Genomic DNA, 230,686 nt, shown 5'->3' with positions numbered 1-230,686 from the left:
CACTCAAATAGAATTGCAATGCTTACCAGCCCAAAAGATAAATCACACAATTTTGTAGAAACTGTTCTTAGAAACGCGGGACACAATGTTTTAATTTTTAGTGATAAAGTAAAAGCACTGGAATGGCTTCTTGAAGAAACCGAGATGCTTTAGCTTTGGCAATAAATGCGCATTCGCAAATCTCCAAAAATTATCTGGTTGTGATTTTACATTTCCCCAATTAGCTTTCGCCATATAAAATATCATCAAAGGGTGCCCGATGAAAACTCTAATTTCTTTCCTGCTCGTTCTCTCAATTTTTGCATCTACAAACGCACAAGAAACAGCGTCAAAAAAAATTGTTTTGCTTCCACTCATTTCAAGTGGAATTGAATATAACTCAGTCAAAACTGCTGAATCAATTCTAAGAATGGAATTGAGTAATGAAGATAATTTAACGGTTGTTTCAGAAAAGAAAACCCTTGCCGCACTTGGTAACGATGATTGTGAGGATGAAGATTGCGCAAAGTTGCTTGGAGAGCAGCTAAACGCTGATGAGATTTTAATTTGTAACCTTAATCCACTTGGAGAAAAACTAATTGTACAATATCAATTAGTTGAAACATCAACCGGAAAAAACATTTTATCTGAGCGAACCACAGCTACAAATATTGAAGATCTTGATGCCGTTATGAAGCGAGTTGCAATTAGCGTTGCAAGGGAAACCCCGTTTAATTCAAATCAGGAGGTCGGAAATATTGTTCATCAGGAATCGATAGAATCATTACGCCAAAAAGCTCGTTACAATTTTGGTGTTGGATTTGGATATCTGTTTCCTATACATGGATACGATACAGATAAAAAATCTTTTACTTTAAACGCTTACTTTGATTATGAACTTCAGGATGTCGCAGTCGGCTTTATGCTCGGGGCAAGAAAAGGGTTTGCAATAAATCTTTACGGAAATTATTTGTTCACCAAAACAGATTTTTGTCCGTATCTCGGTGGATCATTAGGGTTTCATTGGGTTTATAATCATTCGGATGAAAACCGTTATTATTTTGATCCGAATCCAAATAATAAAGATGAAGATGGAATTGAACTTGGATTTGAGGCTGGCGTACGACTTTTACATACCTATAGCTTTCAGTTATTTATTAAAGGCGAATACATAATGACTTTTAATGATTTTAACGATAAAGCGTTTGTGTTTACGATTGGAATTTTATAAAACCCATTCGCTCAACTTTTATAAAAAATATTGTTGGAGGAGAATTGAAAAAGTTATTAACCTTTTTATTATTGTTTGTTCTCTTTTGGGGATGTGGACAAACAGGAATCATTTCAATCCCGTTTCTTGAACCAAAGCCCTATAATTTAGGCAAGAGGGATATAATTAAATTTTACAGAGAAGATAAAATATTTTCTGATAGTTGTGAAGTTTATTTACAGGAAATAGATACTTCTCATATTTCATACTGGGATCGAGGAATAAAGCTTGACAAAACAAAACCGAAAGACTATAAAATCTATGAAGACATGATCGATTGGTTTGATTTAGAAAAAACAAATCTGCACAATTATAAAAGCCCAGAGATATTTTTTGCCGATGAATTTAATAAAGCATTCATTAAAGGATTTAGATCTGGGGACGATAGATTTATAAAAACAGAAGCAATTACATATAAAGATTTAGAATTATTTGATTTTGAAATTATCATAAAAGAACTACCCACTAATCCTAAAAAAAGTATAGAGCTTCGCCAACCAAAACAACTTTCAGAATTTTGTAAAGAGTTCAAGCACAAGTACAAAGATGCGGATTTTGTTATAGTTAATTCTGGGCTCGGGGTTACTCTTGGTGCTTTTGATGGTTTTACACCATCATTTTTAAACACAAGCAAAAAGAGAGCTTGTGCGATACTTGTGCCTAAAACAATTATAGATTTAAAACAGGAAAAAATAGTCGCATATTTTTTAGAACAGAATAATATATACTATTCTGGGTTTGATACTATTAAAGAGGGAATGGTTAAGGAATTTGAGGAAGTTGGCAAAGCATTTAATTCAGATTTTTAAGTAGGAGTAAAAATATCTTGATAAAACACATTGTCTTCTGGCGCTTGAATGAAAGTGCTTATGGAAAGGATAAACAAACTAATGCACAAATCTTAAGGGAAAAACTTCTTGCAATGCAAGGCAAAGCTGATGGTTTACTGAAAGTAGAAGTTGGATTCGACTTCAGTAGTGAAAAAGATTCCTGTGATGTTGTACTGTATTCGGAGTTTGAAAACAAAGAAGCATTACACCAGTATCAAATTCACCCGGATCACGAGGAAATAAAAAAATGGCTCGACGAAGTTCGCTATGAGAGAAGAGTTGTGGATTATGAGATATAAACATGAAAAGCTATAAAAATAAATCATTATTGATAATTCTTCTGTTAATAATTTCTTTTGTCGGAAATATCTACGGCCAAAACAATGATGCAGATAAAAAAGGAACAAGAACAATATATCTAATCCGCCATGGTCAATATGATGAAGCTGATGAAAGAGATGAATTTATCGGCAAGGAATTATTACCTCTCGGGATTGCACAAACAAGATTGCTTGCAGCAAGACTAAAGGCAATGCCGGTTAAGTTTTCTTCACTCACCAGCAGTACGATGACACGTGCAAGACAAACTGCTATAATAATCAACCAGGAATTTCCCGAACTTAAATTGAAACAAAATAAATTAATAAGTGAATGCACTCCGCCAACTTGGCGAAAAGATGTAATGGCTAAAACCGATTCTCTAGAATCTTTAGAATGTGTTGATAATATAGAAAAAGCATTTCAAGAATATTTTATACCATCTCCGGATAAAAATGATAGAAACGATATTATCGTCTGCCATGGAAATGTTATCCGATACTTTGTAACAAAGGTTCTTAAAGTTGATACAATGTCATGGCTGCAAATGAGTATCACAAACTGCAGTTTAACTATTATTCGTATAACTCCGAATGGTACGATGAAGCTTGATACAGTTGGTGATTATGGACATCTTCCGGAAAATATGAGAACTTTTACTGGTGGAGAAAATGAAACAAAAGAATTAGTAGTTCCAACAATAAAATGAAAAAGATTTAATATTTATCTAATGATAGTCGTACAATATCTTTACATTCAAGCACCTTGTTATCAGAACCAAACTGCGTAACATTAATCATTGCCAAACCTATTTCCTTTAGTGTGATTATATATTTAGGAAACAGAATTTTCCAAACAGGGTAAAGAGGTGCAAATATTTTATACACTTTATATGTATTCTTTAATCCTTTCGTTGGGTGAATATATCCTGGTCTGAACATAAATGCTGCTTTAAATGGAAGTTTTAATAGATCATTCTCTGTTTTACCTTTTACACGAGCCCACATACTTTTTCCCTTTTCTGTGCTGTCTGTTCCAACACCTGACACATAACAAAAAGTCATATCAGAATTTAACTTTAATAAAGTCTTTGCAAAGTTCAATGTCAAATCATAAGTGATATGCTTGTATTCATCTTCTTTTTTCCCGACAGAAGAAACTCCTGCACAAAAGTAACAACCGTTGTATCCAGTAAGTTGATTTTCAATTTGAGTTAAATCAAAAAAATCTTTTTGAATAATTTCTTTTAACTTTTCGTGTTTTACTCCGCAAGGTTTGCGATTTATTACTAAAACATTTTCTACTTCTGGATGGAGAAGACATTCGTGTAAAACGCCTTCTCCAACCATTCCTGTTACCCCAGTAATTATTGCTTTTATTTTCACTACGTTACCTCCTCAACATCTGATTTTATTTTTATTTCATTCCCAAACAGTTTTGCTACTCTTCCGCAAAATGTTATAAGATAAGAAAGAATATCTTCAGCCTTTTCAAATCGGTTTTCAATTACAAGTTTCATTACTTCTTTTTGCTGATTGAATTTTATTTTGTCTTTGTATTCATCCATTATAAATCTCATCAACTCAACAAAACGTACTTTGTAGTAATCTTCTTTTTCGCCACGCGGAAGAATTATAAAAATATTTTTTCTTTGTATGGCAATTCTTTCAAACAACGCAAACGAAGAATAAAACTTTAAAGTTGCTGTTAAAACTAATCTTTTTACAATTTCCGGCAGTACTCCAAATCGGTCTAACATTTCTTCTTTAAGTTCTTCAATTTCAGACAAGCTTTTAACTGAATAAAGTGCAGTGTAAAAATTTAAGCGATCCATTTGTTCGGGCATATAAGTAACGGGAATACCAATATCAAAAAAGGTATCTATGGTTGGATCTGTTCTTTCTTCAATCTTTGGTAAAGATTTAAATACTTCTTTAAAATCCTGGTACTTAAGTTCATCAACAGCTTCATTTATCAATTTAATATAAAGGTCAAAACCAACGTCGTTAATAAAGCCTGTTTGCTCTGTGCCAAGTAAATTTCCCGCACCACGAATTTCTAAATCTCGCATAGAAACATTAAATCCCGAACCAATTTCTGTAAACTCTTCAATTGCCTGCAAACGGCGCAAAGCTTTTTTTGTAATTCCACTTAATGAAGGAACTATAAAATGTGCATAAGCTTGTCTGTCACTTCTACCAACACGTCCGCGTAATTGATGAAGCTCTGCAAGCCCAAATCTATCTGCACGATTAATAATTATTGTGTTAACATTTGGAATGTCAATTCCAGATTCAATAATTTTTGTTGATAACAGAACATCAAACTTACGATTGAGAAAACCATGAATAACTTCTTCGAGCTGTGGTGGTTTCATCTGTCCATGCGCAACTCCGATTTTTGCTTCGGGAACATATCGCTTGATGTAATCAGAAAGCTTGTCGATGGATTGAACACGATCATGAACAAAATAAACTTGTCCGTTTCGCTTTAGCTCATTCATAATCCATTCACGGATCTTTAACGCATCAAAAGTAGAAACGTTTGTGTTAATTGGCTGTCTGTTTGGCGGCGGTGTTGCAATTATTGAAAGATCACGTGCGCCTAGTAAAGATAAATTTAGTGTTCTTGGAATTGGAGTGGCCGTAAGCGTTAACGTATCAACATTAACTTTTACCTGGCGCAGCTTTTCTTTTGCTGCAACTCCAAAGCGATGCTCTTCATCAATGATGAGTAGACCAAGATCTTTAAACTTTACATCTTTGGAAATCAACCTGTGGGTACCAATTAAAACATCAAGCTGACCTTCTTCTAGAAGTTTTAAAATTTCTTTTTGTTCTTTCTTCGTCTGAAATCTTGACAGTGCAGCAACTCGAACAGGAAATTGCGTTAATCTATCTTTAAAAGTATTGTAATGCTGTTCAGCTAAAATTGTAGTTGGGACGAGTACACCAACTTGCTTACCATCTTGTACGGCTTTAAATGCAGCGCGTACTGCAACTTCTGTTTTGCCAAACCCCACATCTCCGCAAACCAAACGGTCCATCGGATTTTGAGCTTCCATATCATTTTTAACATCGTCGCTGGCTTTTGCCTGGTCTGGGGTATCTTCATAAAAGAAAGAGGCTTCAAGCTCTCGTTGCCAAACCGTATCCGGAGAAAACTTATAACCATCGGTCGATTTTCTTTTTGCATAAAGCTCAATAAGCTCACGAGCAGCTTCTTTAATTTTTTTCTTCGCTTTGGCCTTTGTGTTTAGCCATTCGCCGCTGCCAAGAGTTGCAAGCGTTGGTTTTAATCCATCTGCTGCAGTTTCTTTGGAAGAATATCTTTTAACTAAAGCGAGATAGTTTAAATTAACATAAACAACGCCGCCATCTGCATAAAGAATCTTCATCGATTCCTGATTTGCATCGCCAATTTTTATTGTCTCAAGTCCGGCGTACTGCCCAATTCCATAATCTTCGTGCACTACATAATCGTTACGCTTTATCGACGCAAAACTTTTAGCTTTAGATTTTTTAAACTTTTTTAATGAGGAAATTTTTGTGCGGTATGGCTTATTAAAGATTTGATAATCAGTTAGTAAAAGAATTTTTTCATTTCGATTTATATATCCATCTTTAATCGCAAAGGTTTCAATCTTTATTTTACCAGAGTCAATTAATTCTTCAAGTTCGGGATTTATTTCTGCTAGTAATTCTTTTAAGCGTTTTGTTTGTAATTCATTTTCCGATGTAATGGTAATGCTAAAACTTTTTTCCGCATAATCTTTTAAAACTGAAAATAAGATTTGATAGTTTGAATTGATTGATGGAGAGGGAGAAAACCCAAGCTCTATTCTTTTGGTTGAGGAAAGCTCGTCTTCAATTATCCAGCTAGCACCTTTACTTTTATAATCAAACGAAGTTGTTTCTTCTTGTATATCTGCCTGAAATTGTTTCAGGCTTTCAGATTCCGGAACAATTTCGGAATGATTCGGTTCCGGAAATTCATCTTCATCAAGAGCCTTCACTTTTTTCTTTGATTTAACTTCCTCTTCTATTGCGGGAAAAATTTCTTTTTCTGTGGATTTGATATTATCCAAATCGTAAGACGATGCTATAAAGATTGGATTTGTTAAATAATCAAAAATATCAGAAGTAAAGTCCTCGTCTTGATTTTGAAATGCACCGGCTAAAGTTACTTCTTCAACCTTCTCAAAGGAGCGTTGGCTTTCACCATCAAAGTATCGAATAGACTCTATGAAATCACCATCAAACTCTAGTCTTACAGGACTTTTTTCTGAGTAAGACCAAAAATCTACAATTGCTCCGCGCTGAGAGTAGTATCCTGGTGCTTCAACAAATTTGTCTTTTGTGTAAACAAGTAAATTTAGATACTCAACTAAATCATCGTACTTCAAATCTCCACCAACGGAAACTTTTGTTGTAAGGTGATTTATCTTTTCTTTATCGGGAAGTTTTAGATTTAGAACTTCGTATGTAGTAATTAATATAAATCTTTTGCTTTTTGAAATCGCTGTTAATTTTTCTTGAATTGATTCAAGATTGAAATCATCAATAACAATTAAATCATCAGCAAGACCAAGAATATTTAATTCTACTTTTGTTTCGTGAACAGTTTTACTATCAGTAAATAGTAAAACTATTTGTTCATGTTTCTTTAATAATTCTTTTACTGCAAAACTTTTTGCGGCACCGTAAAGTGGACTAACAAAATTAATTTTATTTGCTGAATCTGAGACGAGAGAAATGATTTTATCAAAAAGTGATGTGTTATTCAAAATATTTAATGGATTGCTGCTCATTACTTTAAGTTAATCAGAAGCTTAACTGTAGGGCTAAACCACCAGGAAAAGGATATAAACTTATTTTAGTTTTTTCATTTTTATTTGTTTCATGATTATCTACAAACTCTCCCGAAAAATATCCAATAGCTGCTCCCATTAGTACGTCCGAAACCCAATGCTGATTATGATATATACGCGAATATCCAACTAATCCTGCTGCTGCGTACCATCCAACTTTCCAAAAGATATTATCAATTTCATTTGCCATTACGGTAGAATATGCAAAAGCCAAAGTTGTGTGTCCGGATGGAAATGAATTATAATCGTTATCAAATGAAAATGGATCGGTATAATAATTGCATTCTTGTTTGTACGGTCTGCCGCGCCCAACAACTGTTTTAGTAATTACCGTTAACGAAGTTGCAAGAAATGTTGCTTCTGTTAGTTTAACTGCAAGTTTTCGTACTGAATTATTATTATCAATCAATCCGTAGCCATATAAGCCAATTATGCTCGCACCCACAAACTCCGTGTAAAAATATTTATCTATGGAAAAAACATCATTAGCAAAATCGCTTTTATTTCTTTGTGAAAAATTTCTTACGTCTTTATCGGTCAAAGTTGCAAGTCCGGTTAATCCAACCATAGCAGAAAATTCAATCCAATCTTCGGAATCAAATCTAAATGGTGATGTATAAAAATTTGCACTAACATTTAGAAAATCTTTAGCATCTTTTACAAAAATGCTATCAACTTGTGCGGATGTAAAACAAAAAGGAGCTAATAAAAAAAGAAAAAAATATTTCATTAATAAATGTAAGTTGTTTTTGTTACAAATTATTTTTGTAACTCAATTACAACTAATTTTTTTCCTTTTTTATTTCTGATATTAGTCGGTTTGTAAGCAAGCTCGTAAACAGTTGATTTTTTTATAAATGACTTGTATTTCATCTCAGCCTTTTGAAACTCTTCATCCAAATTGCCTCCTTTTATTGCAACGATGTATCCTTTCTCTTTAACCAAAGGAAGCGCGTAACGTATTAAGATTATAATCGGTTTAACTGCACGACTAACAACTAAATCAAATGATCCTTTATACTTTGCAATAAACTCAGGGCTCTCAACTCGTGCGCACTCAGCAACCGCATTACTTAATTTCAGCTTATCAACAAAGTCGTTAACGGCATCAATTTTTTTTCCTATAGAATCAACAAGAACACCACGCAAATCGGGGCGCATAATTGCAAGTGGAATTCCGGGAAAACCTCCGCCTGTTCCTATATCAACAAATCGCATTAATTTTTCAGGTAAAAATTTTGTAATGTATGAAGAAATGAAAATGTGATTTTCAACTATACTATCCACATCTTTTCTGGAAATTAAATTTACTTTTTTGTTTTTTTCAACAACAAGATTTGCAAAAAAAGCAAGCCTTTCTGTGCGCATTGGTTCCGGATTAAAACCATTATCCCAGCAAAAATTTTGTAATTCTTTAAGATAAATTTCTTGTTTGGCAGGCGACATACAAAAACCTTAAAATTAGTTCTTCAAATATACCAACAAAATCGAAATATCTGAAGGCGTAACACCCGAGATTCTTGAAGCTTGAGCGATTGAACGTGGTTTTACTTTGCTCAACTTTTCCCTTCCTTCTGTTGATAGTTGTTTTATTTTAGTAAAATCAAAGTTTATTGGAATTTTTGTTTCCTCATATTTTTCTAGTTTGGCAACCGCTTCATATTGTCGCATAATGTAACCTTCATATTTCAGTTCAATTTCAGCTTGTTCCAGTGCTTTTTCATCGTTTAATAATTCAAGTGCTACAAATTCATTTGCAGATCCGTTAAAATTTAAAAGTTGCTTTAGGTTGATTTCCGGACGTTTACAGAGTTTCGATATTGTTTCTGTGGAATCAATTTCATTTGAGCCGATGGAGGTTAAAAATTCATTTATATCTCTTGCATGATATTTTTTAGATTGGCAATAATTAATACCATTAATAATTGTCTCTTCTCTTGATTTAACGGATTTATATAAATCAGCGTCTATCAAATCAAAATCGTAACCATATTTCATCAATCTTCTATCAGCATTATCCTGCCGAAGAAGCAATCTATGTTCTGCACGAGAAGTAAACATTCTGTATGGTTCGTCTGTCGATTTTGTTACTAAATCGTCAATCAACACCCCGATGTACGCTTCACTTCTTTTCAAAACAAATTCTGGTTTGCCTTGAATTTTTAATGCTGCATTTATTCCTGCGATCAAACCTTGAGCTGCTGCTTCTTCGTAACCGGATGTGCCGTTTATCTGCCCAGCAAAATATAATCCCTCAATCAATTTTGTTTCTAAAGTTAAATCAACTTGCTGAGGTGGAAAGAAATCATACTCAACAGCATAACCAGGACGAACCATTTCAACATTTTCTAACCCGGGAATTTTATGCAAAGCTTCGTACTGAATATCCGCATCAAGAGAAGACGAAAACCCATTTAAATAAATTAAATTAGAATCTAAACCTTCCGGCTCTAAGAAAAGTTGGTGTCTTTCTTTGTCAGAAAATCTAACAATTTTATCTTCTATTGAAGGACAATATCTTGGACCAACTCCTTTTATCAAACCAGTAAATAAAGGAGATGCAGCAAATCCTTTTTCAAGAATTTTATGGACAGTAGGATCAGTATAAGTAATATGACAGCTTACTTGAGGAAGAAAAGGAAATTTAGAAAAATCAGTTTGATGAGAGAATGGTTGCGGGTTTTCATCACCGGGCTGCTCTTCTAAAATGCTCCAATTTATTGAATCTTTTTTTAATCGCGGAGGAGTTCCGGTTTTTAATCTACCATACTCAAATCCTAAATCCGCCAATGATTCTGTAATTCCAATCGCGGGTTGTTCACCAAATCTTCCGCCTGTGGTTTTATTCAAACCAGTATGCATCAGGGCATTTAAAAAAGTACCAGATGAAAGAACCAAAGCTTTGCAATACACCACCTCCCCATCTGAATTTTTAACACCAACTACTTTTCCATCTTCAGTTAAAACCTCAATAGCCGAGCCTTCAACAATTTCTAGACTTTCGATTTTAGATATAATACGATTAGCTTCTTCCGAATAAAGAACCCGATCTGATTGACAGCGTGGCGACCAAACCGCTGGGCCTTTAGATCGATTTAACATTCGGAATTGGATTCCAGTGTTATCGGCAATTTGTCCCATTATTCCGCCAAGAGCATCAATCTCACGAACCAAATGCCCTTTTGCGGTTCCACCTATTGCAGGATTACAAGACATTCTACCAAGGGCAAATCTATCCATTGTAACTAATCCAACAGAGCAGCCCATTCTAGCTCCAGCCGAAGCAGCTTCTATACCAGCATGTCCACCGCCTACCACAACTATGTCAAATTTCTTCATATACCAATCTTTTTTATGTTTTCACGTGAAACAAAATTATTTGCCAAATGTTAAGCTTTGTCGTTTCACGTGAAACTTAATCTCTATTTTCCAATACAAAATCTCATAAATATGTTATTAAGAATATCGTCAGAGGTGACTTCACCAATTATCTCAGCAAGATTCAGCTCAGCGTTTCTCAAATCCACAGATATAAACTCTCCGCTCATTTTTTTAAGGATTGATTCCCTAGAATTTATTAAATTCTCTCTTGATTTCTTCAAACAATTATGATGTCTTAGATTTGTTACAATTGCTGTTTTCTCTGTATAATTTTCATTTCCAATGGTTTTTTCTTTTAAGGATTTGAAAAGTGACTCAATTCCCTCTCCAGTTTTGGCGGATATTTTAACATCAGAACTTATTTCGGAATTTCCATCTAAATCAACTTTATTAAGAACCTTGATAATCTTATCTGAGCTTGTAAGTTTTAACAATTCCACAAAAAGATCTTTTGATTCTCCTTGCTGAACATCTTCTAAAAAAATAATTACATCTGCATTTCTAACAGTTTCCTGGCTTCTTAAAATCCCCTCTTTTTCGATTGAATCGTCTGAAACCCGAATGCCAGCAGTATCAAATAACCTAAAAAGAATTCCCTCAATTGAAACCTCTTCACGTATTACATCTCGAGTTGTTCCAGGAATCTCACTTACAATTGCTCGTGATTCCTTCAAAATATAGTTTAAAAGTGAAGATTTGCCAACGTTTGGCTTGCCAACTATAGCAACGTTTACACCATCACGAATAACTCTCCCAAACTCATAGCTTTCTAACAAAGTGTCTATTTCTATAATTATCGAATCAATTCTTTTAAGTAGCTCATCCTGATTTACAAACTCAATATCTTCTTCAGCAAAATCTAATTCAAGCTCAACAAAAGATGAAGAATTTAGCAATTGTGATCTCAAATCATTAACTTTTTTAGATAATAACCCATCAAGCTGATTTCTTGCACCACGAAATGATGCCTCTGTTCTTGAACTAATTATATCCGCAACCGCTTCTGCTTTTGTTAAATCTAATTTGTTATTTAGAAATGCTCGTTTTGTAAATTCGCCAGGCTCAGCTAATCTTACATCCGGATCAGCAATTAAAAGCTCAATAACTTTTTGTGTAATTAACGGATTTCCGTGTGTGCTAATCTCTACACTATCTTCGCCTGAATATGAATTTGGAGCCCTAAAAACAGATACTAAAACGTCATCGACATGTTCAATTTCGCTGTTAACTATATCGCCGTAATGCAAAGTGTGCGTTGCTGCATTTTTAATTTTTATTTTTCCATTAAAAATTTTATCCACAGCAAAAAACGCATGTATGCCGCTAATTCTAATAACGGAAATCGCACCAACTCCTGCTGGAGTTGCTAATGCAACGATTGTATCTTCTTTCACTTTTAAAATGCTCAAATTTTAAGATTGCAAAAATAATCAATAATAAAGGGTTTACCAATTTGGAGTTAGTGAAAAGCAATATTTATTGAATTGTTATTATGACAGATATTTGTGACGATTATGCGCCACATTCAATTTATTTGTCAAAATATCCGCCATTATGGCGACTTACACAAATTGAGAATAATTACCGTAACTCGTTATATTATAATTGGTTATGGATAGAAACCACTTCGGCACGCAGGTTGTTCGGTTGCCTGTGAAATTAAAAAAAACAAAATATAATAAACAACTAAATTAAGGAGATAGTACAATGACACTCATAAAATTCAACCCGGTTAGAGATCTAATCGATTTCGAAAGAGAGTTTAACAAAATGTTTAACTCGCTTGAAAACAGATTTGGTATTTCTAAAAGCAAAGATGTTGATGAGGAATATGAAAATGCTGTGTGGACACCACTAACAGACATCTATGAGAATAATGACAATTTTACATTGAAAGTTGATTTACCGGGAATAAAAAAAGAAGATGTTAAAATTGCTTTTACAAATGGAAAGTTAAACATTAGTGGTGAACGTGTTCAGCAAGCTGAAAATAAAGATGAAAAATGTCATCGAATTGAAAAGGCGTATGGCAAATATTTTAGGTCTTTCACTTTACCGGAATTAATTCAGGCTGAAAAAATAAACGCAGAGTTTGCTGATGGACAGTTAACAATAACTATCCCGAAAGCAGAAGAAGCAAAGCCAAAAGAAATTGAAATAAAAGTGAAGTAAGCTAAGTGTGGATGTTTAAGTGATAGAGGATAAAGGGTAACTATTTGGTTACCCTTTTCTTTTATCTAAATTTAGAATAAGATTTTTTCTTATTCAGGATAAAAATGGAATATAAAGATTATTATAAAATACTTGGTGTTGAGAAATCCGCAACTCAGGATGAAATTAAAAAAGCTTACCGCAAACTTGCAATGAAGCATCATCCCGACCGTAATGCTGGAAATAAATCTTCTGAAGAAAAGTTTAAAGAAATTACAGAAGCCAACGAGGTTTTAAGCGATCCAGAGAAACGAAAAAAGTACGATGCGCTTGGTTCAAACTGGAATCAATATCAGAACACTGGCGGACAGGGCTTTGGTGATTTCTATACTAACTATGGCGGCGGGAAAAGACAATCTGGTTCAAATTACGAATTCTCAGGCGATATAAATGATATTTTTGGTGGAATGGGCGGCAGTGGATTTTCTGATTTTTTTGAATCATTTTTCGGCGGCGGTGGAAGAGGATCTGGCGGAAGAACTCAGCAGCAAAAAACTGCCATTGATGTTGAAGCAAATATGAACATTACTCTTGAAGATGTTTTTAACGGAAGTGAGAAACAAATTTCAGTTGAGGGAAAAAAGTTAAAGATAAAAATAAATCCCGGAACTAAAGATGGACAGAAGCTTAGATTAAAAGGTATGGGGCGTTCTAAAACTGCGAGCGGCGAAAAAGGTGATTTATATTTAAATCTTCATATACTCCAACATCCATTTTATGAAATAAAAGAAAATGATTTATACTACAATCTTGATGTTGATTTATACACCGCGGTACTTGGTGGAAAAGAAAACATTCAAACTTTAGATGGAAAAACCATTAGTATTTCAATTCCGGAAGGAACTGAATCCGGAAAAACTTTAAGACTAAAAAATCTTGGAATGAATAATAATAATTTTCGTGGGGATTTATTTGTAAGGATACTTGTTACAATTCCCAAAAACCTTAGCAAAGAAGAAAGAGAATTATTTAACAAATTAAAATCAATAAGACCAGAATGGTAAAGTCATGCTGAACTTGTTTCAGCATCTAGTTAAAAATCAAAAGACCCCGAACCAAGTTCGGGAGGACTAAATAATAAATTTGGAGAAACAATGACCGAGACTCATAAACAAAAAATTGAATTTAAAGCTGAAACAAAAAAGCTTCTTGATATTTTAGTTCACTCGCTTTACACAAGCAAAGATATTTTTCTACGTGAATTAATTTCAAATTCATCAGATGCCTTGGATAAACTTCGATTTGAATCCAACAAAGGAACAGATATTGTTGATAAGGATTTGCCATTAGAAATTAAAATCGGATTTGATGATAAGAAAAATACCATTACAATTACTGACACTGGTATTGGAATGACGCGCGATGAATTAATTGCAAATATTGGGACAATTGCAAAGTCTGGTTCAGAAGAGTTTTTAAAACAACTTTCTGAAAGCAAGGAAGCGGTAAACAATATTATTGGAAGATTCGGGATAGGGTTCTATTCTGTTTTTATGGTTGCAAAAGAAGTTGTGATTAAAACTAGATCCTACAAAAAAGATGAAGCTGCAGTTGAATGGAAATCTGATGGTCTTGGCGAATATGAAATTGCTGATCTTACGGAAGAAGTTAAACGCGGAACAACGATCGAGATTTTTCTAAAAGAAGAAACAAAAGAGTTTTCAGAAAAGTATCGTTTGGAATCTATTATTAAAAAGCATTCCAACTTTATATCTTTCCCGATCTTTTTAGAGAATGAAAAGATTAACACCATTGCAGCAATTTGGCGCGAACCAAAATCCAATTTAAAAAAAGAACAATACGATGAGTTTTATAAATTTTTAACCTACGATAACGAAGAACCGTTTGAAACTATTCACACTTCAGTTGATGCCCCGATTCAGTTTAACTCGTTGCTGTTCATACCTAAAAAGAGCTATGAGTATTGGAGATTTAATCGAGATGATTATGGTTTAGATTTATACGTTCGCCGTGTTCTTATTCAACATCAAAACAAAGAATTATTACCTGAATATTTAAGTTTTGTAAAAGGTGTTGTTGATTCAGAAGATTTACCGCTAAACATTTCTCGCGAAACACTGCAGGAAAATATTATCTTTACAAAAATTGCACAGAGTGTTGCAAATAATATTCTTTCGGACTTAATTAAAGTCGCAAAAGATTCTCCCGAACGTTATGCCGATTTCTGGAAAGAGCACGGAAGAATTTTCAAACTTGGCTATATGGATTATGCAAATGTGGAAAAGTATCAACAGCTTTTAAGATTTAATTCTTCTGTAAGCAAAGATGAGAAGGAACTTGTTTCCTTGGAAGATTATGTTGGCAGAATGAAGAAAGATCAGAAAGAAATTTATTACTCGCTTGGAACAAGTAAGGAAGCAATTGATTTAAATCCACATCTTGAAATCTTTAAATCAAAAGGATTGGAAGTTTTATATCTCTACGATCCGGTTGATGAGTTTGTGGTTACATCAATTCGCAAGCATAAAGATTTCGATTTCAAATCTGTTGATGGTGTTGATTTGAAAGAACTTGACAAGCTTGAAGATGTTGAAAAGAACGAAGAGCCAAAAGAAAAATTCAGCAAGGAGGATGACAAGGCTTTTGGAAAGTTAATGTTAAAGATGAAAGAAATTCTTGGTGATAGAGTAACAGAAGTTCATGAATCAAAACGATTAAAAGGTAGTCCATCTTGCTTAATTAATCCCGATGATACGATGTCATCAACGATGCAGAAAATTTTAAAAATGTCCAATCAGGGAATGGCTATGCCGCCACAGAAAAGATTGATGGAAATAAATAAGGATCATAAGCTTATAAAAAACCTGATGAATGTGTTTAAGAAAAATGAAAGTGATCAATTTATTGCAGATACAACCGAACAGCTTTATGAATCAGCACTGCTGCTTGAAGGAAATCTTGAAGATCCGTATAAGCTTGTAAACAGACTGAATAAGATGTTGACAGATGCGAGTGAGTTGTATAGTAAGAGTAAAGAATAATAACTGCCCACTTTTGTGGGAATGACAATTTGTTTGTGTCATTCCTGACTTGATCGGGAATCTTATAGTAAAAAGAAAAAAATGATTAGAGATTGTGATCGATGATGAAATTGTCACCCTGAGCAAAAACGAAGAGTGACAAGGAAAGAAAGGAAAAGAAAATATTATGTCGTTTAACTTAAATAGACTAACTATAAAAGCACAGGAAGTTGTTCAAAGCGCAATTGAGATTGCACAAAATTATAACAATCAAATTGTTGAAGCAGAACATGTTCTGGCCGCAATTGTACAGGAAAGTGGAAATGTTGCTGAGAATGTCATAAAGAAAACGGGCGGCAACTTTAATGCAGTTAAGTTAAAAGTTGTGCAATTGCTGGAAACACTTCCAAAAGTAAGCGGTACAGGTTTAGGAAATCAGCAAATGTCTCAATCGCTTGGAAAGGTATTTGATGTTGCTGCTGAAGAAGCCCGCAACTTAAAAGATGATTATGTTTCAACTGAACATATCTTGCTCGCACTATCTAACGAAAAAGGAAAAGCGGGACAACTTTTACGTGACAATGGTATTAATTATAAAGATATTCTTACTGCACTAAAAGAAATTCGCGGAGCACAACGTGTTACTTCTCAAAATCCTGAAGATACATATCAATCTTTAGAAAAGTACGGAAGAGATTTAAACGAGCTTGCCAAGCAGGGCAAACTTGATCCAGTAATTGGTAGAGATGAAGAGATAAGACGAGTGCTTCAGGTTTTATCACGTAGAACAAAAAATAACCCTGTTTTAATTGGTGAACCTGGTGTTGGTAAAACTGCAATTGCAGAAGGTATAGCCCATCGAATTATTTCTGGCGACGTTCCGGAAAATCTAAAAACAAAAAGAATCGTTGCGCTTGATATGGGCGCTCTTGTGGCTGGAACACAATTTCGTGGACAATTTGAAGAAAGATTGAAAGCTGTGATTAAAGAAGTGCAGCAATCTAATGGAGAAATTATTCTTTTTATAGATGAACTTCATACACTTGTTGGCGCAGGTGCAACACAAGGCGCAATGGATGCCGCAAATATTTTGAAACCTGCCTTAGCCCGTGGTGAGTTGCATGCAATCGGCGCTACGACACTTGATGAATATAAAAAATATATTGAAAAAGATGCGGCACTCGAAAGACGTTTTCAACCGGTACTTGTTAGTGAACCATCTGAAGAAGATACAATTTCTATTTTGCGCGGACTTAAGGAGCGATACGAAGTACATCACGGCGTTAGAATAACCGATGGTGCAATTGTAGCTGCCACGCAACTTTCTGAAAGATATATAACAGATAGATTTCTTCCTGATAAAGCAATTGATTTGATTGACGAAGCTGCAAGTAAACTTAGAATTGAAATAAATTCTATGCCTGAAGAACTTGATGTACTTGAACGCAAAGTAAAACAACTTGAAATAGAACGTGAAGCGTTAAAGCGAGAAAAAGATGATGCTTCCGCAAAACGACTTGAAGAATTGCAAGAGGAACTGAGCCAACTAAATGCAGAGCGTTCAATACTTCGCACACATTGGGATATTGAAAAAGAGAAGATTCAAAAAATTCGCACAATGAAAAGCGAAATTGAAAATCTTAAGCTTGAAGCAGAAAAGTATGAACGTGAGGGTGATCTTGGAAAAGTTGCAGAAATACGTTACGGCAGAATTGTAAATCTTGAAAAGCAATTAAAAGAAGAAACAAAGAAACTTGCCGAAGCTCAACAAGACAAAAAAATGTTAAAGGAAGAAGTTGATGCAGAGGATATTGCAGAAGTAGTTGCAAAGTGGACCGGAATTCCTGTTAGCAGAATGCTCGAAAGCGAACGCAGCAAACTTTTAAAGCTGGAAGATGAATTACATAAGCGAGTGATAGGACAGGATGAAGCTGTTTCGGCAGTAGCAAATGCTATTCGCCGTTCACGTTCGGGATTACAGGATGCAAATCGTCCAATCGGTTCATTTATATTTCTTGGAACTACCGGTGTTGGTAAAACAGAACTTGCACGCGCACTTGCAGAAATTCTTTTTGATGATGAACACGCAATGATAAGAATTGATATGAGTGAGTATATGGAAAAGTTTTCCGTATCGCGATTAATTGGTGCGCCTCCCGGATATGTTGGATACGAAGAAGGCGGGCAGTTAACGGAATCTGTACGACGAAGACCTTATTCTGTGGTTTTACTTGATGAAATTGAAAAAGCTCACTCGGATGTTTTTAATGTTCTGCTGCAGGTTTTAGATGATGGAAGATTAACCGATAACCAGGGAAGAACTGTAAACTTTAAGAACACAATTATAATAATGACATCAAATCTTGGCTCTCATATAATACAGGATAGACTTGAGGCATTTAATGAAGATAATGTTGAAACTTTTATGGGTGAGCTTAGACAGCAGATGCACGACTTGCTAAGAAAAACTATTCGTCCTGAGTTTTTAAATAGGATTGATGAAATTGTTCTCTTCAAACCTTTATCAAGATTAGAAATTAGAAAGATTGTTAATATACAACTTGAGCGCGTGCAAAAAATGTTAAAAGATAAAGAAATCACACTCGCTGTTTCTGATGAAGCAAAAGATTGGCTTGCGCAGCTTGGTTATGATGTAACTTACGGTGCGAGACCTTTAAAAAGAGTAATTCAAAAATATCTTATTAATCCCCTTTCACAGGAATTGCTTGCCGGTAATTTTGGAGATGGAGATACGATTAAAGTTAACTTAAGTGAAAAAGTTGGATTAGTGTTCCTAAAGTAATAGTAATAATTTTTTCAATATACTCACCCTACGCCGTGTCAATTGAAGCTGGGTTTTAATAAGTAAGACTCTCCCGAACAGTGTTTCTTTTCAAAAAAATATAATTTTATTAGACCTCCAGGTATTTTCTTGAGTATTAAAAAATTTTAAAGCAACATTTTATATATAGAAATTATTTCGTAATGTTGTATAAATATTATGCCCATTTCTCCTGTTGAGGCAAAAAATATTCTACAGTATTATTCTTGTATCAAAACTGCTTCGATTTATCATTTCTTTGGGCTGCCATAAATTCCATAAATAACGGTGTGCATACATTCATTCATTCCACAAGGAGGACATTATGTTCAAAAGTTACTTGAATCTTCTGTGTTCTTTCGGTTTCGTTTGCTTGCTATTATCAGGATCATTTGCAAATGCACAAACAAATCCTGATTCAAAAAAATGGTATACTGGAATTTTTGGTGGATATGTTTCAGGAGAACTTAATTCAGATGATCCTACTCATAAAGAAACAACAGGTGATTATAATGATGACAGCCCAATGGCAGGAGTATTTATTGGATATCAACATCAGTTTGATAATGATTGGGTTGCGGGTGCAGAGTTAATTATACCGCTATATATGGAAAAAGGAACTGCCGTGGATAAAGTTTACTTTCCCGATCTTGTGACATATGAGGCGAGCTACCGTTATGCTCTGTTTTTAACTGGAAAGTTTGGCTACAGCTTAGACAAATTACTTCCATATGTGTTTGGAACTGTTGGTTTTGCAAATGTAAATGGCAAAACATACAATGTTGATTTAGATGAAAACTATTCGCCAGGATTTGAACAAAGTGCTGCGGCAACACATTTAATCTGGCAAATAGGCGGCGGTGTAGATTACAATTTTAGTGAAGTTTTATTTGCAGGTGCACGGGTTGGTGCTTTTATTGGTACCAGAGCAGATCATACAATGCCGTGGAATGAGCCAGGGCCAAATATGTTTGGATATAATGCGCTTTTAATTCAGGTTAATTTTGGTTATAGATTCGGATTTTAAATACTGTTTCGGTGTTAACATAATGAAACAATTTCAAACCGCAGGAGATAACTTCTACGGTTTTTTTAATTTAAATTATTCTTGCCGTTGTTTTCTTTGGAAAGAATTATGAAGTTTGATTTAGAAAATTATTTTCGTGGACGTCACGGTCTTATCGTGACGCAAGTTATATCCGCCGCCGCGGTGCAACCGTGGCAGCCAGTGAAAAAAATAACTAAAACTAAAATCGATTCCTCTAACCGTTCAACCGTTTATTATTTATTACACTAGTTGATAAGTCGAATTGAAGTTTTTAAGTTTGAGATAAATGTTCTAATTGAATAATGCCACATAAAAATTACAAGGATTTATGATTACACGAGCGAAAGACAGAATAACAAAAATTCCTATTATGGGTAGTTCAGGAGATTGTCCAACGGGTGCGATGCAGTTCGATCTTGATTGGCCTGGACTATGGGTACGAGGAGATGATGCACTTGACCTGTACGATGAACTAATAGAATTCAAGGAAAGGGTGTTGCTTCCAAAGGGGATAAAAAGATACCCGCACTCTCTTGAGATTATGCTTGAAATAATAGCAGAGGATGTGAAAGTGAAGCGATAGAAAATCAGTACACTGCTTCAAGCCTAGAGAGTATTTGTATCTAATGAATTAACTGAAGCGTGATTAGAGCTCCCAGATTGCCTAAGCAGCGTGGGACTTTTTTGCAATGGTTAATCTTGCCATTGTAGTCTTATGTATTAAACTTACTGTTATTTTCTTGGGAAAAAATTGGGAAGTTTGATAGGAATGGTTTATCGGCTCCTGGCTTTGACAGGATCTTCAGTGACCATAGTTCAAAATTAGATGAGTAATAGTGCTGGATGAAGGAAGAAACCATAATAATATACCGCCCCACCGGTCCAGAAGAATTGAAGCTGCTGGCTGAAAGTGGTTATAAAAAATGGCCGCCTCGATTTCCAGAGCAGCCAATTTTCTATCCAGTCACAAATGAAGTGTATGCAAAACAAATTGCTATGAAATGGAATGTAAAATCCAGTGGAGTTGGATACGTAACAAAATTTAAAGTTAAAAAGGAATTCATTGATAAATATGAATTACACAAAGTTGGAGGAATTAATCATACAGAATGGTGGATACCGGCTGAAGATCTTGAAAAGTTAAATGATAATATTGTTGGCTTAATTGAGGTTATCGGTGAGTATAGATAAATTTTCGTTGACGTCACGATCGTACCGTGACGTATGTGGTAACCTCTGCCACGGTGCGACCGTGGCAGCCTTGCAAAGGTTTTTTATTCTCCCCTTTGTTTCCTTTGGGAAGAATGGGGAAGTTTAAAGTTGCAAACAATTTAGGTGTAAGTAATATTTAGCATCCGGCTCTTTCTGACAAATCACATATTTAACCTGAAAAAATCAGGAAAAAACTGATAGATTGAATACTTGTTTCTATCATAAAATGAAATAATGGAGATTAATTGGACACACTGAACAAAAACAGAGTTCCGCATATAATTTTTTTATACTGGGTTATTAAAATAGCCTCAACCACGCTCGGGGAAACTGGTGCTGATTTGTTCTCTATGACACTAAATCTTGGTTATGGAGAAACAATTATAATTTTTACCATCTTATTCCTGATATTGCTTTCCATCAAACTATATATCGGTAAATATAATCCGGCGGCTTACTGGTTAGTATTTACAGCAACTGCAATTGTCGGTACCGGAATTTCTGATTTTATCGATCGCACATTGGGTCTGGGTTATACTTTCGGGTCGGTTATTTTAGTGCTGTTTTTATTGATTGTTTTAAAACTATGGCATCAAAAAGAAAAATCAATATCAGTTGAAAACATAAGAACGCAATCTGCCGAAATTTATTATTGGATTGCATTTCTTATTGCCAATACATTGGGAACCGCAGCCGGTGATTTTCTTTCTGATAGTTTAGGATTGGGGTTTTTAATTAGTGCCCTTCTAATAACCGGAATGCTGATTGTCACTGTGCTTCTGCATTATTTTACTCCGGTTTCAAAAATAGTTTTATTCTGGATTGCATTTGTTTTAACAAGACCATTCGGTGCAACCTTTGGTGATCTTCTTACCAAACCTATTGAAAAAGGAGGTCTTGATCTTGGTACCACCGGGGCTTCAATCTTTTTTACAATTATTTTAATTATCGGATTGTACAAAGAAACCAAACTGGAAAAAGTAAGAGCTACAAACAATAAAATCTAAAAGATTTTAAAACCTGCCCGTTGTTTTCTTTGGAAAGAATTGGGAGGTTTAGTAAGGGAAATTAATTTATGAACAACTTATAAAAACTCGGCTTCGAAAATTGGTTTTGGGAATCCTCCGTAAGGAGTCCTTAGGACATCCATTCGAGGAAAGATAAAGTTGGTTTATTCAAAACCAACTGCTTTCAAAATACGTGAGTAATAAGCGCAAGCAAAAACAGCTGGTGTAAATAACATAATGGATGCTGATCAAAAAAATATTGATGAAGAATTAGTCATCGTCAAGTATGACTCTAATTGGCCAGTATTATTTAATTCTGAAAAAGAATTGTTGTTGAAAGCACTCAGTAACGCAGTCACAAATATTGAGCATTTTGGAAGTACTGCAGTAAAAGGTATGGCCTGCAAACCTATAGTTGATTTGCTGGTAGGTGTAAAAAGTCTGGAAACTGCTATTGCAAAGATACCTTTACTTGAATCACTTGGTTATGAAAATTTCGGAGAGGTTTTTTTCAGAGGACGTATCTATCTCCGTAAAAGAAGCAAGCACAACTTCAATCTTGCCATAACAGTTAAAGGTGGTTCCTTCTGGACGGATCAGATAATTCTCCGTGATTATTTAAGAACCCATCAGGAAGAGGCAAAAAACTATTCGGCGTATAAATATATTATATTTAAGTCTGGTAAAAGATTGTTCTCAACATATTCTCAGGCAAAGGATGCTTTTCTTAATGATATTAAAAACCGATCAAAACAATGGTATAATTCAACAATATGAACGTTATTGAAAAACTCGGCTTCGATAATTGGTTTGAGGATAAATTAGACTATGTTTAGGATTACTGAATCCGATGTAGCTAATCTAATCTCTCAAGATGCAAAAAGTATTAAACTTTTAATCGAGTTAGACCTTTTCAATAAGTTGCAACTTTATATGACTGGTAGAATCACCCGAGGCGTCGAATTATTTGGAATTGGTCCATTAGAAATTATACGGGGGGCAAATTTTTTGTTTGACTACCGCGAGCTAATAAACTATGCTATAGAAAATCATTATCGAGTATTTGTTATAAAAGAAGGGTCATATTTTGGAAATGGAAATTGGTATTTGGAATTTAATAAGAAATAAATCAGAACAGCTAAATACTGTCCGCATAATTCACACAAAAACGTGAACAGAATCAAGAGATTTTTAATATGAAAACAATTGAGAAACTTGGATTTGATAATTGGTTTTTGGAATCAATCCCTTCGGGAAGGGATAAAGTTGATTTATCCCAAAACCCTGATTTTAAAATCGTAAGAGTAATAAGTGTAAACAAAAACAGCTTTGTTGTTTCCAACGGCATAAAAGACATTTATGCAGAGCTGACTGGAAAATTTTTGTTTAATTCTGATTCCGCTTTAGACCTGCCAACCGTTGGCGATTTTGTTTATGCACAATTATTTGATGATGATACGCTTGCAATCATTCAGGATATTCTTCCGAGAAAATCTTTACTAAAAAGAAAAGCCGCAGGAAAGAAAATTGATTATCAATTAATTGCAGCGAACATTGATAATGCAATTATTATGCAGTCACTTGATTCCAACTTCAACTTGCGAAGACTTGAACGTTATCTGGTAATGATCAATGAGAACAATATAACTCCACTTATATTTTTAAGTAAAAGCGATCTTATTAGTCCAGAAGAAGCTGAAGAAAAGAAAAAACAGATACTTGAAATATTGCCTGATGCAAAAATATCTTCATTTAGCAATACTAGTTTAAATGATATTGAAAATATCAAAACGCTTTTTACCCCACATAAAACTTACTGCCTGCTTGGTTCATCGGGAGTCGGCAAAACCACTTTACTGAATAATTTAATTCATCAGGAGTTATACAAAACACAGCCGATAAGAGAAAAAGACGGAAGAGGAAAACACACTACCACACGACGCGAGCTGATTGTTCTGGAAAACGGAGCAATAATAATTGATAATCCCGGAATGCGCGAGCTTGGGGTGATCTCTAACGAGTCCGGTCTTGGTGATACGTTCAATGAAATTGATCAGCTTGTAGATCAGTGCAAATACAAAGACTGCACTCATACAGTTGAAGTCGGCTGTGCAGTACTAGAAGCGATGCAACGTGGAGAGATTTCAGCAGAGCGTTACAACAACTACATAAAAATTTTTAAAGAGTCGCAGTATAACGAAATGTCCTACGTAGAAAAGAGAGAGAAAGATAAAAAGTTTGGCAAGTTCTTTCATGCCACAATGAAAGATGTAAAAAAAATAAAGGGTAGAGATTAAATAAAAGTTGTCTTTGGACGTCACGGTCGTACCGTGACGAATTGGATATTCTCTGCCATGTTGTGATCGTGTCAGCTGTCGAATTTATTCCAATATTTCTTTAACACGTCCAACGCCTCCAGATTCAAGTCGTACTTTTATTCCGTGAGGGTGCTTTGGTGATTTTGTAAGAATGTCTTTAACAATCCCTTCGGTAAGTTCCCCGGTGCGCTGGTCTTCCTTCATCACTATTTTTACTTGCACACCTATCTTAATATCGGTGCGTTTAATTCCATTCATTAATCAATATCCTGTTTGGTTTTGAACTGGCCAAGTTTTTTATCTTAAAAATTTAAGATCTTAACAAAACATATTTTCTATTTAATTAAAATTATAATAAAAAATGTTTGATCAAGACTTTTTGTAAGCCTATTTTTATTTTAAACTTCATCAGAAGTTAATTTAGTTGTTCTAAATTTGGTATAACAGTGAAATCAGCTTTCAAAAAAACGTATTCAAAATTATCCCTCCGTACTTCCGCTCTTTTCGAAAGAGCCAAGATGACCGAACATACCTTTATGATTTTGGTCGCAATTATAATTGGAGTTATCGCTGGTTTTTCTGCAATCGGAATTAGAGCATTAATAAAATTATTTTCTCAACTTTCTTTTTCCGGACCCGGGAATCTTCTAGAAAATGTAATTGCTACCCCATGGTATCTTATTATTATAATTCCTGTTATTGGCGGAATAATAGTTGGGCCACTAATCTACTACTTTGCGCCCGAAGCAAAAGGACACGGTGTTCCGGAAGTAATGCAAGCAATTCTTCTTAAAGGTGGACAAATAAGAGGAAGAGTAGCCGTTGTTAAGGCACTTGCCTCGGCAATTACAATTGGTACCGGCGGATCGGTTGGAAGGGAAGGACCGATTATACAGATTGGTTCAAGTCTTGGTTCAGTTATTGGACAATTTTTAAGAGTTTCGCCCAAGCGGTTAAAAACATTAGTTGGATGCGGCGCTGCAGCTGGAATTGCCGCTGCATTTAATGCTCCAATTGCAGGAGCTTTGTTTGCGGTAGAAATAATATTAATGGATTTTGCCGTTGCACAGTTTTCTCCTATCGTAATTTCATCGGTAATGGCAACAGTAATCTCGCACACTTTTGAGGGAAACTTTACCGCTTTTATTGTACCCAAATATCAACTTACATCTCCCGTTGAAATTGGGTTTTATTTTGTTCTGGGTGCTGCAAGTGGAGTTGTTGCTTATCTTTTTATAAAAACGCTTTATTTCAGCGAAGAGTTTTTTGACAATCGAATAAAAATTCCGGATTATTTAAAACCAGCACTTGGTGGAATTGGCATCGGTCTTATGGCACTCGTGTTTCCTCAGATTATGGGAGTTGGTTACGATACAATTAATAATGCCCTCTACGGAAATATGATTTGGTATGTTGCGCTTGCATTAATCTTTATGAAAATTCTTGCAACCTCTCTTACTCTCGGTTCCGGTGGTTCTGGTGGAATATTTGCGCCATCACTTTTTATGGGTGCGATGCTGGGTTATTTTTTTGGATCTTTCGTTCATACTTATTTCCCGGATATAACTGCTTCCCCAGGTGCTTATGCTTTGGTTGCAATGGGCGGATTAGTTGCGGGAACTACAAGGGCACCAATTACGGCTATCATAATAGTGTTTGAGCTTACAAATGATTACCGCATTATTCTGCCACTGATGATAACTTGTATTATGAGTATGATTGTTTCAACAAAACTTTCACGGGAATCTATCTACACATTAAAACTTGTATTAAGAAATATTGGAATTAAAGAAGGGATGGAAACCAATATTATGGAATCAATACATGTAAAAAATGTATATCGAAAAGATTTTGAAACGATACATGTTGCTGATAATTTTAACCAAATTGTAAATCGTGTGATAAGAGGAAAGGAATCTGATTTCCCCGTTATTGATTCAGAAAGACGCGTTAAGGGCATGATTTCAATTCACGATATTAAAGACTCCATATATGAAAAAGAATCATTAGAAAATCTGTTAATTGCAGGAGACATTTCAAATCAGTTTTATGAAACACTTTTGCCGGAGGATAGTTGCCAAGTAGCGTTAGATAAATTACGAAAATATTCTTTCGAAGGTCTTCCCGTGGTTAACGATAAAGACTCAAATAAAATAATCGGGATTCTGTGGAGAAAAGATATCCAGGATTCCTACGACCGTGAAATTGAAAAGAGAGAACTAACCTCGAATCTTGCAAGCTTAATTACTATGAAAGACGATGAACCCATGGTTCACTTTATGGAGGGATATTCAATAATAGAAATTTCTCCGCCGCATATGTTCATTGGGAAATCAATTAGAGAGTTAAATATTAGAAGTGAATATGGTGTTGATGTGCTTTCCATAAAGACGAAAGAAAAACGAGGGGAAAAAATAACAGCCATTCCAAGTCCGGATTATATTATAAAAGAAGATGACACTTTAATTATAGCAGGTGAAATCAAAAAAATTAATCTTGTCCGCAGTCTTGGTTAATCCATCCATAAAAAACATTGGACTTTTGAATATCTACTTTTAAACAATCCTTAATAATTGCCCGCACGCAAATCAAATTATTGAACACTTCATAGACTTTAGTTTAACTTTTTCTAAAGTTGTGTTATGCAATTTTAAGGGCTTTAGAATCTAAAGCAGTTTACTTTCATCATATAATCAACAAAAACTTAAATTAAAAATAGAGGAATTTATTATGGAACAAGTAATTCAAAATGAAGTGGTTTCAATGCCGCGTATCGGTGATAAAGCACCATCATTTAAAGCTGTAACTACGCAAGGCGAAATTAATTTTCCCGCAGATTATTCCGGTAAATGGGCAATCCTTTTCAGTCATCCAGCAGATTTTACTCCTGTTTGTACTTCTGAGTTCATGACATTCGCAACAATGGAAAAACAATTCAATGATGCTAACTGCCAGCTAGTAGGTCTTTCAATTGATGGACTATACAGCCACATAGCATGGTTAAGAACCATCAAAGAAAAAATTGAATACAAGGGAATGAAAAATGTTGAGGTAAATTTTCCGTTAATTGAAGATATCAAAATGGATGTTGCAAAAATGTATGGAATGATTCAGCCGAATGAAGATTCAACTAAAGCAGTAAGAGCAGTATTTTTCGTAGATCCCAAAGGAATAATTAGAGCAATAATTTATTATCCGCTAAGCTTGGGCAGAAATTTTGATGAGCTTTACAGAGTTATAATTGCACTTCAAGCGGCAGATGAGTTTAACATTGCAACTCCGGCTGATTGGAGACCGGGCGATGATGTAATTGTTCCTCCTGCAGGTTCATGCGGAACAGCAAAAGATAGAATGGAAGGAAAAGAGAAAAATGTTAAATGTTATGACTGGTTCTTCTGTACTAAACCAATAAGCAAAGATGATGTGATGAAAGCAGTGTTGAAGAAAAAATAATTTTTCTTTGGAATAATTGATTGAGACCACGGAAAAATTTCCGTGGTTTTTTTATTTTAAATAAAAACCTTTCTGAAATTTATTGAAGGATCTCTATGACAAAATATAAATTCTCGGTGTCATCACTAATTCCATCACCTGCTCAAAAAGTCTATAGTATTATTGCAGATTATAACAACGGCCATCCTCAAATTTTGCCCAAACCACCTTTTGTTTCACTTACTGTCGAGAGGGGGGGCCTCGGAGCGGGAACAGTTCTTAATGTAAAAATGAAAGTTATGGGTAGACTGCAGACTTTCAACACAATTGTGTCAGAACCCGAACCTGGGCGTGTGCTAGTAGAAACCAATGACACTGGTTACATTACCACATTCACAGTAGATCCTAAAAACGATGGAAAGTATTCATATGTTACGTTCACAACTGAAATACAAGAAAATTCTAACTTATTGAAAAAAATAGAATTCTTTTTCAGCAAACAATTTCTGCCCCCAGTATATATGAAAGAATTAGAGAATCTGGCTAAGATTGCTTCTATAAAATCTTAATTGATTATAAATGTTTCGTTAATTGTTACGATTTCATTAAACAAATTGATAAAATATTTCTTCTGTAAAAACCAACTAGTAAAGTTGATGTAATGAAAACAATCTTCAAGAAAAGATAAGCAATTGTTTTGCAATTAAAACTTAAAGCCGCAGAAAACACACTGCGGCTTTTTTATGAATTCCATTCTTCAGAACTTGTATATTCTTCCAAAGTCTTCATCAATTCCGCAAATTTTAATTTGATTTTAATAGACGACTGGTCTATTTTTATAATTAATATTTCTTTTGGTTGAAAAATGACAGATACTAAGAATAAATTATTACAAATTGGAGCAAAATACGTTCATCTAAAGGGCTTTAATCATACTGGGCTTCAGGAAATTTTAAAGGAAGCCAATGTGCCCAAAGGTTCTTTTTATTTTTATTTTAATAGCAAAGAAGAATTTGGATTAGCTATAATTGATGTTTTTATAACTTTTTTGAAAAGTCATTTGGTTATAGTCTATCTGATAAATCTTTGAGCGGACTGCAAAGAATTAAGGCGTTTCTTTATACCACAACAGATATTTTAAAGGAAAATAATTTTACTCTCGGCTGCCCGATCGGAAATCTTTCATTAGAAATGGGAGACATAAATGAAAAATTCAGATTAAAATTATCAGATGCTTTTTCTAAAATGGAAGAAAAAATATTTGAATGTTTAAAAGATGCACAATCAGTAAAAGAAATCAATCAATCAATTGACATAAGAACTTCAGCAGCTTTTATAATAAATAGTTGGGAAGGGGCTATCGTTAGAGCAAAGGCTGAGAAATCAAACAGCCCGTTGAAAATACTCGAAGAAATGTTATTTGGAAAAATATTAATTAAATAAAATTTAGAGAATACTTAAATAAGTTCCGGTAAATTACTCTTAGTCAAAGCGGACAAGGGCTACTTAAAATATCTTATATCCTTGCCTGGTATGTATAAAGATCAAAGTATCTTCCTTTTTTCTCAATCAGCTCACTGTGGGTTCCGCGTTCTTTTATCTCACCTTTTTCAATAACAAGTATTTGATCAGCCTGCCTGATAGTACTTAGCCGGTGGGCTATCACAAAAGTGGTTCTGCCTTTCATTAATTTTTTCAGACTTTCCTGTATGAATGATTCACTTTCCATATCAAGGTTAGAAGTTGCTTCATCCAGGATGAGAATTTTAGGATCTGCAAGCAGGGCTCTTGCAATTGCAACTCTTTGTCGCTGTCCTCCTGAAAGCTTAATTCCCCTTTCACCGATAAGTGTTTGAAGCCCGTCCGCAAGTCTGTCAGTAAACTCAGGAACGTGAGCTGCTTTTACTGCGCTTAACAATCTTTCGTCCGAAGCATCGGGGCGCGGGAATAATATATTTTCTTTTATAGTACCTTCAAATAAAAAATCATCCTGCAGAACCACACCAAGATTACTCCTGTAACTGTTAAGCGTAACTTTAGAAATATCATTGCCGTCTATCGTAACTTTACCAATTTGCGGAGTTAGAAATGAAGCTGCTATTCCTGCAATTGTTGTTTTGCCTGATCCCGATGTTCCAACCAGGGCAGTTACTGTTCCCGGTTTTGCAGTAAAACTGATATCCTTAAGTACGGTCTTTCCTTCTTCATAAGAAAAAGAAACATTATCAAAAATTATTTCGCCGTTAATGCTTTTAAGTTTTATGTCTCTAACCGTACCGTCATCTTCAGGACTCATATTCATTATTTCTTCCATCCTGTCTAATCCCGCCATAGCTTCCGTAAGCTGCGAGCCGATGTTGCTCATCTCTATAATCGGGGCTATCATAAATCCAAGGTATAAAGTAAAAGATAAAAACTCTCCAATAGTAAGCTGATGCTCTACTATCATATACCCGCCGATGCCCATAATTCCAGTTGATGCAATCCCTAACAGGAATGTAGCAGAACTGGTAAGCAGACTTGTAGATGTAAGACTTTTCTTCACATTCTGGAACAGCCTGTCAACACCGGCTTCAAAAGTTTTTACTTCCTGTGCCTCGGCATTAAAACCTTTAATTACCCTTACTCCGCCAAGAGTCTCTGTCAGTCTTCCGGTTACTTCTGCATTGATAACCCTGCGTTCCCTGAATATCGGTCTGATATAACCGAACGCCTTTAATGCAACAACACCAAATATCGCAACGGGTACAAGTGTATATAAAGTCATCATAGGGCTGATATTAATAAGCAGAACCAATGAAATTACAGCTGTTAGAATGCCGCCAAATAACTGAACAAGCCCTGTACCTACAAGATTCCTTACACCCTCAACGTCACTCATTATTCTTGAAACAAGAGCACCAGATTTATTATTATCAAAAAACCTTATAGGAAGTTTTAGTATTTGTTTTTGCAGCTGTGCTCTTAGTATTGCTATTAAATGCTGTGCTTCAACGCTTAATAATTTTGTTAATAGAAAAGAAGTTCCTGCCTGCACAATTATAGCCGCACCGACAACTATTAATATTATTTTTAACATTTCAATATTACCCTTTGCTATAACATCATCCATCAGGTACTTGCTTGCACCGGGTAACACAAGACTTGATAACCTGCTTATTATAATTAATACCACTCCTACGAGCAGAATATTTTTTCTGGGCCATATTAAAGTTTTAAATACGTGCCCTATTGTTACTTTTGATTTACTTTTTGCAGCCATAATTTTCTTTGATTTGAAATTAATAAATTATCGGGTTGATGATGTAACTTATGCTAAAGCATTTAATTATAAAAGATGATTGTGTTTATAAACAATTTATTTTAGTTTCGAATTGACAATATGTAGACCGATCTCGAGCAAATTCACGCCGATATGTGTTCTTTGGTTAATAATACCTTGTAGTATAAGTAATAGTCAGATTGTTTAATGAAAAGAATAAAAGGAAAGTTGGTATGACAACTATTGGAACTGTCGAAAGTTTATGGCGTTATCCGGTGAAGAGTATGAGCGGTGAGGAGATGACCGAATTGTTTATGGGATTTTCCGGCATTTATGGTGACCGATGCTTCGCCTTCAAGAATTCATCTGCACGCAAAGGGTTTCCTTATCTTAGCGCAACGGCACAACACGAAATGCTGCGCTATCGTCCGCAGTTTCGTTATCCTGAAAGAACTGTGAAACCTCCGAATTTGATCGAAGCGATGAGCATCGAGCCTGGTGTTACTCCTGCAAACGCCGATCCGGACGATTTAATTTTAGATGTCCGTACACCCTCAGGTGCAGTGGTCGCTGTTGATGATCCTGCGTTGAAAGAAATGCTAGTGGAAGGATTGCGTGGCGAAAATCACTTGACGCTCGTACGTTCAGATCGCGCGTTAACCGACTGTCGCCCTGTATCGTTGATCAGTCTGCAAACTATCCAACAGGTCGAATCGGAATTGGGCATTCCTCTTGACAAACGACGCTTTCGGGCTAATGTCTATTTTAATCTCGCATCGGGTTACGGCTTTGGTGAAGATGAGTTGGTCGGTCGCAAACTACGTATCGGTTCGAGGGCGGAGATAATGGTTCTGGAACGCGACCCGCGCTGTAAGATGATATCGCTCGATCCTGAAACTGGGGAACACAATCCGGAAGTTCTACGCAAAGTTGCCCAGGCACACGATAACTTAGCCGGTGTATATTGCGCCGTTCTGGTAGAAGGTATATTGACAAAAAACGATTCAATCGAACTGTTGGACTAAAAGCACAACACGGCAGCAATAAATTGTTTGTATAATATATGTATTCAATGAAAGGATAATATGAAAGCATTAGTTTTAGGCGCGAGCGGAGCAACCGGCAAATTGGTAGTGCAGCAGCTTGTCAAAAAAAATATTCAGGTTCGAATAGTTGTGAGAGAATCTGCCATTATACCCGACCAAATATCAGATGATAAGAGCATTGAAATAATTAAGGGAAACATAAATGACTTTGACATTTCAAAAATAAAAGACCTTATAAGAGATTGTGATTCTGTTATCTGCTGCCTTGGTCACAACATAAGTTTTAAAGGTATTCTTGGACCACCCCATAAACTGGTTTACAATACTGTTGTTAAAATAATTGAAGCATTGCAGTCCCGGGAACCAAAACCAAAGTTTATATTAATGAGCACGACCGCATATACAAACAGAAAGATAGGAGAAGTAAACACTTTCGGGGAAAATATAGTATTCTCATTATTAAAAGTCCTGTTACCTCCCCATAAAGATAATATGCTTGCGGCTGATCACCTTGTTTACAAATTAGGTTCAAAAACCAATATTGATTGGGTGGCAGTCCGTCCTGATTCGCTTTTCGATGAAGAAATTGTGAGTGAATATGAAACACATAATCATAAAATACGAAGCCCCATTTTTAATCCCGGCAAAACAAGCAGAATAAATGTCAGTAATTTTATGGCAGAGCTGGCAACAAATGATAAATTGTGGCAGGAATGGAAGCATAAAACTCCGGTTATCTACAACAAAGAATAAGAATCTTGCGAACGCCTCGTGAAAACTAGTATTGTCACTTCGACTGCAGGGAGAAGTCTGTAAAAATAAACAGATTTCTCAGTCGTAAACTCCTTCGAAATGACTTTCACTTAATTATCACACAATCTCTTTATAAGGGCAAGCTCTGTCAGCCTGAGAAATGTTACTTTTAATTATTACAAATTCAGATGCAAACAGAAAGATAAGACAAGTAAACACTTTCGGAGAAAAGATGCAGTCCCGGAATTTACGTGTTAGAAGTCAAAGTACTGTCTTCAACCAACCAAATGGCACCCAGAAAATTTAGGTGCCATGGCCAGAAATCTTGTTGTGTCCAACTGGGATCCAGCTTTACCAGAGTGATTTAGGGGGTGATTGCCCCAGAGCCGCCCGAGATGGTGTCTCCTTCACTATCCGTTCCAGATATGTTGGTAATGGTCGTGTAAGGAGGACCACCGCCAAAGTTACAGGAGAAGTTGGCAGTGTAGCCGCCCGTGAGCGAGAGCGAAGCAGTCCAGACTCCCGTGTTCGAGAGCGGGCCGGTGACGGTTATAGTTTGGCCCTGCTCGGTCTTTGACATAGTCACGGTGCAGCTAGTCTGGACAATTGACATCCCGGTAAACTCATAGGGGTCGCCGTTAGGAAAATTGAGGGTGATGTCCCAGGTTCCCGGGCTCTTGGCCACCAACTGGCAGTCGGTGCTAGTGCCGCCGCCTGCGGGGTTTTCTTCCTTACTACAACCCTGAGATAAGAACATCAACAAAAATGTGAAAGCTATAAGGTAATTAAAATAGCCCAGTTTTTTACCAGAAGTGCTGGGTTTCATCGTTTCTAACATAACAAACTCCATTAAATGATAATTATTTAGTAACCTTAAAAGTTAGTGGTTTTATATGCTAAGGTGTTAGGACAATTACTACGTTATATAGGACTATTCATACAAAGATTACAATAATCTCTTAAAAGATAGATCTAAAGGTTTGATTCTGTTCCTATATCACACTATTGAGAACAAAGTTTTATAAAAAGCATACTTAGCATAAAAAATGCGTACATTAAAAATGTTGATAACGATATTCTGAAGCCATAGAACTTAATTGTCTAAAGATAAAGGAAACGATATGAGTAAATTAACATTTGGAGTAATTGGTACTTCAAACAAAGTAGATGAGCAGCGCATCCCTATCCACCCGGAACATTTGCTGCGCCTCCCGGAACAAATTCGCAAACAACTGATTTTTGAAGAAGGATATGGTGAGCCATTCAATATTGAAGACTCAGAACTTGCTGCTCTAACCGGTGGTATTGCATCACGCAAAGAAATTTTAACGGATATTGGAAATGTAATACTTGCCAAGCCGGTATTAGCAGATTTTAAAGAACTCCGCGAAGGTGGAATTCTTTGGGGTTATCCGCATTGCGTTCAGCAATTTGATCACACTCAAGCTGCTATTGATCGCAGGCAGACGCTGATTGCTTTTGAGGATATGTTTGTCTGGGGACCCGGCGGACAGGTTGGGCGCCATACTTTTTACAAGAACAACGAAATGGCAGGCTACTGTGCAGTAATACATGCATTACAGCTAAAAGGGATCGATGGACATTACGGAAACCAGCGGAAGGTAATCATTTTTAGTTTTGGTGCAGTCAGCCGTGGAGCTATATATGCTCTTAAAGCGCGCGGATTTAAAGATATCACAATTTGCATTCAGCGTCCCGATCACGAATTTCGTGAGGAGGTTCTTGATTGTCACTATGTTCGAATTCAGGAGGGCGATGAAGGTGAAGCTCGTATGATGATAATTGAGCACGATGGAAGTAAACGACCGTTGACTGATTTGATAAACGAATCTGATATTATTGTAAACGGTACCTTTCAGGAACCTGATAATCCGCTCATGTTTGTAAACGAAGAAGAGGGTTCATATCTAAAACCGGGCTGCCTGATCATTGATGTCAGTTGCGACGAGGGTATGGGTTTTTATTTTGCCAAACCAACTACATTCAAAAATCCTATGTTCAAGGTTGGAAAAGTTGATTATTATGCTGTGGACCATTCACCAAGCTATCTATGGGAAAGTGCATCGCGCTCTATCTCTGCTGCTCTCCTTGTTCATTTACCATCTGTAGTGGCAGGGCGGGAAAGTTGGCAGGAAAATGAAACAATCAAACAAGCAATTAATATTGATGCAGGCATAATTAAAAAACCAAATATTATATCATTTCAGAATCGCGAGTCGGTCTTTCCCTACTTACCCATCGAAGAGCTAGAACTAGTGGTTTGAAATAGTTATTCAAATTCCATTCTAACCAGACTTAAGTCTGGTTAGAACCTGATCAAAGCCAAATTAAGAACTGTTTCAACAGTTTAAAATATTTATAATATTATAAGCTAGATTCCAGAAAAAAAACATTAAACCATTTTACAAATAACAATGACAGAAATTTTAGTTGAACATATAAGCAATACGCTTTCTACAAGTAAAACACAAGTATCAAATGCAGTTATTTTATATTTGGGGGAGTAATTGTTAATGTTACAGTTTCATTGCTCATCTTCTTAAACGAAAAAAGGGGATCTAACTTTTAATCTTTTAAGAATTGTTTGATTTATATGTTTTAATATAAAATAATTAGATGTTTTCAGTAATATCAATTAGGACGGAAATAAAAATATGAGCCACTTATTCTCACCCCTAAAAATCAGAGCCATAGAATTAAAAAACCGAATTACTGTATCACCAATGTGTCAGTATTCCAGTAAAAACGGATTTCCAACTGACTGGCATCTTGTTCATCTCGGAAGTTACGCAGTAGGGGGTGCCGGTTTAATATTAACTGAAGCAACTGCTGTTTCTCCTGAAGGAAGAATTTCTTCCGATGATGCAGGAATCTGGAATAACGAACAGGCTAATGCTTATAAAAAGATAACTGCGTTCATAAAATCTCAAAACTCTATCCCTGGAATCCAACTAGCTCATGCAGGAAGAAAAGCATCAACTTATTCGCCGTGGAAAGGTACTGGAGAAGTTAAAATTGAAAACGGAGGATGGTTGACTTTGGCACCAAGTCCAATCCCCTTTGCTGATAATTTTCCACTTCCAAAAGAAATGAATGAAAATGATATTAAACTCGTCATTAATCAATTCGCCGATGCAGCAAAAAGAAGTGTAGACGCTGGTTTTGAAGTTATTGAATTACATTTTGCACATGGATATTTAGTTCACGAATTTCTTTCTCCACTATCAAATAAAAGGACAGATCAATATGGCGGGAACCTTCAAAATAGATGCCGCTTTACAATCGAGTTAGCAAAATCTGTTAGAAAAATAATTCCAGATGGAACACCTTTGTTTGTAAGAATTTCCTCAACTGATTGGGTTGAGGGTGGTTGGGATATTGACCAATCTATTCAGTTAGCAAAGTGGCTAAAAGATATTGGAGTTGATTTAATAGACTGTTCCAGTGGTGGAAATATTTCTAATGCAAAAATTCCCATAGGCCCGGGTTATCAAATTCCATTTGCAGAAAAAATAAAAAATCAAGCTAATATTATTACTGGTGGTGTTGGTTTAATAACAACAGCAGAACAAGCAGAGCAAATTATTAATTCTGCACAAGCTGATATTGTTTTACTTGCAAGAGAAATGCTGCGTGATCCGTACTGGGCTTTACATGCAGCTAAAAAATTGAACGTGGATTTGGAAGATTATCCGAAACAGTATTTAAGATCTAAATAATATTACTTTACCTCACGGTTTTTATCAACTCATTTTACAGAAAACAATGACAGATATTTTAGTTAAACATATATGCAGCACGCTCACCATAAATAAATCACAGGTTTCAAACACAGTTAAACTGTTAGAGGAGGGAGCGACAATTCCTTTTATCTCCCGCTACAGGAAAGAGGCTACCGGAAGTCTTGATGAAACAGAAGTAACAGCAATTGAAAAGGAATGGAAACGATTGCTGGAATTGGTTAAGAGACGCGAAGCTATTCTTAAAAGCATTAACGACCAGGAATTGTTAACTCCTGAATTAGAAATGAAAATTAATAACTGCTGGAATATGGCAGAGCTTGAAGACATTTATCTTCCATACAAACCAAAACGAAAAACAAGGGCAAGTGCCGCGCGGGAAAAAGGATTGGAACCTCTTGCAGAAATAATAATGGCGCAGAAGGAAGATAAGTTAGATAAGATTGCAGAAAAATATTTAAATGATGAAGTGCCGGATATTGAATCAGCATTAGCCGGGGCAAGAGATATTATTGCAGAATGGATTAATGAAAACACAGATGCGCGGAATAAAATAAGACAGCTATTTGAGCGTGAAGCAATAATCAGTTCAAAAGTAATTGAGAAAAAGAAAGATGAAGGAACAAAATACCTGGACTACTTTGATTTTAGCGAACCGTTAGAACGCTGTGCAGGTCACCGTCTGCTTGCAATACGCAGAGCAGAACAGGAAGGGATTTTGCGTGTATCGATTTCAATAGATAATGAAAACGCAATTGAGAGCCTGGAAAAAATCTTTATAAAAAATAAAAATGAATCTGCGGTTCAGGTCGGGTTAGCAATTAAAGATGCTCACAAAAGATTATTGGCACCTTCAATTGAAACCGAATTTAAAAACAGTTCTAAAGCAAAAGCCGATGAAGAGGCAATCCGAGTATTTTCTGAAAATCTGCGCCAGTTACTTTTGTCTCCTCCGCTCGGTCCAAAAGTTACAATGGCAATTGATCCCGGTTTCAGGACAGGCTGTAAACTTGTCTGTCTTGATCAGCAGGGAAACCTGTTGCATCAGGATACTATCTTTCCACATCCTCCGCAGCCAAAAGTAGATGAAGCAACTGAAAAAGTAACAGGGCTGTTGAAAAAATATAAAGTTGAAGCAATTGCAATCGGAAACGGAACTGCAGGCAGGGAGACGGAAAGGTTTATAAAATCTCTGATTGGTGAAACGAGCACAACAGAAATATTTATGGTAAACGAAGCCGGCGCATCAATTTATTCTGCTTCTGAAACTGCGAGAGAGGAGTTCCCTGATCTCGATTTAACTTTCCGCGGTGCAATTTCTATCGGAAGACGGTTGATGGACCCGCTTGCCGAGCTTGTTAAAATCGATGCAAAGTCAATTGGCGTAGGACAGTATCAACACGATGTAAACCAGGATGATTTGAAAGATGGTCTGGATAAGGTAGTAACATCTGCGGTAAACCAGGTTGGGGTAAATTTAAATACGGCCAGCCAGAATTTACTTAGTTATGTATCGGGTATCGGACCGAAGCTTGCAAAATCAATTATAAAATACCGTCGTGAGAATAAAACTTTTCGTTCGCGCAAAGAACTGATAAAGGTAAGCGGACTGGGTGCAAAAGCATTTGAGCAGTCTGCAGGATTTTTAAGAATTCCCGGTGCTGAAAATCCGCTTGATAACAGCGCTGTTCATCCGGAAAGTTATTCCATAGTTGCAAAGATGGCAAAGGATTTATCCCAACCAGTAAAATCATTAATTGAAACCGCAAATTTACGTCAGCAGATAGATGTCAATAATTATGTAACAGATACAGTCGGTTTGCCAACGTTAAAAGATATTATGCAGGAATTGGAAAAGCCGGGGCTGGATCCAAGAGGCAAAGCAGAAGTATTTTCATTTTCAGAAACGATAAACGAAATAACAGATTTAAAACCGGGAATGCGTTTGCCGGGTGTAATAACAAATCTTACTAAGTTTGGTGCTTTTGTAGATATAGGAATAAAAGAAAACGGCTTGCTTCACATTTCTCAAATAACAGATCGTTTTATTAAAGACCCTTCCGAGGTGCTAAAGTTAGACCAGAAAATAATAGTTAGAGGTTATTGATATTGATATTGAAAGAAAACGAATTCAGTTGAGTATGAAGGAAGGGTAGTTATTTTTCTTGTCATTCCCGACTTGATCGGGAATCTGAATGATGATTAACAATAGATTCCCACCAGAGCTTATCCCGAATAACACTTACTACATCGCTTTTAAACAACCTTAAATGGTGAGTTCAATTTTATTGAATGTAAAGTCACACTTATATATATTTCAAACGAATAACGATCAATATCAACATTAGGCAGAATATTATGAAACTATTTATACTTACCACAATCCTGGTCTTTATTTCTTCAATCTCATTTGCTCAAGAAAAGAACGTAGAACCATTCCTGCCAGAAATATTTTCACCATTTCCAAACGTAAGGGATCTTGCAATATCTTCTGAGGGGGATGAAATTTATTTTTCTGTTCAAAGCTACGTTGATGAAGTATCTTTTATTGCCACTTCCAAAAAAATAAACGATGTTTGGTCAAATCCTGAGATGGTTAGCTTCTCCGGAAAATATTTTGAGATAGAACCGTTTCTTTCCTCAGATGGATTAAAATTATTTTTTGCTTCAAACAGACCATTAGATAATACTGAAAATAAAACTAAAGACTTTGATATCTGGTATGTTCAGAGAGAAAATAAAAATACCGAATGGTCAAGTCCAATAAATTTAGGTGAACCTATTAATTCACCTGCAAATGAATTTTACCCATCAATAGCCAACAATAATAATTTCTATTTCACTTGCGATGAAAGATCAACCAAAGGAAAGGATGATATTTTTGTTAGTTATTGGAAAGAGGGAAAATATTTAGAACCTGTTTCATTAAACGATTCAATAAATTCAGATGGATATGAGTTCAATGCGTTTGTTGCACCGGATGAAACTTATATTATCTTTACTGCTTATCAAAGAGAAGATGGTTTTGGAAGCGGTGATTTATACATCAGTTATAAAGTTTCAGATACTATTTGGACACAGGCAAAGAATTTAGGAGAAGAAATCAATTCTAATAAAATGGATTATTGTCCATTTGTTGATGCAAAAACAAACACTTTATATTTTACAAGTAAAAGAAGTCACATCAATAATAAAAATTTAGGATTATCTTCGATCCAGGATTTTTTAAATGAGATGAAGAAATATGAGAATGGACTAAGCAGAATTTTTAAAACTACGTTGAAGAAATAGAAGGAAAAAATTATGTTTATCGGACATTTCGGGGCAGGGTTTGCAGGAAAGAAATTTGAAAAGTCTGCATCACTTGGAACTTATTTTATGGCCGCACAATGGATTGATCTTATATGGCCGGTACTTCTTCTGCTTGGAGTTGAAAAAGCAGAAATAAAACCAGGTGTTACATCAGTTACTCCTTTAGATTTTACTTACTACCCTTTTACCCATAGTTTATTTGGAGTAATTGTTTGGGCTGTTTTATTTGGGATGGTTTATTTTATTATCAAAAAGAATTCCAAGACAGCAATAATACTTGGGTTACTTGTTGTAAGCCATTGGTTTTTAGATTTACTTGTTCATATTCCCGATCTTCCAATTTTTCCTGGTTACAGTTTAAAAGTTGGATTTGGTTTGTGGAATAGTTTTGCTGCAACTCTAATTATTGAAGGGTTGATTTTTAGTTTGGGAGTTTATCTCTACTACAAAGCAACTAAAACAAAAAATAAAATCGGAACATATTCTCTTATAGGATTAATTGTGTTCTTAGTCGTTATGTATATTTCAAATCTTATTGGTCCACCGCCACCTTCTGTTGAAGCAATTGGAATTGTGGGTAATGCACAATGGTTAATTATTCTTTGGGGTTACTGGATTGATCAGAATAGAGAAGCAAAATAATCGTGTTGCAAATATTTTTGTGCTTAAGAATTAAAATATGAAATGAATATTGTTTTAGTACATGGTTTTATCAGCACAGGAAAAATATTCTTTTACATAAAGAAGAAACTTGAAGCACAGGGACATAACTGTTTTGCGCCAACCCTTAAGCCGATCGATGCAAAGTATGGAATTGAAGACCTTGCAATAAAACTTAAAGACAAGATTGAACAAAATCTTGAGCCTGATTCTAAATTTATACTTATTGGTTTTAGTATGGGTGGAATAATTTGTAGATATTATTTGCAAGAGCTTGGCGGCATTGAAAGAGTTAACAAACTGATTACAATTTCTTCGCCTCATCATGGCAGCTATCTTTCTTATTTATATCCCGGCAAAGGAATAAAACAATTACGTCCAAATAGTGGTTTCATGAAAAGTTTGAAAGAAAAAGAACATTTGTTAAATGGTTTAAATATTTATTCATACAGAACTCCATTTGATTTAATGATTATACCAAACAAAAGCTCTATTTGGAATATTGCCTCAAATAAAAGATTTATTTCAATTATGCATTCTTCGATGTTAATAAATTCTAAATTAGTAAGGGAAATAATAAATCAGTTATAACTTTTATGATAAATAAAAAACAATTAACAAAAGATTACAAGCAGCAAAAACAGCCGGTGGGTGTTTATGCTGTGCATAATAATATTGATAACAAAATGTACATTGGTACAAGTAAAAATCTGCCGGCAGTTTTAAGAAGATTTGAGTTTACATTAACGATGGGAAGTTTTCCTTACCAGGACATTGTTGATGATTATAAGAAACATGGCAAAAACAATTTTGAAATTAAAGTTCTTGATGAGCTTGAATTAAAAAACGAAACAGAAAAAGAACTAGATACTGAACTAAATTCACTTGAGGAATTGTGGATTAAAAAACTAAAAAGTGAAGGTGTAACTTTTTACAATAAGAAAACATAAATAAAAATGGCTGTCCAAAAATTATTATTTTTAGACAGCCATCGAATAATCGGTTGTGTCGTTATTTCAATAGAATCATTTTTCTAACCTGCGAAAAGTTTTTCGTATCTAAGCGATAGAAATACATTCCAGAAGCTAATTGACTTGCATCAAAATTGAATTGATAACTACCAGCATTTTTCATTTCATCAACAAGGGTAACAATTTCTTTACCCAACAAATCATAGATTTTTAATGTTACTTGAGACGAAACAGGTAATTGAAAAGAAATCGTTGTCGTTGGGTTAAAAGGATTCGGATAATTTTGATCAAGTTTAAATTCAGTTATACTTAATGGTTCTTCACTAATTCCAGTCGGAGAACTATTTGAGGCTCCTCGTGTAATTGTATCCAGTGTTTGCCAAACGCCGCCATCAGGAATTCTTCCAGAAGATTGATCTACAGTTAGAGCTGGGAAAGTAACCGAATCAGCTATTAAGCCCAAAGAGTTTTCTAGCCATACTTTTTCGCCGGAACTTGAAAGTCCAAAACCACTTGCTGATGTATCGTCAGTTACGATAACTAAAAATCCATTAGAAGGAATTACTGATCCAGTTGAAAATTCTTTTTTAGGTTTAGTGCCGCTTTGTCCGCCGCTGTCATAAATTTTATAACCACTAATATCGATTGCAGAAGTTGATGAGTTGTAAATCTCGATCCAATCTGGGTCCGTCGTTGTGCCTCTTGTATATATTTCATTCATCATTACTTCACTGCTTGTTGTTGTGTTAGCAGTCATCGTATAAAATTCATGTTCAGCTCTAACCGGCGAAAACATACCAACATTATTATTTTCTGCGTAGATATAATATTGAATTGTAGAACTGCTTACATCAATTGAAGCACCATAAATGTTATCTCCAGCAGTACCATCACCGTGCGCGCCATCATCATACATAAGAATCTTTGTAAAGCGGTTCTCATTATTGTCTCTGTGTCCTAGATAAACAGCGTCTGTATTTGTATTAATTACATTTGCGGTAATAAAAACTGTAGTGTTTAAAGTCGGGTTTGTATCACTGGGTGCAACGTTTGTTATCGTTGGTTTAGTATTAGTAAAGTCCGAAAGTGCAGATAGATATGTGTTTCTACCATTCATTAATGCGGTTATTCCAGGCACGGAATTCGGGCCAATACCAACATCAGTTGTAAGATTGCTTTGATATTGGGTATAAGTATAAAACTTGTTTGGATCAGCCTGCACCGCTGCATTTATTATTGGCTGTATTGATTGAGCCAATGTATAATAACTATTGTTTGAAAAATTTTCGGTTAAAATCGTATGCAAATGTGCCAGATACATTTTTTTATACGTAGGAACAGCAAGTAGTTTTTGTACCAACGGCCAATTCGCATCACCGGAATGAAGCAAATGAGTCATCTGACTTTTAGCGGTTGTGTTTGGTAAAAATATTGTACCTGTTTGGCTGAATGTTCCAAACGATTCATTAAAATCCCAAAGCATACAATTAAATCGTCCTATGTTATCTTTATATAAATAATAATTCTGCGCAAATACACCTATATAACTATCCAGATTAACTAAAAGATTATCAAAGGCTAACATCCATAATGCTCTATCAACATCTAAAACCGTTTCAATTTCGCCAATATTATTTTTAAGAGTGTTGGTCAAAGTTATTAAATCAGCCCATCCGTAATCAGATTTTAACTCATAAGCAGGATAATAGAGCGTGCTGTCAGTGCCCAGGTAAACCAAATTTGGCAAATCTGTGCTTCCGGGTCCTGCACCATCAATTGGATTACATTTAATAAAAGCATTGTCTTTGGAATAAAAGTTTTTGTTAACAAATGTTTTACCGATAGATTCAGAACTGACATAGAGCCCGAGTAGAGTTCCGTTTACATAAACATTTGCATAATTAGATAAAGAAGCATTCATATACTTTCTTAAGATAGAATATGAAAGTACCTCACGTAAAAACGATGGGTCTTTAGCAACATTACTTAGTTTGATATCTTTGTAACCTTGATAATCTTGTTCTTTATAGGTGTCTAGTTCAATATGAAATGGATTCTTAATATAGTTAGGATTATAAGTGCTGTTTCCTTTGTACTTTACACCCACACTATCATATTCAGTACCATTTACAGTAACTGATTGTGCCATTATGTAACCATCGCTTCCGGCTTTAGCCGTATCAAGCATATAATCCCAATTGCTTTGCGAAAAAGTTATTGAAATTGTCTGAATGGTATTAATATCATAAAATGATTGCCCGAAAGAGTTATTTAAAAACCCTGTTATGCCTATAAGTATTATTAGTAGATAAATATTTGTTCTTTTCATTTTTTTTCTAGTTAATTAAAATCCAAGTTATTTTATTTGAGTGTAACACAAATGCTACTGTAATTTAATTTATATTTCTAACACAACGAACATAATTATAAATTCTTATTGCATCGCCCTGAGGCCCGTTTCCAGTGGGATACTGGTTTGGATTTCCTGCTTTTGGATCACTTCGTTGTGCCCCGGCTCCATGAACATCCTGCCATCTTGCATCCATATATCCCATTGCTCTTCCAAAACTTACATAAGCTGCAAAACCACCAGCAACAGAAGACCAGTTAGAATGAGTTGTGCTTGTCCAGTAACAACCATAATCTGATTGTCCAGCTTCATTAGTAATTGGAGTTGCATTAAAAAGCGGATCAATCGCGGCAGAATTTGTTGTACCAGGTGAACGTGTATAATCTAAAATACTGTGCAATTCTTTTGCGTCTGGTAATCGCCAATCAGAATGACCAGCGTACTGTAAATTCTCAGAATAACCAAGTGCGTTTTGCCATGTCATTCCAGTTTTACTATCATTCTTCATCCACATTAATCCCGTTGAGTTATCTGTTATAGTACTGTCACCGTTATCCACAAAATTATTTATTCCGTAGGTTGAGTTACCACGCACGTATATTACATCGAAGGTTTTATCCCCTGGCCCAAAGGGCATTTGTAATCCGTAACCCTTAATACGCCCATCGGCAAAATTAACTCCAAAGAGTAATTGACCATCCACATACATGTTTGAAGAGGCATATTGTGCATCAATAATTCTTTCTCCCGCTTGTGTGTCGCCGTAAGCGAAATCGAAATAATCTGTGTTAATAAATGGAATAAGGCCTGAGGTTGAAGTCCCAGTATAGCCACTAGGGTCAACACCAGAAAAAATAATAAGTGAATACAATTCTTTTATTGTTGGCAGGCGCCAATCGGTATGTCCTCCAGTGGTGCAACTAATTGCTTCTGAAACAGCCTGTGCATAAGTTTTTTTATCATTAGCGTCAATATCTCCATCTCCGTCTGTATCAGCACTTTTTTGCCACATTAATCCTGTGATCATATCCGTAATCGTTCCATCACCATTGTTTTGATATTGTATTTCATTTCTTGTGTATTGAGCATCCTGTCCATAAAATGCATTACCTGACGATGGCGCTGAAATTACATTTGATGTATCATAGAAAACAGATTGATTTGTACTAACGACCGGATATCCTGTGATGTTTGGTAGATTTCCTCTGTTATTAGCTACCTGCGTTGAGGATTCAGAACATCCTATAAATAAAAACCATATCGATGTTAGTGCTATTATGCTGATAGATTTCATTTTTAAATTCTCCAAAGGTTTCTAAAATTAATATTCTTAACGTTTTGGCATTTGTTGATTGGGCTGTGGACCGCGGCTTTTCATAAATTGATCAAACGCCAATTTTTGTTCATCGTTTAATAAACTTTTTACCTGTGCTTCAAAATCTTTTCTTTTCTGCTGCATCTCTTCGGGGCTTCCACTTCCTTCTCTACTACCCATTGATTCCTTCATATTATTAAAGTGAGCTGTAAATAAATCGGGGACTTCTTTTTTTTGTGATTCGTTTAAAGAAAGTGTTGTTGATAATTCATCAATCATCTTATTAACTTCTACAGCACTGGGAGGTTTCGGCGGCCCATTTCTTTCAGGCTGTTGCTGCGCTGACAGACTTATGGAAGCAAAAAGCATTGCAGCGATAATTAGAAGTATGCCGGTATTAGATCTTCTTTGTTCGATCATTTCATTTTCCTTTAGTTTAGATAATTATTTTTATGTTCTATTATTTAAGACGATGATTTGGAAAATAACTTGTGCAGTTGTAAAAATTATTTTAAAAATAGAAAAGCCCTTCATTCAATACAAATAAAGGGCTAATGTTCTACATTTAGAGATCAATTTTTATTTGGTGGTGGCGGTTCATTTCCTGGCGGTGGAGGAGGGCCATCATTATTCATTCCCGCTGGAGGATTCTGATGAAAAAATTCGCCAATTAAAAATTTAAGTTTATCCTGCTGATCTGGTTTACACAATTTTTTCAGGTCTAAAAAATGACGAAAGGTAAGTTGCTCAAGATCAGCCATTTTTTCCTGCGATAATTTTAACAAAGAGTCGGATAGCGACGTTTGTGGATTATCCTTTAACACTTCATCGAACATTTGTTTTTTAATTCGTTGTATTTCATTTTGTATAAGCGATGCCCGTTCTTGTTGTTCTTTACGCAACTTTAAATATTGTTCAGTTTGAGTTTTATCAAAGCCAAGCTCATCTTTTAATAATTGTTGAATATGCATTTTCTCTTGCTCGGGTCTTCGTTGCTCTCTCTGCATCATATGCTGAGGAGGCTTATTCAGCCAGATCATTAATATCGTAGCAAGATTTAAAATTACAAGCAGAACAATTACAAATATTAGATAACGTTTTTGTTTAAAAATATCCATAGTTTTTTTCTACTCAGCTAAAAATATATTACTTTGATTTGTGTTCAGATTTAAATCATTAGAAAGATATTCTATTAACTCCTGCTGATTTTCAGCAGCAGAATAATTTCCGGCACTATTAATATACCATATAAAAGTACTCACATTTATTAGCAACAAGATTGTTAATAACGCAGGTTTTAAATATCTCCACATCATAGAATTATTCTCTGAGCTTTCTTTGATTCTTTGCTGCACTCGTGTATAGAAATAAGGATTTGTAGGCAAAGATTCTTTTTGCTCAAATACCTCTAATGTTTTTCTAATTTCTTCTTCGATTATCTCTTTTTTGTTCATCTTTCTATCCATAATAATTAAGACGCTTTTTAATTAAAAAACTTGTGCGCTTACTTCCTTTTTTCAAAATAATTATATAATTCCTTATGTAAATTTTTTTTAGCCCGATGTATTAAAGCTTCAACAGCTGACAATGACAAATCCATTATTTTTGAAATTTCGGCATTACTAAAACCTTCATATTTGCTTAAAACTATTGCTGTTTTTTGATTTTCCGGGAGTTTATTGAGCGCAAAATCAAGCACTTCTTTTCTTTCTTTATCATCTAAATCTTTATCAGGTGTTTCATGGGAGGGGATTTCAATAATCTGTTCATCTTCTCCGGATTTAAATATAGAGGTAAGTTGAGCAAATCTTTTTTTTCTGTTTTTGCTTCTAATAAAATCGAGAGATTTATTTACAGCAATTCGGTAAACCCATGTTGATATTTGTGCTTCCTCGCGAAAATGCGAAATTGACTCAAACACCTGGATAAATACTTCCTGAGCAATATCATCGGCATCATCAACGTTGTTAACATATCGAAAGCAAATGTTGCGAACTTTTTCCTGATTCTGTTTTACTATTGATTCAAAATTCAATTGCAGTTTTTCTAATTTCGTTTAATCGAAAGCATGTAATAAGTGCTATACATTTATCTAATCACCAATGTATCCGGACCAGATACTTTATTGATATGACATCTGCATTTATCCGTGTTAAACAAATATTCTCCAACGGCAACTCTATTTCCATCAGTTGCTGAAAAGTAAATTTTCTCTGCTGTTGGGCAGGAACAAAGCATTTGTGTAAATGAATCATTAAGAACGGTGTATTTGCCTGCACCAAAAGGATGCGGATCTTGCACAACATTTAATTCATCTCCGTCTTTGTCTCTTATCGTAACGGTTAAAGAATCAATCGGAACTCCAAGAGTATCGACAACTGTTACAAGGAAGAATCTATACTCTTCTGTACACAAGCAATCCTCATCAACCGTTGAGCAAGAAAAAAATACAATTACTGATAGAAATAAAATCAATAAAGTCTTCACTGAGCCAAAATTTTTGTTTAAGGTTTATAAACAATACTGTAATTTATAACCAAACTTAAACTTATTTTTGTGATAAATCCATAAACTAATTATAGATATTAAATGGCAAAAACTTGTGTATTACTTATAAACCTCGGAACTCCAGATAGTCCGTCGGTAAAAGACGTAAGAAAATATTTATTTGAGTTTCTAAACGATCCGCGTGTGATTGATATAAATCCAATTGGCAGATTTTTTCTTGTGAACTTTATCATTGTTCCTTTTCGTGCATCAAAATCTGCAAAAATTTATAAGGAATTGTGGACAGACAAAGGTTCCCCGATTATGATTTACGGTGAATCTGTAAAAGAAAAATTACGAAAAGAGCTTGATAATGATTTTGAAGTTGAACTTGCAATGCGATATCAAAATCCTGGTCTTGATGAGGTTTGTGCACGAATGGAAAAAAAAGGCTACCAGAAAATTATCGTTTTACCCTTGTTCCCGCAGTATGCATCTGCAAGTACTGGATCTGCAATTGATAAAGCTATGAAGTTAATTAGTAACTGGTGGGTGATTCCAGAAATAAAAATCATCTCACAGTTTTATGATGACGAAAATTATCTGAATTGTGTAATTGAGCAATCAAATAAATATAATTTAAATGATTATGATCATATTCTTTTCAGTTATCATGGATTGCCGGTTAGACAAGTTGATAAAGTTTATTCAGATGGTAAGCCTTGCTCGGATCACAAATGCGAAGATGAAATTAATGAAGACAACAAATACTGTTACAAAGCAACCTGCTATGCAACTACCAGAATGCTTTCTGAAAAATTAAATCTGCCAAAGGAAAGATATACGGTTTGTTTTCAATCCCGCTTAGATAAAGATTGGCTTGAACCTTTTTCGGATAAAGTTGTTGAGGAATTGGCAAAGAAAGGCGCAAAAAAGCTTTTGGTATTCAGCCCTGCCTTTGTTGCTGATTGCCTGGAGACAACAGTTGAAATCGGAATTGAATATCAAAACATATTTAAAGAGCATGGAGGAGAAAAAGTTCAGCTTGTAAAAAGTTTAAATGATCATCCAATGTGGATTGAAGCACTTAAAAAGATGGTTCTTAAGGAAGCATAAGAGATTTTTATGGATAAAGATTTTATTCCCAAAACCGGAAAGATGATAACTCGTGAAACTAAAAAGCAAATTAAGCGGGTTAAAAGAATTTTAAATCCTCTGCAAAAACCTAAAGCTAAAAAAGTTGGGCTTTCACCCGGCACGCTTGTTTACACTGGCGAAAAGAAAAAAGATGAAGTTAAAATCACATTGTTTGACTATAAAGATGATTTTATAACAGAAAAAACCCTTGCAAATATTGAAGAAAGTTTTAGCTGTAAAGATTCTGATTTAACATCTTGGATAAATATAGATGGACTGCATGATATTTCAATAATTGAAAAGTTAGGAAAGCAATTTGAAATCCATCCGCTTGTGTTAGAAGATATCGTTCACACTTCTCAAAGACCAAAGGTTGATGATTACGAGAGCTATCTTTACATAGTTGTAAGAATGTTTGATTATAATCCCGATACTAAAGAAATAAAAAACGAACAGGTTAGTTTCGTTCTCGGAAAAAAATATCTCATCACGTTTCAAGAAGATACCGGAGATGTTTTTGATACAGTAAGAGACAGACTTAGAAAAGGTGGTCCGCGTATGAGAAATGGAGGACCAGATTATTTAGCGTACGCACTTATTGATGCAATTGTTGACAGTTACTTCCACATTCTTGAACAGATCGGCGATGAAATTGAAGAACTTGAGGACAGAATTATTGTTGATCCCGAGCAAAGTGATCTTCAATCAATACACAATCTTCGCAGAGAAATGATTTTGTTAAGAAAATCTGTTTGGCCTTTACGGGAACTACTATCAAACCTGCAAAGAAATGAAAATGGAATTATTAAACAACAAACACAAATTTATATTCGTGATGTTTACGATCACACAATTCAAATTATCGATACAATCGAGTCTTACCGCGATATGGCAATGGGAATGCTTGAAACATACTTATCCAGTCTAAGCAACAGAATGAATGAAGTGATGAAAGTGCTTACAGTAATTGCAACAATTTTTATTCCACTTACTTTTCTTGCCGGTGTTTATGGAATGAATTTTAAACATTTTCCTGAGCTACAAATTGAGTGGATGTACCCATGGGGTTTTTGGGGCTTTATTATAGTTTGCGGCGGGCTTATGTATTTTTATTTCAAACATAAAAAATGGTTTTAATAATTTTATCGGCAAATACTTTTTATACGTTTCATTAATGCTGTTTTCTGTTTGAGATTACTACCTTGTTTTTTGTGAGTTTTGATAAGTAGAATGTTTATCAACTTGCTATTCATCATAAAAAGATTATATTATAACTGCGCATTTATTAAATGATAAGCTTTTGAGGAAGTTCAAAAAGGTTTGAAGCCGGTAATCGGTTTTAACTTAAATCAATCTCTATAATATTATTTTTCTCTTCTTTTGAGTTACAGCTCTTTATTTCTCCGGTTTCAATAATCGTTAATTTATTTGTGGTTAATTGATTTGATGGAGATGACTATGGAAAAATATAATATCGTTATTGCTGGAAATGGAGAGCCCGCGCTTGTTTGTACGCTTTCTGCAAGACACACTTACGCTGATAAAAGTATTGCAATAATCAAAACTGATAAACAGAACTCTATCGTTGAGGAAATACTTTCTTCTATCTCGAGTCGTTTTAATAATATGTTAAATGTTTTTTATGATGATGTCGCTAGTCGTAATCATAATGTCCTTCAGTTGGCTGGTGGAGGAAAAATTGAATATGAAAAACTTGTTCTTGCAACTGGTTCCCGCGCGATTGAACCGCTTATTGATGGAATTCAACGAGACGGTGTAATGCTAATTAATAAAGATCCTGAACAGATCCGCAAAATAAAAACCGAAGCTATTGAAGCCGAAAGTGTTGTAATTTATGGCGGTGGTTATATCGGTGTTGAATTGTGTGATGAGCTTTTAAGAGCCGGTAAAAAGATTACTATAATTGAAAAGTCAAAACGATTAATGCCCTCATCTTTTGATGCTGATACAAGCAACAAAGTTAAAGAAGTAATTGAAAATCTTGGTGGAAGAGTAGTTTTGGATGAAAAAATAAAAAGTGTCCTTGGGATTGATGCCGTAACAGGCGTAAAACTTAGCTCCGATGAAGTGATTGATTGTGATTTTCTAATGATCTGTTGCGGCTCAAGACCGAATATAGAAATGGCTGAAAAGCTTGGAATAATTTACGATCGTGACAGGGGAATTTTAGTTGATGAATATTTCAGAACATCTGATAAAAATATATACGCGGTTGGCGATTGCGCGGCAAAGCATGATTTTTTCGCAAGCGATCTTTCGAATGTTTTAACTTATAATTCCAAAATGGAAGAAGCAAAATTACTTGGGGCAAATCTTTATTCTGTAATTTTTAATCGCGGTAAAATGATCAGCTATCTTTCCGAAAAAAGAAGTTTGAAGAATAGAATAAAAACCGAGCTAAAAAAACTGGAGATATCTAATGCCACAAAAGACTTTATATCTTTGCCAAGACAGTAAAGCAGAATTGCTAAATATTTCTGATCAGGAACCTGCTAAGTGTAAATTATGCGGTGGTAATAAGTTCTATAAAAATCATCATCACCAGTGTGCGGCTAAGAAAATCAGTAGCAAGGGACGATGGTCCTATGGAGTAAAATAGTTATCCTAATTTTTTAATTTCTTGCGTTGCCTCTCTATATTTGTCACGTACAACAATAAATTTTCATATTAATTTCTAAATATTTTTTAGGATAGAACTAAATGACAGAAATCAAAAGACCTAGCTGGGATGAATATTTTTTAAAACTTGCAATGCTTGCTTCAGAGCGTGCAACTTGCCCGCGTATGCACTGCGGGTGTGTTCTTGTAAAAGATCGATTTGTGCTTGCAACCGGGTACAACGGCTCACTTCCTGGTCAGCCCCATTGTGAAGATGACGGATGTTTAATTGTAGATAATCATTGTGTGAGAACTAATCATGCAGAAATCAATGCGCTTGTTCAGGCAACAAAACACGGTGTTAATATTGTCGGATCAACTGCTTACATTACAAATATGTCTTGTACAACTTGTGCAAAAGCGCTTATTGCAGCAGGAATAAAACGAGTTGTTGTGTTCTCCGATTTTCACGATACGCTTGCAACACAATTTTATTCGCAAGCAGGAGTTGAAGTTGTAAAGATGGATATGCCAAGCAAAGAAATTCAATATGATTTAATGAATTACTCTTCGGCAAAGAAAACAGAAAAATCTCAATAGTTTTAAATCATAGCCATTAGGTCAATTCGAAAAAGTCTCAAATGAGAAATTTGGATAATTAGAGTTTACATTTTTCTGATCACAATGACCGGGCAGAATTAATTTACTTTTAATTATATAACAATAAAAAACATCTATTAAAACAAAAACTTATATATTCTGGCTACCACTGTTTGCAATCATATTTTGGGGCGCATCATTTATCGCAACAAAATTTCTTTTAAATGAATTAACTCCTGAAACAATAATTTCGATGAGATTAATTCTTGCAATCTTCCTTCTTCTTTCGATTGCATTGATGCAAAAAAGAAATTTTGCCATTAACCTTAAAAGCCACAGCTACATTTTTATTCTTGCACTAATCGCTGTATTTCATTTGTGGATTCAAGTTACCGGACTAAAATATACAACAGCATCCAACACAGGGTGGATAATTGGTACAGCGCCAATTTTTATGGCACTGTTGGGGTTGATTTTCTTTAAAGAAAAAATAAATCTGATTAAAGTAACGGGAATTGTGATTGCAACAATTGGTTTGCTATTACTTGTAGGCAAAGGGAGTTTAACCAATATAGATTTAATAAAGAACAGGGGTGATTTACTCGTTCTATCCAGCGCTTTCACTTGGGGAATTTATTCAATGGTTAATAAAAAAATATCGCTTACCTATTCCCCTTTAATGACTATACTTTATCTTTTTATAATGATGGCAATTATTATTATTCCGTTTACCGTTAGTGATGCAACTATGAAATCAGTAATAAATCTTTCCAGCGTTGGCTGGATTGCAATATTATTTTTAGGTTTACTTTGCAGTGGTGTTGCTTATGTAATTTGGGCTTATGCTCTACGCGAAATGGAATCTGCAAAAGTTGGAGCATATCTCTATTTTGAACCGTTTGTAACTGTAATTACGGCTTGGATTTTTCTTAAAGAAGATATTACACCATTAATGATACTTAGCGGATTAATAATTACCGCCGGTGTGTTTCTAGTAAACAAGGATTAATTAAAATATGATTCTAGATTCTAACAGCAAAAAACCAAAGATAGAATATCCTTGTAATTGGGAGTATAAAGTTATTGGTATCGATGTTGATGAAATGATTAAGATGATTGAACAATCTGTTGGAGGAATGGATTATAAAATATCTTCATCAAACGTCAGTTCCAAAGGAAAATATTTTAGTATTAACTTAACAGTATTTGTTACCTCAGAAGCTATCCGTGATATAATTTTTGCAAAACTTGAAGCATGCGAATTTGTTAAAATGGTTTTGTAAACCAGGCCCCCCATAGCCCGGCTTTAGTATTCTAAATTTGGATCGACATACTTTTTGTAGAGAGGTGTAGATTCTTGTTCATACAATAAGCTCATTTCATATTTATCCAAAGGAAAGTAAAATTTAAGAGTTTCAGCCAAACCACTTATTGGGAAGAAAACTTTTCCGGAAATATTTTGAAATGGATATAGTGTGGTTTTTCGCAAAGCGAGAATTTCCCATACATAGGATGAGTTTTCTAAAGCAGAACCAATTCTATTGTTTTGAATATCAGTTATGAATTCATCATCTTTCATTCTTTGGGATTGATAATCAATTCGTTTAGATAGTTCTGGATCATTTGTGACCAACGCCTTTGTTTGTCCGACAAACTGTAAAAAACATCCAAAAGAATATGTCATTGCCTCCATTTCCACATTATTTTTATGAATTGCATAATTTTGTTGCAACTCCATTATAACCTTTTCTGGATCTTTTGCTGATAATATTATAGGATCACCACCATTTATCTTTCCACTAATGATTTTATAGTTGAACTTTTCAGGTTCAACAAGTATGGTCTTTTCTGAATTGTTTATTATCTCCGTATCAAAGACATAATGATTATTATCACTTCTATCATAGGATATCCTGATAATGATAGAATCATTATCAAGTGTTACAATTTCTTTCCCTTTGTACCACTCATTATTTGGGGTTTGTGGTTTTAGATTTAGAATTGCTGAGCGTGAAGGTGAACAATGAGTAAATAATATGGCGGTAAATAGAATTAAGATTGAAAGAAATTTGTTTTGTAAATACATAATCTCTCCGGCTTTTTCTGCACCAGTACAATTAAAATGCCGAATAAATTATTTGAATCATAAGCTTTTTTGATTAAAGGGAATTGGTAAGTGTAGGCTTAAATAGACTTTCTATGTTTACAAAAAGAAAATTGAGTATTAAGATTTGTTAGCTGTTAAATAAAAAAGGGATGCAATAGCATCCCTTAATTTTTCATCTTCCCATCTTTTTATTTTTTAATCAACCTTTTTAAAAACCATTTTAGTTTTACCGCTAACTATAGTAAGCTTCATTTTATCGATGCTGTAAGTAACTGTTTTTTGATTAAGTGCCTCGATGACTGCTTTTTCAATTTTCATATTTGGACAAGCCATTAAGGTACCCATCAAAGCCCCGAAGGTAATTTTATTACCAACAACATTAATGCTTCCGCCAATTGTGTTACATCCAGCGTGCCCGCTAAAACGCATCTCAGTCAAGTTAAATTCAAATTGAGGCATTCCTTTTTGTAACTTTTCTTTTTTAAAATTAATGCCTGTCATCTCTTCCATTACATAAATATCATATAAGCGATTATCATATAAATAATTTCCACATCCTTCAAAGGGGTTATAGTTAGTATCATCAGGACCCTTAGCTTCTACTCTTACTTTGTAAGGGAATATTTCTCCGGACATGTTATCCTCACAATTGTCCTTAATAACGGTAATTATTAGTTCACCCTTGTCTGACTTTGCTCTGTAAAGAGTAACATCAGAATCTTGTGCTTTGATTCCAGCAACAGCTGGGGTGTTTATTTTAATATCATCCGTTGTTGCAAATGCAATGGATTTTTCAAAATCAATTTCTAATGTCCAGTTAGGTTCATTACCTCTTGCGATAAAATCAACACCTGCTAAAAATTTATTCTGATAATGTTGTGAATTATTATCAACATCATCCTCAACTGGTTTTTCTACTTTTACTTCTTTAACGTCTTTTATTTCCTTTACTGTACTTGCATCTTTATGCAGATGATATTTTTTTTCCGATTCAGAATTTATTCTATCGCCGTATTCATCAAGCATAATTAATTCTTTTCCGCTTATTAAAAATAATTTTGCATAATCATAACTTTCAAGTTCGATGACAGAATCTGAATCAAAAACCCAATTGCCCTCATCAACAATAAACTCATCACTTTTTCCTTTATAAACAAATTTTTGCACGAATGTAAAATCGTTTTTTAAGTTCAGCTGATAATCTATCACATCACAATCTTCGCAAGGCAAACTACCGAGCCAGATTCCGTTGCTTAAAAAAGTTAGTTGTTTTGGATCCTGTACAGTTTCTGGTGCGGATGAGCATCCAACAACTATCAGCAAAATAAACATTGATAAAAGTATAATCTTTTTCATAAAATATTCCTTTAAATCTATTTTTTGAGAAACAAACTGATTACAGCATTAGTTATAATATTAACAGTTTTTCAAATATTATACCGTTATAAATTTTCCCTATAGTGATGAAATATTTCGATTAATGCTTGAAAGTAAAGAATAGGTTTGCCTTTCGGTGATTTTAGCAGAAAAATATTACAGATTGGAAAAATAACTGCAGTCTTTTAAAATGAAAGAATTTAAAAGAAAAAACGCATCCCGTTACCGAAATGCGTTAATTCATTGAGACTTATGAAAAATTAAGAAACAGAAACTAATAATTCTTTTTCTATAGCTTCTTTTATTGATTCTTTCGGTAAAGCGCCAACCGCCATTTTAGGTTGCCCGGTAGTTGGTACAAAAAGTATTGAAGGAATGCTTCTGATACCGAACACAGAACCAAGTTCCTGCTCTTCATCTGTGTTAACTTTATAAATGTTTACTTTTCCTTTATACTCTTCTGATAATTCTTCTAGAACCGGTCCAACCATTCTGCAAGGACCGCACCATGGGGCCCAGAAATCTATAATTGCAGGAAGTTCACCGTTGAATTTCCAATCTTGACTTTTTTCGTAATCAAATACTTTAGTTAAAAAAGTTTCTTTTGTTAATTGCTCTGTCATTTAGTTTGCCTTTCTTATGATTTTTTATTTTTATTTAATTCTACTTTATCATTCCGGACTTGATCCGGAATCTATTTAGTGTGCCAGATTCCAGCATTCGCTGGAATGACTGTCAAATTTACACAGCCTCTAATACTCTTTGTAATTTATTTTTTACTTCTTGTGCAACTGCTTTCATATCCGGATTATCAATTATGTGAGCCATAATGTTTGGGTCAAAAACAGATACAACCGTTTTGTTTTCTTTTTCATAAACAATTACGTTGCATGGAAGCAATAACCCTAATTCTTCTTCAACTTGCAAAGCACTGTGGGCAAGTTTTGGATTGCAAGCACCGAGTATTGTGTACTTTTTAAAATCAACATCAATTTTTTTCTTCAACGTTTCTTTCACATCAATTGTAGTAAGAATACCGAAGCCTTCTTTTTTAAGTTCTTCAGTTACTTTTTCAATTGCTTGTTCAAATGTGTAATCAGTTGTTTTGTTAAAACCGTATTGCATTACTTGATTTCCTTTGTTTCTTCTTCTTTATTTTTGTTAAAGATGGATTTCCAGTCGATGAATAGAAATCCCGCAAACGCACCATAAGCAACACTTATAAATGGATTGCCTGAAATTGGACATCCTCGATCGCATCCAATGTAATAATAATATGAATATCCAGCTATAGCACCACCAACAACTGGTAAAATGCGTTTAGCCCATTTCCAAACTATCTCAAGCCTGATGAGTTCCAACGAACCATTCCTCCACTTAAATTACTTGCGCTAAATCCCATTTTTTTTAGTTTAGATGCGGCTGTTAAACTTCGGCTTCCGGTCTGGCAGTAACAGATTATTTCTGCATCTTTAAACTTTTTTAATTCCTGTTCCCTGTCTTTTATAGAAGTTACAGGAATGTGATAAGAACCTTTTATAGAACTTTGTTTTCTTTCTTTATCCGTTCTTACATCAAGAAAAACAACATTTCTTTCTTTTTTAACTTTTGCTGAAGCATCAACTGGTGAATATTGTTTTATAGATTTAATCAAATAAAACTTTTTACCCACATAATAGATAATAAGAGCAATAACCGCGTATAATAAAATTTGTTCAGTTGCCATAAGCCTTAATTTTTTCTGTTTAGTTTGATAAGAAATTTAAGAAAAGGATTCAGAGTTTGCTGTGATCTAAAATGTGGAAATAACATACAAAAATTGGTGATCGGTTAACGAATTTGCCAATCACCAATTATGAAAAAGCAATTATGCTTCTTTTACAGCTAAAAATTTATTGTAAAGCCACATTAAAATTGTTGCAAGTACACCAATCCCAATTAACGCAAACCATACAAGTTCCGGTTTGCCCGCCGCTTTTGAAGATTGGTACAGCCAACCGCCAAGTGGATCACCGACAAATCTTGCAATTGCTATTGGAAGGAACGCATAACCCTGAAACAATCCTTGCTGTCCTGCAGGAGCGATATCAGAAATATACTCGTAATATCTTGGAGCCTGCACCATTTCACCAATCGCAAAAGCAACAATTCCTGCCGCGATAGTTGGTATGCTCGGGTAAATTCCGATGATAACCCATATCAAACTTGAAAATGCAAACCCGTATAAGATTGCTTTAGAGGTTGGTAGATTTTTCGTCAATCTATTTAATGGAATTTGTAAAAGAATAATTGCTCCTGCACCGGCCCACGATTGAATAATTTCATAAGGTGCGGAAGCACTTATATAATCTGTTATGTAATAAGGTACGATTATAAATTCCTGCCAGAAGATTATCCAGTACAAAGAATAGATTAAAAGAAAAATCATAAACCTAAAATTTGCAAGTACAACAAATAAGTTTTCAATTTTCTTTCCAAAAGATTCAACAACATCCGTGGCGGGTGATTTAACTTCTTTGTATAAAAGTATGTTTACAATCAGCATTGCAAAACAACTGATTGATGAAACTATGTAAACATATTGGTTACCAAAGCTATCGCGTACAAAGTATGCAATTGTTGGTCCAATCATTGCGCCGGCATTTACCAGCCAGTAATAAATTGCAAAGCCAAGTGATTTTGTTTCAGGTGTTGATGTAACTGCAACGGTTCCGAGTACAGATGGTTTGATAAAAGATCCTCCGAAAGCAGTAAAAACTAAGAATAACATTAACAACCAGTATTGGTTAAAGTTTCCGTACACACCCGAAAAAGATGACATTCCAACTGAGCCGATAAGAAAATATCCAAGGCCGAGAATTGTAAACGCAATATTAAAAGCTTTTCTAAATCCCCATTTATCAGCAAGAGTTCCACCAAGAATAGGAAGCAGATAAATCAAACCGCCAAAAATCCCGGAAAGCTGTCCCGCTTCTGCTTCTGTAAAACCAAGATCATTACGCATGTAAATCATAAAAACAATTTGCTGACCATAGTAAGCAAGTCGCTCAAACAACTCCATTACATTTGCCACCCAGAATGTTTTATGAAAACCGGATTTTAGATCTTGTAGTTTGTTTTTAATATCCACAACGATGCCTTTAAAAAATATTGCGCGCAATTTAGTTATGATGATTTTTAGTAACAAAAACTTTATCTCTTTAAATCGGAGTTGCAGCTTGTCTATTAAAACTGAGTTTACTTGTGTATTCATTACTCTTCATTTGTGAGCTAAAAACAGGCCTGTATATTTATAAATACTTAAATTAAAGCCATAATCTAATTCCATTCTCGGAACGATAATTGTTAATCCGTTAGTTCCTTACAATTAAATAAATTGAAATTGAAGAGAAATATTTTTAAACATACAGAGGCAATAAAAAAGATTTTTATGAAAACACACTTAATAACACTCCTACTAGTAACTACTTTATTTTCTATGGGTTTAGCGCAAAACAAAAACGCGGTAATATCTGAATTAAAAAACAGTGAAGTTAAAATTAAATTACACAGACTTATTGAGTTTAAGGATTCCGATACAAAAAGCGGCAGCAAATTTTTAGTTGCAGATATTACAATTGAAAATATTTCTGATAAGAGTATTCAAATGGGTGCTGAATATACAATGAGCATTACTCTTAAGGATGATAAAGGAAACGAATATCGTTCCGGTTTAAAGGGAGAAGGAATTGTTTCAACATATCTAACTAAAGACGGCAGTGAAGATCAGGATTCTAAAGCGCACAACTTATGCTTTAGCGATAACTTTCCTGTAAAAACAAAAGCAAGATCTTTATTGTGCGGATTCAAAGTTCCTATTGATTCAAAAATTGTTTCATTCGGTGTTAAGAAGAAAAATTTGTGGAGTGCTGTTAAATAAAACTTATATTCACAGGGGAGCATTATGAAAAAAGTACTTTTACTCACCTTTGTTCTATCAACTATCATTTTTGCCCAATGGGCACAGCATTTACCTAGCCCTTACGGAAATGCATTATTAGGTATAAACCTAGTAGGAACTGAAGATGTTTTTATTTCCAGCTTTGGAGCGTTTATTAAAAGCACAAATAATGGAATGGATTGGGAAGTAAAACGAAATATTAATGGGCATAATGATCTTTGGTATTCAGTATGTTTTATTAATAGCTCAATAGGCTGGATGTCTGGGAATGGGATAATCATTAAAACTACTAATGGTGGTGAAGATTGGGTTGATCAGAATCCTAACTCACCAGATCAGATATATGAAATCCGATTTTTTGATTCACAAAAAGGAATTGCAATAACCGGCCAAGAAAAAAGAATATTGGTTTCAAATAATGGAGGCGATACTTGGAATGTAAAAAATGTTCCATCAACTAATTTTCTTCAATGTGGATATTTTATCAACGACACAACTGGATGGGTTTCAGGCCAAAATGAAATTTTAAAAACTACTAATTCGGGTAATAGTTGGGTTACTTACAATATTGCTTCTTTCTACTTAGATGCTTTTTTTATTGACGAAAATATCGGATGGTTTGTTGGAAGTGGTGGGCAAATCTCTAAAACCACAAATGGTGGACAGAGTTGGACGAATCAAACATCCAACACGACAACACAATTCAACTCAATATTTATGATTGACCAAAACACTGGCTGGGCTGTTGGGTTTAATGGAGTAGTTGTTAAAACATCAGATGGAGGAACGAACTGGAACAGCATAACAACACCAACAACGGAAATGCTTACGGGCATCAATTTCTCAGATCAAAATAACGGCTGGGTTATTAGTAATAAAGGAACAATTCTAAAAAGTACAGATGGTGGTACAAATTGGATATTATGGTCAAGAAATTTAGAATCAAATTTAACAAACGGTTTTTTTCTAAACTCTCAAGTAGGCTGGTTAACCGGAAGTAATGGATTAATTTTTAAAACATTAGATTCTGGTGATAATTGGACAAGCACAATAGCGCCTGTAATAAACACTTTTAATGATATTGAGTTTGCCGATATTAATTTTGGGTGGGCCGTTGGTAACAACGGGAATATTATTAAATCTACTAATGGCGGATCAAATTGGAATACGCAAGTATCTGGTGTGACAACCAAACTTAATTCAATTAGCTCGACTGGTACTGATACCGTTTTTGCTGTCGGTTTGAATGGTACAATTTTAAAAACTACGGACGGGGGAAATAATTGGATAAATATAATACAACCCACATCAAATCAGTTTAGTAAAATTATTAAAGATGATAATAATGACTTGTGGATTTGCGGTTATGATAATTCAAGTTTTACTCCTCTCTTACTTAAATCAACGGATTATGGAATCGGTTGGGAAAACAAATTCTCAACTGATTCGATGGCACTTTATGCTATTACAAAAACAAACAATGTCATTCTTATTAGTGGCGGTAAATCTGGTCCTAGCGGAATAGAAATGTTAATTTATAAAAGTTCTGATAATGGTGAACAATGGTCAAATATCCTGTCAATACCTGGAAATATTAATGGTGCCAGAATTATAGAAATCTCTATAAACAACAATGGAGATTATGTCGCCATATCGCTCAATAAAATATTCTTTTCGTCTGATCAGGGGAACACATGGAATTCTGAAAGTTTTCCATTAGAAACACTAACCTCATTATTTTTTTCGGATTCTAATACAGGCTGGATAACTGGACAAAATAGTCTAGTTCTAAAAAATACAAATTCTGGAATCACAAACATCAAAACAATAGATAATTGGATAGATAATTATTCTTTATCCCAAAACTATCCAAACCCATTTAATCCAACTACAAAAATAAGTTACAGCATTGCAACAGCAGGAATTGTTTCACTAAAAATCTATGATATTCTTGGAAGAGAAGTTTCAACATTAGTGAACGAAGAAAAATCTGCAGGTAGGTATGAAGTAAACTTTAACGCATCACAACTAGCAAGTGGAGTTTATTTTTACCAAATAAAGGCAGGCAGTTTTACTCAAACTAAAAAACTTATGTTATTAAAATAATTTTTGAATCATTAAGACTAAATGCTCAATGTTTTAATATTTAATTGAACGTTGAGCATTTATAATTAAACCCTCGCCGATGAGGCGTTTTTCATTTCTTAGAAAACACGTTTTTATTTCCATTATTTGGCAAAATTCATTTTGCAATTAACAATCAATAATTTCGTTTTATCAACTTAAACACAACATTTATATTTAATTGAGTGGCATACTTTTAGAAAAAACGTTGTGCTTTAATTTATTATTTATTCAATGTTGCTAATTGTAAAACTTTGTAGAATTGATTGTTTATGAGTTCAAAAACGTTTCATGGTGGGGTTCATCCCAAAGAATATAAAGAACTAACTGAGCACCTTAAGTTTGAATATTTTCCGCTGCCCGATCAAATTATTCTTCCACTTTCGCAGCATCTTGGTAAAGAAGCTTCTGCACAAGTTAAAAAAGGTGATGAAGTTACAGTTGGGCAACTTGTTGCAAGTGCAGAGGGATTTATTTCTGCTCCGGTTCATTCTTCTGTTGCAGGAAAAGTTATGAGCGTTGGCAAAGAACAAACTTCAAGCGGATTTCCAAAAGATTCAATTGTAATAAAACGAAATGGGACGATAGAATCTGAATCAATAACCAAAGAATTTCTTTTACCAAGTCTTAATCCTGAAGCAATTACTCCCGATGAAATTAGAGAAAGAGTAGCACTTTGTGGAATTGTTGGACAGGGCGGCGCAGCTTTTCCAACATCTGTTAAACTTACTCCGCCTAAGGATAAAGTAATTGATGTGGTGATTCTTAATGGCTGTGAGTGTGAACCTTATCTTACCCGCGATTACAGATTTATGATTGAACGCCCGGATGATTTGATATCAGGATTAAAATTAATAATGAAAGCTCTTGATGTTAAACGCGGAGTAATTGGAATTGAAAATAACAAACCAGAAGCGATTGAGTTATTATCAAACAAAATTAAGTTTGAGCCCGGGTTAGAAGTTGTATCATTAAAAACAAAATACCCGCAAGGCGCGGAAAAGATGTTGATTAAAGCCGTAACAGGTAAAGAAGTTCCTCCGGGCAAACTTCCTATGGATGTTGGTGCCGTTATTCAAAATATCGGAACTGCAATTGCTATCCACGATGCCATAGTTAAAAGCGAAGTTTTAATTACGGCAGCATTGACAGTTTCCGGAAAAGGGATACTGAATCCAAAAAATTTAATTGTTCCTGTTGGTACTTCAATTCAAAGTGTAATTGATTATTGCGGCGGAGTAACAGAAGACGCAGTAAAAATTGTTGTCGGTGGCCCAATGATGGGCGTTGCACAGTTCGATTTATGCACCTGTAATGAAAGCAACATCTGGAATTTTAGTTTTAACAAAAGATGAAGTTGCAGAAAACCCGGAAACGCCCTGCTTGCGATGCGGCCAGTGTGTTGGCGCTTGTCCATTAAATTTAATGCCGACAAAGCTTGCAAGATATTCACAACTAAACAGATTTGAAGATGCGGAAGGAGCAGGAGTAACGGTTTGTATGGAATGTGGAACTTGTGCTTACACCTGTCCGGCAAATATTCCTCTTGTTCAGTGGATAAGATTAGGCAAACAAAAAGTTTTAGACTTGCAGAAGGAAAGAGCTGCAACTAAGTAAGTCAATGCGAATCCGACTTTAGTCGGTGAAGCAATCTTTAAATAAAATTAGGTTATTTAAAATAATGACAGATCACTTCCTCCCGCTGTCCCGGGACTCGTGATGACATCAAAAAAAATATGGAAACAGCTACAATTACAGAAACAAAAAAAACAGTACACTTTGATTTAACAACATCACCTCATTTGCATTCAAAGTGGTCAACATCAAAAGTGATGTGGTTTGTTAATCTTGCACTCGTTCCCTGCATTGCATCAGCATTGGTATTCTTTGGAATTTACCAGGCTGTAATAATGATCACGGCTGTGATTTTTTCTGTTGGTACAGAAGCCGCAATTCAATCAATACGAAAAAAACAAGTTACCTGGTTTGATGGCAGTGCAGCATTAACAGGTTTGCTTTTATCCTTAACATTGCCGCCTAATTTTTCTTTATCAGCAACTGCAATTGGTTCCGTTGTTGCAATTGGATTAGGCAAGCAGATTTTTGGCGGATTGGGATATAATATTTTTAATCCTGCTTTAGTAGGAAGAGCTTTTTTGCAAGCTGCTTTTCCTGTACAGATTACAACCTGGACTCAGCCAAACTTTGCTGTTGATGCTGTTACAAGCGCAACTCCGCTGGCCGCATTTAAGTTTGATAAAATTTTAACAGCACAAACTCCCTTGATGATTGGAAATATTGGCGGTTCACTTGGTGAAACATCTGCAATAGCTGTTTTGCTTGGTGGAATATTTTTAATAGCAGTTGGAATTGTTAACTGGCGAATTCCACTTTCAATGATTATCGGAATGTTTTTATTTGGCGGAATATTCTGGTTAATCAATCCGCAAAACCCTTCTCCGCTTTTCCACATCTTTGCAGGAAGTTTTCTTTTCGGTGCAATGTTTATGGCAACTGATTGGGTCTCATCCCCAATTACAAATAAAGGCATGTGGATTTTTGGATTAGGAATTTCTCTCGTGTTAATAGTAATCAGAATATACGGCGGCTTACCCGAAGGAGTTATGTACTCAATTTTATTTATGAATGGATTTGTTCCTCTTATCAACAGATATACAACTCCAAGAATTTTTGGTGCTGTTAAGGAGGAGAAGAAATGAAAGTAACTCACATTGTTGCAGCACTGACAATTATTGGAATCATTGCCGGCGGATCGTTGTCGCTGGTTAATAACTGGGCGGCACCAAAGATCGCAGCTAATCAAAAAGCCGAAACAGAACGAGCTATTTATCTTGTTCATCTTGATGGAAAAAGATACGAAGAAATTAAAAACTCAGGATTTGAAGTTTATAAAGTTTTTAATCAAGCAGATTCATCAGTCGGATATTCACTCGTTTATTCCGGAAATGGTTTTCAGGGAAAAATTAAATTGATGATTGGCCTTGCTGAAGATTTAAACAAAATCACTTCGATCGAAGTGCTTGAGCAATCAGAAACTCCCGGGCTTGGAACAAAAATTCTTGAGCCGCCATATAAAGATCAGTACAAAGGATTAGTACCTGCCCCAACAATCAAGCTCATAAAAGGAGTTGAACCATCAAATCCAAATGAAGTTAAGGCAATAACCGGCGCAACAATTTCATCACGCTCTGTTGTGGCAATTGTAAATGAAGGAGTGGGCAAGTTGAAAGAACTTGAGAACAAAGGAGCATTAAAATGAAAAAACAAGTATCGCTCCTAAGAGAATTTACAAAAGGCTTGTGGGAAACAAATCCAGTTTTTAAGCAAATACTTGGAATGTGTCCGACACTTGCTGTTACTGTTTCAGCTATAAATGGAATTGCAATGGCGCTTGCCACAACTTTTGTTCTTGTATTTTCAAGTTTGCTTATTTCGCTTGTACGAAAATGGATTCCTAACCAGGTTAGAATAGCATCATACATTGTTATCATAGCAACCTTTGTAACAATTGTAGATCTTGTAATGAAAGCTCAGTTTGTGGAGTTAAGTAAAGCGCTCGGTCCTTTCATTCCACTTATAGTTGTAAACTGTATTATTCTAGGCAGAGCAGAAGCTTTTGCGTCAAAAAATAATCCGTTAAGATCAGTTTTAGATGCGCTTGGAAACGGCGCTGGATTTTTAATTTCACTTTTTGTGCTCGGAAGTGTTAGAGAAATAATCGGATCAAGAACAATTATGGGTTTTCAGGTTTTACCAAATGGATTTGAACCCTGGTTAATAATGATTTTACCGGCTGGAGCATTTTTAACCCTTGGTTTGATGATGGGGTTTGCGAATATGTTTATCGAAAGAAAGAAAAATTTAGAACGTGAATCTTTAATTGCTCAATATAAAAGATCCGGAAGAGAAGAAATTACAGAAGAAGTTTTAAAAGAGGCTGGAGTATAAAATGGAATTACTAATAATTTTTATCTCAGCAGCATTAGTTAACAACTTTGTTCTATCATACTTTCTTGGAATTTGTCCGTTCATCGGAGTATCAAACAAAACTTCTTCCGCTATTTCAATGGGAATGGCCACAACATTTGTAATGGTACTAACGGCAATTGTTAGCTGGCTTCTTTATAATTTGATTCTTGTTCCGTACAAATTAGAATTTTTACAAATTCCATCCTTCATTTTAGTTATTGCCGCACTTGTTCAGTTTGTTGAGATGGTGATCAAAAAAGTTTCTCAGCCGCTTTACAGAGCGCTTGAATTTTTCTTCCATTGATAACGACTAACTGTGCAATTCTTGGTTTAGCACTTTTAGCATCAATGAGAAGTTATGACTTTTTAGAAAGTGTAATTTTTGGATTTGGCGCAGGGGCCGGATTTACGCTTGCCTTGGTAATTATGGCAGGAATAAGAGAAGAACTTGAACTGGCAGATGTTCCAAAACCATTTCGGGGTGCGCCGATTACATTAATTGTAGCTGGAATTCTTGCACTAGCTTTTATGGGCTTTGCGGGAATGATTTAATTATTTAGTCATCCCGAACTTGTTTCGGGGTCTATTTAAATCTTTGAGATGCTGAAACAAGTTCAGCATGACTTATTAAACTGAATTTATTATTGAGGATAAAATGATATCACGAAGAAATTTTTTAAAGATTGCCGGTCTAACTTCTGTTGCACTCGGTGCTGGATACACAACAGGCAAGTTAACTGGTAATTCTAAATCTGTTTATTATGCGGTGCACGGGTTTATCCCAGCAGACGAACAAGTAATAAACAATCTTGTTTCAGTATTTAAGAATAAAGTAAAAAGTAATTCACAGCCGATTGTAATTTCTGATTCAAAAATTGGAGAAGTAATCAATAGGTTTGATTTACAAGCAAACAAACAATCATTTTCTACTAATGGATCAATTATTTACAGAATTAAAAGATTAGACAAGCAAATTGATTCGGATGTTATAGTAAGCGATGGGAATAATTCTATTTATGCTTTAGATGATTTTACTTCTGCATTAGAAAACATCAGAAGAAATATAAAAAATAAAAAAGCACAATATTTCTTTACAGCAGAGTACAATGAAAGCGATTTAATTTCTTCAATATTTAAATCAAACAGAAAAGAAATTGTAATTGAGAATGAAAGAGGTTTGGTTGATAGAATATCGTTAAATAAAAATTATAAAAATGTTTTTGTTGATGGTCCGCTAGGTAAAACAGGTTTTAAGATAGAAAATGGAATTGCACAAGTTCATACTTCAACTTGCAGACATGGAATTTGTAAGCATACTGTTGCTAGTGGAGTTGGAAATGTAATAGCTTGTGCGCCAAACAAAGTATTAGTGAAAGTAGTTTTAGTCTAATTTGAAAAATGCAATTGCATATGGTGTTTTGGTAATCGTTCTTTTTTTTATTGGGTTTTTCATTGCCAGGAACAATGATAATGAAACCAAAACAATTAAATACACTCAAATTCTTCTTGGAACTGTTGTAGATATTCAAGTCCGAGATGATGACGAAAAAAAAGCTGAAGATGCAATTACACAAGCATTTGCTGAAGTAAAACGAATAGATGATTTGTTTACAACTTATAATGAAGAAAGCCCTGTATGGAAAATAAATTATTCAACAGATTCAATTATCTCTGTTGATCCTGAGATCTTTAGTTTAATTGTTCTTTGTGATTCAATCACAAAAATTTCTGATGGATGTTTTGATGTAAGTCTTGATGATCTCACAAAGACCTGGGGGTTTGATTCTGATAATCCACATTTGCCGTCTCAATCAGAAATTGATTCGGCATTAATTAAAAGTGGATGGCAGAAAATTAAAGCTGTTGGTAATAACCAGGTTATAAAAACAGGAATAGTTGGACTAAACTTTGGGGCGATTGCAAAAGGTTACGCTGTTGATAAAGCAATGAATGTTCTTAGAAAATCAGGATTAAAAGAAGCTCTTGTAAATGCTGGCGGTGAGATTAGCGCACTTGGTAATAATTGGGTTGTTGGTATTCAACATCCTAGAGAAACAAATTCGATTATTAAAAAATTAAAACTTAATAATTATACAGTTGCAACTTCCGGAGATTATGAACAGTATTTTGAAAAAGATGGGATTCGTTATCATCACATACTTGATCCTAAAACTGGTTATCCCTCAAAAGGATTGCAGAGTGTAACGATAATAAGTAAATCCAACGCTTTCGCAGATGCACTTGCGACTGCAGTTTTTGTGATGGGAAAAAATCAAGGAATGAAGTTGATAGAAAGTCTAATAGATACCGAAGGAATGATAATTGATTCTGAAGGAAAAATATTTTACTCGACTGGGTTTAAAAAGTTTTTAATGTAATTACTTAGGGGTCATCTCGAACTTGTTTCGGGATCTTTGATGAATTTGAAAGATGCTGAACCAAGTTCAGCATGACAAAGCAGAAGGAAAATAAAATGGATTATACATTAATAATAGCAATAACCACTATGGGCGGACTGGGATTTATCTTTGCCGGCGCTCTTGCCTTTGCAGACAAAAAATTGCGTGTTGAAGAAAATCCTAAAATTGCTGAAATAAATGATATTCTTCCAAACGCAAACTGCGGTGCTTGTGGTAATGCAGGTTGTTATGATTTTGCAGTTAAAGTTGTTAACGGTGAAGCAAAAATAACTGGATGCCCTGTTGGCGGACAAGATGTTGTAGATGAAATTGCCAGAATAATGGGAATGGAAAGTTCCGCAAGTATTAAGCTTGTTGCAAGAATTCTGTGTAACGGCGGCAATATTGAAGCTGTTACAAAAGAAGGAGTTGAATATCTTGGTCCACAAAGCTGCTCTGTAAAAACAATTGTTGCAGGTGGAGATAAAATGTGTTTGTATGGTTGTCTAGGTGGCGGTGATTGTGTTGATGCTTGTCAGTTTGGTGCAATATTTATGAATGAAAATGGTTTGCCCGTTGTTGTAGAAGAGCTTTGTACAGGTTGCGGGCAATGTGTTGAAGCTTGCCCACGTGGAGTAATTGAAATTCATCCCGAAGACAGAGAGTTATTTGTATTCTGTAAAAATCATGATGATCCTAAAAGATCAAAAGAAGTTTGTAATGTTGCTTGTTTTGGCTGCGGAATCTGTGCGCGCAAATCCGATGGCGGAATTGAGATGCGAGACTTTTTACCTGAAATAAATTACGATACGCTTGATCTTAGTAAAATTCCAATTGACAAATGTAAAACAGGTGCCATAAAGTTAATTCATCCGGAAAGAGCTGCGGAAATTTTAAGAGAAGAAAAAATAGAGATAAAGGTAAGTTAAAACGTCATTTCCGTGAACCTGCCCGCGGTAGGTAGGAACGGGAATCTTGGATTTAACTAAAAAGTGGATTCCCACTTTCGTGGAAATGACAAATCAAGAAATGTATACAGAAGAACTTTACGAAGAAGGAATAGTTAAAGAATCAAAAGATGGAATTGCTACAATTGTAATTTCAAATTCTGATCAATGCGAAGAATGCACTGCAAAGCTTTATTGTAAACCTGGTAGCTCAAATGAAAGAAGTTTAGTCGTAAAAGATCCTTTTGGAGTTAAAGTTGGAGATAAAGTTAAAGTGATGATTAAAGGAAGCAAGTTGATTAGCGCTTCTTTTATTATTTATGGAATACCATTGGTACTTCTTCTACTCGGGTTGATTATTGGAATGAATGTTTTTCATGAAAACAAAGAAATTTACTCAACATTCTTTTCGTTTGTCTTAGCAACCAGTTATCTCTTTATTTTCTGGATGATTGGGAAGAAGGAAAAATGGAGTTCTAATAATTATCCAGAAATAATTTTTGTAAGTTCTAAAGCAAATCAAAACTAATTTTCTTTATTCCAGTCCCAAACTTTTAGCCCACTTATTTTCAAAATACTAATAAGTAAAAATCCTGCGCCAATCCATTGAACTGGTGATAAAATTTTCCCGTGAACAATATATTCGAGTACAACAGCAACAAAAGGAAATGCGAGTTCACAAATTGTAGCAATAGAAGCGCTAATCTTTTTTAATCCATAATAATAAAGAAAAATTGCGGGTCCACCAGTTGTAAAAGCAATTATTAAAAATATCCAAATTTGATTTACTGAAATTTGAGAAACAGAATAAATTGTTCCAGAGGATAAAACAATTGTTAACATTATTAATGCTGTTAAAGAAAATCTTAAAAAAGTTCCAACTTCATAACTAACATTACGCAGAGCACGTTTGCTTAATACTGTTGAAGATCCAAAACTTGCTGCTGCCAACAAAGCAAATAAAGCTGCAATTGTTGTTTTATCACCTGTATTTAGATTAGGGAAATTAAATCCAAAAGTCATTATATAAGCACCTAAAATTGCTGTTGCAGCCCAAATAAAAAACTCACGTTTTAATTTTTCTTTTAAAATTATTCCAGCCAAGGCAATTGCAAAAATAGGCTGCATTTTTTGGATGAGAACAACAATTGAAAGATTAACAAAATCAACATAAAATAATGCGCGAGTAATTGCCATTGTTCCAATTGCACCGCCAAATAATGCAACGCCAATAAACGCAAGCCAATCTTTAGGGGTTAGATTTTTTATCACCGAAATATATTTTGTAAAAAAAGGAGCGAGTATTAATGCAACAATCGTACTTTCAACAAACACAACTAGTGTAACAGGTAAACTGTATAAAGAGGGGCGTAAAACTATTCCATCAACAGCCCAGAGTGATGCTGCGATTATTACAACGAGTGATGAAAAAAAAGTCGAGGAATGTTCTGTTTGATTTACTTTGTTCAAAAACTATCTCGAATATTTTTTGTAGATTGAAATACATCCAACCTTAATTTTATGATTAAAATATAAACTGCAAAAATTATAGTAACTGCGTTAGCTAAAATTATGGGGTAGGAATCCAGCATAATTCCGTATATCAGCCAAAAAACAAAACCAAAATTCAATAATGAAAACATTCCAAGCGAAATATCTTTTGTGTGTTTTGTCTTGTAAACCTTAACTGCTTGCGGAATGAAAGCTACAGTTGTGCAAAAAGCTGCTAAATAACCTAAATATGATTCCATATTTCTCAATTTATTTTGTGGAGTAAACTTATAAATAAAAGCGGAAATATTTCTTTTAAAACCATTGGGACTTATATGTTGTGGCTAAAAATAGCCACAATGAAGTCATGAGTAAAAATTACGCTTTCAATTCAAAAACTTACTTTTCAACCTTTTTCGATCTTTGAAATTTCAACGGATTCTCAATAGTCAAATGGAATAATTATTGCATAAATCTGATAAAAATTAGATTTATTCTTTTTCTTGTAAAGAAAAGCATTTTGTAGATATAATTCAAAGAAACTCATTACATAATTTATATAACCAATTGAGGAAACGAAGTGGAAGACCAATTAACAAAAGAAGTAGTAAAAAATAAAATTGCTGATGATTTTGATACAGATCTTGAAAAGATTGTAAGTAAAATTGTGCTTCCAACTGAACTGCCAAATTGGAGCAAAGCAGAAACCTCTTTACAGAATAAACTTCAGTTTGTTTTAAAAAGAGTTAATCTATCAAAATCACTTTCTGATGATGATATATCTAAATGGATTAACGCTTCAAACGAAACGTATGAATTATCTGCTTTACGTACATATCTTCTATTAAGTTGTGTAAATATGATAGGTGAAATCAGCAGAACCGAAACACCAATTTCATTTTTGTCATGGCTTGATACTTCAAATTCGGTAACAACAAGAAGCATTCGTGAAGAATCAATAAATAAAGCAATTAATTCGGTTGGTGTAGTTGATGATCAGAAAAAAGCCGTTAAACTTATTAAATCAGTTTTTGCACAATATAGATTAACCAACTCTGTTGATTCAAATTACTTCTCTTTCTTTACAGATGCGCTTGATAGCGATACACAAAATTGGATTGCGTCAAACAGCTGGATATATCAAGATAATCCTTTAGAAAAATGGGCAAATCTACAAAATGTTAAAGAAGGTTATTCCAACTTAACTTCTGCAGAAAATAAAAGATTAACAAATGCTAGAAAAAGATGGGATACGTTGGATACAAATCAAAAGTTATTTGAAGTATCTCAGTTTTTGGAATTTTTATTCAATCAGTATAATTTATGCCAGGTAAATCCACCTGTTAAGGTGGATAAAGATCCGGTTGCAAAAGTTTGGAAAGATATTGATCAGGCAGTTGGTGAATATAAAGTCAATTACTTATCAAACTCGTTATTCAATCATATTGGAGCAGATGGACAGAAGTTTAAATTCAATGAAGTTAGATGTGTATTTAAAGAAGAAGAGCTAATTGTATTCGAAGGTGATGTTAGGGAAAAAGATAGAGAACTTTGGTTAAAACGACTTTCTGAATGGTTAAAGACAAAAATTGATTCTGAAAATGCTGCTGGCGAAACAATCTTTTTAACCCCTAAAAATCAGGCTTTAGTGCTTAGTGGTGAAACACTTGCACCACTATTGGAAAAATGGATTGATAAAGCAGTAAAAAATATTTTAGATAAAAAATAATTTTTAATAACGGGTATAAACAAAAAAACCATGGTAACACCATGGTTTTTTTATTTTAAAATAAAATCTTGGATTAGCTTTCAGCTAATCTAATTGTCAATCTTTTAGGTGTCGTAAAGTGAGCGTTAAAAACAGTAGTTGCTGATTTTGGGATATGAACATCAATAGATGCTTCTTTAAATAAAAATTCAAAGTTTAACTGATTTGGATTCGCTTGAAGTGTCTTTTTGGATTTTTTCTTTTTCATATCCATAAGCGTACGAAAAACATTTTTTATTGTATTAAAAAATTAGTGGGAGTAAACTAAAAAGATTAATCTATAAATGGAAGGAACATGAAAAATTTAAAATTAATTTTTCATCAAAACGGATAGAATATTTTAAAACTGTAATAACATATTACAGTTTTAAAATATTTTGTATTAAATCACAATCAACAAGTCTTTCATATCTAAAGGAGAACATAAAAATTTTTATATGAAAGAAAAAAATTAAATCAAATAAATTTATTTTCCATCATAAGTAACTTCTTTTAAATAATGTCCTGGATCCATATGTCTTAACATTACAGTTGTTGTTGTAAAGTTTTTTTCCTCTCCAGGTTCAAGTCTATCTATATTGGCAGTGGAAGGTTGCGCATCAATTAAATAAGTTACAACTATGTTTATTAAAGTTTCATCAGTGATGTTCTTAATTGTTCCAGTGTAACTTGCAAAATCACGTGGCTGAATTGATGGCGCATCAATATTTACTGCTTCTCTTGTTTTATTGTAAGATGCATTAATCTCAACCGCATCTTTTTCCTTTAGGAAATTATCATAAACAAAATATCCAGCAACCATTACAACAACAAAGATTAATAATTTTTTCATAATTAGGCCTTATATTTTTTATAGATCCAGTTAATTGTCATTTCGCAACACTCATCACCTAAAAATAACCGCACACATAAAATAATTTTCAAATAGCAAACAATGATGCAAAATTTGCCAAGTACTTTTTACAAAAAGTGCACCAATAATTTATTAACATTCATTAGGAGGCTATATGAAGAAAAATGTGTTTTTTAAGTATTTTTTTATTTTAATTATAACAATTTTACCCCTTTTATCGGTAGGATGTGTGCAAGAACAACAGAAAACAGAAATGACGAAATCAGAATTAATTGAGCGCGGTAAGTTTTTAGTTGCTGTTGGTGGATGTACTGATTGTCATACTACCAAGATATTTGGTCCGCAAGGCCCCCAACCAGATACAACAAGATTTTTGGCAGGTTATCCTGCAGAAAATCCCTTACCGCAAGTAGATATGAATTTGGTTCAACCGGGTAAATGGGTCTTATTTACACAAGATATAACAGGAACAGTTGGCCCTTGGGGCGCATCTTTTGCCGCGAATCTAACTCCTGATAATGAAACTGGAATAGGAACCTGGCAATTAGAAATGTTTGTAAATGCTATGAGGACAGGAAAACATCTTGGTGCAGGTAGACCAATTTTGCCCCCAATGCCCTGGGAAAACATCGGGAGACTGTCAGATGAGGATCTTAAAGCAATATTTAATTATCTCAAATCGCTTAAACCTGTTAATAATAAAGTCCCAAATCCGTTAAGCCCAGATCAATTGTCTGCTTTAAAATGAAGTGAATTCCCTGCTCAAAATGTGGCAGGGATTCTTTTTTGCTTCATTACGATTCAATTGATTATGGCTAAATCTGTACACTAAAATATGTTTGGTCAGATGTAACATTAGTTTTTAGTTGATTTTTAATATAAAACTATTTGGCCTTGTATTTGTTATAGCGTATAAAAGAGTTTTATAAACTATATATTGGATAAAATAATGTTGCACGGAACACCAGCTGCGTATCAAGGAATACAAATGGATTTTGAAGATTTTACAAAAGAGGTTGTTGGAAATGTACTAATTGAAAAGGTTAATTTTTCGAGAGCCACATTTAAAGAAGCACAGGAATTTAAGGATAGACTTGTTTACGATATTTTAATGAACAATGAAAAGATTATAATTGATCTTAGTAGTTGTGAGTATATCGATTCCACTTTTCTTGGTGCCTTGGTTGTAATTCTTAAAAAAATGGCTGAACGCAGCGGTGAAATTAAGTATGTTATACCACAGCCATCGGCATTATATCTTTTTAAAATAACAGGTTTATACGGGGTACTTAATTTGTACCGAAACAGGCAAGAAGCATTAGATAGTTTTGCTTAGATATCAAGTAGAGAAATAAAAGGGAGAAGTATGGAAACATTAATTTTATCAGTTGTATTTGTAGTGATAATCGCTTTTTGTTATTCGCTGTGGAAAATTGCCGTGAAAGAAGAGAGGAAAGAAATCAGTAAATTATTTAATTAAGCAAATAACTATAATCAAATATATTTTTATTGACCGCAGTTAATGCGGTCTTTTTATTTTAAAACAGTCAAATCATTAACAATTCCAAAACCAAACTTTGAGAAACTATGGCTTTTCTTTATTTTTGCCACGCATCCGTAGCTCAGTTGGTAGAGCAGTAGACTCTTAATCTATTGGTCAGGGGTTCGAGTCCCCTCGGGTGTACAAATGAGAAACTTTAACAGCTTTTGTGTAAAAATTCCCTTGAATAGCAAGGGTTTTTTACTTTTAAATCAGTTTAATACTTGCACAGCTTTTGAAGACTAAATCTGTAGAACTTTTTAATCCTTTTGGAGAAATGATTTTGAGAAAACTTATTTACACAATATTATATTTTACAACACTTTTGCTTTCTGTTAATGCACAAGACGTTGAAGATACTTTAATGATCTATGGGCGCGATAGATATTATAAAACTCATCTTCCACTTGGATTTAATTATCAAAAGCAATATCCAGTAGTTTTTGTTTTTCATGGTGGATTGGGCAATCCGGATTTGATAGCGCAGCAAACAAAATTTTCTAAAAAAGCAGATGAAGAAGAATTTATTGTTGTTTATCCATACGGAACAGGCTCGTTTGATAAAAAGCTTTTAACATGGAATACCTGGAATTGCTGCGGCTATGCAGATAAAAAAGATATTAATGATGTCGATTTTATTTCAGCAGTTTTAAAAGAAATAAAATTTAAATACAACATAGATCAAAAAAGAATTTATGCAACAGGGCATTCAAACGGCGCAATGATGTGCTATTTGATTGCGTGTGAACTATCCGAACAATTTGCAGCAGTTGCACCTGTTGCGGGATGTATGTTTGATACAACTATGTGCAAAAATAATAGCGAAGTTTCATTTATCATTTTTAACAGTGCAGATGATGAACACATTCCTTACAATGGCGGAGTTGGGGAAAAATCTTTAGTTGATGTTGAAAAACTTCCGATTGAAACAACTGTTAATATGTGGATAAACAGGTACAAATGTTTTTTGATGAACAAATCAGAAAGCTCTGCATTCGAAAAAACCAATTATAAAAACAACAACGGAACGGAAATTGTTTTGTACAAAATGTTTAGCGGAGGTCATTCCTGGCCCGGTGGAGAAAAGATAAGAAGGTTTGCAGATAATCCGGTTAAAAGTGTTTTTGCTACAGATTTGATTTGGGAATTTTTTAAGAACAATCCCAAACACTAAATATCAAGCAAAGCCATTCCTCCTTCGGAAGTTTCCTTGTAGATGCTTGGTAAATCGTGCCCTGTTTGATTCATCGTTTTCACAATTTTATCAAACGAAACAAGATGTCTTCCATCTGACAAAAGAGCAAATGTTGAAGTGTTCAAAGCTCGTTCGGCAGCAAAAGCATTTCGCTCAATACACGGAACCTGCACTAACCCATTAATAGGATCACAAGTTAAACCAAGGTGATGTTCGATTCCCATTTCTGCGGCATATTCTATTTGAAAAGGAGTTCCGCCAAGTAATTGAGTTGCTGCGGCAGAAGCCATCGCGCACGCTGTTCCAATTTCTCCCTGGCATCCAACTTTAGCTCCGGATATTGAAGCATTTTCTTTAACGATATTTCCAACTAATCCGGCAGTGGCAAGAGCACGTAAAATTTTGTTATCAGAAAAAGAAAAGCTTTCCTGCAAATATTTTAAAACAGCAGGTACAACTCCGCTTGAGCCGCAAGTAGGCGCGGTAACAATTTTTCCACCGGCTGCATTTTCTTCCGTAACGGCAAGAGCGTAAGAGAATATTAGTGTTTTTCCTTTTAACGACCCACTAAAATTTTTTGCTTTTACAAAATATGAAGAAGCTTTTCTTGCCAAGCCCAATCCGCCTGGTAAAATTCCCTCTGTATCAATTCCCCTTTTAATAGAATCCTGCATTACAGTCCAAACATCTCTTAAGTAAACATATATTTCATTGCTTTCTGTCAGTTCAACATATTCCCAAAAACTTCTACCGGATTTTTTGGACCAGCTGATTAAATCTTTCATTGTTGAAATTTCATAAACATTATTTTCATTTTCATCTTGCTCAAAATCGGTAATCTTTCCTCCTCCGACGCTGTAAACAGTCCATTCTCCTAAAATATTTTCGAGCGAATCTAAAGCTTTAAAAGTTATTCCATTCGGATGTTTTGGAAGAAATGTTTCAGGTTTCCAATCAATAAAAACTAATTTTGGATTAAACACATCAACCAAAGCAACATCCGTTTGATGACCCTTTCCAGTTGCAGCAAGACTTCCAAACAGCGTAACCGCAAATGAAATTGCCTCAGGATTTTGTTTATTAAAAATTTCAGCAGCTTTTTTGGGTCCCATTGTATGGCTGCTTGAAGGTCCGTTCCCTATTCTGAAAATTTCTTTTATTGATTCCATGTTTTATGCTTTTATTAATTAATATCAAATTTACAAAATATTATGACCTTTAAATTCTTTTAAGGAATAGTTATTATTCAATATCAATAAATATTAATTAGGAAAACAAATGGCGATTGAACAAAACAAAGTTGTTACGATGAATTTTACACTAACCGATGATCACGGAAATGTTCTAGATTCCACTGATAACGGCGGACCATTTTCATATATTTCTGGGACAAATATGGTTTTACCAAAACTGGAAGAAGCTTTAAATGGAATGCTGATCGGATCAAAGAAAAACCTAAAATTAGAGGCTAAAGATGGTTACGGAAACTATAATGATGATGCCGTTCAGGTTGTGGGAAAAGAAAATTTTCCTGAAGACTTTGTTTTAGAAGTAGGAATGGAATATATGGCAAGCAATCCCGATGGCGTTCAGATGCCGTTTGTTATTTCTAATGTTGATGGTGAAGAAATAACTGTTGATTTTAATCATCCTCTTGCTGGAAAAAATTTAAATTTTGATATTGAATTGCTGAATGTTCGAGATGCAACTGTTGAAGAACTCTCTCATGGGCACGTTCATGGTGTTGGCGGACACCATCATTAATGTACAATTATCAATTAACAATGTACAATTAAACAATTAATTCAAAAACTATTTTTAAGAGGATTGAAACTATTCAGTCCTCTTTTTTATTTTTTACTTACAGCGTCTTTGGATTATGGATATTCTATCAATTGTATCTTATTCCGAGTTTCAAACTCAGATAAGTAAACACAATGCAGTTTGCTTTTACTTAAGCACTCCGGAATGTAATGTGTGCAAAGTATTAAAACCAAAAGTTTTAGAAATGATTAAAATTGATTTTCCCAAAATCAATTTTTGTTATGTTGATTTAAACGAAGCAAAAGAAATATCCGGACAGCTTTCCGTCTTCTCTGTTCCAACGATACTTGTTTATTTTGAAGGTAAAGAAACAATTCGCATATCGCGCAATGTACATCTTCAAGAATTGTGGGAACAGATTAGCAGATATTATAAAATGATGTTCTAATAATGGATTTTTAAAGCAGGATCAAACCTGCGACTAGTGAGAGTAAAAGGAGATACAAATGCAAAAAATATTTTTAACAATTGTTTTATTATTAGCTGTTTACTTTGCTGGATGCGAAAAAGCAACAGAGCCAAATCTTGGAGTCGATAGCGACATAACTGCGAAAGAAAAAATAAATGATGTGCTGCAAAAAGCAAGATTAGACTTTTCAACCGATGCAAAGCTTTCCGCAATTTATGGCTGGAATGTAGACTTATTAGGTCGGGTTGACCTGCTGAAAACAAATAATGCATTTGTGTATGTTGTGCAGTCAAATCAATTACAAAGTAATGAGTTTTATTTGCCAGTATTTGCTGCGGGACCTATTAAATCACCGATAAACTTTTCAACAATGTTATCTTTTATAAAAGACAGCACTGCCGAAAATATTTTAGGGCGGGTTTTTAATAGACTTTCAACACTGGCAATTGATCCCAACGCAAATTATAAAGATAGTCCCGCCACAATAGACACGGCACTTGTTCACGGAGGAAACATTTTTCTTTCACAAAACACAGGGTGTAAAATTGATATGTTCCTTTTGCCAAGCAAATCAATCGATACTACATTAGCCGTAAATAACTCAGCAGATTGGATTGTGAACTTTAATTCAAGCAATAAGTCTTTAGTGCTGTGGATAAACAGCAACAGCGGAGTTGTTACAAAACTTTCTGGAAATTAAAAAATTTTGTTTTGCTAAACTGATTAGAAAAATTTTAAATAAATAAATTTATTCTTTAATCAAATTTATACTTCCTTCTTCCGGAACCTTAATTTTATACACCACACTACTTCTATTTTTTAATTCTGTATCGCGCAACCAGGGATTATAAAGTTTTAGAGTTTTGTAATTTATTCCACGCGACGCAGCATAATCTGCAAAATTTGTAACAGCTGTATTTAACTCAACTTCTTTATATTTAAGTGGCGCATACAAATCAGATTCATTTATATCATAACCGTAAAGAGCAGGATTTTCCATAATCAACTTCATTGCAATTATTCTTGAAACATAACGAGAGGTTTCTGAACCAAGTACCAAATTCCAGTAGTTGGTAGTTTTTTGTAAACCGCTCCATTTATCAATTCCACTGATACCCGCGTTGTAAGAAGAAGCGGTCATAGTCCAGTTGCCAAACATTTGATAAGCAGTATTTAAATATTTACAAGCAGCAAATGTGGATTTTTCAACATCATATCTTTCATCAACTTCATCATTTACTTCTAATCCATACTGCTTTGATGCAGATTTGATAAACTGCCAGAAGCCGGTTGCTCCCGCAGGGGAAACAACGTTTTCTAAATTGCTTTCTACGACTGCTAGATATTTAAAATCATCAGGAATATTGTTTTGCTTTAAGATTGGTTCTATAATTGGGAACCATCTGTTGGCTCTTTTAATTGCCAGTATTGTAGCCGAATGCCAATAAGTGTTTACCAAAATTTCGCGGTCAACTCTTTCATAAACTTCAAAATTTTCTAATGGAACGCCTTCTCCAAAAATTGTAATGTTGTCAGGGATTTTGGGCGAAATGATTTTGTATTCTTGAGGAAACTTGCCTATTTCATTTTCATCAACTATTTGATTTGAATTATGTGTAAAGAATAGGTTAGTTGCAATAAATAACAATCCTATGGCAGTTAATATTCCAGTTAAAAAGTAATAGGTATTTGTCTTTTTGTTAATAGTTTCTTTTAGTCGTAATAAAATGTTCATCATTTAACCTTTTAATTTTGTGCCGCATAATAAAAAAATGTGCACCCATTACGAAGACAAAAAGAAGTGTTGTTATATTTGCAAATAATAAGTGAAATTCTCTGTAAAAAAAGTCCTTACAATGAGAAACACAATGAAAAGGAGAATTATGGAAGTTCAAGAAGCATTGCTTAATAGAAGAAGCATACGAAAATACAAAGACCAAAAAATCAGTAATGAGAATATTGATAAAATTCTTAAAACGGCAATGTACGCTCCAAGCGCAATGAATTTACAGCCATGGCAATTTATTGTAATAGATGAAAAAGATGTTTTGATAGAAACTATTAATTCAATCCACTATGCTGAGATGTTGAGACAATCTGCTGCTGCAATACTTGTTTGCGGAGATGTAGGTATAGAAAAAAATGAAAGCTGGCTATTACAAAATTGTTCCGCGTCAATACAAAATATTTTGCTTGCAGCTCACGGATTAGGAATCGGTTCCTGTTGGATTGCAATACATGGAATGGATGATGTTTATAAAAAGATTAAAGGACAATTTAAATTACCAGAAAACATTGTTCCGGTTTCATTGATTTCGCTCGGATATCCTGATGAAACAGTAACAGCTGAGGAACGATTTAAAAAAGAAAAAATACATTACAATAAATGGTAAATATGAACGAAGTAAAATCAAATAAGGATTATAATCCTGAAATGCATTCCGCCGAGCATATCTTAAATCAAACTATGGTTAGAATGTTTAACAAAGGAAGGTCATTCAGCAATCACATAGAAAAGAAAAAATCTAAATGTGATTATCATTTTGATCGCAATCTAACCGTTGAAGAAGTTGAGGCCATAAACAAAAAAGTAAATGAAGTAATTAGGCAGGATTTGCCGGTTACTGAAGAATTTCTAAAGCGAGATGAAGCTATCAATAATTTTAAACTCTCTCAATTACCGGATGATGCCGGTGATACAATTCGCATAATTAAAATTGGCGATTATGATGCTTGCCCTTGTAGTGGAGTTCATGTTCAATCGACAAAAGAAATAGATAAATTTCAAATCATCTCAACAAGTTTTGAAGATGGGGTTTTAAGGGTAAGATTTAAATTACCAAAAGATTAAGTTAAGTACGGTCCAACTTAAAGGTGGACCATATTTATTGAATTTGATTAGTTATTGATAATCGAGTTATAAGTTTCAATATCTAAATAAACTGGTGAATACGTAACTCCTCGCATCGATAGATTTTTTACAAATGCTTTTAAGTGATTTTCTGATCCATCATTCAGGTTATTATAAACATATGCTAAATCTTGATTGTCAACAACTACATTAAGTTGTTCAAGCAAATCAAGTATATCAATTTCTTCAATGGCAGCGCCAACTTTTAATGCTTCAACATCAGTTATATTTCCGGTTTCAATAAGCTGGTTATAAAGAGACTGTAAGTCCTGGTTTGTAAATACACCCACAACATCTGATTGCACAGGATCAGTGAGTGCATATTTATCAAGTAATAATTTTACTGCATCAGTATGTGTTTGTTCGCTTCTGCTAATGTTTGTAAAAACCTTAATGCCATATTTTGAGTACAGAGTTATATAAACATCGCGAGCTAATTTTTCTTCTTCTCTCATCAACAATAAACCAGAAATTTCTCCTTCGGATAAATCTTCTGTAGGAAGGCTTAGTATGGTTTGCTTTATTAATTCTATACTCATCCCATTGCTCATATTTGTATCAAGGGGTCCTTCGCTTTCGCAGCCGAAAATTACTAGTGAGAGAAAAATGGTTAAAGCCGATATTAAGATTTTTGTTTTCATTTTGGTTTTCCTTTTTAGACCAACAGGTTCATCTATTGTGCCAATTACAAAACAATTGAATACTATTCACAATCGAACATTCTTTAGTATTAACAAATATTTCCCGACGTTTAGGGCGCCAGAATAAAACAAATAAGTCGAACTTTATTTTTTCACCCTTATAGTTTAACTTATCCCTGTTTTATAAATTGAAATTTTAACTATTACAGGAGAATAAAATGAAAATCCTTTCTGCAATTCTATTTCTATCTTTTTTATTTGTTGGTGTAATAAACAAACCTGTTTTTGCACAGGAAAAACCAATACAGGTTGCGCTATTTAACCCAATTCAAATATTTCCAGAAAACACATCAATTACGGGATTAAGACTTAACATTATTTACGGTAAGAATGTTAATGTGAGTGGATTGGATTGGGGATTTGTAAACTCAACAATAGGCAAACAGGTTGGTGCACAATGGGGATTTGTTAATATGGTTGACAACGGTTTTCTTGGTCTTCAAGGCGGATTTGTAAATCTAACAGACAGCAAGTTTGAAGGCTTACAATATGGGTTTGTTAACTATCATAAAGGAAAAGTTAGCGGCGTTCAGTTTGGATTCATTAATTATGCTGGCAGTATGTATGGTTTACAGATTGGATTGATTAACATCATTAATCAAGGTGGTGCGTTCCCATTTTTCCCAATAGTTAACTGGTCGTTTTAACTTATATCAACCCTCGGGAGTGCAAGAACAAACACCCGAGGGTTGTATAATAATAATTATTTGTCGTTCAATATCTCTTCAATTTGATCCATAACTTTATTCATCTTTTTCATTGCCAGTTCAAATGGTTCCGGGGATAACGGATCAATCCCAGCGTCTTTAATTAGATCAACAGCATACTTTGAACCGCCGCCATTCAATATTTTATAGAAATTTTCAACAGCTGGGGTTTCTTCATTTACAATCTTTTCTGCAAAAGCTGTTGCATATATAAGAGAAGTTGAATATTGGAAAACATAATAAGTGTATCCCATAAAATGAGGAATGTAAGACCACTCGTATTGAATATATGGATCAACCACACAATGTCCGGAATCGTGTCCATAATATTTTTTAACTATATCGTAATAGATATTGCAAAGATCATCGCCTGTTAATGGCTGTCCTTCTTCAATTCGTTTGTGAATTTCAAGTTCGAACTCTGCAAAAGACGTCTGACGAAAAATAGTTGTGCGCAAAAGCTCAAGATAACTACCAAGTAAGAAAAGTTTTTCTTCTTTGGTTTTTGCGTTTGCAACCATGTAATTGTTAAGTAATGTTTCATTTATTGTTGAAGCAATTTCAGCAACAAAAGTGGCATAATCTGCTTTGGGAAAAGGTTGGTTGGCATTTGAATAAAAACTATGCATTGTGTGTCCAAGTTCGTGTGCAAGAGTAGAAACTGATTCGTAATCATCATTCCAGTTCATTAAAATGTATGGATGTACATCGTACGCCCCGCCGGATGAGTATGCCCCGCTCCGTTTCCCTTCTGTTGGTATAAAATCAATCCATCGGTCATCAAAGGATTTTTTTACTGTTGATAGATATTCTGATTTCATAGGTTTAAGAGCATCAAGAATTGCTTGTTGTCCCTGCTCAACTGTATACTTCAAATCAACTTTTTTAACAATCGAAGTGTAAAGATCATAATAATGCAGTTGATCAACGCCGAGCATACGTTTTTTAAAATCTAAAAAACGATGAAGCGTTGGAATGCTTTTATTTACCTGTTCAATTAATGTAGTATAAACACTTGGTGGAAGATTATCGCCATTTAAAGATGATTCCAACGAGGATTTATAATTTCTATTTTTAGCAAAAACCCAATCCTTTTTTACTTTTCCAACAAGATTTGCCCCGAGACTATTTTTAAAATCTCCATAGCTGTTAAAAAAACTCTCAAAAATTTTGCTTCTGTCTTCGCGATTCTCAACCGTTCTTACTCCTGTAAAAGTAGCTGGGCTTAACTCTACTTCTTCTCCATTTGAAAGAGTGATTTTGGGATTTGGCTTTTCACCATTAGTAAAGATAGAGTATACCGTATTCTGATTTCCCGCTATCAAACCAAAACTCGCCAGCATTTTTTCTTCTGTTTCGGTTAATGTGTGCGGACGCAAACGCTGAATATTATCTATGTACATCGAATATGTTTGCAGTTCTGGTTTTTCTTTAAAAAACTTTTCAATCTTTTCTGTTGGAATGGTTAAAATTTCAGGTTCAAAAAATGAAGCTGTTTCCCCAAACTTTGTTCCAACACTTGATAATTGTTGCTGCAAAGCCTGATTTTCGGAAATTCTAACATCTTCGTTGCTAAGATTTCCGGCATAGGTTGAAGCTTTATAAAAAGTTTTCAACATCGCAAAATACGAGTTTAATGCATTGAGTAAATTCTGAGAATTTTCACCAAGTTTTCCTTTGTATGAAGCAAATTGATTTATTTCCGAGTCAACTTTTTTAATATCAGCTTTCCAATCTGCTAAAGTTGGATACATATCGGAAAGATTCCATTTATATTTATCGGGAAGATCATTTCGCTGCGGAGCTTGGGGAAATATTGCAGTTACAATTGTAAGTATAACAAGAGCGTAAAAAAGAATTTGTTTTTGTTTTATCATTTTTTCACCTAAAAAGTATTTATAGTTTTTTGCAGGGTAAACTTAATGAGAAATATACTTTATCAGAAAAAATATATGATAAGTGGTTGGATATAATTAACTGAAGAACCATAAATTAACCTCATAGTTTTGATTATGATTAATTATATTTCTTTTACAAATCAATTTGACTTATAAATCAAATAAAGGCTGAATAATGAAAAATTTAATAGCAATGTTTTTTATTGCAGTAATAGTTTTTAGCTGCACAGAAAAACAAAATCAAAATCCGCAAAACGATAAAGAGGAAGTGGCAATGCTTAAAGAAAAAATTGCAAAGTTTGTTCTGGTTGAAATCAATTATGACGAATCACTCTTAAATGATAGAGAAAAAATGGTTCTGGAAAAACTTTATCGCGCTTCAAAAATAATAGATGAGATTTTTTTAGAACAAGTCTATTCAAAAAATTATCAGATAAAATCTGAATTGCAATCTGAAATAAATAATAATTCTTTTCCGGATAGAGTTCCAAAAACGGCTTTGCAACTGGAGCTATTTAATATAATGGCAGGTCCATTTGATAGGCTTGAAGACGATAAGCCGTTTATCGGCACAGATAAGAAACCGCTTGGTGCAAATTTCTATCCCGAAGATATGACCAAAGAGGAATTTGAAAAATTTGTAAAAGATAATCCGAAACTTGAGAAAAGTTTTACAAGCGAGTTTACGGTTATTAGACGAGATAATGGAAAACTGGTTGCAATTCCTTACAGCGAATTTTATAAAGACAAATTAACCGCAGCATCAAATCTATTAAAGGAGGCTGCTGAGTATTCTGATAACCCGTCTTTAAAAAAATATTTGCTTTCGCGCGCAGATGCATTTTTAAGTAATGATTATTACCAAAGCGATATGGACTGGATGGATTTAAAAGACAATAAAATTGAAGTTGTAATAGGTCCATTTGAAGTTTATGAAGATGGAATGTTTAATTATAAAGCATCGTTTGAAAGTTTTGTTACAATTAAAGATCCTGTTGAAAGTAAAAAGTTAGAAGTGTTTGCAAAATATTTAACTGACATAGAAAAAAATCTTCCGCTGGATGATAAACATAAAAACTATACACGTGGCTCTGAATCACCGATCGTAGTTGCAAATGAAGTGTTTACTGCCGGCGATACAAAAGCGGGAGTTCAAACACTTGCATTTAATCTTCCAAATGATGAAAGAGTTAGACAGGCAAAGGGTTCAAAGAAAGTAATGTTAAAGAATGTTCATGAAGCAAAGTTTGAAAAACTATTAAAACCAATTGCGGAAATTGTTCTTGAACCTGAGCAATTAAAGTATGTCACGTTTGATGCTTTCTTCAATCATACGTTGATGCATGAAATGTCTCACGGTGTTGGTCCCGGGTTTATTAAAGTAAACGGAAAAGACACCGAAGTAAAAAAAGAATTGAAAGAAACATATTCCACAATGGAAGAATGTAAAGCAGATATTCTTGGTTTATACAACAATATTTTTATGATAGAAAAAGGTGTATATCCAAAAGAAATGGAAAATGAAGTTTGGGTAACTTTTCTTGCAGGTGCTTTTCGTAGTATGCGATTTGGAATTGGCGAAGCTCACGGCGGCGGCAATGCAATTATATATAATTACCTATTAGAAAAAGACGGATTTGTTTTTGATGAAAGCACAAAAAAAGTTCGTGTTGATTTTGAAAAAATTTACCCCGTACTTAAAGAACTTGCAAATGTTGTTTTAACAATCCAGGCTGAAGGAAATTATAACGGCGCAAAAGATTTAATAGCTAAATATGCAGTTAATTCTTCAACAATAGATTTGTTTAGAAAAAAACTTGAAAGTTTGCCAGTTGATATAAAGCCTGTTTTTGAGATTGAAACACAGTTTAAGTAAGCATTTTAAAAATAATTTCTTATATTGTTTAAAATTTTTAAACTATTTCATTCATAAAGGAGGCGTTATGAGTCATATTAATGATGGTGCAGTTAAAGTGATTGAGATTATAGGTATCTCATCAAAAAGTTTTGATGATGCTATAAATCAGGCATTGTCAAAGGCATCAAAATCGGTTAAAGGAATCACCGGCTTAGAAGTAACAAAACACATAGCAAGTGTGGAAGATGGAAAGATTAAACAATACAAGGTTAATCTTAAACTTGCATTTCCTGTGATGTAGATTTTAATTATTAAAAATGAGTAATAATATGTCAATACAAGTTAAATATAGTCCGGTTTTGGCTTTGGCTCAGGAGCTTAAAGTGCAAAACTTAAATGTTAGTGAAGAGGCCGGTAAATTGAAAGTGGCTGGAACCACTAATACAGCTTATGAAAAAAATCAAATATGGGATAAGATAAAAGAAGTAGGCGGCGAAGGACAATCGGAAGTTAGCGCAGATCTTAAAGTGTTAAATACAGATTTTTATCACATTCATACTGTTGAAAGCGGTGAAAATCTAAGCAAAATCTCTAAGCATTATTTCAAAGATGCTAACAAATACATGAATATATTTAATGCAAATAAAGATCAACTTACAAATCCTGATATGATTAAAGTTGGACAAAAATTAAAAATTCCAAATCCATAAAAACAATAACTAAAAACATTAATCAATTAAGGCGAGTTATTATGCTCGCCTTTTTAGTTAGTAAACATCGCTTACCGCAACAACAGGTTATTCAATGCAACGTAATTTTAATAAAGAATTTCCCTGCAAATCCGCCCAATAAATTATTATATTCCTAAAAAGAATTTTTCATTCTCTTAACTAAAAGAAAAATATGAACACGCAATCCAACACATCATTAACTGAATTAAATGACAAACTACTTGCAGGCAAAGCCGCTTTAGAACAAAGTGAGATTGATGATCTATTAATAAATCTTAGAATTGAATTAAGTAGAGCGGTAAGTGATAAACACTTTACATCGGATGTTGAAACTGAAAATTGGCAAAATATTTTTAATGGTTTAATAAATAGTGAACTTGCAAATCCGTTTATGGAAAACATGGAGAAGGAATTATTCTATTCTTTTGGGGAGTATCTTGTCTCGAACTCAAATCAAAGTGATGGAAAAATTGTTTCAATCATCCATAACTATCTAAACTTATTTCGTAACTCATCGTTTCTTCAAAAGATATATGATGAGCGAAGATGGGATAATTTAATTCATGCGCTAATAGTTAACAGTAATTATACTTTTGATGTATTGTTTAACCAACGCGTTAACCAGTATAAGAAGAAAAATCTTTTTAGGATTATAAAAGATGATTACACCATTGATTTTAGCTGGCAAAAGACATCTGAGATTGTATCAACTTATCGTTCATCGATAAATCAAATACTTTTTGAAATTGAAGCTAAAAACGAAATTGTTGCATTTCTTTTAGAAAACAGTTTAGAAATGGTTCTGCTGGATCTTGCTTGTTTAACTTCTGGAATTGTAAACGCTATGATCCCTGCAAACTCTGTATCAGAGCATATCTCATTTATTTTAAATCAAACAAAAGCACCAATACTTTTTGCCGATGATGAAAAACAACTTGCAAAAATCAGATCGATAAAAAAAGAAACTCAACACCTCAAAACAGTTGTTTTGCTAAAAGGAAATGCGGCGGAAGATTGGGTGATCAGCTTTGATGAATTTAAAGCACTATCAATCGAACAGAAAACAAAATCTGATGTTAAAATAAGCCCAGATTCTCTTGCAACATTAATGTATACATCCGGAACAACAGGCGAACCAAAAGGAATAATGTTTTCTCACACTAACATTGTTTATAAAAGATTCTGCCGCGCATTGGCAATTCCAGGTATAAGCGACGCAGATCGTTATCTCGCTTTTTTACCGCTTTATCATACGTTTGGCCGATGGCTTGAAATGACGGGAGCAATATTTTGGGGTGCAGAATATTGTTTTATGGAAAATCCATCTGTGGAAACAATGATTGATAATATGCGGCTAGTTAAACCAAGTATTTTTATTTCTATACCTAAAAAATGGATTCAACTTTATGAATACATAACAACTAGAATTGATGTTGAAGTTGATGAGGATGAAAAAATAAACAGTGCTATTGTAAGTGCAACTGGAGGCAACCTTAAATGGGGACTATCTGCTGCCGGTTTTTTGCCACCGGATGTTTTTAAATTTTTTCAGCGCTATGGAGTCGAGTTGATGAGCGGATTTGGTATGACCGAAGCAACTGGTGGAATTACGATGACACCGCCATTTCAATATCGGGAGAACTCGCTGGGTAAAGCTTTGCCAGGAATAGAAATTAGGCTTGGTGATGATGGAGAAATTTTAATTCGTGGTCCATACGTGATGTTAAACTATTACAATCAAAAACTTGATGAAACTTTTGATGACGATGGCTGGCTTGCAACAGGCGATGTTATGAGAATGGATAAGGATGGCTTTATTGAAATCATTGATCGTAAAAAAGAGATTTATAAAAATGTAAAAGGAGAAACAATAGCGCCGCAAAAAATTGAGAATCTGTTTCGAGATTTTGAATTTGTTAAGCAAGTTTTTCTTGCAGGTGATCATCGACCGTTTAATACTGTTCTAATTTTTCCCGATATTGAATCAGAAAAATCCCCCTTAAAATCAATGGATGAGCAACAGAGGCAGGAATATTTTTCCACTGTCATAGTAAGTGTAAATAATTTTCTTGCACCTTTTGAGCGCATACTGGATTTTAAAATTATCAATCGTGCATTTAGTGATGAATATCAGGAACTTACTCCCAAAGGGACGTACAAGCGTAGAGCAATAGAAAAGAATTTTGAAGAACTGATTCAATCGATGTATCAGAAGGATCATCTTTCGCTAGGACTGGGTAAGTATGAGGTCAAAATTCCCAATTGGTTCTTGCGAGAAAAAGGTGCTTTAAGTCGAGATGTTTTTTTGCGAAATGACGTATTATCAATTCCAAAACTTAACTCATCATTAAAGATTAAAACCCTTGATGAAGAAGAAAATATTATCCAAGTAGGAAATTATTCTTACCGCATTAACACAAGGCAAATTGATTTGCAGGATATTTTAACAAATCCATTTTACTGGATCGGAAATGTTGAGCTTGTTGATTTTACGGGACAAGGAATTTTTAGATGGTACAGAAAAACAGAAGCTGAAAAAGATATTGAGTTTGTTGAGCGAATTACGCTGGTGAAAAATAATGATCAAATACGAAATAATTTTGTAGAAATACTAAGCGCTAAAGAGATATCGATATTGGGCTTACATTTTGCTGCCGTGATGCTTCAGTCAGAATCAATTGATGATAATGAAAAGGCCATCAAGTATTTTTCCGAAATACTTAAAGACGCAAAAACAACACATTACAAGCTTGCTGTTGAAATCAGTTTTAGACCAAAACTGATTGATGAATTATCGATACGACGAAAAATGTTTCTAGCTGCCTTTCAAACTCTACGGAAGGATAACTTTAGATTTCTATTAGAATTATACTCAGATTTTGATTGCAACTTTATTAACAACGAAATAATTGATGCTATCGATAACATTAGTCGCGGCGATGAAAACTTAAAAGAAATTGAATTAGTAATAGAAAATTTGATATCCCACAGTACATCCAAAATAAATTTTAGCAAAACATCTATACCAAAACTTTTTGAATTATTAGTTAGTTACGGTGTTAATCATCCAACTAGCTATGAAAAAATAAGGCGATTCTTTTTACAATATGAACTTTATGGAACCACAAAAGAAATTAAAGAAGTTGCGGTAAAGTCCCGTTTAGAGATAAGAAATCAATTCACAGAATGGCTTGGTCAAAATCAGCGGGTAGCTATTGATCCCGAAACAGGCGAAGAATATCGTTGGGAAGATGTTTTAATTTTCGATCAAGCAATTCCGGAAGCGGATCAAGTGATACTAAGTAAAGCAATTAGCGAAAGACAAATTATCAGAGAGGCTGTTTTTCTTTTTACCGGAAATGTATTGATTTCCTTAAACAATATATTACCTTCAGGTGTTTGGATAAGCAAGTATTCAGAGACTGAAAACAGATCAATTTTTCGCGTAACAGTTCAAACAAGATTTCAAGGTGGATTTGATCTTGCAATACATCTTAATCACAAAGAACCTTCTGAAATAATAGAAGAGGAAATCAAATGGAAAGTAATTGCAGGTACTGAAGTAAAGGGGGAGAAACTTGCCGCAAAACTCGGTGGTCTTTGGGAGGATGAAAAATTATGGACAGAAGAATTTGTTGGTGATGAATCTGTGGAGAGGTTTTTACGTCGTGAATATAGACGGAATGAGGAATCGAATTTTGAAAAATTGCGTAATCTCTGGAAGTTTTTTGTTTGGAATGCTGCATCGGCTTATGTAAAGTTTTGGAAATTATCTGATATGAAAATGGAACTTACTGATACAACTCCGGATGAATTAATTATATCGCCTCACGATTATCAAACCGGTTGTATAATCACATCCTTTTCTAAAAGAAGAAATACAGAATCGACACTTGCTTTTGTTATGAACTTCTATGAAAGTTTTGTAAAGCAAACGGAAGATAAATATCCTGAAATAAAAAAAGCTTCCGTATGGAACGCAATTTTTTCTGGAATAATTGAAGCTGAAGGAACTGATAGTGGAATTAGCCTGGTTAACAGGTTTAGAAAAGAGCTTGCAAATTCTAATGAAGAAAATAAACAAGAAATAGTTAACAGGATTGATTCTTTTATTCGTAATATTAAAAACAACGGTTACTTACCCAAACAATTATACTTTTCTGTAAAACGATTTCATCGCTGGTATCACCTAAATAAAAGTGCCTCTCTATCAGCACAAGCAGAAATGATTTACGAGCTTTATGAAACTTACAGGTTGTTTGATCTTGAAGAGCATTACCCCGCAGCACGTACAAGGTTTTTTCTTGAAACTGTATTTTACAATTCACCCCAAAGATTTAAAGATGTTTTGCGTGAACTTGTAAGAAAACAAAGGCATCGCAAAATAACTAAAGAGGAATCATTAAAGCTTATAAATGCATTACATTTTGAGTTTGAGCTTGATGAAAAGGAAAATTACTTTATAACTCGTTTGGGTTATCCTCATTTAAAGCCATCAGATACTGCAGCATTTCTTAGTATAAAATCTGAAATTACCTCACAACCAAATCTTGTTGTGCAGTTGCAGGATGATGATGGAAACCTTTTTACAATAAGAAACCCAATAAATCCTAAAGAAATTTCTAGACTTCATCAGCTATATCTTGAAGCCAATCTGAATGTAAACTTTAAACCGGAACATCAATTTCTTGTGGCTGTTTCTGATAGAGGTTTTATTATTGGCGGAGCTTTTTATTATCAAACCGATGAAGATGCTATGCATATGGAAAAAATAGTGGTATCTAACCGTTACCGCCGCAAAGGCGTTAGTGAAGGGTTGATGAATGAATTATTTAGCCGCATTAAATCTGATAATATAAGATTTGTAACAACAGGATTTTTCCGTCCCGAATATTTTTACCGATTTGGATTTAAGATTGAAAGGAAATATTCAGGGCTGGTAAAAGAGCTTTGAATAGGTGTGACATAATTTAATTAGAACGGTAAAACTTAAATCAGTTAAAATAAAAAATGGAGTCAATATATTGTTGCAAAGTCTCCATATAAAAAAAGTCCCCGATGTCGGGGTAAAACATCGGGGGAGTACTGATAATAAGCTTGGGGGAGGACTTATTACCAAGTACATTTTAATTTCACTTGTAAAAATAATAAGCTAATTTTTAAATGCAAGGGTTTTGTGATATTTGGAAGAAAAATTTTATAATTATATTAAAAGTGTGGTTTTTGAACCAAATATTGACCATTTTCTTCAATCCGATTAAAAGGAGTTCAGTTCAAATTAATTAGTAAATTTTAATTTTCGAACAATTTTCAAATTTTAATCCATTTCTTTACTTTCACACTAAATATTTCATTCAATTAGGAGTTTTGATGAGCCGAGAGATTCACCGCTGGTACAGTCCAAATCTAAACAAGGAAATGGAAATAGTAATTTACGGCCACTATGGCTATGCGTTATTAATGTTTCCAACAGCCGGAGCTGATTATCTTGAATATGAAAGATTTAAACTTATAGATTCTATTGGAGGATATTTACGGGATGGAAAACTTAAAGCGTTTTCTATAAATAGTATTAACAACGAAAGCTGGTTGAATAATAGCATGAATCCAGCTCACAAAGCAATTCGTCATCAACAATACAACAGATATATTATTGAAGAAGTCGTTCCATTTATTCATAACCATAGTAAAGGTTTGGTTCCGATAGTTACAACCGGAGCATCACTCGGTGCGCTTCATGCTGCAAATAACTTTTTCAGACGTCCCGATATTTTTTCTGGAACTATAGCTATGAGTGGAAGCTATGATTTAAAAAGCTATTCCAAGGGATATTTTGACGATAATGTTTACTTCAATTCGCCAGTAGATTACCTTCCGAGATGGGATGATAATTTTATGTTTGATAAAATGAGAAAAGGAAGAATTGTTATTGCAAGCGGACAAGGATCTTTTGAAGATCCCGGTGCGTCTATTCATTTATCAAATATTCTTAACCAACGTGGAGTGAAACATTGGCTGGATTTGTGGGGGCACGACCAACCACACGATTGGCCAACGTGGAGAAGCATGCTTCCCTACTTTTTAGGCAATATTAAATTTTAACATTTTATATTCAGGGGAATATGAACTGGAAAGAATTTCTAGAATCAAAAAATAACAAAATTGAATTAGGTATAACACTAATTCTGCTTGTTGTTGTTTTAACATCGCTTGCAAATTTTTTAAATTTTGTTGAAGCTCGGCAAGGTGTTGTTTTTCCCGATCCAATTCTAATTCTTTTTAATGCTATCAATTTAACCTGGCTAATTTTTGCATTAATTTACATTTCTCTTTTTGTAGCGATCGCAACATTCATCAAAAATCCGAAACAACTGATGTTTGCAATTCAACTTTACACACTAATGGTTGTGGTAAGAATTTTTGCAATGTACGTTCTTCCATTAAATCCGCCGGTAAATATGATTATGCTCAACGATCCTTTAGTAGAGTTTTTTGGAACCGGACAAACATTAACAAAAGATCTTTTCTTTTCCGGACACACAGCAACTCTATTTATTCTATTTCTTGTATCAGAAAAAAAAGTTTATAAAATCGTTTTTTTGATAAGCACAATAGTAGTTGCAATAGCGGTTTTGCTGCAGCATGTTCACTACACAATTGATGTTTTTGCGGCTGTGTTCTTTACTTATGCTTGCTATGCTTTTTTACAATCAATGAAAAAAAAGGGGTTTTCAAAATGAAAAAATATTTATTATTTCTAAGTTTTTACGTTTTAACAATTTCTTCACCTGCTCAAAATTTTGGCTTTCTCGCTGGGGCGGAATTTTCCAAACCGCTATTTTCTGGAAAAAACTATTCTTACCCAGGGTTTATAATTGGATTTACTTATGAGAACCTTATAGATAACGAAATTAAAAATGTTAAATATGAGTTAGAATTATCAATCAATCATGTTCGTACTATCGATACAAGGGAATATCGATACCCAGCTTACTATGGCGATTTAATTGGCTACTCTAAAATTGATCACGAATTTTCTTACACATCATTAGAATTCTTGTTTCAAATAAAATTCAAGAATGTATTTGGTAAAGATTCCCCACACTTCTATTTTGGTTCTGGAATTGGCGGCGGTTCAAGAGATGTTGAAAGCAGGCGTGCAAACGATGTTCCAGTAGATTATATGTATTTACTTGATTACAAGGAAATAGATATTACATTTCCATTAAGTTTTGATGCGGGATTTTCATACAAAGTTAGCAATACATTGGATATCGATATGCGATATAAAATAATTAAACCCATATTGGATGATGAATATATTTCTCAAAACATTTACTTGCTTTGCCATATACATTAATATTTTCTATGAACAAAGAATTAAATAAAGAAGAAGTTTATTCCATTCAAAAATTTGTTTCAAATGATTTTGTAAAAAATGATTATTCATCTTTAATCCCGAATAATGACTTTGAAAGACTTGAGGAGTTTCGAAAATATCTAACAGAAAAAATGAAAGATATGCTTGACAAGAATTACAATCTCTTAATCAACACACTTTACCGAATAGACATAAGTGAAAAAAAATTATCTGAACTGTTTTCATCAAAAAATAAAGAATCAATCCCCGAGAAACTTGCTGATCTTATCATCGAACGACAGATCAAAAAAATCGAATTCCGAAGGCGATACCGTGAAGGCAAGTTATAGCGGTTTTTGACGATTAAAATAGCAAGTAAGATTTACAGGTTGTAATATTTTGTTAAATTGAAATTTATCTGCACAATACCTAATTTCATCTCTAAATTATTATACAATTAGCATTTTTTTTCGATAATATAGGCATACTTAATAGGAGCCATTATGGGTTTATTTGAAAATAAACGACTACGCGAATTAGAAAAAGAAAACGAAGAACTTCTCTTTAGAATTAATAGTATTTCGGAGAAGGAAGATAACGTACGCAATCTTAATGATGTATTAAAAAAGATGCGCATGGAGGTTTCTGATTTAAATGAACGTAAGCTTGCATTAGCTGGTGAAATAGAAACTCTTCGAGAGCAAAAAAGACAAAACAAAGCCGATATTGAAGGGTTCAATAAAGAAATTCTTAACCTGCGCCAATTAAAAATAGAAGAACAAAACACTCTGCTAGATTATTCCTCACGCATAGATCAAATAAAAAACCAAATTAGCAACAATGAAAACTTTAGAGAGATTGAAGTTGATTTTGACAATGACGCTATTAAAAACAAAGTAAATCAAATTGCTGTTTTGAATAAAGAGTATGATGAGCTTACAGATAAGATGTTTACCGCGGAAGAAAAGATTGATGAATTGAATTCGCTTGAAGATGAGATGAATGAAAGGATTAATGAAAAGAAAAAAGAACTTGAACTTTTAAGCAGTGAAAAACTTAACAACTCTTATAAAGAAGCTCACGATGTTGAGGATAAGATTACCCAGTTAACAAGCGAACAACACAGAGTTCTAAATGAGATTCACGAAAAAGAAAAAGAGATCACAGAATTAAATAAAAAGTTGTTTGATTTAAAGGAAAAGGAAAATCATTCCACAAGCCTATTAAAAGAACTGGATGAGGAAGTAAAAGAAAAGAAAAAACAAGCTGATTATTTAGGATCAAAAATCTCCAGTCTTTATGAAGAAGAAGAAACTCGTAAAAGGCAGTTACGAGAATTGGTAAGACAGGCAGATGATCAAAAGCAAAAAGTTGAAGCTCTGAAGGTAAGATTAAGCAGTCTTGAAGAGGAAGAAAACAAAAAACGATCCGGACTTTCAAAAGTTTTAGATCAATTAAAGTTTAAAGAAAGTTTTTCTGATGAGAAAAAACAAAACCTTGAAAATTTAGATAAGATTGGCAAAGAAAGAATTCACTGGATTGAGGAAATATCTCGGGAAGCAAAGGAACAGGAATTAAGACTTGATGTTATCAAATCCGAAATTGCCCGCTTAACTGAAGAAGAATCATCACGTGCGCAAAAAATAGCTGAACTTACTGAACAAATTGAGGTCAATGAAACGCAGCTTGATCACAAGCGGATGCGATTTAGAGAGCTCGAGTTAATGGAACAGGAAAAAATTGAAAAAACTGATAAGCTTGCCGAGGAACTCAATTTGCAAGAATCAAAATCAGATGATCTAAGAAAAGAACTTTCGTTTTTAGTTGATGAGATTGAAAATAAAAAATCGGCGGTTGTTGAATTAGCAGATCAGATTAAGAAAGATGAAGAATATCAACAAGAAAAATCTCTACAAAACAAAAAACTTGCAACTGATGAACAAAACAAATTGATATTATTAGAAGAACTTAACAACGAGATAGAGCTTAAAGAAGAAAAGGCAAATGATATTCGAAACAGTTTATCACAACTTGCAGAAGAAGAAAAAATTAAAAAAGAAGAACTACAAAAATTATCTGAGCAAATAAATCAACACCAATCTTTGCTTAGCCAGCAAATAATTCCCGCACAATCAGAATTAGAAAAAATTAATGACGACATAAATATTAAAAAGGAAAAATTATCTGAGCTTAACAGCGAATTATATAACGAAGAATCATTATTGGAGCAAAAACGATTTACTTTAAATGAACTCGATTCTAAAGAAAAACATTTTAATGAAAAACTAGAAACTCTTAGTGAAGAAATTAGTGCGCAGGAACAAAAGTGTAATTCTTTAAAAGCGGTTATTATAGAGTTAACTGAAGAAAAAAATGAAAAAGAATACAAAGTAAAAGAATTTTCTGCCGCTTTGATTGTAAGTCAAAAACAACTTGATGAAAGAGTAATTAAACTTTCTGCGCTTGAAAAAGATGAAGAAGAAATACAAAATAGAATTGAAAATCTCACATCAAAACTTTTTGAAGAAGAACAAAAATCTGAAATTTTAAAAAGTGAAGTACAAAAACTTACTGAAGAAAACATCCAAAAAAAGATTAAGCTTGAAGAAATCAGTGCGGAGATAGATGAAAAAACCGCAGGCGTTGCAAGTAGAGTTATTGAGCTTGAGAACAGCGAAAATGAAAAAAGAATTGCTGTTCAGCAGTTGGCCAACCAAATAGAATTGCAAAATGCTGAAGCTGAACAAATTCGAGGTATTATTGCTGAACTTAATCAAGCTGAGAAAAATACTCGATTAAAAGTAGATGAACTCGCCGAGCAAATCAAAGAAAAAGTTGATAGACTTAATCAGATTGAAAATAGCTTTACTGCTCGTGAAAATGAAGCACAGTTGTTAGAATCCCAAATGGCAGAAAAGCTTAGGGAAATGAATGAAACAAATGCGCGTCAGCAAAAAATATTTGAAACAATTGAAAGCAGACAAAAAGAACTTTTTGCTGCTGAAGAATCACTGAGCATCAAAACCAAAAGATTAGCGAAACTTAGTGTTGAAGTAACTGAAATTGAAGACAGGCATAAAGAACTATCCGACGAAACGCGACGACTTGAAGATCTAAAGAATGAATTGCATAAGCGCACAATGCTTGAGCAAGATAGTTATGATAAACTAAACAAGAACAAAGAAAAGATAAAAGAGATTCTTCCATTGTTAGAGCAGCGCCGTGAAGAGATTGAAAAAGGTAATCTTGATCTTGAAAATAGATTTACAAAAATGTTTCAGCGTTTTAATTCTGAAATGAATGAAATCACAAAAAAGAGATCTGTTATTGATCAAATCGTTCAGAAGAAAGAAAAAGATATTGAAGAGAAAGATCAACTTTTGTTTGAAAAGATAAACGCAATTGAAGAAAGTGATAGATTATTAAATATGCGTCAAGCTGAAATTGATTCTTTTGAGCAACTGTTAAAAGTATTTAATGAAAAGAAAGAACAGCTTAGAAATGATTTGTTAAAACTTGACGAACAAATTGTTGAGAAGAAAAATTCCAACGATGATATGAAACTGGAAGCAGAACTTATTTTGAAAAAGAGAACTGCTGTTGAGCAAAGTTTGCAGGAACTGATCAGCAATATGAATCAGAAATTTGTTGAAGCAAAAGAGAAACGTTCAAAGGTTGAAAAAGAAGTGCGTGGTTATGAAGAAAAAGTTGATGAACTTAATAATAAAATATCGGATTCTATGGAAGAGCTTGTTGAACTTCAATCTGCAATAAGTATGATAAAGGTTGAGCATGAAGAGCACAGGGGCAATATTGTTAAGCTTGCATCAATGAAAAAGAAACTGCAGGAAGAAATCGGGAAGAGCCAAAGAGTGCTTCAGCGTTATCAAAAAATAAGAGAAAAATTAAAGATTGAACAATCAATTTTAAAAAACAGGCAGGACTCTATTTCCAGAAAAATTTCGATTGATGATTCAAATGAATTGAATGACAATCAGCAGGAACAGGAAACAACTAGATTGTTTAAAATTTAACAGTAATTATTAGATTTATAAAAAGGGATCATTTTTATGATCCCTTTTTTATTTTTAACACAAATTAAAATAAGTTATCAAGAGATTAACTTTGAGCATATTAACCGTTCATCATAAAATAATTAGTATTTTTAATTATGTAATTTAATTTTGAAACTCAAAATCATTTAAAAATGTAGTGGAGTTAATATGAATATAAAAAAATACTTTTCAGTTTTAATTTTTTTACTAGTCTGTTTCATTTATAATAATTCTAGTGCTCAGCAAGCAGGTATTAACTTATCGCTGGCTTTGCCGCAAGGTGAATTCGGAGATCAAGTTGATAATCTTGGGTATGGATTAAGCGGCGAGTTCATGTTTTTTTCACCAAAACCACGCGCTCCGTTTGGGTTTGGATTGAATGTGGGATATTATGTGTATGGAAATGAAAGCCGCAGCGAACCTATGTATAATATTCCAGAAGTTTTTCTCAGAGTTGATAGAACAAACAACCTTGTAAACTTTCATTTAGTCTTTGAACTTGGATTGCCAACAGGTAGAATAAGACCCTATGTTCAGGGATTGTTTGGTGGTCAATACTTATTTACAGAAACTTCTGTAAAAAATGAAAATAACAATGAAGAGTTTGCAAGCAGCACAAACTTTGAAGATTGGGCGTGGAGTTATGGTGCAGGAGGTGGTATCTCGATATTGCTAAGCGGCGATCCCATAACAGAAAATGGGGCAATTTATCTTGATCTTAAAGGTAGGTATTTGTTTGGCTCAGAAGCTGAATATCTAAAAGAAGGCTCAGTAGAGGTGATAGGGCAGAGAGTAATATATCATCCCAGCAAGTCCAAAATAGAAATGTTAACGCTTCATGCAGGCGTTAGAGTCGTGATAAATTTTAATGAGTAAATAATTTTGAAATATTTAAAATGCCGATAGTAAAATTACAAAAAGGGCGCGAAAAATCTTTTAACAGAAAACATCCTTGGATTTTTTCCGGAGCTGTTGATTCTATAAAAGATGTGAATAAAAACGGAGAAACAGTTAAGATTATTTCCGGAGATGGAAAAATTTTGGGATCTGGTTCTTACTCTTCACATTCTCAAATTTCTGTTCGAGTTTTGTCTTTTAATCCTGATGAGACAGTTGATAGGAAATTTATCCAAAAAAGGATTGAAAATGCAATACAATTCCGAAAACAAATTATTGATGATGTATCAACAAATGCGTATAGAATAATTAATGCTGAATGTGATTTTTTACCAGGAGTTATTGTTGATAAGTACGCCGATTTTCTTGTTTGCCAGTTTTTATCTGCGGGTTCAGAATTTTGGAAAAAAGAGATAGTTGCAATTCTTATCAATAAATTGAATCCAACCGGAATATTTGAGCGTTCTGATGTTACCGTTAGAGAAAAAGAAGGTTTGCAACAATCAAAAGGAATACTATACGGAAAAGAACCCGAGGGGTTGATTGAAATAATTGAAAACGGAAATAAGTTTTTTGTCGATATTGTTAATGGCCATAAAACAGGTTTTTATCTAGATCAAAGAGATAACAGAAAATTGTTAGAAAAATTTTCTGTAGAAAATGAAATTCTTAATTGCTTCTCATTTACTGGCGGATTTTCTGTTTATGCTCTTATAGCTGGTGCAAGTAAAGTTACCAATGTTGATTCATCTGAAGAAGCATTGCTTTTAGCCGAGAGAAATTTTTCCTTAAATGGAATTGATTCATCAAAATATGAAAATGTAAATGGTGATGTCTTTAAATATTTGAGAAAACTTAGAGATGCAGACAAACAATTTGATGTTATAATTCTTGACCCACCCAAGTTTGCAGAATCTGTTAGCCAAGTTGAAAAAGCAAGCAGAGGTTATAAGGATATTAATCTTTTAGCATTAAAACTTTTAAAAAAAAATGGCACTCTATTTACATTTTCTTGTTCGGGTCATATAGTTTCGGAGTTATTTAATAAAATTATCGCGGATGCAGCTGCGGATTCCGGGAGAGAGGTTCATATTTTAAAATATTTAACACAATCTCCCGACCACACAATGTTAACTAGCTTTCCCGAAGGACTTTATCTAAAGGGAATAGTTTGTAAAGTAAATTAACCTTAAAATTCTTATTTTAATTTATATACAATTGGAATAACCATTTTTACCATAACTGGTTTTCCTCTTTGTAAACCAGGCGTAAACCTTGCTTGTTTAACTGCGTTAAGTGCAATCAAATCTAACTCTTCAGATATACCCTTCAAAACAGTTGCATCTTCAACATTACCATTTTTGTTTACAATAAATTCAATAGTAACTCTGCCTTCAATCATCGCTCTTCTGGCAATTTCAGTATAGTAAACATTTTTGAGTATGCTTTCTAATCCACCAATTATTTCAGGTTTTACCTCAACTCTAAAAAATGGAATGTGATCTTCTTCTTCCACAATTCTGTTTGAAGGCTTTTCTAATTCTGCTGGTGGAGAAATGTTTTCGGTTAGATCAAAGTCTGTTGCATCAAATTCAATATCTATAATATTATCTCCCGTTGATATCTCGGGGAGTTGTGGACGGGGAGGTAAAAGTGGTTTTGTAATCAGTTCTGTTGGTGGTATATCAAAAATATTTATTATACAACCAGGGTCTTCTTTAATACTTGGCTGTTTGGATTGATTAGGTGAGAATTTAAATGCTGCGATTAGTAATGTAAGAACTATAATTATGCTAATTTTAAGATACTTTTTGTAATGAATATTCAAATCAGCTTTTTTGGTTTTTAAGATTGCCATGATCATTCCTCCTAATAAAATTATAGAACTAATGATTTTGGTACTTATACTTCTAAAGTTTTTATTTGTTCCGATTGTAAGTAAAACATAACAAAGATTGTTTTTAGACAATAGCAATGTGAATGATTACGGTTTAATCACAAAACTTATTAGGAAATAAAAATTCAAACGATTAAATTTTATTCAAGATTTCTTTGAAATATTGAATAACAGCTCAAATTCTTTAATTATTTATTAATCATCCAGGAGGAAAAGATGAGAAAACTATCAGTTCTTACAATAGTATTCTTCTTTGTTGCTTTTTCAGCATTAGTATCTGCTCAAACTCAGAGTGGTCAATGGTCAACCAAAATAGGTGATTCTGGTTATACCCTAGATACAAATACCGGTGAAAGAACTATGACAATCGAAGTAGCTTTTAAAAACCCTTATGAAGTTAAACCAAAAGTTATGCTTTCTGTTACACAGATTGATACAGATAAAGGGTTTAACAACAGATACAACGTTGAAGTTCTTTCTGTTTCAAGAGATGGATTTACAGTAAAAATTCGTACGTGGGCAGATTCAAAAGTTTATAGTATTAGCGGTTATTGGTTAGCTTATACTGAATAATCTGAGTTATTTTGTTTTTATTTATGCCATATCAAAAAATGATATGGCATTTTTTTTTTGCTTAAATTAACATAATGCAAAACAATAATTAATTTCTAGGTAAAGGGTGAACATTATGAATTTTAAAAGCATAGCTACGCTAATATTGTTGGCTTTATTTATTATAGTGAGCATTCAAAATGTTGAAGTCATTCCAGTTCATTTTCTGTTTTGGAAAATCGAAATATCAAAATTGTTACTATTAATATTAACACTTGTAGTTGGGATATTAGTTGGTATTATTATTCCGGGAATGTTGGAGAAACCTAAAAGTGGCGCACAAATAGAATCAAAATAAAAAGGGCATTATTGCCCTTTTATTATTTGACTATTTTAACTCTTTAATTTTTCGGTTTCTATTTTTTTCTTTGTAGAAACACCAATTAAATTATAAGCGGGGCAAAAATTTAAAGCAGCCGTAGCCACTGGAACTAAACCAACAATACCCCACAAACTCTTAAAGTAAAAACCAAGGACTATAATAACTGCACCAAGAACAAAACGAATTATACGATCTGCACTTCCAACATTTGCTTTCATGATGATCTCCTTTTTGGGTGATAAGTCTAACAATAATTATTCTTTAGTAATGATAACGTATAAGATGCAATTAATAGTAGTTTGGATCCAAAAAAACAAAAATTAATTGATCCTATGGATAATTCTCTAGTGAATAGTGTCCTTTTTCCCTTTGGTTTGATTAATAATATGTTCCCGCCTTAATCTTTCCTCTGTTGCAGGTTCTATATGAACAAGCACATTAGATATTTTGGGATATTCTTCCTTCAGTTTATCTTTAACCTTGTGAGAAATCTCATGTCCTTTATGAACGGTAATATTCCCATCGACAATAACATGCATATCAATATAGTATTCAAATCCCATTTTTCTAGCAAAGCACTTATCAATCGCAACAACGCCATCAACTTTAAGAGAAGTCTCAATAGCTTTTTTTATTACTTCTGGTGAAGGAGCAGCATCCATAATTTCAAATAAAGCGGGTTTAAATAGTCTATAAGCATTATAAATTATTATAATGGAAGCACACAATGCAGCATAATCATCAGCCTGCTCATACCCTTTGCCGCCAATAAGTGCAATTGCGATACCAACAAATGCGGCTGCGGATGTAATAGCATCACTTCTATGGTGCCAAGCATCGTTTTTAACTGCAACGCTGTCAACGGAATTTCCAACCTTGATTATAAATCTAAAAAGAAATTCTTTGGTAATGACAACTACTACCAAAACAATTAATGTAAAAGGTTTAGGTGCGTGATGAGGAGTAATTATTTCGTGAAGGCTTTGAATTATAATAATAATGGCAGCTATTAATAAAGCTGCAGCGACAACAATTCCAGCAAATGGCTCTGCTTTTCCGTGTCCGTATGGGTGTGTTTCGTCAGCTGGCTTTCTTGCGATTTTTAATCCCGTTAAAACTATAATCGAAGTAAATACATCAGATGAGGATTCGATTGCATCTGCAATTAAGGCGTATGAGTTACCCATTACGCCGGCAATACCCTTAATTGCTGCAAGCACAATGCTTGCAAATATTCCTATTATTGTTGTTTTGATCCCCTGTTCTGCAAGATCGGAAACAACTTTATTTTTATCTGTCTTATTCAATAGAAAAATTTAATATTATAGGCCAACCATAAATTATTAATCCTTTTTCTATGACAAAATAAAAGGATCATCAAACAGAAACACCAAAATCCATTATAAAAACTTAAAAAGATTGCTTTATTTTATATGGAAAAGGACTGCTATTTTGGCTCCCAATCTGTACCTTCACAGGGAATAAAATTATCAGTTGGATGTTTGTCATATTTGGTACACAAAACGGCAGATTCATTAAAGTGTTTACAAGAGGAGCATAAACTATTTGTAATTACATTTTTATTTTCATCAACAAATTTTTTGTACGCCAAGTATGTTGGATGAAAAACAAATAAATATATTGCAAGAATACTTACCATCCAGAAAAACTTTTCTCCAAACAAATCTTTACCAAACCAAAGTGCCATAAGAACAATTGCAAACCGAACTAAAGTTTTGTAAACAATCTCGCCCAAACTATATCCTTATTATTTTCTTAATTAGAAAGAATTTAACAATGAATTACTGATGTATAAACATACTTAAAACCACATAAACTTGCTGTTTTTGGTAATATGTGTTATTATTAACCATTAGTTCTTAAAAATTGTTTAAAATAAACAAAGCCACTAGTGTGGCTTTATCTATCGTGAGCGCGGGTGGGCTCGAACCACCGACCCTCTGCTTAAAAGGCAGATGCTCTACCCCTGAGCTACGCGCCCGAAAACTTGAACAACAAATATAATTAATGTGCATTTTTAATCCAAACTAACAGATTTTTTTACCGGTAGGAAATGATAGAAAGTTCAAAAAACTCCAAAATTCTTGTTTGCGATGACGATGAAACCCTTTGTTATTTGCTTAAAGAGCAACTATTAGAAGAAGGTTTTATAGTTGACGCTGTTTATGACGGCAAGTATGCGATCGAAGCCATAAAGGCTAAAAATTATGATATTCTCCTTCTTGACTTAAATATGAGAGAAGTACAGGGAGAGGAAGTACTCAAATTTATAAATGATTCAGGCTATAACATTCAGGTTATAATTCTGTCTGCTCAGTCTGATATGAAAAAAGCTATTCAGTGTATTAAGAACGGTGCCTATGATTACATAAATAAACCTTATGAGTTTGAAGAGCTTGTACTAACAGTTAACAGAGCGATTGAGCACAGAAATTTACTAGTAACCACAGTATTACTTTCCAAAGAAATCAGCAAGAAACATTCAGAGAAAATCATAGGTGATAGTAAATCGCTAACTCGGGTTTTAAATCTTGCTAACAAAGCCGCCCAATCCGATTCTAACGTGTTAGTAGAAGGTGAAACCGGAACAGGCAAAGAATTATTTGCCGAGTATATTCATAAACAATCAGCAAGAAAAGATAAGCCATTTGTAGTAATAAATTGTGCCTCACTTCCGGATCAGTTAATTGAGAGCGAACTCTTTGGCCATGAAAAAGGTGCGTTTACGGATGCCAAATCTACAAAACAAGGGTTGGTTGAAATAGCCCACGGTGGCACACTTTTCTTAGATGAAATTGGGGAGTTAAGCTTAACACTTCAACCAAAGTTATTAAGGTTTTTGGAGAACGGTGAGTATAGAAGAATTGGTGGGGTTACAAATCTAAATTCTAATGTAAGAGTAATTGGGGCAACTAATAGAAACTTATTAGAAGAAGCCGAGGCTAAGAATTTTCGTAAAGATTTACTTTTTAGATTAAATGTTATCACATTAACTATTCCTCCGTTAAGAGATCGAAGGGAAGATATAATTGTATTGGCAAACTTTTTCCTTGGGTCAAAATCTCCTGTTAGATCTCCCAAAAAACTTTCTATTGAAGCGGCACAGTTATTAGAAGAATATGATTTTACTGGTAACGTAAGAGAGCTTGAACATATTATTGAGCGAGCAATTATTTTTGCAGAAGGTGATTATATTACTCCTGAAGATTTAAATCTGCCTAATGCAGCAGTTTATAAAAGTATTGCGGGCAGGGGTATTATAGATATTCCATCAGAAATATTGAGTATGGAAGATCTTGAAAAATGGCACATAGCAAAAGTACTTGATGCGAATCGATGGGATAGAACAGTTACTGCTAATCAGCTAGGTATAAGCCCCAAAACACTCTATACCAAAATCAAGAAGTACGAATTAAAACAAGATTAGATATTGAATGTCTGATGAATTAATCAGAAAATATAAATCAAAAGAACTTCTTGAATTACAGACAGCATCTGTTGCTCTTGCGGATAAATCATTTAAAATATTTTGGTTTAATAAAAGTTTTAAAAAAGATATCGGGGTTGGAAAAATCAAAGGGGTTTCGTTAAAATCCCTTTTTAATATAAACACCCCCGATGAAAAAGTGTTATCCAAATCCGCAAAATCTTTTGTAGTTCCTCTTGCAGATAAAAACAAAAATATAATTATCACACCACTCTTTGCAAAATCAAAAAAAGAAATTGACGCATATTTTATAGAAATGTTACCGCTTGTAGACTCTGATTTTAAGCAAAGCGCTGAGAAAGAAAAGGTGAGAAGAAATTTAGTTTTTCAGAATGAACTTCAAAGCATATTGGTTTTATTAGTTAAAGAAAAATCTGTTGAAAATATTGCTGAAGAAATTCTTATAAGATGTATTGATATCACTAGCAGCGATTTTGGAGTTATCGTTTTTCACCAGGGAGAAGAAGTTAAGGATTTTATTTATTCTGATAATTCTAACTTAATTTCTGAAAGAAACGAAGTTGAGAAAAGTATAAAATTTAATTCTTCGTTTATCAACAAGTGGTTAGAGCTTAATAAACGACCACTTCTAGCACTTAATCATCATAATAACATTGGCTTTGGGTTAACTCAGGTACTAAGTTGTGAATCGCTTTGTATCTCCCCATGTTATTTTGATAATATTTTACACGCAAAAATTCTTGTCGGAAAAAAATCAGGCACTTTTTCATCTTTAGATATTAGCGACATAGAACAGTTCTCGATTCTGCTCTCATTTGCAATCAGCAACATAGAGACGCGCGAACTAAACGCTGCACTTGAATCCAGATTACTTCAATCACAAAAGTTAGAAACCATTGGTAAATTAAGCAGTGGGATGGCTCACGATTTTAATAATTTACTCTCGAGTATTTTTGGCAGCTTACATTTATTGCGTAATAGAGTTCCAGATTCCGAAAATGTTATTAGACTTATAGACAATATTGAGAATTGTTCTGTAAGGGCGAGAGATCTTACAAAAGGACTTCTTTCATTTGGAAAACCAACGGCTAAGCGCAAAGAAATTGTTATGCCGAATTTCCTTTTAAGTGAAATAGGTAAAGTTGTAACACAAACATTTCCATCTAACATAACTCTTGAAGAAAAAATAGATACCGGACTTCATAATATCATAGGCAACAGTACTGAAATATATCAAATACTATTAAACCTATGTGTTAATGCTAAGGAATCAATTGAAGGTAAAGGTAAAATAGTTCTCAGCGCCTCAAATCTTTTGGTGGATGACTCTAACATTATTAGTTATCCTCTCTTGGATAGAGGCAAGTATGTTAAGTTTTCTGTTAGTGATACTGGCACCGGCATCAATGAAGAAAATATATCTAAAATATTTGATCCTTATTTCTCTACAAAACAAAAAGATACAGGCTCAGGCTTGGGTTTATATGTTACTTACGGAATCATAAAAGCTCACAAAGGCCATATAGATGTTACTAGCGGCAAAGGAATGGGAACCGCTTTTGATGTTTATCTTCCGGTATTTGAGCCGCAAAAAGATACGAAGCCCAAAGAAACTGATAAGATAATTATGTTAGCTGATGATGAAGAAATGCTAAGTGAACTACTTGCAGAGATGCTTGAATCTACCGGTTATTATGTGATTAAAGTTAAATCTGGCGAAGAAGTTATAACAGTTTTAACTGAAGAATTAAAAGTTGATTTGTTAATTATTGATTATAATATGCCTATTATGAATGGATTGGAATGCGTTTCTAAAATCAGAAGTCTAAATTTTAATTTACCTGTTATTTTATCTTCTGGAAGTATGAGATTTGAAGACGAAGATTTGAAGCGTTACAAAGTTAGCAGTAAAATTATGAAGCCCTATGAGTTTGATACAATGCTAGATACAATAAAACAGCTAATCTGATTTTTTATTTTCCTCTCTAGGTTCGTCTTCCACTTTTATCATTTTTATATTTGCTGTGTATTCCGATAATACTGGATCTTTTATTGCATTTAGTTGATTGAGTACATCAGTAATTTCTTTTACAGCTATATCAATATATTTTACTCGCTTTAAGATCCCATCTTTAGAAATCTCTTCCTTACTAAGTTCTCTTTTGATTGCAGCCGAAGATAGACTAAGTAATGTAAGCGGCTGTTTTATTTTATGATTTGCAGTTACAACCGTAGCGATGTAAGTATCCCTTTTTTCCGCAGAGAGCAAAAGCTTATGCGCTTCAGAAAGCTTTAGTGCTGATTTAACTCTAGCAAGTAATTCAATTCTATTAAAGGGCTTTTTTATATAATCGAAAGCGCCCGCTTCTAACCCTTCTTTTGTATCTTCAGCTCCGGATTTTGCGGTAACAAGTATTATTGGAATATCTTTAGTCGTTGGTTCATTAACTAGGATTTTACAAACTTCCAGGCCGGTAATATCTGGCATCATTACATCTAATAAAATCAAATCCGGTAACTCATTCTTTGCTTTATCCACACCGGTGTAACCGTCATATGCGGTAAGAACTTCAAAGCCCTCATGTTCAAGTCTGTCCTGAAGCATAAAAACGTTTTCTGGTAAATCATCTATTACTAATATTTTTTTCATAATCAACGGGATTTAATCTTAGAAAATAATTGAGCTATTTTACTTGAAATAATTGTTGAGTTAACAGGCTTTGGTATATAATCATTAAAACCATGTTTTAAAATTATTTCTTTGTCCCCCACCATAGCTTTAGCTGTAACTGCATAAATTGGTACCGATCTTAAATCACTATTGCCGCGAATATTTTTTAATGTTTGAAAACCGTCCATCTCGGGCATCATGATATCCAGCATAATTAAATCTGGTTTTACACTCTCAAGTATTTTTAAACATTCCTTACCACTTTTTGCTAAATGTGTTTTGCATCCGGTTGATTGAACCATTTCATTTAATGTGAACAAAGTATCAGCGTCATCATCCACAATTAATACCTCACCATAAATATCACCAATGGGTTCTTCTTCTGAATAAGTTGTTGAATTATTTTCAACTTCATTTTCACAATCCGATAATACTGTGTCATCATCCTCTTGAAGTTTTATCCTGTCTCTAACAGTTTTAAGAACATCAAGCGGATTACCTTTAGATTTTATCGTAATATCTTCAACGATTTCTTTTAAAGAAATATGTTCCTCATTAGAAAGATCTTTTGCTGTGCTGATAATAATCGGAATTTGTTTTGTTTTACTACTTGATTTAAGTTTATGCGATAGGGTAATACCATCAATTTTAGGCATCATTAAGTCAAGGATAATTAGATCGGGCTGAACTTCTGCAATCTTATTAAATGCAAATTCACTATCCTGAATATATTCAATGGTGATGTTCTCACCCTTAAACTCATTTTTAAATTTCTCAAATTCTAATTCATCATCATCCACGATTACGATTTTTTGAATACGTTTCTTGGCAAGGGATTCAAGTTTTGTAAAAGCAGATAATAGCTTATCAGCTGAAATTGGTTTTACAAAATACTCAAAGGCACCCAATCCGTATCCAACATTTTTATCACCAATAATCGAAACTAATATTACGGGAATATCTTTTGTGATTGGATCTTCCTTTAATTCTTTTAAAATACTCCAGCCATCTTTGTTTGGTAATAGTAAATCTAAAGTAATAGCAAATGGCTGTCTTTCAATTGCAAGTTTTACCCCAGCTTCTCCATTTTCCGCAAATAGCACTTCATAGCCTTTAGAAATAAGATATTGACCAATTGTATATCTAACCTCAGGATCATCATCGATAACAAGAACAGGGTTCTTGACATTTCTTCTCAATACATCTACGTTAACAGGTGAAATAGATACAGTTCTTTTTTCCTGTTCATACTTAAGAGGGATTATAAATGAAAAAACAGAGCCCTCGCCTTCGATACTTGCCACCCAAATCTTACCGCCGATTAAATCTAAAATCTTTTTAGAAATTGCCAATCCTAAACCAGTTCCGCTATATTTTCTTGTTGTAGTTGCATCAATTTGTCTAAACTCTTCAAATATTATCTTTCTATTTTCTTCAGATATCCCAATTCCTGTATCGCTGACAGAAAATAAAAGCATTCTTTCTTGATTTAAAGTGATGGATAACTCAACCTTTCCCTGCTGGGTAAATTTTATTGCGTTTCCAATAAGGTTAATTAATACTTGTGTAACTCTAACGCGATCGGTATTAATTATAAATCGTGTATTACAATTTCTTTTTATATTGAATTCTAATCCCTTTTCTAAAGCAAGGGGAGAGGCTGTGTTGAAAACGTCTTCAATAATTTCTTCAAGTAAAATGTCTTCTTCACGAATCTCCATTTTGCCCGCTTCAATTTTAGACAGATCAAGTATATCGTTAATCAAACTCATTAAACGTTTACCGCTTTTAAGGACAACTTCTAATCGTTCTTTGTTTTTTTGACTAAGCTGTGCTTTATCAAGAATTAATTCTGTTAGACCCAAAATAGAATTCATCGGAGTGCGAAGTTCGTGTGACATGCTTGCAAGAAACTGCGATTTTAATTTTGTAGAATCTTCGGCCTTTTCTTTTTGGATGGCTAACTCTTCAGCTTTGTTTTTAAGCTGATTACTCATTTCTAAAAGAGCATTGTGTTGTTTTTTAATTTGAATATTTTGTTTTTGATATTCTTCATTCAACAACTTTAATTCATTAACAAAATTTTCTAACTGAACAACTGCTTTTGCATTTGTTAAACCGATTGCTAATTGTTCCTTGATCTTTTCAAGATAATCCTTAGCATCTAAAGTTGGTTTATCTATAGAAGCTAACTCAAGTATTGCAATAACTTTATTATTATAAATTACAGGCAATAATAAAAGGTAACTTATTTTTAAATCAAATGTTCCCGTTTGAATGGAAGGTAAAGCAGTGTTAGAAGATATTTCTATGGATTCTTTTGTTTTTATAATTTTTTTATAAAATTCATTTCTTTCGCGTTGTGGATTGGCGGAAGCTAATCCATAGGAACAAATAAGACTAACTTCGTCTTCATCGATAGAGTAGAGTGCACCTACTAAAAAACCGCAAGTATCAATTATTTTATTTAACGCAGCATTAGATATTTCAGCAAGCGATGCGTTTTTATTTATGAGAGTTATAAATTCAGAATAGTCGTTTTTTGCCTGTTGGTTTTTTTTAAGTTCATCAAGCATAATATTAAACGCCTTGCCAAGTTTACCAATCTCATCGTTACTCTTAATTTCTATGCGTGTATCAAAATTACCAGCGCTGGTTTGTGCTGTTGCGTAATTTAAATCTGAAATTCTTACTCTTAATTTATGGGTTAAAACATAACTTAGAATTAGAGCAAGTATAATTCCCACTACACCAATCAATATTAAAATATTTCTTAGAGTTTCTCTTAAATCAGTTGCTTCGCTATGGGATTTAAAAAATATAAAGGCTAAATCATTACCGTATTTTGATAATTTTTCAATCCTATAGGAAGTAGCAATTATATCAGAAGTTTCACTGCTACCAACAAATACTTCCAAATCATTTCTTTGATTAAGATAATTGTAGGCTTTGCTTAAAAGAAAAGTATGTTGACTATTTAAATTAGAATTTGATACTTCAGCTGTAAAATTGTCCCAGACTAAAGCTACATCAGATCCAATTTTTTGAGAAAAGTCATCAAGAACATCATTGTTAATAACCTTTCCTGAATAACAGATGCGATCAGGGGAAATTTTTTTAATATTTATTATTGCATACGGATTTAGTTGAATAAACTCTTCGATTGTAAATATCTGTTTTGGTAATAGTATAAAATTTTTGGAATTATGTCGAAGTATTCTAGAAGAATCTGATAAACTTGCTTCTAGAAAAAAATCATTAATGTTACCCAGAGCAAGTGGTTTTTCGAACAAGAGTTCAGGATTATCATTATTTATTGTCCAAAATTCTTCATCCATATCATCAATAAAAGAACGATAGTTAAAGATAAAATTTCTAGAAGAGTTTATTATTATTTTGGATTGTTGAGCAGTCAAAGTGTTGTACATTATAGTGTAGAAAGCAATTGCAGAGCTGCCAAGCACAATTGCTACTATGAGCAAGTTAACAAGAATTATTCGGTGGTTTATCTTCATTAATCATCATTCTCTTTGCAGAACTTTCGTAATGGTTATCAGAAGCTCATCAAAGTCATACGGTTTACTTATAAAATCGGTTGCACCCATTTTTGCTGAATCAATCGCACTTTTTACATCTGCATAAGCAGTTAATACAATAACTTTAGCTTTAATTTGATTTTGCTCGATTGCTTTTAGAACATCAAAGCCATCCATTGCAGGCATTTTTAAATCGAGCAAAATCAGATCAACAGGATTGTTCTTTAAAAAATCCATTGCTTCAAAACCGCTATTCACAAAGTTGGAATTATATCCAACCTCTTCAAGCTCTTCTTTAAGAACAGTACAAAGATTTAAATCATCATCAACAATTAGAATTGATTGCATTTATCTAGTTTTCTTTTTGATTAAAGTCTGAGCTTTTTGATTCTAATTGATAATATTTAATTCGCTCATTCTGTTTAGATATCTCTGTATTTAAAGGGTTCTTTATAGGATTTGCTAAACGTTCCTGAAGCGTTGGCAACAATTCTGTCTTAAGAAGTATAACCAGCTCTTTCTTTTTGTCAACTGTCTGATCAGATCCGGTTAAATATCTAATTCCAAAGACCCACCAGGGAAGATCTTTAAGAAAAGGAATTCCATTTCTTACAATAGTTTGTTCGGTGACAAAAAGACCGCCTAAAATAGTTTCTTCACCATTTAGGACTAATACTTGAGTTGATGCATTAGTTTTTTTGATTTCTGTTGTAAGTTCACTTAAAAGGAAGGAACTCCTTTCAACTAGAATATTTAAAAGAACATAATCAATACCGTTTTCTTTATAAACATGTGGTGTAACCTCAATAATAGTTCCTGTAGGAAAGAACTTTTCAACGGTGTTTCCAGCAAAGTCTCTAGTTCTTACAGAAAAATCTGATCCGACTTGTATTCTTCCCATCTTTTTATCTCTAACAACAATATTAGGGGAAGCAATAATTTCACCTAAATTATTACTCTCAAAAAATCTGAACATTGCTGTTGCTTGACCATAAAAATCCCCGGCTTGAAAATCACCCGCGCCACTAAGATTAAATTGTGATGGATCTGCTCTTAGTTCGGTTGTGCTGGTTGTTTGTGTAAGAAGCTCAGTACCAAGATCCAAACCGTTTTGAGAAAGTAAAAATTTCCAATCAATTCCAACATCCTTTGTTTTAGCAACATCTACTTCAAAAAAAACAGCCGATATTTTTACTTCTCGTGAATCAACAGCGGCATAAATATCTTCTGGTTTTACTTCTTCACCCTGCAGCCGTTTTATAACAATAACATCTTCTTTTTCTTCCATGATAAGACCTGAATATTGAACTATCATAAACAAAGCTTTATCGTAAGGCATGCTTTCGATTTCAATACCAATTGGATTTTCAGAAACCACTGTAGATACAATTCTTTTACCAGTTGTGCTTTCGCTTACCTTGCTTAACAAGGCTATTGCTTCATTAAACGGAAGCGTTTGCGAAAGGGTTACCAGCTCATCGGGATTGTTATAATCTTTAAGTCTTCTTTCCCAATATTTTTGTGGAAAAATGCTTCCGATAAACATAAAGATTAAAAGCAGTGAGTATATAGATGTTTTCATATTATTTCTCATTATTTTTTCTTTTGTAATTCTGATCGATCTAACTCAAGATCCATTTTTTCAATTATTCCGCCCTTATTAAGAATAAAGCTAACTCTGCTGTTTTGATAATCTATCTTTGTAAGATATCCTAAATAAACCTGCTCACCTTCCCAAATTAGATAAGTGTTTCCTTTGCTATCAGCAATAAAAGCACCTTCAGGAATTAGAGCGAGTAAAGTAGCCCCCTGTACATCAAGAAGTTCATCAATGTTCGGCGGAATTTCATTTCTGATTAGAGGATAAAAAGCATCGTACAGGGTTGGTGCGCCAAGATTGTTTTCTACAAACGTTGCGGGTGCAAATCTATTGTCAGACGAAAAGTATGCTTTTGCGTTCAAAGTATAGCTAACAAGATATACGGGAACTTCATCTGTTTCTGTTTTTACCAAATTTCCTAAGCTAACATTGGTAACTTTCTTCAGCTCTTTACTGTGTTCTATCGCGTATATTAGATTATAAACTTCATTAAAATAACCGAACCCTGTAAGTTTATACTCGTGATAGAAAAATTCTTTTTCCTGTTTTTGTTCAAGGAATTCAATATTAACCTGAGCTTTATCAGAAAATCCATTGGTAATATTATTTACAAAATTGTAAAACTTAATGGATGATAAATTCTGTGGTATATTAAATTCCCGATTAGCAAGAATTGAATCAAGCCGATTGGATTCAACCAAAAGACCTTGATACTGTGCCAGTAGCTCTTGCGGGTCTAATGCTTTTGCCTGAAGTTCAGTTAACTTATCTCTTTTTTCAGTCAAATCTTTACTTTGAACAAAGTATAGATAAGATCCTCCTGCTATAAGGATTATAAACAGAAAAGCCAGCAGAACTAAAGTACTACGTAATTTTTTATTCATTTTTTTTCTGATATGATGTAATATCAAATGTTAAATTATATTTATAGGCGTTCTTTTCTCTAAGTGCTTCATTCATCATGCTTTTAAGCGTGGCATTTTGTAAACTAAAAGCCATATCTGTTGGGGAATATTTTGAGAGAGAATATCCCTCAATTTTTATTGTGTTGCTATTATCCCTAACTATGCTAGATATCCAAATATTCTGTTTACTTCCACAAAAGGCAGAAACATCTTTAAGTACGGCTTTCCAAACACCTGTACCAGCAGCAGCAGAATCTAATATTGCTTGTGTTTGACCGAAACTGCTAATCTTGCCTTCTATTTCTGCAATTTTACTTAAGGTTTCTTGATTCTCTCTGATAATTTGATTCTTTTGTAAGATTTCTTGATCAAGTCTGGACAACTCTTTATTGTTTTGCATAATTTTAAGAGTAAATAAGAACGCTGCAATAGCCAAGAAAGGAAGAACTGCAAAACTATGCCAGGAGAACTGGAAGAATTTTTGCTCTTCAGAAATATACTTAGGTAATAAATTGATACCTTTGTGTTCTTTTGCAATCTCATCAAAGTATTCTGTTGCAACTGCAAGCGGAACGCTGTATGATGAAAACTTTGCTTTTGTTTCATCATCTATTTCTGAAATATCAACATCATCAAATTCTAATCTACTTACATTTGCTTCTGGAAATGTTCCATAGAAAGAGAGAATTAAATTTTCAGAATCATCTTCACCACAGACAATTATATTATCTAAAGAAGTTACTCCTCCGTTTTCCATCTCGAGTAAGATCTTGGAAAAATATACATCGTATGTGTGAAGGTTAGTTGTTCCAATATCAAGTGTAGTTCCGATATGTTTTAGTTTTCTACCTTGCAAGAATATAAGTTTACTATATTCCTTACCGATGTAAACTATTAAACTTTGGTCATCTGGGAAGAACTTCTTTCGTTTTGCAACATAATATGCTAATGCGATATCAGCACTTTTAATGGTTGGGACCTTAAAGAATTTCTTTCCAAAATGTCCCGCCAAGTTATCTGTAAGATTAACACAGGCAACGGGTCCATCAATAAATGCAGACAGTAAAGAGCCATCAGAAAGCTCTATAAAATCCATGCTTTCTTTTTCTACATTAACACCCTTCGACTGCCGGATGTCAGAAAGAATTTCATCGAGCAGTTTACCGCTCTTTAAGTCTTTCTTTCCATCATAAGAGTGATAATAAATTGCGGGTTCGGTTAGGGCAGGAATAAACTCAAGTTTGTTAAGATTTACTCCTTTTAATGCCGCACCAATTGAGGTGATGCTAGGTGCATCAATATTTTCGGTTAGTGAGTTCTCTTTGGCTTCAATCCCATCTAACTGAAGTCCCTCGCCTTCCAGATTGAACCCTGCTGTTGGCTGCAAATTAGATTTTGATGAAACCACATCCACGGATGCAGTACTAATCACTTTTAATCTGTTGCCATTTTTTTCTTGGCTAACGACAGCTAGTTTGGTATCGTTGCCTTCGCAATATATGCAGGCTATTGTTTTCATAATTTAGGCCGCCAGTATTTGCTGAATTCTTGTTTTATTGTTGGCATAAGTAATTGCCGTTTCTAGTGAAATTTTCTTTGCAAGATACAAACGTTTTAGGTCTTGCTCCATAGTTAACATCCCTTGTGCGCCGCCTTGATTTATCATCATGTAAATCTCGCTGGTATTGTTGTTTTTAATTGCAGCCTTTACACTTGGCGTCACAAGTAAAACCTCTTTAGCAAGAACACGTTTTCCATCAAGACTTGGAACAAGTTTTTGTGATACTATAGAAATTAAAACATCTGCAAGTCTGTTTCTAACTCTTTCCTGTTCCGCAGGATCGCACTCAGCTATTATTCTATCTATAGATTCTACTGCTGATGATGTGTGAAGAGTTGAAAAAACTTTATGCCCTGTATCTGTGACCTCTAATGCTGCCATAATCGTATCTGGATCTCTCATTTCACCCACAACAATAATATCAGGATCCTGACGCAATGATTGAACAATTCCTTCTTTAAAAGAAAGAACATCTCGTCCTACTTCGCGATGTTTTACTAATGAGATATTTGAAGTATGAACATACTCAATCGGAGCCGCTATAATAATAACATGACAAGGATCAATTTTATTATGATGATCTATAATTGAATCTAGTGTAGTAGATTTACCAGAACCTGTAATTCCTGTAATAAGTGATAATCCAAACTTAATGTAACCATGACTCAAGGCTCTAACTATATTAGGATGAAAATCAAGAGAAGATAATGGCCTAATTGTTTGGTTTATCGATCTCATATTCATTGAGAGAGTATCAAGATCAAAGTACGTGTCCGATCGGAATCTGACATTTGTATTTCTTCGTTCATAAAAGAACGTATAACTAAAATCGAGGTTTCTTTTCTTTGCAAGCTGCTCTCTTTGACTTACGTTAAGAAGATTTACAATAATTGCTGCAGATTCATCGCTAGTAAATTGTGCAATTTCTTTTACTCGCTCTTTGTTTCCATAAATTCTCATCCAAATATAACCAACGTTACCATGACCACCAATTTCAATATCAGAAGCTTCTTTCTCAATCATATTAGTAAGCAGCTTGTTGTAAAACTTTCTTAGTAAAAGCCTTTCGTTTTCTTTTAGCTTGTCAATATTTTCAAGAATATAATGTACTCTATCAGGGCCAAAGATTGAAGCTGGAATTGTTTTGCAAAAACCCTCTAATATTTTTTTCTCTTCTGCAATGTTCAATTTAAACCTTTTAAATTTATTATGTGCCGCGATATGTTAGATAAAACTATACCAAGCTGATAGAAATAGTTTTTTAGTTAAAACAGTAAGATTTATACCATTTTGATATAAATGTTAAGTAAAATTTACGTTTTAGTAAAAAATTTTACGCTTCGCTGGTGCTTGCAAGTACTTCTTCAATAGAAGTAAGACCCATCTTCACTTTTTCCAATCCAGCTTCCCTCAGTGTTAATGATCCATCTTTACGTGCTTGTAATCTTAAACTCTCTTCATCAACATCTTCACCGGCTTTTACAATAAGCTGTCTAATTTCCTTTGTAAAATAAAGTGCTTCATGAATTGCAAGTCTTCCTTTATATCCAGTTCCGTTGCATTCGTCACATCCCACAGTCTCATAGATCGTGTAATTTCGCCATTCTGCAATGTTTAATTCTGCTGCAGCCATCAACCCCTCATCAAAATTTATCACTTTCTTTTTACACTTGGGGCACAGTCTTCTAACCAACCTCTGAGCCACGATAAGATTAATAGCATAAGCAATAAGAAATGGTTCGATTCCCATCTTAAACAATCTTGAAACAGCACTTGGTGCATCGTTGGTGTGAAGAGTAGAAAATGTTAAGTGACCGGTGTTAGCAAGTTTTATTGCAATCTCGGCTGTCTCTTTATCTCTCATCTCACCTACAAGAACAATATCCGGATCATGCCTTAGTATTGATCGAATAGCCTGTTCAAAATTCATTTTATAACCAATCTTTAGCTGCCTTGCACCTTCAATAACATACTCAACAGGATCTTCAACAGTTAGTACATTTACCTCAGGTGATATTACCTGGTAAAGTGCGGCTACAAGTGTTGTGCTTTTTCCACTACCCGTCGGCCCTGTTAAGATAACCATTCCCTGCGGCTGGTTAATAGCTTTCTCAAAAGACTTCCTCGCAGTGCCTGCGAGTCCAAGCTTATCAAGATCCCTGACAACTTTTCTATCATCCAGAATTCTGATTACAACAGTTTCAAATTTATTTTTAAGTTCTGTGCCTACCATTGGTAGAATTGAAACTCTAAATCTAATAACTATATTATCAATTTCTCTTTGGATAAAACCATCCTGCGCCATTTCCCTTTCAAATCTATCCATTCCCCTTGCACGATCTTTAACAACTGCAACTACTGCTTCCGGAAGTGTGCCCTCCTGAATATACCATGTTTGTAAGTTTCCATCGATACGGAACATTACATGTGTTTTATTTCCTGAACGGGGGATAAAGTGTATATCACTTGCACCTTTTCTTACACCCTCAACTAAAGCCCCCTCAACAAGATTTATTAATGCACTTTTATTAATCTCTGCATCAAGTTCCTGTTCATCAAGTGAAGAATCTTCTCGCTCATCGGTATCCATCTGAATATTTTCTTCCATCGCTTTAAGAAATTCATTTTCAGGCGGAAGAATAATGTTAATGAGTTTTTCGTAGTCTTGTTTTTTTATGAAGATGACTTCATATTTTTTTGCATTTAAACCGAAAGCAATTTTAGGGATGTTTCTGTCAGTGGGATCGATGGCAGCGATAATTAGTTTGTCTTTATTACGCTCATCAAACATAAAAGGGATAATTTTATGTTCAAGAATTTGTTGTTTAATAGCCTCCCCATTGCCGGTAATCATACCTTTTATCGATTCAAGTCTGCTTTCAGGTACTTCTTCAGGGCGGGTTTCTAATTCTCGAAAAGCATAAAGTATAGCTACTTCACGGAAAATCACATCATGATCAAACTTAAAATCCTGTACTAAAATTTGTGCAAGATTTCTTTTGATTTTACTTTTATCATTTGTTTTTGCAGCAAGTGCTTTCTCGAGCATCTGTCCATCAATTATTCCCTTTTTAAAAAGAAGATAACCAATTTTATCTGTCATCTCGAGATTAGTATCGATCATGAAATATTTCCATCAATAGTTTTTGTTATTACTGCTGTACCAGGAGTCTTGGGACGCACAGTAGCTGTTTCTGCTGATACCAAAGTTAATAAAATCATTACAACCATAATAAACATTGCAATGGCAACTTGTATAAGCTCAATAAGGTTTTTTAATTTGTAAACAGTTTCAGTTTCATAATAATTAGCTAATTGTAAAGCTGTATTTTTAATTGTTCCAGTTTCCTCGCCAGAATGGAATCTGGAAAGAGCTGTTTCAGTAAAAACTCCACAAGCTTCAAAAGCATCTGTAACACCAACACCCTTTTTTACCATCAATGGTATTGCAACATTTTTAACTTTGTCTTCAAAGTAAGTATTTCCAGCCGCTTCTGCTGCGATTCTAATAGGTTCGATACTTTCAGCCGAACCACTGTATAGAGTGTAAAACACTCGACAGAAAACTTCTATCAAGGTTTTGTGAATCAGTGAACCAATTACCGGCATCTTCAATATATACTGGTCTATAACATACTTGCCTTTAGTGGTTCTTGAATACTGCCAAAGAGCTAAAGGAGGAATAATACAAAACGCAGCAACCAGGTATGGGTTCTCCATTAAAAAGTCACTTACTTTTAAAGTAAATGCTGTCATTGGAGGTAGTTCCACCCCAAAGCGGACAAATAATTTTGCCGTTTCGGGAAAAATATATCCGACATAAAATAGAACGGCAAGAAAAAGAACAAACACTGTTACCATTGGGGTGATAAGAGCACTACGCATATTTTTTTTAAATTCTTGATTTCTCTCTAAAAACTTTGCTGTTGCTCTATATATCTCAGCCATATTACCGCTTTTGGATGCTAGACCAAGCATATAAGCAGTAAACTTTCCAAAAATATCCTGATACTTTAAAAAAGTTGCCTGACTATCTGCTCCCTTTTTTAACTCGTTGTTAATTTCTTTAAGGGTATTTTTTAGAGTAAGATTTTCTGTGTCATTTATTAAGAGAGTAAGAATTTCACCGTAAGCTAATTTTTGATCGAGTAATTCAGAACTGATTTTAACAAATGTAACTATTTCTCCGACGGGGGGCTTTGCCTGGAAGTCTAATAATTTTTTATTTAGAGATACAACTTTATATCCAAGTCTGGCTAAAGCATCTTCAACTTCTTTTTTATTAAAAGCTTTTTGTTCACCACGTATAGGTTTGTCAGTACCTTTTTGGGCTTTATATAGAAAGGTGGATTTTTTTTCAACTGTTATTAATTTCAATTGATTTTTTTCTGCAAGACGTTGAATTTTTTTCTTACCATCCGAAGTAGTCTCTGCAGTTAAAGTTCCAGAAATGGCTTGACCATTAAGTTTCTGAGCTGTGAATTTATACTCTACCATATTTAAACCACAAATTTAATTTTTAGTGTACTTTTAAATATATGAAAAGGGCTGGGATTATAAAATCTCAGCCCTAATTGTCTTTTAGACTATTTTATCAACACAATTTTTATACTATGGAACCACTGTAGAAGAAATCTGTGTTGGTGTAGCTTCTGTCTCAACATGCCAGGTATATCCCATATTTGCCAACGGGGTTCCGGTTAATGTACAAGTTGTGTCAGTAAGTGACGCTACCCATCCAGCGGTAGGAGTAGTTACTAATGTTGCAGGAATTTCAAAACCATTGCCACTAGGACCGCCTGATGTAAAAGTATTTCCACCACCACCTAAAGCTATTGGTTTTTTAAAGAATTGTTGAGCAAGTGCACCAAGGTTTGTACCTTCAGACACAATTGTATCTTTTGCTGATTCCTCAGCATTTGCGTTGAATAAGTTAATACCAACTACTACAGCGATACCTACTATGATAACGCCAAGAACGATTAAGAGAAGTTGTTGTTGACCCATTGTGGATCTCCTTTAATTTAATGAGTATAAGTTAATTAAGTTTAGTCACTACTAAATCAATGAATAATAACAGTGTTAATTGAATCTCTGGTAACAAATGTTTTTACCTGTATTAAGTCACTTCCTGAAACAATCTCATTTCCCGTGCCAGTAATTTCAACCAATGTTGGAGTAACAGAAGCGGTATAACTTCCATTTGCTCCGGTGGTAAATTGTATAGGAATATCCCACCCGGTAAAAGTGTTATTACCTCCTGCAAGTGAGGAAGGCTTTAAATAATATTGCTGAGCTAATTGTGCAATATGTAGGCTTTCATTAATGACTAAATCTCTCTTTTCTTCAACTGCATTATGTTGAAAGAGTAGAATACCAACCAAAACAGCAATACCGACAATGATAACGCCCAATACTATTAAAAGTAGTTGTTGTTGACCCATTGTAAATCCTTAAAATTATTTAAAATCATTTTTTATGCCGCACTTAAATATCTTTATTCTAACGAGTTATCTTAATTACTTATAGCAAAATATTATAATAGGTAAAAAATACACGTAACTTTTGCTATATCTGTAATATTTCCTTACGAATCCAAATATGCTTGCCAAAATATCAAAAGAACATATTTTATAGTGCTTGCGCTCTTATATGCATAAAATACTATGCCAAACAAATGTTGATTTTACAGGGTGCAAAAAATAGGTCCAAACTTGACGGGTAATTATTACCACACTGTAAATTGTATCGGTAAATATTACGATATTTTGATATGCAAAATTTTGGAATGGGCTGATTTGAAGTTCAGCCCTTATAAATAGTAGGCTATCTAACCTTAATATGTAACTCTTTCAACTGACTCTCATCAACTAACGATGGCGAATCATCCATTAGAGACACGGCACTTGCTGTTTTGGGGAAGGCAATAACATCACGAATTGAATGTTCCCCTGCGAATATCATTGCCATTCGATCGAATCCAAAGGCAATCCCTCCGTGCGGAGGAGCGCCAAATTTGAATGCATTCATCAAAAATCCAAATTTGTACTGTGCTTCTTCATCAGAAATACCAAGTGATTTGAACATTTTTGCCTGTAATTCTGAATTATGAATTCTAATACTTCCACCAGCGATTTCGTTTCCGTTTAGAACTAAATCGTATGCACGAGCTTTAACCTTACCTGGATCTGATGACATTAATGGTATATCTTCTACTTTTGGAGAAGTAAAAGGGTGATGCATTGCGTAAAATCTACCGGTTTCTTCATCCCACTCAAATAAAGGGAAGTCAGTAACCCATATTAATTTTGGCTCTGAATCTTCTTTTATAAGGTCTAAACGCTTCGCCATTTCTAATCTAAGTGTGCCCATAGTGTTAAGCGTTTTCAGTTTTGATCCGGATAAAATAAAAATCAAATCTCCTGCTTTTGCATTTAAAGATTCTGTAAGATTTTTCTTCTCTTCATCGGTAAAAAATTTCATTGTCGGAGATTCTAGTTCATCCTCTTTTACTCGAATCCAAATCAGTCCTTTTGCCCCGTGTCCTTTTACAAAATCTGTAAGTACATCAAGCTGATTCCGGGTATAATCTCCACAGCCTGGTGCTAACAAACCGGTTACAATCCCTTTGTTATCAATTGCATCTTTAAATACTTTAAATTCCGTGTTAGTAAAGATATTATTTAGCGTTTTCATTTCAAGTGGAAATCGAACATCGGGCTTATCACTGCCATATTTTTCCATCGCTTCATCAAAAGAAAACCTGGGTAGGGGCGTATGTAATTCACGATCCCAAACTTCTTTAAAGAATTGTTTCATCAATCCTTCAACAATCGTAAAAATATCTTCCTGATCTATAAAAGACATTTCAACATCTATCTGAGTAAATTCAAGTTGTCTATCGGCACGCAAATCTTCATCTCTAAAACACTTTACAATCTGAAAATATCTATCCATTCCCGATACCATAAGCAATTGCTTGTAAGTTTGCGGTGATTGTGGGAGTGCATAAAACTTCCCTTTGTGCATTCTGCTTGGAACAAGAAAATCTCTTGCACCTTCAGGGGTGCTTTTCATTAACACAGGAGTTTCAACTTCAACAAAACCATTTTCATCAAAATACTTGCGAGTTATTTGAGCCATTTTATGCCTTAAAATAAGGCTTTTCTGTAACTTTGGCCTTCGCAAATCAAGATATCTATATTTTAATCTTAGATCTTCGTGAGTTTCAATATCATCTTTAATTGCAAATGGCGGCGTTTCTGCTTCGTTTAAAACAATCAATTTATTTACCATTACATCAATATGTCCGGTTGGAAGTTCTGGATTATCTGTATCTGCAGGACGTTTTCTAACAACTCCCTCAATTGAGATAACAAATTCGCTTCTTAAATCCTTTGCTGCATGATGTGCTTGCTCATTAAACGTTGGTTCAAAAACAACTTGAGTGATTCCATGTCTATCACGGATTTCAATAAATATTACTCCTCCTAAATCACGTCTTCTATCAACCCAGCCGTTAAGCACTACTTTTTCATTAATGTTTTTTTCGCGCAGTTCGCCACAAGTATGTGTTCTTCTATTAAATTGCATAAAGTCTAAATAACTCCTAATTGAATTTGAGGGCTAAAAATAAATAAATGATTGAGGGCAATCAAATGCGGTTTGATTTATATTGTATTAGTTTTGATTATCCTTTTAATAATATTATTTCACCATAAATATATGAATACAACAGAACTTATCCGTAAAAAAAGAAACAATGAAAATCTTACCAAAGAAGAAATTTTATTTTTTATTAATAATTACACAAAAAATAAAATACCAGATTACCAATTTTCTGCATTTTTAATGGCTGTATATTTTAATGGAATGAGTAAAGATGAAACGTTTGCATTAACGGAAGCCATGCTCTACAGTGGAAAAGTTTTACATCTTAATTCAATTCCAGGATCTAAAATAGATAAACACTCAACCGGTGGAGTTGGCGACAAAACATCTTTAATTCTTGCACCAATTGTTGCTGTGGCGGGAATAAAAGTTCCAATGATTTCGGGAAGGGGATTAGGACACTCTGGGGGAACGCTTGACAAGTTAGAAGCAATTCCAGGATTTAATACAAATCTTTCTTTATCGGAATATAAAAAAGTGCTTAAAAAAGTTGGCGCTGTATTAATTGGGCAAACAAAAGAAATTGCTCCTGCCGATAAACTTATTTATGCCTTGCGTGATGTAACTGCAACTGTTGAATCGATTCCACTTATTACCGGAAGTATAATGAGTAAAAAACTTGCCGAAGGAATTGATGGGCTTGTGCTTGATATTAAAACCGGTAACGGTGCATTTATGCAAAAAACACAAGATGCAATTGAACTAGCCGATTCACTTATCCAAACAGCAAAAGCATTTAATAAAAATGTTATTGGTTTTGTAACGGATATGAATCAACCTCTTGGAAATTATATAGGCAACTGGTTAGAAGTTTATGAATCAATTCAAGTTTTGCGTGATGGAAAGAAAAACGATTTAACGGAATTATCATTAATTCTTGCAGGAGCCATGATTTTTCTGGGTAAAAAATCAAAATCGCTTGATGAGGGAATAGAAGAAGCAATTAGAATCTTAAAATCAGGAAAAGCATTTGAAAAATTTGTTAAAATAGTTAAAGCACAAAATGGTAAAACGGATTTAATTTTTCATCCTGAAAAATATCCTAAATCAAAATTTAAAGAAGTGATAAAAGCTAACTCAGTCGGGTATTTATCAGAAGTAAATACTTACGAAATTGGAATGGCTGCAATAGATCTTGGTGCAGGAAGAAAAACAAAGGATGATAAAATAGATCCTAAAGCTGGAATAATTTTCAATTACAAAATTGGCGATACTATTAATAAAGGTGTTGTCCTTGCTGAATTGTATTCAGATTCCAAATCCGGACTGGATAATGCAAAGAAAAGAATTACAAACGCGATTAAAATTTCCAAATCTAAACCTCAAGAACTCAAGTTAATTAAAACTATTATTAATTAGTCTTTATATATTAAAACCATTATTAAGGTATAACCTACAATTGCTTTCAATTCTTATGACTGATTGGTATATTTTATTATTATAATATCTAATCTTTAGGAGAAACCATTATGCTTTTTATCATAGCCATTCTAGCAGCGGTAGTTGCTTTTTTTGTATACCAAAATGCAAAGAAAAGATTTAATAAACCCGAAATTACTTTTTCATTACTCGGAATTTTCGTTGCCCTAGCCGTTGCTGTTTCACAAATGTTTACAATTATACCTGCCGGTCATTCAGGGGTTATTGATTTTTTTGGTTCTGTAAGTGATAAAACTTTAGGACCAGGAGTTAATTTTGTAAACCCATTGGCAAATGTTGTAAAATTTGATACCCGCAAGCAGGAGATAAAAGAAACAATGAACGTTCCATCAAAAGAAGGAATGAGCGTTGAATTAGAAATTAGTATGATATTTCAGCTAAAGGTTGATAAGGTAAATATTATATATAAAACAGCTGGAAATTATGAAGAATATCTACAAAAACTAGTAACACCAAATTTTAGATCTGTAGTGCGTGGTGTTACAACAAAATATGAGGCAAAGGCGTTGTACACAGCGGAACGTGATAAGTTAGAAAATGAAATGAGAGATAAACTTGCCTCCGTTCGTGAAATTTCTGAAATAACTGTTCTTTCTACTCCACTGCGACAGATAAATTTACCTCGCGGTCTCACAGCTTCAATCGAAGAAAAGCTTAAAGCTGAACAGGAAAGCCAAAGAATGGAGTTTATCTTAACCAGAGAAAAACAGGAGGCAGAGAGAAAACGGATTGAAGCAAAAGGGATTGCAGATTTCCAGGAGATAGTTTCCAAAGGAATTAGCGAACAATTGCTAAAGTGGAAAGGTATTGAAGCAACCGAAAACCTAGCAAAATCGCAAAATTCAAAGATTATTGTAATAGGTTCCGGTAAAGACGGGCTTCCGATAATTCTAGGAAATGACAAATAGACCAACAAGTCATTTGTTTCATCTATTAACTTTTGTATTTTTGAACTCATCAGTCAAATAATTTAATAAAGCAAATAAATATGCTTCCATCAATACATACAATTAATTTATTATTGCCATTTTTTTATATCTCAACGTTTGCGATTTACTTTTATGATTTTCAGCAAGGCGGAAAGAAATTTGAAAACTCTAAACGCGTTTTTCTTTTCTTAACACTGATTCTGCATTTCTTTTATCTGCTTCTACGAACAATAGAATTTAATCATCCGCCAATTACAAATGTTTTTGAAATCTTTACCGTACTGGCATTTGCAATTAGTTTTTCTTATTTCATTTTAGAATTAGTTACTGATATCCGTGGAACTGGACCTTTTATAATTATAATATCAATTGTCTTTCAGATCATATCTTCTTTATTTATTGAAGATTTAGCAGAGGTTAGAGAAGTTTTAAGAAGTAACTTACTCGGTATTCATGTTATAAGCGCACTGATTGGTTACGCAGGAATTACAATTTCTGCAGTTTACGGAATTTTATATCTGATTCTTTACAACGAAATAAAGCTTAATAAGTTTGGATTAATTTTTAATCGTTTGCCAAGTTTAGAGATTTTGGAAAGATTAAGTTTTATCGCAGCAATAATTGGTTTTGTATTTCTAACAATTACAATAATAATCGGTGTAATTTGGCTGCCGAAAGCTTTTCCCAACATAACTTTTGCAGATCCAAAACTTATTGGAACCTTTGCTGTTTGGATGCTTTATGGAATTGGGCTAATCAACAAATTCCTAGGTAAATGGCGCGGTAAAAAATTAATTATACTTTCCATTCTTGGATTTACACTCGCAATTTTATCAACGGTGCTTACAAATTTTTTAGCAAAAAGTTTTCACTCATTCTATTAAGAATATGAATCTTCTTGGAATATCAATAAATCATCGCACTGCTCCAGTAGAACTTAGAGAGGCACTTCATTTAAGTGAAGATGAAATTCGTGCGTTCATTCAGCAAACTAAAGACAGTGCTTTTGCTGAAGGAATTGTAATCTCAACCTGCAACAGAACTGAGATCTATGCTATCCCAAAGAGTGACAAAACCAGTTTAAAAGATTTAGAGAACCTGATAAAAAATTATAAATCAAGTTTTGAAGTAAAAGATGAAAATTTTCAGCACTTTATTTCACGTGAATCCATCGAGCATCTTTTCCGAGTGACGTGTGGAATTGAATCTTTACTGATTGGTGATAACCAAATTTTTAAACAAGTTAAAGATTCGTTTCTAATTTCTGAAGAAATGAGTTTTGCTGGAGTTTTGATACGCCGAGTTATGGATGCCGCGACTCGAGTTGGTAAACGTGCAATTAATGAAACCACGATCAGTGAAGGTGCTGTAACAGTTAGCTATGCAGCCGTTCAGCTTGTAGAAAAAATATTTTCTAATCTTCAAAAAAAATCAGCACTTATTATTGGAACGGGCGAAACCGGTGAGATAGCCGCTAAACATTTACGTGATAGGGGAATAGGAAGACTTGCATTAACAAATCGTTCTTTTGATAAAGCTGAAAAACTTGCTGCGGAATTGAAAACCGCTGTGTTTCCATTCGCAAACTTCAAAGAACATCTTTACAAGTTTGATATTATCGTAAGTGCCACAAGCGCCGAAGGTCTTATCATTAGTAAAAAAGATATTGAAGATGCAATGAAGAAACGTAACTATGCTTCGATGGTGTTAATGGATATTGCAATTCCACGTGACATTGATCCCGAAACTAAAAAGATAGATTACGTTTTTTATCATGATATTGATTCTTTAAACATTATAGTTGAGCAGAATCTTGGTAAAAGAAAAAATGAAATACCTAAAGTTGAAAAAATCATTCTGGAAGAACTTGATAATTTCTTCGAATGGTATAACTCACTTGAAGCTGCACCAACCATAAAAACATTACGTGATTATTTTGAAGAAGTGCGTTCTGAAGAGGTTGGAAAAAATATCAACAAGTTTTCTGAAGATGATAAAGAAAAATTGGAAATCATTACAAAAAGAATTATCAACAAAATTCTTCATCACCCTACAATTGAATTAAGAAAAATATCTGAATCAGATTTACGCGCTGAAGATACAGCGGCAAAAATTTCTGTAATTAGAGATTTGTTTGGATTAAATTCTAATAAAGACCAAAAGAACAAAGGATAGACTTTGAAACAAAAAATTATAATCGGTTCACGTGGTAGTGAGCTTGCACTTTGGCAGGCGAACCATGTTAAACGTGAAATTGAAAAGAAAAACAAAAATGTAAAAGTTGAAATCAACATTATCAAAACTAAAGGTGATAAAATTCTTGATGTTGCGCTTTCAAAAATTGGAGATAAATCTCTTTTTACAAAAGAACTTGAAGTTGAATTGCTGGCAAAGCGTGTTGATTTAGCTGTGCACAGTTTGAAAGATTTGCAAACGGTAATTCCAGCCGGATTAAAGCTTGCGGTTGTTACAAAGCGCCATGCTGTCGAAGATGTTTTGATTGCAAGAAAAAAAGGCATGACAATAAATAAACTTCCTGAAAAAGCAAAAGTTGCTACAGGTTCTTTGCGTAGAAGATCCCAGTTGCTTCACCTGCGACCAGATTTACAAATTTTTGAATTACGCGGAAATGTTCCTTCACGAATTAAGAAGTTTTTAGAGTCAGATTGGGATGCAATTATTCTTGCTCGAGCTGGGGTGGAAAGATTAAATCTTGAAAAATTTATTTCTTCTTACATTCCAAAGACTGAAATTCTTCCTGCCGTTGGGCAAGGCGCACTGGGGATTGAAATCCATAAAGACAATAAACTTGTGGAGGGAATTCTTCAATCACTGCATCACGAAGACACTTATAATGCTGTGCTTGCCGAACGTTCACTATTACGTGCTTTGGAAGGCGGATGCCAGGTTCCTATTGGTGCCATTGCAGAAGTTAAATCGAGCGGATTGTATTTGGATGCCATTGTTGGCTCTTTGGATGGATCAGTTACTTATCGCAAAAAAGCACGCGGCAGTAAAAATGAACCCGAAATGCTTGGTGAGACTCTAGCAAAAGATTTATTAAAAGCCGGTGCCAAAGAAATTTTATATGAAGTTTATCAAACTGCGAGAAAGAAATGAAAAAAATAGCATTTAAAACATTTTCTTTTGATGCCTTTGTCTTTTTACTTTTTACTCTTTTTCTTTTTTACACCGGATGTTCTTGTAAACCATGTCAGGAACAAGAAGATGCGGCGATTCCTTTAAGTGTCCTAAAGAAAGCTGATGCGTTTATTATTTCGAAAACCGGTGCTGAGTTTTTTAAAAAATATATTACGGCAGATTTTTCACAATCAAAGCATATCGACCCAAACTACTTAATAGTTTATAAATTTTATATGCCCGAAAAACCATTTGTTGATGAACAAATTAGATTTATTGTTGACAGTACCGGAAAAGTTTTAAAACAATATGAAGTTGTTGGAATTCCAGATTGTAATTCAAATCCAATTGACTGCGATTTTGTAGTTGACGAAAAAACAGCAAAGCAAATAGCAACACAAAACGGTTTACCAAAAGGCATTAAAGACTGGAAAGTTGATTTTATTTGGGAAACGAAATACAACAAATATGTCTGGCATTTGTTCAGCACATTAAAAGAAAACTCTGGTGAGTTTGGTTATCGAGCCGATGGGGAACAAATAGTTATTGATCCAAATAATTCCTCAGTAATTTATCAGGACAGATGGCAAATAAAGTAACGGTATGATTATTAGAGAAGAAAAAATAAAGCGAAAAGAAAGAAAGCGTGAGCGAATGCTTGAGGTTGCTGCTGAACTTTTTTCTAAAAAGAATTATCACGAGGTGATGATGGATGATGTAGCTCGTTTAACCGATGTTGCTAAGGGTACGGTCTATAATTATTTCGGTTCAAAGGAAGAGCTATATTTTACAATTATGAGTTCTAAGCTTGAAAATCTTAACACATCGCTAAAAAATAAGATTGCTTCCGAAATTTCAGTTATCGATTCGCTTCATACTTATGTTATTCATCTTTATATGTTTATGATGAAATATCAGAACTTCTTTTTGATGTATCAGAAAGAATATATGAATTCAGAAAATGAATTCTGTGATGAACTACGAGCCATGAGTGATGAACTTAAATCAATTTTGAGTGATATAATATATAAAGGGAAAAGAGAAAATCAGTTTCGTGAAATTGATGAGAGTTTTGCTGTTAAGTTAGTTTTAGGAAGTGTGTTTGGCGCTGTTCAAAGGGGAATTGAAAATAAATATACGAGCGATAAATTAATTGAGGAACGTGAAAAACTTTTTGATTTTATTTTGCACGGTTTGTATTCAGGATTTAGAAACAACAAAGTTAGACCGCTTAAAAATAAAACTATTGTTCTTACACGAACTATTGAACAATCAAAAGAATCATCAGCAATATTTAGCGCACTTGGAGCTGAGGTAATTGTTTTTCCCACGTTGGAAATAGTGCCTCCAAATAGTTGGGATAGATTTGATGAAGTAATGTTGTCATCAAAAAAAATTGATTATGTAGTTTTCACATCCGCACATGCTGTAACAATGTTTCTAAAACGTTGTAACGAATTGAGTAAAAAAAATGATTTTAATGAATTAAAAGTTGTTGCGGTTGGAAATAAAACAAAATCCATATGCGAAGAAAATAATATCAAAGTTGATATAGTTCCAAAGAAGTTTTCAGGCGAAGGAGTTGTTGAAGAATTATCCAAATATGATTTGAAAGATAAATTGGTCTTTATTCCCCGTTCTGCAATTGGTAGAGAAGATTTACCAAAGGGATTAGAAGAACTTGGAGCAAAAATAATTGCAGTTCCTGTTTATAATGTTTCTCTTCCTTCAAAAGAATCTGTGCTGCAAAACATTGAGCAACTTAACTCAAGCAAACCAGATGTTTTTATTTTTACGAGTCCTTCAACCTTTGAAAACTTTTTAATAATAATGAAAATTGACAATGCCATTCACTATTTTAAAAATTATGATGTTGCTGCTATTGGTCCAACAACAAAATCTGCAATAGAAAACAGTAAAGTTAAAGTTAGCATTATGCCTGAAGAGTTTACAATCCAAGGTTTAGCAAATAAAATGATTGAGTTTTATAATAAACCAGAAAAATCGCGGAGTCCAATTTGAGTCAACTTAAAAACAATTTATTTCTTAGAGCATGTAAAAGACAAGATGTTGAACGCACACCAATCTGGATAATGCGCCAGGCTGGAAGATATTTACCTGAATACCGTGCTGTGCGAGCCAAATCAGATTTTTTAACAATGTGTAAAACTCCTGAACTCGCTGCAGAGATTACTATTCAACCGATTGATATAATTGATGTTGATGCAGCAATTCTATTCTCTGATATACTTGTAATTCCTGAAGCAATGGGAATGCATTTAGAAATGAATGAGGGCAAAGGTCCTGTTTTCCCAAATCCAATTAGAACTGTTGATGATGCAAAGAAGTTAAAGGAGATTGATCCGATAAAAGAATTAAAATATGTTATTGAGGCTGTTGCTTTAACAAAAAAGAATTTAGATAATCGCGTTCCTCTTATTGGGTTTAGTGGCTCACCATGGACGTTACTTACTTATATGGTTGAAGGAAAAGGCTCAAAGAACTTTTCGGAGGTTAAAAAACTTATTTATAATAATCCTGAACTTGCTCATTCTATTTTAGATAAACTTTCTAAAACCATTGCAGACTATCTTTCAGCTAAGATAGAAGCAGGCTGTAATGCTGTTCAGATTTTTGATACATGGGGAGGAATTCTTTCACAAAAAGACTTTGAAGAATTTTCACTTCGGTATGTTGAAAAAATAATTTCACAGATCAAGCGAAAAGATGAACCGGTAATATTTTTTGCTAAAGGTGTCCACTTCAAACTTAATAAATTAGCAAGCATCGGTGCGGATGTTCTTGGTCTTGATTGGACAATGGATCTTGAAGAAGTAAGAAAACAGGTTGGCGATAAAGTTGCTTTACAGGGTAATATGGACCCGACAGTTCTCTATGCAGATAAAACAAATATTAGAGAAGAAACAAAACGGGTTCTAGCTTCTTATGGAAGAGGAAACGGACACATCTTTAATCTTGGACACGGAATTCTGCCAGATATTGATCCGGAAAATGTAAAAGCATTTGTGCAATATGTAAAAGAGGAAAGCAAAGCTTTTCATAGTTGAAAATTATCAGTAATTCCAACCTGTCTGCCGATAGGCGGGCTTGTTTGGGAATCTAATTTATTAATCAAAGCTCCTGAAACAAGTTCAGGGTGATAATGTAAAGAGATAAAATGTTTGAAATAGATTTAACAAAATTTAAAAAGTATGATAAACCAGGACCACGCTACACAAGCTATCCAACGGCTCCGCAGTTTAATGATGGCTTTACACACGAAAATTATCTAAATGAAATAGTTAAAACTAATTATGGGAAAGATCTGCCTGATCTTTCATTATACTTTCATCTACCTTACTGCGATACGCTTTGTTACTTCTGCGGCTGCAATATGATTATTACTCGAAATCGAGATAGAATTAAGGAGTACATAAAGTATATAAAGAAAGAAATTGATCTAACAAGAACATATCTGTTGCCAGATAGAAAAGTAGCACAGCATCATTGGGGCGGTGGAACACCGACACACTTAAACCCTGATGAAATAAATGAACTTGCTGGATACATCAAACAATCTTTTAACTTTTCGAACAATGCAGAAGTAAGCTGTGAGATTGATCCTCGCGAACTTACGCGCCCGCATCTTGAAGCTTTGCGAACTAACGGGTTTAATAGAATTAGCATGGGCGTACAGGATTTTGATGAAAAAGTTCAGAAAGCTGTCAATAGAATTCAGCCCGAAGATATAACTAGACAAACAGTGACTTGGGTTAGAGAACTTGGTTATCAAAGTATTAATCTTGATTTGATTTATGGTTTGCCTTTTCAAACAGTTGATGGTTTTGCAAAAACAGTTGATAAAATAATTGATATAAATCCGGATAGAATAGCCGTTTTTAATTATGCACACGTTCCGTGGATGAAAAAACATATGGCGCTTATTCATCCTGAGGATATTCCTGAAGCTGAAATAAAACTTGAAATCTTAAAAATGACAATCGAGAAACTTGTAAACGCAGGTTATGATTTTATTGGGATGGACCATTTTGCAAAACCTGATGATGAACTTTCTGTTGCAATGCGCGAGAAAAAACTTTACAGAAATTTTCAGGGTTACAGCACAAACGCGGGTGCGGATCTTTATGCAATGGGTATAACTTCAATTTCACAGCTTAAAAATGTTTATGCGCAGAATTACAAAACTGAAAAAGAATATTATTCATCTTTGGATAGTGAAAAACTTCCAACTGCAAAGGGGTATCAACTAACCGAAGATGATCACTTGCGAAGAGAAGTGATTATGAAGTTGATGTGCAACTTTGAATTAGATTATAAACCGATTGAAGATGAATTTAAAATTGATTTTAAAAAATACTTTGCATGGGGATTAAATAATCTAAAAGAAATGGAAACTGACGATTTACTGGAATTTTCTGATAACGGATTAAAAGTAAAAAACATGGGCAGAATGCTTATCCGCAACATTGCTATAAATTTTGATGGTTACATTGAACGAAAAGAAGATAAAGCAAAATATTCTAGGACAGTTTAAAATATTATTCAAAAACTAAAATTCTGTTGTAGATAAAATCAAAACTAAAAGTTTTTGATTCTGTTCTTTTCTCAATATACTCTGCAACTTTTTCTAATCGTTTAGGAATTGAAAGAATTTTTTCTTGCGCTTTTTGTGCAACATCATTCAAACCAGTTATAAATTCAATTTCCCAAAACTTTATGGCCTCTTCAACAATTCTTTTATAATCCCGCGGACCATAAATTCCAATTCTTCTAACAACATCGGCCATATCCCGAAAGTTAGGCATTGAAATTCCAGGCATATCAATCGCGGGCATAATATCGGCTGCAGAAAGCATTGCACGATTTGGATCAAGTTTTAGAACTTCTTTAAAAACATTTCTGTAAAAAGTATAATGCTTCGCTTCATCTGCGGCGATGCTGCTTAATATACCGTTTAATAAAGGTTCATTTTCTCCAGCTAATTTTCCGGTGTTTTTGTGAGAGACCTGGGTTGCTCTTTCCTGCAATGTTGTATAAACAAAAACTTTGTATGGATCTTTATCCCAATCAGGATTGAAACCACTCTCGATATAATGAAACTGCATCAGCTCAACTTCACGAAATCTGAATAATCTTGAATCTCTAACATAATCTCTTATCGCTGCACCGTGTCTATCTTCTTCAGCAGTCCACATATTATTCCATATAGACCAAAAACTTTTATCGCCTAAATATTTTGCAATCAGTCTGTGAAAATGTGGCAAGCCTTCCTCAGTTAAAAGATTTAATGCAACCGCAACTCGAACTTCATCTTTAACGCCACGAACTCTCTCACGAAGTTGATTAATGTTTCTCTCCTGATCATCATTCATTTTTTCATCAGCAGGAAGAAAATCAGATGAAAACCATAATTTTCTTTTATCAACGTGATCGAGCATCCACTCTTTTACTTTTTCTTCGAGATGACTTAAAACTTCTGTTTTAATTTCCATTTCATTGTGCATGGTTGCTTTGTCTTTATGTATACTATTCATTTAAATAATAATATTATGTGGATGTTTAATCGTTTAGTTTATTGACTAATAATAGAAATGTTTTTATTTAACAGAAAGGTAGTTGGGAAATAAAAGTAAGATTTTACAATTTATTTACAATTGATATTTTATCTCTAAAAATCAAGTATTATTATATTTCAACTTCGCTCAAGATGACAGAATCATGTTAAAATATGTTTTCTAATCACTTGGTCTTTCGCCCATTTTTGCTGTTGCAAAAAAATCATTGTAAAATCTTTGTGTGTATTCATCCAGAAGTTTTTCTATTCTTTCTTTACTTGATGATTTTATAATCAAACCCGCGTGATATTCTTTCTTTAATCTCCACACAACCTCGGAATCATTATAAGCTTCTAAATTTGGCCATTCTTGCTTTGATAATGAATTAAGAATTGCAGCAAAATCGCTATTGACACTTGGAAGTTTATATGACTTTTCACCTTTTAGAATTTCAATCTTTGCCCATTCACGCCACAGGTTAATTCCAGATGCGGCTTCCACAAGGCTAGAAAGATTAGCTCCGCCTACTCTGGCAGAAGTTTCTAAGAAATAAAGCTTTCCATTTTCATCTTTAATAAACTCAGAGTGGGAAACTCCGCGTAACAAGCCTAATGCTTTTAAAACTTTTTTATTTAATTCTAAAACTTCAATTGCTTCAACGGATTTACTATCTAAAGTTTTACTTGTAAATACTCGTCCATCGTGTGCAACTTCAAAGGGTGGTGTGCCGTATTTGCTGGCTAATCCGAATATAACTTCTTTATCATTTATTATTGTATCAACGTGGTAGATGTTTCCGGGAACAAATCTTTCCATTAAAAAAAAGGATTGCTCATCGGCTAGATAATTGATTCTATCCCACATTTCTTCTTTGTTATGAACTTTTTTCAATCCATAAGAACCGGCTAACAAGCGAGGTTTAATCATATAAGGGAAGGGAACAGTATCGGCAAATTCATTTATCTTTTTGTGATTTAGAATATGGCAGAATTCCGGAACTGGGATTCCTTTTTCTTTTGCGATCATTCTCATGGCTAGTTTATCTCGAAAGTGTCGTGCAGTCGTGTCACCCATTCCACTAACTCGTAAATGTTCTCTTAGTGATGCAGCACGTTCAACATCAAAATCATCGAGTGCAACAATTCTATCTATCTGTTCATTACGGGCAAGAAAGCTTACACCATAAATTACATCCTGCATATTCCAGTCTTTGTTTTTATCAGGGATGTAGAAAATCTCATCAAGACTTTCTCTAGGCCATTCAACATTCTCCAAACTTTTGGATGTAAGTAATATAACGCGACAGCCTTGAGCCTTTGCTTCGCGCATAAAATCGAAACCTTTTTCATAGCTGGAAATACAGAGAATTGTTAGCATAAAAATTTTCCTTACTTGTTATTTCAACTAAATTGGGAGACGATTAAGTTTATATGGGAATATAGTAAATTCAAATTAAATATTCTTTCCAACCAACCGCATTATTGGGTAAACATTTTCTCCTTTATCATAAAATGGCGAACGTTTGTAGAAGAAATCTAATCTCTCACCTGAATTATTTCTAAAAGATTCATCTTCATTTAGCATTTTATAATATTCAGCACGCAATTGTGAGTCTTCTTTAATCATTTGTTTCGCATAAGGCTCCATAACATAAGCTTCCGCATATTCTTTTCGTTCAAAGAAAGCATTAAAAAATCCCCAATTTACAAATGAATCCGGTGCTTCGGGTTCTAATAAATTTACAATCACTCTTAATGCTCTTTGATTTGTATAAACGATTAAAGTTCCAGTTTCAACTTCCACAGTTTGATTAAAAGCTGAACAAGTATATGATGGAAGATGTCTGCCTTCATATGGTCGTGAGGCAAATTGTACTTTTTCAAATTTGTACTTTTGCACTTTTAATTTCTTCTTCGTTTTTATAAGATTAAATTTTATTTGATGTGCTTTAATTATTTCTATTATTTCTAAAAATTGAGGTGGAATAAGATAAGCGGCTGGAACTGTTATTTTTTTAAGCGAGTTAGCTTTATTAAAAATAGGAATTTCTATTTCCATCGGATTGTTAGTGTACTTGCGAACAGTCGAACCAGTAACTTCACTGTGCTCATCGTACCATTCAAACCCTTTAAACAAAAATTTATCAAACTTACCATTACCTGCTAAGACAAGGGGAAATTTTTTATTATCAACCAAATAATTTTTTATTGTTTGTTTATCTGCTAAGCGATTTAATAATACAATTTCTTTGTAATTATCGTTTACAAAACTGATTGTATGTTCCATCATTGATTTTGTTGAAAATACGCGATTAGCAAATGGTTTTAAACTATGAGTTTCTACTAGCAAACAAATTCTATTTTGTGTGGCACAATATCCGTGCGATAAACGGGGTGGAGCAGGTAAATCAATAATTCCGCTTTCAATAGTTCCTGATTTAAATTCCATATAAGGTCCGATAGTAAATCCATCATCTTCAACTTTTTGTAGTAAGTTTGGAAGATATTTTCTTTCTATAAAACTCAATAACCCTCTATCAATATTTTGATGAGTTTCAATTCCATATGTTACATGATATTGATAATCAGCACCGTTTGTTGTATGATTATCAATCATAAAATCAGGCAGCCAATCGTTAAAAAGTTTTAGAAATGATTTTATTTCCGGTGTGTCAGCTTTTAAATAATCGCGGTTCAGGTTTAAGTTTAAAGCATTTGTACGCCAGCCCATTTTCTTAGGACCGTTTTGATTTGGTCTGTTAAATGGACTAATCCTTTCATGGCCATCAATGTTTAAAACAGGAATGATTAGTAAAATTGTATTATCAAGAAAATGTGCTTTTTCTTTTGTGATAATAATTTCGCGAAGTAATAGCATGCAAGCATCTTTACCTTCAACTTCGCCAGGATGAATTCCATTTTGGATAAGTAAAATTGCTTTACCCGTTTTCTTTGCTTGCTCTGGAGTAAATGCTCTATCCTTTGAAACTATTATTACTTTTAATTTTCTCCCTTGCGGGGTTAAACCAATGGTCTTGATTATTACATACGGTGTATTATCTGCAAATTTTTGAAAATATTTTAAAGTGTTATCATAATCAGGAGATTCGAGATGATTTGATTTTTCAAAAAATGTAAGCCAGTCTTTAGAGGAGTTTTTGTTTTTCATTTTAATAATTAAGATTAGTTATGGTTGATGTAAATATAGAATATCTCAGAGTGAGATGGATAAATAATAAGAAAAAATAATATCGTGAACGATGATTAATTTTCTAAAACAATTTTATGATATTCAGGGTGTTTTTCTAAAAACTTTCTAACATACCAGCAACCAGGAATAACTTTTAATTTATTCTCCTTAGCGTATTTAAGTGCAGCCTTTACTACTATCGCAGCTAAACCTTGCCCGCGCATATTACTAGGCGTATAAGTTGAATATAGATCAAGTATTCCTTTATCCTCTGCATACAATACATACACTTCTGCACCCTGAACTTCCAATACAAAACGGCTGCCTTGTCTATCATTAATAACTTCGCTCATATTATTTCTCTTGCTTTTAGATTATAAAGTAAATCATCGTAACTGACAAATTGGATTCCATCCCATCCTAATTTTTTTGCAGCATCAACATATTCTAAAATATCATCGACAAAAATATGTTCTTCAGGTAAAAAACCGGAAACATTTTCTACTGCGCGATAAATTTCTTCTTCGGGTTTAATAAATCCAACTTCATGTGATAAAAACAGTTTATCAAACAATTTTAAAAGTTCGTAATTTTCATATCCATGTTTTTTGTGGATTGAATTTGTGTTGGAAACAAGATAAAGTTTATAATTTTTTTTAAGTCTTGGTAAAAGTGCAATTACTTCTTCATTAAAAGAAAAAATATCCGACCAATATTTACAAAATGTTTCTTCATCAATACAATGCTCAAGATATTCTAACATCTGAGCAATAAAAACTTTTTCGGATATCTTCCCTTTTTCAAAATCACGATGAACATTATAGTTCTGTTTATACAACTCCAAGAATTGCTCACCGATTCCTGCTTTGTGTTTATTAATCTTTTCTACAAAATGCTTGTAATCAAACCGAACTAAAACCTGTCCCAAATCAAAAACTATTGCCGAATATTTTCTTTTACTCATTCAGCAATAACAAATATATCATCGGATAGACCTTTGTTAACTTTAACGCTGCTAATAGTCATCTCAACAGATTGTGGACCGTAAGATTGAGTAAGTTTAAATGGATACTTAATTCCATCAACTTCCGTATAGTTTTCATAAGTTACAACTTGTTCAATCAGCCCCATTTTAGTTTGCATTTCTTTTTGTTCTTTTACTTTTAAACCGGATTCAACATCAAAAAAAGTAAACCATCTTATTCCGGAAGGCAAAGTCATTTTAATTTTGTATGCATCTTTATCGCCAACTTTTTCTGTTCCTTCGTAAGAAAGCTTTACATCATAACTTTCAGGATTTAACAACAATTCCATTGATGCTTCAATTTTCAATTGTTCTAGTTCTTTTCCAGTTACATCAACGTTTTGTGTTGCCGCTTTCATCATACCTTTTTCGCCATCAAAAATAATAGTTTGATCCATTCCACCAGCTTTAACTTCCTGACGCATTTTGTTTGGAGCTTTTTGCTTTACAATAATTGTTAAAGCTTGTCCCATTGCTGTTCCACGCATAATTGTAGTTCTATCTTCAACTTTTGAAATTACATCTTTGCCGCCAATTGCATCAAGATAATTTTCCAAAACTACTTTCGGATCTATTGTTTCAGAATTGTTTGTGCTATCAGGTTTGCTAATTGCTAATATGTGAGAATTAATAACAAACATTAAAATTGCTGTACTAAATAAAACCAAATATTTCATTTCTTTTTCCTTGTGATATTAAAAATGTTACACTAAAAATAGTAAATAGATTATTATTAAATAAATGACTTTTTAGTGCATTATTCTAATATTTGAAATGAATAATTTAATATTTACGAATAATAATATTTCTTAAAAAATTATGAAAAACATTTTAGTAATTGGCGCAGGTCGCACTTCTTCTTCTCTCATAAATTATCTATTAAATAAATCTAAAGAAATGGGTTGGGCAATTACGGTTGCCGATCAATCTTTAGAATTAGCTGAACAAAAAACAGCAAATCATCCAAGAGCAAAAGCAATTATGTTTAATGTTTTGGATGATGAACAGCGTTCGGTACAAATTAGCAAAGCCGATATAGTTGTTTCATTACTCCCCGAAACCTTTCATATCCACATTGTTAAGGATTGTATAAAATATAGAGCGCATCTTGTAACTGCTTCTTATATTTCTCAAGAAATGGCTTCATTTGATGAAGAGGTAAAAAATGCGGGATTGATTTTTCTTAACGAGATGGGGCTTGATCCAGGTATAGATCACATGGATACAATGAGATTGATCAGCAAGGTTAATAGTATCGGCGGCAAATTAAATTCACTTAAATCTTATGGTGGCGGATTAATTGCGCCCGAATGCGATGATAATCCGTGGGGATATAAAATTACGTGGAATCCGATGAATGTTGTAACTGCGGGCATGGCAAGTGCACGTTATGTTAAAGATGGTAAATTAAAAATTGTTCCTTACAGCCGGGTTTTTACAGATAATCATTTAGTTGATGTGCCTAGTCTTGGTAAGTTTGAATCTTATCCCAATAGAGATTCTATTAAATATAGAAGAATATATAACATTCCAAGTATACCAAATGTATTTAGAGGATCTTTAAGAAAAATAGGATTTTGTAAAGCGTGGAATGCTCTTGTTCAGATTGGATTGACAGATAACCGTTACATAGTACCTGATTCTGATAAATTAAATTATAATGATTGGCTCTCTTTTTATCTTGATAAAAAAAATGGAATAGATATTAGACAAGCTGTAGCAGAATTTTTAAATGAATCCGAATCAAGTGATGTTATAAAAAAAATTGAATGGTTAGGGCTGTTGAGTGATGAAAAAATTCAACTTACAGATGTTAGTCCGGCAGAAATTTTACTTGATCTTTTAAAACAAAAATGGAATTTCAGTGAAAAAGATAAAGATATGGTTATACTACAAACTGAAATTGAATACGAAATAAAAAACAAAATTGAAAGGTTGGTTTCTTCATTAGTGCTTTATGGTAAACCTGGATTTAATACAGCGATGTCTGCTTCTGTTGGATTGCCACTTGGTGTTGGTGCAAAATTAATTTTAAGTAACAGTATAAAGGAGAAAGGGGTTATTATTCCGATTTATCCTGATATTTATGAGCCCGCAATGCAAGAATTGGCTGAGCTTGGAATCAAACCACTGGAGGTTGTTACAAGTATTTAATTTGTTTTACTTTCGAATGCTTTAATGTTCATGTATATTTTCAATGTATTCTTTCATATAAGAATACCGTTTTGTAAGCCTTCCTTTCCACATAATTACAGCTCGTTTTATTTCAACTGGTAGATTAGAATCGTGCAAGCTGTCTTTATAGTTAGCAGAAATAATATCTTTTAAAAACGGAAATAGATTTTCACTAAACTGTGTTGAAGCGTCGGCAGAAAACTCACAGGGAAGATTTGTAACCGCCATTACCGCAATTCCCTCTCCTTCAAAGCCATCTTTTCTTGTTTCATCTTTAGGATTATAGATATAAACAGGATTGTCAATCCACGTTTCTTTAGAAAATTCAATAGAGCCGTTTGGATCACAAGTAATATCGCCAATAGCAATAAGAGTTTTACTTTTGGAATAAATTTCCTTCATTAATTTTTTTGTAATTGATCTTGGAAATTCTGGAGACCAAATGACACAATTCATCAAAACAGAAACGTATGGAAGAATAGTATCAAGATTTGTTTCAAAATAATTTGGATTATCTAAATAAAATTTTCTTTTTTCAAATGCATTTAGTCTGAAGTAAGTTTCGGAAACATATTGTTTCTCTTTTTTTAATCTATATATTTCATCAGTTCTAATTTGAAGTGCATAAATTTTTTTCCTTGATCCAGACTTATAAACATTTTCCAAATCAGAAAGTTTTATATCTTCGTGCGGAAGCAAATCAAAAATTTCTCGTGCCCCATGAGCTGTTTTGCCTTTACCTAAAAAACAAACAATAATTGGCGGAATTTTATCAGTTGTTCCTTCTCTTTCTATATTTCTTGCTACTTTACTTATAATATTTTTTACTGATTGTAAATCTTGCCCTTCAACGGCTTGGGGTATTAATTCAAATTTATTTTTTACACCAAAATGAGTTAGTCTTTTTCCTAATGCCCAAAGCGTATCCACCATTCCCGCGTAACCTGCATTATAAGTAAAGGCGGTTATTTGCCTGTTATCGCTTTCATCTGTTATTAATTCGTAATCAATTAAAGTAGAATCAAATTCAACAAGCTTTTTTAACATTGCTCTGTTTTTTATTTGCCCTTTGTGTGTGTGCGAAAAATTGTAGTAAACCTTGTTTGGAAGTAAACGAGTAATGTGAATTTCTTTTAATCCGAAAATAACTTTTGCTTTTGAAAGATCTTCAGAAATTTCTGCTCCAGCCAGCTTATAGTCTTTATCGTTAAAAGCCCTTTTTATTTCGGATGTTTTGGGATGCTTTGCAGATTGTACAATTAATTTGTGTCCCCAGTTAACAATTTCTTTAGCATATTTTGGAGTGATAGCAACGCGTTGTTCGCCGCGCTTACTGATACCTTCTCGCATTATGCCGATTATATTTTTCATTTTGAACTCATGATTTTAACTCTAATGAAATGCTGACAAAACAAATATAGTTAATACCCAACTTAATTTTGAAATCAATGTTTTAACAATTTACTTTTATGTGATTAAAATATTCAAAATAAGATTTTTAGTCTTTTAAGAAGTTATCTTATTAGATATTATTAACTATACAATTATCATTTTTTTGGATTATGATGAAATCAGTTTTAGTCCTCCTGTTTTTTTGTTTATCTGTCCCAACAATCGCACAGCAGTTTGTAATAAAAGGGAAAGTATCAGATAAAACAACAACCAAACCACTAAGTTTTGCTAACATTAGAATTATTAATTCAACTATTGGTTCTGCTGCAAATGTTGCAGGTGAGTATGAAATTAAAATGCAACCCGGCACCTACAAACTAATTGCATCTTTTATAGGATATTATTCTGATACTCTTGAAGTGAATCTAAAACAAAGCATTTCTGATTTTAATTTTTCCCTCTTACAAACTAAAGTTGATTTAGAAGAAGTTGTAATAAAGCCTGGAGAAAATCCGGCAATAGAAATAATTCGCAAAGCAATTGAAAAACGAAAATTCAGAAATCAACAAATACAAAATTATGAAGTAGAAGCTTACACAAAAGGACTTATTAGAACCACCGGAGATATTTCTGCGGGAGACAATAGCATAGGAGTTGGTTTAGGCGGCAGCGATACAACAGAATTAATTATTTCCGGAATTCTTGAAAATCATAGTCGCAATTATTTTGAAGGGCCAAATCAATTCAAATCAATAATACTTGCACGAAAACAGAGCGCAAACTTTCCGCCCTCAATTAATACTTTAACTGGCGGAAGACTGATTCAAAATTTTTATGATAATGACGTAAATTTTTTAGGTAGAGATTTACCCGGCCCTATTTCCGATAACGCACTTCAGTACTATTATTTCTATATCGAAAATGTGCTTGCACAGAACGATAAAAAAGTCTATCAAATTCATATGGAGCCTGATAATACAGCCGATCCTGGATTTGTCGGAAAAGTTTTTATTGAAGATAGTACATTCAACTTAGTAAAAGTTGATTTTATTTTAAATCGAGCTGCAAATACCGGAAACCTATTTGATACTGTAAATATTTATCAGCAGTTTGATGAGTATGAAAATGTTTTTATGCCTATCGATTATAGATTGTTTGTTAAAGCAAATATTTTAGGTTTGGTAAGGTTTGGATTTGAGTTAAATACAATAATGTTTAATTATTCTATCAATAAAAAACTACCCAATGATATTTTTAATAAAGCAATTGTAACAGTAATACCTGAAGCCGACAATGTTGACCGCTCTTATTGGAAAAACACACAAACAATTCCCAACACGCTAGAGGAGGAATTAGCTTATAACAGAATAGATAGTTTAGAAAATATTCCAAAAAATTTCTGGGATGATTTTTCATTTCTTAATACAAGAATTGGTTTATCAAAAAACATTTCAATCAGTGCGCCGCTTGGGATGTATCATTTTTCCCGGGTCGAAGGTCATGCATTAGATTTTGGAATTTTTGTTGACGACGCTTTTAATAGAAGATTTAATTCAGCTTTAAAATTATCTTACGGATTTTCCGATAATAAGTTTAAGCAGGATTTTAGTACCGGATATCTTTTGGGGGATTATAGAACCTGGAAAGTAAAATTTAATGCTTTTAACAGAATGAATGTTTTGTTCGGTGAATCTGATAATTATGGCGAGCTATTTTCTACTCTCGTAACATTAATTTCAAAAGATGAATTCAGAGATTATTATTATTCAAAAGGATTTTCTTTCGGAGTTGAAGGGGAAGTTCTCCCAATTCTAAATATGCGTGTTGGATTTAAAAACAAAACCGATAACAGCGCATACAACACAACAGATTTTTCTTTTTTTAATAAAGACAAATCATACAGACCTAATCCAAAAATTTATGAAACGAAGATAAACTCCTTAAACGTTGGATTTGATATTGATTTCAGGAAGTACATTGAAGACGGATATTTTCGCAGAAGAACTTCGCTAGGCAGATCATACATTTTATTTTCCGGTGATGTTACATATTCTAATCCCGATTTTCTGAACAGCGGATTAAAGTTTACAACTTATGAATTATCATCTAGAGTATTTCTTAGAACATTTAAATCTGCTTCTCTAAATTTATTTGTCTATGCAAAATCAACCGATGGCGCAACACCTTACCAGGATTTATACGCACTGCCGGGCAATATTGATATTGTATTTAATCCGCATACTTTTAGAACTTTAAACATAAATGAAATTATTGGCGATAGAATTTTAACATTAAATTTTACTCACGATTTTAGAGACGAACTTTTTAGATTGGCAAACATTCCAGGAATTAAAAATTGGGAAATTATGTTGTCTTTAATTTTTAATGCAGCAATTACTGATGTTACAAGTGAAACATCAAATATTTTAACAAATCCTGTCAAAACATTTAAACATCCTTTTTATGAAATTGGATTTGGAGTTGGACAAGGATTACTGCCATTTAAATTAGAATTTATGTGGAAGCTAAATTATCGTGATGGAAACAATTTTAGAGTTGGATTAAATATGCCGCTGTTGTAGATGTAATTTATTTAGGAGCAAAAAAAAGCGCTCTAAAAAGAGCGCCTCAAACGAAATAAACAGAACTTATTTCTTGGGTTTTGCTTCACTTACGATGATATTACGACCCTTGAGTTCAGAACCATTTAGTGCCTGAATAGCCGCAGTTGCTTCAGCTTCGGTTTCAAACTCAACGAAACCAAATCCTCTAGATCTGCGTGTCTCTTTATCAGTAACTACTTTTGCTGAAATAACGTTGCCATGTGCGGCAAAAGCATTCTGCAAATCTTCGTCATTAGCTGACCAGGGGAGACTCCCTACAAACAATTTTGTACTCACGAAACGAACCTTTAATTAATTGAACAAAAATGCGCCATTTGACGCGGGAATAAAATAATATTAATATTTTAAGAAACAAAGAAAAAATTTTATTAATCCTGCCTTTTAAGCCCAAAACAAAGGCTTTATGTCTCAACTTGTATCTTTTTAAGTGGATTTTGTGGTGAATTTTAAATTCTAATTTAGATTTTGTGAAATGGAATAAAGAATGTGTAGGCAGATTTTATAACAATTTTTCAACCGCATCTTTAACATTTTCAACAGAAATTATGTTTATTGATTTAGATTGTTTTAAACTTTTTAAATTTCCAATTGGAACAACGGCTGTTTTAAATCCAAGTTTTTGTGCTTCAGCAATTCTTTTTTCTATATACCCAACGCTTCTGATTTCGCCTCCCAACCCTACTTCACCAATTATTATAGTTTGATTATCAACAACCTTTTCCAACAAACTTGAGGTAATGCTGACGCAAACTGCAAGATCAACAGCCGGTTCTATAACGCGAATTCCTCCTGCAACATTTACAAAAACATTATTTACAGAAGCGCGAACATTTGCCCGCTTTTCTAAAACTGCAAGCAGAATAGATAATCTTTTTTGATCAAAACCATTTGATACGCGTTGAGGATAACCAAAGTTTGAAGGTGTAACTAATGCCTGAACTTCCAATAAAATTGGTCTGCTTCCTTCGATACTGGATGTAACCACTGAACCGGGAGTTTGTTTTTCCCGTTCGCTTAAAAATAACTCACTTGGATTTGTAACCTCGCGCAAACCATCTTCACGCATTTCAAATACGCCAATTTCATTCGTGCTGCCAAATCTGTTTTTCTGTGCGCGCAAAATTCTAAACGAATGATTTGTTTCACCTTCAAATTGTAAAACCGTATCAACCATGTGTTCTAAAATTTTTGGTCCTGCAATCATTCCTTCTTTTGTAACGTGTCCAATTATGATCACGGAGTAATGATTTTTTTTTGCTTCTTCCATTAACATTGCGGCACATTCGCGGATTTGCGTAATTGTTCCGGGCGAATTTTCCAATTCGTTTCTGTAAGTTGTTTGGATTGAATCGATAATTACAACGGACGGCGAGATTTCTTTTATAGCACCAAGTATATTTGATAATTCAGTTTCAGCCTGAACAAAAAATGAATCTGATTTTACTTTTAGCCGGCTTGATCTAAGTTTAATCTGTTTTTCTGATTCTTCCCCGGTTACGTATAATACTTTTTCTTTAATGCTTGCAGCAGCCTGCATAGCTATTGTTGATTTACCGATTCCTGGATCACCGCCGAGCAAAATAACGGAGCCTGGCATAATCCCACCACCAAGTACACGATCAAACTCTACGATTCCTGTTTTTACTCTATCGTCTTCGTTTGCAGAAATATCTAAAATTTTACTGTAACTAAATTTAGATTTTGAAATGTTTGCTTTGCGTGGCGATGTTTCAACAATTTCCTCTGTAAATGAATTCCAACTTTCACATTCGGGACATTTGCCAATCCATCTTAAAGATTCATACCCGCAATTGGAGCAAATGTATTTTATTTTTGTTTTACTCATAATATGTCAATCGATAAACGTCAAATGTGAAACATGAAAAAGAAAAATTCAATGAATTAATAATTAGAATCCTTAAAATCATAATAATATTGAGCTTGTCATTTCGAATCCGACTTTATTCGGTGAGAAATCTGATAAACTAATTAGATTGACGATTTCTCCCTTCGGTCGAAATGACATTTAGTTAACATTGAACTACAAAAAACTTCCAACAATTTTTTCTACTTTAGTCAAAGCAGTAACAATCTGCCCTACTTCTTTTCCACCGGCAGTTGCCAGATGAGGGCGACCGCCGCCGCCGCCGCCGACTAATTTTGCAAGCTCACCAACAATTTTTCCAGCGCTAAGTTTTTTGTCTTTTATTAAGTCATCACTTACTACAGCAACAATTCCAACTTTATCGTCAATTTGTGCTATAAGAACACCAACTCCACTTTTTATTTTATTACGCATTTCATCACCAAAAGATTTTAATTCATCCATATTTTCAGCGTGAACTTTACCTTTAAATATTTTAACGGTTTTTGCTTCTAATGAAAGTGACAGTATGTGATCAAGCTGACCGAGATTATCTTTTGTTTTTAGTTCGGCAATTTCTTTTTCATGTTTCTTTTTAACATCAAGCAACTCTTCAATTTTTTGCTCTGATGATTTTAAATGTTCTGCTTGAGCTTGAATATAATTTTCAACTCCTGCACCAGTTACAGCCTCAATTCTACGCACTCCGCTGGCTATAGATGACTCGCTCAATATTTTAAACAAACCAATTTCTGATGAATTATGAACGTGTGTACCTCCGCAAAATTCCATTGTAAAATCACCAAACTGAACAACATTAACTTTGTCGCCATACTTATCACCAAAAAACATTAGCGCACCCATTTTTTTGGCTTCTTCAAAAGGAGTATTGCGATGATGAGATAACGGAATATTTTTTCTTAACTGCTCATTTACAAATTTTTCAATTTTATTAATTTCATCTGTAGTAAGTTTTGCAAAATGCGTAAAATCAAAACGTAATCTATCCGGACCAACATACGAACCAGCCTGATGGACGTGTGTTCCTAAAACAGTTCTTAGTGCTTTGTGCAAAAAATGAGTGACGGAATGATTACGCATAATATCCCAGCGGCGCTCCTCATCAACCTCTGCGCTTACTTCAATTCCAGTTTTTAACAACGCAGTTTTATTAGAATTTAATACATGAATAACTAGTCCATCAATTTTAGTCACATCAACAACATCAAAAGAATTATTTCCAGCAATTAGCTTTCCCAAATCATCTGTTTGTCCGCCGGATTCAACATAAAAGGGAGACTTATCCAAAATCACTAACGTGTTTTCATTATCCTTTTTTATTCCGATGATCTTTGCCTTTGTTTTAAGTTCATCATAACCTGTAAAAACAGTTGGAATAGAACTACTCAAATTAAAATCCGAAAGGTCGTTTAAAGTAACATTTACAGAAGCAAACTTATCTTTTGATGCTTCGCGCCCGCGTGATTTTTGTTCATTCATCAGTTTATTAAAACCATCTTCATCAATTGCAAAGTCAATTTCTCGTGCCATTACATTTGTTAAATCAACAGGAAAACCAAAAGTATCGTATAATTTAAAAACATCTTCACCGGGAATAACTTTAATGTTTTGTTTGATTAATTTTTTAACAACTTCATCAAACAATTCAATTCCACGATCTAAGGTTGCGTTAAAACTTTCTTCTTCTGCTTTAATAACTTTTTTAACATAATCTTTTTTCTCAACAACGTCAGGAAAAACATCTCCCATATTATCAGCAAGAATATCAACAAGTTTGTAAAGAAACGGATCTTTTAAATTTATTTTTCTTCCGTACCGAGCTGCACGTCTTAAAATTCTTCGTAGAACATAACCACGACCATCATTACCGGGAACAGCGCCATCAGCAATTGCAAAAGTTAGCGCACGGATATGATCTGCAATTACACGCATCGGAATTCTATCTTCTTCTTTATCATACTTTACATTTGAAAGAGTTACAACTGCATCGATAATCGGAGTGAAAACATCTGTATCATAATTTGATTTTTTCTTTTGCAGTACTGAACACACACGTTCAAATCCCATTCCTGTATCAACGTGTTTTGCTGGAAGATCATGCAGCATTCCAGTTTCATCACGATTATACTGGATAAAAACCAAATTCCAGATTTCAATACATTCCGGTGAACCTGCGTTTACTAAATCAGGATTATCAAAATCATCGCCAACACTTATGTGAATTTCTGAGCACGGACCGCACGGACCAGTTTCACCCATTTCCCAAAAGTTATCTTTTTCAGCAAACTTTAAAATATGCTTTGGGTTTATATCTGTTTCAGATTTCCAAAGTTCAAGCGCTTCATTATCATCTTTATAAACAGTTGCCCATAATCTTTCTTTAGGAAGCTTCCAAACTTCGGTTAACAACTCCCAAGCCCAACCAATTGCTTCTTTTTTATAGTAATCACCAAACGACCAATTGCCGAGCATCTCAAACAAAGTGTGATGGTAAGTATCGTGACCGACTTCTTCCAAATCGTTGTGCTTACCTGAAACGCGAATACATTTTTGTGTATCTGCTGCACGTTTGTATTCTCTGTTTCCTGTTCCTAAAAAAACATCTTTAAACTGATTCATTCCGGCATTTGTAAAAAGCAGAGTTGGATCATTAAAAGGAACAACCGGAGCGGAGTGAACAATGCGATGTTCTTTTTCCTTAAAAAAATCTAAAAATTGCTGACGAATTTGTCGTGAGGTCATATTTACCTTTGAAATAAATTTTGAAGGTAAAAATAACAAATAAGTACTTAAGCGGGAACTTGATATTGAAGCATTATCAAAGTTTTTGGAAACTTAGTTCTGGCAATAAAATTGCATAAAAAACAATCCTTGTAAACAAAAAACGATTGTAATTATGTCAGAAAACAAACAAACACCCGATAGTGAATTACTTCTTCAAATAGTTGGATATAACTCCGATGCATTTGATCAGCTATATAATCGCTACTCAGCAACTATTTATTCTTTGATTAAGGAGATAGTTACAAATCCAAAACAAGCTGAGAAAATTCTTTTAAATGTTTTTTCCGTTTTCTTAAAGCGGATTGATTATTACAGCACTACAAGTAATAATATTTTTACTTGGCTTACACTGCTTGCAAGAAATATTTCTGTTGATACATTAAAAAGAATGAAATTTGTTGAAGACATTCCAATCTATTCTGATGATTATGAAATTGAGTTTATACTTCCGAATCTATCGCAAGAAATAAGTTTGATAAATCTTGATGAAAGAAATGAACTTAGCGAAAAAATTAAATCTTATAAAAGTCAGCTTTCTGAGGTGCAAAATTTAGTTTTATCACTTATTTATTTTGAAGGGTTGAATGAAGAGGAAATAGCAAAAAGATTAAATGTAACGGCGGCAACGGTAAGACAAAAAACTTTGGCTATAATGGAAAATCTATACAGCCAATACACCGGACATGCTGAGGATGCTAAAATTAATAAAGAAATTCTAAATCTTGCAAAGTTAGAATCACTTGGCTGTCTAACTAATCAAGAAAGAATACTATTTAATCAAATACGAAATAACGATCCTGATTTTTTGTGGAAAGAATATGGTGAGTATCAAAACTTAACTGCACTACTTGCAATTGCTATTCCAGCCGTAAAACCACCACACGAGCTTAATACTGAGCTAAGAATTGCATTTACAAAGATTTTGCAGGGCAGTGATGTTGATTACCCGATAGTTGCTTCAGAAATTTCTGTTGTTGAGCCAGTAATAAATTCAATTCCAGAACCACTTCCTGAAAAAGTTGAAATACCGAAACCAGAAGAAATGGTTGTAGCAAAAACGGATACTATGGAAGAAACCAAATTGGAAAGGATAGTAGAAGCAAAAGCTGAAAAAAATGACGGTTTTCACATCAAATTTAGAGAACGTGATCCAAAAGAATTAAGCATTTTAAGGAATCTGGATAATGTTGATGTAAACACAAAAGTAGACCAAAACACAACCACAGTTACAGCGACGGCAATAGCAAAAGCGGAAACAGAAATTAAATTTAAGAGTTACCAAAAAATTCCGGTTAAAAAACCATCAAGTTTTATTGACACAAAAGTTTCCTCTGCTGATATAAAACAGGTGATTAATGCCGTAATAAATGAAGATAAATTGGTTCAAAATAAAATATCATCGAACGAAAGTGTGAAGCAAAATTTAGAAATTGAAAATGATGATCCTTCAATTATTATTGAAGAACCAAAGCCAGTACAAGCTAAAGAAGAAGTTGTGATTAAGAATCGTTTGATCCCAAACAGCAGTATCAATTTAAAAGAAATTTTTAGAAAAGATAATAAGCCATCTAACAGCAAAGAGATCAATCCGGTTAACGCAAAAGTTGAAAAAGTTGTTGAAGAAAAACCCGTTGTGCCTGTTGATAATTTTGATATAAAAATCAAAACAAATGAGCCGCCAAAAGAGTTTAGAAAAAACAGTCCTTTTGTTGATAAAGATGAAAAGAATATTCAGAGCAAAACGACTTTGACTACTGATAATCTAGAAACATTAAACAAGCCAAATGAAACTGATAAAGAAATTCACAAAACAGAAAACGTAGCATTAAAAGAAGAACATGCGGTTAAAGAAAAACCTGTTGTGCCTGTTGATAATTCTGATATAAAAATAAAAACAAACCTACCTCCAAAAGAAATTACTAGAAGTAATGTTTTTGTTGATAAAGAGGCAAGTCCTATTCAAGCTAAACAACCCGCCCCAGCTATTGAAAAGCCAGAAATAAAGATTAAACCGATAGATCCTCCAAAAGAAATTAAGAAAACATTTTCTGAAGCTCTTAAAGAAGAAGCAATTGCAAAGTCAACTCCACAGGCTCCAATTGTTGCAAAACCGGAAATTAAAATCAAATCAAATTTGCCGGTTAAAGAGGGTTTTAAAAAAGATTTTGTAGCCGCAAAAATTGAAAATGTAAATCCTATTAAAAATGCAGCGCCTATTGAAGAAAAAGCTGTGGTTGATTTAAAGACTAACGATGCACCTATACAAAAAGAAGAAATTAAACCCCAGATTTCAAAAAGTGAGGAAGCTTTTAAACAAATTAAACCTACCGTTGATAGATCAAATTTAAAAATTAGAGAAACAGTTTTTACTGAGAATGTAAAGAAAGCTGAAGAAGTAAAAAAAGTAACTGTTGCTCCAATAGTTGATCCCGTAAGCAATTTAACCCAATCTATAAATGTTGATGAGATAATATCAAAAATTGATGAAGAAAAAGTAGAACCGGTAAAATTGAGTGAAGCAGAATCTTACGAAAAAGAAATTATTAAGCTTCGCAAAAAATTGAAAAGAAACATATTGGTTTCTGCTGCACTGTTTGCTGTTCTAGCAGCAGCCTCGGTATTTGTTTATTTTAATTTTATGCAAACCCCAGTTAAAGTTGTTGGTAGTACAACTCGCAGTTCAGAAAAAATAAATTTTGCTGGCCAAACAAGTCTTGTTCTCAATACTGATTTTAAACCCCCAATAGAAACCGAAAATGCAATAGTAGAAAATGGAAGTAATACAACCGAAACTGCTGTAACCAAGGAAACCATGATTGGTAAAAAAGATATAATAGTGCCTTTACCCGAAATATCTACAAAAGAAGAAAGCACTTTATTTGCATCTAATGTTAAGGAGGATTTAACGAGCACAGAAATTGTTCCTACACAAACAGCTGCTGCAAAAACCGAAACTGTTGTTCCGCCAAAAGAAATAAAAAAGGTTGAAGAAGAGCCTGCATTTTTTGTTGCTGTCGAAGAAATGCCTGAGTTGATTGGCGGGATAAAAGGGCTACAGGGTAAAATTGTTTATCCGGAAATAGCAAAAAGAGTTGGCGTTGAAGGAAAAGTTATAGTACAGGCTATTGTGGATGAAAACGGAAAAGTAGTTTCTGTAAATACCGTTAAAGGTATTGGTTCCGGTTGTGATGAAGTTGCTATGGATGCCGTCCGCAACAGTAAATTTGTTCCCGGCAAGCAAAGAGGAAAGAACGTAAGTGTTCAGGTTACAATACCTATAGTGTTTAAAAAATAAAGTTGTTACTCGACTTTGATTATAAAAAAAGGCGATTCAAAATGAACCGCCTTTTTAATTTTAAATTTGAATTATTTTCTTAATTGTTATTTCAACAGCACCATCTTTCTAACTTCTATGTAAACATTGCTGCCGTTGTTTGGTGTCGCTTCTAATTTATAGAAATATACTCCGCTCGGCAGAGCCGCAGAACTGTTTCCTGTGGCGAACTGCGCTACGAAATCAACTTCATAATTTCCGGCAGATTTATTTTCATCAACCAAGGTTGCAACTTCGTTTCCAAGTACATCAAATATTTTTAGTGATACTTTACTTGCTAATTGTATCTGGTAATTAATCTTTGTACTTGGGTTAAATGGATTTGGATAATTTTGTGATATATTAAAATTCTTTATTGTACTGACATCATCTGCAACATCAGAAACCAGCACGTTTACTGAATCCGATTTAAGAATAAACGGAATATTTGGCAAATTATTGTACATACCAATAAACTGCGTAATGTCCGGTTCGCTAATACTTGCAAGCTGATCAACAACTCGTGGTTTTATTGTTTGGAAACAAACTTCCGCAAATACTTTGTATGTGGTTTCGTTAGTAACAGGAATTCTATAATTAATAATATCACTTCCGGTTCCTTCTATTGAATTTTCTTTGTTGAAGTTTGGATCGGTTACAGCACCGCCGAATATTGCAACAGTATCATAACTTGAATGCGTTGTTGTAAATCCTTTTGGTGGAATCCTGTTATCTTTAATGTATTGTGAAGCACGCAGCAATGTATTTGTAACTGCCAAATCAACATCAACCATTACACCTTCGTAAATCTGGATTTCATTTTCATTCGTAATTAAATCGTAGTGTGGTTCGTAATCAGCATCCAATCCAACAATTTCACCCAACTCATCATATTTGCCGGATTCATAAACAACATTATTTGTGGGGTCAGTAACTTTTAAATGTACCCACATTCTTCGGAAAGGAATTCCGCTTGGAATTTTATGTCCCGTCTTATTTTCAATCTTTACAAAAACGTTTAAAGAATCATTTTCATAAGTTGTTGTAATATAAAGATCAACAGCTTTTTTTGTTAGATTTTCTTCTGCACGAACAATTGTAGAATCAAAATTTTCAGCCGACGCAGTTAATCCCAACATTGATATATTATCTTTTAACATTCGCAACATATAAACATTACCGCCGACAAAAACGTGTTTCCAAAAAGGCGAACGATAAACCTGATGAGATTGTGGAATTGAAGCGATATCAACTGGGTCATTTATCATCGGCATATGGCAATCCTGACATTGAATATTTTGTGCAGGATAAATACTGTTCTTCCATTCGATGTACGGAGTTTGTTCCGCAAACTCTCCGGCAATTTGCCCTTGATTATTCAAATAAGGCGTAAACAAAGTATGGCAAGTTGCACACAACTCTGATTGATTTAAATGTGAGGTATAAACTGGCAAAAACGCGGCCATTGCAGTCATTGCATTAAGTTCGGGATCAGGGTATGGTCCGTAAATTATGCTATCAGGATCAATCTGATAATGGCCGGAATAAGATGTAACCATTCCAAAGTTATCAGGTTTTATTTGGTGACAAACTGCACAGCTTACACCATCGTTTGCAATCGGGTCCGCTTTCATTTGAGCGATTGAGTAATTTGTTGCACCATTAAAAAGGGCTTCGGTATATCCCATTGGCGAGTGGCATTTTGTACAGGTTGTTTCTATTGTCTGCTGCAATGTGGGGAACCTGTGAACTTCTTCAGCAACAACTGCACGCCAAAAAGGATCTTTACTTGCATTGCCCATCATAGTTGAGCGCCAATAAGTTATTGGTGAAACATCAAGTCCGTTTACAGTCATAACATTAGCGCCATCGCTGGCATGGCAAACTTCGCATAAACCTGATCCTGCAAAAAGGGTAGTTCTTCCAAATGGTAAGGGATTACTTTGCGCAAACAAAATTGTTTGGTTTATTAGAATTGATAATAAAAATGTAAAAAGTTTGTTCATATATATAGTCCTTTAATAGTCTTTAAAGTTTATATGTTGATGATTTTTCTTATTTAAAATAAGTGATTATTGTTGAAGATGCACAAAGAATAATTTTTCTTTCTGTTTTATTAACAGTTTAGTGTTGTCAAATAAATTTAATCAATTTTCGCAATTTTTACTTTAAAAATAGTGTAAACTAACTATTGACAAAATCTGTTTCCTCCAATAGGTTGGACTTAGAATTTTACGATTCTATATCTGTTCAGCAAAATTATAACCAGGGAGCAACTTTATGGGTAAAAGTTTGGTTCTAAAAATTCTTGACAAGCAAAACAACTTAAGCAAGTTTTCGCTTCTCGCTTCTCGCTTCTCGCTTCTCGCTTCTCGCTTCTCGCTTCTCGCTTCTCGCTTTTACGTTTTTCGTCTTTCTTCTCTCGCTTGTGGTTATGCCATCTTTCGTGCCCGCACAAGTAATAATTAAAGAAAAAGTGGAGATCAATCCGCAGGGTATAATATTACCGGATGCTCCTTTAAGCAATCATACTATAAGAGTTGATATTCAATGGTCGCCTGCATCTTTACCTGGCTGGATAATGTATTATGATCTGGATTGTGATCAGAATAGTTATTCATCTGCATCATCAACAACAGGATCAAATACTTTCTCGCTTACAAGTCCGGGATATGAGAATTACCAGATACAATTCCGTTTTGGAAGTCTTAACCCGAATCAACCAACAATAACAGGAACATATCAACTATATTATGATGAGCAATTAATCCGCTCAGCAAGTTTTCAGGCTCAGAAAGCGACATACAGTTCCTATGCTTACTTTAACACGCACTACCAATCGCCGGTTTTAACAGATTACAACTTTTCAATATATGCTAGTGAAATCTGCCCCGGCAGTTATGAAGATATTTACATCACAACAAGTAGAAATTGCAACGCAACTGCAGAAATAAATACCGAACAGGACTCAATTACCCTTACAATTGAAACTGGCAGAGAGTTTGTTTCATTTTACAAAAACAGCCAGAAAAAAGACACAGTTACTTTTATGTTCAATGAACTAGGCAGCATCCACTTAAGGCAGGATATCACATATATTGGTTCAACACCACTGGATATAAATATAAAGAGTGATTGGACAGGCTTAATAAAATACCAGCAGCTTGTAGTAAATCCGCAGGAACAATTCCAGATAAGAGTTCCTGATCAACCAAGAATTGTCTATAGTGGTGGAGTTGGAGCTTTAATAATAGAACCATACAGCACCAGTATTTGTCCGCCATATGTATCAGAAAACCTCAGGTACACAGCACTGATAAAAAAAGGCAGCAACAGAGGCTTGCTTTATGATTACGATTCAGGTAACAGCGGAGATACACTTACAAACCTAACACTGCAGGAAGATGGTGAGAAGTATTTGGATTTTATTACTGAAGGCGAAATTCTATCACAAACAGATACAGTAATAGTAAAAGTATTTACAAATGATGAAAACATAGACACAATAGAAGCAACAATAATTATTTATCCAAATGAAATAGAAGTGCAGATAATTCCATCTGTAGTATCACCGGGCGATACAGCAAGAGTTGTATTAAAGAAAAGAGGAGTAAACGGTTTAGAAGATTTTGCAGCAGATAAAGTATTTAATGTAGAGATTGTGCAAGGATTAGAATTTGGTTTGATACTTGACAGCCTGAGCAATGATACATTAACAACCTTTTCAAACATACCACAAGGATTTAAGATAATAACCAGAGACAGCACAGGAACAGACTCTGCAAAAATTAGAATAAAAGTGAGCACTGAAGAAAGCGGATTTCCTGTTGCAAGTATGATAAGGAACAATACAAAGACAAATAAAAATGAAGTTGTTGATGATAATGAAAACAAGAAGAATGATGATGAAATAATAACCCCTGATTGGATAATCCCCGGACCAATTTTACTTGAAGGTTTTGGTGATGTGGTTGTTAAAAAGGATGGGGATTGGTGTGATAGTTTAATTATTTGTAACTCAAGTGAATATTTACCCAATATATTACTTAATCAAGTCCCAAATGGTTATTATGGCCGTGATGTTTGTACTCCTAATATTGGACAATTAGAGGGTGTAAATGCGTTTTGGACGGACACATTATATTCTTTTGATTTAAGTTTATGTAACAATGATCAAAGACAAAAACTATGGTTTAACATTAATGATAATCACACCCTTAAAGTAAATTATAGCTTAACAATTTGTGAAGATCATGCTCCAGGAGGTTGTCAATTTATTGATGATTGGACTGGTTTGGCCGATACTTTAACCTGTGATGAGATTGAGGACATTCTAAGTGCAACCGCTGGATATGGAACTCACGCAACCCCTTGTTATTATTTTAAGAATATAATTTATGCACACGAACAGGAACATATAAGCGACTATCAAAGATCATTAGATAATAAAAAAACAGAGTTCTATAATGGTTTGGAATATATAGGCGCAGTGTGCGCGGAATTTGAAACCAAGGAATCTGCAAAAGCTTTTTGGCAAAATACTTTAGAAAGAAATTTCTTAGATTTTAAGAATGATTGTTTTGAAGATTTTAAAGATCTCGTAAAAAATATTGGTGGGTGGGACAAGTATGAGTTGGATGTCCAGAATAGGGGAACAGTTAAGGATGTAATTAATAGTCAGATCGAAGCAGTAAATAATTCATTAGGCTGTTCGATGGGGCTTCTAAATTATTAAGAGGAATTTTATGAAAAAATATAAAATATATAAGTTGTTTTTTTTATTACTAATAATAGTAAATATTTCATTTATTAGCCTTGCACAGGAGCAAGACCCATTTATTAGGAAATTAGATAGTCCTAAATATATTGATCGATTGGAGGCTTCAATGATAATCGATCAAGAAAGACTGTATCAATATGCTTCAGCATTAGAGGCACGAATTTTTTTACAAAGAGATCCAAAACTTGTTTATTCATTCTTAAGAACACTTGAGACCTTAAATTCTCCAAATCTATATAATATAGCGCAACATTTTATTGATACTATAGATTATTTCGCTGATATTGATAAACAAATAGATCGTTTAAAAGTCAAAGCAATTGCTTCAGGTATACTAATAGACTTTAATGATTATTCCAGAGTAGATTATATTTTTGAGATAATTAATATAGATAAACAACAACAAACTATAACCCCTGGGATAATATCATTATTATCAAAGCTATTATATAATCCAGTATTTGAAAATCAAGCAAAAGAGGAACTGTTATATTTCTTTAACAATAACAATTATAAATCATTGCCAGACGGTTTAGGCAACCCAAGATCTGGAATATTGTCTTTCCTTAAAGATAAATATGGTTTAGGTATGACGGATTTAATCATCAATTCATTCCTATTTGATCCATCAGTTTCAATTAGAGGTGCTTCTTTAAATTACTTGACAGAATTAAATTACTCAGGTTTAGATACACTTCTTATCTATAAATTATATATGGATAGTGATAGTATTATGCGACCTCAGGTTGCCTTAACAATAGCTACTCGACTAAATACACCGGAAAGGCTTTATATTCTAAAAACTTATAAACCACCATTACAAAATGAACACCGTGCACAAGGGATCGCCATATATGTCGCAGGAGTTATACCTAAGCAACCAGTTACAGAGAATACAATTCAAAGTATCGATACTACAATTTCATTCATCGATGTTTTATACGACTACTCTTGGCTTGGCGATTTAACATTCTCCAACGAACTAAAAAACGTTTTAACAACAGCCCAAACTAATTTACAAAACGGAGACTCGCTTGCTTGCAGAGTTCAGGTAAAAGCATTTCAGGATTTGGTGGATAATGTTTATAAAGACTCACTAAATACAGACGCGCGTTTTGTAACAATAGAAGGCTGGAAATTTCTTTACTGGAATGCTCAGTACATTTTAGACAGGCTGCCGGAGCCGCCAGCAAATCCAAACCTTGTTGTAAACCTAAAAAACAGTTTGGGTACACAAATACCAGCAAGTAATGTAAAGTATTATGAGGGAAGCTGGAAAGATGCTGTTAACAATGGAGATGGAACTTTTACAGTTATAACAACAAGAGCAACAGTAAGTATTAGAGTTTTCTACGAGTATGCAAGTCAGCAAGTGGATAATGTTCCAGCACAAAACAATACTTATACTTTTACAACAGTAAACGCAGCAGTACAATTAAAAAATAGTCTTGGTAATTTCATAGATCAGGGAACAGTTCAATACTATGCTGGTGCGTGGAGAAGTTTTGGTACAACCACAAACGGGCTGCTCCCCCCCCCCCCCCCCCCCCCACCCCACCCCCCCCCCCCGCCACACCGCTGGTGCGTGGAGAACTTTCGGTACAACATCAAATGGAGTTGCTTACAAAGAACTACTGCCAATCAATTACAGTTTTAGAATGACTTATGAATATGTTTCAAAAGATAAACAGCAAAACTTAAGTACAAATACTGTTGTGGATTTTAGTACTGTGCTTTGTTCTGTAAAGGTAAGCAAGACAAGTAATAATGAACCGATAAATAATGCAGATGTAAAATACTATTCCGGTGCGTGGAGAAATCTTGGAACAACAAACATAGATGGGATTGTAACTAAAGAATTATTACCAGCAAACTTAAGTTTTAGAGCAACACTTGGGAATGTTAGTCTGGATAAACAGCAGGATATTTCTGGAAACAATTTGGTTGAAATATTAATGAATATTCCGTAAACAATGAAAATCAAACTCTGTGTTTCTGTGTGAAATGGATTGAAGGAAATCCTTACACGAAGAGCCACGGAGTAACACAGAGAAAAAATATTAGAAAAAAGGAATTATAAAATGAAGATAAAAATAGTATTAACAGTAATCCTGCTCTCAACAATAATAGCAGCACAAAACACTTACGAGGTAAAGCCAGGAGTTAAAAATAACCAGATAGTTTTGCAGTTATCAAATGTTTCTTCAACTGAATCTGCAAGTAATCTTGAGGTTAAACTAATCAAGAATTCCAAATTTTTAAATTTCAATCAAACAGAAAAAACGATTGAAAATATTACTCAAGGCACAGAAACAGAAGCAATTTTTAATTTTGATGTAAACTATAATATCGGAAAGGCTAAGGCAGACACAATTGAGTTTATGATTTCTGATAACAAAAGCGTTTATCTAACAAAACAATTTGTTCTTAACTACGGAGTGCCAACGGAATATAAATTAGAACAGAATTTTCCAAATCCGTTTAATCCAACAACCAAAATTCGCTATAGTATTCCGTCAAACGTCAATCGCGAAATGTCAAACGTAGTATTAAAGGTCTATGATATACTCGGCAACGAAGTAAACACATTTGTAAACGAGCAAAAAGAGCCGGGATATTATGAAGTTGATTTCAACGCATCACAGTTTGCAAGCGGAGTTTATATTTACAGATTAATATCTGGTAATTTTATATCCACAAAAAAGATGATGGTTCTAAAGTAAGTTTTTAGTTAAAAATCAGCCATTTTCGGCAGATCCGCTTAAAACAATTTCTTGTTTGTCATAATAATTAATCCTATTTTTGGCTATGTGATTCGCCCCTTTGAGGGCGTTTTTTGTTAGTATGGATATAATTAAAGAAAATATAGTTCGAATTTGTGATGAAATTGCAGAAAAGCTAAACTTTTTTGTAATCGATATTAATTTTAGGGGCGACAACAGAAAGCAGATTATTGAGATTTTTGTAGATACTGAAAAAAACGTTGATGCCGATAATCTTGCTGAAATAAGCAGGGAAATAAATTCGAAAATTGAAGAACAAGATTTTATACAAAAAGCTTATAGATTAGACGTATCTACTCCCGGTGTTGATAGACCGCTTAAATTCCTAAAACAATTTCCAAAGCACATCAACAGAAATTTTGAAGTTACTTACAAAGCCGGTGAAGAAACGAAAACCATTACCGGGAAATTATTGTCCGTTGAAAGAGAAGAGTTAACTTTTCTTTCTGATAAAAAAGAACTTTTAATTGAATTTAAAAACATAACAACTGCAAAAGTTATAATTAGTTTTTCTTAGAATAGGAGAAAGTAAATGAATTACGATATTGTCGAATCCTTTGCGCAAATGGTAAGGGAAAAAGGCATTGATAGAGACGTACTCGGTGGAATACTCGAGGAAATATTTGGAATACTTGTAAAGAAAAAATTCGGTGAAGAGGCAAAGTTTGATGTAGTTGTTAATATGGATAGAGGCGATATCGAAATATTTCTTGAGCGAGAAATTGTAGATGTTGTTGAAGATCCCAACACACAAATAAGTCTTGAAGAAGTTAATAAAAAAGGTAACGAAGACGATCTTGAGGTTGGAGAAGATTTTGTTGAAAAGATTGAACTTGCATCTTTAGGAAGAAGACTTGTAGTTCTTGCTAAACAAAGTCTCAATCAAAAAATACGTGAACTTGAAAAAGAAATTATCTACAACGAATACAATGAACTTCTTGGTGAAATTGTTGTCGGAGATATTTATCAAATAAGAAAAAATGATATTCTTGTTAATCATAACAAGAATGAACTTGTACTACCGCGTAACGAACAAATACCTTTTGAAAAGTATAAAAAAGGTGAAACGATAAGAGCTATCGTTAAAGAGGTTAGAAAAGGAAACAGCGGACCTGTTATCGTTATTTCAAGATCAGACAATATGTTTTTAAGAAGATTGTTTGAAATTGAAATCCCGGAAATCTATGACGGAATTATTGAGATTAAATCAATAGCTCGTGAACCTGGTGAAAGAGCTAAAATTGCTGTTGAATCTCAAGATTCAAGAATAGATGCAGTTGGTGCTTGTGTGGGAATGAAGGGTGTAAGAATTCACGCTATTGTACGCGAACTTAACAACGAAAATATTGATGTCGTTAGTTATTCTGATGACCCTATAATTTTTATACAAAAATCTTTAGCTCCGGCTAAGCTTAAAAAAATAGAGCTTGATGAAGATGAGAAAAAAGCAATTGTAACCGCAGATAGCGATCAGGTTTCACTAATCGTTGGCAGAAATGGTGTAAATATAAGATTAGCAATGCGATTAACTGGTTATGAAATTGAAATATTACGTGAAGAGAAGCCATTTGAAGAATATGAAGAAGACATTGAGTTAATCGATATAAAAGAAGAACTTGGTGCGGAAGTTTATGAAATACTTATCAATCACAGGTATGATACAGCAATTGAAGTGTTAACCGCTGGACCTGAAAAACTTAAAGAGATTGAAGAGTTTGATGAAGCAAAAATTGAAGAGATACTGGAAATAATTAAATCGCAGTTTGAAGAAGAAGAATAGCCTAAGAAAAGGTAACTAATAAATGTCTGAAACAAAATCGCCCAAAATTAGATTATACAAGTTCGCAGCAGAGATAAATCTTTCTTCAGAAAATCTTATTGAGTTTCTGAAAACTAAAGGACATGTTGTTAAATCTCACCAATCAGTTCTTACTGAAGAAATGATAATCGAGATTAATGCTCATTTTAAAAAAGATATAGAAAAAGCTGAACAGCATTACAAAAAAATTGCGGATTTTAATAAAAAACGTGCTGATAAATCAGAAAAGACTGAAGAAGTTACTAAAATTGAAGAAGAACCGGTTAAGGATGATGAATCAAAAGAAATAGTAATTACTGATGTTTCTGTTGAAGAAGCTCCCGAACCAATTGAAGAAGCAGTTAAAGTTGATGCCGCGGAATCTGAAGTAACCTCAGAACCTGAAGTTGCCGAAGAAAAGGTTGAAAAAGTAGTTGAGAAAAAAACAACCGCAACCCCAGAGCCGAAAAAGTTTATTTCTCCAAAGGATAAAGAAGAGGGTAAAAAAAGAGGCTTAACTGTTGTTGGCAAAATGGATCTTGGTGAAGAGAAAAAGACCAAGCCGCAAGTAAAAAGACTTCCGGGAACTCAAAAACCTACTGATAGCAAGCCCGAAACAAGTGATTCTTCCTCTGATGCAGTTAAGAAAAAGAAAAGACCAAAAACTAAAAAGAAAACTACCACCACAGAAGTTACCACAGAAGAAACACCTGTAGCTAAAAAACGCAAGCGTGTTAAGAAATTTGAGATTGATGAAAAGGATGTTAAGGCTGCAATAAAGAAAACTATGTTAAGCATGGATGATACGGCAACTACAAATAGAGCCTCATCTAGGAAAAAGAAAAGACGAGAAAGAGAAGCAGAAGAGGAAAGGTTAGAAGAGTTAAAGACACTAGATAAAAACATTATCAGAGTTAATGAGTTCATCGCTGTGAGCGAACTTGCTAACCTTATGGAAGTTCCAGTTGGTGATGTGATTTCTAAATGTATTAGTCTTGGCTTGATGGTTTCCATAAATCAAAGACTGGACGTAGAGAACATTACACTCGTTGCGGATGAATTTGGTTTTGAAGTCGAATTTCAGAAAGAATACACTTCTGAAATTTTAGAAGATATTATTGATTCTGAGGAAGAGCTTCAACCTAGATCTGCGGTTGTTACAATAATGGGTCACGTTGATCATGGTAAAACATCTCTTCTAGATTATATAAGAAGAACTAATGTTGTTGCGGGCGAATCTGGCGGAATTACTCAACACATTGGTGCTTACAGAGTTGATGTTGGTGATGGAAAACAGATTACTTTTCTTGATACGCCTGGTCACGAAGCATTTACTGCGATGAGAGCACGCGGCGCACAGTTAACTGATATTGTTGTACTTGTAGTTGCAGCGGATGACGCGGTTATGCCTCAAACTGTTGAAGCGTTAAATCATGCTCAAGCTGCCGGTGTTCCGATTATTATTGCAATAAATAAAATTGATAAACCCGGAGCAAATCCTGAAAAAATTAAACAACAAATGGCTGATAGAAATGTGCTTGTAGAAGATTGGGGCGGTAAATATCAGTCAGTACAGCTTTCGGCAAAATCCGGATTAAATGTTGATCTACTGCTTGAAAAAATTATTCTTGAGGCGGATATACTTGATTTAAAAGCAAATCCTAACCGATTTACACGTGGCGCAGTTGTAGAAGCAGAATTAGATAAAGGACGTGGAGTAACAGGCACCATTCTTGTTCAAAAAGGAACTTTAAGAATTGGCGATCCATTTGTTGCGGGAATTCATCACGGAAAAGTGAGAGCTATGTTTGATGAAAGAGGAAACAAGGTAAAAGAAGCTCCTCCGTCAACACCGGTACTTGTTCTTGGATTTGAAGGCGCGCCACAAGCGGGTGATACTTTTATTGTTCTTGAGTCTGAACGTGAAGCACGTGAAATCAGTTTAAAGAGACAACAGTTAAAACGTGAACAAGATCAAAAACAAATTCATCATATAACTCTTGATGAACTTGCAAAACAAATTAGCATTGGCGGAGTTAAAGAACTTGCACTTATCGTAAAGGGTGATGTTGATGGTTCTGTTGAAGCTCTCTCGGATTCGTTGATGAAACTTAGCAATCAGGAAGTGATTGTTCGCGTTATACATAAAGGTGTTGGCGGAATTTCTGAAAGCGATGTGCTTCTTGCTGCGGCATCAAATGCAATTATTATTGGTTTCCACGTTCGTCCAAATATTAATGCAAGAAAACTTGCTGAAACTCAAAAAGTTGATATCAGACTTTACAGCGTTATTTACAACGCTATTAGCGAGGTTAAATCAGCATTAGAAGGATTGTTATCACCGTTAATTTCTGAAGAAGTTACAGGTTCAATTGAAATACGTGATACATTCAAAGTTCCAAAATCGGGAACGGTTGCCGGATGTTATGTGCTTGAAGGAAAGATTACAAGAAATAATAAGATTAGATTAATTCGTGATGGAATTGTTGTACATGAAGGTGGCATTGGTAATTTAAGAAGATTTAAAGATGATGTTAAAGAAGTAGATGCCGGTTATGAGTGTGGATTAAATATTGAGAACTTTAACGATATAAAAGTTGGCGATATTATTGAGGCATATAAAATTATTGAAACTAAGAAAACGTTAGCATAATTATTTTTAGACCGAGTGAAAAATTAAATGTCTTATAGAATCGATAAAGTTGAACATCTTATTAAACAAGAGATCAGTCTTATATTTTTGCATAAGCTTTCTCATGTTGATCTTGGTTTTATAACGATTACAAATGTAAGAGTAAGTCCCGATCTTAAACTTGCAAAAATATATTTATCTGTTTTTGAAAAAGAAAAAAGAGAACTTGTTCTTAGTAGGATTGAAGATAAAAAAGGATTTATAAGATCAGAATTAGCGCACCGAATAAGAATTAAATTTATACCCGAGCTTAAGTTTTTTATTGATGATACTCTTGATTACGTTGAAAAGATTGAAGGATTGATTAAGAAAATTCACGAAGATGATGATAACAAAACAAACGAAGGATCCTCAGACTCTTGATTATTTGTCCGGTCAGGTTTTGTTAATCGATAAACCTGTAAACTGGACTTCGTTTAATGTTGTCAGTCGAATTAGAAGATTAACTAAAGTTAAAAAAGTTGGGCATGCAGGGACTCTTGATCCGCTTGCGACAGGTTTATTGATTGTTTGCACTGGAAAAAAAACAAAAGAGATTTCCGAATATCAGGCGCAAAGAAAAAAATATACCGGGATAATTACTCTTGGTAAAGCTTCTCCTTCAATGGATTTGGCAAGTGAGATTACAGAAACAGTTTTACCGAACGATTTGGATGAAGAAAAAATTCTTTCTGTCCGAAATAAGTTCTTAGGAAATATTAAACAAATTCCGCCAATGTTTTCGGCACTAAAACATAAAGGTAAACGCCTTTATAAGATTGCACGAGAAGGTAAAGAAGTTGAACGTCTACCGAGACAAGTAGAAATATTATCATTTGAGATTACTAAGTTTGACTTGCCGAATCTTCATTTTGAAATAGCTTGTTCTAAAGGAACTTACATTAGAGTTATTGCGGATGATTTTGGAAAAGAACTCGGTTGCGGTGGCGTTTTAAGTTTGCTGCGAAGAACAGAAATTGGTGATTATAAAGTTGAGGATGCTTTTAATCTGGATGAGTTTACAGCAGAATTTAATGAAGTTCAAAATCAGGAAATCACTTGATTTTATAAATTATTAGTTATAAAGTATTTAAAAGTAAGAGTGATAAAGTTATAGATGCAAGTTTTTGATAGTATTAAAGATTTAACGAAGAATAAAAATACTATTCTTACACTTGGCACGTTTGATGGGATTCATCCCGGTCATTTAAAGATCATTGATAAATTGGCAAGCTGTTCAAAAGAAAAGGGCTGCAGAAATGTTGTTATCACATTTCACCCCCATCCAAGAACAGTGTTGATTGAGGGCAATAATGTTAAAATGTTAACCACACAGGAAGAAAGAAAAACTCTTCTTGAAAAACGTGGTGTTGAAAACTTTTTAACAATAAAATTTACTAAAGAATTTGCATCGCTTACGGCAGAACAATTTATTTATGATTATTTAATAAATGGAATTGGTTTAACGGAAATTGTTCTAGGACACGATCATCATTTTGGAAAAGGAAGAAGCGGAAACGTTGAACTGTTAAAAAAAATTGGGGAAAAAGAAAATTTTTCTGTCACAACTGTTGATGCTTTTTATATCAATAATGAAATTGTTAGCAGTACAAAAATTAGAAACGCAATTAGCGAAGGTAATCTTAAAAAAGCTAACACTTTACTCGGAAGAAATTATTCGTTCAGTGGAACGGTGGTTGGAGGCGATAAAAGGGGAAGAGAACTTGGTTATCCAACAGCAAATATAAAGTTATCATCGCAGGAAAAATTATTACCTGCAATTGGTATTTATGCTGTTAGAGTCCTTTTAGAAAATGAAAAACATATTGGACTTTTAAGTATTGGTAATCGCCCAACATTTTATAATGCAGGCGAACTTGTTACAGAAGTTTATATCTACAATTTCGATCGTGAAATTTATGGTGAAACTGTAACGATAGAATTGATTGATCGTCTTCGTGGCGAAGAGAAGTTTAATTCAGCTGAGGATTTAATCAACCAAATGAATAAAGACAAAGAAAACGGATTAAAAATTTTTAATGAACTAAATAATTGATTCCGGTTGGTTCTGGAATTATATCGTACAAATAAATTAAAGGATAGTTAAAATGACAAAAGAAGAAAAACTTGAGATCATCTCAAAATTCGGAAAAGATTCAAATGATTCAGGAAAATCTGAAGTGCAGATTGCACTACTTACAAAAAGAATCAACGATCTTACTTCGCACTTTGATGCTCACAAAAAGGACCATCACTCAAGAAGAGGATTGATGATGATGGTTGGTAAGAGAAGAAGACTTCTCGATTATTTAATAAAAAATGATATTGCACGATACAGAGCGATAATCAAAGAATTGAACATAAGAAAGTAAGGTTGAAATATGGTTATTAAGAAAGAAGTTGAAATAGGTGGAAAATTATTTTCGATAGAAACAGGAAAATATGCAAAGCAAGCTAACGGATCTGTTATGGTCCGTTACGGAGATACAATGGTGTTGGTTACAGCAGTTGCTGCTACTGAAGCGAAAGAAGGATTAGATTATTTTCCATTACAGGTTGAATATCGTGAAAGGACTTCTGCTGCAGGAAAATTTCCAGGCGGATATATAAAACGCGAAGGAAGACCAACTGAAAAAGAAATCTTAAGTTCAAGGTTATGCGATAGACCAATCAGACCGTTATTCCCCCCAAGTTTTAAAAATGAAACTCAGGTTGTTGCAATGGTTGTTTCTTATGATGGTGAAAATGATCCGGATGTATTAGCGGCTTGCGGTGCTTCTGCGGCACTCGCTATTTCAGATATTCCGTTTGATGGTCCGATGGGCGAAGTAAGAGTTGGAAGAGTTGGCGGTGAGCTTGTAGTTAATCCAACTCACGAACAAATTAAATTAAGTGATATTGAACTTATTGTTGCAGGTACTGCTGATTCTATAATGATGGTTGAAGGTGATTCGAAAGAAGTTAGCGAACAGGATTTACTTGATGCTTTAAAATTTGCGCAAGTTGAAATCAAAAAAATTGTTGATGTTCAAAATCAATTAAAAGCAGAAGCAGGAAAAACCAAATGGATTGTTGCTGAACCAACAATTGATGCTGATCTTAAAAAAGATGTTTATGGTTTGGCTGAAGCAAAGTTTAAGGAAATTGTTTATTCGATTCTTGCAAAGGAAGAAAGATCTGCAAAAAACAAAGAACTTTCTCAATCTGTAAAACAAGCACTTACAGAAAAATATCCTGAGCAAGAAAAAGTTATTGGCGAAATTCTTCACGATTTAGAAAAAGATCTTATGCGTGAAAGAATTTTAAAAGAAGGTATTCGTCTTGATGGAAGAAATACAACTCAAGTCCGCCCAATAACAATTGAACTTGGAAATTTACCAAGGACACACGGCTCAGCATTATTTACACGCGGTGAAACACAAAGCTTAACTAATATTACACTTGGCACAAAAAGCGATGAACAGACTGTTGATGGTCTGTTGGAAGAGTACAGCAAGAAATTCTACCTTCAATATTATTTCCCACCATTTAGTGTGGGTGAAGTTGGTAGAATGACAGGCGTTGGCAGAAGAGAAATCGGTCATGGCAATCTTGCGGAAAGATCTTTAAGACAAGTATTACCAACCGATGATGTATTCCCATATACGGTACGAATTATTTCTGATATACTTGAATCAAATGGTTCATCATCAATGGCAACTGTTTGTGCAGGTTCGCTTGCAATGATGGATGCAGGTGTTCCAATTACAAAAGCAGTTTCCGGAATTGCAATGGGATTGGTTAAAGAAGGAAATGATTATGCTGTTCTATCAGATATACTTGGAAATGAAGACCACCTTGGTGATATGGATTTCAAAGTTGCTGGTACAAGTGATGGTATAACCGGATTCCAGATGGATATTAAAATTCAGGGAATCTCTTTTGAAATTATGGAGAAAGCCCTTCATCAGGCAAAAGAAGGAAGAATGCATATTCTAGGTAAGATGAATGAAGCAATCAGCAAACCAAAAGATTCATTATCACAGTATGCTCCAAGATTAATAACCATGAATGTTGCAACTGATCAGATTGGATTAATCATTGGACCTGGTGGAAAAACAATTCAAGGAATGCAAAGATTATTTGGTGTTGATATAAATATCGAAGATGATGGAACAATACACATTGCTTCACCAAATAAAGAAAACGCACAACAGGCAAAAGAGTACATCAAAAAATTAACTGCTACTCCGGAAGTCGGAGAAGTTTATGATGGTGTTGTTACAAAGATTGCTGATTTTGGTGCTTTTGTAGAAATTCTTCCCGGTAAAGAAGGATTACTGCATATTTCTGAAATTGATAACAAGCGCGTAAATAAGGTTTCTGATTACCTGAAAGTTGGAGATAAAATAACCGTTAAACTTCTTAAAGTTGAAGGCGGCAAATTCTCTTTAAGCAGAAGAAAGTTATTAACTGAAGCTGCTGAAAAAGAAGCTAAAAACAACCCTCCAGCAGAGCAATCAACTAATTAGTTACGTAAATCGTAATTTGAATTAGTAATTTTTTAATGTCACACTGAGCTTGTCGAAGTGTGACAATACTTAATATTAAGTCAGTCTTCGACAAGCTCAGACTGACATGATTTTAGGATAATTAGCTAAAGTAAGTTATTTGCCCACATAAAGATTTTTAAAGGATTTTAATGCTGATAGCATTAATATATTTTTTTAGGAGTTTCACAACTCGGCCTTTGCTGTTAGTTCACAGAGAAGGATATTACCGCACTCTGAGCATTCCTTTGCTCAAATTAGAGTACCAACAGTTTTTATTAATGAAATATTTTATTTCATACAGAGAGTTTTTTATTTATGATAAAAGAAATTATAATAAATTCATCTTCCAACCAGACGCGTGTTGCGATTACGGAAGATGGAAATTTAGCCGACTTTTTTGTTGATTATCCTGAAAACAGGAGAATGGTTGGGGATATTTATCTTGGAAGAGTTGCGCGCGTACTTCCGGGAATAAGAGCCGCTTTTATTGATATCGGAATGAAGCATGACGCATTCCTCCACTTTTCTGATATTGGTGATCGCACAAAACAATTTCAGGATATGTTAGGCGATGAGGATTCCGACGTTGATGATTCTGATGATGAAGATTTAAAATCAAATCGTACCAACGGTAACGGAACATTAGCTCCACCGCCCACACCGGTTATAACCAAACTACGTAAGGGAGAAGAAATTCTTGTTCAGATAACCAAAGAGCCGGTTAGTAATAAAGGGGTAAGGGTTACTTCTTCAGTTTCGCTTCCGGGTAGGTTTTGTGTACTACTTCCTTTCGATAACAAAATTGGCATCTCGAAAAAAATATATGATTATAAAGAGCGAAGAAGATTAAGGAATATTGCGCGGGGAATTTTACCTACAAATTATGGCCTCATTATCCGTACTGTTGCAAAAGATCAAACCGAAGATGCAGTTAAAGATGATTTAACAAATCTTGTAAAAACATGGAAGACAATTGAAGCTGCCGCCAAAAGTGAGGAGCCGCCATCAATTGTGCATCAGGATATGAGTACAACTGATAGTGTTATACGCGATCTGCTAACACCGGATGTTTCCAAAGTATTTGTTGATTCAAAAAAACTATATAAGCAAATAAAAAGTTATGTTCAGTTAGTTCAGCCAGGTTTATTAGAAAAGATCGATCTCTATAAATCCTCTTCGTCAATTTTTGATGAATTTAAAATTGAAGAACAAATAAAAACATTGATGGGCAGAAAAGTTTTACTGCCAAGCGGTGGTTATCTTATCATTGAACACACTGAAGCCATGGTTGTTATTGATGTTAATAGTGGACGTTACGCTAAAAGCAAAGAGCAAGAACTTAATTCACTCAAAACTGATCTTGAAGCTGCCCGTGAAATAGCAAGACAATTACGTTTAAGAGATATTGGTGGAATTATCGTTATAGATTTTATAGATCTTGAAGAAGATAAAAATAGAAAAAAGATTTACGACGAATTAAAAAAAGAATTTCGCAGAGATCGTTCTAAAGTTTCTGTGCTGCCAATGAGTGATTTTGGATTGGTGCAAATTACCAGACAGAGAATTCGCCAAAACATTAATCAGGCAATGAAAGATGTTTGTCCTGTTTGCGGTGGATCTGGATTTATGACAAAAGAATCTCATCTTGTTTACGATATTGAAGATTGGTTAAAGAGATTTAGGAAGTTTTTTGGAGGATTTAGTTTAATTGTTAAATGTCACCCATCTGATGCAAGCAGATTGCAGGACAAAAAATTTACAAAAATTCAGTTTAAATATTTGGTTAGATTGCGTATTGAGGAAGACACATCCATCCCAATGGGCAAGTTTAGGTTCTACTCAAAGAAAAAGGGTGTTGATTTAACAGAAAAGTTTAAATAAATCGGAGATACACTGTGAAATTTTTTATCGATACAGCAAACATAAATGAAATAAAAGAAGCAGCCACACTTGGTATTCTTGATGGAGTTACAACCAATCCTTCACTTGTTTCAAAAGAAGGAAAAGATTTTAGAAAATTACTTGATGAAATATTAGCAATCGTTGATGGCCCCGTTAGCGCTGAAGTTATTTCCACGGATTATGAGGGGATCTTAAAGGAAGCATACGATCTTGCAAAAATCCATAAAAATATTGTGGTTAAAGTTCCTTTAATTAAAGAAGGATTAAAAGCCGTTCGTACTTTAACTTCAGAAAATATCAAAACAAATGTAACGCTCTGTTTTTCTGCATCGCAGGCATTACTTGCTGCTAAAGCTGGTGCAACTTATATCAGCCCATTTGTCGGCAGGCTTGATGATATTAGTACTAATGGCATGGATTTAATCGCTCAGATCGTTCAGATTTATAAAAATTATGATTACAAAACAGAAGTTCTTGTTGCAAGTATAAGACATCCACTACATCTTGTTGAAGCTGCTTTAATGGGTGCTGATGTTTGTACAATGCCATTTCCTGTAATTGATAAATTGTTTAACCATCCTCTTACAGATTTAGGATTAGAAAAATTCTTAAGTGATTGGAAAAAAACTCAAAGCAAATAAATCTTTAATACTATACGGAAAAAATTATGAAACGTACGAAATTTTATAACGCTCATAAAAACTTAGGAGCTAAAATTGTTGAGTTTGCAGGATTCGAAATGCCGATTCAATATTCTTCAATAATTGCAGAACATAAAGCTGTCAGAAATTCAGTTGGCGTTTTTGATGTATCACACATGGGTGAAGTTTTTGTTAGAGGTAAGCTTGCTTTGGATTTTGTTCAGCACATCACAATTAATGACGCTTCAAAACTTTTTCCGGGTCGTGTACAATATTCCGCAATGTGCTATGAAGACGGCGGCATTGTTGATGATTTGCTTGTTTACAGAATATCTGACGATGAATTTATGCTTGTTATAAATGCATCAAACATAGACAAGGATTTTGAATGGATGCAACTGAATAACAACTTTGATGTTGAACTAACCAATTTAAGTGATGAATATTCCTTACTTGCCGTTCAAGGTCCATTTTCTCAAAAGACTTTACAAAAGTTAACTGATACAAAAATAACACTTGAATACTATCATTTTACAAAATTAAATCTAGCCGGTGTTGATATGTTAATATCAAGAACCGGTTATACTGGCGAACTAGGCTACGAACTTTATTTTAAAGGTGATGAAAAAACAGCGTTAGAATTATGGGATAAGATATTTGAAGCTGGAAAAGAATTTGATATTCAACCTGTAGGATTAGCTGCAAGAGATTCTTTAAGATTAGAAATGGGTTTTTGCTTGTACGGTAACGATATTGATCAGACTACAAATCCCTTAGAAGCAGGATTAGGATGGATTACAAAACTTGCACAACCAAAATTTATTGGTAAAGAATCTTTATTAAAGTTTAAAGAAAATGGGTTAACCAGAAAACTGGTTGCAATCATTTCAGATGAAAAAATATTTCCCAGACATGGTTATGATATTTCAATTAATAATAATAAAATTGGTGTTGTAACCAGCGGCACGGTTAGTCCAATGCTTGATAAGCCGATTGCCCTTGGTTATGTCGATATAGAGCACGCTGATGTTGGATCCTATGTTAACTTTCAGATCAGAGGCAAAGAATCTGCTGCAAAAGTTGTAAGACTACCATTTGTAACAAGATAAAATTATTTATATGAAATTAAATGTTTTTCTTTCACCGGTAATTGTTGACGAGCTTTACTTTACTAGTAAAACTACTGTTGTAATTGATGTGCTTCGTGCAACATCTACTATAGTAACAGCAATTAATAACGGCGCAAAAGAAGTTGTTCCTGTTGCCAGTGTTGAGTTTGCTGTTAAAGTTTCCGGCGGAATGTTTGGCGGGCAAATATTACTCGGAGGTGAGAGAAACACTAAAAAGATTGAAGGATTTGCACTTGGTAATTCACCTTTTGAATATTCTAAAGATGTTGTTGAAGGTAAAACAATAGTTTTCTTTACAACAAATGGAACCAAATCAATTGCAAAAGCAAAGTACTCGGAAAATTTATATACGTGCTCTTTTCTAAATATCAGCGCAATTGCAAAACATCTTATAACATTAAATACAGATGTTGAAATTGTTTGTGCCGGAAGAAATAATTATTTCTCAATTGAAGATTCTGTTTGCGCAGGAATGCTTATATCAAAAATTAGTAAAGTTAAATCAGATTCTTATTTAAATGATTCTGGTGCTGCTGTGTTAACTTTGTATGAAAAATACGGAGATAACTTGATAAAAATGATGCGCGAATCAGATCATGGAAAAATTCTTTTAGAAAACGGATTTGAAGCAGATCTTGAATATTGCAGTTCGATTGATCTGCTTGATGAAATTCCTGCTTATGCCAATGGCGTTATGAAAAAACTAAAGTAAGTCTAATTAAAAAATTCTAATGGCACTTAAAAAGAAAAAAAGCGTTAAAGAAAAAAACGGAAAGAGTAGTTCAACCAAAAACTATTTTATTTTAACGCCCGAAAATAAAAAGCAGATATTTGGAATATTCCTTCTGATTATTTCTGTTATTCTTTTTTTAAGTGTAGTTACATTCGATAGAAGAGACGAAGCTAGCCTCACAACTTTTTTTTCAGATTTTTTTACTTCTTTTGATAAAAAAATTGATATTCAAAACTGGCTTGGAGTAACAGGTGCTCATTTATCAGTCTTTCTTGTAAAAGCTACTCTGGGATACTTTTCTATAACAATTCCTATCGTACTTTTTTTATGGGGAATTTCATTCTTCAAAAAAATCGATTTCAAATTTCGTTTGCACGTTTCAAATTTCTTATTACTCGGTTCAATTATTGCAGCTGCATTTTTTGGTGTGCTGCGGGTTAATTATGGTATTCTCTCAGACACATATGAACTTTCTGGGTTTATTGGTGGTCATCTTGGTAATTTTTTAAGCGGATTGATTGGTGGTATTGGAGGTATTTTAGTTCTTGGGTTTGGCTTTGTAACGCTATTGATTTTTGCACTTGATGTTGATATTAAAAACATGCTTCATTTCCTTAAAAATGTATTTTCATTTAGTGATGGAGAGACAGAAGAAGAGGATAAAAAAGAAAACGATGCAGTTGATTCAAAAGAAAAGCTTGAAAAAATTAAAAAACTAAGTGGCGATAAAAAGAAAAAGAAGGAAAAAACAACGGCTGAAGAACTATCTGCCGCCGAACTGATGGAAAAAGAAACTGAAGAACAAACACGCATTAGAATTATTCGTAAAGATGATGTTCCGGTTTCCGCTGCTGAAAATGAAGTGCTCAATGAAGAAGTAAAAAAAGTTAATATAGAGAAAACCGGCGAACTTCCTGAAAGAAAAGAAAAAACTGAAGCGGAAGAAGAACAAAAACTTCCAAATCAATGGGAAGAAAAGATTGATTATAAAATGCCGGGTCTTGATTTGCTTGATGCTGCACCGGAAGAAAACTATCAAGTTGCAGAAGAAGAACTAACAAACAATGCTGGACTGCTAAAAGAAAAATTAAAACTTTTTGATATTGAAATTAAAGATATTTCTGTTACTCCAGGGCCGGTAGTTACGTTATATGAAATTGTTCCTGCGCCAGGTGTTAAAATCAGTAAGATAGTTGGATTAGAAAATGATATCGCTCTCGCGCTTGCTGCACGTGGAATCCGTATTATCGCACCAATTCCGGGTAAAGGCGCAATTGGTGTAGAAATTCCAAATGCAATTGCATCACTTGTAAACGCTCGCGCTGTTCTCGGAAGAATTAATGAATCTGATGCAGAGTTGCCGCTTGCACTTGGTAAAACAATTAGTGGTGATGTTTATGTTGCTGATCTTGCAAAAATGCCGCACTTGCTTATTGCCGGATCAACCGGTTCCGGGAAAAGTGTTGGAATAAATATGATAGTTAGCAGCCTGCTTTACACAAAGCATCCTTCAGAAGTAAAGTTCGTAATGGTTGATCCCAAAAAGATTGAACTATCTTTTTATAACAAACTGCGCAAACATTATTTAGCTGTTTCTCCGGATTTGGATGAAGAGATAATTACAAATCCGCAAAACGCAATCTTAGCATTAAAGAGTGCTGAATACGAAATGGAAAGACGTTACGATAAACTTGCAAAAGCTGGTGTACGTAACATTGTTGATTACAATAAAAAAGTAAAAGATCCCAAAACCAGACCGCATGATACTGATAAGATAAAACATCATCCTATTCCATACATAATTGTAATTGTGGATGAGCTTGCAGATTTAATGATAACAGCAGGCAAAGAGGTTGAAGAGCCAATTACAAGATTAGCACAACTTGCGCGTGCAGTTGGGATTCATCTTGTCCTTGCAACGCAACGTCCATCAGTAAATGTTATAACAGGAGTTATCAAAGCAAACTTCAGTTCAAGAATTGCTTATCAAGTTGCAACAAAAATTGATTCACGTACAATACTCGATATGAATGGTGCAGAACAACTTCTTGGAAGAGGCGATATGCTTTTCCTTCCAACAGGCTCGCCCAAACCGATTCGTGTACAAAATGCTTTTATCTCAACCGATGAAGTTGAAAAAATAACAAACTTTGTTTATGCACAGCCATCTTATTCTAAGCCATATTTTTTGCCTTCTTTATATGATAAGAAAAAAGAAACTTCAAGCGGCGTTTCATCTGATTTAGATCCGATGTTTGAAGATGCGGCAAAAGTAATTGTGCGTCATCAACAGGGTTCTGTTTCTTTGTTGCAGCGCAGATTAAAACTTGGTTACTCACGTGCTGCAAGAATTGTGGATCAGCTTGAGGAAGCCGGAATTGTTGGTCCAAATGATGGCAGTAAAGCGCGCTCAGTTCTTGTAGAAAACGAAGAACAGCTTGAAACAATTCTGCGCAATCTGTAGTCCAAACGTTAAACTATTTTTAAATAATTAGAGTTTTAAATGAAAACTATTTTGAGTTTAATAATGCTTTGCTATTCAACTTTTGCATTTAGTCAAAGCGCGGAATCAGTTTTAAAATCACTGCAAAATAAATTTGATTCTATTACCGATCTTACTGCTAAGGTATCTCAGAAATCTAACGGCAAATCAAATCTTACCGGAACAATGTATTTTAAAAAAGAAAACAACCTTAGAATTGAATTTGGAGATCAAACCATTGTGGCCGATGGAGAAACCTCGTGGAATTATAACAAGAAAAACAAAAAATTAATTATTAGTGATTATGATGAAGCAGGATCTGGATTGCTATCAATAAATTATCTCGTTTATCAATATCCGTCCGAATGTGTTTTAAGTTTATCATCTCAAGGGAGTAAACAGATTTTAAATTTAAAACCAAAATCAAATAAAAATAATCTTGGAGAAGTAAAGCTTTATATCACAAAAGAAAACTTGATCGATAAAGCGGTAATCACAAATGTAGCAACCGGAACGATGGAAGTATCATTTTCAAATTATAAACTCAATCAAAATATATCCGATACAATGTTTTCATTTACAGCGCCGGAAGGAACAACAGTAGTTGACCTCAGATAAGAAAAGTAAATTTGGCAGAATTGGTGTTATCGTTAATTATGGTGTTTCAATCATTCTTGCGGTTGTCTTTTTATATATCGCTTTTTATAATGTTGATTTTAGCGAAGTTCTAACGATTGTATCACACGCAAACTTGCTCTGGGTTTTTATTTTTATTGTAGTTACGATGCTTGGCCATTATTTTCGCGCCATTAGATGGAAATACATCCTTAATTCCGTTAAGCCAAACACATCAATGAAAAATCTTTTTGGTTCTCTAATGGTTGGATACGGAGTTAACTGTGTTACTCCAAAACTTGGCGAAGTTACTCGCGCTGTATTAATCGGAAAGTGGGAAGGATTATCGCGCTCATCAATGTTTGGAACAGTTATTCTTGAAAGAATAATTGATATCATTTCAATGGGCGGTTCTATTATTGTTGCACTTTTTCTTACAAGTGTAAGCCTTTCTGAAAAATTTCCCTGGCTTATTTCTTCTCTGTACATCATGGGTGCAGTTATAGTTTTATCTATCGTTTTGCTTTCGTTGATATTAAAATCAAAAGAAAAATTTTCTAAAATTATTTTAAAATTTGTTGGAAAAATATCACACAAATTTGCTGAAAGAATTGCCTACATCTTTACTATGCTTGCAGAAGGTTTTGCAAGTTTAAAGGGATCTAAAAACTATTTTTGGACAATATTTTGGACTGTTGCAATTATAGTTTTATATGCTTTTGGTTCTTATGTAGGTTTATTAATGCTTGATATGCAAAACATACAACCAATTACATTTGGGATGGGCTGGATAATAATGAGTATTAGCGCAATTGGTGTTATAATTCCAACGCCCGGCAGCACAGGTTCTTATCATACATTAGCAAAATCCACCTTAGTTTTAATTTTTGGATTTGCTGAAACCATAAGCGTTGCATATGCATTTTTAACACATATAATTGGTTACATTTTATTTATTGTTACAGCATTAATAATGTTTTTTATAGTTAACAAGCAAAAAGAAAATTTATTTGATGTTGTTGAATCAGAAATAAGGGAAGTATGAAAAAAATATTAATACCATTTTTTGTAATTATCATTTCAATGTTTTCTTATGCACAAAAACAGAATGAAATTAGAGCTTCAATGGGAATTGATTTTATTAGCGTCCCCTCACTAAAAGATTTTCTTGAACTTAATTATTCTCCTGATAGGCTTAGTGACTTTAGTTCAGCTGTAAATTTTTCTGGTGCGTACGGGCGAATGATTGGAGACGACAGCCAATTAGAGCTTGAGCTGAGTTACTTGCTTAACTCATATAATTATTCTCAAGATAATGGAACTTATGATTTAAGTTACGCAGTAATAATGCCTTCTCTATTATATAATTATGTAATAGTTGGCAAGGGATACAATTTTAAATTTGGCGGCGGTGCAGGCTTAAGATTATTATCAATTACTGAAAAGCGACCGGGACAGTTTGATGAGAATAAATCGTCAGTTGGCTATGGTTTTATACTGCGTGCAGCAGGAAACACAGCAATTGCTCAAGATGTATTCGCTCATATCGGAGCAGATATTCGTTATGATGTATTAGGTAAACCAGATGAGAGTGCTACTGGTAACACTATTGGAAACGTTAATTTTAGTTCTCTCTCATTTGGCATTAGGTTAGGAATTTCATATCAATTTTAAGGAGTTTGGTTGAGTTTATTTGAAGCAATTATTCTTGGTGTTGTTCAGGGATTAACAGAATTTTTACCTATCAGCAGCACAGGGCATTTAACACTTGCCGGAAAATTCATGGGATTAATTTCAGATAAAAATCCTGAACATTGGACTGCGTTTATTGCTGTTATCCAACTTGGAACTATGGTTTCAATACTTGTTTATTTCTGGAAGGATCTCTGGAATATTTTTACTGAATTCTTGCAAAATAATTTTCAAAAAAGATTAAAATATTCTGAACAATCAATAAATTCAAAACTTGGTTGGATGATCATTGCAGGGACAATTCCAATTGTGATTATAGGTTTATTCTTTAAAGATGCAATTGAAGGGGCGTTTACAAAAAATTTATATGTGATCGCAATTAGTTTGATAGTTCTTGCAATCATTCTTGCCGTTGCAGAAAAAACCGCTCGTTTTAAAAAAGATCTTAAAGATATAGCTATGATGGATTCTATCTTAATTGGACTTGCTCAAGCAGTTGCTCTTATTCCCGGCTCATCAAGATCGGGTACGACAATTACGGGAGGATTGTTTTTAGGATTAAAAAGAGATGTAGCTGCAAGATTTTCCTTTTTGTTAAGCGTGCCTGCTGTGCTTGCAAGCGGAATGCTTCAACTAAAAGAATCTTTAGTGTTCATAAATTATGATATGGCGGTTAGTATTATCGTAGCAACAGTTGTATCCGGAATAAGCGGCTATATAGCAATTGATTTTTTACTTAAGTTTTTAAAAAAGAATTCAACATTTGTTTTTATCTTTTATAGAATAACACTCGGAGTTTTAATATTATTTTTAATTTATTCAAATATCATAAATCCATAGGAGGTTAAATGAAAAAACTATTTTTTGCTGCGGCAATAATCGGATTATTTTTATCATCAAATAATTTTTCACAAGAAAAGGAAACACAAGTAATGAGTGACAGTACAACAGTAGCGGTTATCCAAACAAATATGGGCACAATTGAAATTGAATTATTCGAAAAACAAACTCCAAAAACTGTAGAAAATTTTGTTGGGCTTGCTAACAAAGGATATTATAAAGATGTAATTTTTCATCGCGTTATTGATGGCTTTATGATTCAAGGCGGCGATCCAACTGGAACAGGACGCGGTGGTGAAAGTTTTTGGGGCAAAAAATTTAACGATGAAATTGTAAAAGAACTTGTATTTGATTCTGAGGGATTACTTGCAATGGCAAACGCTGGACCAAATACCAACGGCAGTCAATTTTTTATAACTCTTGCTCCAACAAAATGGTTGAACGGTAATCATACGATTTTTGGTAAGGTTATTAACGGAATGGACGTTGTGAAATCGATTGGTAGAGTAAAAAAAGATGGACAGGATCGGCCCTATGCAGATGTTGTTATGGAAAGTGTTGCTATAGAGAAAAGATAAGTTTTATTAGTAATAATTATTTTTTAATGGTGACATCTTCTTGATAGATGTCATCTTTATTTTAAAAAGTTAGCAATGGCAAAAAGTAAAGCACCTGCAATACAAGAAATTGAAAAGCAATTAAAGCAAAAAAAGATTTTGCCTGTTTATTACCTCTTTGGTGAAGACTCATACAGTATAGATTCCATTGTTGATGTGATAGAAAAAACTGTGCAGCCGTTTATCACTTCAGATTTTGATAAAGAAGTTTTGTATGGTGAGAATCAATCATTTGCAAGCATAATTGGTTTAGCTTCTACTTTCCCTTTCGGCTCTGATAAAAAACTTATTATTGTTAAACAAGCCGAAAAGTTAAAAGATAAAAAAGAGAAGAAAGAAATAGTGAATTATTTCCAATCCCCAACTGAGTTTACGGTCCTTTTGTTTATTCATGATGGAGCAATTTCAAACCCCGCTTCTGATCCCTATAAAACTTTGGCAAACGAAGGGTTTCTTTTTGAAGCAAAAGAATTAAAAGGCAAAAGTTTAATTGATTGGCTGATAACCACGGTAGAAAAAAATGGAAAGACCATTTCTTATGATAACGCGCAATTGCTTACAGACATTTCTGGTGAGAACAGAAACACTTTAGAATCCCAGCTGGAAAAAATATTTATTTACGTTGGAGATAAAAAAGAAATTACGATTGATAGCATTCGCGGATTATCTACATCATTAAAGCAATACACAATATTTGATTTACAAAATGCAATTGGTAAAAAAAATAAATCCGCAGCTTTAAAGGTTGCTATTAATCTGCTCAAAAATGGGATGGAACCGATACAGATAATTGCAATGCTCAATAAGTATTTTACAAGTCTTGCAAGATTAAATGAACTAACCACGACAAATACCAATGAATTTCAAATAGCAAGAATTATGGGTACGCACCCATACTTTCTAAAAGATTATCATAGTGCTCGCAGAATATTTTCGGATGAACATCTTACTTCATCGTTTTCTGCTTTGCTAAAAGCTGATTTAGCGATTAAAACCACGTCGCTTGATGATTATACACTAATTAGTGTGTTAATTGCAGAAATAATTCCTGATTAAATAAAACAAAAATCCGTAAAAGCTTTTCTAATTATTTTTGTAAATTTTGCACAGAAATTGAAACAAACATCCAACTAATAAAGTATAAAACCGTTGACGGATAGAAATCTTATCGAATTTACTGATGAAGAGCTGATTCTTGAATTTCAAAGCAGTGGGAGTGAAAAAGCCTTTGAAATTTTAGTGCAGAGATTTAAAAATCCTTTAACAAATTATGTTTACAGGTTTCTTGGTGATTATGATAGCTGTGTTGATGTGGTTCAGGATGCTTTTGTTAAAGTTTATCGATATAAAGATAATTACAGTTCGTTGGCAAAATTTTCAACTTGGATTTACACAATTGCGGGTAATCTTGCACGAACTGAATATCAAAGAAAACGCAGAAGAAATTTTTTCTCGATAAGCAGTTATGGTGATGAAGAAAAAGTTTTTGATATTCCGGATAATTCAACTCGGCCGGATGTTGCGGCGGATATGAGTTTGAAAAATGAGATCATTCAGAAAGCATTGTTAAAAGTTCGTGATTCATATCGAGAGGCAGTGATACTTAGAGATATTCAAGAATTAACTTACGAAGAAATTGCGGCTATTATGAAAATTGAAGTTGGTACTGTAAAATCAAGGATAAATCGTGGTAGAGCAGAGTTGCAGAAATATCTAAAAGATATTTATAATGATTAAGTTGAAAGGTATCGTGCTGAATTTATTTAAGCATCTCATATTTGTTTTGAAGACTCTGAAACAAGTTCAGGGTGACGAAATAATGATTAAGGTTTTATGAAATGAACGAAGAAGAAAAAACATATAAAAAATTATTGGATGATTTAAAAAATCTTCCCAGGATTGATGCGCCAAAAAATTTTGAAACGGAGCTTTTAAGAAAAATCAATTCATCTGAAGTTGAAAAGAAAGAAAGCTTTTGGGACAAATTACTTTCGCCAGGTAAAATAGCACCCGCTGCTGTTGCTTTAGTTTCTGCTGCTATTATCTTTTTTGTTGTTGATATTAATTCAGAAGAAATGGAAGACCCCCTAAACATTGCTCCAAGATTGCGTGAGGATTTGATTGTCGTTGAATCAATAAATGATATTCCTATCGAACCATTAAAGAAATCAGGAATAGTTAAAGAACAATTAAATAATCTAGATGAAGGATTAATCGAAAAGAAAGAAATTAAAGATGAACTAAAAAGAAACGAAGTATCGTTAGAACGATCGGACTTGAAATCTAAATCCGTTAACCAATCAATTACAGATGAGCTAGCTTCGGATAAATCTGATTCTGATAGTTTTGGAACAGAAGAAACAAGAAATTTAGGTGGACGTGTAACACCGTCCGCTACTTTGGAATCTGAAATAATTAAAGCGGACAGTTTTGAAAGAGAAATGAAAAGAGAAAGGGATAGAATTGAAAATCTTCCAGTTATAAGGGGTAGAGCAGATGATGTAAGCAAAGATAATATCAACTTTATGCAGCGAAATCTTTCAGCAGAAGAGAAAAAAGAAGTTCAGCAGTTAAAAATGAAAGTACAGACTGAAAAAAGCTCAAAAACTGATCAAAAATCGAACAAATTGCCCTAAAAGTTATATTGGATAATACTGCTAAAACGTCTATATTTACAGCCATGATTTTAAGAAAAACTATTATTTAGGATTTTTATGAAAAAAGGAATTCATCCAGAATATAAACCAGTTGTATTTCAAGATGCATCTTGTGATTTTGCAATTTTAACTCGCTCCACGATTAGAACAAGCGATACTATTCAATGGACAGATGGAAATACTTATCCATTAGTTAAGTTAGAAATTTCAAGCGGTTCACATCCGTTCTTTACCGGAAAACAAAAGTTACTCGATACAGCCGGTAGAGTTGAAAAATTCAACAAGAAATACAGCAAGAAACAATAATATTCTTTTTGTATTTCTATTTATTTTTAGCCTCGATTATTCGGGGCTTTTTTATTTTTGGCTTTTAGAAATCGCAACAATTATTTAGGTTTTAATTAGATAACTAGATGAAGAAAAACACAAAAAATATTCTTATTGCCGCAGCAGTTTTAGTTGTGATTGCAATAGTAATGCTTCCAAAATTATTATCATCCTCCGAGAGTGGGAAAAATACAACACCCGGTGGCGGTGCTGATATGGTTATACCAGTTAAAGCACACATCGTATCTTTATCAACTTTAAATAACAGTGTTTTTACAACGGGTACTATTCTTGCCAACGAAGAAGTTGAACTGAGAAGCGAAACTTCCGGAAAGATTACTAAAATACTTTTTAAAGAAGGTTCGTTTGTTAGTAAAGGTGCCCTTTTAATAAAAATAAATGATGCTGATTTGCAAGCGCAGTTACGTAGAGCAGAATCAAAAGTGAAATTATCACAGGAGAAAGAAGCAAGACAAAGGCAACTTCGCGATGGTAATTTGATAAGTCAGGAAGAATATGATAATACTGTAAGTGAATTAAATGTTAATCAGGCTGATTATGATTTGATTAAAGCGCAAATAGATAAAACAGAAATTATAGCGCCATTTAGCGGCGTGGTTGGGTTGCGGTCCGTTAGCGAAGGAAGTTATGTTACAACCTCAATTGTGATAGCACGGCTGCAAAATTTTAACAGCATTAAAGTTGATTTCTCAATTCCCGAAATGTATTCCGCATCTGTAAAAAAGGGTGATGAACTTGAATTTAGAATCAGCGGAAGTAACCAGTTGTATAAGGCAAAAGTTTATGCAATAGAACCCAAAATTGATCCCGGTACAAGAACATTACAGATTAGAGCTATTTGCAGCGCATCTTACAAAGATTTAATACCCGGCGCTTTTGCAAATGTTGAGTTGAGTTTAAAGCAAACAAGTAACGCTGTGCTTATTCCAACTGTTTCAATCGTACCAGAACTAAAAGGACAAATAGTTTATCTTTATAAAAGCGGCGTTGTTGTGCCACAGCCTGTTGAAACAGGTGTTAGAGAAGAATCACTTGTTCAGATCGTTAAAGGCGTTAGTGAAGGTGACACGGTTATTACTTCTGGCATTTTACAGATCAGGTCAAATTCCAAAGTCAAAATTTCAGAATTTAATTAATCAGAATTTTCCAAATGAGTTTATCATCCATTAGTATTCAGCGTCCGGTACTTGCAATTGTAATGTCGATTGTAATTGTTGTATTTGGAATTCTTGGTTATACCTATTTGGGCGTGAGGGAATTTCCTTCTGTTGACCCACCCATAATTACTGTTTCTACAAACTATGTTGGCGCAAATGCTGATGTCATAGAAAGCCAGATTACTGAACCTCTCGAAGAATCAATAAACGGAATATCAGGTATAAAATCACTTACCTCTGTTAGCCGAGATGGAAGAAGCACAATAACAGTTGAGTTTGATATTGACATCGATCTTGAAGCAGCAACAAATGATGTTCGCGATAGAGTATCGAGATCACTTTCTAATCTTCCACCTGATGTTGATGTGCCTATTGTTGCAAAAGCTGATGCGGATGCGACACCAATTGTATTTATGAATGTGCAAAGTGATACTAGAAATTTGCTTGAGATTTCTGAAATAGCGAACAATGTTTTTAAAGAAAGATTTCAAACAATTAGTGGTGTTAGCAGTGTGCAAATCTGGGGCGAAAAAAAATATGCTATGCGATTGTGGCTTGATCCTGCTAAACTTGCTTCTTTTCAACTATCGCCTGTTGATGTTAGAAACGCACTTAATCGTGAAAATGTTGAACTTCCATCCGGAAGAATTGAAGGAGACAATACAGAGCTTTCAATTAGAACAATCGGCAGACTTCAGACTGAAGAAGAGTTTAACAATTTAATAATAAAAGAATCTGGCGGTAGTATTGTTCGAGTCAGAGATGTTGGCAACGCAAGATTAGGGGCAGAAAATGAACGCTCAATTTTAAAGCGTGATGGAATTCCGATGGTTGGTGTTGTATTAATTGCACAAGCCGGAGCAAATAATATTGCAATTGCGGACGAGTTTTATAGAAGGTTAGAGATACTTAAGAAATCGTTGCCGTCAGATATCAAAACAGGAATTGGATTTGATGTTACAACTTATATTCGCGAATCTATAAAAGAAGTTGAACAAACAATTTTAGTCGCTTTTGGATTGGTTGTATTAATTATCTTTTTGTTTTTGCGTGATTGGCGGACAACACTTATACCAATAATTGTAATTCCAATTTCGCTTATCGGTTCATTCTTTATAATGTACATTGCAGATTTTTCTATTAATGTGCTAACTCTGCTGGGCATTGTTCTTGCAATCGGTATGGTTGTGGATGATGCAATTGTTGTGTTGGAAAACATTTATTCAAAAATTGAAAATAAAATGGATCCCGTAGAAGCAGGCAAAAAAGGATCTGCTGAAATATTTTTTGCAGTTATCTCTACAACTGTTGCACTCGCTTCCGTTTTTATGCCGGTTATCTTTTTGCAAGGATTAACAGGCAGGCTTTTTAGAGAGTTTGGAATTGTTGTTGCTGGCGCTGTAATCATTTCGTCTTTTGTGGCCCTTACTTTAACACCTATGCTTAGCACAAAAATTCTAAAACGTAGAGAGCATCATAATTGGTTTTACAATATTACCGAACCATTTTTTGTAAAGATTAATGAAACTTACAAAAGGCATTTGGTTTTCTTTATCGCTCATCGCTGGTTTGCTTTTCCTGTAACCGCTTTTGCAATTATTTTAATTTACCTTTTATTTAAGGTTGTACCCACTGAGCTTGCACCGCTTGAAGACAGAAGTCGTTTATCCGTTATTGCCTCTGCTCCTGAGGGTGCAACATTTGAATACATGGATAGATACATTGATGAAGCTGTGGATGTAATTGGTAAAAATGTTCCAGAAAAAGAAGGAATTATTTCCGTTACTTCACCGGGATTTGGTGCTTCTAGTTCTGTTAATTCGGGATTTATCAATTTGATTTTGAAACAGCCTGAGTTGAGAAAAAAATCACAGCAGCAAATAGCTGACGAAATTACTCCATTGGTTAATTCACTTACAGGTGCACGAGCGTTTATTACACAGCAGCAGACTATTGGGGGCAGCAGACGCGGTGGTTTACCGGTTCAGTTTGTTTTGCAGGCTCCTAACTTTAAAACGTTAGAAGAATTTTTACCAAAGTTTATTGATGAAACAAGAAAGTATCCTGCATTTACAATTGTTGATGTGAATCTAAAATTCAATAAGCCTGAATTAAAACTTTTAATCGATAGACAAAAGGCACGCGCGCTTGGTGTTTCTACAATTGATATTGCACAGACAATTCAGGCTGCGTTTAGCGGACAAAGATTTGGTTATTTTATTAAAGATGGAAAACAATATCAGGTTATCGGACAATTTTCTCGAGAGAATAGAGATGCCCCGATTGATTTAAAATCTACTTATGTAAAAAATAACAAGGGAGAATTAATACAATTAGATAATGTTGTTTTTGTTAGTGAACAAAGCGCTCCACCACAGCTGTACAGATTTAACAGATATGTTTCTGCAACTGTTTCTGCTGGATTAGCGCCTGGTGTTTCTCTTGGTGAGGGAATTAATACTATGTATGAAATTGCTGATAAAGTTTTAGATGATAGATTCGCTACTGCTCTTGACGGCGCATCAAAAGATTTTAAGGAAAGTTCCTCAAGTTTACTTTTTGCTTTTATTTTGGCGCTTGGATTGATTTATCTTGTTCTTGCAGCACAGTTTGAAAGTTTTCGCGATCCTTTTATAATTTTGTTTACTGTTCCGCTTGCGCTTGCAGGTGCGTTGTTTTCTCTTTGGTATTTCAATCAAACTTTAAACATTTTTAGTGAGATTGGAATTATCATGCTTATAGGTTTGGTAACAAAAAACGGAATTTTAATTGTTGAATTTGCAAACCAGAGAAAAGCCACCGGACTTTCTAAAAATGAAGCAGTAGTTAGTGCCGCCGCATCCAGGTTAAGACCAATTTTAATGACAAGCCTTTCCACAGTTTTGGGAATTCTACCAATTGCACTTGCGCTTGGCGCAGGTTCCGAAAGCAGGGTTTCTATGGGTATAGCAGTTGTTGGCGGATTAATACTATCTACATTTTTAACTTTGTTTATTGTTCCAGCTATCTATTCATTCTTTTCAAGAAAAACTGCTACTGTTACAAATGTAACGGAGTAAGTCTAAAGCAAAATGCTCTCTTTTTACTTTTCACTTAGCAAATGATAATTAAAATTTAATTTGACTTTAAAAAATATTTTAATTTTGTTTGTTATGAGTTTTTGGAGGAATTATGTTCTGGGTAAAGGTTCTTAAAAATAATTTGTTCTCCCTTCCTTTTGTAGTTATTAAAAATATTCTGGCACGATTGTTTACTCTCTCTCTGCACTATTTATTGGGGTGGAGAGATGCTTCTAATTTATGTCTTACAACTTCTCAATAAATTGTATGAAGTTCCTAACACTTCAATACAAACTTTCCAAATCAATTTTCTTCTTAAATTTTACATTGTACATTTTGCATTGTACATTGATAATTCCCCAACTGGTTTTACATAGCCTAAAGGAATCAGTTTTTCTTTCCCTAAACATTTTTTAACAAGGTAATAAAGAAATGAAAAAAGTAATAGTTTGTTGTCTGATGTTTGTACTATGTAGTTTTGTTTTAGCACAGAGCAAAGAAGAAAGAATCCAGCAGCTTAAAAGCCGCGAAGATATAAAAGTAACAGAGATTGAACCCAACCTACTAAAACTTGAATACCCAAACGGTAAATTACTATACAAAAACATTGGGGACTATCAACAACCATCTACCAACAACCAACAATTATATTCTCCAACTTACGATAGCACAATAATAGACCTGACAACAATAGATACAACTCTTTATTGCCAGAAGTACAGGTTTTGGCAAACTGTACTAATCTCAAACCGTAAATTTCCCATTATAGGTGATATAAATGGAAATGGAAGGGTTGAACTGTATGGATTTGAAAAAGATTATACTATTGATTATACAAGTGTCGTAGCAAAAGAGATGAATGCAAACGGCACATTTGATTCAGTCTGGTATTATAGCCCAAGTACAGTTGCAAGAAATATTTATGATGTAGATGGGGATGGAAATTTAGACCTACATTTAATCTCGGAGGAAAGTGATACTGTTATTCATTGGGCAATTATGAAAAGTAAAATTTTTACCAAGCCTAGTGACACATCACTTGCAATCAATTTATCATTTGATTTTCAGGCAGAAGACTCCAACACTGTACAGTATAATCCACGATTCGCAATGCTGGATGGTGATTCGAGGACTGATTATTTGTACTTAGGTGCGCCAACAAGACAATACCTTGGAATTTATGAATACAACCCTGTAGCAAATTCCCTGGATTCAGTCTTTCATTATAATTACACGGGCATAGATACCTGGTTTGAAGGTTTTGCCGTTGATGATTTTGATAACGATGGTATCCCCGAAATTATTATTGGAGGCATTGACGGCAAAGTTGCTTCATTCGAAAGTACCGGTGATAATGCTTATCAACTAATCTGGACTGGTGAGGTACCTACTAACAATGCTTATATGCTTTGCAGTACAAATGATATAGACCGGAATGGCAAAAAAGAATTATGGGTTGGAGGCGATGCATTTTACAACGGTGTTGGGATAACAAGATTGAGCTGCTTTGAAGCAACTGGAAATAATTCCTATGAAATAGTTGGACGCATCGATTTAGTTGGAATTTTTACATTCTTCGCATATAACATACAGGCAGTGGACGTAGATAATGACGGTATAGATGAATTGATGGTTTGCATAGACGGGAATTTTCTCATTCTTAAATTTAATGGAAGTTCGGAACATCAAACTTATGAAGTATATTATATAAAACAGAATGATAGGGCATTGCAAGGTGAGAATAGTGTTTTTTGGGGAGGCACTATGTACGATTTAGACAATGATGGCAAAAAAGAAATACTTATTGATTGGGATCATATCAAAGAGAATATAGGTATCCGGTTCTATACTGCAATATATACGCCTGATAGTTTAACTAGTGTAAATGAACCTCCATCAATTATATATGATTATGACTTAGAACAAAATTTCCCAAACCCATTCAATCTATCTACACAAGTGAGGTTCATAATTCCAAATAGCTCTAAAGTATCTGTAAAAGTTTATAACCTATTAGGGAAAGAAATATCTGAATTAATAAATGAAGAACTACCACGCGGAAGTTATACAATTAACTGGGAAGCAAGGGATAAGGATAATAATCCTCTTCCTTCTGGAATATATTTTATAAAATTAAATGCCGGTAGTTTTAGCAATACTATAAAGGCAGTCTTACTTAAATAGTTTTTACAAGGTAAAAAAATATGAAAAAGACAATTTTAATTATCGTATTAATTTTTTCAGGTGCAATAATTGCACAATCCTGGAATAATATAGTAACTACAACTATAAACGAACCGAATCTTGTTCAACTTGAGAACTTTGCAAACAGGGATGGTATTCACGTTGTAGTTCAGAATTCAAATTCAACAAACTCTATTAAATATTATAGATTTAATAGCTCTGGCGTTGTTCAGACTACTACGACTATTGAGACACAGGGCGGTGCGGAATTTCCGAATATTGCAGGTGATAATGATCATCTGTATATAAGCTATCGCCTAGGAAATAATGTTGTTACAAAAAAATATATTTACGCAAACGGGACTTGGGAATCACAGTCTCCTATAAGTTTGAATAACCAAAACTGCGGTAACGTTGATAATGCTTATGATTATAGAGGGTTACACCTTGTTTATTCAGAGTTTGATGGTTCGAATTCTTATAAAACCAATTATTATTTATATGCTACTACAGTACCTTCAAATAATTTTGTTGTAAATAATTATGCAGATTATTTAGGTTGGCCAACAATAACTCTTTCATCAAATAAAGCTCATGTTGGATTTCACTCTGAAGGTTATGTTAAAACCCGAGATAAAAATTTAATTAATAATAGCTGGGAAAGCACACAATCATTAGTAATTACAGATGGCAATGAACGAGTGCAAAGCGGTTGCGATAAACTTTTTGATTTCTATGATGATTTAGTGCCTGGTATTTTTGTTAACCTTTACGTAAAAGAAAGAGATATTAACAGTAGCACATGGTCTTCTCCACAATTACTGAATTATTCTGTAAGCCCATATCTTGAGAACAGGGTAAGATCTACCGTAACTTATGACGGTAAAACTCATATAATATACCAGTCAAGCCAACTTTTGCATAGGAGTTATACTTGTTCAGAAGGTTCATGGTCAAGCGAATTTGGTGTCACCGATTATCCAAGTTTTACACAAAGCTCAGGTTTATCATCAGCATCAAATGATCTTTATGTCGTTTATCTTGAAACTTCAGGCTCAACTTATCTTAAATACCGTCAATACGATGCAGCACCGTTTGCACCACAAAATCCTCAACTCTCTGCAAACCCAGGAAATGGAATGGTAAGATTTAGCTGGACAAAGAATAACGAAGCGGATATTTCTGCTTATGAAGTTTGGAGAAAGATAAACACTGGAAGCTGGCAATTAATTTCAACAACTTCAAATAACTATTTTGTTGACCCGACATACTATTATGCACCTGGAGCAGGTGATTTTATGGTAACATATAAGGTTAGAGCTAAAGACGTTGGTAATTATTTTTCAGCATACAGTTCTGAAGTGAGTACAAGAGCAGAGGAATTGGGCAAACAAAAGGTTGTAAACAATTTAGAACTTGATTATGGATTATTGCAAAATTATCCAAATCCATTCAATCCAAGTACAAAAATTTCATATTCAATAAAAGAAGAAGGATTAGTAATATTAAAAGTTTACGATGTTTTAGGAAAAGAAATTGTAACTCTTGTAAATGAAAGCAAACCAGCAGGAGTTTATGAGGCAGAATTTAATGCTTCTCAACTGCCAAGTGGAATGTATATTTACAAAATTCAAGCAGGTAGTTTTTCAGATGTTAAAAAGATGATTTTGACAAAGTAATTGTCTATTTCGGGGGACAAGGGGAGACCTTGTCCCTTTTTAGTGTGGGGTTAAAAACACTTCAATTTTTAATAAAACCTTTGATTTTGCGCTATTTTTGATTTCCAAAAATGGAAATGGAGTTCTGAAACTTAAGACTCATATTTCCAAAATCGGAAGATAGACTCTGAAGGTTCAGGGTTGTATTTCTAAAATCGGAAATAGGACTCTGAAACTTAAAACACATATTTCCAAAAACGGAAGATATGCTCTGAAGGTTCAGGGTTGTATTTCTAATATTGGAAATAGGGCTCTGAAACTTAAAACTCGTATTTCCCAAAATGGAAGATGGACTCAGAAGCTTTCGAATTGTAATCTTAAAACGCAGAAAGAAATTAAAAAAAAATTTAATTACAAAGAAGGAATCTAACTTGTTTCAATCGTCTAATCGTAATAAAAAAGGCGATTCGAAGACCGCCTTTTAAATGTTAATTGTTCAATTCTAAATGTTCAATTAAAATCAAAATGCATTTTAATCATTGAGCATTTATCATTTAAGATTGAACATTAATTAAACAAGTCCCTGATCCAGCATAGCATCTGCAACTTTTAAGAAGCCGGCAATGTTTGCACCGTTAACATAATTGCCCGGCGTTCCATATTTTTCTGCAGTGGTAACACAGGTTTCGTGGATTCTAATCATAATTTCGTGTAAACGTTTATCAACTTCTTCACGATTCCATGGTAAGCGCATTGAATTTTGTGACATTTCTAATCCGGAAGTTGCGACACCGCCCGCGTTAGAAGCCTTTCCAGGGGCATAAAGAATTTTAGCATCAGTAAATACTTTAAATCCTTCGATAGTTGTTGGCATATTTGCACCTTCACAAACACACATACAACCATTCTTTACCAGTTCTTTAGCATTATTTTCATCTAACTCATTTTGTGTAGCGCAGGGAAGAGCAACATCGCATTTAACTTCCCAAGGACGCTTACCTGCAACAAACTTAACTTTAAATTCTTTTGCATAATCTTCAACTGCGTCTTTATTACTAGCTCTAAGTTTTAACATATAATCGATTTTTTCACCTTTAATTCCGTCCGGGTCATATACATATCCATCAGGACCGGAAAGTGTAACAACTTTTCCACCAAGCTCTGTTGCTTTTTGAACTGCGCCCCATGCAACGTTTCCAAACCCGGAAACTGCAACTATTTTACCATCAAACGAAGTGTTTTTTGTTTTTAACATTTCTTTTGCAAAATAAACTACGCCAAAGCCCGTAGCTTCCGGTCGGATTAATGATCCGCCCCAATTAATACCTTTACCAGTTAAAACACCAGTAAATTCATTACGTAATCTTTTATATTGTCCAAACAAGAAACCAATTTCTCTTCCACCTACACCAATATCACCAGCAGGGACATCAGTATTAGGACCGATATGTCTTGAAAGCTCCGTCATAAAGCTCTGGCAAAAACGCATAACTTCGTTATCAGATTTTCCTTTTGGATCAAAATCGGATCCGCCTTTACCACCGCCCATAGGCAATGTGGTTAAAGAATTTTTAAATACTTGCTCAAATGCTAAGAACTTTAGAATACCAAGTGTTACGGAGGGGTGAAATCTTAATCCACCTTTGTAAGGACCGATGGCAGAATTCATTTCAATTCTATATCCACGGTTAATGTGAATTTCACCTTGATCATCAATCCAAGGAACGCGGAATGTAATTGTTCTTTCTGGTTCTACCATTCTCTCTAGAATTTTCATTGAGCGGTACTCAGGATGACGTTGTAATACTAATTCAAGTGAACCCATTACTTCTTCAACCGCTTGGTGGAATTCCGGTTCTGCAGGATTTTTTGCTTTAACATCAGCAATTAATTTATTTGTGTAATCAGACATAAAAGACCTCTATTTTTGTTTGTTGTTCATCAACGATGAACTAAGTTTGTGATAAATAATTTTTTATTAATTGTATAAGTAGACAGAGAATTTTCGGAGTGTAAAGCACTTTTTCCCCTAAGAATTTTTATTGTTGCGTTTAGCATTTAGTGATAAAATCAATATTTTTTGTACATCAAAATTAGAAAGAAAAAAAGTAATTCCCTAAATAATTAAGGCGGATTAAGAGTGGATTAATCGATATTTTAATATCGTCTTTTAACAAATATTTCAATCAATAAATATAAATTGATAGTTCAACTAAACTTTTAAGAGAGGTATTTATGTCTTTAGAAATAATTAAGGAAAAAGTTGCGCAGGCCGTTGATATTTTAAATGAAAAAAATATTGATATGTGGGTTACATTCGTTCAGGAAACTAAGGTTTTAAAAGATCCAATTATGGATATGACAGTTGGAGATCATTCAACCTGGAAATCTGCGTTTATCATCAATAAAGATGGCGATACAACTGCAATTGTTGGTGATATGGAACTTGAGAATTTTGTTAAATCCGGTGTTTATAAAAACATTGTTGGTTATTTAAAATCATTTAAAGAACCGTTTGTAGAATATGTTAAGAAAAAAAATCCGCAAACAATTGCAATTAACTTTTCTGTAAACTCTGTTCTTTCGGATGGATTAACACATGGAATGTATTTGCTGCTGATGGATTATCTAAAAGGAACGGGATACGAAAATAAAATTGTAAGCGCTGAAGAAATCATCTCACCATTACGCGGAAGAAAATCCGATAAAGAGCTTGCAATTATGCAGGAAGCTGTTAATGAAACTTTAAAGATTTTTGCTAAGGTTACTGCTTACATCAAACCTGGGTTAAGTGAAAAAGATATTGCAGATTATGTTTTAAAGATCACAAAAGAAAAGGGTTTCGGTTTAGCCTGGGATGAAGAAACTTGCCCAGCTGTTTTTACAGGTCCGAATCCATCTAATCCGCACTCAGGTCCAACTGATCGTAAGATAGAAAAAGGTCATTTAATTAATATGGATTTTGGTATTTACTACAAAGGCTACTGTTCAGATCTGCAGAGGACATGGTATGTTTTAAAGGACGGAGAAACAAAAGCTCCAGATGCAGTACAAAAAGGATTTGAAATTATTCGTGATTCAATTCAAATGGTTGCTGATGCTTTAAAGCCTGGCGTTACCGGTGTTGAAATGGATGACATTGCAAGAAATTATATTACAAAAAATGGCTATCCGGAATATCCGCACGGACTAGGCCATCAAGTTGGAAAAGAAGTGCATGATGGCGGTGCAGGACTTTTCCCTCGATGGGAAAAATACGGCAATGCTCCATTTTTGAAACTAGAAGAACGACAGGTTTTTACAATCGAACCAAGGTTGCCTGTTGAAGGTTACGGAGTGTCTACACTTGAAGAAGAAGTTTATTTAACAGCAAGTGGTTGTAAATTCATCTCAAAACCTCAGAAAGAACTAATTTTAGTTTGATCAAAATCTGCTCATTTTATTTACAGCTTGGTGAATTATTGCCAAGCTGTAAACTATTAATTGCATTAAACTATTAACATTTCTACAGCTTCGGTTATTATTACTTCAATTTTGCAATTAACATTAACATTTCATCAAAAAAGTTCGATAATTAGATTATAAATAAAGTGTTTTTAGAGCTTTTAGTTGCAACCCATGGAATGAATATTGAACAAATCCGATAAAGATTTTTTCTAAAACAATACAAAAAACTAAGATAAAAAATTTGAGAAACGACAAAGCATTTTGGGATGAAAATCATATTAATGAAAATAATAATATGAGTCTCTCTAATTATTCTGTAATTGCCGATGATTTACCAGTATTATTATGTCGTTTTAGAAAAGATGGCTCAATAATTTTTGTAAATGACTCGTACGCTAAATTTTTTAACACTTCAAAAGATGTTTTAATCGGTACAAAGTTTTTTATCTCAGCTGATGAGTTTGAAAAAACCGGTTTCTCTAATCCATTTTTAAATAAATACAAAAAACAGTTTTCATTGCAGCTTAGCGATAACTCAATTCACTGGATTGAATGGACTGTTAACAGAATATCAGATCGGAATTCAGAAGGATTTGAATATCAGGCAATTGGGCAAGATATTTCTGAACACAAACTTCTTGAAGAACATTTAACAAAAATCTCTGTTGCCGTTGATCAAAGTAATTCCACAGTTGTAATAACGGATACTGAAGGAAACATTGAATATGTTAATCCCAGATTTACTAAAATAACCGGTTACACCGCCGATGAAGCTAAAGGGAAAAACACACGAATACTCAAGTCGGATAAGAATGATGCAAAAGTTTATGCTGATATGTGGAGTACAATCACAAAGGGGGATGAATGGCAAGGGGAATTATTAAACAAGAAAAAAAATGGCGAGTTGTTTTGGGAATTAGTAACAATATCCCCGGTTAAAAACGATAATGGAATTATAACTAATTATATAGCTATTAAAGAAGATATTAGTGATTTTAAAAAATCCGAAAAATTAGAAAAAACACTTTACCAAATATCGCGTGCCATAATTGACAACCAGGATCTTGATAGTCTTTACTCATCAATTCATAAATCGTTATCTGAAATTTTACCTGTAGAAAATTTTTTTATAGCAATTTATGATAAGAAAAAAAATCTTTTAAGTTTTCCTTACTTTGTAGATGAATATGACGAACCATACGAAACAGAACCCCCCGGAAAAGGATTAACTGAATATGTTCTAAGAACTGGCAAACCATTGCATGTAGATCAGGCAATATTTAAAACTTTAGTTGAAAAGGGAGAAGTTGATCTTGTTGGAACTGATTCACTTGATTGGATTGGTGTTCCGTTAAAAATTGGTGAAGATATTTTTGGTGTGCTTGTAGTTCAAACATATTCTGAAAAAAGAAGATTGGATGAGAACGATTTAAATGTTTTAATTTATGTTTCAGATCAAATTGCACTTGCCATTGAAAGAACAAGAACTAATAACTTATTAAAAAGCAGTGAAGAGCGTTATAAGCTTTTATTTGATAAAGCGGCTGATTTAATTTTAATTATTAATCCAACAGGAACAGTGCTTGATATCAATAATATTTTTGAACTAGAAACCGGTTACAAAAGAAATGAGTTAATTGGAAAAAATATTTTTCACTCGGGATTGCTGACCTCAAAATCTTCCGTATCAACAGCGTTTTATTTATCGCGATTAATGATTGGAAAAGATGTTCCAATTTTTGAAATAGATGGAATAAAAAAAGACGGGGATAATATTACATATGAACTTAGGGCTGTTCCTATTTTAGAAAAAGAGGAACTGATTGGTGTACAGGCTATCCTTAGAAATATTTCGGATCGAAAGAAAACCGAAGCAAAACTTCACCACAGTGAGAAACAACTATCGAACCTTATGTCTAGTTTACCAGGCATGGCGTATCGTTCCAGATACGATATAAACTGGACGATGGAGTTTGTTAGTCAGGGTTGTTTAGACCTTACTGGCTTCACGGCTGATGAATTAACTCTTAATTCTAAAATTTCTTATGCAGAACTTATCCATCCAGAAGACAAAGAAAATGTTTTTATAACAATTAGAGAATCAATTAATAAAAAAGCACCATATCAACTTGTCTATCGAATAAGAACAAAAAGCGGGGCAGAAAAATGGGCTTGGGAAAAAGGGACCGCGCAAGTTTCTAAAAAAGGGAAAGTAGAAACTTTAGAGGGGTTTGTCACCGATATTTCAGCCAGAGTCAATACAGAATCTGCTTTAAAAGAAAGTGAAGAACTTTATAAAAAGTTGATTGCAACTTTACCTGATATTATTACCATAACCGATATAAATGGTGAGATACTATTTTTGAATGATATTGGAATTAAATTTAGTGGCCACAAGAATTTTGAAGAAGTTAAAAATAAAAATATAATGGGCTTTATAGCTCAAAAGGATAAAGATAAAGGCTTTAGAAATTTTAAAAATGCACTTACAAAAAAGATTGGCCCACAGGAATACAACTTTGTGAATAGCAAAGGAGAAGAATTTCTTTTTGAGGTGCATCGTGAGGTATTGAGATCTTTTGACGAATCTCCATACGGACTTATTTTCTCGATGAGGGATATAACCTCTCGAAAAAAAGCGGAGATAGAACTTGCTCAATCCGAAGAAAAGTATAGAACTCTTATAGATAGTATTCAGGACGGCGTTTTCTTAATTGTTGATGGAATACTTTTATTTGTTAATAAGGCTTTTTCTAAAATGATAGGATATGAGAATGGCGAGATCGAAGGAGTTTCATTTCTTAAATTTGTGGCTCCTGAAGATGTTGAACTTGTAGTAGGTAATTATAAGTTAAGGCAGGAAGGTAAGCTGGCACCATCGTCATACGAATGGCGCATGCTTCATAAAAACGGCAGCAAGGTTTTTGTAAATATGAGTGCCCGAGTAATTAGTTATCAGGGTAAAAAAGCTACGATTGGAACTCTAAAAGATATTACTCATCAAAAAAAATTAGAACAAATACTGCTCAATCAAAAAAATCTATTTAAGGGGGTTGCAGATGCAGCAAATATACTTTTAACAGAAAGAAATTTTGATCTTGCGATTTCTAACACCTTAAAATCGCTTGGACAATCATCTGATATCGATAGAGTTTATATTTTTGAAAACCATTTTGACTCTAATTCTTCCGAACCATTGTTGAGTCAAAAATATGAGTGGACAAACGGTAAGGTGAGTCCCGAAATTGATAATCCCGAAATGCAAAACCTAAAATACTTTCCAATGTTTGAAAGTTGGTATCCAATATTAAATAACGGCGGGACTGTCAATAATTTGGTGAAGGATTTAAATCCTGAGTTAAAAAATTTACTTAGCATTCAAGGGATAAAATCTATTTTACTCGTACCAATAATGGTTAATAATCAGTTCTGGGGATTTATTGGCTTTGACTATTGTCAATCGGAAAGAATTTGGAGTGAAAGTGAGATATCAATTTTACAAACTACTGCAGCAAATCTCGGTGGTATAATTGAACGAGAAACGACTAAAAAAGAATTGATCGACGCAAAAAATACAGCTGAAGAAATGAGCAAGTTAAAATCTATTTTTCTTGCAAATATGAGTCACGAAATTAGAACTCCACTTATTGCGATTTTAGGTTACACAGAAATACTAAAATCAGAAGTTGAGCATCAAGAGTGGAATGACATGATTACCACAATTATGCAAAGCGGAAAAAGATTAATGGAAACTCTAAATCTTCTTTTAGATCTATCTAAAGTTGAAGCTGATAAAGTTCAAACAAATTACAACGAAATAAACATTGCAGAAGAAGTAACTGAAGTTGTAATTATGCTGGGTCCTGTTGCACAGAAGAAAAATCTTTACTTAAAATCTAAAATTGAAAAGGATGTTGTTCTATCAAAACTTGATAAAAGACTTTTACATTCTATTATCACAAATCTTGTAAACAATGCAATTAAGTACACAAATACAGGCGGAATTACAGTTGAGTTAAGCACCATTAACAGCAACGGAATAGACTATGCGATGATTAGAGTTGTTGATACAGGTATTGGAATTGCAAAAGAAGATCAGGAAAATGTTTTTGAAGAGTTTAGGCAGGTTAGTGAAGGTTACAATCGACATTTTGAAGGTGCCGGCTTAGGATTAACTATCTCTAAAAAGTTTGCAGAAAAAATGGGAGGTAGTATTTCTTTAGAAAGTGAAGTTGGCAAAGGCTCTACGTTTACAGTGGTATTCCAAGCTGAAGGAGAGGGTGTTAAATCAAAACCGATAAATACTATGACTAATGAGAATATTCTACCATCTCCCCTTAGAAAAAGAAGAAAAGTTTTAGTTGTTGATGATGACATTGCGACCAGAAATATTGTTGAACTATTTCTGCGTGGCGAAATTGAACTTGAATCGGCATCTAACAGTGAAGAAGCAACGGATTTAATAAATAAAGAGGTTTATTCCGTTGTTCTTATGGACATAAGCCTTGGCAAAGGTATAAGCGGTGTAGAGTTATTAAAAAATGTTAGAACACTTCCTCAATATAAAAATGTACCTATTATAGCCGTAACTGCTCATGCAATGGTTGGAGATAAAGAAAAGTTTTTATCATCAGGCTTTGATGATTACTTATCCAAACCATTTGGCAAAAAAGATTTGATAAACAAAGTTCGCAGTTGGGTTGCACATGGCAATTCTATTGGTAAGAGTTAAAAATTAAAACTCACAGATACGCTGGTAAGCGTCTACCAAATTATCCTTATACTCATCTAAACTAATTTCAATTGCCCCAAACATTTTAAGATGCTCAGTCATATATTGAACATCAAGCAGTGCAAAGTTCTTTTCTTTAAGATGATAAAGCAGATTAATTAATGCCGCTTTGGAAGCTTGTGAAACTTTTGAAAACATTGACTCGCCAAAAAAAGCACCTCGAAAAGTAACACCATATAATCCGCCAACAAGCGCTCCATTCTTCCACGTTTCAACCGAATGAAGATGACCGCGTTTAATTAATCTTTTGTATGCTTCGATTAGTCTTTCAGAAATCCATGTATGATCGCGGTCTGCGCAGCCTCTGATAACAGAAATTATTTCGGTATCGTGCTTGACTACAAAATTTAATTTATCAATTTCTTTTTTTGTGGATCTTGGGATATTAAAATTGTTAATGGGAATCACACATCTAGTATCTGGAAGGAACCATTCAATAGCTCCGGATTCTTGATCTGCCATAGGAAATGCCCCTGTAGCATACAGCCTTAGCATATTATCCGGTTTTAGAAATTCATCAAATATTTCGTCTTCTTTAGCGCTCATTTTTATCACTTAAATGCAGAAAATCGAACAAAATTTTTTTTGAAATTTACCTTGTTTAAGTTAACACATAAAATTTTATATTTCTTTATAAACTGAGTTAGTTCTAATAAATTTTATGAAAAAAACTGCAGTAGTTGCTCTCGGAGGAAACGCGCTTTTACGGGGAAATGAAATCGGCACTATCCAGCAACAGGAAAAAAACACATACGATACTTGCATCAACTTATTAAATCTTCTTAAGGAAAATTATAATCTTGTCATAACCCATGGCAATGGTCCGCAAGTTGGTAATATTATGCTGCGCAACGAAGCGGGATATAACAATTACAAAATTCCCAAAATGCCCCTTGATATCTGTGTTGCCGATTCACAAGGCGGGATTGGTTATATGATTGAGCGTCAGGTTTATAATCTTTTTAAAGATCAAAAAATTAGAAAAAATGTTGTAACTCTTGTTACACAGGTTTTAGTTGATAAAAATGATCCGGCATTTCAAAATCCGACCAAACCAGTTGGTGCGTTTTATCTAAAAGAAGAAGCTGATCTTCTTGCACGAGTAAACAACTTTGTGTTTAAAGAAGATCCAAGAAAACGTGGCTGGAGAAGAGTGGTTCCATCACCACAGCCAATAGATATTTTAAATAAAAAAACTATTAAAGATCTTGTTAAAAAAGGAAACTTAGTTATTGCTTCAGGCGGCGGAGGCGTTCCCGTTTATCGCGGTGAAGATAAAAAACTATATGGTGTTGAAGCTGTTATTGATAAAGATCATGCATCAGCATTGCTTGCGGCAGAAATTGGTGCAGAAGCATTTTATATTCTTACAGATGTTCCCAAAGTATATTTGCGATTTAATAAACCGGATCAGAAAGCGATAGATATAATTACTGCTGATGAGGCACAAAAGTATTATAATGATGGTGAATTTGCTGCTGGAAGTATGGGACCAAAAATACTTGCTGCAATTAAATTTGTAAAAGGTGGGGGTAAAGAAACCGTAATTACAGATTCAACTATGCTTGGCGATCCAAAAGGTGGAACTAGAATAGTAAGTAGTAAGTAGATTATATTTATTGATAAATTTTAATTGTTAGCAGTTTTGTTTCTTAAACCTGACCTTAAACTTTTAAAAATAGGAGTTATTTATGGCAGTTAACATGAAAGGCAAAGATTTAATTTCTATTGCTGATCTTACACTCGAAGAAATTTATGAGATTTTTGATGTAAGCAAATCTCTTAAAGAAAAAAAATATACCGGAGAGCCTCATCGTTTGCTTGAAGGTAAAACTCTTGGTATGATCTTTACGAAACGATCCACAAGAACAAGAGTTTCATTTGAAGTTGGTATTTATCAACTTGGCGGAATTGGACTATATTTTGGACCAAATGATTTACAACTTGGTACAAGTGAGAGTATTGAGGATACGGCCAAAGTTCTTGCAAGATATTTGGATGGAATTATGATTCGTACTTTTGCACACAGCGATGTTACAGATCTTGCAAAATATGCTAAAATTCCAGTTATAAACGGATTGACTGATTTACTTCATCCTTGTCAGGTTTTAACAGATTTATTTACTGTTCTTGAGAAGAAAAGAAAATTGCAAGGATTAAAACTTGCCTATATTGGCGATGGAAACAATATGGCTCATAGCTTATTAAATGGCTGTTCAAAAGTTGGAATGAACATTTCAATTGCCTCACCTTCCGGATATAAACCGGATAAGCAAATTGTTGAAAATGCTAAAAAGTTTGCAAAGTATATGGGCAGTAAAGTTGAAATTACTGATGATCCCGTTGCTGCAGTTAAAAATGCAGATATTGTTTATACAGATGTTTGGGCAAGTATGGGCCAGGAAGCAGAAGCTGCTGAACGCAGACAGAAATTTATGAGATACCAAGTAAATCCAAAGTTAGTTAACAACGCTAAAGAGGATTACCTGTTTATGCACTGTTTACCTGCACACCGCGGTGATGAAGTTGTAAACGAAGTTGCTGATTCTAGTAACTCAGTAATATTTGATGAAGCAGAAAACAGATTGCATGTTCAGAAGGCTGTAATGGCTTTAGTAATGTAGAGTTTTAAGCATCTTAGCGTTTCTGTGATCGATTTGTATCACAGAGGCGCTGAGATTATTCATCAATCTTCACCTCGAAATTTACTATCTCATAACCTTTATAAGTTTCGTAAGCTGCAAAACTAACCCCACATAAAACAGAAATCATTCCTAGTAAAAACAAAACCGTAACAAATGAATTTAGTTTTGTTAATTCTAATAAAAACCCAAATCCTATTGAAAGGGAAGTGAGAACAAATAAGGCAACTGCAATTGTGTAGGACAGCACAGCATTTCTAACAAGTTTAACTCTATAAACCAAACTTGAGATTTGCATAGATATACTTTCTAACCTTTGAGTTTCCTGATAATTAAAATTTTTATCATCCGTGGTTTTATGAATTGCTTTTCTTCTTTCTTCATTGAGCAAGCGAATTCTGTTTACAACAAGCGAATATTTATTGTTCATTCCAAGCAATAATAGTCCGCACGCGGAAATCATTATTCCAGGGGCAAGCATAAGTTGAATGATTTCAACAATCGAGGTAATGTTAGGCATATCTTAAATAAAATTATTTTTACTTGGAGTAAATATAATTATTTAAAACCTCAACAGTTGTTTTGCAATGATTAAGATCTATCTCTAAAAGATCACGAAGAGAAAGAACGCCAACAAGTTTTTCGTTATCTATAATTAAGATATGTCTTGTCTTAGCTTCTTTCATTTTTGCTAATACGGATTCATTAGGCTCATCTATTTTACCAATTACAAGTTTTGTGCTCATAATCTCATCAACAGCAGTCAAAAACAAATCTTTATCTTTTGCGATAACTCTTTTAACCAAATCACGTTCAGAAAATACACCGATTAACTTCTCATTCTTCATTACGGGTAAAAGTCCGACTCCCTTTGATGCCATGTAATTTACGGTATCTTTTACAGATGAGCCGGATTGAATAGTAAAAACTTCACGCCCATTTAGAATGTCCTTAATTGATTCCATATCTGACTCCTTAATTTAATTTTTTGAAATATAGTGTTTTTATGATGAAGTGCAAAGAGGAAATTTATTATAGATTTTTACTGCTCGGAAGATTGAAATATCAAGTGAAACAAAAGAATAATTTGATGGAAAAAAATCAAACTTCAGTTCTTCTAATAAAATCTGCAATTACTTTATCTGTTGAGTTTATTAGTTCTTCGGGTTTGCCTGTAAAATAGATGAGGCCATCGTTCATCATCGCAACACGATTTGCAACGTTTTTTACACTGTACATGTCGTGTGTAACAACTACAGAAGTAACATTTAATTTTGTTGATAGATCCTTTATTAGCTGATCGATAGAATCGGACATTATTGGATCGAGTCCGGTGGTTGGTTCATCGTATAAAATGTAAGATGGATTTGTAACAAGAGCACGCGCAAGGGCAACCCTCTTTTTCATTCCCCCGGAAAGTTCTGAAGGTTTTAGATTTAAAACATCTTCAAGATCAACTAAAGATAACTTTTCTTCAACGATATTTTTTATTTCAGATTTGGAATGATTCAATTTTGATTCAACTAAAGGAAGGCTGACATTTTCTTCAACAGTCATAGAATCAAATAGCGCTGCTCCCTGAAATAAAAACCCGAATTTTTTTCTTAAGGTGTAGAGCTCTTTTTGACTAAGATCATTTACAATATTGTTTTCGACTTTAACATAACCGGAATCCGGGCTTAGCAATCCAACAATATGCTTTATCAAAACACTTTTGCCGCATCCGCTTCTGCCGATGATAACAATAGTTTCTCCCTGCTCAATTGTAAGATTAACGCCGCGCAAAACTTTTTTGCCGCCAAAGTTTTTATGAAGATTACTTATTTCAATCATATTAAATCATTTGTTAACGAACAAAAATAATCAAAAAGATTTACTTATGACTTATTACTATGAAAGGTTATAAAATAAAAAGCCGGATTTTTTCAAACCCGGCTTTTCACCATCATCATCTACTCACAACCTGATCATTATTTGTTTACAATTATTTGAGCGCCTAATGATTGTGTTCCCTGACCACCAACTAGTCCTTTAGCAAATACTGTATAAATTTTTCCAGCAGTCAAGGAAATTCCTGGTAAATCTAATACAACTGTTGAGGTTCCGGCCAATCTTACTTGCAAATCATATGTACCTGCATCAAGTGGAGTGAAAGCAGAAGCTTGTTTAAATACATAATTACCAAAAACTACTGCACCCGTATTCGTTGTAATATCAACTGCCGGAGCGTTTGGTGACAAGTGAACGAATCTTACGTGTGCTTTGCCGGCTGCAGGTGATGTAAGATTATCTTCCAAAACAACTGCTTCTATCATGGCAACATTATTTACTGCAAATACTGAATAATCTTTATCTGCTGCTAAATTTAGATTTGCTTCTAAAGCAGTAGTAGTTGTTCCCGTTACATTGACTTTAACATTACGTGTTCCAGAGTTAACCTCTAAATATCCAGTGCTGTTAGGAAAAGTAAGATTAGTTCCTGCAACTGTATTATCAACTAAAAGATCAACTCCTGGCGCATCTGGTGATGCATGTGTAACTAAAACTTTTGATTTAGATGCTGGTGTTGGAGTAACAGTGTTTTCATCATCGCTGCAAGCTGTAAAAACTGTTATACCAAAGATTAACATTAAGAATAATGAAAGATATTTACGTGCGAACATTTGAACCTCCTGATATATATATTGTTAAATTATTTTTGTGATTGTAATAGCTTAACAGAAGTAAAATTTTTTTAGTTCCTTTTTATTTAGGTCATTTATTATTCCCTTTAAATGTTATTTTTAAGCAGGATTTTTTGGAACACAATCAGGGAAAAAAATGTTACGCAAAATTTTAATCACCATAATTGCATTTTTTAGCATTTCTAATAATGCTCAGACCATTTTTCCGTCATATTATTTAAATAATGATATGGAGTTTGCTACCCCCGGAACGATAATATTCGGGTTGGGCGGGTTTAATAATCCCGCGGAACTTTCTTTTCAGTCACAGCCAAATATTTATTTTACGTGGAATGACAAAGATGCAGGTGCAAATGATTTCAGCAGTTGGGGATTATTTACTTCTGTTCCTTATTTAGGTTTTGGTATTCACAATCAATCCTATAAAAACTTTTCAATAACTGATTACAAACTTTCAACTGCAATTGGCTCAGATGCTTTTGGTGTTGGACTTGGATACGGCTGGTCAACGGGAGATGTAAAATATCTTGAGCGATCTGATTTATTTACACTTGGGGCAATTTTTCGTCCTGCAAATTTTCTCTCATTTAATCTTATCGCAAACTTGCCTTCTAGAGGAGAAAGAGAAGGAATCATCGGAGCGGGTGTTAGACCTCTTGCTAATTATAATCTTTCCTTGTTTGGAGATTATACATTTACGGATGATAGAATAAGGGAAAAAATAAAATGGAGCGCAGGTGCAATTGTAGAACCATTAGATGGTTTAAGATTTATCGGTAGGTATTATGATGGGAAAAGTTTTAATGTAGGTGTTCAACTAGGTTTTGGTTCATTTGGTATAACAACAAATGCCCATTTTAATGAAGATGCCAAGCAATCATATAATACTTACGGCATACGAGTTGGCGCTGATGATAGAAACCTATTAAGAGTTTTTTCCGGCAAAGACAATTATGTTAGTATGAATTTGCAAGGCGGGGTCAAGTATCAGAACTTCAAATTGTTTGATAACAGCAGAACACTTTTTAATCTGTTAGAACAACTTAATGCCATAATAAATGATAATTCAGTTTCAGGTATTGCAATCAATCTTTCCGGAATGAACATCAACAAAGAAATGCTTTGGGAATTACGAGAAAAACTTAGAGAAATAAAATCCCACGGTAAAAAAGTTTATATCTACATAGATCGTGCAGGGATGGATGAATATCATTTTGCATCTGTTGCTGATAAAATAATTCTTGATCCGATGGGCACAATATCCCTCAATGGTTATTTGATGGGAAGAACATTCTTTAAGGGATCGCTTGAAATGCTAGGGCTTGGTTTCCGTGAGTTGAGATACTTTAAATATAAATCTGCCGTTGAAAATTATGCACGTAAAGATTTTAGTGAAGCCGATCGTGAACAAAGACAAAGACTTGTTGATGAAAACTATAATCTAGCGCAAAGAGAAATTTGTGCAAGCAGAAATTTTACACCTTCATACTTTGATGAACTTGTTGACAGTGCTTTTTTGTTTTTACCCGAAGATGCAATGAAATTAAGACTTGTTGATACACTTGCTCGTTGGAGTGATATAAATGAAATAATTAATAATTATGAAAAGGAAAACAAGAGTTTAATAAGTGCAAACTCATTAGAAGCTTTTAAAACACCGAATGATTATTGGGGATCCAAGCCTAAGATTGCGGTAATCTATGCAATTGGCGGTACGGGTATGGATGACGGAATTAAAGCGCGCAATTTGGTTAAATATGTTGAAGCTGCAATGAACAGCGGGAATGTTAAAGCAATTGTTGTACGTGTTGATTCGCCGGGTGGAGATGCGCTTGCTGCTGATCTTATAGCAGATGTACTTCACAAAGGAAAAGGGAAGAAGCCTATAATTGTTTCTCAGGGCTATGTAGCGGCTTCTGGCGGCTATTGGCTTTCTATGTTTGCTGATACTATTGTTGCCGCACCAAATACAATCACTGGCTCAATTGGGGTGATTGGTGCATATATATTTAACAAAACTTTAAAGCAGAACCTTGGAATGTCTGTTGATCACGTTCAGAAGGGAAAATTTGCTGATCTTGGTTTTGGCGCTACGATTCCGTTAATTGGAATCTCAATTCCTGATCGTGATTTTACAGAGGAAGAATTGAAGATGGCAGAAACAGGAATCAAAACTCTGTATAAAGGTTTTGTGGAAAAAGTAGCTTTGGGTAGGAACAAACCTTTTAATGAAATTGAAAAAATTGCGCAGGGAAGAGTGTGGTCCGGCAGCGATGGTTTAAAAAATGGATTGGTTGATGTACTAGGAGGATTGGATGATGCAATAAAAATAGCTTTGCAAAAAACTAATCTTACAAACAGCGAATACGAAATTATTGAAATGCCAGAACCAGAATGGTTTGATCTGAATTCATTTCTGCCAAGCTTTTTAAGAATCGAACAAAAAATTATTGAAGATCCGTTTATAAGAGATTTGAAATTCCGTTTACAGTATAACGGAATACCAATACCGCTCCTACCGCAGGATTTTATAGATGAGAATATGATTTACGAAGAATAAGATTATGCGCTAACTGCGGCTTAGCGCCTTTGCGAGAAATCCTTTTTCTGACGCAGAGACGCAAAGAACGCAAAGCTTACTTTAGAAGTATCATCTTCTTCGTTTCAACAAAATCACCAACTCTTAGCTGGTAAAAATAAACTCCATTTGCCAACTGATGACTGCCGACTGAAGACTGAAAATCTACTTCGTAACTTCCAGCATTTCTATACTCATTCACCAAAGTAGCAACCTCGTTTCCTAGAATATCGTAAACCTTTAAAGTTTGCCAACTGTCGACTGGAGACTGCCAACTTATTTTTGTGCTTGGATTAAATGGGTTTGGGTAGTTTTGTTGTAATAGATAACCGATAGATTGAATCCTATCTGTTTCTATACTGGTAATAGGAGAATAATTGTATAAATACTTGTGATTGTTAACCCACTCAGTAAAAACCCAAGTATAACTACTTTCAATTTTTAAATCCAAATTCATCAAATTCAAAAGTATATCGTGTCCAGTCTTCCCACCCGAATCGATAGCGTTGAAATTGTCGCTCAATACATTTGTCATTAGAATTATATGAATAAATTATTCTGCTACTTGTATCCCAATCGAAGGTACTCCAACGTAGAATCTTATCTTCAATAAGATTTAGTGATTCGTATGTATATATATCTTTTTGCGAATGTAACCAAGTGCTTTCAAAATACTCGTCCTGTATGAGTTCAGATATTAAATTATTTGGATTATAATTAGATATCCATCTGATATGATCACCCCATTCCGTGCCGCTCCAATAATTTAACATTTCCAAAATTTTGTTTTGGTTTTCATCATATTCATATAATCTTTGATTATCATTTACCCATTCGGTACCGTTCCATCCCTCATTGATGACCTCAATTACTAAATTGTTAATATTATATTCTTTTGAGCGTCTGGTTCGATTATCCCAGTTTCCATCGAATTGATAAACTTCTTCAATTAATCTGTTTTGCGAATCATATGTAAAATAGGTTTTATCAAGATTTATAAATAAGCTATCATAGAAATTTTGATTAATAGTTTGAATCAAATTATTATTTGAATCAAACGCATTAAAAATTTTTTCAGAATTAATCCACTTATCAATTACCCAATACTGTTTTATTATCGTTGTATCATTACCGCTTGTATCATAATTGTACAACTCTCTTTTCCCATTTATCCAAATCGAATCAGCCCAATTAAAAATATTTTTTTCTACTACCTGATAATTAGTGTTATATATTAAGTCAGTTTTTTCATAGTTCAACCAGGTATTACCACTGCCCCATAAATGGATCTGCTCAATGAGTATATATCCATTTTCTAAGAATTTCTTATTAGTGATTATTCTATTATTTGAGTTTGGGGCTTCATTACTTTTTACCCTTGTGGATTGATCGATTTTAAAAGGAATTGGGTCAAAGTAATTGTTGTAATCTAAGTTTTGATTTTGAGAGAATGTTAGTGCTGAAAAAGCTATTGATAAAATTAGAGTGATTTTCATAAAAGCCCCTTAATGAAAAGAGTAAAAAATTTCTACTTCAAAAAAGAGAAAGAAAAACCGCAAAGTCAAGAGCCCGTTAAGTTTAGGTTCAGGTTTAAGAGAGTAAAAACTATTCCAATAATTAAACAGTTAGCATTGATAATTTAACATTCTGCCTTGCTTTTCCTCACTTAAGCTTTCTTGTTATTAAAGCCCATTTCCTTTATTTTTTCACACCGATTTTGAGCATAGCATTCTGATTTATTTTGTTGATTCCAATGGAATGTTATCCGTAAAATACTTGTTTTTTAAAGAAATAAGCATAATATAATTGCTGGTCATTGCGAATCCCGATTATCGGGATGAAGCAATCTATATAACAGATTACTTAGTTGTCCTAATCAGACTCCTCGTATTGACACCAATGAAAGAACAAAGGAAATTTTTATGAGTGATGAAATTAAAAAAGATCCCAAAACTGAAGAGCTTGAAACCAGCGAGTGGCTTTATTCTCTAGATTATGTTCTTCAGAATAGTGGCCCTGAACGTGTTGTTGAACTTTTGCAGCAGCTGCAAATCCGTGCACATAAATCCGGAGTTCACGTTCCGTTTAGTGCAAACACGCCTTACATAAATACAATATCAAAAGAAAAACAACCGCCGTTTCCCGGTGATAGAGAAATTGAAAGACGAATAAAAAGCCTTATCCGCTGGATTGCAATGGCTATGGTTGTAAAAGCAAACAAACAGGAAGGCAGCGTTGGCGGACATATTTCTACCTATGCATCCGCTGCAACTTTGTATGAGATTGGTTTTAATCATTTCTTCCGTGGTAAGGGTGATGGCTACGATGGTGATCAAATTTATTTTCAGGGTCATGCTTCTCCCGGAATTTATGCTCGCGCTTTTCTTGAGGGAAGAATTACTAAAGAACAATTAAAAAACTTTAGAAGAGATTTAAAACCAGAAGGCGGCCTTACATCTTATCCGCATCCTTTCTTGATGCCGAACTTCTGGGAGTTTCCAACTGTTTCTATGGGATTAGGACCTTTACAGGCAATTTATCAAGCAAGATTTAATAGATATTTAGAAGATCGTGGATTAAAAAAACCGGGTGGTAAAGTTTGGGCATTTCTTGGTGATGGAGAAACTGATGAACCGGAATCTCTTGGTGCCATAACTCTTGCTTCGCGTGAAAAACTTGACAACTTAATTTTTGTTATTAATTGTAACCTCCAGCGATTAGATGGACCGGTTCGTGGGAACGCAAAAATTATACAGGAACTTGAAGCGATATTCCGTGGCGCAGGCTGGCATGTTATAAAAGTTATTTGGGGTGAAGATTGGGAATCATTATTGGATAAAGATGTTGATGGTAAACTTGTTAAACGTATGGGTGAAGTTGTTGATGGTGAATATCAAAAATACTCAGTTGAGGGTGGCGATTATATCAGAAAAAATTTCTTTGGCAAAGATCCTGATTTATTAAAGATGGTTGAGAAGATGACCGATGAACAATTGTTTAAGATGAAACGCGGCGGTCATGATCCTGAAAAAGTTTACGCAGCTTATAAAGAGGCTGTTGAATATACTGGTAAGCCAACCGTGATACTTGCTAAAACAATCAAAGGGTATGGACTTGGTGAAGCGGGCGAAGGAAAAAATGTAACTCATCAGCAGAAAAAATTAAATGAAGAAGAGATGAGAGAGTTTCGCAGCAGATTCGGTATTCCGATTTCTGATGAAGATATTTTAACTGATGCATTTTACAAACCTGCTGAAGATAGCGCAGAAATTACGTACATCAAGGAAAGAAGAAAACAACTTGGAGGATTTGTTCCAACCAGAAAAACAGATGTTCGACCAATAAAAACACCACCGGAAGCTATCTTTGAAGAATTTTATAAAGGTACAGAAGGGAGAGAAGTTTCTACCACGATGGTATTTGTTAGAATTCTTGCAAAACTTTTAAAGGATAAAGAACTTGGGAAATTAGTTGTTCCAATCGTTCCGGATGAAGCAAGAACATTTGGGATGGAAGCACTATTTAGACAAGTCGGTATTTACTCCCACGCCGGACAACTTTATGAACCTGTTGATAAAGATTCATTGCTATACTATAAAGAAGCAAAGGACGGACAAATACTTGAAGAAGGGATTAATGAAGCTGGTTCGATGTCTTCTTTTATTGCTGCAGGAACGGCCTACAACACACACGGAATTAATATGATTCCTTTCTTTATATATTACTCAATGTTTGGAATGCAGCGAGTTGGCGATTTAGTTTGGGCTGCCGGTGATATTGGCGCAAAAGGTTTTATGCTCGGTGGCACCGCGGGAAGAACAACTCTTAACGGCGAAGGTTTGCAGCATCAGGATGGACACAGCCATTTACTTGCTTATCCGGTTCCCAATCTTGTTACTTATGATCCTGCATATGCTTATGAGCTTGCCGTGATTATTCGTGATGGGATAAAAAGAATGTATGAAGATCAGGAACATGTTTTTTATTATATAACATTAATGAATGAAAACTATGCAATGCCAGAGATGCCTAAGGGTTCCAAAGAAGGCATTCTAAAAGGGATGTATAAGTTTAAAGCTTCTGATAAAAAGAATTCAAAGTTAAAAGCAAATTTATTTGGAAGTGGAACAATACTTAACGAAGTAATTAAGGCAGCAAAAATTCTTGAAGATGATTATCGTGTTGCCAGTGATGTTTGGAGTGTAACAAGTTATAAAGAATTAAGACGTGATGCACTTGAAGCTGAAAGATGGAATTTGCTTAATCCGACCTCTAAGCAAAAAGAATCTTATATAGAAAAAACGCTTGCAAAAGAAGATGGAGTTTTTGTAGCCTCTTCGGATTATGTTAAAGCGCTTCCTGATTCAATTTCTAAATGGTTCCCTGGTAGGTTATACTCGCTTGGTACTGATGGATTTGGAAGAAGTGAAACTCGAGAGGTGCTTCGTGATTTCTTTGAAGTGGATGCAAAACATATAGTGTTTGCAACTCTTACAGCGTTATTTAAAGAAGAAAAAATTAAGGATAAAGATTTGGATAAAGCGGCAAAAGAACTCGGTATAAATCCAAACAAACGTAACCCGATGAATACATAAAAGAGAGTTATAATTGCGTGTCCAATTGATGTTCTAAAGACTGGGACCAGGTATAGAATCAGCTTACGAGAGTGTTTGTATTATATTACAGATGTTAGTTGAAAAACAAAAGCTATTCCTGCTATTTATAAAGAGATAAATTTTTTTTTTTTTTTGTTTTTTTTTTTTTTTTTGAAAAAAAATTTTTTTTGAATTAAAAACAGTTGATGAATTTAATCCAGTCCAAGCACAAATATTTTTAGATGTGCTGGAAAAGAAGCTTTGGATTATTAATCATTTTTTTTTTTTTTAAAGGGGGGAAAAAAAAAATTTTTTTTTCCCCCCCGTTTTTCTTGGGGGTCTCTCTGTTCCCCCCGGGAAAAATTTTTTGGGAGGAACCCGGAAAGAAAATCAGGATTTTATAATGGCAACAGAATTTAAATTACCGGAACTTGGCGAAAACATTGAAGCTGCTGATGTAGTTAGTGTTCTTGTTAGTGAAGGCGATACAATTACAAAAGATCAGGCTATAATTGAAATTGAAACCGATAAAGCTACTATAGAAGTTCCATCTTCCGTTGAAGGTAAGATTACAAAACTTTTAGTAAAAGCAGGCGATAAAGTAAAAGTCGGTGAGACAATTTTTATGATTGATGAAGGCGGCAGTGCGACAGAAAAAGTTGAAGTAAGTAAGACTGAAAAGAAAAAAGAAGAAAAATTAGAAGTAAAAACTGAGCCGGAGGTTGAATACAAAGCTTCTTCTGTTCCATCATCTTCAGGCAAAAAAGAAATTATAGATTTTCGTTTACCTGATCTTGGAGAGAATATTGAATCCGCCGATGTGCTAAATGTTTTAGTAAAGATTGGCGATAGAATTGAGAATGATCAGGCAATACTCGAAATCGAAACTGATAAAGCTACAATAGAAGTTCCTACAACAGTTGCCGGAAAAGTTGTTGAGGTTTTAATTAAGGCCGGAAGCAAAGCTAAAGTCGGCGATGTGATAATTAAAGTGGAAACGAGCAAGACCGCTGCTGAAGAATCAAGACACATTGAAGTAAAAAAAGAAGAAACTAAAGAATCCGCAAAAGCTGATACCAAACAAGAGGAAGTTGCAGCTCTAACAGGTGAGCGCAAATCAATCCAGCCGATGGAATTGGATAATCAACCTCCGATATTAAAAGGCTCCGCGCCGGCGGCTCCTTCTGTTCGCAGAATTGCAAGGGAGATTGGTGTTGATATAAATAAAGTTCCTGGCTCGGGACCAAACGGCAGAATTTCAATGGATGATGTTAAAGCATTTTCCAAGAAACTTCATGAATCTTATGGCCAGGGTAGCGGAACAGGTCTAAATATAAAATCAGAATCTTTACCTGATTTCACAAAGTTTGGTTCGATCAACAAAGTTGAGATGACAAACATCCGCAAAAAAACTGCAGATCATCTTAGCTATGCATGGGCAACCATTCCGCACGTAACACAGTTTGATAAAGCCGATATTACTTTGCTGGAAAAAACCAGAAAAGAATTAAATAAAAATTCCGAAGCTAAGCTAACTGTAACAGCAATTCTTGTTAGAATAATTGTGGAAGCATTAAAGAAATTTCCTCAATTCAATTCCAGTATTGATATGGAGAAAAAAGAAATAATTTACAAGAGTTACTTTAACATTGGTGTTGCTGTTGATACAGAGTTTGGATTGATAGTGCCAGTTATTAAAAACTCTGATAAAAAATCATTAACAGAAATTTCTGTTGATATGAATGCTCTTGCTGAAAAAGCGCGCAATAAAAAAATAGGTTTGGATGATTTACAAGGCGGAAGTTTTACAATTTCTAATCTTGGTGGAATTGGCGGAACATATTTTACTCCTATTGTAAATGCACCGGAAGTTGCAATACTTGGTGTATCCCGCGGAAGCTTAGAACCAGTTTGGAATGGCTACGGTGTTTTTGAACCAAGATTAATGCTGCCATTATCATTGTCTTATGATCATAGGATTATTGATGGCGCTGATGCGATTAGATTTTTACGATTTGTTGTTGAAGCCCTTGAACAGCCGGTAAAGATTCTTATGTAGTTTGGATTCGGAGCAGGAGATTTATCAAACCAAAAAAAAGAAGTACTAATATGAAATATGAAATAGCAAAAAATGATTTAGAAAAATGGGCTGATTATTTATTGAATTATAGCTTGGATGGAATAAAAAAAGATGATGTAGTGATGGTAAAAGGTGAAAACATTTGCTGGCCACTGATGAGTGTGCTGCAGGATAAAATATTTGCTGCTGGCGGAATTGCAGATATAAATATTATTGCACCAGATAACGACAGAGGTAAAGTTTGGGGTAATTCAATTGCAATACACGGAAGCCTGGAACAAATTAATAAAGTTCCGCAATGGCATTCAGACAGATATAAGGCTATGACAAAATATATCGAGATACTTGGTGTTTCAAATCCTGAATATTTTAGAAATGCCAAAGAAGAACTTGCAAAGGAAATTATGAAAGCTGATGCTCCGGTAAAAGATATTCGTCTTAACAAGCCATGGGTATTAACTCTTTTCCCTACAAATGGTTTTGCGGACATGGAGGGAATGACACTTCAGGAATATTCTGATTTTATAGTTAAAGCCTCAACAGTTGATCCTCGTCTGCTTGATGAAGTTGAAGAAGATATTTTTCAACTATTGAAAAAAAGCTCTGAAATAAAAATTCAAACGGTGCATCCCAAAACAAGAAAAGAACTCGAACTAAAGCTGAATATCAAAGGAAGAAATATTATTAAATGCACAGGTAAAAGAAATTTTCCGGATGGTGAGGTTTTTACAAGTCCTGATGCAAATTCTGTTGAAGGTGAAATATTTGTGGATCTTCCAGTATTCCAGGGTGGAATGGATATTCAGGGAATCTATTTAAGATTTGATAGTGGGGTTATAAAAGAATATTCCGCTGAACAAGGTTTTGAAGCATTGAAAAAAATTATTGAAACTGATGAAGGCTCTCATAGACTTGGCGAAGTGGCTCTCGGTATGAATAACGGAATGAATAAGGTTTTAAAGCACCCTTTGTTTGTTGAAAAGGTTGGTGGTACGTTGCATATAGCTATCGGACAGAGTTACCCAGAAGCATATGTCGATGACAATAATTCTGAGGAAGGTAAAACCAAAATATCCGAGTTACAATCAAAAGGAATATATAATCAATCCGCACAGCATGTAGATATTGTTACAGATTTTCGCCCTGGTGGAAGCGGCAAAGCAGTTTATGTTGATGATGTAAAATTGGAAATTGAAAACAATATTTGGATTGTACCAGACAAATAGTAAAAGATAGGTGAACTTTGGCAACACAAAATATTAATCTAACAGTAATCGGTGGCGGACCAGGTGGATATGCCGCAGCATTTCTTGCTGCTGATCTTGGAATGGATGTTACGCTCATTGATCTTGATAAAAATCCTGGTGGCGTTTGTCTGTATCGTGGATGCATTCCATCAAAAGCATTACTTCATGTTGCTAAACTTATTCACGAAGCTGAAGAAGCTAAGAATTGGGGAATAGAATTCGGAGCCCCAAAGATCGATATTAATAAACTCCGTGACTTTAAGAATAAAGTTGTTGATAAATTAACAAACGGGCTTGGACAAATATCAAAGCAAAGAAAAATAAATTTCATACAAGGCAGAGCAAGTTTTATAAACTCTTCAACACTTAAGATTGAAAAAGTTGACGGCCAAACCATCGAGCATTCTTTTGAAAAAGCCATTATAGCAACAGGTTCTGTTATTGCGACAATTCCATCATTGAATATTCAATCAAAAAGATTACTTAATTCAACCTCAGCACTTGATTTACCTGAAATTCCAAAATCACTTTTAGTTGTTGGCGGCGGATACATCGGACTTGAGCTTGGTTCTGTTTATGAAGCACTTGGAACAAAAGTTTCAGTTGTTGAAATGATGCCCGGATTACTGCCGGGAGCAGATCGTGATCTTGTAAACTATCTTTCTCTACGTATTAAAAAATCTTTTGCTGAAGTAATGACAAATAGTAAAGTCCTAGAGATGAAGGAAGTAAAAGATGGAATAAGTGTTAAGATTCAGGATGATAAAGGAAACGTTACAGATAAAGTTTATGATTATGTTTTAATGTCCATTGGAAGAAAACCGGAAACAAAGGGGCTTGGATTAGAAAACACAAAAGTTACTTTAACTGATCGCGGCTGGATAAAAGTTGATAAGCAGCTAAGATCAACTGATCCGAATATTTTTGCTATTGGAGATATTGTTGGAGAACCGATGCTTGCACATAAAGCATCACACGAAGGAAGAGTTGCTGTTGAGGTTATAGCAGGACACAAAGTTACATTTGAACCACTTGCTATTCCCGCAGTTGTATTTACTGATCCTGAAATTGCATGGGCAGGAATAACCGAAGAACAAGCAAAGAAAGGCGGAATAAAATACGAAGTTGCAAAATTTCCCTGGGCTGCAAGCGGCAGAGCAGTTACACTAGATAGAAATGATGGAGTAACAAAATTAATTGTTGATCCGGACACACAAAGATTACTTGGGATTGGAATTTGTGGTCCTGGTGCAGGCGAGTTAATTGCTGAAGGTGTTCTTGCAATTGAAATGGGTGCTAATGTAACTGATTTGAAACTTACAATTCATCCACATCCAACATTATCAGAAACAATTATGGATGCGGCAGAAGTTTTCTTTGGACAAAGCTCACATTTTTATAAACCGAAGAGATAAAGTTTCAATAGCAATTCTATCTATAAAGAAAAACCCAATTCATACAAAGAATCGGGTTTCCTGTTTTAAACTTTTAAGAAAAACTCTAATCCATCTTCAATTCAATTTCCTGTCGCCAATCTAAAAGCATAGATTTATGCAGTGCAAGTATTCCTTCTTTAGTAACGCTTGAAGGGGCAGGCACTAGTTCGTTGAGTCTATCAAAAGCAATACTTCTGTTCTCAGTACTAATAAGTTGAATAATATGCCACAATGATAGAGATTCTTTTTTAGTCATTTGAGTCATAATAGTTCCAACCGAAGGATCGTTTATTCCGCTAAAATTTTGTAACAAATTAATTAATTCAGGTGAAGAGCCGGATGGATATGGAATTGCATATCTCCCTCTTGAAATTAAACAATCAAAGTTTTTTGGAACGTAAGAATCAAAGTCTTTTATGTTAACAATCACCCAGCCACTTTCAACGGTTAATTTACATGTACCAGTCTCATCCACGCCTAAACGAAATGCGCTGCCTTTGTACAATTCCGTAAATTTTGCCAATGGGGTTGTAACAATCAAAACATCAGACGCATCACCTTCAAATTTTTTAATTTGACCTTTGTCTAATATTATTTCATTACTGTTTTTAGTCCTAGAAACAATTGAGGAATTATCAATTAATAATCTTCCCATTTCCGGAATCGTAACAGTAACTGAAGAAGCATCATCGGTTTCAATTTTGCTCTCGGAGGCGAAGCCATCATCTTTGCTCATAATATTATTGTTAATTTTGGGTTGACCGGAAAGCTGGATTACTTCCCATCCGCCTCCAGAGGTAATAAAAATATAAGCAGCTATTACAGCACCTAATCCCAATATTATATAAGCAATTTTTTTAAATAAGTCAGGATCAAAATTAAACTGTTTTCTAGATTTTTTAGGCTTTTTAATTTCTTCTTCAGGATACCGATCCTTACCAGATAATTCCTCTTCTCCGCTTTTTACTTGATTTTCTTTGTCTGCCAATTCCTCAGCAATTTTATCCAGTTCATTTTGTTCGCGTATTTTTACATCCATTATATATTTGAAGATACCATTTCGTACATCAGTAGATGGTTGCAATTCAGGGATAACTTTTGAAATTTTTTCTGCCATTATGGTTTCATTAGACAAGGATGGCTCACTACTTATAAGTTTGTCATGAGCAATTTCCAAATGAATCGATACTTGATCTTTCTTTATTCCCATCATATCGGAAATTTCTTCAATCGAGTAGCCTTCAATTTTGTTAAGAACAAAAATCATTCTCTCTTGATCTGGTAAATCAAGAATGTATTTGTCTAGTTCATCTTTCGATTCAAGTTCTCTTAATTCATTATGGTTTATTTTTGTTTTACTTTTTTGCGAACGAAGCGAATCGATCGTTTTATAAACTGTTATTGCACTTAGCCATTTAAGAAATGATGCATCGCTTCTTACAAGATTAATTTTTTTCCATGCCTCTATAAAAGTTTCTTTTGTAATGGATTCTGCAAGAGCTTTGTTTGCAGTAAGACGAATTGCAAATGCATAAATTTTCGCAAGGTTCATCTGGAATAACTGTTCAATGGCGGCATTGTTCCCTTGCTTTGCATTTTCAATTAATGATCGAACAAATTTATTATCTGAACTCAATGTTATTCTCCGATTTTATTTTAATCTACCACGACAAAATTACTCTAAGTAAAACTAAATATCTACTTAGCTTAAACAATTAACTATAATAAAAGTAAGTTTTCTAACTCCGTAGTCGTGTTTACAGGCTGATTACATTTGTAATCACGACAAACAAAAAATGTCGCCTTATTATCTTTCATTTTCATATCTTTTGTAAAAGATAACAATTCATCAAAAGTGCTATTAATATTATCGGATCTTAGAACAACAACTTTATTCGGATTATAGAAATTTCTAATAAGTTCTAAAGCATTAATGACAATATTATCCTGCAGTTCGGAAACAATTACAATTTCAGTGGATGATGAAAAAAGGAAATCCAGCCCACACATAAACATAGAAAATGCCGAAGGCGAACGTGAGATATAACTTGAAAAATATTTTACAAGTTCCAAAGCTTTGTTTTCATAATTAACATCAGATATAAATCGAGAAAGCCTTAATAGATTTAATAGAGCAATAGAATTTCCAGAAGGAATTGCTCCATCGTAAACTTCTTTTTGTCTTGTTATTATTTTTTCGCTTGTAGATGATGTAAAGAACAATCCACCGTTGTGTTCATCCCAATAATCTTGCATTAAGATTTCATTTAGCTCAACTGCTTTTTTTAGATATTTAATTTCAAAAGTAGTTTCGTAGAGATCGATTAAGGCATTTATCAAAAAAGCATAATCATCTAAATGAGCAGGTAAACCGGATTCACCATCTCGGAAGCGATGAATTAATTTACCGTCTTTTTTTGTTAAATGCTTTTCAATAAACAAATAAGATTTTTCCGCGACATCAGCATAAGTGCAGTTGTTAAAAGCCTGTGCTGCTTTTGCAAAAGCAGAAATCATCAATCCATTCCAGTCAGTTAATACTTTGTCATCTTTATGCGGATGAATTCTTTTCTCTCTATAATCAAAAAGTTTTTGACGGATTGATCCTAACTTATTAAAAAAATCATCCTCGCTTATATTAAACTCATTGGCAAGTTCTTTATAGGAATTTCTGAGATGCAAAATATTAGTTCCGGGCATCATTCCTTTTGATTCATCAATCCAGTTTCCATTATTAGCAACATTAAAAAATTTTATTGCAAAATTGGATTCGCCTTTATCCAAAATATTTCTCAACTCATCAGCGTCCCACAGATAAAATTTACCTTCTTCACCTTCACTATCAGCATCTTCAGCGGAATAAAAACCACCATCGGGGTGAGTCATATCGCGTAAAACATATTCTAATATTTCTTCAGCGGTTTTTTTGTAGAATATATTTTTTGTTGCAAGATATGATTCCGTGTAGGCCATAACTAACATTGCCTGATCGTACAACATCTTTTCAAAATGCGGTACTAACCAATGTTGATCAGTTGAGTAGCGTGCAAATCCAAACCCAATATGATCATAAATCCCTCCGCGGCGCATTTCTGTTAAAGTTTTTTCAACCATCTCAAGTGCTTTTGGTTGATTATTTCTTTTCCAATACCTTAACAGGAACAATAAATTATGCGGCGATGGAAATTTGGGAGCGTTTCCAAATCCGCCATTCGTTTCATCGTATCTTTTACTTAACTCATTGTAAGTTTTGTCTAAAATTGTTTCATCTATTTCTGTAGAATCCAAAATTAAATTTTGTTTACTTAAAGATGTGGCAATCTCTTCCGCTGATCTTAGAACGTCCTCTTTTTGATTTAACCAAACGGATTTAAGTTTTGGAACTAATTCCATCATGCCAATTCTGTTAAATCTATTATGTTTTGGAAAATATGTTCCGGTAAAAAATGGTTTCTTATCCGGGGTCATTACAATAGTTAAAGGCCATCCACCACTGCCTGTAACCATCTGGCAAACGGCCATATAAATCCCATCAATATCGGGACGCTCTTCACGATCTACTTTTATTGATACAAAAGCATCGTTCATCAGTTTTGCTACTTCTTCATCTTCAAATGATTCTTTTTCCATCACGTGGCACCAATGGCAGGTTGAGTATCCAATTGAAAGAAAAATTGGTTTGTCTTCAACTTTTGCTTTATCAAATGCTTCATCAGTCCACGCGAACCAGTTTACAGGATTAAATGCATGCTGCAATAAGTAGGGGCTTTTTTCTTTTATTAGTCTGTTAGGTTTTTGATCCATTTTTTTACAATTAAATTTTGGTTTTAAGTTAAGAATTATTCTGATGCGATAGAACATGGGTTATGATAATTGCGCTTAGAATCACAGTTTTGTAAAGATTCTTACTGCGTTTTCAGTTGTTAAAATTATTCTTTTTTGATAAGTTGCCACACGTTTTAACACATTTAATAACTTAAAATTCATAGCAAAAATGGAAAACAAAAACAGTTTTTTTGTACCAGCTGTAATAATCGGTATTAGTTTTATAATTGGTGTAGTATTCTTTACAAATGCCTGGAAATCAAGTCAAAGAGCTAATCAAACAATAAATGTTACCGGCTCAGCTAAAAAAGAAATTGTATCAGATCTTGGTTTTTTACGAGGAACAATTTCTGTTCAATCTTCAACCTCAGAAAGTGCATATGCTGAGTTGAACAGACAAAAGCCAATTCTTATTTCATATCTTACAAATAAAGGTTTTCCAAAAGATAAAATTGAGTTTTTTACTATAAACAATTATCCTGTTTATGAGATGAATGAACAAGGGTACAGTTCCGGAAGAGTAATTGGATATGTGTATAGTCAAAGAATTGAAATCCAATCAACAGAAGTAAATAAAATTAAAGAACTTTCACTTGATATAACTTCGCTTATTCAAAAAGGTGTTAGCTTTAATGTTGAACAACCGGAATATCATTACACAAAAATGGCCGATTTAAAAATTGAAATTCAGGCAGCGGCTGCAAAAGACGCAATGATACGAGCACAAAAAATTGCCGATGCAACGGATAGAGATCTTGGACCAATGCGAAGTGCAAGAATGGGTGTCCTTCAAATAACTCCAAAATTTTCTAATGCAATTTCAGATTATGGAATAAACGATCTTAGTTCCATAGATAAAGAAATTATTGGCGTTGTTAACGCTTCGTTTGAAATAGAATAACTTGATTAAAAATTTTTCGTTCACAAATTGATTACAAGAATATGACTAAACCTCAAATATGGGTAGCCGCTTTTTTACTTTTATTTATTGTTCTTTTTATGATTGGTCGCATAACTAAAGAAGATGAAGCGCCAATGAAAGATTTTTCCGGAATGAACAATTCTTCAATGGGTCAGCAAACAACTGATGAAATTACGGGAGAAAAACTTGTTATGACTTTTGGATGTGTGAATTGTCATGGAAGTAATCTTGCTGGATCGAATTCAGGACCTTCTTTAAAGGGATTGAAACAATATTGGAGCGGCAGAGATGATTTAATTAATTATCTACGCAACCCAAATTCGTTCATGGATTCTGACAGATTTAAATCATATAGAGTTAGATACCAAAATGGAATGATGCCATCTTTTGGCAATAAAGATGTTAAAGATTTAGGAAAGATTGCAGATTATCTGCTATCCCAGTAAATAATAATTATTTTTTTAAGGCGATTTAATTAATTGCAATTGCAGTTGTTAAGTCGCCTTTTTTGTTATCGAACAACTATTAATAGTAGGTTAATAACTCTACATTATTTTTGTTTATTTTCGATAATAATTAGAACAATAATTGTTTTGCATTAAAGGAATATGAATCAGATAGATGTTTGAAAAATATAAAAATCTTGTGTTTGGTAACGATGAAGCTTTTGATATTCAAAAGAGAATATTCTTGCTGATAACCCATATCTCATTTATTATAGCTTTAGTTGGAATTACAACAAATATTTTGCTTGGATTAGATACACTTTTAACAATTGTAACAATTTTTGCCGCTCTAGTAATCCTTTACTTTCATATCCGTGTCAAGAATTCCCATTTAGATTTGAAATATGCCATCGGATTTTTTATTATCTCTGTTATTACTCTTAGTTGCCTCTGGTTTTTTAATGGGGGGTATAATGGCAATAATAGCGTTTTAATCTTTGTTTATTTTATTGTAACAATAACAATACTTCCTCCAAAACACAGAATGTTATCATTTTTTATTTATGCTGTAATGATCTTAATTCTTATTACACTTCAGTACTTATACCCTCATACAATAGTCCCGTATCAGAATGAGGGTCAAAGATATATTGATCTAGTACTTGGTTACTTTCTTTATATAGTACTGGCTTATAATATTCAAAACACTATATTAAAAAATTATGATATTGAACATGCACGAGTTAAAATAAAAAGTGATCAGCTAAGCCAACTTATTCAGCAGTTGAGTACCACTAATCAGCAGCTGGAAGAATCAATAAAAAGAGTGGAAGAATTGAATGCTTCCAAAGATCGCTTTATTACGGTTCTTTCACATGATTTAAGAAGTCCTTTTCAGGGATTGCTTGGAATTACAAAAACATTAGAAGCAAACTATAGTTCTTTTTCTGATGAAGAAAAGCAATTTTATATTACTCAAATAAATCATTCATTAGATAAATTGTATGCTTTTCTGGAACAATTACTTTTATGGGGTAGAGTTCAAAGAAGTTCTCTTAAGCTTAATTATAAAATGTGTGATATTAATGAATTGATTGATCAAATCGTATCTGTTTTATCGGAAACAGCATCAAGGAAAAAAATCTCCGTTGATATAAAATGTCAGGATGCTCTAAACTCTGAATTAGATAAAGAAATGATATCCATAGTTTTAAGAAACTTACTTACTAACGCAATAAAATTTTCCCCAGTTGGCAGTTGGATAAAGATAAAATCTGAAAATAATAATGAAGAATTAAAAATATCTGTTGTTGATAACGGAGTTGGGATTTCTGAAGAACACATTCACAAATTATTTAATTTGGATGAAAATTTTAGTACTATCGGAACAGATGGTGAGCAAGGCACCGGGATGGGACTGATCCTTTGTAACGACATTATTAAAAAACACGACGGAAAAATTTCTGTTCAAAGTAAAGAGGGAAGAGGGTCAACTTTTACAATTGTTATTCCCAAACTCTATAAAAAATTAAACTAAATTATAGCCCAGTCCACTAAATGTGGACCGAGCCTATAGAATATTATTTCATCAAAATCATCTTGCGTGTAGAAGTAAAATTATCGGCTTTTATTGTGTAGAAATATACTCCAGATGTAAAATCCTTTGCATTAAATTGAACAGTATGTTTGCCAGCTTCCATAAAATCATTAACAAGCGTTACAACTTCTGATCCAAGAATATTATAAACTTTTAAAGTTACACTGCTGGATTTTGCAAGAGAAAAATTAATTTCTGTACTTGGATTAAATGGATTAGGATAATTTTGAGCAAGGGAATATTCGTCAACTGTTCCATAATCCACTTCCACAGAATTATAAATTTTAAACGAGCCATCAAAATCTATTTGTTTTAATCTGTAAAAAGATTTTCCTTTTATAGGATTTTCATCTACAAAAGAATAAGTTGATTTTTCAGTTGTTGTTCCTTTACCACTTGTAAATCCCAATTTTTGCCAGCTGGTATTTGATTTTGAAGATCTTCTTTCAATATCAAACCCCATGTTGTTTGTTTCGGAAGAAGTAATCCAATTCAATAAGATGTTTTTATCCTGCGCTATAGCAGTAAATGAACTGAGTTCAACTGGTACAATTCCATAAACCAAAATTCCAATATCATCAATGTACCAGCCGTCTTTTGTAAGCGAGCCGTCAGTTTTTAATTCAAACTTTAGTTTAACTTGATTTGAATTGTAAGAAGTCAAATCCATTTCCTCATTCACCCAGCTTGATTGAACTCCATCATATAAAGGTTCGCCGTTTGGTTGAAATGAACCAGTCCCTGGTTGAGTAAAGTTACCGGCAAGAGGTGTAAAGGTGCTGCCGTTGTTTGTTGAAATCTCGACTTGACCGTAATCATAGTTGCTTTCAATATCATACTTTGTCCAAAAACTTAATCTTGGATGAGCGTACGAACTGAGATCAATTGCATTTTTTTGTGTCATTGTAACGGTTGCATTGTTCGTATAGCTGCCTGTTTTACTATCAGTAAAGCTTGAAGGTGAAGTGTGATAGCTAGTTGTAGAAGCTTCCCATTTGGGTGATGTTGTTGGAGTATAAGTTATGTTCCATAGTAAAAGCGGATCATTTGTTGTATCAGCGAAAACCATTATTGGAGTACCGGTTATAAAACTTAGTGTATCTACAAACATTGGCGTTCCGGATGTTGAAACAGTTACAAGCATCTTAACATTTACATCTGCAGGCATGGTGCTACCAATTGTAAATGATAAATTCTGTGAATTACTATATGTTGTTCTGGTTGCGATGTTTCCAACATTAATATTTCCGGAAGTAATTGTAATTAATGGGTTATCTGAGCTTAAAGACAAGGATACATTTGTAGCATCGCTTAAGCCTTTATTTCTTATTTGCGGAATTATTAAATCAACAATATCGCCAGGATTAAAAAACTGCTGTGAAAAATTTGGATTTATTAGACTGACAGATTCACCGGCAACCCATGTCATATACAAGTTTGGTTGTAAATTTTCTATAGCAAGTGGAAAAATTTCTGCTTGAGTAGGCCAAAACCCTGTTGAACCAACTTCCGGTGTCATCGATAGAATCTTTGGTTTTGATGTTTGCTCACCATACATCCAGTCATCTGTTGAACCATTTACATCGTATAAAATAACAGGTGGTTGCCCGTTCTCATATCCATTGTAAGCTACCATGTCAGTTGAGTACTCAACAAAAATATTATTATCTGGAGTTTGAATCGTTTCATATCCCCAAGGATAAAGCAAAAGATTGCTGTACGTATGATAGTTAAGTGCTGTTTTAAAAGTTTTTGTGTTCACAAAATCTCTTATTGCCTGAGTTTCAGGTTCAGAAAAAGCAAATGGCCCTCTGTAAGTTAAATCTGAAGGAATGTTACTTGAGCCAGAATTATTGTACCCCCACTGATACCCGAAATTTCTATTTAAATCAATGCCATAACTTCCATCGCCATTATTTTTTCTATTCTTTCTCCAATCCCCGCCACCATTTGGATTCGTTGTCCTGTTATATTCATATCCATCAGGATTTACCACTGGTTGAAAATATATTTCTCTGTTGTTAACTAAATAAGTTACTTCAGGATCAGTTCCGTAATTTTCTAACAAATAATACATATAATACATTACGGTCATCATGCCCTGTGGTTCTCTACAATGAATAAGTGAGTTGTAAAAAACCTGTGGTTCATTTTCGTTTACGTTTGGATTATCTGAAATCTTAACAACATAAATAGGCCTGCCTTCAACAGTTGTTCCTATAGAAAATTTTTGTGTTATTATGTTTGGATATAGCGCAAACATAGAATCAAGTCTTGCGTTAATTTCTGCAAGTGTCAAAAATCCACCCATAGAACCAAAACCAAATCCTTCTACTCCAAAATCATTTTTACTTTGCTGAATGACAGCAGATTTTTCGGTTTCAGATAGCGTCGGTTGTTTAGAATAGTAATCAAGCCAATCATCTATTAATACATCGTATCTAAAATTTGTTAGCTGAAGTTTCGAAAATTGTTCATCACTTAAATACACAGTAAGTGAATTATCTTTTCCTCTGAAGGCGTGATCTATTTCTAATCCGGCAGTTTGCAAAGCAGCGTAATCGGATTTATCATTCACATAAATCTTAACCTGTTTATAATTTTGCGAATAAGCAGAAATAAAAAATGTTAAAGTTAACAACAGTGTTAAAAAATATTTCATATTTTTCCCTTGATAATAATTTTGATTTTTAGTGGTATAAATTACTAGTTTAATTTTATTTTTCCTGACTTTTATGTTATTTAGCAATTGAACCATTTTACAAATATTATGCTTAATAATTTTATTAAAAAGTTAAAATAATGGATAAAATAACAGTTTATGAAAAACCAACCTGTACAACTTGTAGAAAAGTTGCAAAAGCTTTCTCAGAGCAAGGCATAGATTTTGAAAAGGTAAACTATTATATCGAGCCATTTTCAAAGTCATTGCTAAAAACTTTGATTAAAAAAATGAAGCTGAAACCATCTGAATTGCTTAGAAAAAATGAAGATGCTTACAAAAATTTAAAAGTAAAAATCAAAAAATCTAGTGAAGACTAGATATTAAATTTAATGATTAATAATCCCGATCTAATTCAAAGACCAATTGTTGAAAGAGGAGATAAAGCAATACTTGCACGACCACCGGAAAGAATTAAAGAAATAATTTAGTGTTTTGCGATAACTAAATTATTTTTCCGCTAAAAGATTTTCTCTACACTTTTGTAATTCAGATAATTGCTCCTTTGAAAGTTCAGGATATTTTAAGTTCAGCTTTGTTAATGTTTCAACAATTATTTCACTTACTAGAAAACGCATAAACCATTTTTTGTCTGCTGGAATAATATACCAAGGTGCATGCTTTTTACTAGTTGCAGAAATTGCTTCTTCATAAGCCATTTGATATTCGTTCCAAAGTTTTCTTTCCTCAATATCGGAGGCAGAAAATTTCCAATTTTTAGATTGATCATTTATACGATCAAGGAATCTATTCTTTTGTTCTTCTTTTGAAACGTGCAAGAAAAATTTTAATACTATCGTGCCATTTTCATAGAGATAGTTTTCAAAATTATTAATCTGTTCATACCTTTTTTTCCAGATTTTGTTATCGACTAATTCCTCAGGAATTCTTTGATACTTTAAAAGATCGTGCACTTTTACAACTAATACTTCTTCATAATGTGAGCGATTAAAAATCCCAATTCTACCTCTTTCTGGTAAAGATTTAGCTATTCGCCAAAGATAACCGTGATCCATTTCTTCTTTTGATGGCTGTTTAAAACTATAAACCTGTGTGCCCTGTGGATTAAGTCCGCTCATAACATGCTTAATTGTTGAATCTTTTCCCGCTGCATCCATAGCCTGAAAGATTAGCAAAACAGAATACTTATCCGAAGCATAAAGTTTGTTTTGAAGTTCAACCATCTTCTCAATATTCTTTTCTAAAAGGGTTTTTCCCTCGTCTTTTGATTTGAGGCTGGAGGTATCCTTTGTTGGAAATTTTTTTAGTGAGATTTTTGAATTGGGTTTAGCTAAATAATTCGATGTTTTCATTGAAAAGCCGTTTAATTCCTGTTTTGTTTAATAGTAATAAATTATTACAGACGCTACATTAATAATTTATAAAAAAAAGGAGTGCGGTACTAAACTATTTTAGTTTTATATCGATAATAACCTTAGTGCATTATTTGTAATATAATTTAACACTGTTCGTTTGTTTGAATATGAGACGTTAAAATTTTTTTACTAACGCAATAATTACTTGATTTATAGGGTAATTATTTCTAAAAGCGGTAATAAATTAGATATTTACATATTACACTGGTTTATAAAAGCTTGGCATAACTGTTGCCAAAGTTTAGCAGTAAAACTATAGAATTAATAACATTTGCAGTTCAAAACACACAGTGACCGATCAAATAAATAAAAGCATATTCGAAGTTCTACCTGATTTTTTTGATAAAAATCAGCTAGATGAATTTATTTCACTTTACAAATCATCCTTAAGTGGTAAACTGGAAGCTGAAAAATTTCAAGAAGAAAAGGAGTTTGAGTATAAGGTTCAGGATGGATTAAATTATCGCTCACAAGTAGATTTGCTTATTACTTTTTCTGGAAACAATCTTCCCAGAGAAAAATTCCTCTCATTATTGCTATATATTAGCCAGGCTTCAATTACCAACGGTGAATTTTTAGCCGCAATCGATATTAATCAAAAAATTATTGCACTAACTGTAAATGATAAAAATATGATTGACCTAAATGCGAATGCCCACCTATTAGTGGGTGAAATTTACAGTAGGCAGGCAAACTGGCAGGATGGTTTTAGTTTTGTAAATCGTGCGTTAGATATTTTTACTACGGTAAACGATGTTAAAGGAATTGCTAAATGCGAAAATCTACTTGGAACAATTCATGGTGATCTTGGCGATATTAAAAAAGCTATCGAAAATTTTGAATCAGCTCTTGAAAAATCAAACGATGAATCAAACTATATTGAAAAAGCGAAGATTGAAATAAATTTAGGAATTGTTAGCAGCATTAAAGGATTTTTTGATGAAGCATTGGTTTTTTTCAAACGCGCTCTTATTAATTACACTAAGGTTGATGATAAAAAAAGAATTGCAGAAATTCATCAAAACATTGGAATGGTGTATACCAAAAAAGGTGATTATCAATATGCAATAAAAGAGTTTGATGAGAGCTTATCATACGCTATCGAAACAAACTATTTACAGAACATAGGCATTGTTTATTTAAGTAAAGCCTTTGCATATTCTAAGATGAATGATTTTTCTTTGGCAAACGCTTTTGCAGACAAATCTATGGAAGTTGCTCATAAGTTAAATGATAAACTCACCATTGCAGAAGTTTATAAGATTAAAGGTATTATCCAGCGAAGTGTACAAAACTATATACTCTCTGAAAACTATTTAGAAACAAGTTTACGATTAAATATCGAAGCAGGTAACCAGTTGAACAGAGCTGAAACTTATCAGGAACTTGGTGTTTTATACAATGCGATGGGTAAATTAGATAAGAGTAAGGAAAACTTTAAACTTGCATTACAGTTCTTTAAGAAAATTAATTCTGAACCTGATATAACAAATCTCGAAAATCTTTTAGCATCCAAATAAAAAAGGCTTGCCCCTAAACTGAGCAAGCATTTTGTTTTTTTCAATATTTAATTTTTTAGTTTCCTAAGTTAAAACCTTTCAAACTGTCTAAACTTCCAAAACTTGGTAGAGCAATCGCAGTTACTATCATACCTATTACAAAGTAAACTACTATGGCAATAATTATTACAACCACTAGATAACCCACTAATTTATCTTGTGGTGTCTCTTTAACTATTTGTAACCCTAAATACATTAGATAGAGCGAATACAATCCTAGTATTCCTAAAATCCCGAGTATCGGAATGATGCTAAAAATCCCTACTATCCATGCTGCTGTGTAGGAATAAACCGCAACTTTTAATGAAGCGTCCATATTTTTTGATGATCCAAAAGATGGAGCCAACGCGTCGATAATGAATGCAATTAGATAGACTCCAGCCAAACTTAAAATGTAGTATACAACTGCATAAATGAGCCCGTTTGTAACCGGAATTTTATAAGAGCCAAAGGGTCCTAAGGAGACACCAACTAATGATTGTCCAATAAAGGTAGCAATAACCGGAATGATTGCTAAAATCATTGCATATTTAGTAAACAAATCAGCTGTAGTTGATTGTTCATTCTTTATTACTTCCCATTCAGTTTTGGGTGTAATAAGAATATTTTTAGCACGGTCAACAAGATTCATATAGTACTCCTATAATTTGTGAATAATGCGCTTAAAAATAGTTAACAAAATTATTTTTCAACCCCAAAATCTTTCCAGCTTTCAAGTTTTCCGATATCAATCATATCTACAGCAGCTTTCATTTGATCCATAGAAACATTATTTCCGTTTGCTTCTATAACAAATCTTTTTGCAACAAGTATTGATATCTCTCCATCTTTATTTTCATTGTTATACTTTTCATAACCTTTGTTGCCTTTATAAGTTATAGTTTTTTCATAACCATTATCATTTTCTTTGTCGATATCCACCATATACCAGCCATAAGCAGCTAAACCGGATAAACCTGAAACACTACCAAGATCTGTAATTTTAAGATCGATCGAAACATTGGATTCATCATCGTTATAATCAGCGTTAGCATTAGAAATATTCATACCCATTGCCGCAACTTTTTCACCCTCTAAATTGCTTCGCTTCAAGTTCCCAATGCTTTCAGGCAGTAAAGCCTTTAGTTCTCTAAAATCAACCGGATCAACTTTTTTACCCTCGGTAAAGCCTTCTGAAACTTCTTTCATTTTATCTGCATAGTTTTCAAGATCGGTTTTGTTATTTGAGGATTCGTCTAGTGGTGAGTCTGATTTCTTTTCTCCGCAGCCTAAAAAACTAAAAGAGAAAGCAAGTAAAACAAGTACTAATAATTTATTGCTCATTTAAACTCCTTAATTATTATTTTGTTATTAGATTTTAAGTAAGTTCTATTTAGTCATTGATTGAGTGATAGAAAACTAAGAAAAATACGTTATCATCACAATAGTTGTGCAACAACTTTTTAATTATTCAACACACAACAATTAACCATCAAAAGGATGGTAAAGATTTTATGTTTTGTAGTTAAATTTAATTCCGAAATATTAAATCTTAAGACAATAAAAGGATAAATTTTATGATAAGTAAAGAATTGCTTGATATTCTCTGTTGCCCAGAAACAAAAGCAGATTTAGTACTTGATGGTAGCACGCTTGTTTCGGTAGATAAGGAAACAAGAAGACGTTACAGAATCGAAGACGATATTCCCATTATGTTAATTGAAGAGTCAG

At 33.9% G+C, this 230,686-nt stretch carries 197 protein-coding genes, 2 tRNA genes and 4 pseudogenes (2 of these 203 running past the window's edge); 130 read left to right on the top strand and 73 right to left on the bottom strand.

The annotated features are described in order from the left end of the window. From IPJ23_13910 to IPJ23_13890, 5 genes are all read left to right on the top strand, one after another. Positions 1-153: the end of a hypothetical protein gene (locus IPJ23_13910; GenBank protein MBK7631770.1), read on the top strand. Its footprint begins 228 nt before the window's first position; 153 of the gene's 381 nt are visible here — the last part of the coding sequence; its start codon lies beyond the left edge, outside the window; its stop codon occupies positions 151-153. Between the two features lie 106 nt (positions 154-259). Beyond that, positions 260-1,210, top strand: coding sequence for a hypothetical protein (locus IPJ23_13905; GenBank protein MBK7631769.1), 951 nt, complete (start codon positions 260-262; stop codon positions 1,208-1,210). Between the two features lie 44 nt (positions 1,211-1,254). Next, positions 1,255-2,058, top strand: coding sequence for a hypothetical protein (locus tag IPJ23_13900; protein MBK7631768.1), 804 nt, complete (start codon positions 1,255-1,257; stop codon positions 2,056-2,058). Positions 2,059-2,075: 17 nt separating this feature from the next. Beyond that, entirely contained in the window at positions 2,076-2,378 is a 303-nt protein-coding gene (locus IPJ23_13895; GenBank protein MBK7631767.1) for a Dabb family protein, read from the top strand. Positions 2,379-2,380: 2 nt separating this feature from the next. Further along, the gene (locus tag IPJ23_13890; protein MBK7631766.1) at positions 2,381-3,106 is read left to right on the top strand and encodes a histidine phosphatase family protein; all 726 of its coding nucleotides are present in this window, start codon (positions 2,381-2,383) and stop codon (positions 3,104-3,106) included. Between the two features lie 7 nt (positions 3,107-3,113). Here the strand turns inward: IPJ23_13890 and IPJ23_13885 are convergent, their stop codons facing one another. The 6 genes from IPJ23_13885 to mnmE form a co-directional block, all read right to left on the bottom strand. Further along, complete coding sequence (locus tag IPJ23_13885) at positions 3,114-3,782, bottom strand: NAD-dependent epimerase/dehydratase family protein (protein MBK7631765.1); 669 nt, start codon at positions 3,780-3,782, stop codon at positions 3,114-3,116. Then, entirely contained in the window at positions 3,782-7,207 is a 3,426-nt protein-coding gene (mfd, locus tag IPJ23_13880; protein MBK7631764.1) for a transcription-repair coupling factor, read from the bottom strand. Before mfd ends, IPJ23_13885 begins: the two co-directional genes overlap by 1 nt. Before the next feature lie 13 nt (positions 7,208-7,220). Then, positions 7,221-7,997, bottom strand: a complete 777-nt coding sequence (locus IPJ23_13875) for a phosphatase PAP2 family protein (protein ID MBK7631763.1) — start codon at positions 7,995-7,997, stop codon at positions 7,221-7,223. Between the two features lie 29 nt (positions 7,998-8,026). Further along, a complete protein-coding gene (rsmG, locus tag IPJ23_13870) occupies positions 8,027-8,713 on the bottom strand; it encodes a 16S rRNA (guanine(527)-N(7))-methyltransferase RsmG (protein ID MBK7631762.1) in 687 nt (228 codons plus the stop codon). 15 nt (positions 8,714-8,728) lie between these two features. After that, complete coding sequence (gene mnmG, locus IPJ23_13865; protein MBK7631761.1) at positions 8,729-10,606, bottom strand: tRNA uridine-5-carboxymethylaminomethyl(34) synthesis enzyme MnmG; 1,878 nt, start codon at positions 10,604-10,606, stop codon at positions 8,729-8,731. 83 nt (positions 10,607-10,689) lie between these two features. Further along, positions 10,690-12,042: a tRNA uridine-5-carboxymethylaminomethyl(34) synthesis GTPase MnmE gene (mnmE, locus tag IPJ23_13860; protein MBK7631760.1), complete on the bottom strand. Its 1,353-nt coding sequence runs from the start codon at positions 12,040-12,042 to the stop codon at positions 10,690-10,692. Between the two features lie 313 nt (positions 12,043-12,355). On the opposite strand from mnmE, the gene IPJ23_13855 reads away from it, so the two are divergent. From IPJ23_13855 to rsgA, 11 genes are all read left to right on the top strand, one after another. Next, positions 12,356-12,820 carry an Hsp20/alpha crystallin family protein gene (locus IPJ23_13855; protein ID MBK7631759.1) on the top strand — a complete coding sequence of 155 codons (465 nt, stop codon included), beginning with the start codon at positions 12,356-12,358 and terminating at the stop codon, positions 12,818-12,820. Positions 12,821-12,924: 104 nt separating this feature from the next. Beyond that, a complete protein-coding gene (locus tag IPJ23_13850; protein MBK7631758.1) occupies positions 12,925-13,863 on the top strand; it encodes a J domain-containing protein in 939 nt (312 codons plus the stop codon). A 90-nt stretch (positions 13,864-13,953) separates the two neighbouring features. Then, positions 13,954-15,861 (top strand): molecular chaperone HtpG, encoded by a 1,908-nt coding sequence (gene htpG, locus IPJ23_13845; GenBank protein MBK7631757.1) that lies wholly within the window; start codon positions 13,954-13,956, stop codon positions 15,859-15,861. 166 nt (positions 15,862-16,027) lie between these two features. Then, the gene (gene clpB / locus IPJ23_13840) at positions 16,028-18,643 is read left to right on the top strand and encodes an ATP-dependent chaperone ClpB (protein ID MBK7631756.1); all 2,616 of its coding nucleotides are present in this window, start codon (positions 16,028-16,030) and stop codon (positions 18,641-18,643) included. Positions 18,644-18,986: 343 nt separating this feature from the next. Then, positions 18,987-19,688, top strand: a complete 702-nt coding sequence (locus IPJ23_13835; protein MBK7631755.1) for an outer membrane beta-barrel protein — start codon at positions 18,987-18,989, stop codon at positions 19,686-19,688. A 349-nt stretch (positions 19,689-20,037) separates the two neighbouring features. After that, entirely contained in the window at positions 20,038-20,292 is a 255-nt protein-coding gene (locus tag IPJ23_13830) for a hypothetical protein (protein ID MBK7631754.1), read from the top strand. A gap of 260 nt (positions 20,293-20,552) precedes the next feature. Next, the gene (locus IPJ23_13825; GenBank protein ID MBK7631753.1) at positions 20,553-20,900 is read left to right on the top strand and encodes a hypothetical protein; all 348 of its coding nucleotides are present in this window, start codon (positions 20,553-20,555) and stop codon (positions 20,898-20,900) included. A gap of 266 nt (positions 20,901-21,166) precedes the next feature. Then, positions 21,167-21,928, top strand: a complete 762-nt coding sequence (locus IPJ23_13820) for a hypothetical protein (protein MBK7631752.1) — start codon at positions 21,167-21,169, stop codon at positions 21,926-21,928. Between the two features lie 237 nt (positions 21,929-22,165). Continuing rightward, entirely contained in the window at positions 22,166-22,705 is a 540-nt protein-coding gene (locus IPJ23_13815; protein ID MBK7631751.1) for a GrpB family protein, read from the top strand. Positions 22,706-22,756: 51 nt separating this feature from the next. Next, positions 22,757-23,056, top strand: a complete 300-nt coding sequence (locus IPJ23_13810; protein MBK7631750.1) for a hypothetical protein — start codon at positions 22,757-22,759, stop codon at positions 23,054-23,056. A gap of 68 nt (positions 23,057-23,124) precedes the next feature. Next, the gene (rsgA, locus tag IPJ23_13805; protein MBK7631749.1) at positions 23,125-24,225 is read left to right on the top strand and encodes a ribosome small subunit-dependent GTPase A; all 1,101 of its coding nucleotides are present in this window, start codon (positions 23,125-23,127) and stop codon (positions 24,223-24,225) included. 84 nt (positions 24,226-24,309) lie between these two features. Here rsgA and IPJ23_13800 read toward each other — a convergent pair whose 3' ends face one another. Next, positions 24,310-24,504, bottom strand: coding sequence for a YwbE family protein (locus IPJ23_13800; protein MBK7631748.1), 195 nt, complete (start codon positions 24,502-24,504; stop codon positions 24,310-24,312). A 260-nt stretch (positions 24,505-24,764) separates the two neighbouring features. Here IPJ23_13800 and IPJ23_13795 point away from each other — a divergent pair, with 260 nt between their 5' ends. From IPJ23_13795 to IPJ23_13775, 5 genes are all read left to right on the top strand, one after another. Further along, on the top strand, positions 24,765-26,762 hold the full coding sequence (locus IPJ23_13795) for a chloride channel protein (protein ID MBK7631747.1): 1,998 nt from the start codon (positions 24,765-24,767) through the stop codon (positions 26,760-26,762). A 214-nt stretch (positions 26,763-26,976) separates the two neighbouring features. After that, on the top strand, positions 26,977-27,699 hold the full coding sequence (locus IPJ23_13790) for a peroxiredoxin (GenBank protein MBK7631746.1): 723 nt from the start codon (positions 26,977-26,979) through the stop codon (positions 27,697-27,699). 95 nt (positions 27,700-27,794) lie between these two features. Next, positions 27,795-28,247 carry an SRPBCC family protein gene (locus tag IPJ23_13785; GenBank protein MBK7631745.1) on the top strand — a complete coding sequence of 151 codons (453 nt, stop codon included), beginning with the start codon at positions 27,795-27,797 and terminating at the stop codon, positions 28,245-28,247. A 296-nt stretch (positions 28,248-28,543) separates the two neighbouring features. Then, positions 28,544-28,768, top strand: a complete 225-nt coding sequence (locus IPJ23_13780; protein ID MBK7631744.1) for a TetR/AcrR family transcriptional regulator — start codon at positions 28,544-28,546, stop codon at positions 28,766-28,768. After that, complete coding sequence (locus tag IPJ23_13775) at positions 28,765-29,121, top strand: TetR family transcriptional regulator C-terminal domain-containing protein (GenBank protein MBK7631743.1); 357 nt, start codon at positions 28,765-28,767, stop codon at positions 29,119-29,121. Before IPJ23_13780 ends, IPJ23_13775 begins: the two co-directional genes overlap by 4 nt. A 73-nt stretch (positions 29,122-29,194) precedes the next feature. Here IPJ23_13775 and IPJ23_13770 read toward each other — a convergent pair whose 3' ends face one another. After that, positions 29,195-30,940, bottom strand: coding sequence for an ABC transporter ATP-binding protein (locus IPJ23_13770; GenBank protein MBK7631742.1), 1,746 nt, complete (start codon positions 30,938-30,940; stop codon positions 29,195-29,197). Between the two features lie 233 nt (positions 30,941-31,173). On the opposite strand from IPJ23_13770, the gene IPJ23_13765 reads away from it, so the two are divergent. Together IPJ23_13765 and IPJ23_13760 are read left to right on the top strand one after the other, a co-directional pair. Then, positions 31,174-31,965 carry an MOSC domain-containing protein gene (locus tag IPJ23_13765; GenBank protein MBK7631741.1) on the top strand — a complete coding sequence of 264 codons (792 nt, stop codon included), beginning with the start codon at positions 31,174-31,176 and terminating at the stop codon, positions 31,963-31,965. A 60-nt stretch (positions 31,966-32,025) separates the two neighbouring features. Continuing rightward, entirely contained in the window at positions 32,026-32,739 is a 714-nt protein-coding gene (locus IPJ23_13760; GenBank protein ID MBK7631740.1) for an SDR family oxidoreductase, read from the top strand. A gap of 364 nt (positions 32,740-33,103) precedes the next feature. On the opposite strand, the gene IPJ23_13755 is transcribed toward IPJ23_13760, so the two are convergent. Further along, positions 33,104-33,577, bottom strand: a complete 474-nt coding sequence (locus tag IPJ23_13755) for a hypothetical protein (GenBank protein ID MBK7631739.1) — start codon at positions 33,575-33,577, stop codon at positions 33,104-33,106. Positions 33,578-33,860: 283 nt separating this feature from the next. Here IPJ23_13755 and IPJ23_13750 point away from each other — a divergent pair, with 283 nt between their 5' ends. The 7 genes and pseudogenes from IPJ23_13750 (at position 33,861) to IPJ23_13720 (ending at position 41,422) form a co-directional block, all read left to right on the top strand. Then, a complete protein-coding gene (locus IPJ23_13750; GenBank protein ID MBK7631738.1) occupies positions 33,861-35,024 on the top strand; it encodes a N(5)-(carboxyethyl)ornithine synthase in 1,164 nt (387 codons plus the stop codon). A gap of 390 nt (positions 35,025-35,414) precedes the next feature. Next, complete coding sequence (locus tag IPJ23_13745) at positions 35,415-36,479, top strand: NADH:flavin oxidoreductase/NADH oxidase (protein ID MBK7631737.1); 1,065 nt, start codon at positions 35,415-35,417, stop codon at positions 36,477-36,479. A gap of 46 nt (positions 36,480-36,525) precedes the next feature. Next, positions 36,526-38,656 (top strand): annotated as a pseudogene (locus IPJ23_13740) (RNA-binding transcriptional accessory protein). A 202-nt stretch (positions 38,657-38,858) separates the two neighbouring features. Further along, positions 38,859-39,791 (top strand): PD40 domain-containing protein, encoded by a 933-nt coding sequence (locus tag IPJ23_13735; protein ID MBK7631736.1) that lies wholly within the window; start codon positions 38,859-38,861, stop codon positions 39,789-39,791. A 12-nt stretch (positions 39,792-39,803) separates the two neighbouring features. Next, the gene (locus IPJ23_13730) at positions 39,804-40,454 is read left to right on the top strand and encodes a hypothetical protein (protein MBK7631735.1); all 651 of its coding nucleotides are present in this window, start codon (positions 39,804-39,806) and stop codon (positions 40,452-40,454) included. 42 nt (positions 40,455-40,496) lie between these two features. Next, complete coding sequence (locus IPJ23_13725) at positions 40,497-41,063, top strand: alpha/beta fold hydrolase (protein ID MBK7631734.1); 567 nt, start codon at positions 40,497-40,499, stop codon at positions 41,061-41,063. Positions 41,064-41,068: 5 nt separating this feature from the next. Next, entirely contained in the window at positions 41,069-41,422 is a 354-nt protein-coding gene (locus IPJ23_13720; GenBank protein ID MBK7631733.1) for a GIY-YIG nuclease family protein, read from the top strand. Positions 41,423-41,483: 61 nt separating this feature from the next. Here the strand turns inward: IPJ23_13720 and IPJ23_13715 are convergent, their stop codons facing one another. The 7 genes from IPJ23_13715 to IPJ23_13685 all read right to left on the bottom strand — a co-directional run bounded on the left by IPJ23_13715 (position 41,484) and on the right by IPJ23_13685 (position 47,583). After that, positions 41,484-43,631 carry a CotH kinase family protein gene (locus IPJ23_13715; protein ID MBK7631732.1) on the bottom strand — a complete coding sequence of 716 codons (2,148 nt, stop codon included), beginning with the start codon at positions 43,629-43,631 and terminating at the stop codon, positions 41,484-41,486. A gap of 205 nt (positions 43,632-43,836) precedes the next feature. Beyond that, positions 43,837-45,087 (bottom strand): DUF1566 domain-containing protein, encoded by a 1,251-nt coding sequence (locus IPJ23_13710; GenBank protein ID MBK7631731.1) that lies wholly within the window; start codon positions 45,085-45,087, stop codon positions 43,837-43,839. Positions 45,088-45,123: 36 nt separating this feature from the next. Beyond that, positions 45,124-45,528 (bottom strand): hypothetical protein, encoded by a 405-nt coding sequence (locus IPJ23_13705; protein ID MBK7631730.1) that lies wholly within the window; start codon positions 45,526-45,528, stop codon positions 45,124-45,126. A gap of 152 nt (positions 45,529-45,680) precedes the next feature. After that, positions 45,681-46,226 (bottom strand): hypothetical protein, encoded by a 546-nt coding sequence (locus tag IPJ23_13700; protein ID MBK7631729.1) that lies wholly within the window; start codon positions 46,224-46,226, stop codon positions 45,681-45,683. Between the two features lie 9 nt (positions 46,227-46,235). Further along, positions 46,236-46,562: a hypothetical protein gene (locus IPJ23_13695; GenBank protein MBK7631728.1), complete on the bottom strand. Its 327-nt coding sequence runs from the start codon at positions 46,560-46,562 to the stop codon at positions 46,236-46,238. A gap of 50 nt (positions 46,563-46,612) precedes the next feature. After that, positions 46,613-47,149: an RNA polymerase sigma factor gene (locus IPJ23_13690; GenBank protein ID MBK7631727.1), complete on the bottom strand. Its 537-nt coding sequence runs from the start codon at positions 47,147-47,149 to the stop codon at positions 46,613-46,615. 47 nt (positions 47,150-47,196) lie between these two features. Further along, a complete protein-coding gene (locus IPJ23_13685; protein MBK7631726.1) occupies positions 47,197-47,583 on the bottom strand; it encodes a hypothetical protein in 387 nt (128 codons plus the stop codon). Between the two features lie 114 nt (positions 47,584-47,697). On the opposite strand from IPJ23_13685, the gene hemH reads away from it, so the two are divergent. The 6 genes from hemH (at position 47,698) to IPJ23_13655 (ending at position 53,234) form a co-directional block, all read left to right on the top strand. After that, positions 47,698-48,711 carry a ferrochelatase gene (hemH, locus tag IPJ23_13680; protein ID MBK7631725.1) on the top strand — a complete coding sequence of 338 codons (1,014 nt, stop codon included), beginning with the start codon at positions 47,698-47,700 and terminating at the stop codon, positions 48,709-48,711. Positions 48,712-48,753: 42 nt separating this feature from the next. Continuing rightward, entirely contained in the window at positions 48,754-49,869 is a 1,116-nt protein-coding gene (corA, locus tag IPJ23_13675) for a magnesium/cobalt transporter CorA (protein MBK7631724.1), read from the top strand. A gap of 321 nt (positions 49,870-50,190) precedes the next feature. After that, positions 50,191-51,210: an FAD-dependent oxidoreductase gene (locus IPJ23_13670; protein MBK7631723.1), complete on the top strand. Its 1,020-nt coding sequence runs from the start codon at positions 50,191-50,193 to the stop codon at positions 51,208-51,210. A gap of 243 nt (positions 51,211-51,453) precedes the next feature. Continuing rightward, a complete protein-coding gene (locus IPJ23_13665) occupies positions 51,454-51,951 on the top strand; it encodes a cytidine/deoxycytidylate deaminase family protein (protein MBK7631722.1) in 498 nt (165 codons plus the stop codon). Positions 51,952-52,087: 136 nt separating this feature from the next. Beyond that, a complete protein-coding gene (locus IPJ23_13660; protein ID MBK7631721.1) occupies positions 52,088-52,960 on the top strand; it encodes a DMT family transporter in 873 nt (290 codons plus the stop codon). Between the two features lie 7 nt (positions 52,961-52,967). Next, the gene (locus IPJ23_13655) at positions 52,968-53,234 is read left to right on the top strand and encodes a DUF493 domain-containing protein (GenBank protein MBK7631720.1); all 267 of its coding nucleotides are present in this window, start codon (positions 52,968-52,970) and stop codon (positions 53,232-53,234) included. Positions 53,235-53,257: 23 nt separating this feature from the next. On the opposite strand, the gene IPJ23_13650 is transcribed toward IPJ23_13655, so the two are convergent. From IPJ23_13650 to IPJ23_13620, 7 genes are all read right to left on the bottom strand, one after another. Next, positions 53,258-54,037, bottom strand: coding sequence for a hypothetical protein (locus tag IPJ23_13650; GenBank protein ID MBK7631719.1), 780 nt, complete (start codon positions 54,035-54,037; stop codon positions 53,258-53,260). A 216-nt stretch (positions 54,038-54,253) separates the two neighbouring features. Continuing rightward, on the bottom strand, positions 54,254-55,414 hold the full coding sequence (locus tag IPJ23_13645; GenBank protein ID MBK7631718.1) for an META domain-containing protein: 1,161 nt from the start codon (positions 55,412-55,414) through the stop codon (positions 54,254-54,256). A gap of 281 nt (positions 55,415-55,695) precedes the next feature. Next, positions 55,696-56,058: a thioredoxin gene (gene trxA, locus IPJ23_13640; protein MBK7631717.1), complete on the bottom strand. Its 363-nt coding sequence runs from the start codon at positions 56,056-56,058 to the stop codon at positions 55,696-55,698. 118 nt (positions 56,059-56,176) lie between these two features. Further along, complete coding sequence (locus IPJ23_13635) at positions 56,177-56,560, bottom strand: DUF302 domain-containing protein (GenBank protein MBK7631716.1); 384 nt, start codon at positions 56,558-56,560, stop codon at positions 56,177-56,179. Further along, complete coding sequence (locus IPJ23_13630) at positions 56,560-56,775, bottom strand: hypothetical protein (GenBank protein MBK7631715.1); 216 nt, start codon at positions 56,773-56,775, stop codon at positions 56,560-56,562. Before IPJ23_13630 ends, IPJ23_13635 begins: the two co-directional genes overlap by 1 nt. Then, positions 56,772-57,161, bottom strand: a complete 390-nt coding sequence (locus IPJ23_13625; GenBank protein ID MBK7631714.1) for a rhodanese-like domain-containing protein — start codon at positions 57,159-57,161, stop codon at positions 56,772-56,774. The genes IPJ23_13630 and IPJ23_13625 overlap by 4 nt, the downstream gene beginning before the upstream one ends. 141 nt (positions 57,162-57,302) lie before the next feature. Beyond that, complete coding sequence (locus IPJ23_13620; GenBank protein MBK7631713.1) at positions 57,303-58,688, bottom strand: MFS transporter; 1,386 nt, start codon at positions 58,686-58,688, stop codon at positions 57,303-57,305. A 177-nt stretch (positions 58,689-58,865) separates the two neighbouring features. Between IPJ23_13620 and IPJ23_13615 the strand changes: the two genes are divergently transcribed. The 11 genes and pseudogenes from IPJ23_13615 to IPJ23_13565 all read left to right on the top strand — a co-directional run bounded on the left by IPJ23_13615 (position 58,866) and on the right by IPJ23_13565 (position 69,364). Continuing rightward, entirely contained in the window at positions 58,866-59,354 is a 489-nt protein-coding gene (locus IPJ23_13615; protein ID MBK7631712.1) for a hypothetical protein, read from the top strand. 24 nt (positions 59,355-59,378) lie between these two features. Beyond that, entirely contained in the window at positions 59,379-61,481 is a 2,103-nt protein-coding gene (locus IPJ23_13610) for a T9SS type A sorting domain-containing protein (GenBank protein ID MBK7631711.1), read from the top strand. Positions 61,482-61,771: 290 nt separating this feature from the next. Continuing rightward, positions 61,772-63,116: pseudogene (gene rsxC / locus IPJ23_13605) on the top strand (electron transport complex subunit RsxC). A gap of 119 nt (positions 63,117-63,235) precedes the next feature. After that, positions 63,236-64,219, top strand: coding sequence for an RnfABCDGE type electron transport complex subunit D (locus IPJ23_13600; protein ID MBK7631710.1), 984 nt, complete (start codon positions 63,236-63,238; stop codon positions 64,217-64,219). After that, on the top strand, positions 64,216-64,779 hold the full coding sequence (locus IPJ23_13595) for an FMN-binding protein (protein MBK7631709.1): 564 nt from the start codon (positions 64,216-64,218) through the stop codon (positions 64,777-64,779). Before IPJ23_13600 ends, IPJ23_13595 begins: the two co-directional genes overlap by 4 nt. Further along, positions 64,776-65,468, top strand: coding sequence for an electron transport complex subunit E (locus IPJ23_13590; GenBank protein MBK7631708.1), 693 nt, complete (start codon positions 64,776-64,778; stop codon positions 65,466-65,468). The genes IPJ23_13595 and IPJ23_13590 overlap by 4 nt, the downstream gene beginning before the upstream one ends. Before the next feature lies 1 nt (position 65,469). Further along, a pseudogene (gene rsxA / locus IPJ23_13585) lies at positions 65,470-66,041 on the top strand (electron transport complex subunit RsxA). Between the two features lie 103 nt (positions 66,042-66,144). After that, positions 66,145-66,879, top strand: coding sequence for a NusG domain II-containing protein (locus IPJ23_13580; protein MBK7631707.1), 735 nt, complete (start codon positions 66,145-66,147; stop codon positions 66,877-66,879). A 1-nt stretch (position 66,880) separates the two neighbouring features. After that, entirely contained in the window at positions 66,881-67,867 is a 987-nt protein-coding gene (locus IPJ23_13575) for an FAD:protein FMN transferase (GenBank protein ID MBK7631706.1), read from the top strand. Between the two features lie 95 nt (positions 67,868-67,962). Further along, the gene (locus tag IPJ23_13570; protein ID MBK7631705.1) at positions 67,963-68,817 is read left to right on the top strand and encodes an RnfABCDGE type electron transport complex subunit B; all 855 of its coding nucleotides are present in this window, start codon (positions 67,963-67,965) and stop codon (positions 68,815-68,817) included. An 85-nt stretch (positions 68,818-68,902) separates the two neighbouring features. Then, positions 68,903-69,364 (top strand): SoxR reducing system RseC family protein, encoded by a 462-nt coding sequence (locus IPJ23_13565; protein MBK7631704.1) that lies wholly within the window; start codon positions 68,903-68,905, stop codon positions 69,362-69,364. On the opposite strand, the gene IPJ23_13560 is transcribed toward IPJ23_13565, so the two are convergent. Both IPJ23_13560 and IPJ23_13555 read right to left on the bottom strand, forming a co-directional pair. Further along, positions 69,361-70,305 carry an EamA family transporter gene (locus IPJ23_13560; protein MBK7631703.1) on the bottom strand — a complete coding sequence of 315 codons (945 nt, stop codon included), beginning with the start codon at positions 70,303-70,305 and terminating at the stop codon, positions 69,361-69,363. The two genes, IPJ23_13565 and IPJ23_13560, sit on opposite strands and share 4 nt — an antisense overlap. Beyond that, positions 70,302-70,586 (bottom strand): SemiSWEET transporter, encoded by a 285-nt coding sequence (locus IPJ23_13555; protein ID MBK7631702.1) that lies wholly within the window; start codon positions 70,584-70,586, stop codon positions 70,302-70,304. Before IPJ23_13555 ends, IPJ23_13560 begins: the two co-directional genes overlap by 4 nt. 320 nt (positions 70,587-70,906) lie before the next feature. On the opposite strand from IPJ23_13555, the gene IPJ23_13550 reads away from it, so the two are divergent. Then, complete coding sequence (locus tag IPJ23_13550; protein MBK7631701.1) at positions 70,907-72,055, top strand: hypothetical protein; 1,149 nt, start codon at positions 70,907-70,909, stop codon at positions 72,053-72,055. Positions 72,056-72,128: 73 nt separating this feature from the next. Here the strand turns inward: IPJ23_13550 and IPJ23_13545 are convergent, their stop codons facing one another. Continuing rightward, complete coding sequence (locus IPJ23_13545) at positions 72,129-72,302, bottom strand: hypothetical protein (GenBank protein ID MBK7631700.1); 174 nt, start codon at positions 72,300-72,302, stop codon at positions 72,129-72,131. Positions 72,303-72,560: 258 nt separating this feature from the next. Next, on the bottom strand, positions 72,561-72,926 hold the full coding sequence (locus IPJ23_13540; GenBank protein MBK7631699.1) for a hypothetical protein: 366 nt from the start codon (positions 72,924-72,926) through the stop codon (positions 72,561-72,563). Between the two features lie 274 nt (positions 72,927-73,200). On the opposite strand from IPJ23_13540, the gene IPJ23_13535 reads away from it, so the two are divergent. The 4 genes from IPJ23_13535 to IPJ23_13520 all read left to right on the top strand — a co-directional run bounded on the left by IPJ23_13535 (position 73,201) and on the right by IPJ23_13520 (position 75,661). Next, positions 73,201-73,695 carry a c-type cytochrome gene (locus tag IPJ23_13535; protein MBK7631698.1) on the top strand — a complete coding sequence of 165 codons (495 nt, stop codon included), beginning with the start codon at positions 73,201-73,203 and terminating at the stop codon, positions 73,693-73,695. Positions 73,696-73,896: 201 nt separating this feature from the next. Further along, complete coding sequence (locus IPJ23_13530; GenBank protein MBK7631697.1) at positions 73,897-74,283, top strand: STAS domain-containing protein; 387 nt, start codon at positions 73,897-73,899, stop codon at positions 74,281-74,283. Between the two features lie 275 nt (positions 74,284-74,558). Then, positions 74,559-74,631, top strand: a tRNA-Lys gene (locus tag IPJ23_13525). A gap of 139 nt (positions 74,632-74,770) precedes the next feature. After that, positions 74,771-75,661 carry a prolyl oligopeptidase family serine peptidase gene (locus tag IPJ23_13520; GenBank protein MBK7631696.1) on the top strand — a complete coding sequence of 297 codons (891 nt, stop codon included), beginning with the start codon at positions 74,771-74,773 and terminating at the stop codon, positions 75,659-75,661. Here IPJ23_13520 and IPJ23_13515 read toward each other — a convergent pair. Further along, positions 75,658-76,851: an L-serine ammonia-lyase gene (locus tag IPJ23_13515; protein MBK7631695.1), complete on the bottom strand. Its 1,194-nt coding sequence runs from the start codon at positions 76,849-76,851 to the stop codon at positions 75,658-75,660. The genes IPJ23_13520 and IPJ23_13515 overlap by 4 nt on opposite strands. 109 nt (positions 76,852-76,960) lie before the next feature. Here IPJ23_13515 and IPJ23_13510 point away from each other — a divergent pair, with 109 nt between their 5' ends. The 3 genes from IPJ23_13510 (at position 76,961) to IPJ23_13500 (ending at position 78,615) form a co-directional block, all read left to right on the top strand. Continuing rightward, positions 76,961-77,446: a peptidylprolyl isomerase gene (locus IPJ23_13510; GenBank protein ID MBK7631694.1), complete on the top strand. Its 486-nt coding sequence runs from the start codon at positions 76,961-76,963 to the stop codon at positions 77,444-77,446. A 115-nt stretch (positions 77,447-77,561) separates the two neighbouring features. Further along, a complete protein-coding gene (locus IPJ23_13505; GenBank protein ID MBK7631693.1) occupies positions 77,562-77,894 on the top strand; it encodes a thioredoxin family protein in 333 nt (110 codons plus the stop codon). A gap of 58 nt (positions 77,895-77,952) precedes the next feature. Then, entirely contained in the window at positions 77,953-78,615 is a 663-nt protein-coding gene (locus tag IPJ23_13500; GenBank protein MBK7631692.1) for a hypothetical protein, read from the top strand. A gap of 48 nt (positions 78,616-78,663) precedes the next feature. On the opposite strand, the gene IPJ23_13495 is transcribed toward IPJ23_13500, so the two are convergent. After that, positions 78,664-79,650, bottom strand: coding sequence for a lytic transglycosylase domain-containing protein (locus tag IPJ23_13495; protein ID MBK7631691.1), 987 nt, complete (start codon positions 79,648-79,650; stop codon positions 78,664-78,666). A 148-nt stretch (positions 79,651-79,798) separates the two neighbouring features. Here IPJ23_13495 and IPJ23_13490 point away from each other — a divergent pair, with 148 nt between their 5' ends. Next, positions 79,799-80,308, top strand: a complete 510-nt coding sequence (locus tag IPJ23_13490) for a nitroreductase family protein (protein ID MBK7631690.1) — start codon at positions 79,799-79,801, stop codon at positions 80,306-80,308. A gap of 2 nt (positions 80,309-80,310) precedes the next feature. Beyond that, the gene (locus IPJ23_13485) at positions 80,311-80,766 is read left to right on the top strand and encodes a hypothetical protein (GenBank protein ID MBK7631689.1); all 456 of its coding nucleotides are present in this window, start codon (positions 80,311-80,313) and stop codon (positions 80,764-80,766) included. A gap of 47 nt (positions 80,767-80,813) precedes the next feature. Here the strand turns inward: IPJ23_13485 and IPJ23_13480 are convergent, their stop codons facing one another. Beyond that, positions 80,814-81,350, bottom strand: coding sequence for a DUF2202 domain-containing protein (locus tag IPJ23_13480; GenBank protein MBK7631688.1), 537 nt, complete (start codon positions 81,348-81,350; stop codon positions 80,814-80,816). Positions 81,351-81,685: 335 nt separating this feature from the next. On the opposite strand from IPJ23_13480, the gene IPJ23_13475 reads away from it, so the two are divergent. Further along, on the top strand, positions 81,686-82,174 hold the full coding sequence (locus IPJ23_13475) for a hypothetical protein (protein ID MBK7631687.1): 489 nt from the start codon (positions 81,686-81,688) through the stop codon (positions 82,172-82,174). 56 nt (positions 82,175-82,230) lie between these two features. Here the strand turns inward: IPJ23_13475 and pepF are convergent, their stop codons facing one another. Next, entirely contained in the window at positions 82,231-84,111 is a 1,881-nt protein-coding gene (gene pepF, locus IPJ23_13470) for an oligoendopeptidase F (GenBank protein ID MBK7631686.1), read from the bottom strand. A 196-nt stretch (positions 84,112-84,307) separates the two neighbouring features. Here pepF and IPJ23_13465 point away from each other — a divergent pair, with 196 nt between their 5' ends. The 11 genes from IPJ23_13465 (at position 84,308) to IPJ23_13415 (ending at position 100,220) form a co-directional block, all read left to right on the top strand. Further along, the gene (locus IPJ23_13465) at positions 84,308-86,008 is read left to right on the top strand and encodes a peptidase (protein MBK7631685.1); all 1,701 of its coding nucleotides are present in this window, start codon (positions 84,308-84,310) and stop codon (positions 86,006-86,008) included. A 67-nt stretch (positions 86,009-86,075) separates the two neighbouring features. Then, a complete protein-coding gene (locus tag IPJ23_13460) occupies positions 86,076-86,291 on the top strand; it encodes a dodecin domain-containing protein (GenBank protein ID MBK7631684.1) in 216 nt (71 codons plus the stop codon). Between the two features lie 28 nt (positions 86,292-86,319). Then, entirely contained in the window at positions 86,320-86,700 is a 381-nt protein-coding gene (locus IPJ23_13455; GenBank protein ID MBK7631683.1) for a LysM peptidoglycan-binding domain-containing protein, read from the top strand. Positions 86,701-86,893: 193 nt separating this feature from the next. Beyond that, positions 86,894-91,675: a GNAT family N-acetyltransferase gene (locus tag IPJ23_13450; protein MBK7631682.1), complete on the top strand. Its 4,782-nt coding sequence runs from the start codon at positions 86,894-86,896 to the stop codon at positions 91,673-91,675. A 416-nt stretch (positions 91,676-92,091) separates the two neighbouring features. After that, on the top strand, positions 92,092-92,823 hold the full coding sequence (locus IPJ23_13445; GenBank protein ID MBK7631681.1) for an esterase family protein: 732 nt from the start codon (positions 92,092-92,094) through the stop codon (positions 92,821-92,823). 20 nt (positions 92,824-92,843) lie between these two features. Beyond that, positions 92,844-93,461 (top strand): hypothetical protein, encoded by a 618-nt coding sequence (locus tag IPJ23_13440; protein ID MBK7631680.1) that lies wholly within the window; start codon positions 92,844-92,846, stop codon positions 93,459-93,461. Further along, entirely contained in the window at positions 93,458-94,081 is a 624-nt protein-coding gene (locus tag IPJ23_13435; protein ID MBK7631679.1) for a hypothetical protein, read from the top strand. Before IPJ23_13440 ends, IPJ23_13435 begins: the two co-directional genes overlap by 4 nt. An 8-nt stretch (positions 94,082-94,089) precedes the next feature. Beyond that, positions 94,090-94,431, top strand: a complete 342-nt coding sequence (locus IPJ23_13430) for a hypothetical protein (GenBank protein ID MBK7631678.1) — start codon at positions 94,090-94,092, stop codon at positions 94,429-94,431. A 153-nt stretch (positions 94,432-94,584) separates the two neighbouring features. Beyond that, positions 94,585-98,115, top strand: coding sequence for a hypothetical protein (locus IPJ23_13425; GenBank protein ID MBK7631677.1), 3,531 nt, complete (start codon positions 94,585-94,587; stop codon positions 98,113-98,115). Positions 98,116-98,304: 189 nt separating this feature from the next. Then, positions 98,305-99,012 (top strand): hypothetical protein, encoded by a 708-nt coding sequence (locus IPJ23_13420; GenBank protein ID MBK7631676.1) that lies wholly within the window; start codon positions 98,305-98,307, stop codon positions 99,010-99,012. A gap of 20 nt (positions 99,013-99,032) precedes the next feature. Continuing rightward, positions 99,033-100,220, top strand: coding sequence for a class I SAM-dependent rRNA methyltransferase (locus IPJ23_13415; GenBank protein ID MBK7631675.1), 1,188 nt, complete (start codon positions 99,033-99,035; stop codon positions 100,218-100,220). A gap of 11 nt (positions 100,221-100,231) precedes the next feature. On the opposite strand, the gene IPJ23_13410 is transcribed toward IPJ23_13415, so the two are convergent. Next, entirely contained in the window at positions 100,232-100,891 is a 660-nt protein-coding gene (locus tag IPJ23_13410) for an energy transducer TonB (GenBank protein ID MBK7631674.1), read from the bottom strand. A gap of 255 nt (positions 100,892-101,146) precedes the next feature. Between IPJ23_13410 and IPJ23_13405 the strand changes: the two genes are divergently transcribed. Together IPJ23_13405 and IPJ23_13400 are read left to right on the top strand one after the other, a co-directional pair. Next, a complete protein-coding gene (locus tag IPJ23_13405) occupies positions 101,147-101,503 on the top strand; it encodes an H-type lectin domain-containing protein (GenBank protein ID MBK7631673.1) in 357 nt (118 codons plus the stop codon). Between the two features lie 115 nt (positions 101,504-101,618). Beyond that, the gene (locus IPJ23_13400) at positions 101,619-101,840 is read left to right on the top strand and encodes a DUF1049 domain-containing protein (GenBank protein ID MBK7631672.1); all 222 of its coding nucleotides are present in this window, start codon (positions 101,619-101,621) and stop codon (positions 101,838-101,840) included. A 35-nt stretch (positions 101,841-101,875) separates the two neighbouring features. On the opposite strand, the gene IPJ23_13395 is transcribed toward IPJ23_13400, so the two are convergent. The 4 genes from IPJ23_13395 to IPJ23_13380 all read right to left on the bottom strand — a co-directional run bounded on the left by IPJ23_13395 (position 101,876) and on the right by IPJ23_13380 (position 103,866). Beyond that, positions 101,876-102,082 carry a DUF2892 domain-containing protein gene (locus IPJ23_13395; protein ID MBK7631671.1) on the bottom strand — a complete coding sequence of 69 codons (207 nt, stop codon included), beginning with the start codon at positions 102,080-102,082 and terminating at the stop codon, positions 101,876-101,878. A gap of 126 nt (positions 102,083-102,208) precedes the next feature. After that, on the bottom strand, positions 102,209-103,171 hold the full coding sequence (locus IPJ23_13390) for a cation transporter (protein ID MBK7631670.1): 963 nt from the start codon (positions 103,169-103,171) through the stop codon (positions 102,209-102,211). A 140-nt stretch (positions 103,172-103,311) separates the two neighbouring features. Then, the gene (locus tag IPJ23_13385; GenBank protein ID MBK7631669.1) at positions 103,312-103,620 is read right to left on the bottom strand and encodes a hypothetical protein; all 309 of its coding nucleotides are present in this window, start codon (positions 103,618-103,620) and stop codon (positions 103,312-103,314) included. A 174-nt stretch (positions 103,621-103,794) separates the two neighbouring features. Beyond that, positions 103,795-103,866: transfer RNA gene (locus tag IPJ23_13380), tRNA-Lys, on the bottom strand. 72 nt (positions 103,867-103,938) lie between these two features. On the opposite strand from IPJ23_13380, the gene IPJ23_13375 reads away from it, so the two are divergent. Then, positions 103,939-105,312 carry a sigma-54-dependent Fis family transcriptional regulator gene (locus IPJ23_13375; protein MBK7631668.1) on the top strand — a complete coding sequence of 458 codons (1,374 nt, stop codon included), beginning with the start codon at positions 103,939-103,941 and terminating at the stop codon, positions 105,310-105,312. Positions 105,313-105,319: 7 nt separating this feature from the next. Further along, entirely contained in the window at positions 105,320-107,302 is a 1,983-nt protein-coding gene (locus IPJ23_13370) for a response regulator (GenBank protein ID MBK7631667.1), read from the top strand. Here IPJ23_13370 and IPJ23_13365 read toward each other — a convergent pair. From IPJ23_13365 to aspS, 12 genes are all read right to left on the bottom strand, one after another. Next, positions 107,294-107,983, bottom strand: a complete 690-nt coding sequence (locus IPJ23_13365) for a response regulator (protein MBK7631666.1) — start codon at positions 107,981-107,983, stop codon at positions 107,294-107,296. The genes IPJ23_13370 and IPJ23_13365 overlap by 9 nt on opposite strands. Positions 107,984-107,985: 2 nt before the next feature. Continuing rightward, the gene (locus IPJ23_13360) at positions 107,986-111,519 is read right to left on the bottom strand and encodes a response regulator (protein MBK7631665.1); all 3,534 of its coding nucleotides are present in this window, start codon (positions 111,517-111,519) and stop codon (positions 107,986-107,988) included. A gap of 6 nt (positions 111,520-111,525) precedes the next feature. Beyond that, positions 111,526-111,888: a response regulator gene (locus tag IPJ23_13355; GenBank protein MBK7631664.1), complete on the bottom strand. Its 363-nt coding sequence runs from the start codon at positions 111,886-111,888 to the stop codon at positions 111,526-111,528. A 4-nt stretch (positions 111,889-111,892) separates the two neighbouring features. Further along, positions 111,893-113,122: a type II and III secretion system protein gene (locus IPJ23_13350; protein ID MBK7631663.1), complete on the bottom strand. Its 1,230-nt coding sequence runs from the start codon at positions 113,120-113,122 to the stop codon at positions 111,893-111,895. An 11-nt stretch (positions 113,123-113,133) separates the two neighbouring features. Next, entirely contained in the window at positions 113,134-114,024 is an 891-nt protein-coding gene (locus IPJ23_13345) for a hypothetical protein (GenBank protein ID MBK7631662.1), read from the bottom strand. Then, a complete protein-coding gene (locus tag IPJ23_13340; GenBank protein MBK7631661.1) occupies positions 114,017-115,564 on the bottom strand; it encodes a hypothetical protein in 1,548 nt (515 codons plus the stop codon). Before IPJ23_13340 ends, IPJ23_13345 begins: the two co-directional genes overlap by 8 nt. 3 nt (positions 115,565-115,567) lie before the next feature. Further along, positions 115,568-116,794, bottom strand: coding sequence for a PilT/PilU family type 4a pilus ATPase (locus tag IPJ23_13335; protein ID MBK7631660.1), 1,227 nt, complete (start codon positions 116,792-116,794; stop codon positions 115,568-115,570). Between the two features lie 145 nt (positions 116,795-116,939). Continuing rightward, positions 116,940-118,730 (bottom strand): Flp pilus assembly complex ATPase component TadA, encoded by a 1,791-nt coding sequence (tadA, locus tag IPJ23_13330; GenBank protein ID MBK7631659.1) that lies wholly within the window; start codon positions 118,728-118,730, stop codon positions 116,940-116,942. Next, positions 118,727-120,103 (bottom strand): type II secretion system F family protein, encoded by a 1,377-nt coding sequence (locus IPJ23_13325; GenBank protein MBK7631658.1) that lies wholly within the window; start codon positions 120,101-120,103, stop codon positions 118,727-118,729. The genes tadA and IPJ23_13325 overlap by 4 nt, the downstream gene beginning before the upstream one ends. A 114-nt stretch (positions 120,104-120,217) precedes the next feature. Then, positions 120,218-120,613, bottom strand: a complete 396-nt coding sequence (locus tag IPJ23_13320; protein ID MBK7631657.1) for a hypothetical protein — start codon at positions 120,611-120,613, stop codon at positions 120,218-120,220. 56 nt (positions 120,614-120,669) lie between these two features. After that, positions 120,670-121,050 carry a hypothetical protein gene (locus tag IPJ23_13315; protein MBK7631656.1) on the bottom strand — a complete coding sequence of 127 codons (381 nt, stop codon included), beginning with the start codon at positions 121,048-121,050 and terminating at the stop codon, positions 120,670-120,672. A gap of 382 nt (positions 121,051-121,432) precedes the next feature. Further along, positions 121,433-123,199, bottom strand: coding sequence for an aspartate--tRNA ligase (gene aspS / locus IPJ23_13310; protein ID MBK7631655.1), 1,767 nt, complete (start codon positions 123,197-123,199; stop codon positions 121,433-121,435). 132 nt (positions 123,200-123,331) lie between these two features. Between aspS and IPJ23_13305 the strand changes: the two genes are divergently transcribed. The 9 genes from IPJ23_13305 to hemN all read left to right on the top strand — a co-directional run bounded on the left by IPJ23_13305 (position 123,332) and on the right by hemN (position 133,342). Then, entirely contained in the window at positions 123,332-124,636 is a 1,305-nt protein-coding gene (locus tag IPJ23_13305) for a thymidine phosphorylase (protein MBK7631654.1), read from the top strand. Positions 124,637-124,746: 110 nt separating this feature from the next. Further along, the gene (locus IPJ23_13300) at positions 124,747-125,625 is read left to right on the top strand and encodes a prohibitin family protein (GenBank protein ID MBK7631653.1); all 879 of its coding nucleotides are present in this window, start codon (positions 124,747-124,749) and stop codon (positions 125,623-125,625) included. Positions 125,626-125,705: 80 nt separating this feature from the next. Continuing rightward, positions 125,706-126,530, top strand: coding sequence for a cytochrome c biogenesis protein CcsA (ccsA, locus tag IPJ23_13295; protein ID MBK7631652.1), 825 nt, complete (start codon positions 125,706-125,708; stop codon positions 126,528-126,530). A 4-nt stretch (positions 126,531-126,534) separates the two neighbouring features. Continuing rightward, the gene (locus IPJ23_13290; GenBank protein ID MBK7631651.1) at positions 126,535-127,821 is read left to right on the top strand and encodes a glutamyl-tRNA reductase; all 1,287 of its coding nucleotides are present in this window, start codon (positions 126,535-126,537) and stop codon (positions 127,819-127,821) included. Between the two features lie 3 nt (positions 127,822-127,824). Beyond that, a complete protein-coding gene (gene hemC, locus IPJ23_13285) occupies positions 127,825-128,766 on the top strand; it encodes a hydroxymethylbilane synthase (GenBank protein MBK7631650.1) in 942 nt (313 codons plus the stop codon). Next, positions 128,763-129,386, top strand: a complete 624-nt coding sequence (locus IPJ23_13280; GenBank protein ID MBK7631649.1) for a hypothetical protein — start codon at positions 128,763-128,765, stop codon at positions 129,384-129,386. The genes hemC and IPJ23_13280 overlap by 4 nt, the downstream gene beginning before the upstream one ends. Before the next feature lie 4 nt (positions 129,387-129,390). Next, positions 129,391-130,809 carry a uroporphyrinogen-III synthase gene (locus IPJ23_13275; GenBank protein ID MBK7631648.1) on the top strand — a complete coding sequence of 473 codons (1,419 nt, stop codon included), beginning with the start codon at positions 129,391-129,393 and terminating at the stop codon, positions 130,807-130,809. Continuing rightward, positions 130,806-131,855, top strand: a complete 1,050-nt coding sequence (locus tag IPJ23_13270) for a uroporphyrinogen decarboxylase (protein MBK7631647.1) — start codon at positions 130,806-130,808, stop codon at positions 131,853-131,855. Before IPJ23_13275 ends, IPJ23_13270 begins: the two co-directional genes overlap by 4 nt. 110 nt (positions 131,856-131,965) lie before the next feature. Continuing rightward, complete coding sequence (gene hemN, locus IPJ23_13265) at positions 131,966-133,342, top strand: oxygen-independent coproporphyrinogen III oxidase (GenBank protein ID MBK7631646.1); 1,377 nt, start codon at positions 131,966-131,968, stop codon at positions 133,340-133,342. Positions 133,343-133,346: 4 nt separating this feature from the next. On the opposite strand, the gene IPJ23_13260 is transcribed toward hemN, so the two are convergent. The 6 genes from IPJ23_13260 to IPJ23_13235 all read right to left on the bottom strand — a co-directional run bounded on the left by IPJ23_13260 (position 133,347) and on the right by IPJ23_13235 (position 139,253). After that, positions 133,347-134,312 carry an acyl-ACP desaturase gene (locus IPJ23_13260; GenBank protein ID MBK7631645.1) on the bottom strand — a complete coding sequence of 322 codons (966 nt, stop codon included), beginning with the start codon at positions 134,310-134,312 and terminating at the stop codon, positions 133,347-133,349. A 231-nt stretch (positions 134,313-134,543) separates the two neighbouring features. Further along, positions 134,544-135,740: an ATP-grasp domain-containing protein gene (locus IPJ23_13255; protein ID MBK7631644.1), complete on the bottom strand. Its 1,197-nt coding sequence runs from the start codon at positions 135,738-135,740 to the stop codon at positions 134,544-134,546. A gap of 75 nt (positions 135,741-135,815) precedes the next feature. Continuing rightward, on the bottom strand, positions 135,816-137,531 hold the full coding sequence (locus IPJ23_13250) for a M14 family metallopeptidase (protein ID MBK7631643.1): 1,716 nt from the start codon (positions 137,529-137,531) through the stop codon (positions 135,816-135,818). Positions 137,532-137,626: 95 nt separating this feature from the next. Continuing rightward, positions 137,627-137,905, bottom strand: coding sequence for an N-acetyltransferase (locus tag IPJ23_13245; GenBank protein ID MBK7631642.1), 279 nt, complete (start codon positions 137,903-137,905; stop codon positions 137,627-137,629). Then, positions 137,902-138,516: an HAD family phosphatase gene (locus tag IPJ23_13240; GenBank protein MBK7631641.1), complete on the bottom strand. Its 615-nt coding sequence runs from the start codon at positions 138,514-138,516 to the stop codon at positions 137,902-137,904. Before IPJ23_13240 ends, IPJ23_13245 begins: the two co-directional genes overlap by 4 nt. Beyond that, positions 138,513-139,253 carry a hypothetical protein gene (locus IPJ23_13235; protein MBK7631640.1) on the bottom strand — a complete coding sequence of 247 codons (741 nt, stop codon included), beginning with the start codon at positions 139,251-139,253 and terminating at the stop codon, positions 138,513-138,515. Before IPJ23_13235 ends, IPJ23_13240 begins: the two co-directional genes overlap by 4 nt. Before the next feature lie 142 nt (positions 139,254-139,395). Between IPJ23_13235 and IPJ23_13230 the strand changes: the two genes are divergently transcribed. After that, entirely contained in the window at positions 139,396-140,730 is a 1,335-nt protein-coding gene (locus IPJ23_13230) for a saccharopine dehydrogenase NADP-binding domain-containing protein (protein ID MBK7631639.1), read from the top strand. Between the two features lie 21 nt (positions 140,731-140,751). Here the strand turns inward: IPJ23_13230 and IPJ23_13225 are convergent, their stop codons facing one another. Next, on the bottom strand, positions 140,752-142,122 hold the full coding sequence (locus IPJ23_13225; protein ID MBK7631638.1) for a hypothetical protein: 1,371 nt from the start codon (positions 142,120-142,122) through the stop codon (positions 140,752-140,754). Between the two features lie 194 nt (positions 142,123-142,316). On the opposite strand from IPJ23_13225, the gene IPJ23_13220 reads away from it, so the two are divergent. Further along, the gene (locus tag IPJ23_13220) at positions 142,317-144,725 is read left to right on the top strand and encodes a carboxypeptidase-like regulatory domain-containing protein (GenBank protein MBK7631637.1); all 2,409 of its coding nucleotides are present in this window, start codon (positions 142,317-142,319) and stop codon (positions 144,723-144,725) included. A gap of 66 nt (positions 144,726-144,791) precedes the next feature. On the opposite strand, the gene IPJ23_13215 is transcribed toward IPJ23_13220, so the two are convergent. From IPJ23_13215 to alaS, 3 genes are all read right to left on the bottom strand, one after another. After that, the gene (locus IPJ23_13215) at positions 144,792-145,043 is read right to left on the bottom strand and encodes an RNA-binding protein (GenBank protein ID MBK7631636.1); all 252 of its coding nucleotides are present in this window, start codon (positions 145,041-145,043) and stop codon (positions 144,792-144,794) included. 223 nt (positions 145,044-145,266) lie between these two features. Next, positions 145,267-146,613 (bottom strand): DNA repair protein RadA, encoded by a 1,347-nt coding sequence (gene radA / locus IPJ23_13210; protein MBK7631635.1) that lies wholly within the window; start codon positions 146,611-146,613, stop codon positions 145,267-145,269. Positions 146,614-146,808: 195 nt separating this feature from the next. Then, a complete protein-coding gene (alaS, locus tag IPJ23_13205; GenBank protein MBK7631634.1) occupies positions 146,809-149,394 on the bottom strand; it encodes an alanine--tRNA ligase in 2,586 nt (861 codons plus the stop codon). Positions 149,395-149,548: 154 nt separating this feature from the next. Between alaS and IPJ23_13200 the strand changes: the two genes are divergently transcribed. Further along, positions 149,549-152,731, top strand: a complete 3,183-nt coding sequence (locus tag IPJ23_13200; GenBank protein MBK7631633.1) for a TonB family protein — start codon at positions 149,549-149,551, stop codon at positions 152,729-152,731. Between the two features lie 86 nt (positions 152,732-152,817). Here the strand turns inward: IPJ23_13200 and IPJ23_13195 are convergent, their stop codons facing one another. Continuing rightward, the gene (locus IPJ23_13195; GenBank protein MBK7631632.1) at positions 152,818-154,755 is read right to left on the bottom strand and encodes a T9SS type A sorting domain-containing protein; all 1,938 of its coding nucleotides are present in this window, start codon (positions 154,753-154,755) and stop codon (positions 152,818-152,820) included. Between the two features lie 428 nt (positions 154,756-155,183). Between IPJ23_13195 and IPJ23_13190 the strand changes: the two genes are divergently transcribed. The 30 genes from IPJ23_13190 (at position 155,184) to IPJ23_13045 (ending at position 191,049) form a co-directional block, all read left to right on the top strand. After that, positions 155,184-157,484, top strand: a complete 2,301-nt coding sequence (locus IPJ23_13190; protein ID MBK7631631.1) for a hypothetical protein — start codon at positions 155,184-155,186, stop codon at positions 157,482-157,484. Between the two features lie 10 nt (positions 157,485-157,494). After that, positions 157,495-159,186, top strand: coding sequence for a hypothetical protein (locus IPJ23_13185; protein MBK7631630.1), 1,692 nt, complete (start codon positions 157,495-157,497; stop codon positions 159,184-159,186). A gap of 1 nt (position 159,187) precedes the next feature. Next, a complete protein-coding gene (locus IPJ23_13180; GenBank protein MBK7631629.1) occupies positions 159,188-159,499 on the top strand; it encodes a hypothetical protein in 312 nt (103 codons plus the stop codon). A 111-nt stretch (positions 159,500-159,610) separates the two neighbouring features. Continuing rightward, on the top strand, positions 159,611-160,252 hold the full coding sequence (locus IPJ23_13175) for a T9SS type A sorting domain-containing protein (protein ID MBK7631628.1): 642 nt from the start codon (positions 159,611-159,613) through the stop codon (positions 160,250-160,252). Between the two features lie 121 nt (positions 160,253-160,373). After that, positions 160,374-160,829 (top strand): hypothetical protein, encoded by a 456-nt coding sequence (locus tag IPJ23_13170; protein ID MBK7631627.1) that lies wholly within the window; start codon positions 160,374-160,376, stop codon positions 160,827-160,829. Between the two features lie 15 nt (positions 160,830-160,844). Then, on the top strand, positions 160,845-162,092 hold the full coding sequence (gene nusA / locus IPJ23_13165; protein MBK7631626.1) for a transcription termination factor NusA: 1,248 nt from the start codon (positions 160,845-160,847) through the stop codon (positions 162,090-162,092). A 22-nt stretch (positions 162,093-162,114) separates the two neighbouring features. Beyond that, positions 162,115-164,763 carry a translation initiation factor IF-2 gene (infB, locus tag IPJ23_13160; GenBank protein ID MBK7631625.1) on the top strand — a complete coding sequence of 883 codons (2,649 nt, stop codon included), beginning with the start codon at positions 162,115-162,117 and terminating at the stop codon, positions 164,761-164,763. 27 nt (positions 164,764-164,790) lie between these two features. Then, complete coding sequence (gene rbfA, locus IPJ23_13155; GenBank protein MBK7631624.1) at positions 164,791-165,165, top strand: 30S ribosome-binding factor RbfA; 375 nt, start codon at positions 164,791-164,793, stop codon at positions 165,163-165,165. Next, a complete protein-coding gene (truB, locus tag IPJ23_13150; protein MBK7631623.1) occupies positions 165,128-165,844 on the top strand; it encodes a tRNA pseudouridine(55) synthase TruB in 717 nt (238 codons plus the stop codon). Before rbfA ends, truB begins: the two co-directional genes overlap by 38 nt. A 54-nt stretch (positions 165,845-165,898) precedes the next feature. Then, positions 165,899-166,837 (top strand): bifunctional riboflavin kinase/FAD synthetase, encoded by a 939-nt coding sequence (locus tag IPJ23_13145; protein MBK7631622.1) that lies wholly within the window; start codon positions 165,899-165,901, stop codon positions 166,835-166,837. A 52-nt stretch (positions 166,838-166,889) separates the two neighbouring features. Continuing rightward, positions 166,890-167,153: a 30S ribosomal protein S15 gene (rpsO, locus tag IPJ23_13140; GenBank protein MBK7631621.1), complete on the top strand. Its 264-nt coding sequence runs from the start codon at positions 166,890-166,892 to the stop codon at positions 167,151-167,153. Between the two features lie 9 nt (positions 167,154-167,162). Continuing rightward, a complete protein-coding gene (gene pnp, locus IPJ23_13135; GenBank protein MBK7631620.1) occupies positions 167,163-169,292 on the top strand; it encodes a polyribonucleotide nucleotidyltransferase in 2,130 nt (709 codons plus the stop codon). A 336-nt stretch (positions 169,293-169,628) separates the two neighbouring features. Next, positions 169,629-171,194 (top strand): Rne/Rng family ribonuclease, encoded by a 1,566-nt coding sequence (locus IPJ23_13130; protein MBK7631619.1) that lies wholly within the window; start codon positions 169,629-169,631, stop codon positions 171,192-171,194. A 14-nt stretch (positions 171,195-171,208) separates the two neighbouring features. After that, entirely contained in the window at positions 171,209-171,856 is a 648-nt protein-coding gene (gene fsa / locus IPJ23_13125) for a fructose-6-phosphate aldolase (GenBank protein MBK7631618.1), read from the top strand. Between the two features lie 26 nt (positions 171,857-171,882). Continuing rightward, a complete protein-coding gene (gene gcvT / locus IPJ23_13120; GenBank protein ID MBK7631617.1) occupies positions 171,883-172,965 on the top strand; it encodes a glycine cleavage system aminomethyltransferase GcvT in 1,083 nt (360 codons plus the stop codon). Positions 172,966-172,975: 10 nt separating this feature from the next. Then, a complete protein-coding gene (locus IPJ23_13115) occupies positions 172,976-173,698 on the top strand; it encodes a 2-phosphosulfolactate phosphatase (protein ID MBK7631616.1) in 723 nt (240 codons plus the stop codon). Positions 173,699-173,717: 19 nt separating this feature from the next. Further along, positions 173,718-176,183: a DNA translocase FtsK 4TM domain-containing protein gene (locus tag IPJ23_13110; GenBank protein ID MBK7631615.1), complete on the top strand. Its 2,466-nt coding sequence runs from the start codon at positions 173,718-173,720 to the stop codon at positions 176,181-176,183. Between the two features lie 39 nt (positions 176,184-176,222). Further along, complete coding sequence (locus IPJ23_13105; protein MBK7631614.1) at positions 176,223-176,819, top strand: outer membrane lipoprotein carrier protein LolA; 597 nt, start codon at positions 176,223-176,225, stop codon at positions 176,817-176,819. Further along, positions 176,806-177,861 carry a flippase-like domain-containing protein gene (locus IPJ23_13100; GenBank protein MBK7631613.1) on the top strand — a complete coding sequence of 352 codons (1,056 nt, stop codon included), beginning with the start codon at positions 176,806-176,808 and terminating at the stop codon, positions 177,859-177,861. The genes IPJ23_13105 and IPJ23_13100 overlap by 14 nt, the downstream gene beginning before the upstream one ends. After that, positions 177,858-178,490, top strand: coding sequence for a hypothetical protein (locus IPJ23_13095; GenBank protein MBK7631612.1), 633 nt, complete (start codon positions 177,858-177,860; stop codon positions 178,488-178,490). The genes IPJ23_13100 and IPJ23_13095 overlap by 4 nt, the downstream gene beginning before the upstream one ends. A gap of 9 nt (positions 178,491-178,499) precedes the next feature. Beyond that, a complete protein-coding gene (gene uppP / locus IPJ23_13090) occupies positions 178,500-179,348 on the top strand; it encodes an undecaprenyl-diphosphatase UppP (GenBank protein MBK7631611.1) in 849 nt (282 codons plus the stop codon). An 8-nt stretch (positions 179,349-179,356) separates the two neighbouring features. Continuing rightward, positions 179,357-179,926, top strand: coding sequence for a peptidylprolyl isomerase (locus tag IPJ23_13085; GenBank protein MBK7631610.1), 570 nt, complete (start codon positions 179,357-179,359; stop codon positions 179,924-179,926). Positions 179,927-180,001: 75 nt separating this feature from the next. Beyond that, entirely contained in the window at positions 180,002-181,021 is a 1,020-nt protein-coding gene (holA, locus tag IPJ23_13080; GenBank protein MBK7631609.1) for a DNA polymerase III subunit delta, read from the top strand. A gap of 93 nt (positions 181,022-181,114) precedes the next feature. Then, entirely contained in the window at positions 181,115-181,702 is a 588-nt protein-coding gene (locus IPJ23_13075) for a sigma-70 family RNA polymerase sigma factor (protein MBK7631608.1), read from the top strand. A gap of 101 nt (positions 181,703-181,803) precedes the next feature. Further along, a complete protein-coding gene (locus IPJ23_13070) occupies positions 181,804-182,601 on the top strand; it encodes a hypothetical protein (GenBank protein ID MBK7631607.1) in 798 nt (265 codons plus the stop codon). A gap of 78 nt (positions 182,602-182,679) precedes the next feature. Beyond that, complete coding sequence (locus IPJ23_13065) at positions 182,680-182,928, top strand: type B 50S ribosomal protein L31 (GenBank protein MBK7631606.1); 249 nt, start codon at positions 182,680-182,682, stop codon at positions 182,926-182,928. A 107-nt stretch (positions 182,929-183,035) separates the two neighbouring features. Next, complete coding sequence (locus IPJ23_13060) at positions 183,036-184,106, top strand: efflux RND transporter periplasmic adaptor subunit (protein MBK7631605.1); 1,071 nt, start codon at positions 183,036-183,038, stop codon at positions 184,104-184,106. A 14-nt stretch (positions 184,107-184,120) separates the two neighbouring features. Continuing rightward, positions 184,121-187,186, top strand: coding sequence for an efflux RND transporter permease subunit (locus tag IPJ23_13055; protein MBK7631604.1), 3,066 nt, complete (start codon positions 184,121-184,123; stop codon positions 187,184-187,186). Between the two features lie 432 nt (positions 187,187-187,618). Continuing rightward, entirely contained in the window at positions 187,619-189,370 is a 1,752-nt protein-coding gene (locus IPJ23_13050) for a T9SS type A sorting domain-containing protein (GenBank protein MBK7631603.1), read from the top strand. Between the two features lie 1,139 nt (positions 189,371-190,509). Then, positions 190,510-191,049, top strand: a complete 540-nt coding sequence (locus tag IPJ23_13045) for a T9SS type A sorting domain-containing protein (GenBank protein ID MBK7631602.1) — start codon at positions 190,510-190,512, stop codon at positions 191,047-191,049. A gap of 550 nt (positions 191,050-191,599) precedes the next feature. Here the strand turns inward: IPJ23_13045 and gdhA are convergent. Beyond that, positions 191,600-192,940, bottom strand: coding sequence for an NADP-specific glutamate dehydrogenase (gene gdhA, locus IPJ23_13040; protein ID MBK7631601.1), 1,341 nt, complete (start codon positions 192,938-192,940; stop codon positions 191,600-191,602). A 323-nt stretch (positions 192,941-193,263) separates the two neighbouring features. On the opposite strand from gdhA, the gene IPJ23_13035 reads away from it, so the two are divergent. Further along, the gene (locus tag IPJ23_13035) at positions 193,264-194,451 is read left to right on the top strand and encodes an aminopeptidase P family protein (GenBank protein MBK7631600.1); all 1,188 of its coding nucleotides are present in this window, start codon (positions 193,264-193,266) and stop codon (positions 194,449-194,451) included. A gap of 265 nt (positions 194,452-194,716) precedes the next feature. Beyond that, positions 194,717-199,207 (top strand): PAS domain S-box protein, encoded by a 4,491-nt coding sequence (locus tag IPJ23_13030; protein ID MBK7631599.1) that lies wholly within the window; start codon positions 194,717-194,719, stop codon positions 199,205-199,207. A gap of 3 nt (positions 199,208-199,210) precedes the next feature. Here the strand turns inward: IPJ23_13030 and IPJ23_13025 are convergent, their stop codons facing one another. Further along, positions 199,211-199,813, bottom strand: coding sequence for a leucyl/phenylalanyl-tRNA--protein transferase (locus IPJ23_13025; protein ID MBK7631598.1), 603 nt, complete (start codon positions 199,811-199,813; stop codon positions 199,211-199,213). Between the two features lie 115 nt (positions 199,814-199,928). Between IPJ23_13025 and arcC the strand changes: the two genes are divergently transcribed. Beyond that, a complete protein-coding gene (arcC, locus tag IPJ23_13020; GenBank protein ID MBK7631597.1) occupies positions 199,929-200,876 on the top strand; it encodes a carbamate kinase in 948 nt (315 codons plus the stop codon). An 82-nt stretch (positions 200,877-200,958) separates the two neighbouring features. Continuing rightward, positions 200,959-201,891, top strand: a complete 933-nt coding sequence (argF, locus tag IPJ23_13015) for an ornithine carbamoyltransferase (GenBank protein MBK7631596.1) — start codon at positions 200,959-200,961, stop codon at positions 201,889-201,891. Positions 201,892-201,946: 55 nt separating this feature from the next. Here argF and IPJ23_13010 read toward each other — a convergent pair whose 3' ends face one another. From IPJ23_13010 to IPJ23_12995, 4 genes are all read right to left on the bottom strand, one after another. Then, positions 201,947-202,390, bottom strand: a complete 444-nt coding sequence (locus IPJ23_13010) for a DUF2721 domain-containing protein (protein MBK7631595.1) — start codon at positions 202,388-202,390, stop codon at positions 201,947-201,949. A gap of 58 nt (positions 202,391-202,448) precedes the next feature. Continuing rightward, positions 202,449-202,874 carry a CBS domain-containing protein gene (locus IPJ23_13005; protein MBK7631594.1) on the bottom strand — a complete coding sequence of 142 codons (426 nt, stop codon included), beginning with the start codon at positions 202,872-202,874 and terminating at the stop codon, positions 202,449-202,451. A 136-nt stretch (positions 202,875-203,010) separates the two neighbouring features. After that, positions 203,011-203,742: an ABC transporter ATP-binding protein gene (locus IPJ23_13000; GenBank protein MBK7631593.1), complete on the bottom strand. Its 732-nt coding sequence runs from the start codon at positions 203,740-203,742 to the stop codon at positions 203,011-203,013. A gap of 137 nt (positions 203,743-203,879) precedes the next feature. Next, entirely contained in the window at positions 203,880-204,572 is a 693-nt protein-coding gene (locus tag IPJ23_12995) for a DUF4397 domain-containing protein (GenBank protein MBK7631592.1), read from the bottom strand. Between the two features lie 157 nt (positions 204,573-204,729). On the opposite strand from IPJ23_12995, the gene IPJ23_12990 reads away from it, so the two are divergent. Continuing rightward, on the top strand, positions 204,730-207,153 hold the full coding sequence (locus IPJ23_12990; GenBank protein ID MBK7631591.1) for a S49 family peptidase: 2,424 nt from the start codon (positions 204,730-204,732) through the stop codon (positions 207,151-207,153). Positions 207,154-207,229: 76 nt separating this feature from the next. On the opposite strand, the gene IPJ23_12985 is transcribed toward IPJ23_12990, so the two are convergent. After that, a complete protein-coding gene (locus IPJ23_12985; GenBank protein MBK7631590.1) occupies positions 207,230-207,628 on the bottom strand; it encodes a T9SS type A sorting domain-containing protein in 399 nt (132 codons plus the stop codon). Beyond that, complete coding sequence (locus IPJ23_12980) at positions 207,606-208,667, bottom strand: hypothetical protein (GenBank protein ID MBK7631589.1); 1,062 nt, start codon at positions 208,665-208,667, stop codon at positions 207,606-207,608. Before IPJ23_12980 ends, IPJ23_12985 begins: the two co-directional genes overlap by 23 nt. 426 nt (positions 208,668-209,093) lie before the next feature. Here IPJ23_12980 and aceE point away from each other — a divergent pair, with 426 nt between their 5' ends. From aceE to lpdA, 4 genes are all read left to right on the top strand, one after another. Beyond that, the gene (gene aceE, locus IPJ23_12975; GenBank protein ID MBK7631588.1) at positions 209,094-211,766 is read left to right on the top strand and encodes a pyruvate dehydrogenase (acetyl-transferring), homodimeric type; all 2,673 of its coding nucleotides are present in this window, start codon (positions 209,094-209,096) and stop codon (positions 211,764-211,766) included. Between the two features lie 403 nt (positions 211,767-212,169). Beyond that, positions 212,170-213,825, top strand: coding sequence for a dihydrolipoyllysine-residue acetyltransferase (locus tag IPJ23_12970; GenBank protein ID MBK7631587.1), 1,656 nt, complete (start codon positions 212,170-212,172; stop codon positions 213,823-213,825). 50 nt (positions 213,826-213,875) lie between these two features. Next, positions 213,876-215,072, top strand: coding sequence for an aminopeptidase (locus tag IPJ23_12965; GenBank protein ID MBK7631586.1), 1,197 nt, complete (start codon positions 213,876-213,878; stop codon positions 215,070-215,072). 32 nt (positions 215,073-215,104) lie between these two features. Further along, a complete protein-coding gene (lpdA, locus tag IPJ23_12960) occupies positions 215,105-216,508 on the top strand; it encodes a dihydrolipoyl dehydrogenase (protein MBK7631585.1) in 1,404 nt (467 codons plus the stop codon). An 85-nt stretch (positions 216,509-216,593) separates the two neighbouring features. Here the strand turns inward: lpdA and IPJ23_12955 are convergent, their stop codons facing one another. Both IPJ23_12955 and IPJ23_12950 read right to left on the bottom strand, forming a co-directional pair. Then, positions 216,594-218,165 carry an RNA polymerase sigma factor gene (locus IPJ23_12955; GenBank protein ID MBK7631584.1) on the bottom strand — a complete coding sequence of 524 codons (1,572 nt, stop codon included), beginning with the start codon at positions 218,163-218,165 and terminating at the stop codon, positions 216,594-216,596. 83 nt (positions 218,166-218,248) lie between these two features. Beyond that, the gene (locus tag IPJ23_12950) at positions 218,249-220,333 is read right to left on the bottom strand and encodes a thioredoxin domain-containing protein (protein ID MBK7631583.1); all 2,085 of its coding nucleotides are present in this window, start codon (positions 220,331-220,333) and stop codon (positions 218,249-218,251) included. A 190-nt stretch (positions 220,334-220,523) separates the two neighbouring features. Here IPJ23_12950 and IPJ23_12945 point away from each other — a divergent pair, with 190 nt between their 5' ends. The 3 genes from IPJ23_12945 (at position 220,524) to IPJ23_12935 (ending at position 223,259) form a co-directional block, all read left to right on the top strand. Next, entirely contained in the window at positions 220,524-221,255 is a 732-nt protein-coding gene (locus tag IPJ23_12945) for an SIMPL domain-containing protein (protein MBK7631582.1), read from the top strand. Positions 221,256-221,296: 41 nt separating this feature from the next. Beyond that, positions 221,297-221,722 carry a cytochrome c gene (locus IPJ23_12940; GenBank protein MBK7631581.1) on the top strand — a complete coding sequence of 142 codons (426 nt, stop codon included), beginning with the start codon at positions 221,297-221,299 and terminating at the stop codon, positions 221,720-221,722. A gap of 175 nt (positions 221,723-221,897) precedes the next feature. Continuing rightward, positions 221,898-223,259, top strand: coding sequence for a hypothetical protein (locus IPJ23_12935; GenBank protein ID MBK7631580.1), 1,362 nt, complete (start codon positions 221,898-221,900; stop codon positions 223,257-223,259). A gap of 43 nt (positions 223,260-223,302) precedes the next feature. Here the strand turns inward: IPJ23_12935 and IPJ23_12930 are convergent, their stop codons facing one another. Then, positions 223,303-225,981, bottom strand: coding sequence for an immune inhibitor A (locus tag IPJ23_12930; GenBank protein ID MBK7631579.1), 2,679 nt, complete (start codon positions 225,979-225,981; stop codon positions 223,303-223,305). 140 nt (positions 225,982-226,121) lie between these two features. On the opposite strand from IPJ23_12930, the pseudogene IPJ23_12925 reads away from it, so the two are divergent. Then, positions 226,122-226,472 (top strand): annotated as a pseudogene (locus tag IPJ23_12925) (arsenate reductase). Positions 226,473-226,490: 18 nt separating this feature from the next. Here IPJ23_12925 and IPJ23_12920 read toward each other — a convergent pair. After that, positions 226,491-227,354 carry a polyphosphate kinase 2 family protein gene (locus IPJ23_12920; GenBank protein MBK7631578.1) on the bottom strand — a complete coding sequence of 288 codons (864 nt, stop codon included), beginning with the start codon at positions 227,352-227,354 and terminating at the stop codon, positions 226,491-226,493. Between the two features lie 353 nt (positions 227,355-227,707). Here IPJ23_12920 and IPJ23_12915 point away from each other — a divergent pair, with 353 nt between their 5' ends. Beyond that, positions 227,708-228,937 carry a tetratricopeptide repeat protein gene (locus IPJ23_12915; protein MBK7631577.1) on the top strand — a complete coding sequence of 410 codons (1,230 nt, stop codon included), beginning with the start codon at positions 227,708-227,710 and terminating at the stop codon, positions 228,935-228,937. 55 nt (positions 228,938-228,992) lie between these two features. On the opposite strand, the gene IPJ23_12910 is transcribed toward IPJ23_12915, so the two are convergent. After that, positions 228,993-229,607, bottom strand: coding sequence for a YIP1 family protein (locus IPJ23_12910; GenBank protein MBK7631576.1), 615 nt, complete (start codon positions 229,605-229,607; stop codon positions 228,993-228,995). Between the two features lie 50 nt (positions 229,608-229,657). Continuing rightward, positions 229,658-230,299, bottom strand: a complete 642-nt coding sequence (locus IPJ23_12905; protein ID MBK7631575.1) for a transposase — start codon at positions 230,297-230,299, stop codon at positions 229,658-229,660. A 233-nt stretch (positions 230,300-230,532) separates the two neighbouring features. On the opposite strand from IPJ23_12905, the gene IPJ23_12900 reads away from it, so the two are divergent. Next, positions 230,533-230,686, top strand: partial view of a hypothetical protein gene (locus IPJ23_12900; GenBank protein ID MBK7631574.1) — the 5' portion only. Its footprint extends 59 nt past the window's final position; the window shows 154 of its 213 coding nt (coding positions 1-154); it begins with the start codon at positions 230,533-230,535; the stop codon falls past the right edge of the window.

This window comes from Ignavibacteriales bacterium (assembly GCA_016709765.1).
Classification (GTDB): Bacteria; Bacteroidota; Ignavibacteria; order Ignavibacteriales; family Ignavibacteriaceae; genus IGN3.
This window is presented reverse-complemented; position numbering and strand designations above follow the sequence as displayed.

What these genes read in the sequence shown, in the direction of transcription:
- IPJ23_13475 (MBK7631687.1), top strand. Translation starts at nt 81,686, where the DNA reads ATGAAAATCCTTTCTGCAATTCTATTTCTATCTTTTTTATTTGTTGGT.
- IPJ23_13110 (MBK7631615.1), top strand. Translation starts at nt 173,718, where the DNA reads ATGGCACTTAAAAAGAAAAAAAGCGTTAAAGAAAAAAACGGAAAGAGT.
- IPJ23_13050 (MBK7631603.1), top strand. Translation starts at nt 187,619, where the DNA reads ATGAAAAAAGTAATAGTTTGTTGTCTGATGTTTGTACTATGTAGTTTT.
- IPJ23_13130 (MBK7631619.1), top strand. Translation starts at nt 169,629, where the DNA reads ATGATAAAAGAAATTATAATAAATTCATCTTCCAACCAGACGCGTGTT.
- IPJ23_13720 (MBK7631733.1), top strand. Translation starts at nt 41,069, where the DNA reads ATGATAAATAAAAAACAATTAACAAAAGATTACAAGCAGCAAAAACAG.
- arcC (MBK7631597.1), top strand. Translation starts at nt 199,929, where the DNA reads ATGAAAAAAACTGCAGTAGTTGCTCTCGGAGGAAACGCGCTTTTACGG.
- IPJ23_12965 (MBK7631586.1), top strand. Translation starts at nt 213,876, where the DNA reads ATGAAATATGAAATAGCAAAAAATGATTTAGAAAAATGGGCTGATTAT.
- IPJ23_13545 (MBK7631700.1), bottom strand. Translation starts at nt 72,302, where the DNA reads ATGAAAAAGAAAAAATCCAAAAAGACACTTCAAGCGAATCCAAATCAG.
- IPJ23_12985 (MBK7631590.1), bottom strand. Translation starts at nt 207,628, where the DNA reads ATGAATTTGGATTTAAAAATTGAAAGTAGTTATACTTGGGTTTTTACT.
- rsmG (MBK7631762.1), bottom strand. Translation starts at nt 8,713, where the DNA reads ATGTCGCCTGCCAAACAAGAAATTTATCTTAAAGAATTACAAAATTTT.
- IPJ23_13810 (MBK7631750.1), top strand. Translation starts at nt 22,757, where the DNA reads ATGTTTAGGATTACTGAATCCGATGTAGCTAATCTAATCTCTCAAGAT.
- IPJ23_13260 (MBK7631645.1), bottom strand. Translation starts at nt 134,312, where the DNA reads ATGCACAATGAAATGGAAATTAAAACAGAAGTTTTAAGTCATCTCGAA.
- IPJ23_13500 (MBK7631692.1), top strand. Translation starts at nt 77,953, where the DNA reads ATGCAAAAAATATTTTTAACAATTGTTTTATTATTAGCTGTTTACTTT.
- IPJ23_13705 (MBK7631730.1), bottom strand. Translation starts at nt 45,528, where the DNA reads ATGATCGAACAAAGAAGATCTAATACCGGCATACTTCTAATTATCGCT.
- IPJ23_13770 (MBK7631742.1), bottom strand. Translation starts at nt 30,940, where the DNA reads ATGGCTGCAAAAAGTAAATCAAAAGTAACAATAGGGCACGTATTTAAA.
- IPJ23_13410 (MBK7631674.1), bottom strand. Translation starts at nt 100,891, where the DNA reads ATGGCAATCTTAAAAACCAAAAAAGCTGATTTGAATATTCATTACAAA.
- IPJ23_13430 (MBK7631678.1), top strand. Translation starts at nt 94,090, where the DNA reads ATGAACAAAGAATTAAATAAAGAAGAAGTTTATTCCATTCAAAAATTT.
- IPJ23_13855 (MBK7631759.1), top strand. Translation starts at nt 12,356, where the DNA reads ATGACACTCATAAAATTCAACCCGGTTAGAGATCTAATCGATTTCGAA.
- mnmG (MBK7631761.1), bottom strand. Translation starts at nt 10,606, where the DNA reads ATGAAGAAATTTGACATAGTTGTGGTAGGCGGTGGACATGCTGGTATA.
- IPJ23_12970 (MBK7631587.1), top strand. Translation starts at nt 212,170, where the DNA reads ATGGCAACAGAATTTAAATTACCGGAACTTGGCGAAAACATTGAAGCT.
- IPJ23_13700 (MBK7631729.1), bottom strand. Translation starts at nt 46,226, where the DNA reads ATGGATATTTTTAAACAAAAACGTTATCTAATATTTGTAATTGTTCTG.
- IPJ23_13825 (MBK7631753.1), top strand. Translation starts at nt 20,553, where the DNA reads ATGAAGGAAGAAACCATAATAATATACCGCCCCACCGGTCCAGAAGAA.
- IPJ23_13735 (MBK7631736.1), top strand. Translation starts at nt 38,859, where the DNA reads ATGAAACTATTTATACTTACCACAATCCTGGTCTTTATTTCTTCAATC.
- IPJ23_13725 (MBK7631734.1), top strand. Translation starts at nt 40,497, where the DNA reads ATGAATATTGTTTTAGTACATGGTTTTATCAGCACAGGAAAAATATTC.
- IPJ23_13440 (MBK7631680.1), top strand. Translation starts at nt 92,844, where the DNA reads ATGAACTGGAAAGAATTTCTAGAATCAAAAAATAACAAAATTGAATTA.
- IPJ23_13320 (MBK7631657.1), bottom strand. Translation starts at nt 120,613, where the DNA reads ATGGGTCAACAACAACTTCTCTTAATCGTTCTTGGCGTTATCATAGTA.
- IPJ23_13325 (MBK7631658.1), bottom strand. Translation starts at nt 120,103, where the DNA reads ATGGTAGAGTATAAATTCACAGCTCAGAAACTTAATGGTCAAGCCATT.
- IPJ23_13085 (MBK7631610.1), top strand. Translation starts at nt 179,357, where the DNA reads ATGAAAAAACTATTTTTTGCTGCGGCAATAATCGGATTATTTTTATCA.
- IPJ23_13280 (MBK7631649.1), top strand. Translation starts at nt 128,763, where the DNA reads ATGAAAAAAATAGCATTTAAAACATTTTCTTTTGATGCCTTTGTCTTT.
- IPJ23_13355 (MBK7631664.1), bottom strand. Translation starts at nt 111,888, where the DNA reads ATGCAATCAATTCTAATTGTTGATGATGATTTAAATCTTTGTACTGTT.
- IPJ23_13530 (MBK7631697.1), top strand. Translation starts at nt 73,897, where the DNA reads ATGTTGCACGGAACACCAGCTGCGTATCAAGGAATACAAATGGATTTT.
- IPJ23_13365 (MBK7631666.1), bottom strand. Translation starts at nt 107,983, where the DNA reads ATGAAAAAAATATTAGTAATAGATGATTTACCAGAAAACGTTTTTATG.
- IPJ23_13785 (MBK7631745.1), top strand. Translation starts at nt 27,795, where the DNA reads ATGACAAAATATAAATTCTCGGTGTCATCACTAATTCCATCACCTGCT.
- IPJ23_13450 (MBK7631682.1), top strand. Translation starts at nt 86,894, where the DNA reads ATGAACACGCAATCCAACACATCATTAACTGAATTAAATGACAAACTA.
- IPJ23_13425 (MBK7631677.1), top strand. Translation starts at nt 94,585, where the DNA reads ATGGGTTTATTTGAAAATAAACGACTACGCGAATTAGAAAAAGAAAAC.
- IPJ23_13505 (MBK7631693.1), top strand. Translation starts at nt 77,562, where the DNA reads ATGGATATTCTATCAATTGTATCTTATTCCGAGTTTCAAACTCAGATA.
- pepF (MBK7631686.1), bottom strand. Translation starts at nt 84,111, where the DNA reads ATGATAAAACAAAAACAAATTCTTTTTTACGCTCTTGTTATACTTACA.
- IPJ23_13195 (MBK7631632.1), bottom strand. Translation starts at nt 154,755, where the DNA reads ATGAACAAACTTTTTACATTTTTATTATCAATTCTAATAAACCAAACA.
- IPJ23_12990 (MBK7631591.1), top strand. Translation starts at nt 204,730, where the DNA reads ATGTTACGCAAAATTTTAATCACCATAATTGCATTTTTTAGCATTTCT.
- mfd (MBK7631764.1), bottom strand. Translation starts at nt 7,207, where the DNA reads ATGAGCAGCAATCCATTAAATATTTTGAATAACACATCACTTTTTGAT.
- IPJ23_13010 (MBK7631595.1), bottom strand. Translation starts at nt 202,390, where the DNA reads ATGCTTGCCCCTGGAATAATGATTTCCGCGTGCGGACTATTATTGCTT.
- alaS (MBK7631634.1), bottom strand. Translation starts at nt 149,394, where the DNA reads ATGACCTCACGACAAATTCGTCAGCAATTTTTAGATTTTTTTAAGGAA.
- IPJ23_13665 (MBK7631722.1), top strand. Translation starts at nt 51,454, where the DNA reads ATGACAGAAATCAAAAGACCTAGCTGGGATGAATATTTTTTAAAACTT.
- corA (MBK7631724.1), top strand. Translation starts at nt 48,754, where the DNA reads ATGATAACTCGTGAAACTAAAAAGCAAATTAAGCGGGTTAAAAGAATT.
- IPJ23_12940 (MBK7631581.1), top strand. Translation starts at nt 221,297, where the DNA reads ATGACTAAACCTCAAATATGGGTAGCCGCTTTTTTACTTTTATTTATT.
- IPJ23_13765 (MBK7631741.1), top strand. Translation starts at nt 31,174, where the DNA reads ATGACAACTATTGGAACTGTCGAAAGTTTATGGCGTTATCCGGTGAAG.
- clpB (MBK7631756.1), top strand. Translation starts at nt 16,028, where the DNA reads ATGTCGTTTAACTTAAATAGACTAACTATAAAAGCACAGGAAGTTGTT.
- IPJ23_13035 (MBK7631600.1), top strand. Translation starts at nt 193,264, where the DNA reads ATGTCTTTAGAAATAATTAAGGAAAAAGTTGCGCAGGCCGTTGATATT.
- IPJ23_12920 (MBK7631578.1), bottom strand. Translation starts at nt 227,354, where the DNA reads ATGAAAACATCGAATTATTTAGCTAAACCCAATTCAAAAATCTCACTA.
- IPJ23_13290 (MBK7631651.1), top strand. Translation starts at nt 126,535, where the DNA reads ATGAATCTTCTTGGAATATCAATAAATCATCGCACTGCTCCAGTAGAA.
- IPJ23_13225 (MBK7631638.1), bottom strand. Translation starts at nt 142,122, where the DNA reads ATGAAAAATATAATCGGCATAATGCGAGAAGGTATCAGTAAGCGCGGC.
- IPJ23_13730 (MBK7631735.1), top strand. Translation starts at nt 39,804, where the DNA reads ATGTTTATCGGACATTTCGGGGCAGGGTTTGCAGGAAAGAAATTTGAA.
- IPJ23_13515 (MBK7631695.1), bottom strand. Translation starts at nt 76,851, where the DNA reads ATGGAATCAATAAAAGAAATTTTCAGAATAGGGAACGGACCTTCAAGC.
- IPJ23_13400 (MBK7631672.1), top strand. Translation starts at nt 101,619, where the DNA reads ATGAATTTTAAAAGCATAGCTACGCTAATATTGTTGGCTTTATTTATT.
- IPJ23_13250 (MBK7631643.1), bottom strand. Translation starts at nt 137,531, where the DNA reads ATGAAAAACAAAAACTCCTCTAAAGACTGGCTTACATTTTTTGAAAAA.
- IPJ23_13360 (MBK7631665.1), bottom strand. Translation starts at nt 111,519, where the DNA reads ATGAAGATAAACCACCGAATAATTCTTGTTAACTTGCTCATAGTAGCA.
- radA (MBK7631635.1), bottom strand. Translation starts at nt 146,613, where the DNA reads ATGAGTAAAACAAAAATAAAATACATTTGCTCCAATTGCGGGTATGAA.
- truB (MBK7631623.1), top strand. Translation starts at nt 165,128, where the DNA reads ATGATAACAAAACAAACGAAGGATCCTCAGACTCTTGATTATTTGTCC.
- IPJ23_13315 (MBK7631656.1), bottom strand. Translation starts at nt 121,050, where the DNA reads ATGGGTCAACAACAACTACTTTTAATAGTATTGGGCGTTATCATTGTC.
- IPJ23_13830 (MBK7631754.1), top strand. Translation starts at nt 20,038, where the DNA reads ATGATTACACGAGCGAAAGACAGAATAACAAAAATTCCTATTATGGGT.
- IPJ23_13490 (MBK7631690.1), top strand. Translation starts at nt 79,799, where the DNA reads ATGGAAGTTCAAGAAGCATTGCTTAATAGAAGAAGCATACGAAAATAC.
- IPJ23_13200 (MBK7631633.1), top strand. Translation starts at nt 149,549, where the DNA reads ATGTCAGAAAACAAACAAACACCCGATAGTGAATTACTTCTTCAAATA.
- IPJ23_13245 (MBK7631642.1), bottom strand. Translation starts at nt 137,905, where the DNA reads ATGAGCGAAGTTATTAATGATAGACAAGGCAGCCGTTTTGTATTGGAA.
- IPJ23_13055 (MBK7631604.1), top strand. Translation starts at nt 184,121, where the DNA reads ATGAGTTTATCATCCATTAGTATTCAGCGTCCGGTACTTGCAATTGTA.
- tadA (MBK7631659.1), bottom strand. Translation starts at nt 118,730, where the DNA reads ATGATCGATACTAATCTCGAGATGACAGATAAAATTGGTTATCTTCTT.
- IPJ23_12950 (MBK7631583.1), bottom strand. Translation starts at nt 220,333, where the DNA reads ATGGATCAAAAACCTAACAGACTAATAAAAGAAAAAAGCCCCTACTTA.
- IPJ23_13375 (MBK7631668.1), top strand. Translation starts at nt 103,939, where the DNA reads ATGATAGAAAGTTCAAAAAACTCCAAAATTCTTGTTTGCGATGACGAT.
- IPJ23_13070 (MBK7631607.1), top strand. Translation starts at nt 181,804, where the DNA reads ATGAACGAAGAAGAAAAAACATATAAAAAATTATTGGATGATTTAAAA.
- IPJ23_12945 (MBK7631582.1), top strand. Translation starts at nt 220,524, where the DNA reads ATGGAAAACAAAAACAGTTTTTTTGTACCAGCTGTAATAATCGGTATT.
- gcvT (MBK7631617.1), top strand. Translation starts at nt 171,883, where the DNA reads ATGAAACGTACGAAATTTTATAACGCTCATAAAAACTTAGGAGCTAAA.
- IPJ23_13570 (MBK7631705.1), top strand. Translation starts at nt 67,963, where the DNA reads ATGGATTATACATTAATAATAGCAATAACCACTATGGGCGGACTGGGA.
- IPJ23_13670 (MBK7631723.1), top strand. Translation starts at nt 50,191, where the DNA reads ATGGAAAAATATAATATCGTTATTGCTGGAAATGGAGAGCCCGCGCTT.
- IPJ23_13145 (MBK7631622.1), top strand. Translation starts at nt 165,899, where the DNA reads ATGCAAGTTTTTGATAGTATTAAAGATTTAACGAAGAATAAAAATACT.
- rbfA (MBK7631624.1), top strand. Translation starts at nt 164,791, where the DNA reads ATGTCTTATAGAATCGATAAAGTTGAACATCTTATTAAACAAGAGATC.
- IPJ23_13495 (MBK7631691.1), bottom strand. Translation starts at nt 79,650, where the DNA reads ATGAACATTTTATTACGACTAAAAGAAACTATTAACAAAAAGACAAAT.
- IPJ23_13760 (MBK7631740.1), top strand. Translation starts at nt 32,026, where the DNA reads ATGAAAGCATTAGTTTTAGGCGCGAGCGGAGCAACCGGCAAATTGGTA.
- IPJ23_13180 (MBK7631629.1), top strand. Translation starts at nt 159,188, where the DNA reads ATGACTTATGAATATGTTTCAAAAGATAAACAGCAAAACTTAAGTACA.
- trxA (MBK7631717.1), bottom strand. Translation starts at nt 56,058, where the DNA reads ATGACAGAGCAATTAACAAAAGAAACTTTTTTAACTAAAGTATTTGAT.
- IPJ23_13340 (MBK7631661.1), bottom strand. Translation starts at nt 115,564, where the DNA reads ATGAAAACAATAGCCTGCATATATTGCGAAGGCAACGATACCAAACTA.
- IPJ23_13115 (MBK7631616.1), top strand. Translation starts at nt 172,976, where the DNA reads ATGAAATTAAATGTTTTTCTTTCACCGGTAATTGTTGACGAGCTTTAC.
- IPJ23_13795 (MBK7631747.1), top strand. Translation starts at nt 24,765, where the DNA reads ATGACCGAACATACCTTTATGATTTTGGTCGCAATTATAATTGGAGTT.
- IPJ23_12905 (MBK7631575.1), bottom strand. Translation starts at nt 230,299, where the DNA reads ATGAGCAATAAATTATTAGTACTTGTTTTACTTGCTTTCTCTTTTAGT.
- IPJ23_13610 (MBK7631711.1), top strand. Translation starts at nt 59,379, where the DNA reads ATGAAAAAAGTACTTTTACTCACCTTTGTTCTATCAACTATCATTTTT.
- IPJ23_13780 (MBK7631744.1), top strand. Translation starts at nt 28,544, where the DNA reads ATGACAGATACTAAGAATAAATTATTACAAATTGGAGCAAAATACGTT.
- IPJ23_13750 (MBK7631738.1), top strand. Translation starts at nt 33,861, where the DNA reads ATGAGTAAATTAACATTTGGAGTAATTGGTACTTCAAACAAAGTAGAT.
- IPJ23_13875 (MBK7631763.1), bottom strand. Translation starts at nt 7,997, where the DNA reads ATGAAATATTTTTTTCTTTTTTTATTAGCTCCTTTTTGTTTTACATCC.
- IPJ23_13905 (MBK7631769.1), top strand. Translation starts at nt 260, where the DNA reads ATGAAAACTCTAATTTCTTTCCTGCTCGTTCTCTCAATTTTTGCATCT.
- IPJ23_13485 (MBK7631689.1), top strand. Translation starts at nt 80,311, where the DNA reads ATGAACGAAGTAAAATCAAATAAGGATTATAATCCTGAAATGCATTCC.
- IPJ23_13710 (MBK7631731.1), bottom strand. Translation starts at nt 45,087, where the DNA reads ATGAAATCTATCAGCATAATAGCACTAACATCGATATGGTTTTTATTT.
- IPJ23_13850 (MBK7631758.1), top strand. Translation starts at nt 12,925, where the DNA reads ATGGAATATAAAGATTATTATAAAATACTTGGTGTTGAGAAATCCGCA.
- IPJ23_12930 (MBK7631579.1), bottom strand. Translation starts at nt 225,981, where the DNA reads ATGAAATATTTTTTAACACTGTTGTTAACTTTAACATTTTTTATTTCT.
- IPJ23_13890 (MBK7631766.1), top strand. Translation starts at nt 2,381, where the DNA reads ATGAAAAGCTATAAAAATAAATCATTATTGATAATTCTTCTGTTAATA.
- IPJ23_13540 (MBK7631699.1), bottom strand. Translation starts at nt 72,926, where the DNA reads ATGAAAAAATTATTAATCTTTGTTGTTGTAATGGTTGCTGGATATTTT.
- IPJ23_12980 (MBK7631589.1), bottom strand. Translation starts at nt 208,667, where the DNA reads ATGAAAATCACTCTAATTTTATCAATAGCTTTTTCAGCACTAACATTC.
- IPJ23_12935 (MBK7631580.1), top strand. Translation starts at nt 221,898, where the DNA reads ATGTTTGAAAAATATAAAAATCTTGTGTTTGGTAACGATGAAGCTTTT.
- IPJ23_13345 (MBK7631662.1), bottom strand. Translation starts at nt 114,024, where the DNA reads ATGAATAAAAAATTACGTAGTACTTTAGTTCTGCTGGCTTTTCTGTTT.
- aspS (MBK7631655.1), bottom strand. Translation starts at nt 123,199, where the DNA reads ATGCAATTTAATAGAAGAACACATACTTGTGGCGAACTGCGCGAAAAA.
- hemN (MBK7631646.1), top strand. Translation starts at nt 131,966, where the DNA reads ATGTTTGAAATAGATTTAACAAAATTTAAAAAGTATGATAAACCAGGA.
- IPJ23_13465 (MBK7631685.1), top strand. Translation starts at nt 84,308, where the DNA reads ATGAAAAATTTAATAGCAATGTTTTTTATTGCAGTAATAGTTTTTAGC.
- IPJ23_13595 (MBK7631709.1), top strand. Translation starts at nt 64,216, where the DNA reads ATGAAAGTAACTCACATTGTTGCAGCACTGACAATTATTGGAATCATT.
- IPJ23_13415 (MBK7631675.1), top strand. Translation starts at nt 99,033, where the DNA reads ATGCCGATAGTAAAATTACAAAAAGGGCGCGAAAAATCTTTTAACAGA.
- IPJ23_13600 (MBK7631710.1), top strand. Translation starts at nt 63,236, where the DNA reads ATGGAAACAGCTACAATTACAGAAACAAAAAAAACAGTACACTTTGAT.
- hemH (MBK7631725.1), top strand. Translation starts at nt 47,698, where the DNA reads ATGGCAAAAACTTGTGTATTACTTATAAACCTCGGAACTCCAGATAGT.
- IPJ23_13580 (MBK7631707.1), top strand. Translation starts at nt 66,145, where the DNA reads ATGATATCACGAAGAAATTTTTTAAAGATTGCCGGTCTAACTTCTGTT.
- gdhA (MBK7631601.1), bottom strand. Translation starts at nt 192,940, where the DNA reads ATGTCTGATTACACAAATAAATTAATTGCTGATGTTAAAGCAAAAAAT.
- IPJ23_13565 (MBK7631704.1), top strand. Translation starts at nt 68,903, where the DNA reads ATGACAAATCAAGAAATGTATACAGAAGAACTTTACGAAGAAGGAATA.
- IPJ23_13395 (MBK7631671.1), bottom strand. Translation starts at nt 102,082, where the DNA reads ATGAAAGCAAATGTTGGAAGTGCAGATCGTATAATTCGTTTTGTTCTT.
- IPJ23_13240 (MBK7631641.1), bottom strand. Translation starts at nt 138,516, where the DNA reads ATGAGTAAAAGAAAATATTCGGCAATAGTTTTTGATTTGGGACAGGTT.
- IPJ23_13350 (MBK7631663.1), bottom strand. Translation starts at nt 113,122, where the DNA reads ATGAAAACATCTATATACTCACTGCTTTTAATCTTTATGTTTATCGGA.
- IPJ23_13220 (MBK7631637.1), top strand. Translation starts at nt 142,317, where the DNA reads ATGAAATCAGTTTTAGTCCTCCTGTTTTTTTGTTTATCTGTCCCAACA.
- IPJ23_13275 (MBK7631648.1), top strand. Translation starts at nt 129,391, where the DNA reads ATGATTATTAGAGAAGAAAAAATAAAGCGAAAAGAAAGAAAGCGTGAG.
- IPJ23_13105 (MBK7631614.1), top strand. Translation starts at nt 176,223, where the DNA reads ATGAAAACTATTTTGAGTTTAATAATGCTTTGCTATTCAACTTTTGCA.
- IPJ23_13005 (MBK7631594.1), bottom strand. Translation starts at nt 202,874, where the DNA reads ATGGAATCAATTAAGGACATTCTAAATGGGCGTGAAGTTTTTACTATT.
- infB (MBK7631625.1), top strand. Translation starts at nt 162,115, where the DNA reads ATGTCTGAAACAAAATCGCCCAAAATTAGATTATACAAGTTCGCAGCA.
- IPJ23_13790 (MBK7631746.1), top strand. Translation starts at nt 26,977, where the DNA reads ATGGAACAAGTAATTCAAAATGAAGTGGTTTCAATGCCGCGTATCGGT.
- IPJ23_13715 (MBK7631732.1), bottom strand. Translation starts at nt 43,631, where the DNA reads ATGCTTGATACGGCTAAAGCCGGAAGCGATGGTTACATAATGGCACAA.
- IPJ23_13300 (MBK7631653.1), top strand. Translation starts at nt 124,747, where the DNA reads ATGCTTTTTATCATAGCCATTCTAGCAGCGGTAGTTGCTTTTTTTGTA.
- IPJ23_13620 (MBK7631713.1), bottom strand. Translation starts at nt 58,688, where the DNA reads ATGAATACACAAGTAAACTCAGTTTTAATAGACAAGCTGCAACTCCGA.
- IPJ23_13230 (MBK7631639.1), top strand. Translation starts at nt 139,396, where the DNA reads ATGAAAAACATTTTAGTAATTGGCGCAGGTCGCACTTCTTCTTCTCTC.
- IPJ23_13650 (MBK7631719.1), bottom strand. Translation starts at nt 54,037, where the DNA reads ATGTATTTACAAAACAAATTTCTTTCAATCTTAATTCTATTTACCGCC.
- IPJ23_13835 (MBK7631755.1), top strand. Translation starts at nt 18,987, where the DNA reads ATGTTCAAAAGTTACTTGAATCTTCTGTGTTCTTTCGGTTTCGTTTGC.
- IPJ23_13445 (MBK7631681.1), top strand. Translation starts at nt 92,092, where the DNA reads ATGAGCCGAGAGATTCACCGCTGGTACAGTCCAAATCTAAACAAGGAA.
- IPJ23_13800 (MBK7631748.1), bottom strand. Translation starts at nt 24,504, where the DNA reads ATGAATGGAATTAAACGCACCGATATTAAGATAGGTGTGCAAGTAAAA.
- rsgA (MBK7631749.1), top strand. Translation starts at nt 23,125, where the DNA reads ATGAAAACAATTGAGAAACTTGGATTTGATAATTGGTTTTTGGAATCA.
- IPJ23_13255 (MBK7631644.1), bottom strand. Translation starts at nt 135,740, where the DNA reads ATGCTAACAATTCTCTGTATTTCCAGCTATGAAAAAGGTTTCGATTTT.
- pnp (MBK7631620.1), top strand. Translation starts at nt 167,163, where the DNA reads ATGGTTATTAAGAAAGAAGTTGAAATAGGTGGAAAATTATTTTCGATA.
- IPJ23_13695 (MBK7631728.1), bottom strand. Translation starts at nt 46,562, where the DNA reads ATGAACAAAAAAGAGATAATCGAAGAAGAAATTAGAAAAACATTAGAG.
- IPJ23_13755 (MBK7631739.1), bottom strand. Translation starts at nt 33,577, where the DNA reads ATGTTAGAAACGATGAAACCCAGCACTTCTGGTAAAAAACTGGGCTAT.
- IPJ23_13420 (MBK7631676.1), top strand. Translation starts at nt 98,305, where the DNA reads ATGAATATAAAAAAATACTTTTCAGTTTTAATTTTTTTACTAGTCTGT.
- nusA (MBK7631626.1), top strand. Translation starts at nt 160,845, where the DNA reads ATGAATTACGATATTGTCGAATCCTTTGCGCAAATGGTAAGGGAAAAA.
- IPJ23_13590 (MBK7631708.1), top strand. Translation starts at nt 64,776, where the DNA reads ATGAAAAAACAAGTATCGCTCCTAAGAGAATTTACAAAAGGCTTGTGG.
- IPJ23_13615 (MBK7631712.1), top strand. Translation starts at nt 58,866, where the DNA reads ATGAAAACACACTTAATAACACTCCTACTAGTAACTACTTTATTTTCT.
- aceE (MBK7631588.1), top strand. Translation starts at nt 209,094, where the DNA reads ATGAGTGATGAAATTAAAAAAGATCCCAAAACTGAAGAGCTTGAAACC.
- IPJ23_13435 (MBK7631679.1), top strand. Translation starts at nt 93,458, where the DNA reads ATGAAAAAATATTTATTATTTCTAAGTTTTTACGTTTTAACAATTTCT.
- IPJ23_12995 (MBK7631592.1), bottom strand. Translation starts at nt 204,572, where the DNA reads ATGTTCGCACGTAAATATCTTTCATTATTCTTAATGTTAATCTTTGGT.
- IPJ23_13625 (MBK7631714.1), bottom strand. Translation starts at nt 57,161, where the DNA reads ATGGCAACTGAACAAATTTTATTATACGCGGTTATTGCTCTTATTATC.
- htpG (MBK7631757.1), top strand. Translation starts at nt 13,954, where the DNA reads ATGACCGAGACTCATAAACAAAAAATTGAATTTAAAGCTGAAACAAAA.
- IPJ23_13535 (MBK7631698.1), top strand. Translation starts at nt 73,201, where the DNA reads ATGACGAAATCAGAATTAATTGAGCGCGGTAAGTTTTTAGTTGCTGTT.
- holA (MBK7631609.1), top strand. Translation starts at nt 180,002, where the DNA reads ATGGCAAAAAGTAAAGCACCTGCAATACAAGAAATTGAAAAGCAATTA.
- IPJ23_13455 (MBK7631683.1), top strand. Translation starts at nt 86,320, where the DNA reads ATGTCAATACAAGTTAAATATAGTCCGGTTTTGGCTTTGGCTCAGGAG.
- IPJ23_13065 (MBK7631606.1), top strand. Translation starts at nt 182,680, where the DNA reads ATGAAAAAAGGAATTCATCCAGAATATAAACCAGTTGTATTTCAAGAT.
- IPJ23_13370 (MBK7631667.1), top strand. Translation starts at nt 105,320, where the DNA reads ATGTCTGATGAATTAATCAGAAAATATAAATCAAAAGAACTTCTTGAA.
- IPJ23_13235 (MBK7631640.1), bottom strand. Translation starts at nt 139,253, where the DNA reads ATGAAATATTTGGTTTTATTTAGTACAGCAATTTTAATGTTTGTTATT.
- IPJ23_13190 (MBK7631631.1), top strand. Translation starts at nt 155,184, where the DNA reads ATGCCATCTTTCGTGCCCGCACAAGTAATAATTAAAGAAAAAGTGGAG.
- IPJ23_13185 (MBK7631630.1), top strand. Translation starts at nt 157,495, where the DNA reads ATGAAAAAATATAAAATATATAAGTTGTTTTTTTTATTACTAATAATA.
- IPJ23_13405 (MBK7631673.1), top strand. Translation starts at nt 101,147, where the DNA reads ATGAGAAAACTATCAGTTCTTACAATAGTATTCTTCTTTGTTGCTTTT.
- IPJ23_13635 (MBK7631716.1), bottom strand. Translation starts at nt 56,560, where the DNA reads ATGCAATACGGTTTTAACAAAACAACTGATTACACATTTGAACAAGCA.
- IPJ23_13025 (MBK7631598.1), bottom strand. Translation starts at nt 199,813, where the DNA reads ATGAGCGCTAAAGAAGACGAAATATTTGATGAATTTCTAAAACCGGAT.
- IPJ23_13305 (MBK7631654.1), top strand. Translation starts at nt 123,332, where the DNA reads ATGAATACAACAGAACTTATCCGTAAAAAAAGAAACAATGAAAATCTT.
- IPJ23_13555 (MBK7631702.1), bottom strand. Translation starts at nt 70,586, where the DNA reads ATGGAATCATATTTAGGTTATTTAGCAGCTTTTTGCACAACTGTAGCT.
- rpsO (MBK7631621.1), top strand. Translation starts at nt 166,890, where the DNA reads ATGACAAAAGAAGAAAAACTTGAGATCATCTCAAAATTCGGAAAAGAT.
- ccsA (MBK7631652.1), top strand. Translation starts at nt 125,706, where the DNA reads ATGCTTCCATCAATACATACAATTAATTTATTATTGCCATTTTTTTAT.
- IPJ23_13170 (MBK7631627.1), top strand. Translation starts at nt 160,374, where the DNA reads ATGGATATAATTAAAGAAAATATAGTTCGAATTTGTGATGAAATTGCA.
- IPJ23_13815 (MBK7631751.1), top strand. Translation starts at nt 22,166, where the DNA reads ATGGATGCTGATCAAAAAAATATTGATGAAGAATTAGTCATCGTCAAG.
- IPJ23_13655 (MBK7631720.1), top strand. Translation starts at nt 52,968, where the DNA reads ATGATTCTAGATTCTAACAGCAAAAAACCAAAGATAGAATATCCTTGT.
- IPJ23_12910 (MBK7631576.1), bottom strand. Translation starts at nt 229,607, where the DNA reads ATGAATCTTGTTGACCGTGCTAAAAATATTCTTATTACACCCAAAACT.
- IPJ23_13060 (MBK7631605.1), top strand. Translation starts at nt 183,036, where the DNA reads ATGAAGAAAAACACAAAAAATATTCTTATTGCCGCAGCAGTTTTAGTT.
- IPJ23_13460 (MBK7631684.1), top strand. Translation starts at nt 86,076, where the DNA reads ATGAGTCATATTAATGATGGTGCAGTTAAAGTGATTGAGATTATAGGT.
- IPJ23_13175 (MBK7631628.1), top strand. Translation starts at nt 159,611, where the DNA reads ATGAAGATAAAAATAGTATTAACAGTAATCCTGCTCTCAACAATAATA.
- IPJ23_13000 (MBK7631593.1), bottom strand. Translation starts at nt 203,742, where the DNA reads ATGATTGAAATAAGTAATCTTCATAAAAACTTTGGCGGCAAAAAAGTT.
- IPJ23_13745 (MBK7631737.1), top strand. Translation starts at nt 35,415, where the DNA reads ATGAGCCACTTATTCTCACCCCTAAAAATCAGAGCCATAGAATTAAAA.
- IPJ23_13045 (MBK7631602.1), top strand. Translation starts at nt 190,510, where the DNA reads ATGGTAAGATTTAGCTGGACAAAGAATAACGAAGCGGATATTTCTGCT.
- IPJ23_13095 (MBK7631612.1), top strand. Translation starts at nt 177,858, where the DNA reads ATGAAAAAAATATTAATACCATTTTTTGTAATTATCATTTCAATGTTT.
- IPJ23_13645 (MBK7631718.1), bottom strand. Translation starts at nt 55,414, where the DNA reads ATGAAAAAGATTATACTTTTATCAATGTTTATTTTGCTGATAGTTGTT.
- argF (MBK7631596.1), top strand. Translation starts at nt 200,959, where the DNA reads ATGGCAGTTAACATGAAAGGCAAAGATTTAATTTCTATTGCTGATCTT.
- IPJ23_13510 (MBK7631694.1), top strand. Translation starts at nt 76,961, where the DNA reads ATGGCGATTGAACAAAACAAAGTTGTTACGATGAATTTTACACTAACC.